Source organism: Acidovorax sp. 107 (genome assembly GCF_003058055.1).
Classification (GTDB): domain Bacteria; phylum Pseudomonadota; class Gammaproteobacteria; order Burkholderiales; family Burkholderiaceae_C; genus Acidovorax.
Map to the genome: position 1 here is coordinate 4364417 of NZ_QBTZ01000001.1, position 230686 is coordinate 4595102.

Sequence of the window (230686 nt, forward strand, 5' to 3'; positions counted from 1 at the left end):
GCGCGCTCGGCGATGGCCTTGGTGGATGCCCCCTTGAAGCCATGGCGGCTGAACTCGGCAATGGCCGCTTCGCGGATGGCGCTCAAGATGCGTTCGCGGCCCTGCTTGGCGCGGCTGAGCAGCGCGCCAGAGGCGGCTTCGGCTTCGGATTCGGTCATGGCGGTGGTGCGAGGCATGGGGAGTGCAGAGTGTGCGCTGCAGATTCTGCCCGCGCGGGAGTGGGTCAGACTTTCCAGAACCCGATGTGTGGCGCGCTGGCTTCTTCGACCATAGCGGGGCCGATGCATTCGATGGCATGGGGCGAGGCGGCAAACACGTCACGGCACGACAGCTCGGCGTCGCGCTGTTCGGCACGTTCGCCCCGGAACACGCGCAGGCGTTCGGCGTCAATGCCGAACACCACGCGCCCAATGCCCGACCAGAAGATGGCGCCCGCACACATCACGCAGGGCTCGGCCGATGAATACAGCGTGGCCTTGGCCAGGGCATCGCGCCCCACGCGCGGGCTGAGCTGGCGCACGGCATTGGTCTCGGCGTGGCCGGTGCAGTCGCCGGTCTCGGTGGTGTTGCAGTAGGCCTCGGCCAGCAGGCGCCCTTCGGCACTGATGACCACTGCACCAAACGGACGGTTGCCGCGCGCGCGGGCAGTGCACGACCACGCGATGGCCTGGCGCAGGTAGGTGCCGTCGGTGTCGTTGATGGGGGTGGGGTCGTCAAAGCTGGCTGGGGGCGTAGACATGAGCGCGTGCATGGTGTGGGTGTCTCCGTCGATGGTGGGTGGGTGGGTGGCTGTCGTTGTGCAACGCCGGACTGTCTGCACGCCCGCCGTTGTGGTGCAGGGCGCTTGCATTTGGCATGCCAATCACAATCAGTGACATGTATGCATGGCTTTTGATGCGCTGTGCCCAAGCGCTCTCACCCTGCTTGGACACACAAGCAAGGAGCCGTGGGCATTCTTCTTGCATCGCTATTGGCAAGAGTAGAAGCGTTCACTGTGTTGCCCCCTGTGCCATCCTGCACGGGGCGATGCCAGTCGGAAATTGCTCTTGAAGCCCGCTGTGCGCACAGCGGTGTGCGTTGGCACACCGTGGCTTCAAGGGTTAAAAGGACGGCTGCCGCAGGCGGTGCATCCACTCTTGAAGCACCCAGCGGGAGGGCCTTTCTTCCTTCCACTTGTCTTCAGGAGAACTGCATGACCACCACTGCCAACTACGACCTCGCCGAGCTGCAAAAAGAAACGCGCATGGGCGCGATGGGCTCGGAAACCGCGAGCCGCGAGATCCGCCGCATCGACCTCAGCGACTTTGCGCAGCGCAAGACCGAGATTGCCGACCAGCTATGGGACGCTGCCGTCGATGTCGGCTTTTTCCAGATCGTGAACCACGGTATTGACCTGGCCGAAGTGCACAACGCCTTTGCGATGACCGAGCGCTTCTTTGCGCTGCCGGATGCCGTGAAGGCGCAGTACCCGCTCAAGAAAGCGCTGAATGTGGGCTGGGAGAGTCGCGCGCAGGTGCGCCCCTCCACCGGCACGCCGGATCAGAAGGAGTCGTACCAGATCACCCGCCCGCACATGGCAGGCCTGTGGCCCACCGACGAGGAGCTGGCGGGCTTTCAGGCCACCATGCTCGCCTTCGAAGGCCAGTGCTGGCAGGTGGCCATGCAGGTGCTGTCGTGCTTTGCGTGGAAGCTGGGGTTTGACGAGGCCTTCTTTGCCCGCGCGCACGACCCTGCGCAGGCCAGTTACCAAAGCACCTTGCGCCTGCTGCACTACTTTGCGACCCCGCCCGAGCAGCAAGCCCGCCTGGGCCTGTGGCGCGCCGGGGCGCATACCGACTTTGATTGCCTGACCCTGCTCTTTCAGCGCCAGGGCCAGGGCGGCTTGCAGGTGTGCCCGGGCAAGGAGATGGACACCCAGGCCTGGACGTCCGTGGAGCCCGACGAGCAGGCCATCACCTGCAACATCGGCGACATGCTGATGCGCTGGAGCGACGACCAGTTGCCCAGCAACTTCCACCGCGTGAAGAACCCGCTGCCCGGCGAGTACATGGGGCCGCGCTACAGCATCGCTTTCTTTGCCCAGGCCAACCGCGATGCCATCATCGAAGGGCCGGGCAAGAAGTACCCGGCGATTGCTGCTGGCGACTACCTGAACCAGCGGGTGGCGGCCAACTTCAAGGCCTATTGAGGCGCGATGGATGGCACAGGGGTGGGCGTTGGTTCACCCCGCGGATGCTTTGGCGGTCACTGCCGCTGTTGGCCTGACCGGGCAGGGGCTGCTCAAGCAACGTTGCGCGGAACGCCCACAACGCTCACCCGGAACACGTTGTCCTCCGGGTCCGCCAGCACCGCCTGCCATTGGCCGTAGTAGGTGGCGTAGGGTGGCTTGATGATTTGCCCGCCCAGAGCTTTTGCCTTCTCGCTGGCCGCGTCCACGGCATCTGGCATGTCGAGCATGAAGGTGGCGTAGCCTGTCACGCTGCGCGGCGACTGCAAGGTGGCACCGGGCTGCCGGTCGGCCAGGCCCAGCAGGGCATAGGCCTCGGGGGCGTTGAAGCCGAGCTGGAAATGCTCGGTCTCCACCGCCCGGTAGATGGCCGAGCGCGTCCCCGGCGCCTCGGGCAACTGCAGCAGGGCTTGATAGAACTGCAGTTGTGCCTCGATGTCCTGGCACAGCAGGTTGAACCAGAGCCTCATGCCATCACCGCCGCGCTGGCCGGGGTGGTGGATGTAGCGGTGTGACCCAGGCCGTAGGTCTTGCGGTACATGGCCTGCAGGTGCTCGCCCACGGTGCAGGGTGCAAAGCGCGGCGATTCACCGGCAGGCACGCAGGTGGGGATGGGGACCACCTGGGCCTCGTAGTCGGGCGTGTAGAAAAACGGAATGGAGTGGCGCGGTGCGCCCCCGCTGTGCATGTTGCGCACGCGGTGCGGGTTGGACCGGTACAGCCCGTTGGTCCAGCGCGGAATCATGTCGCCCAGGTTCACTACCAGCGCGCCCTCGATGGGTGTAGCGGCCACCCATTCGCCGGTGGGCAGCTTCACCTCCAGCCCGCCATGGTGGTCCTGGGCCAGCAGGGTGATGGCACCCCAGTCCGTGTGCTCGCCCGCGCCAAAGGTGAGTGCATCGGCGCTTTCAGGATGGGGTGGGTAGCGCAGCAGCCGCAGCGTGAGCATGGGGCTCTGGTGCGTGTGGTCGAAGTAGTCCTCGGGCAGGTCGAGCGAGAGTGCCAGCAGCTGCATCAGCCGCAGGGCCAGTTGCCGCATGGCGGCGATGTAGGTGCGGCTCTGGGCGGCCAGCCCGGGCAACCTCTCCGGCCACTGGTTGCTGCCGTAGGAGTGGTAGCCGCGCTGCACGTACGGATGGTCTGCTGCGTAGTCCAGCCCGCAGTAGAAGCTTTCCTTCAGGTCCGGGCGCGCATTCGCGTCCAGGGTCTGCCCGCCCAGGCTTTCGTAGCCCCGCATGGCGGGTGAGTGGTGCAGCGAAATCGCATCTTTGGATGCGAGTGGCAGGTCGAAGAACTGCTGCGCCAAGGCAAACTGGCGCGCAATGACGTCCAGCGGCACGCCGTGGTGGCGCACGTAGAAGAACCCTGCGCCCATGCAGGCTTGGCGCAGTTGGGCGACCACGGCCATCACGGCAGGGCTGCGCGGCGCGCCCGGCTGCAGGGCGCCGCTGAGGTCGATGAGGGGGATGCCCATGGCTTTCCCCTGGTCAGGCCTTGAGCTTGCGGTCGGCGGCTGCGGGCAGGAAGCGGTCGGTCCAGATGTCGGCCACCGCCAGGCTGCTCTTGAGGCCGAAGGCCGCCACGGTCTCATCGATGGTGGCCTGCAGGCGCGCAGGTGTGGCAGCGCCCCAGCCGTTGGTGCGTGTCTCGGCGGTCTTCATGGTGCCGTCCACGATGAGCTGCAGGCGTTCGAACTCGATCTCTTCCTGGGCCAGGGGCTCGCGGGCCTTGATGGCAGCAGCGCCGGCGCGCGGGTCGGCAATCGCATCGACCCAGCCGCGTGTGGTGGCCTTGACGAAGGCCTTCATGGCGTCCGGGTTGTCCTGCATGCTCTTGGCGTTGGCGATGAGCCCGTTGCCGTAGGACTTGAGGCCATAGTCCGAGAAGCGAAACACCGTGATCTGATCCGGCGTCAGGCCCCGCGCCTTCAGGTTGAGCAGACCGGTGAAAAAGAAGTACGCCGCTGCGTCAAAGTCACCTTTCACGAAGCGCGTGTCGCCAATGTCGGGGGCCACGTTCTCCCATTTCACGCCGCTGCCATCAAAGCCCTGCGCCTTGGCAAAGGCAGGAAAGAGCTTGCGCGAGGCGTTGAAGGGCTGGCCCAGGATGGTCTTGCCCGCCAGGTCGGCGGGTTTCTTGATGGCGCCGTCCTTGCGCACCATGACCGAGTTGGGGTTCAGGTCGTACTGGATGGCGACCGCCGCCAGTTTGGACTGCGGGTTGGCGGTGTTGAACTCGATCATGGTCGAGAGGTCGGCCGACGCCACGTCATACGCACCGCCCGCCACCAGGCTGATGGCCGAGGCGGACCCGTTGCCCGTGTCGATGGTGACATCGAGGCCCGCATCCTTGTAGTAGCCCCGCTGCTGCGCCAGCAAAAAGCCCGCGCCCGAGGCCTCGACCTTCCAGCCCAGGTTGAACTTGAACTTTTGCAGATTGCCCTGGGCGCGCACAAACGGTGTGGCAGACAGCAGGGCGGCGGCGCCAGTGGCGCGGATGAGGGAACGGCGTTGCATGGTGGAGCACTCCTGGTCGTTGGCGGATAACCACGGGGGAGTGAAAAGCCAGGCTTCACACCCCTCCGAACGGGGTGCATGCAATCAACCGACAGGGCGCTGGGGCTGCGAGGTGGGGGCACCGGCCTCCTGAAGACGCACAGTCCTGCGCGCCCGTGGGTGGCGTCAGTCCATTGCATGCTTCAAGAGCAATTTCCGGGCGGTGGCCGCTGAACGCTTCTACTCTTGGCGCCAGCGTATTTGCAGGATCTGTGCCATGCGATCCCGTCGTGTGGGCTATACCCGAACACCCTTGCGCGCCACACCATGGTGCGCGCTGCACCAGCGTCTGGCGTGCCGCGGCAACTGTGGTGCGGGGTAGGTTTTTACAGCCAGGGCTTGAGCCAGCCCAGCCCGTCGCTGGTGGCGTGGGCGGCGGCGCCGCGCGCGGGGCGGTATTCGCAGCCAATCCAGCCGTCGTAGCCCAGACTGTCCAGCAGTTGGAACAGGTAGGTGTGGTTGATCTCGCCCACGTCGGGCTCGTGGCGCTCGGGCACACCGGCAATCTGGAAGTGGCCGACGTTGCCCGTCGGCAGGTATTGGCGCACCTTCATCGCCAGGTCACCTTCCACGATCTGGCAGTGGTACAGGTCCATCTGCACCTTCACGTTGGTGGCGCCGATCTCGGCGATCAGCGCATGGGCCTGGTCCTGGCGGCTCAGGAAGAAGCCGGGCATGTCGCGGCTGTTGATGGGCTCCAGCAGGATCTGGATGCCATGAGGCGCAGCCTGCTCGGCGGCGTAGCGCACGTTGGCGACGTAGGTGGCGCGCACGATGGCGGCGTCTGCCCCTTGGGGCACCAGCCCGGCCATCACGTGGATGCGGGGGCATTGCAGGGCCTTGGCGTATTCAACGGCCTTGGCAATGCCTTCTCGGAACTCGGCCTCACGTCCGGGAAGGCAGGCCAGCCCGCGCTCGCCTGCGTCCCAGTTGCCGGGTGGCGCGTTGAACAGCACCTGTTGCAGGCCGTTGGCTTGCAGCCGCGTGGCCAGCTCTTGCGCAGGGTAGGCGTAGGGAAAGAGGTACTCCACCGCCTTAAACCCATCGCGGGCGGCGGCAGCAAAGCGGTCGAGAAAGTCCACGTCGTTGTAGAGCATGGACAGGTTGGCGGCAAAGCGGGGCATGAAAACGGTTCCTGAAAAGAGAAGATCAGCGGCGCGGTGCGCTGGTGAGCACCTGGGCCAGCCGGTCTTGGTAAAAGCGCGCCAGGCCCACCGTGCTGTGGCCGAGGGTGTCGGCGCTGGCAGGGATCACGTAGGCCTGTGCGTGCGGGATGCGGGCGATGGCTTTGTCGAGCACGCCCAGCTCGGGCGGATTGCGCTCATCGTCTGCCGAGTTGATGGCCAGCACGCGCGCGGTGATGCGTTCCAGCCCGGGCTCGGGGTCGTAGTCGCGTGAGGCTTCCCACTGGTAGATGTGGTCGTTGGCATCGCCACGGAAAGGGGCTTTGAGCCGCTGCTCCACCAGCGCATCGGCCGCAGCGCGGTTGGGGGCCAGCTTTTGCAGCCCCTGGTTGCCGCCGTTGGTGCCCGTGCCAAAGAACACCGACGCAAACTGCAGGCTGCGGGGCTGGCGGGTGTAGTTGCCGCCCTGCCATTCGGGGTCGTTGCGGATGGCCTCGACCAGCAGGCGGCGCATCATCCAGTTGCGGCCCGACATGGCGGCGGGCAGAGAAGCCATGGGCACGGCAATGTCCATGAAATCCGGGTAGCGCTGGGCCCACACCCAGGTGTGCATGCCGCCCATGGAGTTGCCGATGATGGCGCGCACATGGCGCACGCCCAGGTGTTCGGTCAGCAGGCGGTACTGGGCCTGCACCATGTCGTCGTAGTTGTATGCCGGAAAGGCGGCGCGCAGGCCGTCAGACGGCTTGCTGGAGCGGCCGGTGCCGATAGCGTCCGGCAGGATGATGAAGTGCTTGCGCGCATCCAGCGGCTGGCCGGGGCCAAACAGCGTGCCTGCAAAGCCGGGCGTGAGCATGCTCTCTGCCGAGCCATTGGTGCCATGCAGCACCAGCACGGGCTCTCCGGTGGGCTCGCCCACCGTGGAGTAGGCCAGCTTGAGTTCGGGCAAGGTCTGGCCGGTGTGGAAGCGGAAGTCCTTGACGACCCATTCCCCATGCTTGGGGGCGGGGTAGTCCGCAGCCGATGCGCCGCCTGTGGCCAGCACGCCCAGCAGCATGGGGGCAAAGGCTTTGCGCCAGAAAGAAAGGGTCATGGTGTGTCTCCTTGTGTGTGTTCTTTCATCCCCGCGCCTTGTGCGCAGCCAACCCGTTACCCGTTACCAGTGGGCACCAAAGCTCTGGCGCAGCTCCTCGATCTGGGGCTCGGTCAGCGGTGTCGGGCGGGGCTGGCACAGCATCCACAGGCGGGCGGTTTCTTCCAGTTCCTCCAGCACGGCCATGGCGGCAGCGGGCGTGTCGTGCCACACGTTGGGCCCTAGGCGTGCCAGCATTACGGTGCGCACAGGGCTGCCCTGTGTGGCATAGCGGGTGATGGTTTGCGCCACCAGCGCGGCCGCTGCGGCGTCACCAGGGCGGTGGTACGGGATGTGCGGCACGCGGCCCACCTTCATGACGAAGTAGGGTGTGATGGGCGGCAGCAATTGCGCATCGGGTGCCAACTTGCCACCCGCAGCCGTGTCGGCTTGCAGCGAGCACGCCACCAGGTGTGTGCTGTGCGTGTGGATCACGCAGCGCGCAGGGGCTGCTGTCGATGCCGAGGCCTCGTAAATCTGCCGGTGCAGCGCAATGGTCTTGCTGGCCCGGTCGCCCGCCACCTGCTGGCCTTGGGCGTCCAGGCGCGCCAGCCGCTCGGGCTGCAGCGTGCCCAGGCAGGCGTCGGTGGGGGTGATGAGGTAGCCGTCTGCCAGGCGCACACTGATGTTGCCTGCGGTAGCGTGCACATAGCCCCGCTCAAACAGGCTGCAGCCTACGCGGCAGATCTCGTCGCGGGCTTGGCTCTCGTCCATGAAGGCGGGGGTAGAGGTCATGCCTGCAATTGTGCAAAAGCCTTGGTGAAAAAGTCGGTGCTACCAAAATTGCCCGACTTCAGCGTGATGTGCAGCCCGTCCTTGGCGTCGGGGGCCACGGCGTGGCACCACGGCACGCCGGGGTCAATCTGCGCGCCAATGCGCATTTGCGTGATGTCCAGGGCCTGCACGCAGGCACCAGATGTTTCACCGCCCGCCACGATGAGCTGGCGCACACCGCGCTGCACCAGGCCGCGTGCAATGGCGGCAATGGTGTCTTCCACCATGGCACCGGCTTTCTCGGAGCCCAGCTTGCCCTGAATGGCGCGCACGGCCGATGGCTCGGCGGTGGAATACACCAGCACCGGGCCTTGGCCGATGTGGCCTTCGGCCCAGGCCAGCGCTTCGGCGGCCACGTCCACCCCTGCGGCAATGCGCAGCGGGTCGATGGCCAAGGCGGGCTTGCCCGCCTTGATGAAATCCATGACCTGCTGGTTGGTGGCCACCGAGCAACTGCCCGACACGATGGCCTGCAGGCCCTGCGCAGCAGGCAGGCGGGCGGCCTCATTGCTGGGCGCCACGCCAAAGTTGCCCGGCAGGCCAATGGCCACGCCAGAGCCTGCGGTGACCAGCGGCATGCCCTTGAGCGCAGGGCCCAGGCGCAGCAGGTCGGCGTTGGACACCGCATCCACCACAGCCATGCGCACGCCCTCGGCCTTCAGTTGGTCGATGCGTGCGCGGATGGCGGCCTCGCCCTGTGCGACCACGCTGTGGTCGATGAGGCCCACGCGGCTGGGTGTTTGTGCCTGCAGCACGCGCACCAGATTGGGGTCGATCATGGGCGTGAGCGGGTGGTTTTGCATGCCGCTCTCGTTCAGCAGCACATCGCCCACAAACAGGTAGCCCTTGAACACGGTGCGCTTGTTGTCGGGGAACGCGGGCGTGGCGATGGTGAAGTCGGTGCCCAGGGCTTGCATCAGCGCATCGGTCACGGGGCCGATGTTGCCTTCGGCGGTGCTGTCAAAGGTGGAGCAGTATTTGAAGTAGATCTGCTCAGCGCCCTGCGCCTTGAGCCACTGCAGCGCAGCCAGCGACTGGGCAATCGCTTCGTCTTTTGGAATGGTGCGCGACTTGAGTGCGACCACGATGGCATCGGCCTCGGTATCCAACGGCGCCGTGGGCACGCCCATCGCCTGCACCACGCGCATGCCTGCGCGCACCAGGTTGTTGGCCAGATCGGTGGCGCCGGTGAAATCGTCGGCAATGCAGCCCAGCAGTGCACGTGCGCGTGTCATGCCTTGTCCTTCCCTTCGGGCAGAGTGATGCCGGGGAAAATCTTGATCACAGCGCTGTCATCTTCCTTGGCAAAGCCTGCAGTCGATGCCTGCATGAACATCTGGTGTGCCGTGGCGGCCAGCGGCAGAGGGAATTTGCTGGCGCGCGCGGTGTCCAGCACCAGGCCCAGGTCCTTCACGAAGATATCGACGGCCGACAGCGGTGTGTAGTCGCCCGCCAGCACATGGGCCATGCGGTTTTCAAACATCCAGCTGTTGCCTGCGCTGTTCGTGATCACTTCATACAAGGCGCTGGCTTCCACGCCTTCGCGCAGGCCCAGGGCCATGGCTTCGGCGGCCACGGCGATGTGCACACCGGCCAGCAGCTGGTTGATGATTTTGACCTTGCTGCCCGCGCCCGCCTTGTCACCCAGGCGGTACACCTTGCCGGCCATGCCGTCGAGTACGGCGCCCGCAGCGGCATAGGCCTCGGGCTTGGCCGAGGTCATCATGGTCATCTGGCCCGATGCAGCCTTGGCGGCGCCGCCGGAGATGGGCGCGTCCACATAGTGCAGGCCCAGGGCGTTCAGGCGCGCTTCCAGCGCCACCGACCAGTTCGGGTCCACGGTGGAGCACATCACAAAGGTGCTGCCGGGGCGCATGGTGCTGGCCGCGCCGCTTTGGCCATCGTCGCCAAACAGCACGCTCTCGGTCTGCGCGGCGTTGACCACCACCGACACCACCACATCACTTACCGCTGCCATAGCAGCCGTGGTGGCGTGGGCCGTGCCACCGTCTGCCACTAAGGCATCGGCTACGCCGGGGCGCACGTCGCACACGTGGATGGTGAAGCCGTTGTTGCGCAGGGTCTTGGCAATGCCAGCGCCCATGGCGCCCAGGCCGATGATGCCGACGGTGGGTTGGGTCATGTTGTCAGTCCTTCAAAGAAATTCAAAAAGTGGGCGCTCAGGCCACCAGCACCCAAAGCAAAGCCGTGAGTGCAAAGCCCGCCAGGCCCAGCACGGTGGTCAGCACCGTCCAAGTGCGCAGGCCATCGCCCACGCTCAGGCCCAGGTAGCGGGTCACGATCCAGAAGCCCGAATCGTTGACGTGGGACAGACCCAGGCTGCCAAAGCCAATGGCAACCGTGAGCAGCGCCACTTGCAAGGGGGAATACCCGCCACCCGCCATCGCATCGGCCAGCAGGCCGCAGGTGGTGATGATGGCCACGGTGGCCGAGCCTTGGGCAGCGCGCAGGGCCAGAGAGATGATGAACGCCAGCAGGATGAGCGGCAGATGGGTAGCGGTGAGGCTTTGCGACAGCGCAGCGCCAATGCCGCTGGCCGTGAGCACCTTGGCAAACACGCCGCCCGCGCCCGTCACCAGGATCACGGTGGCAGCAGGGGGCAGGGCGGATTCCATGATGGCGTTGGTGCGCTCGCGGTTCTAGCCCTGGTTACGGCCCAGCAGGAACATCGCCAGGCCCACGGCCACCATCAGTGCAAAGATGGGCGAGCCGATGAAGCCCAGCACGTTGCGCAGGTTGTCGCCCTTGGGCAGCAACGTGGCGCCGGTGGTGCCAGCCATGATGAGGGCCAGGGGAATGATGATCAGCGCCATGATGGTGCCGACGCTTGGAGCAGCGCTTGCTTTGCTGGTCTTGCTGTCTTCGCTGTTGCCAAAGGCCGCAAACTGCTCGGCCGTGGTGGGCAGCATGGGGTAGCCCTTGCGATTGAGCCAGCCCGCCACGACCTGCGACAACGCCGCCAGCGGGATGCAGATGGCCAGGCCAATGATGGTGATCCAGCCAATGTCGCCCTTGACGATGGCCGCCCCGCCCACTATGCCGGGGTGCGGTGGCACCACCACGTGCGCGGCCAGCATGATGCCTGCTACAGGCAGGCCGAACTTGATGGGGTTGACGCCCGCTGCTTTGCAAAAGCCGTAGACGATGGGCACCAGGATGATGAAGCCCACATCAAAAAACACCGGGATGGCCAGCACCAGCGCGGCGGCCGTGAGGGCCATGGGCACCCGTGTGGGGCCCAGCAGCTGAGTAAAGCGGTTGGCCAGGCTGGCCGCGCCACCCGAGACCTCGATCATCCGCCCCAGCATGGAGCCCAGCGCTACCAGGATGGCCACCGACCCCAGCGTGCCGCCCATGCCCGCAATCAGCGTGCTGATGATGTCGCCAATCGGCATGCCGGTGGCAAACGCCACGAGAAAGCTCACCAGCATCATCGCCACGAAAGCGTGGACCTGCCAGCGGATGATGAGCAACAGGAGCAGGCCAATGCTGCCGGCGCCGATGCCGAGAAATGCGAGGGTGGACATGAACGGGGTATCTCCGGGATGGAAGGGGGCAGGCCCAGATGGAGGCCGCTGAAAACGGCCTGGTGAGGGAGGCTGGGCACACCCGGTTTGGTGTGTTTATATGGTTATCATACAAATTATTGCGATCTGTACTCCTACGGGTTAACCCGCGTGTGCCAGTGCATCGAGAGGGTGGGTGACGCGCTTTTGAGGCGTTTTGGTGCTCAAGCGCTAGTGCAATATGCCTGAGTAGCTACCAAATAGGTAGCAAATCAACAATGTGGCCGGGCGCAAGCCCCGCCGCCGCCACGCCACAAGCCTCACACGGATGCGTGCTACGCCGCTACCGCAGACGCGTTCAAGCCCATCGCGCAGGCATCTCAGCGATGCAGCTCAGAACACCAGCGGCGTAGATGCCGCCACCAGCGGCTGGGCCAGCCGAGCGCCGTCCTGGGCCCAGAACGACAGGTCGGCCTGCTCGATGCGGGCCAGTGCGTTCTTCATGTGCTGCGCCGCAGCGGCCCGTGCGGCCACCGGGTCGCCCGCCTCGATGGCGCGCACGATGTGGGTGTGCTCGTGGGTCACCGCGTCGGCAAAATCGGTGCGCCGCGCTTCGTTGGCGCGCGTGACGCGGGTGGCGCCTTTGAGGAACTGCGCCAGGTAATTCAACGTGCTGATCATGAAAGGGTTGCCTGCAGCGTGGGCAATGGCGCGGTGGAACAGCACGTCTTCTTCCACCCCGTCGCGGCCTGCACGCACGGCGTCGGCAATGTGCTGCATGGCGGCGCGGATGGCGGCCATATCGTCATCGGTGCGGCGCAGGGCCGCCAGCTCGGCCACCTCGGCCTCCAGCGCGCGGCGCACTTCCACAATCTGCATCACCGCCTCGCGCGATGCGGCGAGGGGCACATCAAACTGCAAAGGCTCGATGCCGGGCGCAAGCACGTACACGCCGCTGCCCTGCCGCGAGTCCACCAGCCCCAACGATTTGAGCCGCGAGATGGCCTCACGCACCACCGTCCGGCTGACCTGGAACTGCTGCGCCAGCGCGGCCTCGGTGGGCAGTTTGTCGGCCGCCTGGATGCGGCCCGCGCGGATCTCGGCCTCCAGCGCGCTGGCGACCTGGTCCGATAGCTTGGCGCTGGGCTTGACGGCGGAAAACGGCGAAGACATGGAATGGGTGGGGCGGGCAGTGGGGGCGTGAAGTTGGTGCCGGGTTGTGCCGGCAGGCCGGAGCTCAGCTGACTTTACCCGAAGGGCACTACGCCGGAATCGTTGGTTTGCTGCGCTACTTGGGCACCGGGCAGGAGTCGTCCAGCTTGGCCAGGCCCGCCAGCTTTTGCAGCCGGCTGCGGTTGTCCAGGCAGGCCTGGTACTGCACCTCGGCCGCCTTCTGCTGGGCCTGCGCCGCCGCCTTGGAGCGTTCGGCCTGCAGCTGGGCCACGCGCTCGCGGATTTGTGGCATCACGGCCAGTGCGGCCTTTTCGCCTTCCACGATGGCATTGGCGCGCTGGCTGAAGTCGGCGGCACCAATGTCCAGCACCTGCGGGCGGACGATCACGTCGGCCCGCGCCAGTTCGGCCTGGCCCAGCTTCTGGCCCATGATGGCAATCGACTGGTTCAGCGCGCCCAGCATGTTGCCCGGCGTCTGGCCCCGGGCCTTGTTGGAGATATCCACGGCAATCACGATGTCCGCGCCCAGCTGGCGTGCGGCATCCACCGGCACGGGGCTCACGATGCCGCCATCCACAAAGTGGTATTTGCCGATGGTGACGGGCTGGAACACGCCCGGCACGCTGCTTGATGCGCGCACGGCCTGGCCGGTGTTGCCGCGTGCAAACACGGTGCGCTCGCCGTCTTCCAGCCGCGTGGCGACGACGACAAAGGGCTTGGCCATCTGCTCCAGCGGCTTGCGGCGCACCTGTTCGTTCACGTAGTCTTCCAGCTTCTGCCCCAGCACCAGGCCCCCGGACGAGAGCTGCAGGTCGCGGATCTTGGCTTCGTCCAGCGCCACGGCCTTTTCCTGCATCTCGAAGGCGTTCATGCCACTGGCATACAGCGCGCCCACCACGCTGCCTGCGCTGGTGCCCGAGACCACGGCAGGCGCCAGTCCATTGGCCTCCAGCATCTTGATCACGCCAATGTGCGCAAAGCCCTTGGCCGCCCCCCCGCCCAGGGCGATACCGATGCGGATGGGGGGTGTGGTGGATGGGGTCGCTGCGACCGGTGTGGCATCGCCCGCCGCTGGCTGTGTTGGTGCGGTGCCGCCGCATGCGGCCAGACCTGCTGCGGCCCCAAGGGCCAGAAGGCGCAAAAGATGGGTCAAGCGCATGCGGTGTGATCCTGCTGTCGTCCAAACGGGGCGGGCAGTATAGCGGCAGGGTGCCGGGGCACCCGTTGGTGGTGTCTTTTGCTACTGAAACAGGAGCTACTCGCGCTTTTCATACAAGCGCCGGAGCCCATTACTGCCAGAAATCGCGGTGCAGGGCCGTGATCTCGTCCTGCAGTGCGGGCACCGGGCCCAGTACCTCGGTGGGGCGCTGGCCGCTGGCAAACACCGTGCGGCAGGGCAGGGCCAGCGTGGGGTTCTCGGGGTGGTCGCCCGTCAGGGCGAGCAGGGCGGTTTCCTCAGCGCCATACAGCACGCGGCCGATGCCCGCCCAGTAGATGGTGCCCGCACACATGGCGCAGGGCTCGAAGGTGGTGACCAGCGTGCACTGGGCCAAGTAGGCGCCGGGGTAGTTGGCCGCCGCCGTGCGCGCTAGCGTGCTCTCGGCGTGGTTCACGGTGTCGATGTTGCCCTGCTCGGCCAGCACCGTCTCGCCACCGGGTGCAACCAGCAGGGCGCCAAACGGGTGGCGGCCCATGTCCTTGGCGCGCTGGGCCACGGCGTTGGCGCGGCGCAGCAGCGTGGCTGCCTGGGCTTCGTTCAACGCCGCCGGGTTATTCACCTTGAGAGCCTCGGTGCGCCCAGCCCGTGGTGCGTTTTTCGATCCAGCTGAACAGCTCGTACATCACCATGGCCATGGCGCCCACCACCATCAGGCCGGCAAAGGCCAGGCCCATCTGCATGGACGAGCCCGCGCTGATCAGCAGGTAGCCAATGCCTTCGTTTGCAGCGGTCATCTCCGACACGGTGGTGCCCACAAAGGCCAGCGTGATGGCCACCTTGAGCGAGCCGTAGAAGTACGGCATGGAGCGGGGCAGGCCCACCTTGGTCAGCACGTCCCAGCGCTTGGCGCCCAGCACGCGCAGCACGTCTTCCAGCTCGGGCTCCAGCGTGGCCAGGCCGGTGGCGATGTTGACCATGATGGGGAAGAAGCTGATGAGAAACGCCGTGAGGATGGCCGGGCCCACGCCGATGCCGAACCACACCACCAGGATGGGCACAAAGGCGGCCTTGGGCAGGGCGTTGAAGGCGGTCATCAGCGGGTACACGGCGGCATAGGCGATGCGCGAGCTGCCGATCACAAAGCCCAGCAGCACACCCACGACGATAGCGATGCCGAAGCCCGCCATGGTGACCCAGAAGGTGCGCCAGGCATGGCCTGCGATGACGCCGCTGAACTCCACCAGCTGCACGCCGATGGCCCAGGGGCTGGGGAACAGGTATTCAGGGATGCTGAAGGCCGAGCAGATGATTTGCCACAGCAGGATGGTGGCGACGAGCAGGATCCAGGGGGACCAGCGCTCCACGGTTTTCTTGTGCATGGGGATGAGGCGCTTTCTTTGTTCTTATTGCTGGATGGGCGCGCCTGCTTTTCGCAGGGCGCCGATGTGACCACGCAGCTCGTGCACGATGTCGGTGAACTCCTTGGTGTAGGTCACTTCCAGGTCGCGTGGGCGGGGGAGTTCGATCTCCTTCTTCACCACAAACCGGCCGGGGCTCTTGCTCATCACATACACCGTGTCGGCCAGGAAGACCGACTCGCGCAGGTCGTGCGTGACCAGGATCACGTTGAATTGCTGCTCGGTCCACAGGTCGCGCAGGATGCACCACAGCTCTTCGCGCGTGAAGGCGTCGAGCGCGCCAAACGGCTCGTCCAGCAGCAACATCTTGGGCTCGTGGATCAGCGCGCGGCAGATGCTGGCGCGCTGCTGCATGCCGCCCGAGAGCTGCCAGGGGAACTTGTCTTCATACCCCGCGAGGCCCACCTTCTGCAGCAGCTTGCGGGCGCGTTCTTCGTATTCCTTGCGCTTTTGCTTGAAGTGGCTGCGGTAGGGCTCGACGATTTCGAGCGGCAGCAGCACGTTGTCGACCGTGGTGCGCCAGGGCAGCAGCGAAGGCGCCTGGAAGGCCATGCCCGACACCTTCAGCGGCCCTGTTACCGACTGCCCGTCAATGAGGATCTTACCCATCGACGGCATCTTGAGGCCCGTGGCCAGCTTCATGAAGGTGGACTTGCCGCAGCCCGAGGGGCCGACGATGGCGATGAATTCGCCGCGCCGCACCTGCAGGTCGATGGCTTCGACCGCAAACTGGTTCTTGGCGCGCAGCTCGTCGTTGTAGGCGAGCCAGACGTCCCGGAAGTCCACAAAATAGTTGTCAGCAGCCTGCATGGAAGTTTTTGTGCTCAGAATGGTCGCAGGTGTTAGTGAATCATGCGCCTGCAGCTATCAAATTAATAGTGGTTACTTCTTGGGCAGGATGTTCAGCTCGGCAGCGCTGGGCAAAAAGCTGGCGTTCCACACATCCTCGGCGTTCACGCGGGTCTTGGTGTTGAACGCATCCGACACCTGCGACGCCATCAGCGAGAGGCGGCCGGGCTTGAGCTGGCCAAAGCCTTCGGCGCGGGCGTCGGGGCTGTTGATCACGGTGTCGATGGCCAGCTGCAGGCGGCGGGTTTCGAGCGGCACGTTCACGATGCCGTCGCGCGCCTTCACGTATTCGATGGAGGCTGCAGGGTTGGCAATGACTTCCTTGGCGCCCTTGGTGAAGGCCGACAGGAACGCCTTGATGGCGCCCGGGTTCTCCTTGATGAGCTTGGGGCTGGCAATGATCACGTTGCCGTACAGCTTCACGCCAAAGTCGGCATAGGGCAGCACCACCACGTCGGCTGCCTTGGCGCCACGGGCTTCCAGGTTGAGCAGCGAGGTGAAGGTGAAGCCGGTGATGGCGTCCACGTCACCGCGCACCAGCATGGTTTCGCGCAGTGGCGGGTCCATGGCGGTCCAGGTCACGGCGCCGATGCCGTTGGCTTTCTGGAAGATGGGGAACGCGCGGCGGCCTGCGTCAAACACAGGGGCGCCCAGCTTCTTGCCGGCCAGGTCGGCGGGCTTGGTGATGCCGCTCTTTTTCAGCGCCATGACCGAGGCGGGCGTGTTGTTGTAGACCACCATCACCGCCACGGGCTTGTTCTGCGCGTCGGGGTTGTTGGCGTGGAACTCCATCACCGCGGCCAGGTCGGCAAAACCCATGTCGTACGTGCCCGATGCCACGCGCTGCACCGCGCCGCCGGAGCCGTTGCCCGCATCCACCGTCACATCCAGGCCTGCGGCCTTGAAGTAGCCCTTGGCCACAGGCTTCAGGAACAGCGCGGCAGGGCCTTCAAAACGCCAGTCGAGCTGGAACTTGATGGGCGTAGAGGCCTGCGCCTGGGCCAGCGATGCGCTGCCGATCAGGGCCAGGGCGGCGGCGGTTTGCATGAACAGTCTTTTTTTCATTCGAGGCTCCTGTCGGGCAAGGGGAAATGCGGTGAGGGAAGGTGTTGGCCCCGTCCAGGGGCCATGCACCTGCAGTCAGCAAAAACGATGCCCGGTTTGCGGATGCGGGTGTTTTGCCGTGCCCCATTGTTCACCGAAGTGGTGCATGCCAGCATGCTGGGTTTCCCGAAATGGTGCAGACGTGATGCGGGGGGTGGTCGTGCCCATGAAAAACGGGGCCCTGGGGCCCCGTTGAATCGGTGGGTGAGCTGGCCGCTCAGGGCCAGCGAGGCATAGCGCGCTCAGCGTGGACGAGCGGCAGCGCTGGCCACCGCCAGGGCCGTCATGTTGAGCACGCGGCGCACGGTGGCAGCCGGGGTCAGGATGTAGGCCGTGGCAGCGGCGCCCATCAGGATGGGGCCCACCGTGACGCCACCGCTGGTGGTGGTCTTGAGCACGTTGTAGAGGATGTTGGCGGCATCCAGGTTGGGGCAGATCAGCAGGTTGGCCGAGTCCGTCAGGGTCGAGTCCGCCATGTAGGCGTTGCGGATGTTTGGCTCCAGCGCGGCATCGCCGTGCAGCTCGCCGTCGCACTCGATCTCGGGGTGGGCGGCCACGAACAGGTCGCGCGCCTCGCGCATCTTGCGGGCCGACGCGCGCTTGGACGAGCCATAGCTGGAGTGCGACAGGAAGGCGACCTTGGGCGGGATGCCAAAGCGCTGCACCTCCTGCACCGACATCCAGGCGATGTCCGCCAGCTGCTGGGCCGTGGGGTCTTCGTTCACGTAGGTGTCGGCAATGAACAGCGTGCCCCGGTTGGTCATCAGCGCGTTCAGCGCCGCGTAGTTGTTGGCGCCTTCCTGGCGGCCGATGATGCTGTGGATGCGCTCCAGGTGCGTCTCGTACGTGCCCACCAGGCCGCAGATCATGGCGTCCGCATCGCCCAGCGTGACCATCAGCGAGGCAATGATGGTGTTGGAGCGGCGCACGGCGGCCTTGGCCACTTCGGGCGAGGCACCGTTGCGCTTCATCAGCTGGTGGTAGTGCTCCCAGTACTGGCGGAAGCGCGGGTCGTCCTCGGGGTTGCACACCTCCACGTCCTTGCCCAGCTGCATGCGCAGGCCGGCCTTGGCAATGCGGGCGGCGATCACGGCGGGGCGGCCGATGAGGATGGGGTGGGCGATCTTGTCGTCAATGGCCATCTGCGCGGCGCGCAGGGCGCGCTCGTCTTCACCGTCGGCGTAGGCCACGCGCTTTTGCGCATCGGGCAGGGCCTTGGCCGCATTGATCACGGGGCGCATCAGCATGCCGGTCTGGTAGACAAAGCGCGACAGCGTTTCCTTGTAGGCCTCCATGTCTTCGATGGGACGCGTGGCCACGCCCGACTCGGCAGCGGCCTTGGCCACGGCGGGGGCGATCTTGAGGATCAGGCGCGAGTCGAACGGCGTGGGGATCAGGTAGTCGGGGCCGAAGGTCAGCTCTTTGCCCGCATAGGCGCTGGCCACTTCTTCGCTGATGTCGGCCTTGGCCAGGTCGGCGATCTGGCGCACGCAGGCCAGCTTCATGGCTTCGGTGATCTTGGTGGCGCCGCAGTCCAGCGCGCCACGGAAGATGTACGGGAAGCACAGGACGTTGTTGACCTGGTTCGGGTAGTCCGAGCGGCCCGTGGCGATGATGCAGTCAGGGCGGATGGCCTTGGCCAGTTCGGGGCGAATTTCAGGCTCGGGGTTGGCCAGCGCCAGGATGATGGGCTTGGGGCCCATGGTCTTGACCATCTCGGCCGTGAGCACGCCGGGGGCCGAGCAGCCCAGGAACACGTCGGCGCCGTTGACCGCATCGGCCAGCGTGCGGGCGTCGGTCTTTTGCGCGTAGGCCGCTTTCGATTCGTCGTAGCCGCCGGGGCGGCCTTCGTAGATCACGCCCTTGGAGTCGCACACAAAGATGTTCTCGACCTTCACTCCCAGGCCTACCATCACGTTCAGGCAGGCAATGGCGGCTGCGCCCGCGCCCGACACGGCAATCTTGACCTGGTCGATCTGCTTGCCCACCAGCTCCAGGCCGTTGAGCAGCGCTGCGCTGCTGATGATGGCCGTGCCGTGCTGGTCGTCATGGAACACCGGGATGTTCATGCGCTTGCTGAGTTCGCGCTCGATGTAGAAGCACTCGGGCGCCTTGATGTCTTCCAGGTTGATGCCGCCCAGCGTGGGCTCCAGCGCCGCGATGATCTCGATGAGCTTGTCGGGGTCGCGCTCGGCCAGTTCGATGTCGAACACATCGACGCCGGCAAACTTCTTGAACAGGCAGCCCTTGCCTTCCATCACCGGCTTGCTGGCCAGCGGGCCGATGTCGCCCAGGCCCAGCACCGCCGTGCCGTTGGTGATCACCGCGACCAGGTTGCCGCGCGAGGTGAAGTCAAACGCCTTGGAGGGGTCGGCGGCGATGTCGAGGCACGGATAGGCCACGCCCGGCGAGTAGGCCAGCGACAGGTCGCGCTGGTTGGACAAAGGCTTGGTGGGGGTGACCGAAATCTTGCCCCGGGTGGGGTTGCGGTGGTATTCGCGCGCAGCGTCGCGCAGGGCCTGTTCGGCGGCGGAAATGTTCTGTGTCATGCGGAAATCCTGGAAGTCCTGGGCGGAAAGCAAAAACAAGGGTACCCGATGGCGTGGGCGGCTAGCATGCAGGTTTATGCGGATGCAGCATAAGAGCCTGTTCAAAGTCTTTTTGGAGTCGCACAAGTCCCTTGCCGGGATGGGATGCAAGGCGCGGTGCGCAGCCAATAGCCCATGCTATTGGCAAGCGCCGCAACGCCGCAGGCCGCCCGGCAAGGCACTTGCCCGAAGGGTTGGAGTGAAATCGGTTGATTGAACGCCCCGGCTGCTTGCATGGGCATGAGCCCATGCGGCGCACCCGACGCATCCACTCCTCCCGATTGCACTCCAATGCGATCTCCAAAAAGACTTTGAACAGGCTCTAAAGCCAAAACCCCCTGGCAGCCGTGGCGGACAGGGGGCGGGGCCACGCGGGCGGTGGCGGGTTTTCGGCAACGGGCAGGCGGGATGCTAGTGGGCGTCGGCCTGGCGTGCGGCGTTGACAGCGGCGGAGGTGTCGCGGCTGGCGCCATTGAAGAAAACGTTCAGGGCCACAGCCGTGATCGAGGCCAGGAGGATACCGGATTCGATCAGAGGGTGGATGGCATGCGGCATCCACTGGCGGAAGTTGGGCGCGATCAGCGGCACCATGCCCACGCCGATGGAGACAGCCACGATCATGGCGTTGAAACGGTTGGTCTTGAAGTCCACCCCGCCCAGGATGCGGATGCCCGTGGCCGCCACCATGCCGAACATCACCAGCCCCGCGCCGCCCAGCACCATGGTGGGCAGCGACTCGACCAGGGCGGCCATCTTGGGCAGCACGCCCAGCACGATCAGGATCACGCCGCCGGCGACGCACACGAAGCGGCTCTTGACGCCGGTGACGGCCACCAGCCCAACGTTCTGCGAGAAGCTGGTGTACGGAAAGGTGTTGAAGATACCGCCCAGCAGCGTGCCCAGGCCGTCGGTGCGCAGGCCGCGCGTGAGGGCCGCCTGGTCCACCTTGCGGTCGGTCATCTCGCCCAGTGCCAGGAACATGCCGGTGGATTCGATCATGACCACGATCATCACCAGGGTCATGGTCAGGATCAGGATGGGATCGAACACGGGCCCGGCAATCTCGAACGGCAGCACCAGGTCAAACCACTGCGCCTTGGCCACCTTGTCGAAATTCATCATGCCCAGCGCCACGGCCACCACTGCGCCGATGACGATGCCCAGCAGCACCGAGATGTTGGCAATGAAGCCCTTGGCGAACTTGGCGATCAGCAGGATGGACAGCAGCACCAGGCCCGAGATGCCCACGCCGGTCAGGTCCGCGTACTTTGGGTTGGGCACCGTAGGCACCACGGCAAAGCCCTTGGGAATGGGGGGCAGTGATGAGCCCGGTGCGCCAGCGACGGACTGCATCTCGCTCAGCCACTTGATGTGTTCGGGGTTCACCACATTGGGCGCCGTGGGGCCCACGGGGTTGCCGAAGATCCAGTTGATGCCCACGCGCATCAGGCTGATGCCGATGACCGCAATGATGGTGCCAGTGACCACGGGCGGGAAGAAACGGAGCATGCGGCTCACCAGCGGAGCAATCAGGATGGAGATCACGCCCGCGCCGATCACCGAACCAAAGATCAGCCCGGCCCCGGCCGTGCCGCCCGTGCTCTGCGCCATCGAGATCATGGGCGCCACCGAGGCAAAGGTCACCCCCATCATCACCGGCAGCTGAATGCCAAACCAGCGCGAGGCGCCCAGTGCCTGGATCAGCGTGACCAGCCCGCACACAAACAGGTCGGCCGAGATCAGCTTGGCCACCTGGTCGGGCGTGAGGTTGAGCGCGCGGCCCACGATGAGCGGCACCGCCACGGCACCCGCATACATCACCAGCACATGCTGCAGGCCCAGCGCCGTCAGTCGCCCCAGGGGCAGGTGTTCGTCCACGGGGTGTACGGGCGGGTTCATGGGGGTCCTTCGGCGGGTTGGGAGTGTGAATACGAGAGGAACACTGGCCCCAGATGGTGCACAGATGTCCATACAAAAATCGTATACAAAATGACCGGGCGCGCTTATCCCGGTTAACCCTTAGACGGGCGCAGCAATTTCCCGCCTGCCGTGGTGGAGGCGGTTGGACTATGGGTGACCTGGGTGCCCTCCCTGTGGCTAGCCCGGGTCCGTGGCTGCCGCCTTGGTGCGTGGGCTGGTCAGCGGCGCCAGCGACTCGCGCAGGCGGTCGCGCACCAGCGGCTGGCCGGGGTTGAGGGCGCCTTCCACATGGCCAATGTGGGCAAGCATGCGTTCGCGGGCCAGGGTGGTGTTGCCGGCCTCCAGCGCCTCCACAATGGCGGCATGCTCCGCACAAGACTGGCTGGCCGCGTGCTGCGACTGGTACAGCGACGCGGCCAGGGTGGTGCGCGCCGTGAGGTCGCGCAGGATGTCGCTCAGGCTGCGGTGGCCCATCGCCTCGGCCAGGCAGACGTGGAAATCTGCGAGCAAAAAGGCGCGTGTGGCAGCGTCAGCTCCTTCGATGGCCTGCTGTTCGTCGGCGATGTGCGCACGCAGGCGGCGGGTCACGCTCTGCAGCGGGCGGCCCGCATCGGCCAGGATGCCGGATTCGATGATGCGCCGGGCGGAGAAGGCGTCGCGTGCATCCTCCACCGAGGGCTCCACCACGTACCAGCCCCGGCGCGAGCGCACTTCCACAAAGCCCCGTGCCTGCAGCTGCATCAGGGCCTCGCGCACCAGCGTACGGCTCACGCCGAACAGATCGGCCAGCTCCTGCTCGCCCAAGCGCTCGCCGGGCGAGAGTTTTTGCGCGAGGATGGATTCCACTACCTGCTGGGCGATCTGGGTCTGGTTGATGCTCATGGCCGGATTGTCGCGTGCTGTGCAGGAGCTGTGCCCGATCAGGCGCGTGGCAAGGGTGGCTCGCGGCCGTCGAGCACGGCATGGGCGCGTTCGCGGTCGATGTCGTCCTCCCACGCCGCCACGGCCACGGTGGCGACGCAGTTGCCAATGAGGTTGCCCAGCGCGCGGGCGATGCCCATGAACCAGTCCACCGACAGCACCAGCACAAGACCAATCGCCGGGATGGCAGGGATGGCCTGCAAGGTGGCGGCCAGCACGACGATGGCCGAGCCGGGCACGCCGTGTGCACCCTTGGAGGTGACCAGCGAGATCGCCAGGATGGTCAGCAGGTCGGCCATGGAAATCGGGGTGTTGGTGGCCTGGGCGATGAACACGGCCGCCAGCGTGATGTAGATCGAGAACGCGTCCAGGTTGAACGAGTAGCCCGTGGGAATTACCAGACCCACGGTCGAATCGCGGATGCCCATGTGCTTGAGCTTGGCCATGATCTGCGGCAGCACGCTGTCGGACGACGTGGTGGCAAACACCACGGCCAGTTCCTCGCGCAGATAGCGCAGCAGCTTGAACAGGCTGAAGCCCGACACCCGCATGATGAGGCCCAGCACCACCACCACAAAGATGGCCACAGCGGCGTAGAACAGCGCCACCAGCATGCCCAACTGCTTGAGGGAGCCCAGTCCGTACTTGCCCACGGTGAACGCAATGGCGCCCAGCACGCCCAGCGGCGCGAGCTTGATGATCAGGCCCATGGTCTTGAACAGCACATGCGACAGGTCGTCGATCAGGCTGGTGACCCGTGCGCCACGTTCACCGATCAATGCCAGGGCGCACCCAAAAACGATGGAGAAAAGCAGGACCTGCAGCACATCGCCGTTGGCAAACGCGCTCACGGCAGTGGTGGGGATCAGCTTGAGCAAGAAGTCGGTGAAGCCGCCCCCGGTGAGCTTGCTGGCGTTCTCGGCGTAGGCGCCCATGGCTTTGGGGTCGAGCGCCTTGGGGTCCACGTTCATGCCCACACCAGGCTCGAACCAGAACGCCAGCGCCAGGCCCAGCACCAGCGCGATGGAGGTGACCACCTCAAAGTAGATCAGCGATTTGACGCCCACCCGGCCCACCCGCTTCAGGTCGCCCGTGCCTGCGATGCCATGTACCACCACGCAGAAGACGATGAGCGGGATCAGCATCTTGATGAGCTTGATGAAGCCGTCGCCCAGGGGCTTGAGCGCGATGGCGGTGTCAGGCCACACCAGGCCCACCACCACACCGGCTATCAAGGCCAGCACCACCTGGCCAAAAAGGGATTTGAAAAACCGGGGCATGCCAACTCCTTCAGTAGCTTTTTGAACGCAAATCTTGCATACAAGAAATGTAGACAAGTCTGCAGAGCGGCGTATGAGGGTATGCCCGCATGGTGTCGCGAAGGCTGCAATAAAAAAGGCCACGCATTTGTGGTGCGTGGCCTGGCAAATGCTGACAAGCGCAGCTAGCCCGCACTTGGCGGGCACTGGCAATCAATAGCCGAGGGTCTTGCCGTCGGGGTTGCGCGGGTCCGAGTAGCCGTACAGCGCGCCACCGCGGATCTGGATGGTCTGCGTGCGGCCCATCGAGGGCTTGACCGCAATGTTGTGGCCGCGCTGCTTGAGCAGGGCGATGGTGTCGGGCGACAGGCCCTTTTCCACGCGCAGCTCGTCGGGCGTCCACTGGTGGTGCACGCGGGGTGCGGCAGCGGCCTCGGCGGGGTTCATGCCGAAGTCGATGGTGTTGACCACCGTCTGCAGCACCGTGGTGATGATGCGCGCGCCGCCGGGGCTGCCGGTGACCAGCGTGGGCTTGCCGTCCTTCAGCACCAGGGTGGGCGTCATGGACGACAAGGGGCGCTTCTTGGCGGCCACGGCGTTGGCGTCACCGCCGACCAGGCCGTAGGCATTGGCCACGCCGGGCTTGGCCGAGAAGTCGTCCATCTCGTTGTTGAGCAGGATGCCCGTGCCCTTGGCCACGATGCCGCTGCCGAAGTTGGTGTTGAGCGTATACGTCACGGCCACGGCGTTGCCGGCCTTGTCCACCACCGAGTAGTGGGTGGTCTGGTCGCTCTCATACGGCTGGGGCTGACCCGGCTTGATGCTCTTGCCGCTGCGCGCGGTGTTGGCGTCGATGCCCTTGGCCAGCGATGCTGCGTAGCGCTTGGAGGTCAGGCCCTTGAGCGGGATCTTCACGAAATCCGGGTCGCCCAGGTACTCAGCGCGGTCGGCGTAGGCGAGCTTCATGCTCTCGGCCATGTAGTGGATGGTCTGCGCACTGTTCGGGCCCCACTGGGCCAGGGGCAGGGGCTCCAGCATGTTCAAAATCTGCACCAGGTGCGGGCCGCCAGAGGAGGGGGGCGGCATGGTCACGATCTCATAGCCACGGTAGGTGCCGCGCGTGGGCACGCGCTCGGCCACCTTGTATTCGCGCAGGTCCTGCAGTGTGAGGGCTCCGGCGTGCGGCGCCATTTCTGCGGCGATCTTCTGGGCGATATCGCCTTCGTAGAAGGCCCTGGCGCCCTGCTGGCCGATCAGGCGCATGGACTGGGCCAGGTCTTTCTGCACCAGCGGGTCGCCCATCTTCAGGGGCTCGCCGTTCTTCCAGAAGATGGCCTGGGTGGCGGGCCAGTTGCCCATGTTCTTCTTCTCTTGCTGCAGGATCTTGGCGAGCGTCTCGCTGACCGGGAAGCCCTTGTCAGCCAACTCGATGGCGGGGGCGATCACGCGCGACAGGGGCAGGGTGCCCCAGGTCTTGAGCGCATGCTCCATGCCGGCCACGGTGCCGGGCACGCCCACGGCGTAGTGGGTGTACAGCGACTTGCCGTCCACCACATTGCCCTTGGCATCCAGGTACATGTCCCGCGTGGCCTTGATGGGCGCCACTTCGCGGAAGTCGAGCGCAACGCTCTTGCCGGTCTTGGCATCGTGCACCATCATGAAACCGCCGCCGCCCAGGTTGCCCGCGTTGGGCAGCGCCACGGCCAGCGCAAAGCCAATGCCCACGGCGGCATCCACGGCGTTGCCACCGGCCTTGAGGATGTCCAGGCCAATCTGCGAGGCCAGTTCCTGCTCGGTGGCGACCATGCCATTGCGTGCCACCACGGGGTGGAACACATCCATGTCGAAGTCGTAGGCTGCGCTGGCAGCCTGGGCTGAGGCGGTCTGCTGTACTGCGGCTACCGGCTGAGCCTTGGCCACCGGCGGCGTGCTGCCGCAGGCCGTGAGGCTGGCCAGGGCCAGCGCGACGCTGCCGGCCAGCAGCGTTTGGCGAATGTTCATCGGATATCTCCTGGGGTGTTGATTTTTCAAATGACAACGGGCGCACCCATCGGATGGGTGCGCCCGCGTCAGTGTAGGTCGGTCAATGGGTGGCTGGAGGCAACCCAGTCATGACATTGAAGCGCGGTAGCGATGCGCTTCTTGCATTAACGATTGTTATGCTGCAAATCAGGCGAGCAGGTCATTCAATGCACGCGCAATCACCTTGGTCGCGCGGCGCAGGTCTTCCAGCTGCAGGCGCTCGTCGGCGCGCTTGGCATGCGACTCCAGCACCGTGCGCGGGCCCGCGCCATAAATCACGCCGGGGATGCCGCGCTCCACATACAGGCGTACGTCGGTGTACAGCGGTGTGCCCACGGCAGGCACTGGTTCGCCGATCACTGCTTGTGCGTGCTTCTGGATGGCGTCCACCAGCGGTTGGTTGCCGGCCAGCGGCGTCATCGCGTTGGCCAGCAGCAGGCGCTTGATCTCCACGCTGACACCGGCGCGCTCACCTGCGGCCTGTTCAATCACGCGGCGGATGGTGGCTTCGACCTCTACCGGGTTTTCCTCGGGGATCATGCGGCGGTCGAGCTTGAACATCACCTTGCCGGGTACGACGTTGGTGTTGGTTCCCCCTTCGATGCGACCCACGTTCAGGTAGGGGTGCTTGATCCCCTCGACCTTGGACGTGACCTTCTTGTACTCGTCGTTCTGTGCGTACAGCGCGTTCAGGATGTGCACGGCGCCCTGCAGGGCGTCCACGCCGGTGTGGGGCACGGCGGCATGGGCCATCTTGCCGTGCACCGTCACTTCCATCTGCAGGCAGCCGTTGTGGGCGGTGACCACTTCATAGCTGAAGCCCGCGGCAATCATCAGGTCCGGCTTGGTCAGTCCCTTTTGCAGCAGCCAGCCGGGGCCGAGTTCGCCGCCAAACTCTTCGTCGTAGGTGAAGTGCAGCTCTACCGCGCCCTGGGCGGGCTTGGCCACGGCTTCGAGCGCGCGCACCGCGAACGTGAAGCTCGCAAAGTCGCTCTTGCTCACGGCGGTGGCGCGGCCATACATTGCGCCATCGACGATCTCGGCACCGTAGGGGTCGTGCATCCAGCCTTCTCCGGGCGGCACCACGTCGCCGTGGGCGTTCAGGGCGATGGTCTTACCGCCGCTACCGTACGGTCTGCGCACGATGAGATTGGTGATGGACTCCATGCCGTAGGCCTGCACATCGGCGGTGGGCACGGCGTGCTTTTCGGCCTCGTAGCCAAAGTCCTTCAGCAGCTCGGCGGTGCGCTCGGCATGGGGCGCGTTGTTGCCCGGGGGCGTGTCGGTGGGCACGCGCACCAGGGCCTGCAGAAAGCGCACTTCTTCGTCAAAGTGCTGGTCGATCCAGGCGTCCAGCGCGGCGTGGTGGTTCGGAGTGGTCATGGTTGTTGTTCCTCGGCAAGCTGGTGCAGCACCTGGGTGAAGGCGTCCACAGCCAGTTGCATGTCGTTGTTGGTGGTGGATTCGAGCGGGTTGTGGCTGATGCCGGAGTTTTCTCCGCGCACGAACAGCATGGCCTGGGGCATGATTTCGTGCAGCTTCATCGCATCGTGGCCTGCGCCACTGGGCATGCGGAACACGGGCACGCCCAGGTGGTCCACCGCGCGCTCCCAATGGTGCTGCAAGGCTGGGGCGCTGGGGGCTGCGGCGGCGCGCATGGATTCTTCCAGCGTGTAGCGCAGGCCGCGCCGTGCGGCGATCTGGCCCAGGTGGTCCAGCACATCGCGCACCAGTGCGTCGCGTTGCGGGTCGGTGGGCGCACGCAGGTCCATGCTGAACTGGCAGCGGCCCGGCACCACATTAATGGAGCCGCCGGGCACGTTGAGCAGGCCGATCGTGCCCACCGAGTCTCCGTCCTGGGCGGCGCGCTGCTCGATGTACAGTGCCAGTTCTGCCACGGCCACGGCCGCATCACGGCGGCGGTCCATGGGGGTGGTGCCTGCGTGGCTCGCGGTGCCGATCATTTCACCCACAAAGCGCACGCCACCGTTGATGGAGGTGACCACGCCCAACGGCAGGTCCAGCTCGTTGAGCACCGGGCCCTGTTCTATGTGGACTTCAATGAAGCCCAGGTACTGGGCCGGGTCGCGTTGCAGCTTGGCAATGTCGTCGATGCACAGCCCCGCGTGCTGCATGGCCGCGCGCATGGTCACGCCGTCCGCATCCTTCTGGTCCAGCCAGGCAGGGTTGAAGTGCCCAATGAGCGCGCCCGAACCCAGGAAGGTGGCCTTGTAGCGCTGGCCTTCCTCTTCGGCAAAGGCAATCACCTCGATGCCAAACGGCAGGCGCTTGCCCGCTTGGTGCAGTGCACGCACGCAAGCCATGGGCACAAAAATGCCCAGGCGCCCGTCGTACTTGCCGCCATTGCGCACGGTGTCGTAGTGCGAGCCGGTCATGAGGTACTTTGCACCGGGTGTGGCGGCGCGATACCGCCCTACCACGTTGCCCACGGCGTCCACCTCGACCTCGTCAAAGCCACAGTCGCGCATCCAGTGACTGATGCGCTGGGCGCAGGCGCGGTGGGCGTCGGTGAGGTAGGTGACGGTGAGGTAGGTGACGGTGAGCTGACCCTTTTCGGCAAAGCCGGGGTCGGAGTGTTCGGCCAGCTTTTCATGCCAGTCCCACACGTCATTGCCCAGCGCAGGTTCGGCGGCGAACTTGTCGTTCAGCCGGATCTCGGCGATGCGGTGGATGTTGCGCAAGGCCTCTGCCACCTCGAACTCGGGGTGGTTGTCGAGCCGCCGCGCAAAGGTATCGATGATCTGCTGCTTGTTCAGCCCCGCGCCGCGCGGCCCGCGCACGGCCAGAATGAAGGGGAAGCCAAAGCGTGCGTTGTAGTCCGCATTGAGCTGCTGGATGCGCGCAAATTCTTCGGGCGTGCACTGGGTCAGTCCCGCCTTGGACTGCTCATTGGTCGATTCAGTGGTGAGGCTTTTCGCCACCATGGCCTTGCCCGCCAGCTCGGGGTGGGCGCGGATCAGGCCCAGCTGCGCCTCGGTGCTGGCGGTGCGCACCGCGTGGGCCAGGGCATGTTTGAGGTGTGCCAGCGAGCGGAACGGCCGCTGCGTGAGTGCCTGTTCGGCAATCCAGGGGGAATGCTCGTACACGCCGTCCAGCGCCTCCAGGGCCTGCGCGGGCGTGACAGCGTTCAGTTGGTCAAGGGTCCATGCCATGGTCGTCAGGCCTTTGTGGTGGGGTAGGGGTGCACGGCCTTCCAGTGGCGCGCGATGTCGATGCGGCGGGCCACCCACACCTTGTCGTGCTGTGCGATGTGGTCCAGAAAACGCTGCAGCGCCGTGATGCGGCCAGGGCGGCCCAGCAGACGGCAGTGCATGCCAATGCTCATCATCTTGGGCGCGTTGTCGCCGGCGGGGTCACCCTCGGCATACAGCGCATCGAAAGTGTCCTTCAGGTACTGGAAGAACGGGTCGGCGTGCGAGTAGCCCTGGGGCAGCGCAAACCGCATGTCGTTGCAGTCCAGCGTGTAGGGCACGATGAGCTGGGGCACCACGCTGCCGTCGGTCTTGCGCACCTTCATCCAGAAGGGCAGGTCGTCGCCGTAGTAGTCGCTGTCGTATTCAAAGCCGCCGTAGTCAGCCACCAGGCGGTGGGTGTTGGGGCTGTCGCGGCCGGTGTACCAGCCCAGACCATGTACATGGTCTTGCGAACTTCCTCTTGCGCCCGTCATGCGTTGGATGATGTCCATCGCCTCTTGCATGTGGGCGCGCTCCACCTCTTCGGGGACGTGCTGGTAATGGATCCACTTGAGGCCATGGCAGGCTATCTCATGGCCCAGCTCCACAAAGGCCGCCGTGAGGTCGGGGTGGCGCTGCAGGGCCGTGGACACGCCAAACACCGTGAGGGGCAGCTGGCGCTTTTCAAACTCGCGCAGGATGCGCCACACACCGGCACGCGAGCCGTATTCATAAATGCCCTCCATGCTCATGTGCCGCTCGGGGTAGCTGGCCGGGTTGAACATTTCGGACAGGAACTGCTCGCTGCCCGCATCGCCATGCAGCACCGCGTTTTCGCCGCCTTCTTCGTAGTTCAAAACGAATTGCACGGCAATGCGGGCGCCACCGGGCCACTGGGCATGCGGCGGGGTCTTGCCGTAGCCGATGAGGTCGCGGGGGTAGGCCTGGGTGGTGTCGTAGATCATGGTGGGGTGGTTTTCAAGAGGCCAGGGCGGCGGCCAGGTCACTGGCCGGGCGCTTGCGGTCAAAGGTCAGGCTGGCTTCGACATGTTCGAGGTGACTTTGCATCAGGGCCACTGCGCGCTCCTCGTCGCGCGCGGCCAGGGCGGCCACGATGTCGGCATGCTCCTCGTGCGAGTGCTCGGCTGCGCTGGCGGACTGGTACATGAGCGTGATGAGGGCGCAGCGCGAAATCAGGTCACCCAGCATCTGCGCCAGCACCTCGTTGCCCATCAGCTCAGCCATGCGCACATGGAAGTCGCCCAGCAACTCCGTGCGGGTGCTGGCGTCGTGCGTGCCCATGGCGGCCTTCTCGCTGGCCACGTGGGCGCGCAGTGCCTTGAGCTTGGCGGGCGTCACGCTGCGCACAAATGCGCGGGTCATCTCCGTCTCCAGCATGCGGCGCACGGCAAACACCTGGCGCGCCTCCTCGACCGAGGGTGTCGCCACAAACGCGCCCCGTGCGGGCTCCAGCGTGACCAGCCGGTTTTGCGCCAGCTGAAACAGTGCCTGGCGCACCAGCGTGCGCGACACGCCAAAGTGGTCGGCCAGCTTTTGCTCGGCCAGCTTGGTGCCGGGTTGCAGGCGGTGTTCTACGATGGCGCGGGTCAGCGCTTCGACGATGGCGCTGGTGGAGGAAGATTCCATGGCTGCATGATACGGTGGATGGTGAAAAGTGTATACACTTTTGGTCTACACACTGCGATCTGGCAATCGTCGCCGATTGGACAGACTCTTACTTCAGGAGATTCCCCCATGGGATTGAGCACCCACGTTCTGGACACCATGAACGGCTGCCCTGCGGCCGGCATGGAAGTGGCCCTGTATTCCACCGACGGCGACAACGCCACCCTCATCAAGCGCCTGGTGCTGAACCACGACGGCCGCACCGATGCACCGCTGTTCGACAACGCCAGCCTGCGCACCGGCACGTACCGGTTGCGCTTTGATGTGGCGGGCTATTTCAAGGCCCGGGGCACGCAGCTGCCCGAGCCCAATTTTCTGAACCAGGTGAGTCTGGACTTTGGCATTGCGCATGCCGACCAGCACTACCACGTGCCGCTGCTGGTCAGCCCCTGGAGCTATTCGACCTACCGCGGCTCGTAGCAAGCGCTGCCAGAGGGCGGAAGCGGCGTAGCCGCTCAGGGGGATGTCGCTACAGCTGCCCTTCGGTCAGTGTATCGAGCTGAAAGTGCCCGCTCTTGTCCCACAGCCAGGTCTCGGTGTAGGTGACCTTGCCCATGCGGGCCGGGACTGGGAAGGGGGCCGCAGCGCGTACCGTGCGCTCGATTTCAGTGACCACCTCGGGGGCATGGCGCGGGGCGCGCATCCAGTGCAGGCGGGTGATCTTGCCTGCGCGGTCGATGTCGAGCTGCAGCACACCGATTGCATACAGCTGCGGCGGCAGCTTACCTTTGAAGATGCGTTCACGGTTCAGACCGTACAGATGGGTGGCAGCGTCCTGGCGGTAGGCCAGGGGTGTGGCGGCGGCCGAGGGGCGCGCAGAGCCAGCGGTCGCTGGCACCGGGCCTTTGACACCGCTGGCATCGGGGCCGGTGGAGGGGATGCTGTCAGGCGCCGGGGCCGGCGTGGGCTCTGGCGGGGACTTGCAGGCTGAGACCAGCGCCGCGCCCACGGCCATGATGCCTGCCAGGAGCCAGTGGCTGCGCTTTCCAGTGGAGCGGGGAGAGGGCGTGTCGGGCATGGTGTGAAAGGTTCCTGAGACTGCGGGCACGATAACCCAGCGGCGAAGGTGGTACGTTACAAAATGACGACGATCGCAACGGGGGCTACAACAGCTGCCTCACTGGAGGGTGAGCCGCTGGCAGTGCCTCGTTTTGCGTCCGTCACGATAAGGATCGCGGTGAAAAATTTGCAAATGCTGCTGGACGGCCTGGGGGCCGCGCCAGCCTGCCTCGTGACCGTGGAGTCTACCCAAGGGTCCGTGCCCCGGGAGCCCGGCGCCTGGATGGCCGTGTTCGCCGACCAGCTGGTGGGCACCATCGGCGGCGGGCATCTGGAGCTGCAGGCGATTGCCGAAGCACGCCGCCGCCTGGCGGGTGGGCTGGTCACGGCGCCGGGGCCGATGCGGTTTGCGCTGGGCCCGGCGCTGGGCCAGTGCTGTGGCGGGGTGGTGCACCTGGGGTTTGAGTTGCTCACGGCGCAAGACGCGCCAGGTCTGGCCCAGCGCCTCACGCCCCTCCTGCACCCGGTGGCGCTGTTTGGCGGCGGGCATGTGGGCCATGCGCTGGCTCGCGTGCTGGCGCCACTGCCCTTTGCGCTGACCTGGATTGACAGCCGGGACGGCATTTTCCCGCCCGATCCGCCCGAGGGTGTGGCCTGCGAACACTCCGAGCCGGTGCAACTCGCCGTGCCCCGCCTGGCGCCCGGTAGCCGCGTGCTGATCATGAGCTTCAGCCACGCCGAGGACCTGGACGTGGTGGCCGCCTGCCTGCGCCGCCAGCGCGAGCAGGGCGACCTGCCTTTCATCGGGCTGATTGGCAGCCAAACCAAGTGGGCCACCTTCAGCAACCGCCTGCATGGGCGCGGGTTCGCGCCCGAGGAGCTGGCGCAGGTGACCTGCCCCATCGGCATTCCCGGCATTGGCGGCAAGGAGCCTGAGGTGATTGCCGTGGCCGTGGCAGCGCAGTTGCTGCAGACGCTGCAGCCAACTCCAAAGGCTGGGGAATGAGGGTAATTCCGGCCCCGAATGCCCCAGGTTGGGGCTGGAATCGGGAACAATTCCTGCATACACTTTGACGTACCGGTCGCAGCGGTGCCCCGGCCAGCAACCCACTGGCCAAGGTGCGCGACCTCAATGTCTGCTCAGAGCGCCCGCAGTGGTGAGCAGGTTTGCTGTTTGGTGCTAACGCACCATCAAGGTTGAGATATGGAAAGCTACTTTCTCGACTGGGCCAACCTGCTTTTGCGCTGGGTCCATGTCATTACGGCCATCGCCTGGATCGGCTCGTCGTTCTATTTCGTTTTTCTGGACAGCAGCCTCACGCCGCCCGAGGACGAAGACCTCAAGAAACAAGGCGTGAGCGGCGAGCTCTGGGCCGTGCACGGCGGCGGGTTCTACCACCCGGTCAAGTTTGCGGTGTCGCCGCCGCAGTTGCCGAAACACCTGCACTGGTTCTTCTGGGAGAGCTACAGCACCTGGATCAGCGGGTTTGCGCTGTTCACCGTGTCCTACCTCTACAGCGCCAGCACCTACCTCATCGACAAGTCGCGCATGGACTGGGCACCCGCCACGGCCATCGTGGTGGCGCTGGGCTTCTTTGTGGTGTTCTGGCTGCTGTACGACGCCATCTGCCGCATCTTCGGCCAGCGCAAGAACGGCGACGCGATTGTCGGTGCGCTGGTCCTGGTGCTGGTGTGCGTGGCCTCGTGGCTGGCCTGCCACTGGTTTGCGGGCCGCGCAGCCTTCCTGCTGGTGGGGGCGATGATCGCCACATCCATGAGCGCCAACGTGTTCTTCTGGATCATCCCCGGCCAGCGCACTGTCATCAGCCAGATCAAGGCCGGCCAGCCGGTAGACCCGATCCACGGCAAACGCGGCAAGCAGCGCAGCGTGCACAACACCTATTTCACGCTGCCCGTGTTGTTTGCCATGCTGAGCAACCACTACAGCTTCACCTGGAGCCACCCGCAAAACTGGCTGGTGCTGATCCTGATGATGTTTGCGGGCGCGGCCATCCGCCAGTTCTTTGTGATGCGCCACGGCTACAAGCTGGGCCGCAATGGCAACCCGCTGCCCTATGCCCTGGTGGGCGTGGCCGTGATCGTGTGCGTCATCGCCTGGATGCGCCCTGCGCCGGTGGCCGCGCCCGTGGCGAATGCTCCTGTTTCAGGAGCTGCCAGCGCAGATAAAACGGGCGCTAGCGGCCAAAATGACTTCAAGGCCGTGCAAGCGGTGCTGGAGCAGCGCTGCTACATGTGCCACGGCGAGCAGATGCAAATGAAGAACCTGCGGCTTGATTCGCCCGACAGCGTGAAGCAACACGCCCAGGCCATCTACCAGCAGGCCGTGGTGCAAAAGCTCATGCCCATGAACAATGCGACGGGCATCACCGATGCGGAGCGTGCGCTGATTGGGAAGTGGTTTGAGGCGGGGGCGCCTACGGGGCCTTGAGAGAGTCGAGTGCGGCGGCAGCAATCGGCCAGAAGCTGCCGCTCAGAGTTTCGATTGAGTGGGTGGTGCTTCGTTTGGTACTGGCTACAGGTTTGAGAATTTTTGCATGACACACGACAAAAATCTTTCCCCAGTGGGCTGGTACGTGGTCTCGTATCTGCTGCGCTTCGTTGAGTTGGAAGACGACAGAAAGGACGACGATGAAGCTCGATTCCTGTCGTGGGAAAACACAATCCTTGTACGTGCACCGAACCTTGAAGAGGCCTATGAAAAGGGCATGACGGTAGCTCGCAAGAATGCGAAACCATACAAGGGCGGAACTCAAGGAGTACCTGTGCAATGGAAGTTGGTAGGTATCACCGATGTCCTTCCAATCTACGAAGAATTGGAAGATGGGGCAGAAATTTCATGGACTGAGCGCGCGCCTCGAAAGCTCAAGAATCTCAAACAGATGGTGAGACCGAAGGGCTCGTTTCGGCAGTAGCTGCCAACCCAGGAGCAGGGGCGACGAATGTGTAACAGAGGCCCGCTTTCCAGAAAGTTTTATGTCGCCTTAGGGCCCGAAGCGGACTTGTTTGCCACAAGCCATGCAGCGTCAATCGCCTACTGTCGCTGAGCCAAAACAGCGGTTTTGCATCGACGTCGCGTCCTTGGGACGCGGTCCAAACAGTCCCTACGCCGCCAACACATCCTGCAACGCCCGCGCGGCCGCCAGCGCCCCCAGGCTCGACTCGGTAAACCCGCCATGCAGCACCACTCCCGTGGATGCCTGCTTCGCCTCATGCTTGGCCACTGCGGCCAGGTTGGCCACTTCTTCGGCGTGCCGGAATCGACCGGGCTTGATGCGCACCGCACCAATGGCCAGCGTGGTGCAAGGAAAGAACCGCTGCACGCCATGTCGGTCCTCGGCCTGGATGCCGCCTGCCAGACGGGCGCTGTCGTCAAACAGCGTGACGGCCTCGCGCGCAAACTCGTCCACGATGTTCTTGCAGCGCTGCAGCCAGTTGCTGCTCTGGAAGATCAGCATGAAGTCGTCCCCGCCCACATGGCCCACAAAGTCGCTGCGTGCGTCGCAGTGCGCCGTGGCCAGGCGCGCCACCAGGCGGATCATCTGGTCGCCGCGCCAGTAGCCATAGTGGTCGTTGAAGGGCTTGAAGTTGTTCAGGTCTGCGTAGCAGGCCACGAACTCGGTGCCGCTTTCCAGCAAGCGCTGGATGTGCAGGCTGATCGGAATGTTGCCGGGCAGAAAAGTGAGCGGATTGGCGTGGCGCGCGGCCTCGATGCGGGTCTCGGTCACGGCGCGCACCAGCTGGTCGCCGGTGCCCAGGCCCAGGTAGCGGCCATTGTCGGTGACGATGTAGCCGTCGCTCAGGTAGCGCTGGTCCTGCGAGGTGAGGATGCCCACGAGTTGGTCCACATCGCAGTCCAGCTCCACCACGCGCGGCGACAGGTTGGCAAACGCCAGGCACGACTTGCGGCCGTGCACCTCGCGGAAGTACGGCGTGGCGTAGTGGTTCATGAACTGCTGGCGGTTGATAAGGGCCACGGGGCGTGATCCGTCCACCACCGCCAGGGCGTGCAGGTCCGTGTGCTGGCGGAACAGGGCGGCTACGGCGTCGTTGTTGGTGGCGGGCGCTGCGGTGGGCGCCTGCACCACCAGCAAGCTGCGCAGGATGCCCGGGCGCGCGGTCTGGCCCAGGTGCGGCAGCACGGCCACGCGGCGGTCGTGCATGACCTCCAGCGCTGCGTCGTCCACGGCCTCGCGCGGCGCCATGGCAGGGCGGCCCAGCAGCCAGCCCTGGCCCAGGGGGATGTCCAGGTCGCGCAGCGCGCGCAGGTCGTCGCGGGTTTCGATGCCCTCTGCGATGAGCTGGGTGCCAAACACGTCGGCGATGCCCTTGATGGCCTGCAGCATCTGCAGGTTCTCGGGGTGGTCGCTGATGTCTCGGATGAAGTATTTGTCGATCTTCACGAAGTCGGGCTTCACCTCGGACCACAGCCGCAGGCTGGAGCGGCCGTCGCCAAAGTCGTCCAGCGCCAGCCGCGCGCCGCAGGCGTGTACGGCCTTGATGGCCTGGCGCAGCTGGGGCATGTCGGTCACGCGCTCGTGCTCGGTGATCTCCAGCACCAGCATGCGGGCGCTCAGGCCCAGGCTGCGCACGGTGTCGCCCAGCGCTGTGGCGCCGATCAGCTGGACGCCATGCACCAGCGCGTCGGCGCTGATGTTCACAAACAGCCGGCCCGGGGCGTCGTGCCGCCCCCATTGCTCCATGGCGGTGTAGACGCACAGCAACTCAAAGTCCTGCAGGAGGCCCTCGCGCCGGGCCAGCTCCAGCAGTTTGTCGGGGGTGTGCAAGGGGGTGTTCTGCGGCCCCCGGATCAGCGCCTCGTGTGCGTACACCTGGCCCTCGCGCAGGTCGGCCAGGGGCTGGAACACGCAGTACAGCTCGCCTTCGCGCATCAGCCGCGCCAGGGGGCCGGTGCCCTGGCGGGCGGCGGGTGACAGCAGTGCCATCATCGCCTCCAGTCGGCTCCATGGGGTGTTGTGCATGGCTGTTGTGGGTCCCTGAGCAAGGGTGCCGACGATACCTGTGGCGTGTGACAAGTTGGTTACAGCCGGGTGACTGGCCCTGCCGCTGCACAATGCGCGGCATGCACCCAGAAACCCAGCCAGCCAGCCCCTCCCTGCCGGATTACCGCACCCACCCCCGCGCCTTTCTGAAGGCGCTGTTTGATGCCGCCGTGCACAGCGCACAACCCCTGCACGGCATGCGCCAGTGGCTGCCCCAGCCGCCCAACCGCGAGAGCGGGGGCCGCACGCTGGTGCTGGGCGCGGGCAAGGCAGGGGGCGCCATGGCGCAGGCGCTGGAGGCTCTGTGGCCGCAGGACGCGCCCCTCTCGGGCCTGGTGGTCACGCGCTACGGGCATGTGCCGCCCCGGCCTGTGGGCGTGCCCCAGCGCATCGAGGTGGTGGAGGCCGCGCACCCCGTGCCCGATGCGGCGGGGCTGGCGGCTGCGCAGCGCATTCTGGACATGACCCAGGGGCTGACGGAGCACGACCTGGTGCTGTGCCTGATCTCGGGCGGTGGCTCGTCCCTGCTGACCTTGCCCTGCGACGGGGTGACGCTGGAAGACAAGCAGCGCATCAACCGCGCCCTGCTCGACAGCGGCGCGCACATTGGCGAGATGAACTGCGTGCGTAAGCACCTCTCGCGCATCAAGGGTGGGCGCCTGGCGGCAGCCTGTGCGCCGGCGCGCGTGGTCACGCTCACCATCAGCGATGTGCCGGGCGACGACCCGTCGGTGATCGCCAGTGGCCCCACCGTGCCGGACGCGACCACCTGTGCTGATGCGCTGGCCATTCTGGCGCGCTACGGCATCGATGTGCCTCCGGCCATCCGCACTGCGCTGGAGGCGGGCAGCCTGGAAACCCCCAAACCCGGCGACGCGCGTTTTGCTGGCCATGCGGTGCACATGATTGCTACGCCCCAGCAGGCGCTAGAGGCCGCTGCCGCGCTGGCCCGTTCGGCGGGGCTGCCTGCGCATGTGCTGTCGGACGAGATGGAGGGCGAGTCGCGCGAAGTGGGCAAGGTGCATGCAGCACTGGCCCGTGCGGTGGCGCTGCGCGGCCAGCCGTTTGCGGCGCCGTGTGTAATTCTTTCGGGGGGCGAAACCACCGTCACCGTGCGTCCGCGTGCGCCCGGCGTGCCCCGGGGGCGGGGCGGGCGTGCGGGCGAGTTTTGCCTGGGCCTGGCGCAGGCGCTGCAGGGCGAGCCTGCGGTGTGGGCGCTGGCGGCCGATACCGACGGCATCGACGGCAGCGAAGACAACGCGGGGGCCTTTGTGTGCCCCGACACGCTGGCGCGTGCAGGCGCAGCGGGCCTGCGCATCGACGACCACCTGGCACGCAATGACGCCTGGGGATTTTTTGCGGGGCTGGACGACCTGCTGGTCACCGGCCCCACGCACACTAACGTGAACGATTTTCGGGTGCTACTGATTTTGTAGCTGCTCAGGCATATTGCACTAGCGCCTGGGGCTGCTGGGGCTTAAAAATGGCCCCAGGCGCTGTGCGCAGGCCTCAGAACCGGTGGCGGATGCCCACGCCGAAGCTGTTGCCCTTGGTCTGGTTGGTGATGCGGTCGTTCATGGCCATCACGTACACGTCGGTGCGCTTGGACAGGAAGTAGTCATACCCCACGGTGAAGGTCTTGCGCGAGATGTCGGTGGCCGTCATCTTGGTCTGCGCCCACGAGGCCAGCACCTTGCCGGTGGCGCCTGCGGGCACCGACACGCCCAGCTGCGTGGTCTTGGCCTTGTTGGTGGTGTTGTCGGCCTTGGCCTGGCCGTAGCTGGCAAAGGCCTTCACGACGGCAAAGTCATACGCGCCGCCCAGCATCCAGTCGGTCTTGGTGGTGCCCAGGTAGGTGCTGGGCACGGCGGGGTTGCTCATCTGGTCGCGCTCGTAAAAGCCAGTGAGGGTGATGGGGCCGTTGAAGTACAGCGCGTTGATGCCCACGTTCTTCTTGCTGCTGTCACCCGCGACCTCGCCAAACTGGTAGTGCAGGTTGGCGGTCAGACCGCCCAGGTTGGGCGTGCTGTAGATGATTTCGTTGGACCAGCCGGTGTCGGACGGCGTGGTGGAACCCCAGCCCGTGCCGTTGAACAGGGGCACGTTCATGTGCAGGATCAGCGGCGCAAAGGTGAACGAGTCGCCCAGCGGGTTCGACAGGATGGACGGCAGGAAGTTGGGGGCCAGGCCGCGCCCCACTGTGACGGTGCCCCAGCTGTCGCTCAGGCCGACGTTGGCATCGCGCGAGAAGAAGGTGTCGTTGGCAAAGCGACCCTGGATGCCGCTATCCACCTTGATGAACGAGGTGAGCGCAAAGTTGGCCTTGAGCCCGCCGCCCAGGTCTTCGGTGCCCTTGACGCCGAACCACGACGTGGTCATGCCGCCGCTGTTGACCACCTTGCTGCTGCCGGCGTCACCGGCGTTTTTCATGGAGCCCACAAACACATCGGTCAGGCCCATCAGCTGGACGGAGCTTTGGGCCTGGGCCCCGGTGGCACACAGCAGGGCGCCGCCGAGCGATAGAGACAGTGCAATCAGGTTTTTCTTCATGGAGTGATTCCTGGGGATGAAAGCGCCGGAGGTCCGGCGGGGCAAAGGAGACGCGGCCCCTGTTGCACCGTGGTGCAGGGCGGGGCCCGCCGGTAGGGCTTCGCAAGTTCCATGCCCTGGTGCAACACCTGTTTACATCCCTGTCGGGCCTCTCAGCGCGCATCCATGCACGTTGCTGGCGCAGTTTTCGTGTGTTTTGGCGCAAACCTGGGGCGCGCAGGGCGGGCGACATGGTGCGGCTTTGATGTGGCTCAATGCCGCAGGCGCGGTCGCACGGCACAGTGACCTCCATGCTGCCATCTACCCTTTTTTCTCTGCCCGCTGACACCGAGGTCATCGCTCCCGGCGAAGTGCTGCGCAGGCGCAATGAGGTGCTGACGACGGTGTTGCACCTCGAAAGCGGCCGCGTGCTGCGCGGTGTGCTGGACGACGGTTTTCTGCGCCACCAGCTGGGCGCGGTCGAGGGGCCGTTCTGGCTCGACGCCGCGTCGGCTCTGCTGGGCCTGCCGTTGCCGGTCGACATGGTGTCCGACACACGTGTGCATGTGCGGCGCGTGCCCATCGAAGACTTTCGTCGTGGCCTGGCTGCCATGCCTCCGGGCGCACGTGGCCTGCTGCTGGACATGGCCCAGGGCTACCGGCAACAGTCCGAGCTGGCCGTGAGCCGCCTGGCGCAGGACGCCGAATCGCGCTGCGCCCAGTGGCTGCTGAACCACGCCCAGCCCGACCACAGCGGCGCCATGCAGGTCACCCTGCACCAGCGCAAACGCCTGATCGCCGCCCAGCTGGGCATTGCGCCCGAAACCTTCTCGCGCGTGCTGCGCCACCTGCGCGAGCTGGGCCTGATCCATGGCACCGGCAACGTGCTGGCGCTGCCCCAGCCGCGGGCACTGCAGTCGATGGCGGGCTGCTGATACCGCACAGCTGATACCGGGGCAGCGCGCCTCGGCAACCTCGGGCTCTAGAGCACCGGCTGCGTTGCAATTGCTCACAAACCATCGCGTGCGTTGGTGAACCCTGCGGGGGTGGGCTGTGCCGCTTGGCCCTGGGCGCACGCGCTGCGGCGGGCAGCCCCGCCGCCTTCCCTGTGGTGCCCCTGCTGGCTCAGGGTTTTTCCTTGGCTTTTACCAAGGGTTCCACCCAAGCCCCGGGGCACAGGGCCTGCGTATATTTGTTGGGACATGTCTGCAATGACCCGTCCCCATGCCGAACTCTGAGCGTGCCCACCCCTCCCAGGTGCGGGAGCGTCCATGACGCCCCCTCCCGCACCCACGGCTGCACCGGACCCTGCGCCGGGCTGGCTGGTGCCTGGCGCGCTGGTGCTGCGGCTCATGCTGGTGGCGGCGCTGGCGGTGGCCCTGTCGGGAGCGGTGGCGGCCTGGCTAGTCACCCGTGCCTCGGGGCAAGAGGCGATGCGCCGGGTGGTGAGCCAGCAGACCGACGAGGTCGAGGTGGTGGCCCGGTTGCTGGCCAGCAAGATCGAGCAGAGCCAGAAGGTGCTGCGCACTGTGGCCGCCGGCATCACGCCGGGCATGCTGGAGTCGCCCTCGTCACTGGAATGGCTGCTGCAGCAAGGCCTGCCTGCGGTGCAGTTCTTTGACACCATGCAGGTCGCCCGCGACAACGGCGAGCTGCGCCTGAGCCTGCGCGCCGGCCAGCTCGAAAAAGCCGCCGACCTCGACCCCACCGAACGCGATGCGCTGCGCCGCACCCTAGTGGATGGCAAGCCGCTGGTGTCCGAGCTGATTGCGGGGCGCACGGGCGAGGCCCGGGTGATGTTCACCATGCCGCTGCACCGCGAAGACGGCACGGTGATGGGCGTGGTGGCAGGTGCGCTGCGCCTGCAGTCGCAAAGCCTTCTGCCGCCGTCGATGACGCTGCCCGCGCGCGATGATTCGCAGCTCATCGTCTTCACGCGCGACGGCACCATCCTGTCGCACTCCGACCCCACCCGCGTGCTGGGCCAGGTACGGGATGAGGCGGGCCTGGCCCCCGTGTACACGCGCTGGCAAAGCCAAGCCCAGCCCGTGGTGGGGCGGGGCATGACCCATGTGCAGTCTGGCCACATCGTGAGCATGGCGGGCATGCCGCTGCCGCAGTGGATTGTGGCGCGCGTGAGCCAGTCGCAGGCGCTGCTGGCGCCGCTGCATGGCGCCCAGCGTGAAGCGTGGTGGCTGGCGGTGGCTAGCATGGTGCTATGCATGCTGCTGGCCGTGGCCCTGATGGGCTGGATGGCGCAGCCGCTGGCGCGGCTCACCTTCAAGGCGCGCCAACTGCTCCAGACCAGCGCGCGCCAGCAGCCGGCGACAGACATGGACTGGCCCCGCGCGGGCGGTGAGGTGGGCGAGCTGGTGCGGGTGTTCCAGGGCCTGGTGCAGCAGGGCAGCCTGCAGCAGTCGCGCCAGGACACGGTGGTCGGCCAGTTCCAGGCCGTGCTGGACAGCGCCACGGTAGGTATCGTCATCACCCGCCACAGCATGCTGGAGGTGGTGAGCCACCAGGCCTGTGTGATGCTGGGCTATACCGCGCAAGAGCTGCAGGGACGCCCCGCGCGCACCCTGTATGCCAGCGATGCGGACTACGCCCAGGTAGGCGTTCGCGTGCGGGCCGAGGTGGCTGCGCATGGAGCGTTTGACGGCGACATCTGCTTTTTGCGCAAGGACGGCACCTCCGTGTGGGCCCGCGTGCAGGGCCGGGGCGTGCGCCCCGATGAGGTGCATGGTGGCACCGTGTGGATACTGGAGGACATCACCGCCGCGCGCGAGGCCCAGGTGCAGCAGTCCTGGGGCCGCACGCACGATGCGCTCACGCAGCTGTACAACCGCGCCGCGTTTGACGAGCGCCTGGGCCAGTTGATGGCCGAGCGGTCCGCCCGCCAGCGCCCAGTGGGTGCTGTTGTTGCTACTGCTGCTTCCGCTGCCGGTGCCGCCGACGAGGAAGGCAGCGATGCGCAGGGCGACGGCGTGGTGCTGTTCCTCGACTTGGACCATTTCACCGTGGTCAACGATATTGCGGGCCACGACGCGGGCGACGATGTACTGCGCCATGTGGCCCGGCTGCTGGCATCCCATGTGCGCCAGATTGGCTGGGCGGCGCGCCTGGGTGGGGACGAGTTTGCGGTGGTGTTGCCCGGCTGTGCACTGGCACGCGGCCAGGCCGTGGCCGAGCAGTTGCGTGCGGCGGTGCATGCGTGGGAGCCGTCGTACCAGGGACGCAGTTTTACGCTGGGGGTGAGTATTGGGCTGGTGGTGCTCGATGCCAGCTTGCAGGATGTGCCGTCGGTGCTGTATGCGGCGGACATGGCTTGTTATGACGCCAAGCGGGCGGGGCGCAACCGGGTGGAGACGCGGCATGCGAGGGATGCGTCGGTGACTTCGTCGGGGCGGATGGCTTTGGGGCCTGTTTGAGGGGTTTTGGGCTGGATGCGCTAGTGGGATATGTGGTGTTTGCTATTGATTTTGTAGTGTTGATTTTTGTGCGCTGATTGAACCGCATGCCTTTGTTGAGGGCGGAGGCCGGGAGTCGCCCCGGCGGGCGAGGTACTTTTCTTTGCTTCGCCAAAGAAAAGTACCCAAAAGAAAGGCGACCCCCAGTCTGCGACCCCTTCGCTGTGCGAAGGGGCAGACCTGCGTCGGGGCGGTTGCGGGGTGCGCCGTGGAACTCGCTTTGCGCTGCGCGCGCCGCTCGGACAGCCACGGCGAGTCAGTTCACGAGGCATGGGCGCTCCGACGCCCATGCTCACCCCGCAACCGCCCCGACGCAGGCGCAGCCAGCAGGGGTTGGGAGCCAAACAGCCAAACAGCCGGACATCCATTCAGGCCATCGCTTTGCTCGGCCGGGGCTGCGCAGCGCGCGGCGCGTGCGCCCGCGAGGTGGGGCCGAGCGCAGCGATGGCCCGAGTGGATGTTCTGCTCCCTTTGCCCCTCTGAATGCGCCGAGGAGCGCAGGGTTTGGCGGATCAGGGCTCGCGATTGTCTGAGCGAAGCGAGTTCGAGCGAGACCCCGCCAAACCCGAGTACCGCAGGTTGCCCCGTAGCGAAGCGCAGGGGACGCAGACAGTGGGGTCGCCCTTTCTTTGGTTCCTTTCTTTCGGCGACGCGAAAGAAAGGGACTCGCACGCCGGGCGACTCCCGGCCTCCGCCCTCAACTGAGGCATGCAGTCACACCGGCACATCAATCGACGAACAGGGAGGTTGATTCAAAATTGATAGCTACCAGCGCATATCCAAAAAGCGCCAGCGGCCAAAAACATCACTCTCCTAACCGCCCCAACGCCCTGAGCACATTCTCCGCAGTCGCCGGAGCCGTCAAAACCACTGGCGCCGCCGCATCCACCCCGCTACGCCCCGCCGCCACCGCATTGCGCAGCGCCTCATACACACTGATTGCCAGCATGAACGGCGGCTCCCCTACCGCCTTGCTGCCGCCCACGTTGTCCTCCCGATTCGCCTCGGGCCACAGGTGGACGTTGAAGTGCTCCGGAATATCGCCCGTGGCCGGGATCTTGTAGGTGCTCGGCGCGTGAGTGGCCAGATAACCCTTGTCGTTCCACACCAGCTGCTCGGTCGTCAGCCAGCCCATGCCCTGCACAAACCCGCCCTCGATCTGGCCGATGTCGATGGCCGGGTTGATGCTGTGGCCCACGTCGTGCAGGATGTCCACCTTCAGCACGCGGCTCTCGCCGGTGAGGGTGTCGATGGCCACCTCGGTGCAGGCGGCGCCGTAGGCAAAGTAATAGAACGGGCGCCCGGTGAGGGTCGTCTTGTCGTAGTGGATCTTGGGCGTGCGGTAAAAGCCGTCGCTCCACAGCTGGATGCGGTTGGCGTACGCGGCCTGCACCACCTCTTCAAAACTGCGCACCGTCTTGGGCGAGATCACCTGGCCGCCCGCAAACCGGATCGCGCCGGCGCCGCAGCCGTCCAGGCCGCACACAAACGAGGCCAGGTTGTCGCGCACGTTGCGCGCGGCGTACTGGGCGGCGCGGCCGTTCAGGTCGGTGCCGCTGCTGGCGGCAGTGGCGCTGGCGTTGGGCACCTTGCTGGTGTCGCTGGCCGTCACCAGCACGCGGTGCAGCGGCACGCCCAGCTCGTCGGCCACGATCTGCGCCACCTTGGTGTGCAGGCCCTGGCCCATTTCGGTGCCGCCGTGGTTCACCTGCACGCTGCCGTCGGTGTACACATGCACCAGCGCACCCGCCTGGTTGAACAGCGTGGCGGTGAAGCTGATGCCGAACTTGACGGGCGTGATGGCCATGCCACGCTTGATGACCGCATTGCGTGCGTTCCAGTCCGCAATTTCGGCCTGGCGCTGGCGGTAGTGCGAGGTCTGCTCCAGCGTGGGCAGCAGCTCGTGCAGGATATTGTCTTCCACCGCCATCTGGTAGTGGGTCACATGGCGGCCACTGCTCGCGTCCTTGCCATACAGGTTGGCTAGGCGCACGTCCTGCGCATCGCGGCCCAGCGCGCGGGCGATGTCGCCCAGGATGGCCTCGATCACGATCACGCCCTGCGGGCCGCCAAAGCCGCGGAAGGCGGTGTGGCTTTGTGTGTTGGTCTTGCAGCGGTACGACGCGATCTCGACGTCGCTCAGGTAATACGCGTTGTCGGCGTGGAACACCGCGCGGTCGGCCACGGGGCCCGACAGGTCGGCGCTGAAGCCGCAGTTGGCCGCCATCTGCAGCTTCAGGCCCGTGATGCGGCCGGTGTCGTCAAACCCTACGTCGTACTCGTACGCAAACGGATGGCGCTTGCCGGTGACCATGAAGTCCTCGTCACGGTCCAGCCGCAGCTTGATGGGGCGGCCCAGCTTGTTGGCGGCGACGGCGGCCCACACGGCCAGGTGCCCGGCCTGCGTCTCCTTGCCGCCAAAGCCGCCACCCATGCGGCGGCATTCCACCTTGACCGCGTGGTTGTCGATGCCCAGCGCGTGCGCCACCCAGTGCTGCACCTCACCGGGGTGCTGCGTGCTGGAGTAGATCCACCACTGCTTTTGCTCCAGCGGCATGGCGTAGGCGATCTGGCCTTCGAGATAGAAATGCTCCTGGCCGCCGACTTCAAACGCTCCCTGCATGCGGTGCGCCGATTGCGCGAGGCCCGTGGCCGCATCGCCCCGGCGGACAAACACCGGCGGCAGCACATAGCTTTGCGCCTTCAACGCGTCCTGCACCGTCAGCACGGCGGGCAGGGGGGTGATGTCGAGCTTCACGGCGCGCACCGCGCGGCGTGCCTGCATGACCGAGTCGGCCACCACCAGGCCGATCACCTGGCCGACAAACTGCACGCTGTCCAGTGCAAACACGGGCTCGTCGTGTCCGAACGCGGCGAGGATCTTGTCGCCGGGCACATCGCTGGCCAGCACCACGCCGCGCACGCCGGGCAGGGCCAGTGCGGCGGTGGCATCCACACTGTTCAGGGTGCCGTGGGCCACGGTCGAGAGGATGGGCGCGGCATACAGCGTGCCCTTCACCTCCGGCAGGTCGTCGATGTAGTGCGCGGCGCCCGCCACCTGGGCGCGGGCGCTTTCGTGGATGTGCGACTGGCCCATGGCGGCGCGGGCGGGCGCGGGCAGGGCGGTTTCGGCGATGGTGTGGGGGGCGTTCATACGGCAGCCTCCAGCGTCAAGGTGTCCAGACTGACCGAGGACTGGCCCTGGCTCTCCAGCCAGTAGCGCTGCAGCAGACTGCCCAGCACCTGGCGGCGGTAGGCGCCACTGGCGCGCATGTCGGAGATGGGGCTGAACTCGGCCTGCAGCACGGCAGCGGCACGCTGCGCGGTGGCCTCGGTCCAGGGCTGGCCGGTCAGGGCGGCCTCGGTTTGCTGCGCGCGGGCCGGGGTGGCGGCCACGCCGCCTGCACCAATGCTGGCGCGCTGCACGGTACCGCCCGCGATGTCGAGGTTGAGCACCAGGCAGACGGCAGAGATGTCGTCGTCAAAGCGTTTGGAAATTTTGTACGCCCGCAGTTGTTCTTGGACCGAGGGGCGCGGCACCACGATGCGCACCAGCAGCTCGTCGGCCGCCATCACGTTTTGCCGGTAGCCGGTGTACAGGTCTTCCAGCGGCAGCTGGCGCTCGCCCCGGGCCTGGCTGGCCAGCACCACCTGGGCGCGCAGCGCCATCAAGAGGGGCATGGAATCGCCAATGGGCGAGCCGTTGGCGACATTGCCGCCCAGCGTGCCCGAGTTGCGCACCGGCAGCCCCGCAAACCGCGTGGCAAATCGGTGCAGCTGCGGCCACTGCGCAGTGAGGGCGGCAAACGCGTCGGTCAGCGTGACGGCGGCGCCGATGTGGATGGCGTCGGTGCGCTGTGTGACTTCGCGCAGCTCGGCCGCACGGGTCACGTCCAGCACCTGGGTGTACTGCTTGTGCTGCTTGGTCACCCACAGCCCCACGTCGGTACAGCCCGCCACCACCTGGGCGCCTGGGTGGGCGGCGCGGGCTGCAAGCAGTTCAGGGAGGGTGAGGGGCGCGATATAGGCCGAATCGGCCGCATGTGCTAGTGCATCATGCCGCAGTAGCTTCAATTTTTGTAGCACTTCGGATTCATTGACCGCCATGCCGGGCAGCGACGCCATCTGCTGGGCGGCATCGAGGATGGGGCGGTAGCCGGTGCAGCGGCACAGGTTGCCCGAGAGTTCTTCCTGCGCCAGTTCGCGGGTGATGGGTTGGCCGTGGCAGACATGGTTCTGGTACATGCCGAAGAGGCTCATCACGAAGCCTGGGGTGCAGAAGCCGCACTGGGAGCCGTGGCACTGGACCATGGCTTCTTGTGCAGGGTGCAAGGTAATCGCTTGCCGCGCCGCAGCGGGGGAGTCGCCCACGGGCTGGATCAGTGGATCTTCCGCCAGGTCTTCCACCGTCCACAGCGCCATGCCGTCCACCGAATGGGCCAGGCGGATGCAGCTGTTCACGGCGCTGTAGTGCAGCTGGCCGTCGCGTTCTTCGCCCAGCACCACGGTGCAGGCGCCGCAGTCGCCTTCGCCGCAGCCCTCCTTGGTGCCGGTACAGCCCAGGTCTTCGCGCAGCACCTCCAGCAGGGTGCGGTCGGGTGGTACATTGCCCAGCGCCACGGGCTGGCCTCGGCGCAGGAATTGCAAGGGTCTTGTTGTCATGACAAACGCCACTTCGATCTTGGATGGAAAGGTTCAGCAGAGGGTAGAACGCAGTACCGTTACCGGCATATGCGCAAGCTTATGGCACCCATGCCCCCACCGCTATGAGAGACCACGCCCTTTTCGACAAGATAGACCTCCATCTCATAAGGGTCTTGCACACCGTGCTCACAGAACGCAGCGTATCGAGGGCCGCCGTCCGCCTTGGCATGCACCAGCCGGCGGTATCGGCTGCGTTGAAAAGGCTGCGCGACCTGTCGGGCGACCCGCTGCTGGTGCGCTCCGGCGCCAGCATGATGCCCACCGACGCCGCGCTGCGCATGGTGGAGCCCGCCGGGGCCATCCTGCGTGCGGCGGAGGCCCTGTTTTCGGATGCGCGTGGGTTTGACCCGCGCACCGCCACCCGCACCTTTCGCGTGGCGGCCAGCGACTACCTCGACCCACTGTTCCTGCCCCAGCTCGTGGCCCGCATCAAGGTCGAGGCGCCTCTGTGCCCCATCGAGATCCTGCCCCTGTCGGCCGACGCGCACTACCACGCGCACCTGGCCCAGGGCGACGTGGATGTGGTGATCGGCAACTGGCCCCAGCCCCCCGACGACCTGCACATGGGCCGCCTGTTTGGCGACGAGGTGGTGTGCTTGGTTGGCAAGGACCACCCCGCCGTGCGGCGCGGCTGGGATGTGGAGGGCTGGCTGGCGGCCGAGCACATCGCGCCCACGCCCACCCACCCCGGCGCGCGGGGTGTGATCGACGCCCACCTGGACAGCCTGGGCATGCAGCGCCACATCACGGCGCGCTGCGCGCATTTCAGCCTCATCCCCAGCATCGTGGCATCGAGCTTGCTTGTGCTGACCACGGGCCGCCAGTATTGCGAGCGGTATGTGGACCAGCTGCCCCTGGCCATCCTGCCGTGCCCGGTGCCGTTTCCCCGGCTCATGTATTACCAGCTGTGGCATGCCCGCACGCACCATTCTGCCGCTGCGGCGTGGCTGCGTGACTGCGTGAAAACCGTGGCTGCTTCGCTACGAAAAGAATAGCTGCTTGGGCATGCTGAACAAGCACCATGAGGTATTTTCATTCTTATAACAAGTTGTAAAACTGAGAGACAATCCCCGCATGAGTTCTCCCCCCAATCCTTCAGCGCCTGGTGCGGCGCCGCCACGGCTGCAGCTGGTGGGCATCACCAAGCGCTACCCGGCCGTGGTGGCCAACAGCGGCGTGTCGCTCACGGTGCTGCCGGGTGAAATCCACGCCGTGCTGGGCGAAAACGGCGCGGGTAAGTCCACGCTGATGAAAATCATCTACGGCTCGGTCAAGCCCGATGAAGGCAGCGTGTTCTTCAACGGCCAGGCCGTGCAGGTGCGCAACCCGCAAGAGGCGCGTGCCCTGGGCATTGCGATGGTGTTCCAGCATTTCAGCCTGTTCGACACCCTCACGGTGGCCGAAAACGTGTGGCTGGGCCTGGACAAAAGCCTCGCGCTGGCCGAGGTCACGCAGCGCATCACCGCCAAGGCCGCCGAATACGGCCTCGACATCGACCCCCTGCGCCCCGTGCACACGCTGAGTGTGGGCGAGATGCAGCGGGTGGAAATCATCCGCGCGCTGCTCACCAACCCCAAGGTGCTGATCCTGGACGAGCCCACGTCGGTGCTCACGCCCCAGGCGGTCGAGAAGCTCTTCGTGGTGCTGCGCAAGCTGGCCAGCGAGGGCTGCAGCATTCTCTACATCAGCCACAAGCTGCACGAAATTCGCGCGCTGTGCACCGCCTGCACCGTGCTGCGCGGCGGCAAGGTCACGGGCGTGTGCAACCCGGCCGAGGAATCCAATGCCTCCCTGTCGCGCCTGATGATCGGCGCAGAGCCGCCAGCGCTGGAGCACCGCGCGGTGCAGACCGGTGCCACGGTGCTGCGCGTGCAGGGCCTGTCGCTGCCACGCGCCGACCAGTTTGGCGTAGACCTGATCGACCTGCAGTTCGAGGTGAAGGCGGGTGAGGTGGTGGGCATTGCCGGGGTGTCGGGCAACGGGCAAAAAGAGCTGCTCTATGCGCTGTCGGGCGAAGACCAGCGCGCCGAGCCTGCGAGCATCCAGGTGACGGGCCAGAACGCGGGCCGCATGGGCCCCGGCCAGCGCCGGGCGCTGGGCCTGCACTTTGTGCCCGAAGAGCGCCTGGGCCGGGGCGCCGTGCCCACCATGGGCCTGGCGCACAACCTGCTGCTCACGCGCACCAATTCGGTTAGCGGCAGTGGCTGGATCAAGGTGGGTGCGCTGCAAAAGCATGCCGAGGACATCATCCGGCGCTTCAATGTGAAGGCGGGTGGCCCCAATGCGGCGGCCAAGTCGCTGTCAGGCGGCAACCTGCAGAAGTTCATCGTGGGACGCGAGATCGACGCTGCACCCAAGCTGCTCATCGTCTCGCAACCCACCTGGGGCGTGGACGTGGGCGCGGCGGCGCAGATCCGGGGCTCCATCCTGGCGCTGCGCGATGCGGGCTGTGCCGTGCTGGTGGTGAGTGAGGAGCTGGACGAATTGTTTGAGATCTGCGACCGGCTGCATGTGGTGGCCAAGGGGCATCTGTCGCCCTCGGTGCCGCGCGCCGAGGCCACGGTGGAGCGCATTGGCGAATGGATGAGCGGCCTGTGGCATGCCGATGTGCAGGCCCACCTGGCGCAGCAACAGCAGCAACAGCAGCAACAACAAGCCGGGGAGGTGCAGCATGCTTAAGCTGGAACCGCGCCCTCAGGCGTCCAAGCTCTGGACCTATGGCTCGCCCCTGCTGGCGCTGGCCTTCACGGTGCTGATCGGTGTGGCCCTGTTCATCGCGCTGGGCAAAGACCCGGTGCGTGGGCTGCAGGTGTTCTTCTGGGAGCCCATCAAGACCCAGTACGCCATTGGCGAACTCATGGTCAAGGCCACGCCGTTGCTGCTGATAGCGCTGGGGCTGGCCGTGTGCTTTCGCTCCAACGTATGGAATATCGGCGCCGAAGGCCAGTTTGTGATCGGCGCCGTGGTGGCGGGCGGTGTGGCGCTGCTGGCCGACAAAACCACGGGCCCCTGGATCGTGCCCGCCATCCTGCTCGCCGGGGTGCTGGGCGGCATGGCCTGGGCGGGGCTCACGGCGCTGCTGCGCGACAAGTTCAACGCCAACGAAATCCTGGTGAGTCTGATGCTCGTCTATGTGGCCACGCTGGTGCTGGGCTACCTGGTCTATGGCCCGTGGAAGGACCCCATGGGCTACAACTTTCCGCAGACCAAAAATTTTGAAAAGATCACCCAGATCCCGCGCCTGATGCAGGGCTCGCGCATGTCTATCGGGCTGTTGCTGGCGCTGGCCGGTGCGGGGGCCTTGTGGGTGTTTCTGTTCCGCACGCGGGCGGGCTTTGCCCAGCAGGTGGGCGGGCTGGCCCCGGCGGCGGCGCGGTATGCCGGCTTTTCGTCGCGCCGGGCGCTGTGGACGGCGCTCTTGATCTCGGGTGGCGCAGCCGGCCTGGCGGGTGCGCTGGAGGTGGCCGGGCCCATCGGCCAGCTCACGCCCTATGTGCCGGCCGGCTATGGCTTCGCGGCCATCATCGTGGCCTTTGTGGGACGGCTGCACCCGGTGGGCATGATCCTCTCGGCCATTCTCATGAGCATGTTCTACATCGGTGGCGAGCTGGCGCAGTCGCGCCTGGGCCTGCCCAAGTCGCTCACCGGCGTGTTCCAGGGCCTGCTGCTGTTCACGCTGCTGGCTTGCGACACATTGATCGCCTACCGCATCCGCTGGGTGGCCTCGAAGGGAGGCAAATGATGGAATCCTACGCACTGCTTATCGGCGCCACGCTGAGCGCTGGCACCGTGCTGGCCATCGCTGCCTTGGGCCTGCTCGTCAACGAAAAGGCGGGCATCGTCAACTTGGGCGCCGAGGGCATGATGCTCTGCGCTGCCATCGCGGGCTTTGCCACCGTGGTGCACACGGGCAACACCTGGCTGGGTTTTGCCGCAGGCATGGCCGCGGGCGCCGTGCTGGCCGCCATCTTTGGCGTGCTGGTGATCTGGCTCAACACCAACCAGTACGCCACCGGGCTCGCGCTCAGCCTCTTTGGTGTGGGCTTCTCGGCGTTTGCGGGCATCAGCTACGTGCAGGCCAAGCTGCCCGAGCTGCCCAAGTACGCCATTCCGGTGCTGGGCGATGTGCCGCTGCTCGGCCCTGCACTGTTTCAGCAGCACCCACTGGTGTACCTCACCATGCTGCTGGTGGTGGGGTTGATCTGGTTCCTGTACCGCTCGCGCGCCGGGCTGGTGCTGCGGTCGGTGGGCGAGTCGCCCGAGTCGGCGCACGCACTGGGCTACCCGGTGCGGCGCATCCGGCTGGCGGCCGTGGTGGTGGGCGGTGCCCTGTGCGGGCTGGCCGGGGCCTACATCTCCACCGTCTACACCCCCCTGTGGGTGGAGGGCATGGTGGCCGGGCGCGGCTGGATCGCGCTGGCACTCACCACCTTTGCCACCTGGCGCCCGGCACGGGTGTTGCTTGGTGCTTATCTGTTTGGTGGTGTGACCATGCTGCAGTTCCATTTGCAGGCCACGGGCTTGCAGGTGGCCAGCCAGTTGCTGAGCATGCTTCCGTATGTGGCCACCATCGTGGTGCTGGCGTTGATCTCGCGCAATCCAACCTGGATTCGCATCAACATGCCAGCATCGCTCGGCAAACCGTTTTATCCGGGCTCGTGATAAGGATTGCGCGCGCGAAAATCTGGTTACCCTGCGGTAGATCGCACCATAATTGATAGCTTCGTCCCCCAACCTTTGCAAGTCTTACTTCTTCGATAAGGAAACCGACATGACTGATCTGCAGAAACGCTCCCTGCTCAAGGTGGCAGCGCTCTCCGCTGTGGCCGCTGCCGCCCTCGTGGGTTGTGGCAAGAAGGAAGAACCGGCACCGGCCCCCGCGCCTGCTCCGGCCCCTGCCGCAGAAGCACCGGCCCCCAAGCCCGAGCCACTGAAGATCGCGTTTGCCTATGTCGGCCCTGTGGGTGACGGCGGCTGGTCGTTTGCCCACGACAACGGCCGCAAGGCCATCGAGAAGGAATTCGGCGACAAGGTTGTGACGAGCTTTGTGGAAAGCGTGCCCGAGTCCGCCGACGCCGAGCGCGTGCTGCGCGACCTGGCCGGCCAGGGCAGCAAGCTGATCTTCGGCACCACCTTCGGCTACATGGAATCCATGCTCAAGGTGGCGGAAGACAACAAGGGCGTGAAGTTTGAACACGCCACCGGCTACAAGACGGCCGAGAACCTGCGCACCTACGACAGCCGCACCTACGAAGGCGCTTACATGGCCGGCATCATCGCTGGCGCCATGACCAAGTCCAACACGCTGGGCGTGGTGGGCTCGGTGCCGATTCCTGAGGTGATCCGCAACATCAACAGCTTCACGCTGGGTGCGCAGTCGGTCAACCCCAAGATCAAGACCAAGGTGGTGTGGGTGAATGAATGGTTCAGCCCACCGAAGGAAACCGAAGCTGCCACCTCGCTGATCAACGGCGGCGCCGACATCCTGTTCCAGAACACCGACTCTCCCGCCGTGCTCAAGACTGCTCAAGAGAAGGGCAAGCGTGCCTTCGGCTGGGACAGCGACATGACCGCCTACGGCCCCAAGGCCCACCTGGCATCGGCCGTGATCAACTGGGGCCCGTACTACGTCAAGGCCACCAAGGACGTGCTGGACGGCACCTGGGCTTCGGGCCAGAGCTGGTGGGGCGTGAAGGAAGGCGCGATCGACATCGTCTCCATCGCTGAAGACGTGCCTGCCGACACCAAGGCCAAGGTCGAAGCCGTGAAGAAGGGCCTGGCCGACGGCAGCTTCAGCATCTGGAAGGGCCCCATCGTGGGTCAGGACGGCAAGCCCGTGCTCGAAAAGGACGCTGTGGCCGACGACAAGTTCCTGGGCGGCATCAACTTCTACGTCAAGGGCGTGGAAGGCAAGATCCCTGGCGGCGACAAGAAGTAATTTGCACCGCGTTCATCAGCAGTTCTTGCGGGCTGCTGTGACAAAGGGCCGCCCTGGGGTGGCCCTTTTGTTTTGCAGAGGCATTGCGCGGCCTGCAGCTTTAAGAACCTGTTCAAAGGAACAAGAACGATGGTGGAATCAACGTTATGGCACCCGGTGGCCCTGTCAGAGGCCGTGGCTGCGCAGGCACCGCTGGCCTTGCAATTGCTGGAACAACCCGTGGTGTTGTGGCGCGACCGTAAAGGCATCGTGCACGCACTGGCCGACCAGTGCCCGCACCGGGGCGCCCGCCTGTCGCTGGGCCGCGTAACGCCCCAGGGCCAGCTGGAGTGCCCCTACCATGGCTGGCAGTTTGCCGCCGGTGGACAATGCACGCACGTGCCAGCACTGCCCACCTTTGTGCCTCCGGCCACGCACTGCGCCCGCCATTTCGAGGTGCAGGAGGCCTATGGCCTGGTGTGGTTGCGCATCGCACCGGGCGAGCAGGGACTGCCTGTGTTTGCGGCGGAAGGGGACGCCCGCCTGCGCAAGCTCAACTGCGGCCCTTACGACGTAGCGGCCAGCGCGCCGCGCATCATCGAGAATTTTTTGGACATGTCGCATTTCGGCTTTGTGCACGAAGGCTGGCTGGGCAGCCGCGAAGCGACAGCCATCGACGACTACCGGGTGGAGCCCACGCCCACGGGCCTGCTGGCCACGGGCTGCAAGGCTTGGCAACCGCAATCCAACCTGCATTCCACGGCGGCCGCCCAGGTCGAATACACCTACGAAGTCACGGCGCCCTATGCGGCCATGCTGACCAAGGTGCCCGAGGCGGGCACCACGGCGGTGGAGGGCTGGCGCGAGTCCATAGCGCTGTTCATCTGCCCGGTGACGCCCGTGCGCAGCCGGGCGTGGTTCCGGCTGGCGGTGGCCGATTTCGATTCGCCAGACGAGAAACTGCAGGCCTTCCAGGACACCATCTTCACGCAGGACCAGCCCGTGCTGGAGTCGCAGGCGCCACAGTGTCTGCCGCTCGACCTGCGCGCGGAGTTGCATACCGCTGCCGACAAGGCATCATCTGCCTATCGCCGCTTTCTGCGCCAGAGTGGCATCACCTTTGGAGTCTGCTGATGTTCAAGATCCCCCCCATTTCCGCAGAGCGCCTTCCCGGTCTGCTGCGCGCCATGCCCAAGGCCGAGTTGCATATTCACATCGAGGGTTCGCTGGAACCCGAGCTGATCTTTGCGCTCGCGCAGCGCAACGGGTTGACGCTGCCCTACGCCACCGTGGACGCCTTGCGCAGCGCCTATGCGTTCACCAACTTGCAGAGTTTTCTGGACATCTACTACGCGGGCGCCAGCGTGTTGCTGCATGAGCAGGACTTTTATGACATGGCGCGCGCCTACCTGGGCCGCGCGGCGCGCGACAACGTGCTGCACGCCGAACTCTTCTTCGACCCGCAAACCCATACCGCACGCGGCGTGCCCATGGAGACCGTCATCAACGGCCTGCACCGTGCCTGCCAGGATGCGCGCGCCGAGCTGGGCATCAGCGCCACGCTGATTTTGTGTTTCCTGCGCCACCTGAGCGAAGAGTCGGCGTTTGAAACGCTGGAGCAGGCCATGCCGCTCCTCGACAAGATCGTGGGTGTGGGGCTGGACTCCAGCGAACTGGGTCACCCCCCCGAAAAGTTTGCCCGAGTATTTGCCCGCTGCCGCGAACTGGGCCTGCACTTGGTCGCCCATGCGGGGGAGGAGGGACCCCCCGCCTACATCTGGAGCGCGCTCGATGTGCTCAAGGTCGAGCGCATTGACCACGGCGTGCAGGCCGTGCACGACGCGGCACTGATGCAGCGCCTGGCGCAAGACCGCATAGCGCTCACGGTGTGCCCGCTGTCCAACCAGAAGCTGTGTGTGTTCCCCAATCTGGCAGACCACAACCTCGGCAAGCTGCTCGATGCCGGGCTGGCCGCCACGGTCAATTCAGACGACCCGGCCTACTTTGGTGGCTACATCAACGAGAACTTCACCCAGGTGTTTGCGGCCACGGGCCTCACGGCCAAGCATGCCTATCAGTTGGCGTTCAACAGTTTCGAAGCCAGCTTTGCGGGCAATGCCGACAAGCGGGTGTGGGAGCACAAGCTCAAGGAAACGTTTGAGCGGTGCGTGGAGCACGATTACTGAGCTTCGGGTAGCGCGCAGTGGGCTTGGGAAATGACGCCCGAGGGGCTGTCGCCCGTGCGGCAGGGGCGTGATCTGGGTAAACCCTTAAAATAGTAAGTATTCGTTTGAATTGTGTCCGGCCCAGGCCCACGGGGTGATCCACCGCCATGGCCCTTACCCTGCGCCCCTTTGCGGAGTGCACGGGTGCCGTGTCGTCCCCCTTTTTGGAGCCTTCCATGTTTCTCAGTCAAATCTCCATTGGCAAGCGCCTGACCTTGGTGCTCGGTCTGATCCTGGCATTGTTTTTTGCCAGCAGCGTGGTGGCCGTGGTCAAGCTCAGCCAGCTGGGCCGGGAGATCGATGCCATGGTCAACGACAACATCAAGACGGAGCGCGCTGGTTCGGACTGGCTGCGCCACACCACGTCCGGCGTGCAGCGCGCGGCGGCCATCGCCAAGAGCAGTGATGCCAGCCTGATTCCCTACTTTGCGCCTGCCACGGCGGCGTCGATCCGCGACACCAACGAGCTGCAGAAATTCATCGAGTCCAAAATGGACACGCCGGAAAAGAAGCAGCTCTTTGCCAAGGTGGGTGACCTGCGCAAGGACTACCTGGCGGCCCGCGAGGAAGTGAGCAAGTTCAAGCAGGCGGGCGATGCCGAGAATGCCAACAAGGTCTTCTCCGAGCGGTTCGAACCCACCTCCCGCAGCTACCTGGCGGGCGTGCAACAGATGGTGGACGGCCAGCGCGCCGAGCTGGATGCGGCCGGCAAGCGCAGCGAAGAGCTGCGCGCGCAGACCACGCTGCTGCTGCAGATCTGCACTGGCGTGTCGCTGCTGCTGGGTGCGTTGCTGGCCTGGCTGCTGACCACCAGCATCACGCGCCCCCTGCGCCAGGCTGAGGCCATTGCCGAGACCATCGCCAACATGGACCTGACGGGCGCCCCCCAAGCGAGCTATGCCAACGACGAAACCGGCCACCTGCTGCGCGCCCTGGATGCCATGCGCAGTGCGCTGCACCGTTCGCTGCAGCAAGTGCGTGGCGTGGTGGACAGTATCTCCACGGCCAGCACCCAGATTGCGATTGGCAACCAGGACCTGAGCGCACGCACCGAGCAGACGGCCAGCAGCCTGCAGGAGACCGCCAGCTCCATGGAAGAGCTGACCAGCACCGTGCGCCAGAGCGCGGATTCGGCCGTGCAGGCCAACCAGCTGGCCGTGTCGGCGGCGCAGGTGGCCCAGCGCGGGGGCGATGTGGTGGCCCAGGTGGTGACCACCATGGACGAGATCAACACCAGCAGCAAGAAGATCGCCGACATCATCGGCACCATCGACGGCATTGCCTTCCAGACCAACATCCTGGCGCTGAACGCGGCCGTGGAAGCCGCCCGTGCGGGCGAGCAGGGCCGGGGCTTTGCCGTGGTGGCCAGCGAAGTGCGCTCGCTGGCCCAGCGCTCGGCCCAGGCGGCCAAAGAAATCAAGACGCTGATCGGCGTGTCCGTGGAAAAGGTCGAGTCGGGTGCTGCGCTGGTGCAGAACGCCGGCACCACCATGGGCGAGATCGTGAGCTCGGTGCGCCGCGTGACCGACATCATTGGCGAGATCAGCGCAGCCGCCTCGGAGCAGAGCCAGGGCATTGGCCAGGTGAATGTGGCGGTGACCCAGCTGGACCAGATGACCCAACAAAACGCAGCCCTAGTGGAAGAGTCCACCGCCGCCGCTGAAAGCCTCAAAGACCAGGCGTCGCGCCTGGCTGAAGTCGTGGGGGCCTTCCGCCTGGGGGCGGGCCAGCAGGCGCTGCGGTTGAACTGAATGCCTTTCCGGGGCTTTGCACACGGCGGCAGGGCCCGCTCCAGGCTTCAATCCAGATCGTTTCAATCAGGACAATTTCAACGTAGTTTCAACACCGTTTGATTTCCCCTCGGAGGCACCGTCGTCCTGCGGTGCTTCCGTTCCATTCCATCAGGGCCATGTAGAGGAACACCATGTACAAAAACCTCGCAGCCACGCTCGTGGCCGCCTGTTTTTTCTCCCCCGTCTTTTCCCAGACTGCTCCTGCCAAGGGCGGTACAGCCGAGCCCGTCAAGGCCGGTTTTGTCTATGTCTCGCCCATCACCGAGGCAGGCTGGACGCGCCAGCACGATGAGGGTCGCAAGGCCGTCGAGGCCGCGCTGGGCAACCAGGTGAAGACCACCTTTGTCGAGAACGTGGCCGAAGGGGCCGACGCCGAGCGGGTGATCCGCGACCTGGCAGCTACCGGCCACCAGATCATCTTCACCCCCAGCTTTGGCTACATGGAGCCCACGCTCAAGGTGGCGCAGGACTACCCGCAGGTGAAGTTCGAGTCCATCACCGGCTACAAGACCACGCCTAACGTGGCGGCTGCCAATGCGCGCTATTACGAGGGGCGCTACCTCGCGGGCATCGCCGCGGGCCGCATGAGCAAGACCGGCGTGGCAGGGTTTGTGGCCGGGTTTCCCATTCCGGAAGTGCTGCAGGGCATCAACGCCTTCACGCTGGGCATGCGCTCGGTGAACCCCAAGGCCTCCGTGAAGGTGGTGTGGCTCAATGTGTGGTTTGACCCACCCAAGGAGCGGGATGCGGCCATGGCGCTGTTCAACCAGGACGTGGACGTGATCGCGTTCCATACGGGCTCCACCGCCGTGATGGCGGCGGCGCAAGAGCGCGGCAAGATGGCCGTCGCCTACCACTCCGACATGCGCAAGACCGGGCCTGACGCCCAGATCGTGGCTGTGACGCACCAGTGGGGCACGTACTACACGGAGCGCGTGCGGGCCGTGCAAAACGGCACCTGGAAAAGCGCCAACCTGTGGGGCGGCGTGCGCGAGGGCATGATCCGTGTGGGCGACTTTGGCCCCCGGGTGCCGGCTGCCGTGCAGCAGGAGGTGCTGAATGCCCAAAAGGCCGTGGGTGCGGGCAAGCTCCAGCCCTTCCGTGCGGGCAAGGTGCCGGTGCGCGACAACGAGGGGCAGGAGCGCATTGCTGCGGGCCAAGCACTGCCGGATGCCCAGATCCTGCAGATGAACTGGCTGGTGGAAGGCGTGGTGGGCAAGCTGTCCCGCTGATCCCGCAGGGCATATCGCCCGTCGTTATCACCTACCGGCGCTCCCCGAACCCCATAGCCACTATGGGGTGCCGCATATACAAACGGCGCCCCCTGCCGCTAAGCTTGCCGCCATGCCTGTTTACCGTTCCGCCCTTTTGCGTTTTGCCGACGATGGCCGCGCCCTCTATGACCAAGATGGCCTGCTGGCCGTTGGCCCCGACGCTCAGGGCTGCCAGCGTGTGCTGGCGGCAGGCGCCTGGCAGACCCTCGCGCCCCAGTTTGCCGGGGAGCCAATCGTGCATCTGCCGGGGCGCATCCTGGCCCCGGGGTTTGTGGACATGCACATCCACTTCCCGCAGACGGACGTGATCGGCTCACCCGCCGATGGCCTGCTGCCCTGGCTGGAGAACTACACCTTTCCCCACGAGTCGCGGTTTGTGGAGCAGGACTATGCGGGGCAGGTGGCGCAGTTCTTTGTGGCCGAGTTGCTGCGCAACGGCGTGACCACGGCCCTGGCGTTTTCCACCTCGCATCCTGCATCGGTGGAGGCTCTGTTCACCGAAGCCCAGCGTCAGCAGGTGCGCCTTATCACCGGCAAGGTGCTGCAGGACCGCCACTCGCCTGACGGCGTGCGCGACGACACCGAGCAGAGCCTTATCGATACCGAAACCCTGATCCAGCGCTGGCACGGCGTGGACCGGCTGGGCTATGCCATCACTCCCCGCTTTGCGCCCACCAGTACCCATGAGCAATTGCGCGGCGCGGGCGAGCTGGCCGCGCGTTACCCTGATGTGTGGATTCAATCCCACGTGGCCGAAAACCGCGACGAGATCTGCTGGGCGCGCGAGCTGTTCCCCGCCGCACGCAGCTATCTGGGCGTGTATGACGACTTCGGCCTGATGCGCGAACGCGCGGTGTACGCGCACTGCATCCACTTCGACGACGATGACCGCGCGCTGATGCGTGACACCGGTGCCGTGGCTGCGGTCAGCCCCACCAGCAACCTCTTTCTGGGTAGCGGGTTCTTCGACTACGCCGGTGCCGACCGGGTGGGCTTTGGCTACGGCCTGGCCAGCGATGTGGGCGGAGGCACCAGCTTCAGCCCGTTCCACACCATGCTGGCCGCGTACTACGTGGGACGGGAGGGGCAGACCAAGCAGGGCCTGAGCCTGTCGCCCCAGCAACTGTGGTGGCAACATACCGCCGGTGCTGCGAAGGCGCTGGGCCTTGCGGGCGTGGTGGGCAATCTGCAGCCGGGCTGTGAGGCCGATTTTGTGGTGCTGAACCCCGAGGCCACCCCCCTTTTGGCGCGCAAGACACGCCAGGCGCGCAACCTGGATGAGCTTTTGTTTGCGCTGATCGTGCTCGGTGACGACCGCGTGGTGCAGGAAACGGTGATTTCTCAAGCAAAATACGGCTCTAGCGCTTGATATTCATGCGCTACCAGCTACGTATTTAATAGCGCCCAGCAGTCCACCACTGCGCGGGCCACAGCGCAGGGAGTTCTGCTATGAGCATCAAGAGCGACAAATGGATCCGCCGCATGGCGGCCGAGCACGGCATGATCGAGCCCTTCGAGCCCGGCCAGGTCCGCGAAGTCGAAGGCCGCAAGATCATCAGCTACGGCACCAGCAGCTACGGCTACGACATCCGCTGTGCGCCCGAATTCAAGGTGTTCACCAACATCCACAGCACGGTGGTCGACCCCAAGAACTTCGACGAAAAGAGCTTTGTGGATTTCGAGGGTGACAGCTGCATCATCCCGCCCAACAGCTTTGCGCTGGCCCGCACGGTCGAATACTTCCGCATCCCGCGCAACGTGCTCACCATCTGCCTGGGCAAAAGTACCTACGCGCGCTGCGGCATCATCGTCAACGTGACCCCGTTCGAGCCCGAGTGGGAAGGCTATGTGACGCTGGAGTTCAGCAACACCACGCCATTGCCCGCACGCATTTATGCAGGTGAGGGCTGCGCCCAGGTGCTGTTCTTCGAGAGCGACAAAGACGACGTGTGCGAAGTCAGCTACCGCGACCGGGATGGCAAGTACCAAGGCCAGGTGGGCGTGACCTTGCCCAAAGCCTGACAACGCGCGCGGTGTGGGCGGCGGCAGGGCTGCTGTCCTACATGCGCCTTGCGTGTTGGCTGAAATGCAAGCATCGGTAAGTTTTTTAGCATGGGTGACACGCCTCCCGCGAGATGGGGGCTGATGGAGTTACACCATGCTGATGTCCGCCGCCGCCTCAACCTTCTTCCTCGCGCCCGTCCGTGCTCTGGTGCCAGCGCTGGCCGATACCGTTGCCGACGCTCGGGCCCCTGCTGCCGCCGCGTCCACTGACACCCCTTCGACCAGCCGTGCCAGCCCGGCGCAGCATTCCGCCGACGCAGACTGCCAGGCGCATCACACCTACTGGCCCTGTGACCTTCTCAACACCTTTGTGCTGCGCATGGCGGCACAAGGCCACTGCGTGAACCTGTCGATGATGCTGGGCCACCGGCCCTATGCGCTGGAGCGGCTTGCGCTCGCAGCAAGCGCTCCGGACACGGGCCTGCAGGAACTGGCGACCCATTTGCGGCCGTATTTCGAGGCTCCGGTGCTGCAGGCGGAAAGCCCGGCGCCGCTGCCTGCCGCACAGGGCGATGGTCTCGCTGCGCCGCCGGACAGCTCTCACGCTTCGACACAGACCCTGTTGCGCCCCTGGCCCTTCGCTTCGTAGAGCGCGGCATCACCCCGTCGCAGCATGGCTGCGCCGTTGTCGTCTGCGCCGCGCATTGTGGCCACTCCGGCGCTGATGGTGATCGCGCCCACCACCGGGTCCTGCTGCCCGGCCATGGCCGTGACCAGGGCCTGCGCAATGGACCGCGCGCCTTCGAGGTCGGTGTCGGGCAACAGGGCCACAAACTCCTCTCCGCCCACCCGGGCCACCACATCGGAGCCGCGCAGGCGCGACTCGAGCGTGCGCGCCAGTTGGCGCAGCACCTCGTCTCCCGCTTCGTGCCCGTAGGTGTCGTTCACCCGTTTGAAGTGGTCCACATCCACGGTGATCACGCTGAGTGAGCGGCTGCTGCGCCGCGCCAAGGCCACGGCAAACGCCATCTGCGTCTCGAAGCCGCGCCGGTTCAGCAGGCCGGTGAGGGCATCGGTGCGTGCCTGCAGATCCAGTGCGCGGTTGGCGGCTTCCAGCTCCAGCGTGCGCAGCCGCACCTTTTCTTCCATGGCCTCGCGGGCGGCCAGCAGGCGGTGCGTCATGCGGCCCAGTGACTGGGAGAGTTGCGCCACCTCGCGGTTGCTTTGCATGGCCGGGATGCTGCTGCCTGGACGGTCGGCTTCCACCGCGCTGGCGGCATCGGCCAATGCGTACAGGTCCACGCTCAGGCGCCGGGCGGCGAGCCAGGCCAGGGCGGAGGCGAGCAGCGCGGCGGCCAGTCCGATCACCAGTGTCAGCTGGACCGTTTTGTCTGCCTCGGCAAAAGCCAGCTCCACCGGCTGGCGTGCCACGATGCGCCAGCCCAGGTCGCTGGCTGCGTTGCGTGGCTGCAGCTGGGTGGCTGCGGTCAGGTAGCGCTTGCCATCCTGCCATCGGGTCACCGTGGTCTGCGTGCGGTCGCCATCGCGGTTGTTGTTGACATTGATGCCCTCGGGCAGGCGCTGCCCGGCGGCTCGCATCGCGTCGGTCTGCCCGCCGGGCGCATAAATCAACTCCCCTTTGCGGTCGAAAATGAACAGCCCGAGCGCGCTTTCATCGGAGGTTACGGGGGTGAGGCTTTCCAGCACCTCGCGGGTCCATTGCCAGTTGCCATGGATGCCGAGTACGCCCACCGTGGTGGGGCCGATGCGGATGGGGGCTGAAAAGTCCACGAACCGGTGTGGCTCGCCGGTGGCGTTGGGGGGCAGCAGAGAGCTCAGCAACTGGGCAGGGTGCACGTCGCCCACATGCACACCTTCCAGCCCGTGTTGAAACCACGGGCGCTGGGCCACGCTCTGGCCCACCAGCAGCCCCCCCGTGGCGTTGCGCACCACGCCCTGGGCATCTGCCACACCGATCCAGATGTTGTTGGGTTGCATGGCCTGGCTGCGTACGAGCATGTGCTGCGCTTCGGCAGAGTCGAGTCCCTTGGACCAGACCACTTCAGCGCTGGCCATCACCTCGGCTTCCAGGCTGCGCTGCATCAGACCCAGGGCCAGGAGCGTGCCGGCGTTTTCGGCCACCACCTGCAAGGAGTTGCCTGCATCGCGCTGGATGCGGTGCTTGAGAAGCTCGCCAAACCCCAGCGACAGCAACACCGACAGGCTCACCACCAGCGTGCCAAACACCAGCGCGATCTGCATGCGCAGGCTGTGGTCTGAAAAGCGGGCGATGAACATCATGCGGATGTGGCCGTCAAGGGCTTCATCGCAGCCGGCGCCTGGCTGGCGTGGCGCAGCGCTAGCCGGGCAGCTGCCAAGTCCCAGCCCGCCCAGCCGCAACTCTTGAACAGCACCGGCCCCGTGTGGCGCACGGTGGCTGCGGTGCCGTGGCTGCACACCACGTCACCCAGCGTGGGCAGAGCGGCCACGTCCAGTCCCGCCTGCAGCAGGTCGCCTGCCTCGTGGAGCGCATCGCTGGTGTCCACCACGATCCCTCCGTGCCGCGCCACATGCTGGCACAGGCCCGGCGCCAATTCGGCCATGGTCGGGGTGAAGGCACCCACGGCCGTCACAAAGGCGTCGGGACGGGGCAGGGCATGCAGTGCCACTGTGCTGGCGGTGGTGCAGGTGGCTATCAGCGGGCAGTGGGGCACCGCAGCGTCGGCATCGGCCACCACCCGTACCTGGGCGCCCAAGGCCCGCACCTGCGCCGCCAGCGCCTCGGCGCTGGCACTGCTGCGCGAGGCAATCCACACCTCGCGCACGCCCAGGCCGTGGATGAATGCCTCGGCATGGGCCAGGCCCTGCACCCCTGCGCCTACGATGAGCAACGGGCCGTGTGGCACCCGCGCCAGGTGCCGGGCCGCCAGCAAAGAGACGGCGGCGGTGCGCCGCGCGGTGACTGTGGGGCCGTCCAGCACCAGCCGGCGCTCGCCCGTGGCAATGTCGAACACCACCACATCGCCCTGGATGGACGGGCGGCCCGTGCCTGCGTTACCCGGCGTGAAGGTGATGAGCTTGGCCATGGCCACCGTGCGGTCCGTGGCCGGCATCACAAACAGGCTGCCGCCCTGTGCCAGCGGCAGCACGCCACGCTGGGGCACCACCACGGTGCTGTCTTGCAGCAAGGCAGCAATTTCATCCGCCAGAGCGGACCAGGGCAGCCGCGCGGCGGTGGCCGCTGCGTCCAGCACGCCCAGGGATTCAAGAGGGGAGGCTAAAGGCATGCCCGGACTGTACACAGCAGGCTGCTGAATGGGGAGCGGAGAACCCCTCAATGATCCCGAGCCTCATCCCCCCCCCCCCGGTCGGTGCAGGGTGCCGGTGCAGGTTTGTCTCAGGGCCGCGGCCCGCTAATGCGTTGCGCCCGCCTGCAGCGCAATGTCTTGCGGCGCCAGCACCGCTGCCCAGAGGGCCGCATGGATGCCGCGCACCATGTCGCGCAGCGGCAGGTGGGGCTCGCCCTGGCCGCTGAGCCAAGGCACATGCACAAAGCCGCCGCGCGCGCCCTTGGGGCCCCGGCCCTGGGCCAGCAGGTGCATCAGCCCGTACAGCACATGGTTGCAGACGAAAGTGCCCGCGGTCTGCGACACCTCGCAGGGCACACCCGCGCGCTGCACGGCGCGCAGCATCGCCTTGATGGGCAGGCTGGAAAAGTAGGCGGTGGGCCCGCCAGCGTGGACTGGGGTGTCGATGGGCTGGGCACCCATGTTGTCGGGGATGCGCGCGTCGTTGATGTTGATGCCTATGCGCTCGATGGAAAGTGCATCACGCCCGCCCGCCATCCCCAGGCACAGCGTGAGGGCCGGCTGGTGGGCCTGCACCAGCGACTGCAAACGCTGCAGCGACTGCCCGAACACCGTGGGCAATTGCGCGGCCACGACCGAGTGCCCTGCCATGCGCTGGCCGTGCAGGGCTTGCGCGATGAGCCAGCTGGGGTTGTGCGTGCCACCCCCAAACGGGTCAAAACCGGTGAGCAGGATGGTGGGCCTGGCCTGGGGCGCGCTGTGGAGGGTGTCAGGTGCCATGGGTGTGGTGAAGGGCGTGCAAGAGCAGGGTGGAACACATCGTAAATCGTCCGCGCCGGGGGCGGTCCCGCGCGTAACATGCAGGCTTGGTCGCCCCGCCTGGAGGGCGCTGGAGAGACACCATGAAATGGGAAGGCAATCGCGAGTCTGACAACGTGGAAGACCGCCGCGACGAGGGGGGCGGCGGCGGATCGCCGGTGTTTGGCGGGCGCAGCATTGGCATTGGCACCATCGTGATCGCGCTGCTGGGCGGCTGGGTGCTGGGTATCAACCCCTTGACCATCCTGGGCCTGCTCAGTGGCGGCGGCCCTGCGCCCCAGGTGCAGACGCAGCCCCAAGCGCCCGCGCACCGCCCGCCCGCCGACGACGCCATGGCCCGTTTTGTGTCCACGGTGCTTGCCGACACCGAGGATGTGTGGGGCGAAGTGTTCCGCCAGGGCGGCGGGCGCTACCAGGACCCGCGCCTGGTGTTGTTTCGGGGCGCCACGCCCACGGCCTGCGGCACGGGGCAGGCTGCCATGGGCCCGTTCTACTGCCCGGCCGATCAGAAGGTTTACATCGATCTGGGTTTTTACGAAACCCTCAAGAGCCGACTGGGGGCCCCGGGCGACTTCGCCCAGGCCTATGTGATTGCCCATGAGGTGGGGCACCATGTACAGAACCAGCTGGGCATCAGCGCCAAGGTAGACCAGATGCGGGGCCGCGTGAGCAAGCCCGAGTACAACGCACTGTCGGTGCGGCTGGAGCTGCAGGCCGACTGCTTTGCCGGGGTGTGGGCGCACCACGCCCAGAAGGCCCGCCAGATCCTGGAGCAGGGCGATGTGGAGGAGGCGATGAACGCCGCCGCCAAGATTGGTGACGACGCGCTGCAACGTGCCAACGGCGGGGCGGTGGTACCCGAGAGCTTTACCCACGGTACCAGCGCACAGCGGCAGCGCTGGTTCAACAACGGCTTGCAGACGGGCAGCGTCAAGGCCTGTGACACCTTTGCCGCGCGCAGTCTGTAGCGCGCTTACCAATGCCTTGGCAGTGCCTTGATACCGCCCTGACTTCGACGGTCGCATAAATTTCTCCATGCCTTCCACCGCACCTGTGGCTCCCCCAGCGCATCGCCATGCTGAGCGCCCGGCAGGTGCCGAGGCGGGGCCCTCAGCGCCACAGCCCTCGGGCGCTGCGGCGGCGTGGTCCGCGGCGGCCGTCACCGTGCCCCATGCGGTTGGCCTGGGGCTGCTGGCGTTTGCTCCGCTGGCGGGCGAGCATTCGTTGGCGGCGCTGGCTTTGTGGTCGGCGGCACTGCCCGGCCTGCTGTTGACCCTGGCGACGCCCCGCGCGGGGGTGGTGTACGCACCGACCACCGTGGTGGCGCTGCTGTTTGCAGCCGTGCTGGCCACCGCCCATGGCGCTGCGCCCGGCCTGGGTCTGAACGCCCGCCAGGTGCTGGCGGTCACCGGCGCCACGGTGGCCTTGGCCTTTGTGTTCCAGTGGCTGTTGGGGGTGCTCCGGCTGGCGTCGGTAGCGCGGTTTCTGCCCATCTCGGTCACCCACGGGTTTGCGGCAGGCGTGGGCTTGTCGATGGTGGTGGGGCAGGTGCGCAATGGCTTTGGCGCCGGGGCCGATGCGCTGTGGGACGCACGCACCGGCTGGCACCTGCTGGCCGCCCTGGCGGTGGTGGGGCTGGCCTGGGGGCTGCGCCAGCGCTGGCCCCGCATGCCGGGTCTGCTGTCGGCGGTGGCTTTGGTGGCCTTGGCCGTGGCGTTGTCAGGGCTGTGGGGGGGCGGGCGCAGCACTGTGCTGGTGCCCGCAGTGCTGCCCAGCCAATTTGCCTTGCCGTTGCTGCCCGACTGGACAGGGATTCCCTGGTGGGCCCTGGCCCGGCAGCAGGGCTCGGCCCTGGTGGTGCTGGCCGTGCTGATGGCGCTGGTCAACAGCCTGGAGATTCTGGTGTTCAACCAGGAGCTGGAGCTGGACCATGGGCTGCGCGGCAACGCTAACCTGGCGCTGCGCCGCGAGAGCCTTTTGGGTGCACTGTGCGGGCTGATGGGAATGATTCCCGCGTCGACCAGCGCGTCGCGTTCGCGCATCGTGCTGGCGCAGGCGGAGGCATCGCGCGATGCCCCGCGCTGGCACGCCGCCATCATGCTGGGGGTGGCGGTCACCGGGGCGTGGTGGCTGCACTGGGTGCCCATGGCCTGCCTTGCGGGCGGTCTGGTGTTGGCGGGACTGATGCAGGTGCCGGGCCTCATGTGGTCGCTGCGCTATGCGCGCCGGTCACGAGTGACCTGGGCGCAAAGCTGGCTGGTGGCGCTGGTGTTTGCCGTGATGGGTGGCGTGGTGGCGCTGGTGGCCGGTCTGGTGGTGGCCACGTTTGTGCTGCTGCACGACTCTGCCGCCACAGTGCTGCGACACGTGCGGCTGGATGGCGAGCTGCGCTCACGGCGCTTGCGCAGGGCGGGGTCGGACAGCTGGCTGTCGCCGCGCATGAACCAGGTAGCGGTGTTCGAGCTGCAGGGCGTGATGTCGTTTGGAGTGGCCGCTCACTTGGCGGAGCAGGTGCGCATGCTGCTGCAGCCGCGCCACCGCTGGGTCATTCTTGACGCGGGCCGTGTGCCGGCATGGGACAGCACCGCATTGGCCCAATTGCGGGCGCTGGTGCGCGACCTCGACCAGCAAGGCATTGCGGCCGCTGTGGCGGCACTGGACCCCATGGCCGCCGAACATGCAGGGGAGCAGGTGCGCGCCTTTGCCGATCTGGATCGTGCGCTGGAATGGGCCGAGGTAGGCATCCTGTCCCAGCGCCCCATCGAGCAACGCCCGGCCCGGCCCGAGCGTGATCTGCTGGGGGAAGTGGGTGAGGGCGTGCCCAAGGCCGCCGCAGAGGCCTTGCAGGCTTTGCTGCTGCAGCAGGCCGTCCCACCGCACGGTGTGGTGTTCCATGCCGGCGACACCGACCACGACCTGCTGGTGGTGAAGTCCGGCCACATCACGCTGGTCACCCAGTGGCCGCCCGACAAGGGCTTACGTCTTGCGACCGTCGGTCCGGGCATGGCGTTTGGCGAGATGGCGTTTCTCAATGGCGCAGCCCGCAGTGCCTGCGCCGGCTCCGAGCGGGGCCCCGCGCACCTGGTGCGTTTGTCGCGCGCTCATTTCGATGCCTGGGCTCGCCAGTACCCCGAGGCAGCGCTCACAGTGATGAACAACCTGGCCCAGATCGGCGCCCGCCGCCTGGCGGTGACCACGCGGCAGTTGCGGGCGGTGCTGGAGTAGCGAGGGCGGGCAATGGGCCTTCTTGCCTGGCGTGAAGCGTGACCCGGTCCTGGGGCCGACAGGCGTGCGAAAACCGTGGATTTCTATAATCAAGGGTTGGCAAATTCCACTTGGCAATCTCCCTTTACCGCTCCATGGAATCCACCACCTCGCCCCCCGCCGCCGAAACTCCCGTGGCCGTCACTCCCTTTGAATGGATCGGCGGCGAAGAGCGCGTGCGCACCCTGACCGATCGCTTCTACGACCTGATGGACCTGGAGCCTGGCTATGCCGAGTTGCGTGCCGCCCATGGCAGCGACCTGGGCCAGGCCCGGCAAAAGCTGTTCATGTTTCTGTGTGGCTGGCTGGGTGGGCCTTCGTACTACACCGACCAGTTTGGCCATCCGCGCCTGCGCGCGCGCCACATGCCGTTTGCCATCGGCATCAAGGAGCGCGACCAGTGGGTGGCTTGCATGGACCAGGCCATGGGCGAGACCGGCGTGCCCACAGACCTGCGCGTGCGGCTGAAGGAAAGCTTCATGGGCACGGCCGACTGGATGCGCAACAAAGGGGTCTAGCCAGCCCGCAAGGCGGCCCCCCGTTTGCGCCCTTGAAGGGCGTCCCTGTGTGTTTCCTGAGGCTTCGTCCACAGGCTCTAAGATGCTCCCTCCAACAAATACAGGAGGTAGGGTATGTCGGCAACTGCATGGGTCGTGGTCGTTGTGCTGGTTGCGGTGCTGGTGTGGGCCGTCACGGTCTACAACCGGCTGGTGCAGTTGCGCAACCGCATTGCCAACGCGTTTGGCCAGATCGACGTGCAGCTCAAGCGCCGTTATGACCTGATTCCCAATCTGGTGGAGGTGGCGCGTGGCTATCTGGCGCACGAGGCTGCCACGCTGGAGGCCGTCATCAAGGCCCGCAGCCAGGCGCAGGGTGCGGCCGCGGCAGTGCGTGCAGCCCCCCAAAGCGCCAGCGCCATGGGCGCGCTGGCGGCAGCAGAAGGCGTGCTTGGCGGCAGCCTGGGGCGCCTGATGGTGGTGGCCGAGAGCTACCCCGATCTCAAGGCCGATGCCACCATGCAGTCGCTGTCCGAAGAGATCACCAGCACCGAAAACCGCCTGGGGTTTGCACGCCAGGCCTACAACGACCAGGCGCTGGAGTTCAACGATGCGGCGGCTCAGTTCCCCGAGCTTGTCGTCGCGCGCCTGCTGGGTTTTGCGCCCGCGCCCATGCTGGCGTCCACGCAGTCCGACGAAGAGCGCGCTGCGCCCCGGGTGAAGTTCTGATCCTCCCCTCGCCACACCCATGAAGTTCTGGGACCACCAGCACAACGCACGCAGCGAGACGCGCCGCCTGCTGCTGGGCTTTGCCTTCGCCGTGGTCGTTCTGGTGGCGGCTGTGCATGCTGCCCTGGCGCTGGCCTGGTGGCTGATGGTGGCGGTGCTGCCAGTGCATCTGCCCTTTCCGCAGGGTTTCCTGGCGGCCAATGTGGGCGTCTCGCTGATGCTGGTGCTCGGCGGCTGGTGGGTGGAGACGTCCAATTTGCGCGCTGGCGGTGTCAAGCTGGCCCGGCGCGTGGGTGCACGCGAGTTGCGTCCTTCGCTGTCGCACGCCGAGCAGCGGCTGTCCAACATCGTGGACGAGCTGTGCATCGCTGCGCACATGGCTCGCCCGCAGATCATGGTCATGCCCCGCACCGATGCCATCAACGCTTTCGCTGCAGGATGGGACGAGAGCGACGCCGTCATTGCCGTGACGCAGGGCGCCCTGGACTACCTCACCCGCGAAGAGATGCAGGGCATGGTGGCCCACGAGTTGAGCCATCTGCACGAGGGCGACACGCGCCTGAAGATGCGGCTGGCGGGCATGGTGTTCGGGCTGGAGCTGGTCTACAACTTTGGCGACACGATGCGCGAACGCCGGGGCCTGGCCTGGTGGTTCGGGTCGGCCATCATGGTGGCGGGCTTTGCGGGCTGGCTCACCGGCCGCATGCTCAAGGCCGCCGTGTCCCGCCAGCGCGAATACCTGGCCGACGCACGCGCGGTGCAGTGGACACGCAGCCGTGACGGTCTGGGCGGTGTGCTGCGCAAGGTCATGGCCCAGCGCCGCGACACACCGGCCGGGTATGCCGAGAACCCCGCCCACACCGGCCTGGCCCACCCGGCCGTGCAGCACATGCTGCTGGTGGATGTGGACGGTGGTAGCCGCATGGAACGCTGGCTGGACACCCACCCCACGCTCGACGACCGCGTGCAGCGTGTGTATGGCCGCCGCATGCCGCCGTTGCCAGCCGTGCCGGTGACTGCGGGGCCCGAGTCTGCGCGGCGCAATGAAGGTGTGGTGCCCGGGGCGGTATCCATTGCGTCGCTGGTGGACCCGTTTGCGCGCTTCATGTAAACCGCTGCGAGGGCGGCAGATTCTTTGCAGGAGAACCATTTCAATGTCACGCGACGCACGATTCCAGGAACAGGCCCAGGCGCTGGGCTACAGCTTTGAGGGCGAGATCAAGATCGGCGGCAACTATGTGCCGCTGGTGCGGGACGGCCACCACATCTACCTGAGCGGGCAGATCCCGCGCGTGGGCGACACGGTGGTCGTCACCGGCGCGGCGGGTGCCGGCGCCTCGCTGGCCGATGCGCAAAAGGCCGCCAAGGTCTGCGCGATGCGGGCGCTGGCGCTGCTGCAGCGCGCCTTGGGTTCGCTGGATGCCGTGCAGTCCATCCTGCGCATTACCGTGTACGTGCAGTCGGCGCCCACCTTCACGCAGCAAAGCGAGGTGGCCGATGGCGCCTCGGAGGTGCTGTTTGCCGTGCTGGGGGAGGCGGGTGCCCACACCCGCACCTCGGTGGGGGTGCTGCAGCTGCCCAAGAGCGCCACTGTGGAGGTGGACCTGATTGCCTCGGTGGCGCCGCAGGCGTCCCCTCCGGTCCCGGGCTGATGGCTCATCGCGTCTGGAGAACATGCCATGACCGCCGCTGAGTCGGCTCCCGCACCAGGGCCGCGCCAAGACGCCAGCGTGCACCCGCGTTTCAACGTGTTCGGCCGCATCGTCGAAGTGCGGCGCGAGGGCCCGCTGTGGCAGGCCTACCGCGTGGGCGCTGACGGCAAGCGCACGCCGTCTGGCTTTGTGATCCCCGACTTTGTCGCAGAGCATGAGCTGGTGCAGTTTCTGGAAGATTTATTCCACGAGAGCGCCTCGCCCCACAACGGCGACGTGTACCGCATCGGCTGAATCGACACGCGGCGCCCTGACCGCGGGGCGCTGCGCGGGTGTTGCGGCGCCGCCGTCGCGTCACACCGCTGTCAAACCCGGCCCAGACACTCGGTCCCTTGTTTCAATGAGGGACTGTTCATGCCTGAGCGCACTCCGGGTTTTTTGATTTCTTCTTCGCGTGTTTCACGCCGCGTGGCCACGCTGGGGTTGGTGGCCCTGGCCGCGTCGCTGGCCGCTTGCGGTGGCAGCGACAGCGCTAGCAGCAACGCAGGCGCCACAGCCACGCTGGCCGTGCTCGAGACGACCGACCTGCACTTCAACGTGCGCAGCTACGACTATTTCAAGCTCGCCGATGACAAGTCCTACGGCTTCGAGCGCACCGCCACGCTGGTGCGCGCCGCGCGCAAGGAGTTTGCCAACACGCTGCTGGTGGACAACGGCGACACCATCCAGGGCACCGCGCTGGCCGACTACGAGGCCACCATCAGCCCCATCCCCTGCACGCAGCAGCTGTCCATGTACAAGGCCATGGGCGCGCTGGGATTTGATGCGGGCACGCTGGGCAATCACGAGTTCAACTACGGCCTGCCTTTCCTGAACCAGGTGCTGGGTGGCGGGCTGGACGTGGATGGCGTCGATGCCACCAAGAAGTGCGCAGGCGCAGGCTACCCCGCCGTGCTGGCCAACGTGTACAGCAGCAAGACCAAGAAGCCGCTGGTGCAGCCCTATGCGCTGCTGGAGCGCACGCTGGTGGCCAAGGGTACCGATGGCAAGGAAGTGAAGCTGCCCATCAAGATCGGTGTGATCGGTTTCACGACGCCCGGCATCATGAACTGGGACAAGCGCTACCTGGAAGGCAAGGTCTATACCGAAGGCGCAGTCGAATCCGCCAACAAGTACGTGCCTGAACTGCGCGCCAAGGGTGCCGACATCGTGGTGGCGCTGTTGCACGGCGGGCTCGACAATGCTGCCTACTCGGCCACCATGGAGAACCCGGGCCTGTACCTGTCGAAGGTGGCCGGTATCGACGCGATGGTGATGGGCCACCAGCACGGCGTGTTCCCCGACACGGCGGCCACCCCCAGCTTCAACTTGGCCGGCGTGGACCACAAGGCAGGCACTGTGAACGGCGTGCCGGCGGTGATGGCCAGCTCGTGGGGCAAGGCGCTGGGCGTGGTGCAGCTGGCGCTGCAGTGGGATGGCGCCAAGTGGGTGGTCAACAAGTCCGCCAGCAAGAGCGAGCTGCGCAACATCCAGAGCAAGAATGCCGCAGGTGCCACGGTGACTGTGGATGCAGACCCTGCCATCGCCCCGTTGATCGAGACGCAGCACCAGGCCGCGATCAAGTATGTGAAGACACCGATCGGCCAGACCGATTTCCGCATGAGCACGCTGTTTGCCGATGTGGGTGACCCCGGCGCGATCCAGATCGTGAACCAGGCCCAGCAGGCCTACGTGGCGGCCTACCTCAAGGCCAGCCTGCCGCAGTACGCTGCGTTGCCCGTGCTGTCGGTGAGCGCACCGTTCAAGAGCGGCTTCCAGGGCGGGGCCGACTACACCGACGTGGCGGTGGGCCCGCTGGCCATCAACAACGCGGCCGACCTGTACCTGTATCCCAACACGGTGTACGCGGTGAAGGTGAACGGTGCTGACATTAAGAACTGGTTAGAGGCCGCTGCCAAGCGCTTCAACCAGATCGACCCGGCCAAGACGGGCGAGCAGCAGCTCATCAGCACCTTCCCTGGCTACAACTTCGACATGTTCACGACGGCCGACGTGCAGTACGAGATCGACGTGACGCAGGCCGTGGGCAGCCGCATCAAGAACCTCACCTACCTGGGCAAGCCCATCGACGCGGCGCAGGAGTTCGTGATTGCCACCAACAACTACCGCGCCACCAGCGGCAAGAGCTTCATCGACAAGCTCGACGGCTCAGGCACCATCTGGGCCTCGCCCGATGCCAACCGCGACGTGGTGATCGACTACATCCGCAAGAACCCCGCCGTGACCCGCGCTGCCAACGGCGCTGCCAAGAGCTGGCGCTTTGCCAAGGCCACGGTGGCGGGGCCGGTGGTGTTCAGCTCGGGTGCCAATGCCCTCAGCGTGGCGCAAGCGGCCGGGCTGGGCAATGTGTCGCTGCTAGCGGCCGATGATGGCTCGGGCAAGGGCACTTCGAAGTACGGCGTGGACCTGTCCAAGTAAGCATCAGCCCACCGCCGCAGGGAATGTGGCGGTGCGCGCCTTCACCGCGCCACCGCTGCATGTCCCGGTTGTCTCTGATTTGCTCTGTTTTTGATAGCTGCAAGCGCAAATAAATCATGCGCTTGCGGCTTTTTTTATGAGTTTTTTCGCAGAACGGGCTGCAGCAGCACCACCAGCGCCCCCGCGCCCCCGTCCATGGGCCGTGCCTGCACAAAGGCCAGCACCTCGTTCTTTTGCACCAGCCAGCGCTGCACACGGCCCTTGAGCACGGGGCTCTTGCCGGGCGAGCCCAAGCCCTTGCCATGCACCACGCGCACGCAGCGCAGGCCGATCTTGTGGGCGTGGCGGATGAAGTCGCCCAGCGCCTCGCGCGCCTCGTCCACGCGCAGGCCGTGCAGGTCCAGCTGGCGCTGAATGCTCCAATGGCCCGCGCGCAGCCGGCGTGTCACCTCCACGCCAATGCCGGGGCGGCGAAAGCTGAGCTGGTCGTCGGTGTCCAGCAGGGTGCTCACGTCGAAGTCATCGCTGATCGATTCCATCAGCACCCGCTCCTCGTCCAGCCAGTGCTGCACCGGCAGCGGTGGAGGCAGATGCTTGCGCAGCCGCGCCACGTTGGGATTGCGCAGCGGCGTGACGGGGCCCACGCTGCGGCTGAAGAGGTGGCGCTCGGCCTCGGCCCGGGCAGCCGCTTCGCGGCGGGCTTTTTCTTCAGCCTCGCGGCGCTCCTGCTCCTCGCGCAGGCGGCGGGCCACGGTGGCCAGGTCCTGCAGCTGGGTGATGCGTTCGCCCGCGCGCCGTGGGGCCGGCGGGGCGCGGCGGCGGGGTGGTGCGGTGCTGTCTGCGGCTGCGGGCGCGGCAGGGGCATGGCGCAGCGGGCGCATGGCCGCCTTGGCCGCTGCTTTTTTGTCGGCCAGGCCTGCGCGCCGGATGGACCGGGGCGCGGTAGGCGCAGGGGCGGGGGCGCTGGCTTCCTCGGGTGCCCCGTTGCCACGTGCAGCCCGTGCCAGCGCGGTGTGTAGTGCCGTCGGTGGGCGGGCCGGTGCGGGTGCAGGTCCTGTCACACCTGGCCCTTCTCAGCCATCGACAGGGCCTGCCCCGGCGCGACGATCACATGGTCGAGCACGCGCACATCCACCAGGGCCAGCGTGGTCTTCAGGGTCTGGGTCAGCGCTTCGTCGGCGCGGCTGGGTTGTACGCTGCCGCTGGGGTGGTTGTGGGCCAGCACCACGGCTGCGGCCTGGTGGTGCAGGGCGCGCAGCACCACCTCGCGCGGGTACACGCTGGTCTGCGTGAGCGTGCCGCGAAACAGCTCCTCCAGCGCCAGCAGGCGATTCTGCGCATCCAGAAACAGCACGGCAAACACCTCGTGCCCTTTGGCGGCCAGGTGCAGCTGCAAGTAGTGCTTGACGGTGTCGGGCGAGTCGAACACCTCGCGCTCGCGCAGCTGCTGGGCCAGGGCGCGGCGGGCCAGCTCCAGCACCGCCACCAGCTCGGCGCGTTTGGCGGGGCCCAGGCCCTTGATGCGTTCCAGGTCGGCCGCGCTGGTGTGCAGCAGCCCGGCAATGCCGCCGAAGCCACCGGTGATGGCGCCCGTGTTGGGGTCGATGCCGGGCGGGTCCAGCAGCTCCTGCGCCATCTGCAGCACACCCTTGCCCACGATGCCGGTGCGCAGCAGGATGGCCAGCAGCTCGGCATCGGCCAGCGCAGCGGGGCCGCGCGCCAGCAGTTTTTCGCGGGGCTGGGCGTCGGCGGGCAGGTCTTTGAGGGGCATGGCGCGAGAGGAGGGCGGAGGGAGCGGAGACACGGGGCGGGAGCCGCGGGTAGGGGTTTCCCCGGTTTTCTACAATCGTGGCAGTTTATCGGGACTCTCATGACCTCTATTTCCACCCCCCTTCCCACCGTTCAGCCGGGCTCCTTCCTCACGCTGCACTACCGCCTGGCTGGCCCGGCGGGGGATGTGATCAACACTTTTACTGACAAACCCGCCACCCTGTCGCTGGGCACGGGCGAGTTGTCGCCCGCCATGGAGCAGCGCCTGTTGGGCCTGGCCGAAGGCACGCGCACCACGTTCGAGCTGCCTGCGGGCGAGGCTTTTGGCGAGCGCAATGCCGACATGCAGCAGTGGGTGGCGCGCAAGTTGATGAACGAGCTGGGCGACCCCGACGAAAAGTACAACGTGGGCGATGTGGTGCAGTTCCCCACGCCCGACGGCCAGGGCAGCTACGCCGGGGCCGTGATGCAGGTGCGTGAAGATGGCGCGGTGCTGTTCGACTTCAACCACCCGCTGGCGGGCCAGCCCGTGACCTTTGAAGTGCAGCTGATCGGGATCCTGTGATGCAGGCGCCGCAAGAAATCCTGCTGGCCGAGCCGCGCGGCTTTTGCGCCGGTGTGGACCGCGCCATCGAGATCGTGGAGCGCGCTATCCAGAAATTTGGCGCCCCCATCTATGTGCGCCACGAGATCGTGCACAACACCTATGTGGTGAACGACCTCAAGGCCAAGGGCGCGATCTTCATCGAAGAGCTGTCGGACGTGCCACCCGGCGCCACGCTGGTCTTCAGTGCCCACGGCGTGAGCAAGGCGGTGCAGCAAGAGGCCGTGGCGCGTGGCTTCAGCATTTTTGACGCTACCTGCCCGCTGGTGACCAAGGTGCACGTCGAAGTGGCCAAGCTCGCCAAAGAAGGCTACGAATTCATCATGATCGGCCACAAGGGTCATCCCGAGGTCGAGGGCACCATGGGCCAGCTCGACCACGGCATCCACCTGGTGGAAGACGTGGAAGATGTGGCCCGCGTGCAGCCTGCGCAGACCGAGAAACTGGCCGTGGTCACGCAGACCACGCTGAGCGTGGACGACGCCGCCGAAATCTCGGCCGCCGTGCGCGCGCGCTTTCCCAGCGTGCGCGAGCCCAAGCAGCAGGACATCTGCTACGCCACGCAGAACCGGCAGGACGCCGTCAAGGTGCTGAGCCCGCAGGTGGACGTGGTGATCGTGGTGGGCAGCCCCACCAGCTCCAACAGCAATCGCCTGCGCGAGCTGGCCGCCAAGCTGGGCACTACGGCCTACATGGTGGACAGCGCCGACGAACTGCAGGGCGAGTGGTTCAAAGGCCGCGCGCGCGTGGGGCTCACAGCCGGTGCTTCGGCACCTGAAATCCTGGTGCAGCAGGTCATCGATCGCATCAAGGCGCTGGGCGCGGTGTCGGTGCGCACCATGGCGGGCATCGAAGAAACCGTGAAATTCCCGCTGCCCAAGGGGCTCAAGATCGACGCGGCCACAGGCCTGGAAATCTCGCAGCGAAGGCCGGAGACAGGGCCTGTCGGAGGTTGACCCGCACGGCATCTGGATTGCTCCTGAATTGATAGCTGAAAGCGCATAAAAAGATTGCACTAGCGGCACATTTGGCTTCTTTTTAAGAGCCAGACGGCATGGGCAGGCCACTACAGCGACACCGCAGGCCCGCTCCACAGATCCAGTGGCGGGTCGGCCGCCACCGCCCGCAGGATGTCGGTGCGCGAGATAAAGCCCGACAGCACCCCGGCCTCATCGGTCACCGGCAGGCCGGGCAGACCGGTGTCCAGCAGCACGGCGGCCACGCGGCGCAGTTCGGTGTCGGCCGCCACGGTGGGCACGGGGCTCACCATCACCTCGGACACCGGGCGGCGCGCCAGGGCGATGGCCTCCTTGACTGCGCCGGGCTCGGGCAGCAAGTCCAGCGGCGCCATGTCGGCCCGGAGCAGCAACCCGATCACGCGTCCCAGGGCATCCACCACAGGGGCCTGGGCCACCTTGTGCTCGGCCAGGGTCTGCCAGGCATCGTTCACGCGCGCGTCTGGCGCCACGCCCAGGCCGCCGGTGGTCATCACGTCGCTCACCTTCGTCAGCGGCTGGCGGGTGGTAGCCTGGGGGCCTTGTTCGGTTTGCGCGTAGGCGGTCACGGCGTCTTGCAGGCGCAGGTTGACGACGGAGGGCGATGCGGCAGCGTTGGTGTGGGCCACCGTGGGGCGGGGCGGGGCCGTGAAGACGGGCACCGTCTGGCCGTCTTGCACGTCCATGGGCCGCGTGCGCAGGGCCTGCGGGCGCTGCACACTGCGCACTGCAGAAATGCGCGCCAGGTTTTCAGGGCCGCCACGGTACATCTGGCCCGACGGGCCGAATACAAAGAACATGCTTTTTCTCCTGCGCGCAGGCCCGCCAGCGCATGTGCGCGGGGTGCTGCCCTGCCCATGTTATCGGCAGGAGGGCGGCGCACATGCAGTCCGCGTTGTGTCTGCATGTTGCGAGCAGCCCCTACACTGCCCCTTCTTTTGACATCACCTGCCCCACGGAGCCCCGCATGATCGACCGCGCCGCCATCGTCGCCGCCCGCCGCCAACTGGCCACCCAGCCCGACTTTCTGCGCACCACGCCACTGATGCGCCTGTCTGGCAAGTCCCTGGGCGTGGACTGCGCCGAGGTCTGGCTCAAGCTGGAGCATTTGCAGGTAGGCGGCAGCTTCAAGGCACGCGGCATGCTCTACCGGCTGCTGGCCAACCCCGTGCCCGGCAGCGGCGTGATCATCGCTTCAGGCGGCAACGCCGGCATTGCCGTGGCGGCGGCTGCCCAGGCGCTGGGCGTGCGCTGCGAGGTGTTTGTGCCCGAAGTCTCGCCCGAGGCCAAGCGCGCCCGCTTGCGGGCGCTGGGCGCTGAAGTGGTCGTCACCGGCGCCGCATATGCCGAAGCCTTTGAAGCGTGTGTGGCCCGCCAGAAGGCCACGGGTGCGCTGCAGGCCCATGCCTATGACCAACCCCAAGTGGTGGCCGGTGCAGGCACGCTGGCGCTGGAGATGGAAGAGCAGGGCGGTCGCTTGCCCGACACGGTACTGGTCAGCGTGGGCGGTGGCGGCCTCATCGGCGGTGTGGCTGCGTGGGTGGAGAGCCGGGCCCATGTGGTCGCGCTGGAGCCCGAACGCGCGCCCACCCTGCATGCGGCGCGCGCTGCAGGCCAGCCCGTGGATGTGGAAGTGGGTGGCGTGGCCGCCGACTCCCTGGGCGCCAAGCGCATCGGTGCCATTGGCTGGGAAGTCAGCCAGCGCCATGTGCACGATGCCCTGCTGTTGCCCGACGACGCAATCCGCGCCGCCCAGCTGTGGCTGTGGAAGGAGCTGAAGCTGGCCGTAGAGCCCGCCGCCGCGCTGGGCCTGGCCGCGCTGCAGACCGGCGCCTACAAACCCCAGCCGCAGGAAACGGTGGCCCTGATTCTCTGCGGCGCCAACTTTGACCCGGCAAGCCTGGCCTGAGCCGACACCGACCACCCCTTTAAAATCCACGCCATGCTAGACATTCTTCTCCTCCGCAAAGACCTCGACACCGCCATCGCGCGGCTGGAAACCCGCAAAAAGCCACAGGCCTTCCTGGATGTCTCCGCTTTCCAGTCCCTGGAGTCCGAGCGCAAGACGCTGCAGACCCGCACCGAAGAGCTGCAGGCCCAGCGCAACCAGCTGTCCAAGCAGGTCGGCATGCTGATGAGCCGGGGCGACAAGGACGGCGCCGAAGCCGTCAAGGCCCAGGTGGCCGCAGGCAAGGTGGAGCTGGAACAATCCGCCGCGCGCCTGGAACAGATCCAGTCCGAGCTGCTGGCCATGCTGGTGGCCGTACCCAACCTGCCGCACGAATCCGTGCCCGTGGGCAGCGATGAAACCGGCAATGTGGAAGTGCGCCGCTGGGGCGCCCCTCCCAGTTTCGCCTTCGAGGTGAAAGACCATGTGGACCTGGGCACCCCGCTGGGCCTTGACTTCGACATGGGCGCCAAGCTCTCGGGCTCGCGCTTCACGGTGATGAAGGGCCCGATCGCCCGCCTGCACCGTGCACTCGCCCAGTTCATGCTGGACGTGCAGACGCAAGAGCATGGCTACACCGAGTGCTACGTGCCCTACGCTGTGAACGCCGACTCCCTCAAGGGCACGGGCCAGCTGCCCAAGTTCGAGGGCGACCTCTTCGCTGCCAAGAAAGGCGGCCAGGACGGCGAGCCCGTGCCCGACAACACCGCGCTGTACCTCATTCCCACCAGCGAAGTGCCCTTGACCAACTTTGTGCGCGACGTGGTCACGCCAGAGGCCGACCTGCCCATCAAGCTCACGGCCCACACACCATGCTTCCGCTCAGAAGCTGGGAGCGGCGGGCGCGACATTCGCGGCTTGATCCGCCAGCACCAGTTCGACAAGGTCGAGATGGTGCAGATCGTGCACCCCGACAAGAGCTACGACGCGCTGGAAGAAATGACCCGCCACGCCGAGGCCGTGCTGCAGAAGCTGGGCCTGCCTTACCGCGTGATGAGCCTGTGCACTGGCGATATGGGCTTCGGCGCTGCCAAGACCTACGACCTGGAAGTGTGGCTGCCCGCGCAGAACACCTACCGCGAGATCAGCTCGGTGAGCAACTGCGAGGCCTTCCAGGCCCGTCGCCTGCAAGCCCGCTTCAAGAACGCGCAGGGCAAGAACGAGTTGCTGCACACCCTGAACGGCTCGGGCTTGGCCGTGGGCCGCACGCTGGTGGCAGTGCTGGAAAACTATCAGCAGGCCGACGGCAGCGTGACGGTGCCCGAGGTGCTGCGGCCTTACCTGGGCGGCACCGCCGTTCTGAAGCCCTGAAAATCTGGCTATAATCGCAGGCTTCGACACACAGGAGAGGTGGCAGAGTGGTCGAATGTACCTGACTCGAAATCAGGCGTAGTGGCAACACTACCGTGGGTTCGAATCCCACCCTCTCCGCCAGTATCAAGGCCCTGTAGCTATTTAATCAATAGCACAGGGCCTTTTTCTTTGGGGCCGCTGGGACACTTCAGGCGGCTGGGTGGCCCGCATTCGGATGCAGTGGGTGCAGAGGCTCGCAGATTCGCCGCTGTGTGGGTATCACCGTGCAGATGCGGGAGTGACAGGGTATTGATTGCGATGCATGGCCGCGTTTTCCTGCGGCGCCAGAATACGGGTTGCGCGACCCGCGCCTGATGTTACGAAAGAACCTCGCATGCTCCCAGAGACCTTGACAACCCCCCCCATCCGCCTGACCCAGTACAGCCACGGCGCGGGCTGCGGCTGCAAGATCAGCCCCAAGGTGCTGGACGTGATCCTGGCGGGCAGTGGGGCGCAGCACCTGGACCCTCGGCTCTGGGTGGGCAACACCTCGCGGGACGATGCGGCGGTGTATGCCCTGGATGCCGAGCGCGGCGTGGTGTCCACCACCGATTTCTTCATGCCGATCGTGGATGACCCGTACGACTTCGGGCGCATTGCCGCCACCAATGCGATCAGCGACATCTATGCCATGGGTGCCGATCCGCTGATGGCCATTGCCATTCTGGGGTGGCCGGTGAATGTGCTGCCGCCCGAGGTGGCGCGTGAGGTGGTGCGCGGTGGGCGTGCGGTGTGCGATGCGGCGGGCATTCCGCTGGCGGGCGGGCACTCCATCGACGCGCCCGAACCGATCTTCGGTCTGGCGGTGACGGGCATCGTCGAAAAGCGCCACCTCAAGCGCAACGACACGGCCACGGCGGGTTGCCGCCTGTATCTGACCAAGCCCCTTGGGATCGGCATCCTGACCACGGCCGAAAAAAAAGCCAAGCTGCGTCCCGAGGATGTGGGGGTGGCGCGCGACCTGATGTGCACGCTCAACCGGCCAGGGAGCCGGTTCGGCCGGCTGGCAGGCGTGAAAGCGATGACGGATGTGACCGGCTTCGGCCTGTTGGGGCACTTGGTGGAAATGGCCGAGGGCAGTGGCTTGAGCGCCGTGATTGACTACGCGGCAGTGCCGCGTCTGGAGGGGGTGGACTACTACATGGACCAGGGCTGTGTGCCCGGCGGCACGCTGCGCAACTTTGACAGCTACGGCGCGAAGATTGCGCCCCTGACGGACGTGCAAAAGCACCTGCTGTGCGACCCCCAGACCAGCGGGGGGCTGCTGGTGGCCGTGAGCCCGGAGGGCGAGGCCGAGTTTCTGCAGGTGGCCGCAGAACTGGGCCTGGCGCTGCAGCCTATTGGTGAGCTCACCCCGCGACAGGCCTTTGCCGTCGAGTTGCGCTGATGCCCACCAACCTGACGGACTACCGGCACATCTTTCTGAACGATGTGCCCATGATGGACGTGCGCGCGCCGGTGGAGTTTGGGCAGGGCGCGTTTCCGGGCGTGGCCAACCTCCCCCTGATGGACGATGGCGAGCGCCAGCAAGTGGGCACCTGCTACAAGCACAAGGGCCAGGAGGCCGCGATTGCGCTGGGGCACCAGCTGGTGTCGGGCACCATCAAGCTCCAGCGCATCGAGGCATGGGCGCAGTTTGCGCGGGCGCATCCGCAGGGCGTGCTGTACTGCTTTCGTGGCGGGTTGCGCTCGCAGATCGTGCAGCAATGGCTGCTGAACGAAGCGGGCATCGACTACCCCCGGGTGGTCGGGGGCTACAAGGCCATGCGCGGGTTCCTCATCGGCACCACGCAGGCTGCAGCGGCGCAGTGCGGGTTTGTGGTGCTCAGTGGCCTGACCGGCACCGGCAAGACCGAAGTGATTGCGCAACTGGCCAACGGCTTAGACCTGGAAGGCCATGCCAACCACCGTGGGTCCAGTTTTGGCCAGCGCGTCAGTGGCCAGCCCACGCAGATCGACTTTGAGAACCGGCTGGCCATCGACGTGCTCAAGAAGCGCGCAGGAGGCCACGAGACCTTCGTGCTGGAAGATGAAGGGCGCCACGTGGGCAGTTGCTCGGTGCCGCTGGAACTGCGCCAGCGGCTGGAGCAGGTGCCTATCGTCTGCCTCGAAGATCCTTTCGATGCTCGACTGGAGCGCATTTTGCGGGACTACGTGCGGCAGCAATGTGCGGATTTTGTGGCCGTCCACGGCGAGGCGACGGGAGCTGACCTGTTTGCCGCCCGGCTGCTCGACAGCCTGGGCAAGCTCGCCAAGCGCCTGGGGGGTGACCGCTACCAGGCGTTGCGCGCGTCGATGCAGGAAGCGCTGGCGCGGCAACGCAGTCATGGAGACCTGTCGCTGCACCGGGACTGGATCGCGGCACTGATGCGCGACTACTACGACCCGATGTATGCCTACCAGCGGCAAAGCCGGGCGGACCGCATAGTGTTCCAGGGCGATCGGCGCGCGGTGCTCGAATTTCTGCGTGTGCCATTCGCCTCGCCCTGTTAGCAGTTGGGGGCGGTCATCCGAGGGGCGAGCTCCGGCGCATCGTCGTTCAGGGCGCTGGTGCGCACGGTTCTCCCTGTCCAAACGACAACCTGCCGCCCCGAATCCATGGTGACAACCGTCAGGGTGCGGCGTCGATCTCGCGCACCAGCCGCATGCCGACCAGTGTGTAGCGGGTCTCCGGGCTGTTCCAGTTGCGGTAACCGCAGCGAGCGTACAGCGCCCAGGTGTGCCACGAGCCGCCCCGGCGCACGCGCACGCTGCCCTCTGCAGGACCGGTGGGGTCATTGCGTGGGGACTCGGCGTAGTAGGTGTCGCCATGCCAGTCGCCCGTCCACTCCCAGGCGTTGCCCAGCATGTCGTACAGCCCGAACGCATTGGGTGCAAAGCGGCCTATCGGCGCTGTGAAGGCGTATCCGTCGTTGCCTGCCAGCGCTTGCTGGTGCCAGCGTGGCCACTGCGGGGCCGCAGCCTGATCGAAGGTGTTGCCGGCAGACACCAGCTCTTGCGGGTTGTCGCCATGGGGGTACAGGCTGCGGCTGCCCGCACGGCAGGCGTATTCCCACTCCGCCTCGGTGGGTAGGCGGTAGCGGTGGCCCTCGGTGCGGCTGAGCCACTGGGCCATGGCCTGCGCGTCGTTCCAGGTCACGTTCACCACGGGGTGGTCCGGGCCCTGCGCAAAGCCGGGGTTGCGCCACGAGTAGCGCGGATCGCGCCCCTCAAACGCATCGCCGCGCCGTGTGGTGGCCGGGTCGTAGGCGGGGTTGTAGCCATAACCTCCAGTGCCGTCGGCCTCGGACTCTGGCCGGTAGCCGGACGCCTCCAGAAAGCGCTGGAACTGCCCCACGGTGACCTCATGCTGGCCGAGGTAAAAGTCGCGGGTGATGTGCACCTCATGCGCTGGCGATTCGTCCGCCAGATCGGTCAGGCGCTTGCGCTCCAACTGCGGGAAGGTCTTTTCCAGCGCCTCGACGGGCGGCACGCCCCCCATCCAGAAAGTGCCCGCAGGCACACGGACAAAGGCCATACCCAGGCTGTTGACCCAGGGCGACGTGGCCGTGCCTGCAGGGGTAGACGGCGTGTGCTGGCAGCCTACGATCAGCGCAGAAAGCGCCAGCAAGACCGCAGCGCTCGCCCAGCGGCGGCATGCTGGTGGGGCGGCTGGCCTCAAGGCTTGTCCTGCAACTCGCTCACGCATTCAAACACCAGGCGCGAGCCGTCGTTGCGCAGCAGTTTGGCGTGCAGGGCCATGCGCTGGCATTCGCGGCTGGCCGCCGCATACGCTTGAGAGGTGTCGGGCCCATAGACTGGCACGCTGAAGGTGCGGTCGCGACCCGAGGCCATGGGGCCCGAGGGGCCGTAGGGGTTGGTGGCATTGCAACCGGCCAGCAAGGCCAGCACTGACATCGAGGCACACAGCAGTCTCATGGGAGTCTCCCGAGCAGATCAGGGAACCCAGTTTACGCACATGTGCGCCCTGCTGGGCGGCCGGTGCCCCTCAGGAGGGGGCGTGGGTGGGTGCACGGGCGGCTGTATCGCACTCGATTTGTAGTCATTCAGGCCAGAGGCGCAATCTGTATATGCCTTGATTGCTATTGAAAAATGAGCGACCTCTTGTCCGGTGCCGCGACGGACCGGTCGCGCAGCTTATGCAGCTGCGGCGGCTTCGGCCAGCGCCTGCAGGGCGGCCGTCACTTCGGCGGCGTCCACGCCGTCCACCGGTGCCAGGCGCGGGGCCAGTGTCTGCAGCGCTGCGCTGTCCTTTTGCAACTGGGCAATGGCCTGGCCGGCCTCCTTGGGTGCGTCGAAGCCCGTGCTCTGCAGCAGCAGGCGGCCGTCGGCGGCCACGAGCTTGAAGTAGAACTTACCGTCGGCCTCGCGGTACTGCTTGAAAGCGGGCAGGGCGGTCTTGGCAGCCTTGGCCGGTTTGGCGGCCGTGCTGGCCTGCACCAAGCTGCGCAGGCCCACGGCGCTGCGCAGTTCGCGGATGAAGGGCGTGGCCAGCGCGCGGGCGCGCTCGGCCCCGGCCAGCAGGGTTTGCTCGATGCGGGCGGGGTTGTGGATGAGCTCCTCGTACTGTGCGCGCATGGGGGCGATCACTTGGTCCACGCGCTCCAGCAGCAGGTGCTTGGCGTCGCCCCAGGCGATGCCATCGGCATAGGCCTTGCGCAGGGCCTCGGTCTCTTCGGGCGTGGCGAAGGCCTGGTAGATCTGGAACAGGGCCGAGCCTTCAACCTCTTTGGCCTCGCCGGGCGCACGCGAGTCGGTCAGGATGCCGCCGATGAGCTTTTGCAGCTGGGCGCGCGAGCTGAACAACGGGATGGTGTTGTCGTAGCTCTTGCTCATCTTGCGGCCGTCCAGCCCTGGCAGTGTGGCCACATGGTCGTCGATGGCCGCTTCGGGCAGCACGAAGTGCTCGCCGTACAGGTGGTTGAAGCTGGCTGCCATGTCGCGGGCCATCTCGATGTGCTGGATCTGGTCGCGGCCCACCGGCACCTTGTGGGCCTTGAACATCAAAATGTCCGCGCCCATCAGCACCGGGTACATGAACAGGCCTGCGGTCACGCCGTCGTCCTGCTCGCGCCCGGCGGCGGTGTTCTTGTCCACGCTGGCCTTGTAGGCGTGCGCGCGGTTCAGCAAACCTTTGCCGGTCACGCAGGTCAGCAGCCAGGTCAGTTCGGGAATCTCGGGGATGTCGGACTGGCGGTAGAAGGTGACCTTTTCGGGGTTGAGCCCTGCGGCCAGCCAGCTGGCCGCGATCTCCAGCGTGGAGCGCTGGATGCGCACCGGGTCTTCGCACTTGATGAGTGCGTGGTAGTCGGCCAGAAAGTAAAAGCTCTGCACGCCGGGCGTGAGGCTGGCCGCCACCGAGGGGCGGATGGAGCCGACGAAGTTGCCCAGGTGGGGGGTGCCAGTGGTGGTGATGCCGGTGAGAAAACGGGTGGTGCTCATGGGAAACAAGAACTCAGCAAATCAAATGAACAGGAAGTGGCAGGTTTCTGCTGCGCTCAGCGCAGCAAGGCCGTCAGCGGGGTGAGCAACAGGTTGATGGCGGTGTAGCCCACGGCCATCAGGGGGCGCAGCCACAGCGTGCCCACTACCCCGGCAATCACCAGGCCCATCACGATGAAAAAGCCCCAGGGCTCGATGCGCGACACCATGTGCGCCTGCCGCCAGGGCAATAGGCCTACCAGGATGCGCCCGCCATCGAGCGGCGGCAGCGGAAACAGGTTGAACGCCCACATCACCAGGTTGACCATGACCCCGGCGCGCGCCATTTCCAGAAAGAAGCGTTCCTCGATCCCCGTGCCCACCAGCACCACCAGTAGTACGGCCCAGGCGATGGCCTGGATGAAGTTGGACGCGGGCCCGGCCAGGGCCACCCACACCATGTGCTTCTTGGGATTGCGCAGATTGCTGAAGTTGACCGGCACCGGCTTGGCATAGCCGAACAAAAAGGCGCCCGAGGTCGCAAAGTACAGCAGCAGCGGCATCAGGATGGTGCCGACCGGGTCGATGTGCTTGAAGGGGTTGAGCGTGATGCGCCCCATCATGTACGCGGTGTTGTCGCCAAAGTGGCGTGCCGCGTAGCCATGGGCCGCCTCGTGCACGGTGATGGCAAACAGCACCGGCAGGGCGTAGATCAGAACGGTTTGGATGAGATTGGAGGTGTCCACGCCGGGATTGTCTCAGACGCTCCGCTGTCCCCGGCGTTGCAAGGGTGACGCTGCGCGTGTGCGCATGCGATGGTGCCGGGCGCTGTTGTGGGTTGTACGTATGCCGATAGGGCTTTCTCAGGGGGTGTTCGTTGCTAGCATCTGCCTCTTGCCCGCGGACCGCGACACACGGCGCGTGGTCCTGTGCGGCGGCCCCTCCCACAACGACGTACAACAGGCCTGGAGACACTGAAGCCATGTGGAACAACTTGAAGATCGGAACGCGCCTGTTGCTGGCGTTTGGCGGCCTCGCACTGGTCGTGCTGCTGTTGATGGTGATGGCGCTGTCTGGCATCGGTGGTGCCGAGCAGGCGCTGCAGGGCGCCACGCCACCGGCCCAGGCGGCCCTGGCGCAGCTGCAAAGTGCGCGCACCTGGGTCATTGGTTGCAGTGTGGTGGTGTTTGCGCTGGCCCTGGTGGCCATGCTCAGCCTGCGCGCCAGCATCGTGGCGCCGCTCAACCAGGCCATCCTGATTGCCGAAACCGTGGCCTCGGGCGACCTGAGCCAGGAGTTCAACTCCGACCTGGAAGGGGACTTTGGCCGCCTGCTGGGCGCGCTGGGCACCATGGAGGACACGCTGACCGACCTGGTGTCCCGCATCAAGCAAAGCACCGATTCGATCACCGCCTCGGCGGCGGACATAGGCCACGGCAATACCGACCTGTCGCGCCGCGCGGAAGACCAGGTGTCATCCCTGACCGAGACGGCGGCCAGCATGGAGCAGCTCACGGCCACCGTGCGCCAGAACGCCGAGCGTGCCCATTCGGCCAGCGGCCTGGCCGTGCAGGCGTCGGCGATTGCCGAGCAGGGCGGCTCGGTGGTGGGCGAAGTGGTGCAGACCATGCAGGCCATCAGCGGCAGCTCGCGCAAGATCGTGGACATCATCCAGGTCATCGAGGGCATCGCCTTCCAGACCAACATCCTGGCACTCAACGCCGCCGTGGAGGCCGCGCGTGCCGGCGAACAAGGCCGTGGCTTTGCGGTGGTGGCCAGCGAGGTGCGCAATCTGGCCCAGCGCAGCGCAGTGGCGGCCCGCGAGATCAAGGCGCTGATCAGCGCGTCGGTCGAACAGGTCGAAAGCGGCGCCGGTCAGGTGGGCAAGGCAGGCAAGACCATGGAAGAGATCGTCGGCGCCGTGGGCCAAGTCAGCGCGCTGCTGGGTGAAATCTCCACCGCCCTGCGCGAGCAGAGCGAGGCCATCAGCCATGTCAACGTGGCGGTGTCACACATGGATGGCGGCACGCAGGAGACGGCCTCGCTGGTGCAACATGCGGTAACCACGGCGTCAGCGCTGTCGGCGCAGGCACGCGATCTGGAGCAGGCGGTCGGAGCGTTCAAGCTGTAGCTCCCTGGGCCGCTGCGCGGCTTCGCTTTCAGGGGGCACCACGGACGGTCTGGCAGAGCCAGCTCCATGGTGGCGCGGGCCCTTGGCAGCGACTGCGTTGAGCGCTGCGCCGCTTTTCAGCGGGCTTTTACAACCCCAATGCTTGCACGCTGCCCCGGCCTTCGCGCACCACCACCGGGTCGCCGCCAGTGCCCATGGGGGTGAGGTCCACCACCGTGGTGGGCTCCAGCGGACAGGCCCCGGCATCCACGATGGCGTCCACCAGCTTTTCATAGCGCTCGCGGATTTCCTGCGGGTCGTTCAGGGGCTCGGTCTCGCCCGCAGGGATCAGCGTGGTGGCCAGCAGCGGGGCGCCGTGCAGCTCCAGCAGTAGCTGCAGGCCCTTGCGGTCGGGCACCCGCAGGCCAATGGTCTTGCGCGAAGGGTGGCTCACGCGGCGGGGCACTTCCTTGGTGGCTTCGAGGATGAAGGTGTACGGCCCCGGGGTGCCCAGCTTGAGCAGGCGGTACTGGCGGTTGTCCACCCGCGCATAGTTGGCCAGCTCCGACAGGTCGCGGCACAGCAGCGTGAGGTGATGCTTTTCGTCCACCTGGCGGATGCGGCGCAGGCGGTCCACCGCGTCCTTGTCGTCCAGGTGGCAGACCAGCGCGTAGCTGGAGTCCGTAGGGACGGCCACGATGCCGCCCTTTTGTAGCAACAGCGCGGCCTGCTTGAGCAGCCGGGGTTGCGGGTTGTCTGGATGGGCTTCGAAATACTGGGCCATAGGGGCTGGTTCTCAATGATGCAGGGAGCAGCGCACCTGGGCACCACCCTTCACGGGGCGGTTGCTGGACGCCGGTGCGCCCGATGCGGCGCGTGCCGTCATCGCAAAATCCGGTCGGACAGCAGCTCCCACACGGGGGTCAATGCGCCGGGCAGCAACGGCAGCGTACCCAGGTCGGTGTGCGATTCGTCGGGGCTGTGGAAGTCGCTGCCACGCGATGCGGCCAGGCCAAACTCCTGCGCCATGTCTGCATAGGTCACGTATTCGGCCGCACTGTGGCTGCCCGTGACGACCTCGACCGCGCGCCCGCCATGCTGCTTGAATTCGGAGAACAGCGCGAATTCTTCATTGGCGCTGAACTTGTAGCGGGCCGGGTGGGCGATCACCGCCATGCCCCCGGCCTGCGTGATCCAGCGCACGGCGTCGCCCAGGCTGGCCCAGCGGTGGGGCACATAGCCGGGTTTGCCTTCGGTCAGGAACTTGCGAAACACCTCGGAAGTGTCTTTGCATACGCCGGTTTCGACCAGAAAACGCGCGAAATGTGTGCGCGAGATGAGTGCCGGGTTGCCCACAAACTGCAGCGCCCCTTCGTAGGCGCCCTTGATGCCCACCTGGGCCAGCTGGGCTGCCATCTCTTGCGCCCGTTCGCCGCGCCCGCCGCGTGTGGCGGCCAGGCCTTGGGCCAGCTGGGTGTCGTCAGGGTCAAAGCCCAGGCCCACGATGTGGACGGTGGTGTCGGCAAAGGTGACCGAAATCTCCGTGCCCGTCAGATAGGCCATGCCTTGGGCGCGGGCGGCAGCTGCCGCACGGTGCTGGCCACCGATCTCGTCATGGTCCGTCAGCGCCCACAGCTCGACCCCGTTGGCTTTGGCCCGCGCGGCCAGGTTTTCGGGCGTGAGGGTTCCGTCGGAAACGACGGAATGGCAGTGCAGGTCGGCGTTGAGGATGGAGGTCACCGATTCATTTTAGGGCTTGTACTGATAACGCGCCCCACGGAATCCATTAACACTTGTTACATCTACACTGTGCGTTGTCGGTGGGTGTTCAGCCGGGGCTAACATCAACGATGAGGTTGTGGTTTCCCTCGGGCAAGAAACAATAACAACGCGGAACCTTGCGGTTCTCGCAGAGCATCAGGAGCAACCATGAAATTCAATGACCTGCGCGTCGCCCACAAGATGTGGAGCGTGATTCTTGGTTTGCTGGCGCTGATGCTGGTGGCCGCCGTCTGGACACAGTGGTATGGACGGCAGGTAACTGCTGCGACCGAAGAGTCCGTCAACAAGTACGAGTCGGCCATCACCACGGCAGTCAGCTGGCGTGGCTTGGCGGAAGTGGCCGTTACCATGTCGATGGCCGGGTTTGTGACCACCGACCAGGCCCTCAAGGCAGATTTTGATACCCGGGTGGCGGCGCTCACCGCACGCATCACCCCGGTGCAGGAAAAGATCAACAAGGCGGCGGTGTCCCCTGAGGACAAGGCGGCACTCGCTGCAGTGGCCGCCGCACGTGCCGATGTCCGTGGCCAGACCGACAAGCTCAAGGAGCTAACCGACGCCGGCGACGCAGCCGCCAAGCAAGCCTATGTAGAGAAGGTTTACCGCCCCAAGGTGGTGGCCTACCTGGAGTCGATCGACAAATTCGTGGCGGTGCAAGAGCGGCAGCGCGATGCTGCGGTGCAGGCTGCCCGCGACACACGCGGCAACCTCGTTCTCATCGGGGCTGCAGCGGCCATCGCTGTAGTGGCCCTGGGCATGCTGTTGGCGGCCCTGCTGGTGCGCTCCATCACCCGCCCGCTCGATAGGGCAGTGGTGCTGGCCGAAGCCATCTCGGCAGGGGACCTCACGCTGGATCTTCAAGATGACCGCAAGGACGAGTTGGGTGTGCTCACGCGGGCCTTGTCGACGATGTCGGCGCAGCTGCGAGGTGTGGTGAGCGAGGTGCGCCAGGGGGTGGATTCGGTGTCGTCCGCATCCATCGAGATTGCCAACGGCAACCACGACCTGTCGGCGCGTACCGAACAGACCGCCTCGAACCTGGAAGAAACCGCAGCCAGCATGGAGCAGCTCACAGCCACGGTGAGCCAGTCGGCCGACACGGCCCGCCAGGCCAACCAGCTCGCTGGCACGGCGGCCCAGGCGGCAGCGCGGGGTGGTGAAGTGGTGGGTCAGGTGGTCACCAGCATGCAGCAGATCACCGACAGCAGCCGCAAGATCAGCGACATCATCGGCACCATCGACGGCATCGCCTTCCAGACCAACATCCTGGCGCTGAACGCTGCGGTGGAAGCGGCCCGTGCGGGCGAACAGGGTCGGGGCTTTGCCGTGGTGGCCAGCGAAGTGCGCAGCCTGGCCCAGCGCAGCGCCGAGGCAGCCAAGGAGATCAAAACCCTGATCAGTGCCAGCGTAGAGAACGTGGAATCGGGTTCGGCCCAGGTGGCGCAGGCCGGACAGAGCATGGAAGAGATCGTTGCCAGCGTGCAGCGCGTGAGCGACCTGATTGGCGAGATCACGGCATCCTCGACAGAACAGCGCGACGGCATCGCGCAGGTCAACCAGGCGGTCACGCACCTCGATCAGATGACACAGCAGAACGCGGCACTGGTGGAAGAGTCCACGGCCGCAGCCGCCTCGATGCGCGACCAGGCACAGCACCTGGCGCAAGCGGTGTCGGTGTTTAACGTGGGGGCCGTGGCCACCCGGGCTCCTGCAGCAGCGCCCCGGGCTGCAGCACCGGCGCCTGCACCTCGGCCCGCCGTGGCCAAGGCAACGGTCAGCGCGCCTCGCGTGGCGTCGGCCACCGCCCCGAAGGCCCCTGCGCCCGCCCCGGCGCGCCTGTCCGCGGCCAAGGCACCGGCTCCAACAGCCGCGCAGTCGGCAGCCCCTGCACCGAAGGCAGCAGCCAAGGGCGGGGACGACGATTGGGAAAGTTTCTGATCCCTGGCGGTCATGTGTCCCGAAGGCCGCTGGATTTAGCCCTGCCACGGCACTGATCGTGCGAAATAAGGGGTGATCCGGGTCAGGGCGTGCGCACACGCCAGCGCCGCCAGGCTGTGCGCTCCGGCCCTCGTTCATGTATTTTCATGCGCGAATTTTTGGCGTGTTTGCGATGCGGGTTTTCCCCGGTGGGGCGCAAATCCGCCAGTGCCTCTGGCTGGCGTAGGCTATGACCTGTCATTGATGTAATCGAATGTTTCTTGCGCGCTATGCGCAGAACATGGAAGCATCACCGGTCCACGAGGAAAAACAAACCATGCAATTTGACAATATCCGCGTCTCCCGCAAGCTGTGGAGCGCTTTTCTGGGGCTCATGATCGCCATGTTGCTTCTGTCTGCGTTTGCGCAGAACCGGGGCAACTCTTCAATGACGGCGGCCATGGACGCCGTGGTCGAGATCGAGGCCCGCATCTCGGCCGCCGTGCGCTGGCGGGGCGCCACCGAGACCGCCGTCACCATGGTGATCGGCGGAGCGGTCACTACCGATTCGGTGCTGGCCGAGCAGTACGGCGCCAAGGTCAAGGAGATCATTGGCAACATCAACAAGGTGCAGGAAGGCATCGTGGCAGGAGCCACCGCGCCCGAGGAAAAAGCCTCGCTCGACAAGGTGCTGGAGGCCCGCAAGGCCGTGCTGGCAGCCACTGCCAAGACCTGGGAGCTTAAGGGCGCGGGCGATGCCGTAGCCACCCAGCGTTATGCGGACAACGAATTTGCCCCCTTGGTCGCGAAATACCTCAAGGCGCAGGACGACTTTGTCGGCACGCTCGAAAAGCGCCGCGACGCGATCCGCGCCGACGCCACCCAGCGCCGCATCGACTACGCCATCACCGGCATCATCAGCTCCATGGTGTTGATGGCGGCCGGCCTGTTCCTGGCCTGGAAGCTGGTGCGCTCCATCACGCTGCCGCTGAACGAAGCGGTGGAAACCATCGATGCCATTGCGGCAGGTGATCTCACGCGCGAACTGCAATCCACCCGCAAGGACGAGTTTGGTCACATGCTGCGGTCGCTGTCGACGATGTCGGCGCAGCTGCGAGGTGTGGTGAGCGAGGTGCGCCAGGGGGTGGATTCGGTGTCGTCCGCATCCATCGAGATTGCCAACGGCAACCACGACCTGTCGGCGCGTACCGAACAGACCGCCTCGAACCTGGAAGAAACCGCAGCCAGCATGGAGCAGCTCACAGCCACGGTGAGCCAGTCGGCCGACACGGCCCGCCAGGCCAACCAGCTCGCTGGCACGGCGGCCCAGGCGGCAGCGCGGGGTGGTGAAGTGGTGGGTCAGGTGGTCACCAGCATGCAGCAGATCACCGACAGCAGCCGCAAGATCAGCGACATCATCGGCACCATCGACGGCATCGCCTTCCAGACCAACATCCTGGCGCTGAACGCTGCGGTGGAAGCGGCCCGTGCGGGCGAACAGGGTCGGGGCTTTGCCGTGGTGGCCAGCGAAGTGCGCAGCCTGGCCCAGCGCAGCGCCGAGGCAGCCAAGGAGATCAAAACCCTGATCAGTGCCAGCGTAGAGAACGTGGAATCGGGTTCGGCCCAGGTGGCGCAGGCCGGACAGAGCATGGAAGAGATCGTTGCCAGCGTGCAGCGCGTGAGCGACCTGATTGGCGAGATCACGGCATCCTCGACAGAACAGCGCGACGGCATCGCGCAGGTCAACCAGGCGGTCACGCACCTCGATCAGATGACACAGCAGAACGCGGCACTGGTGGAAGAGTCCACGGCCGCAGCCGCCTCGATGCGCGACCAGGCACAGCACCTGGCGCAAGCGGTGTCGGTGTTTAACGTGGGGGCCGTGGCCACCCGGGCTCCTGCAGCAGCGCCCCGGGCTGCAGCACCGGCGCCCGCGCCTCGGCCCGCTGCCACCGCCTCGGCTGCGTTGGGCAACCGGCCCGCTGCGGTCAAGGCACCCAAAGCCCCAGCGGCAGCCCGGCTGTCATCGCCGGCCTCCGCTGCAGCCGCCCCAGCGCCCAAGGCGGCGCATCAGCCATCAGCCGCACCCCGCGCGACAGCCGGGGGTAGCGATGATGATTGGGAGAGCTTCTGAGCAGGCACGGGCCTACAGTTGCGCCCCTTCGACGAGAAACTGCACCTTCCGCTCGCCCTTCCACTCGTTCACATCCAAGCGAAAGGCCAGCAAAACGCGGGCAGGCAGCTGCTCGGTGTGACCGAACCAGATCGCATCGACGGGGCTGCCCTGGTGGATCAGTTTGAGGGACAGGTGGTTCTTGGCCTCGCCCACTAGGCGCTGACTCACGATCTGCACCTCTTCACTGAACGTGGGGGGCGCGAAGCCCTGGCCCCAGACCTCGCGGTGCAGGGTGTCCACGATGTCGGCGCGGCAGTATTCAGGGGCCAGCGGGCCGTCGGTCTCGATGCGGCGGGTGAGGGTGGCGGCGTCCAGCCATTCCTGCGCGACCTGGGCAAAGGCCTGCTCGAACACATCGAATGATTCCTCGGCCACGGTGCAGCCCGCGGCCATGGCATGGCCGCCGAACTTCAGGATCACGCCCGGGTGGCGCTTGGCCACCAGGTCCAGCGCGTCGCGGAGGTGAAATCCGGGGATGGAGCGGCCTGAGCCTTTGAGCTCATGCTCCTTGCCCGGCGCGCTGCTGGCCGCAAACACGAAGGTGGGGCGGTGCAGCTTGTCCTTGATGCGGCTGGCCACGATGCCGACCACGCCTTCGTGAAAGTCGGGGTCGAACACGCTGATGGCGGGCGGGGGCTCCTCGCTCTCGTCAAACAGGCTCTCGGCCATCAGCATGGCCTGTTCGCGCATGCCGCTTTCGATGTCGCGGCGCTCGCGGTTGATGCCGTCCAGTGTGGCGGCCAGCTCGGCAGCGCGGCCTGCATCGTCGGTCAGCAGGCATTCGATGCCCAGCGTCATGTCGGCCAGGCGGCCTGCGGCGTTGATGCGTGGGCCCAGGGCAAAGCCAAAGTCGAAGGTGGTGGCCACGGGCGCCTTGCGGCCGGCGGCATGGAACAGTGCGGCGATGCCTGCGGGCATCTGCCCCGCGCGGATGCGCTTCAAGCCCTGGGCGACCAGGCGTCGGTTGTTGGCGTCGAGCTTGACCACGTCGGCCACGGTGCCCAGCGCCACCAGCGTGAGCAGCGGGTCGAGCTTGGGCTGGCTGGCGGCGTCAAAGACTCCGCGTGCCCGCAGTTCAGCGCGCAGCGCCAGCAGCACATAAAACATCACGCCCACACCGGCCATGGACTTGCTCTCGAACGGGCAGCCGGGCTGGTTGGGGTTGACGATGGCGTCGGCCGCCGGCAGTTCGGGGCCGGGCAGGTGGTGGTCGGTCACCAGCACCTGCAGGCCCAGCGCCTTGGCTTCGGCCACGCCGTCCACGCTGGCGATGCCGTTGTCCACGGTGATGAGCATGTCGGCACCCCGCTCGGCCACGCGGCGGGCGATCGAGGCGGTGAGGCCGTAGCCGTCGGTCACGCGGTCGGGCACCAGGTAGTCCACGTTCTGGGCGCCCAGCAGCCGCAGGCCGCGCACGCCCACGGCACAGGCGGTGGCGCCGTCGCAGTCGTAGTCGGCCACGATGATGAGCCGTTTGTTCTGCGCCATGGCATCGGCCAGCAGGCGGGCGGCCGCGTCAATGCCCTTCAAGCCCTGGTTGCCACTGGGCGGCAGCAGGCGGCCCAGGCCGTCGTCCAGTTCGTCCTTGGCTCGCACGCCGCGCGCGGCATAAAGGCGCGCCAGCAGCGGGTGCACACCGGCCTGCTCCAGCGCCCAGGCGGCGCGGGGCGGAATGTCTCTTGCTATTATTTTCATAGCTGCACCAGCATATTCGACAAGCGCATGGGGCGAAAAAGGCCTTGAAACCGCTGCACGAGGCTGCGTGGAGCGGTGTGGAAGCCCAGCGCATTGCGTTCGCCGCACAGGGTCAGCTGCACGGTGTTGCCGCTTTCGGCACGGCGCAGCAGGTCGGCCACGGGGCCAGCGTCCAGCGCTGCCCAGGCACTGGCCCAGGCGCGCCAGTCGTCGCGCAAGGCGGCGTCCCGCAAAGTGGTAGGAATGTGGGGCAGTGGGGGGGATGGGGTGGCGGGCGGTGGGCCAGCCAGTGCGCCCGTGCCGTGTACCCAGAACGAGTTGACGACCGGCAGCCCCTGCGCAGAGCGCTCCTCGTTGAAGGCGTGGGTGTACAGCAGCATCTGCATCTCGCTGTGCAGGCGGTGCAGGGTGCGGGCCTGTTTGGCATCGGGCATCCAGGCGCGCACGTCGCGCAGCAGCACGCGCTCCAGCGACGCGGTGGCCAGGTCGGCAAACAGCGGTCCGCTGGCCAGCCAGCGCGTGGGCTGGTCGTAGTGCAGGGTGATGCCGTCCTCGGCAAACCAGGGCGCCACGATGGCCAGCAGCGCGCGCGATGCGGCTTCGTCCAAGCCCAGTTGCGCCGGGTCGCGCAGGGTGACGTGGTCGGTGCTGACCTGCCACTGGCAGGGGGTGACGAAGGCCCATGCCTCGCCGTGGGTGGCCAGACCTTGCTGGTGGCGGTGCCAGGCCGCCCAGGGGATGCGGCCGTCCTGCGCGGGCAGGCCCAGGGCGCGGGCCACGGCACGTTCGTGGGGGGCGGAGAAGCTGGTTTCTTCGCCGGTGTCGTTGTATTCGGGGTGGGGGCTGAGCCGGGCCAGCAGCCGGTCCAGGTGGGGCAGGGCCAGGCCCTGTTGGGCTTGCTGGCATCCCGGCGAGGCGCTGGCGGCGTAGGGAATGAGCAAATGGGTGGTGTCCGACATCCCTCTATTGTCCGGGATGCCACAATCTGCCCCGCCTGTGGCGCGCATTCCGCACCGCGCAGGCCCTTCTTCCCATATCCATGCAAATTCCCTACGAACTGGCCCTGGGCTGGCGCTACACCCGCGCGGGCCGCGCCACGCGGCGCAACGGCTTCATCTCGTTCATCTCGGGCGTGTCCATGCTGGGCATCGCGCTGGGGGTGGCGGCGCTGATCATCGTGCTGTCGGTGATGAACGGCTTTCAGAAAGACGTGCGCGATCGCATGCTGAGCGTGGTCTCGCACATCGAGATCTTTGCGCCCCTGGGGGCCGCACTGCCCGACCCGGCGCTGACCCTGGCCGAGGCCAAGAAGAACCCGAACGTGATCGGGGCCGCGCCGTTTGTGGCGGCCCAAGCCCTGCTGGCGCGCGGCGAAGACATGAAGGGCGCACTGGTGCGCGGCATTGACCCGGCGCTGGAGGGCGCGGTGACCGACCTGGCCGCCACCAACGAGAAAACGCTGAACCTGCTGGTGCCCGGCGAGTTCCGCGTGGTGCTGGGGGGCGAGCTGGCGCGTGCCCTGGGCGTGCGGGTGGGCGACCCGGTGACGCTGATTGCGCCCGCCGGCCAGGTGACGCCCGCAGGCGTGGTGCCGCGCCTCAAGCAAATGACGGTGGCGGGCACGTTTGACTCGGGCCATTACGAATACGACTCGGCCCTGGTGCTGCTGCACCACGAGGACGCGCAGCGCATCTTCCGCCTGGAAGGCCCCACGGGCGTGCGCCTCAAGCTCAAGGACCTGCACCAGGCCCGCGAGGTGGCGCAGCAGCTGGCGCAGACCCTGAGCGGCCAGCTGCTGATCCGCGACTGGACGCAGCAAAACCGCACCTGGTTCGCCGCCGTGCAGCTCGAAAAACGCATGATGTTCATCATCCTCACGCTCATCGTGGCCGTGGCAGCGTTCAATCTGGTCTCCACCCTGGTGATGACGGTGACCGACAAGCGCGCCGACATCGCCATCCTGCGCACGCTGGGCGCCAGTCCCAAGAGCATCATGGGCATCTTTGTGGTGCAGGGCGCGATGGTGGGCGTGATCGGCACGCTGGTCGGCCTGCTGCTGGGCCTGGGCATCGCCTTCAACATCGACGTCATCGTGCCGGCCATCGAGCGTGCACTGAACGCGAGCTTTTTGCCCAAGGACATCTACCTCATCAGCAAGATGCCCAGCGAGCCGCAGAGCAGCGACATCGTGCCCATTGCGGTCATCTCGCTGGTGCTGGCCTTTGTGGCCACCCTGTACCCCAGCTGGCGCGCCAGCCGTGTGAACCCTGCCGAGGCGCTGCGTTATGAATGATGAGAAACACCCCCCTGAGACGCTCCGCGTCTTCCCCCCGCTCTCGCATTGCTGCGCAATGCGGGCAGAGGGACGCAGCCAGCGCGGCGGGGCGGCCCTTGCGCGGCCGCCCCGACCTGGCGAGCGCCAGTTTCATGCCATGGATCACTGAGATGAATGCTGTAAACAACACCGTGGTGCTGGAAGCCAAGGGCCTGACCAAACGCTTTACCGAAGGCCGCTTGGATGTGACCGTGCTCAAGGGCGTGGACCTGCAGATCCATGCGGGCGAAACGCTGGCGATTGTGGGTGCCTCGGGCTCGGGCAAGAGTACCTTGCTGCACCTGCTGGGCGGGCTGGATGCACCCACGGCGGGCACCGTGCGCCTGAAGGGCGAGGAGATGTCGTCGCTGTCAGCGGAGCGCCAGGGGCAGTTGCGCAACCAGCATCTGGGCTTTATCTACCAGTTCCACCACCTGCTGCCGGAGTTCAGCGCGCTAGACAATGTGGCCATGCCGCTGCGCATTCGCCGCCTGCCACTAGCCCAGTGCCATGCCGAGGCGGAGCGGGTGCTGGCGTCGGTCGGTTTGAAGGAACGGCTGATGCACCGGCCGGCCGAGCTGTCGGGCGGTGAGCGCCAGCGGGTGGCGATTGCGCGGGCGTTGGTGACGCGGCCGGCTTGTGTGCTGGCGGATGAGCCTACGGGCAATCTGGACCGGAGTACTGCGGATGGGGTGTTCGACCTGATGCTGCAGTTGGCGCGGGATCAGGGTACGGCGTTTGTGATGGTGACGCACGATGAGTCGCTGGCGGCGCGGTGTGACCGGGTGATGAGGTTGGTGTCTGGGGTTTTGGGGTGATTTTGGGCTCTGGCGCTTATTCATAAAGCGCTGAAAGCTATTGTTTTTATAGCTCGTTCTTGCCCTGTCCGTTCGGGTTGAGCTGGTCGAAGCACGGGCGTGCTGGTTTGGAAGGTATGCCTGTTTTCAGGGCGGAGGCCGGGAGTCGCCCGGCATGCGAGTAACTTTCTTTTGCTTCGCCAAAAGAAAGTCACCAAAGAAAAGGCGACCCCCAGTCTGCGACCCCTTCGCGGAGCGAAGGGGCAAACCTGCGGAGTGTCGGTTGCGGGGTGCGCCGCAGAACTCACTTCGCGCTGGCGCGCTTCGTTCAAACAACTGCGGCGAGTCAGTTCACGAAGCACGGGCGCTTCGACGCCCATGCCACCCCGCAACCGCCCCGCCGCAGGCGCAGCCAGCAGGGGTGGGACAGCCGAACATCCAACAGCCGGACATCCATTCGGGCCATTGCTTCGCTCGGCCCAGGCTGCGCAGTGCGTGGCGCTTGCGCCCGCGAGAATGGGCCGAGCGCAGCAAAGGCCCGTGTGGATGTTCTGTTCCCTTTGCCCCTCTGGATGCGCCGAGGAGCGCAGGGTTTGGCGGATCAGGGCTCGCGATTGTCTGAGCGCAGCGAGTTCGAGCGAGACCCCGCCAAACCCGAGCACCGCAGGTTGCCCCGAAGCGAAGCGCAGGGGACGCAGACAGTGGGGTCGCCCTTTCTTTGGTTCCTTTCTTTCGGCGACGCGAAAGAAAGGGACTCGCCTGCCGGGCGACTCCCGGCCTCCGCCCTCAACAAAGGCATGCGGCCATATCAGCCCACGCAGCCAAACACTACAAAATCAATAGCTACCAGCGCATATCCCACTAGCGCATCCGGCCAAAATCACCAAAAAATCACATCACCCGCCCATACCACCACACCGACAGCCCCGCCGCCGCCAACGCCAGCACCGCCCCCAATAACGCCAGCAAAGACGAAATCTCCGTCTCTTTCTTCTCCACCGTCAGTCGCGAACTCAACGTTTCATACACCTTCTTCAGGTCTGCTGCCGTCGCCGCATGAAAGTACTCGGCATTGGTCCGCGCAGCCACCGCCTTCAGCGTTTCCTCATCCAGCCGCACCCGCATCGACCAGCCCTCAAAGCCAATGGTCTCCCCCTGCACCGTGCCCACCCCCACCGTGTACACACGCACCCCTCGGTCGGCTGCCCACTTGGCGGCTTCCAGCGGGTCCACGCCTGTGGTGCGCTGGCCGTCGGTCAGCATGATGATGGCGGCCGAGTTGTAGGAGCCCGGGGCCACAGGCGTGAAGGTCTTGGCGGGGTCCTGTTGCTTGCCCAGCTCTTCGATGGGCCTGGGGCGCATGGCCTGGCGGCCGCCCAGCGCGGCGATGTCGATGCCCGCGTCGGGGAAGATCGTGGCCAGCGACAGCATGATGCCGTTGCCCGTGGCCGTGCCGCGCTGCAGCTGGAAGCTGTCGATGGCCTTGACCAGGTCTTCACGGCTCTGGGTGGGCAGCTGGGCCAGCTGGGCGCTGCCCGCAAAGGCCACGATGCCCACGCGCACATGGCGCGGCAGGTCGGCGATGAAGGCCTTAGCGGCGTTCTGGGCGGCGGTGATGCGGTCGGGCTCCACGTCAGCGGCGCGCATGCTGCCCGACACGTCCATGGCCAGCATGATGGTCTGGTCCTGTGAGGGCAGGGTGATGACGGCCAGGGGACGTGCGGCGGCCAGTAGCAGGGCCACCAGGGCCAGCAGGAACAGCGCGGGCGGGATGTGGCGGCGCAGGTGCTGGCCGGGGCCCATGGCCTCGCGCACCAGGGACAGGCTGGAGTAGGTCAGCGCTGTTTTCTTGCGCCGGTGCAGCAGCCACCAGTACAGCAGTACCAAGAGGGGCACCGCCAGCAGCAGCCAGAGCAGGGTGGGCCAGAGAAAAACCATGGTGTGTGTCCTTGGTGGCGAGTACAGCGTGCGCGGCGGGTGATTAACTAATTAATCAATCCATCGATCGGTCAGGCAGCGGCAGCCTGTGCGGCAGGGCCTGCGGATGCCGATACGGGGACGAGAGCGGTGCTGTGCGCCCGCACCCGGCGCTGGCGCAGGTCCATGAAGCGCAGCAGGGCATCGACCAGGTCGTCGTCGGTGCACAGCTCCAGCGTGTCGGCACCTGCGCGGGTCAGGCCCTCGCGCAGCGCGGCCTCGCGGTCGGCGGCCAGCTGGGCAAAGCGGCGGCGAAAGCCCGCGTCGTGTGTGTCCACCTGCAGTTGTTCGCCGCTTTCGGCATCGCGCAGCGTCACCAGGCCCACATCGGGCAGCTCCAGCTCCAGCGGGTCGAGCAGGCGCACGGCCACCACGTCATGCCGCTGGGCCAGTTGGGCCAGGGGCTTTTCCCAGCCAGGCGCGCTGATGAAGTCGGACACCACAAACACCGTGGACCGGCGCTTGAGCGTGGCCAGACCGGTTTGCAGCAGCCGGTGCAGCTCCGTGGCGCCGCCACCCGTCTTGTGCGGCGGCAGAGGGGTTTTGGAGGGCAGCAGTTTGTGCACCAAGTGCAGCACATGGGCGCGGCTGCTGCGCGGGGGCAGCACGACGTCCACCGCGCGCGCAGCCTGCGGGCTGGCGCCGCCATAGAGCACGGCGCCCACACGGTTGCCGTGGCGGGTGAGCAGGCGCGAAAGCACAGCCACAAAGCCGGTCAGGATGTCGCGCTTGGCATGGCCGGTGGGGCCGAAGCTGATGGACGGGCTCAGGTCCAGCAGAAACCAGGCCGACATTTCGCGGTCTTCGGTGAACACGCGCACATGGGGCGTGTTCAGCCGCGCGGTCACGTTCCAGTCGATGTGGCGCACGTCATCGTGCGGCTGGTATTCGCGCAGGTCGGTCAGGTCCAGGCCGCTGCCGCGCATCAGCGTACGGTAGTCGCCCTGCAGCAGGCCGTCCAGGCGGCGGATCACCTTCCACTCCAGCTCGCGCAGCAGCCGGTCGGCCTGCCCGGGCAGCGTGGGCAGGGTGTGCACCGTGGCGGATGTGGCGGGCGGCTTGCGGGTCATGGCGAGGGACTCAAGCGACTTTTTGTTCGTGGTGCAAGGGGCGCGCCGGTGCCGGGATCTTGGCCATGATGCGCTGGATGAGCGCGTCGGCATCCAGCCCCTCGGACAGTGCCTCGTACGACAACGCCACACGGTGACGCAGCACATCGGCGGCCAGGTCCACCATGTCTTCGGGCAGCACATAGTTGCGCCCGCGCAGCATGGCCAGGGCCTGCGCGCCCTCGGCCAGGGCGATGGTGGCACGCGGGCTGGCGCCGCAGCTGATGTAGCCGGCCAGGTCCTTCAGGCCATGCCGTGCGGGCTCGCGCGTGGCAGCCACCAGCTTCACGGCGTACTGCAGCATCGACGGGTCCACATACACGGTGCGGCATTCGGCCTGCAGCGCCGCCAGCTGCGCCGTGGTGGCCACGGGCAGTACCTGCACGGGCACATCGAGTGCACGCTGGGCGATCACGAACTCTTCCTCCTCGGTCGGGTAGCCCAGCAGCACCTTCATCATGAAGCGGTCCACCTGCGCCTCGGGCAGCGCGTAGGTGCCTTCGGTCTCGATAGGGTTCTGCGTGGCCATCACCAGGAAGGGCTCGGGCACCTTGTGGGTTTCGCCCGCAATGGTCACCTGGCGCTCCTGCATCACCTCCAGCAGCGCGCTCTGCACCTTGGCCGGGGCGCGGTTGATTTCGTCGGCCAGCAGCAGGTGAGTAAAGACGGGGCCCAGCGTGGTGCTGAACTCGCCGGTCTTCTGGTTGTACATGCGCGTGCCCACCAAGTCAGCGGGCACCAGGTCGGGTGTGAACTGGATGCGCTTGAAGCTGCCCTGGATGGTGCTGGCCAGCGTCTTCACGGTGAGCGTCTTGGCCAGGCCCGGCACGCCTTCGACCAGCAGGTGGCCCTGGGCCAGCATGGCGACCATGACGCGCTCCAGAAAACGGTCTTGCCCGACCACCACGCGTTTGACCTCGTAAAGCACCTGTTCCATCAGCGTGGCGGTGGCAGCGTTCGATGCATTGGGCGATGTGCTGGACGACATGGGGCTCCTTGCGATGATGGGTGGGAAGATGGTGATAGTGGTGTGTTGTACGTTCAGAACGGGGGCATGCCGACGGCGGACGCCGCGTTTTCAATGGGCACCGCAAAGCCGATGCCGATGAAGGTGCGCGCCTGGGTGGGGTTGAGGATGGCGGTGACGATGCCCACCACCTCGCCGTCCAGCGTCACCAGCGGGCCGCCGGAGTTGCCCGGGTTGGCTGCCGCGTCGAACTGGATCAGGTTGCTGAGCTGGCGCTTGCCCTCCGGCGATGTGAATTCGCGCTGCAGGCCCGACACCACGCCCGCCGAGGCCGAGGGGCCGATGCCAAAGGGAAAACCCACGGCCACCACATGGTCGCCCGGGCGCAGGTTCTGTGTGGACCGCAGGGTGGCGGCTTCCAGGTCGTCAGGTACCTTGTGGGCCTGCAGCACGGCCAGGTCATTTTCGGGTTGCACGCCGGTGATGCTGGCCGTGGTCTCCAGCCCGTCGTAGAAGGTGATGCCGATGCGGTCTGAGCCCGCCACCACATGCAGATTGGTCAGGATGACGCCTTTGTCCACGATGACCACGCCCGTGCCAATGCCGCGCTCGACCTCTTCCTTGCCGTTCTTGCTGCGCCCGTAGCCCACCACGCGCACCACCGAGGGGCCGATGCTCTCCACAGCCCGCGCGGCGGCAGAGGGCGGGGTGGTGGTCTCCAGCGTGCGCAGCACTGCGGCGTCGATGTCGTCCTGGGTGATCTTGCGGGCGGGGCTGCGGGTGTTGTGCCAGGCGCTGGCTACCAGCAAGGCCACCAACAGCACCACGATGGTCCACAGGGCGACCAGCTGGCGTTTGAATGCCCGGGGTGGCTGGGGCGTAGCGGCTGCGGTGGCGGCGCTTGTCGCCGCAGAATCATCTGCAGGCAGCGCTGCGTGGGCCGCGGCTTCGGTGGCATCCACCGCCGCAGGCGTGCGATTGCGGGCGGGTCGGGAGCTGCTGTAGAGGGCGGGCCGGGGCATCCTGTCACCTTTGCTCGTACACGCCAGGGCCTGGCGCACGCAAATGACAGTAGCACGGTTTGCCGGCAAATGCACATGCAGGGCTACACAGACCCACCACCCCCTGCGACAGCGGCCGCTGCAGCTTGCATCGGGCATCATCGGTGCATGACCGCCTGGATCGATACCCACTGCCACCTCGACGCCCCCGAGTTCGATGCCGACCGCGGCGCCGTCCGCACCCGGGCGGCGGCGCAAGGCGTTTGCCATTGCGTGATCCCGGCGGTGGAGCGCAGCAACTGGGACACCGTGCGGGCGCTGGCGCACCAGCATGGGGACAGCTATGCGCTGGGCATTCATCCCCTCTACACAGGGCGCGCCGAGGAGGAGGACCTGCAGCATCTGGCCCGGTACCTGGAGCAGCACCATGCTGACCCGCGCCTGGTGGCGATTGGCGAGATTGGTCTCGATTATTTTGTGCCGGGCCTCGACCCGGTGCGCCAGGAGCGGTTTTACCGCGCGCAGCTGCAGCTGGCCCGGCGGTTTGACCTGCCGGTGATCCTGCATGTGCGACGCTCTGCCGACAAGCTGCTCAAAGGCCTGCGGGATGTGCCGGTGCGCGGTGGCATCGCCCATGCTTTCAATGGCAGCCTGCAGCAGGCGCAGGCGTTCATTGGCCTGGGCTTCAAGCTGGGATTTGGCGGTGCGGTGACCTATGACCGCGCCCTGCAGCTGCGCCGCCTGGCCACCGAACTTCCCGGCGACGCCCTGGTGCTGGAGACCGACGCACCCGACATTCCACCCCACTGGCTTTACACCACCGCCGCAGAGCGCGCTGCCGGGCAGCCCCAGGGCCGCAACAGCCCGGGGGAGCTACCCGGCATTGCGGCCGTGGTGGCCCAGTTGCGCGGCGAGTCTGTGCCGGCGCTGGCTGGCAGCACCAGGGCCAATGCCTTGGCCGCGTTGCCCCGGCTGGAGAGTCTGCTGGCAGACGCGCGGCCATCGCAGGGCGGATGAGAGACCGACAAGAAAGATGAATGGGGAGAAATTTGAGAGCTTGATGCCCTGTGGCAAAGGGCCGACAGCTATCTTTTTTGGTCCGCCAGACGGGGCTGACGGTCCTTTGGGGCCAAAATTGCCCCATGTCCCCAGCCCCTGTTGCAGCCGGCCCCTCTTTGGCCTCCACCCCTGACGCCTCCGGTCCGTCCGCGCGCTGGCTGGGCCTGCCGCCGGTAGCAGGTGCGCGCACCGTGGTGCTGGTGCTGGGCAGTTTTCCGGGGGCTGCGTCATTGCAAGCCCGCCAGTACTACGCGCACCCCCAGAACCACTTCTGGAAGATCCTGCAGGCCTTGTGGCCCCAGCATCCCTTGCCCCCAGCGGGGCAGGATGGCTATGCGGACCGCTGCGCCTGGCTGCTGGATCGCGGCCTGGGGCTGTGGGACGTGTACCAGAGCTGCGAGCGCGAGGGCAGCCTGGACACCAGCATCCGCAATGCCCGGCTCAACGACTTTGCCGCGCTGCGCAGCGTGTGCCCCCAGCTGGCTGCGCTGGCGCACAACGGTGCGGAGAGTTTCCGGCACGCGCCGGCGGCGCTTGCCGCGCTGGGTGCCGCCGGGCAGCCGACGCTCTTGCCGCATGATGTGGGGAAGTCAGGCGCACGGCCCATTGAGGCCGTGCGCCTGCCATCGACCAGCCCGGCCAACGCCTCCTGGAGTTTTGAACGTAAATTGACCGCCTGGGCCGATGTGATGGCCCGGCACGGATTGCTGTGAATGGCCCGTAAAAAAGAAACCTTGCAAGAACTGCCCGAAGTCAGCGTGTCTGACGACGGCGAAGTGCGCCACCTGCACCTGGGTACACCCTGGATACAGGGCTCCATGCGCATCGACGAGCCCTTTGCCCTGGAGCTGGAATACGTGCAGCGCATGATGGCCTGGCTGCTGTTCGCTGACCTGGCGCAGGTGTCCAAGGGCCATGCCATGCAGCTGGGCCTGGGGGCTGGTGCCATCACCAAGTTCTGCCACAAAAAGCTGCGCATCTGCGCCACCGCCATTGAGTTGAACCCGCAGGTGCTCGCTGTGTGCCGCCAGTGGTTCAAGCTGCCGCCCGACGGCCCCAAACTGCGCGTGGTGCTGGCCGATGCGGCCAAGGAGATCCAGAACCCCATGTGGCTGGGCACGGTGGATGCGCTGGCCGTAGACCTGTACGACCACGAGGCTGCGGCCCCCGTGCTCGACAGCCCCGACTTTTATGCCGACTGCCGCGCGCTGCTCACGGAGACGGGCTGCATGACCGTGAACCTGTTTGGCCGCGCGTCGAGCTTTGACCGCAGCCTGCAGAGCATGGCGCAGGCGTTTGGCGACGATGCGCTGTGGGCGTTCAAGCCCACACGCGAAGGCAACACGGTGGTGCTGGCGCAGCGCACACCCACGCGGCCCAAGCGCGCGGAGCTGGCCGAAAAGGCCGAGGCAATCCAGGCGCGCTGGGACCTGCCCACTTCCAAATGGCTGCGGGTGTTCAAGCCCGTGAAGCCCTGAAAGGAATCTTGCAATGAATGCTTCTGCCCTGACGCCTGACCGGTTGAAATCGGCTTCGCACGTCGGCCCGGTGGACTGGCGCCGCATGGTCCAGTGGCTCAGCGATGACAAGGTGATCTCGCGCGAGGAAGCGCAGCGCACCGTGGCCCGTTGTTCGCAGGCCGAGAGCTCCCAGCACGCCCTGGTGCGCCTGGCCAGTGTGGCCATGGAGCGTGCCAGCGACGGCAAGCCGCTCGACATCGAGGCGCTGTCCGAGTATCTGGCGCAGCGCGCGGGCCTGGCCTACATGCGCATCGACCCGCTCAAGGTCGATGTGGGCCGCGTGGCCGACTCCATGAGTGCCACCTACGCGGAGCGCCACAAGGTGCTGCCTGTGCAGGTGACCAGCAAGGAGGTGGTGGTGGCCACGGCCGAGCCTTTCATCGACGACTGGGTGGCCGAGGTGGAGCGGCAGTCCCGCCGCTCGGTGCGCAGGGTGGTGGCGAACCCGCAGGACATCCACCGCTTCACGGCCGAATTTTTTGCGCTCGCCAAGTCGGTGCGTGCGGCGCAGAAGGCCGGAGGAAGTTCGGGTGGCAACAGCTTTGAACAGCTGGTGGAGTTGGGCAAGAGCAACAAGCAGCTTGACGCCAACGACCAAGGCGTGGTCAAGGTGGTGGACTGGCTCTGGCAGTACGCGTTTGACCAGCGTGCCAGCGACATCCACCTGGAGCCGCGCCGCGACCAGGGTGTGATCCGTTTTCGCATCGATGGTGTGCTGCACCCGGTGTACCAGATGCCCATGGGCGTGCACAACGCGATGGTGGCGCGCATCAAACTGCTGGGCCGCATCGACGTGGTCGAGAAGCGCCGCCCGCAGGACGGTCGCATCAAGACCCGCAACCAGCGGGGCGAAGAGGTGGAAATGCGCCTGTCCACCTTGCCCACTGCGTTTGGCGAAAAGATGGTCATGCGCATCTTTGACCCCGACAACGCGGTCAAGGACCTGGACGCCCTGGGCTTTGCGCAGCACGATGCACAGCGCTGGGAGGCGCTGGTGCAGCGCCCGCACGGCATCATCCTGGTGACCGGGCCCACGGGCTCGGGCAAGACGACCACGCTGTATTCCACCCTCAAGCGCGTGGCGACCGAAGAGGTCAACGTGAGCACGGTGGAGGACCCGATCGAAATGATCGAGCCCAGCTTCAACCAGACCCAGGTACAGCCGCAGCTCGACTTCAACTTTGCCGAAGGCCTGCGCGCCCTGATGCGGCAGGACCCCGACATCATCATGGTGGGCGAAATCCGCGACCTGGAGACCGCCGAGATGGCCATCCAAGCCGCGCTGACGGGCCACCTGGTGTTCTCGACCCTGCACACAAACGATGCACCCAGCGCCATCACCCGCATGATGGAGCTGGGCGTGCCCTCGTACCTCCTCAACGCGACCTTGCTGGGCGTGCTCGCACAGCGGCTGGTGCGTACGCTGTGCAAGCAGTGCAAGCAGAAGGACGAGACTGCGAGCCGCGATGCCCTGGCCGAGGTGGTCAAGCCCTGGAAGATCAATGGCAGTTATCACCCCTACAAGCCGGTCGGTTGCGTGGATTGCCGGATGGGAGGCTTTCGAGGCCGCATGGGGCTGTATGAACTGCTCACCGTCAGCGAGGCGCTGAAGGACAAGATCACACAGGCGCCTTCCATTGATGTGCTGCGCCGCCAGGCCGTGCAAGATGGCATGCGCCCCCTGCGCCTCGCAGGCGCGCTGCGAGTGGCCGAAGGCCTGACGACGATGGACGAGGTGATAGCGGCGACACCGCCGCTGGAGTGAGCGCAGCAGCGGGCGGGGTTGCGATGGTTGCAACCTGCTTTTTTCGTCCCTTTTTTGTTTCTGAGACGGTCTTCTGGGTGGCGTGCACCGCAGCCAGGCGGGGCAGGGCGTTACCGGATGTAGGTGGAATCCACATCGCGCTGCCCCCGCCTAGCCAGCACAATCGCGCAGTCGAGAATTCCGTCAAGGAGACAATTCGTGAAAATCAAGAGTAACAAAGACTTTGCGTCCGGGCTCATGTTCATGGGCGTCGGTATCGCATTTGCGTGGGGTGCCACCACCTACAACGTGGGGTCGGGTGCGCGCATGGGGCCCGGCTACTTCCCGCTGTTGCTGGGGATCTTGCTCGCCGTCATCGGCAGTGTGATCACCTTCAAGGCAATGACCGTGGAAACGGCCGATGGCGACAAGATCGGCAAATGGGCCTGGAAGCCCCTGTTCTTCATCCTCGCCGCCAACTTCGCCTTCGGCATTCTGCTGGGCGGCCTGCCAAGCCTGGGTATCCCGGCGATGGGGCTCATCGTGGGCATCTACGCGCTGACCTTCATCTCCAGCTTGGCTGGCAATGAGTTCAATGCCAAGGCTGTATTCGTACTGGCCACCGTACTTGCCGCCGGCAGCTACGTGGCCTTCGTGTGGGCGCTCAAGCTGCAGTTCCCTGTGTGGCCGAGTTTCATCGCAGGTTAAGCAGGAGCACCAACCATGGATCTTATTAACAACTTGTCGTTGGGTTTTGGTGTTGCTTTCACCTTCCAGAACCTGATTTACTGCTTTGTGGGCTGCTTGCTCGGCACGCTGATTGGCGTGCTGCCCGGCATCGGCCCGGTGGCGACCATCGCCATGCTGCTGCCCGCCACGTACGCGCTGCCCCCTGTGGCTGCGCTGATCATGCTGGCCGGTATCTATTACGGCGCCCAGTACGGTGGCTCGACCACCGCCATTCTGGTGAACCTGCCGGGCGAGTCCTCGTCGGTGGTGACCGTGATTGACGGCTACCAGATGGCGCGCAAGGGGCGAGCGGGGCCTGCGCTGGCGGCTGCCGGCCTGGGGTCGTTCTTCGCCGGTTGCGTGGGTACGCTGATCCTGGCGGCCTTTGCACCTCCCTTGACCGAAGTGGCCTTCAAGTTCGGCCCCGCTGAATACTTCTCGCTGATGGTGCTGGGCCTGATCGGTGCCGTGGTGCTGGCCTCGGGTTCGCTGCTCAAGGCGGTGGCCATGATCGTGCTGGGCCTGCTGATGGGCTTGGTGGGTACGGACGTGAACTCGGGTGTGGCCCGCTTCAGCTTCGACATCCCCGAACTGACCGACGGCATTGGCTTCGTGACCATCGCCATGGGTGTGTTCGGCTACGGTGAAATCATTGCCAACCTGTCGCGCCCTGACGAAGACCGCGAGGTGTTCACTGCCAAGGTGCAGGGGCTGTTCCCCACCAAGGAAGACTTCAAGCGCATGATCCCTGCGGTGCTGCGCGGCACGGCCCTGGGTTCTGCCCTCGGCATCCTGCCCGGTGGCGGCGCACTGCTGGCAGCGTTCGCGGCCTACACGGTCGAGAAGAAGACCAAGCTGCAGCCTGGCGAAGTGCCTTTCGGCCAGGGCAACATCCGTGGCGTGGCGTCGCCTGAGTCGGCCAACAATGCCGGTTCGCAGACTTCGTTCATCCCGCTGCTGACTCTGGGCATTCCCCCCAACGCCGTGATGGCGCTGATGGTGGGTGCCATGACCATCCACAACATCCAGCCTGGTCCCCAGGTGATGACCAGCAACCCCGAACTGTTCTGGGGCCTGATCGCCTCGATGTGGATCGGCAATGCGATGCTGGTGATCCTGAACCTGCCGCTGATTGGCATCTGGATCAAGCTGCTCACGGTGCCTTACCGCTGGCTGTATCCGTCCATCGTGCTGTTCTGCGCGGTGGGTGTGTATTCCACCAACAACAACACCTTCGACATCTGGATGGTGGGTGCGTTCGGCCTGATTGGCTACATCTTCCACAAGCTGGGTACCGAACCTGCGCCTCTGCTGCTGGGCTTCATCCTGGGGCCGATGATGGAAGAAAACCTGCGCCGTGCGCTGCTGCTGTCGCGTGGCGACTGGAGTGTGTTCGTCACGCGTCCGCTGTCGGCAGGCCTGCTGGCGGCAGCGGCCCTGCTGCTCGTCATCGTGCTGCTGCCAGCCGTGAAGAGCAAGCGCGAAGAGGCGTTCGTGGAAGACTGATCGGCTCCGGCTGTTTTTCCACCCTGACCAACGGCACCTTCGGGTGCCGTTGTTTTTTGGGCAGTGGCGTCCACATGGCACTGCCGTCGCCAGTACACAATCGCGGGCAGAGGTCCGCATGTCCACACCCTTTCTCCCCACGCAGCACCCCCACCGGGTGATGCTGCACAACGAAATCCACGCCCGCCCTCCGGAGGCGATGAACGCCCCGCTGGCCATCGCCCACATCGTGATGTTGGCCGATGCCGCCGGACGCGAGGCCAGCCGGGCCCATGTGACCGCACTGCTGCGTGATCACCACATGGCGCTGCCCGATGCACAGACCACCCACTTGCGGATGGATTTGGGCGCTTTTCGCCTGCGCTGGGAGCTACACACCGAGTTCGTCACCTGGACCTTCATGGTCCCGACGCCCGTGGAGGCGTTTGGCGAGCGCGAACCCGCGAGCGCCGTGGATTCTGTGCCCCACGACTGGCTGGCGACCTTGCCCGGCCAGTGCCTTTGCAGCCTGAACCTGTGGGTGTTGCCCACGCACACCTTCGGCTCGGGCTCTCTGGTCAAGCATGTGCTGCACGAAGACACGCTGGTGGCGTCCACCGTGGCGGATGGGCATGGCGAGGTGTACACCGACTTTGCGATCCATGCGGACGGTTTCTCGCGCATGGTGTTGCTGGCGGGGGGCATGACGCCGAGGCGCCTGGGGCGCTTGGTACAGCGGCTGCTGGAGATCGAGACCTACCGCATGGCGGCTTTGCTGGGACTGCCCGCCGCCCGCGAGGCCGCCAGCGTACTGGCCTTTGCCGAGCGAGAACTGGCCGCCCTGGCCGAGGCCATCCGCACGGCCAACCGCGATGACGAGCCTGCCTTGCTCGACCGGCTGACGCGCCTGGCGGGGCAGGTGGAAAGCCAATATGCAGCCACGCATTCGCGCTTTTCGGCCAGCAGCGCCTACTTTGAATTGCTGGATCGGCGCATCCAGGACGTTGCCGAATCGCGCCTGGCGGGCATGCAGACCATCCGGGAGTTCATGGACCGGCGCCTGACCCCCGCGCGCAGCACCTGCGAATGGGCCACCCGGCGGCAGGATGCGCTGTCGCAACGCGTGTCGCGCATGAGCAACCTGTTGCGCACCCGGGTGGAGATCGAGCAGCAGCAAAGCAGCCAGGCGTTGCTGACGACCATGAACCACCGGCAGGACCTGCAGCTGCAAATGCAGTCCACGGTGGAAGGGCTGTCCGTGGCGGCCATCACCTATTACATCGTCGGGCTCGTCAGCTACCTGGCCAAGGGCGCGCAAAAGCTGGGGTGGCCGTTGTCCGCAGAGACCACGGCAGCCCTGGCGATTCCGGTGGTTGCGGCCGGGGTCTGGTGGTCATTGCGGCGTCTGCATCAGCGGGTGTTTCACAAACACCGCTGAGACTGTGCGTCCGGTGATTCGGCAGGCAGGACAGGAGCGGCTTCAGCCCGGCTGCCATCGCTGATGAAGGGGGCGCCCGCGCAGAGGTTCGATGGCCTCGACGGCCCTGTCGTGCCACACTTGGTTCGAGCCTTCCGGCGGTACCGGGTGGGCAGACACTACCGCGGGCGCCTCGCGCCCCTCTCTAGCGTGACCACTGAAAAAAAGAGCATTGCCTCCGGCCTTGTGCTGGCATTCCTGGGCTCCATCGCATTCAGCGGCAAGGCCATCATCGTCAAGCTCGCCTACCGCCATGGGGTGGACGCGGTCACGCTCATCATGTACCGCATGCTGTTTGCGCTGCCCATCTTTGCCGTGATGGCATGGTGGGCCAGCCGGGGCAAGCCACCGCTCACACGCAAGGACTGGCTGGGCGTGCTGGGCCTGGGCGTCACCGGGTACTACCTGGCGAGTTTTCTGGACTTTGCCGGGCTGGCCTACATCAGCGCCAGCCTGGAGCGCCTCATCCTGTACCTCAACCCCACGCTCGTCGTGCTGCTGGGCTGGCTGCTGTATGGGCGGGGCATCCGCTGGGCACAGGCCGCAGGCATGCTGGTGAGCTACAGCGGGGTGGTGCTGGTGTTCGGGCACGAGGCCAACCTGCAGGGCGCCAACGCCGCCTGGGGTACGTTGCTGGTGTTTCTGAGCGCAGTCAGCTATGCCATTTACCTGGTCTACAGCGGCGAGATGGTGCAGCGCCTCGGTTCGCTGCGGTTGGTGGGGCTGGCCACCACGGTGGCGTGCCTGTGCTGCCTGCTGCAGTTTGTGGTGCTGCGCCCGTTGAGTGCTGCGGTGGTGGCCCCGGAGGTGATCTGGTTGTCGGTGCTCAATGCGACCCTTTGCACGGCGGCGCCCGTGCTGATGGTGATGATGGCCATTGAGCGCATTGGCGCGGGCATGGCCGCACAGACGGGCATGGTGGGCCCGTTGTCCACCATCCTCATGGGTGTGTGGATTTTGGGCGAACCGTTCACGGTATGGGTGGCAGCGGGTACGGTGCTGGTGATGGCAGGCATTTTCATCTTCACCCGCATGGCGCGCAGGGCCTGAGCGTCGTCGCCCTCACCCGATAGCGGCACATGCCAAGCCGCGAGCCTCCATGCACCCAGGGGCCGTGTGCGTCAGCAGACGGGGGCAGACGCCTGGCGTGTTCTACGAGGTCTTTTTCCGGGGTGCTGCCTTGCGGGCTGGTGCCTCTGGCGGTGCTGCGGGAGACGGAGCCGCCGCCGCTGCGGGGGCAGCCTTGGGGCTCATGCGCTGGGCGACTGTCACGGGAGCCGTCCCGGTGAAGCCATCGAGGTTTTTGCCCATGGCCAGTTCCAACTGCTCCAGGCGTGCCTGTGCAGGGGGGTGCGTGGCCAGTGCCAACGTGAAGGCAGGGTTGTCCGGCGTGGCGGTGCGCAGGTGCTGCAGCACCGACACCAGTCCGTAGGGGTCAAACCCCGCGCGGGTGGCCAGGGCCACGCCCGTGCGGTCGGCATCGTACTCATCGGTCTGGTCCAGGCCACGCGCATACAGGTTGCGCCCCAGTGCCAAGAACTGCGAGGCCACCACGTTGCCCACGGCGCTGGTCTTGATCTGCGAGGCCACCAACTGCGTGAGCATGCCCGACTGCGCCGTCTTGCGAATGGCCAGCAGGTGGTGCTTGGCGGTGACATGGGTGATTTCGTGGGCCAGGATGCCCGCCAACTCGGCCTCGTCGGCGCAGCGGTCGATCAGACCCTTGGTCACGAACACATAACCACCTGGCGCCGCAAAGGCGTTGTAGCCCGGGTCGTCCAGCACCACAAAAGTCCATGGCAGGTTGGGGCGTGGTGACTGCAGGCTGATCCAGCGCCCAAGCTGGTTCACATACCGCTGCAGCGCCATGTCCGGGTGCAGCGGCTTGCTGCCCAGCAGCACGGCCGAGAGTTGGCGGCCTATCTCGATCTCGCGGGGCTCGTCAATGCTCTCGACCGAGCGGGTGAGCATGCTGATGAGGTCATCCCCCTGGCCTGCGGGAGCGCCCCCTCCGGTGATGGCGCCCAGCAGGCCGCCGCCCGTGTTGCTGGTGGTGCTGCCACCGCCTAGGGCGTTGAGCAGGTTCATGACCCCCTGGCTCTGCCCCTGGCTGGGCAGCAGGGTCAGGGCCAGAGCGGTGCAGGCCGTTGCAAACAGCCGGATGCGGGGGGGGGAATGGGGCAGGCGCATGGCAGCTCTCGCTCAGTTGGGGCTGAAATTGGGATCAGAGGGGTTGTTGGACGAGCCTGTTGCCCCCGATCCGCCACTGGAGGAGGGGCGGGGCGGCTCGGCCAGCGGGGCCACGTTGCGTGGCTGCAGCGCTGCATTGCTGGCGAACTGGCGGGCCTGGTCGGCATTGACGCGCAGGCCCTCAGCCTGGCTCACGGCTGCGGGGTTGGGTTGGGCCTTGGCGATGTCTTCGGCGCCCAGACCCCGGATACCCACGGTAGAGGTGGCCGTGGTGGTGGTGCCGCTGTTGCCGCCAAACAGGCTGCCCAGGCCGCGCATGCCGCTGGTGGCCGCATTGCCCGTGGCGGGCGCGGAGCCCGACTGGGGCCCGAGGTCGAACATGTGAACCCAGCCAGTGGCGCCTTGCGCAGTGCTGACCTTGGTCCAGGGGCCCTTGCGCTCGCTTGTGCGCGTGACCACGGCATTGGCCTCCAAGGGCGCCACGCTGGCGCCGCTTTCTGCGGGGGTGTCGCGCAGCTGGGTGGCGCGTTTGATCACGGCCGCTTCCTGCGCCTGTGCGGTGGTGGCAAACAGTGGCAGTAGGGCCATCGCGGCCGATGCCAGCCAAGGGGCCAGGGCTTTGCAGTGCAGCCGGTTCATGATGAAGCTCTCCCACTATGATTTGATGACGCGCACTTGTATCAGTGTGCAACCAGGAGATTGTTATGGATTTGGGTATTGCAGGCAAATGGGCGCTGGTGTGCGGCGCGAGCAAGGGGCTGGGTTATGGCTGCGCGCAGGCGCTCGTGCGAGAGGGTGTCAATGTGGTCATCAACGCCCGCAACGCAGAGGCGCTGCATCAGGCTGCTACTCGTTTGATAGCTGACGGTGCAAGCAACACCGGCACTAGGGGCCAAAATGGCGTCCAGCCGCAGGTGCTGGCAGTGGCGGCCGACATCACCACCCCAGAGGGACGCGCAGCGGTGTTCTCGGTGGCGGGCGGCCCGGGGCGGGACTTTGACATCGTGGTCACCAACGCAGGCGGCCCTCCCACCGGCGACTTCCGCGACTGGAACCGCGATGCCTGGATCAAGGCCGTGGACGCCAACATGCTGACTCCCATCGAGTTGATCCAGGCCACTGTGGATGGCATGGCTGCCCGTGGGTTTGGCCGCATCGTCAACATCACGTCGAGCGCCGTGAAGGCACCCATCGACATCCTGGGCCTGTCCAACGGCGCGCGCAGCGGTCTCACGGGGTTTGTGGCGGGCGTATCGCGCAGCAAGATTGCGGCGCGCGGGGTGACCATCAATAACCTGCTGCCCGGCAAGTTTGACACCGACCGCCTGGCCGCCACCGTGACGGCGGCGGCCAGCAAGGCGGGCAAGAGTGTTGAGGACTTGCGTGCTGCCCAGCAGGCGCAGATTCCGGCGGGACGCTATGGCACGGCCGAAGAATTTGGCGCCATCTGCGCCTTCCTGTGCAGCATGCAGGCAGGCTACATGACCGGCCAGAACGTGCTGGCCGACGGTGGTGCCTACCCTGGCACGTTCTGACGCCGGCCGGGCTGTGCGCTGCGCTGGCGCAGAGCCCCCGCAGGCCAGGGATGCACCCGTGGTGTTTTGCCGACAGCTTTACCGGCGCGCTGAATAATTGGTGGAATACTGCGGGCCAGCGCCCGCTACTGTCCGCCGCCATGTACCCTGCCCACACCCCCTTTCTGCTGCGCCTGAAACGCCACGCTGCACTGTTGTGCATGGCGCTGGGGGCATGGGGTGCCGCGCAGGCTGCCGATCCGGTCAACACGCCCGGCGCGGGTGCCACTGCGGCGGTTCCTTACCGCTTGCGCATCGTGGGGGGGCTGGCGGGCATCAGCCAGTACAACCGGCAGGAAGAGCCCTTCTGGACCAAAGAGCTGGCGCGCCTGAGCGCCGGGCGCTTCCAGGCCGAGATCGTGCCCTTTGACCGGGCGGGCGTGCCCGGCGCCGAAATGCTGCGGCTGTTGCAACTGGGCGTGGTGCCTTTTGGCACGACCCTCATGAGTTCGTTCACCGCGCAATACCCCGAATACACCGCGCCCGACCTGGCCGGGCTGAACCCCGACATCGCCACCCTCAAGACCACGCTGGCTGCGTTTCGTCCCTATCTCGAAAAAGCGCTGCGTGAACAACACGGCGTCGAGGCGCTGGCCATCTACGTGTACCCCGCGCAAGTAGTTTTCTGCAAGAAGCCGCTGCGTGCATTGGCCGAACTGACCGGCCGGCGCGTGCGTGTGTCGTCGGCCACCCAGGCCGATTTTGTGGGAGCCCTGGGCGGGGTGCCCGTGCTGACCAGCTTTGCGCAGATCGTGCCGAGCTTGACGGCGGGCAATACCGAATGTGCGATCACCGGCACCATGTCGGGCAACATGCTTGGCCTGCCCGCGCTCACCACCCACGTGCACACCCTGCCGGTCACCTGGGGGCTCGCTGTGTTCGGTGCCAACCAGGCCGCCTGGGCTGCGCTGCCGGCCGATCTGCGCACGCTGCTCAAGCGCGAGCTGCCCCGCCTGGAGGCCGCCATCTGGGCCGAATCCGAACGCGAAACCGCGGACGGCCTGGCTTGCAACCGGGGCGCGCCCACCTGCAGCGCCGGCACCAAGGGCAGCATGGTCGTGGTGTCCGCATCCTCCCAGGATGAGCGCAGCCGCCAGGAGATCCTTCAATCCACCGTGTTGCCGCGCTGGGTGCAGCGCTGCGGCGCCCGGTGCGCACAGGTCTGGAACCAGACCATCGGGCCGGCGCGTGGTCTGCAGGCAGCGCCTGCGAAATGACCGAGTCCGCTGCACCCTCGCGCATCAAGGCCTATGTCTGGGCGGGCGCCGCAGTGTTTGTGGCGGCTGTGGTGGTGGTGGCTGCCACCCTGGCATGGAACGCCCGCCAGGCCGCGCTGGCCGACAGCGAGGCGCAGGCCACGCGCTTCGTTGCAGGAGCAGAAGCCGCCCTCAACCGGTCGCTGCTGGCGGTGGATGTGCTGCTGGCCAGCATGGACGAGCTGCTCGGCCTGTCCCATGCCATGACCGCTTGGGTGGACCCCGAAACGGCCAGCCAGCGGCTGCGTGGGTCGGCCCGGCAGAACCTCATGGTGCGCTACGTGGCGGTGCTCGACGGCACAGGCAAGACCCTGGCATCGTCCGACCCGGCCGGCGGGGGCCTGCTGGTGCAGTTGCCCGCGGGTTTTCTGGAGGCCGTGCTCGAGCAACCGGTGTCCACCCTGATGGTCAGCGCGCCGGTGGTGAGCTTTGCCAGCTCCGAGCGGGTGCTGTACTTTGCGCGCCACCTGCGCATGGCCGACAGCTCGCGCGTGGTGGTGGTGGCCGAGCTGCCGGTGTCCGTGCTCAGCTCGGTGCTGGTGCAGGGCGTGGACATCAATGGCCTGCAGGTGACGCTGGAGCGAGCCAACGGGCTGCTGCTGCTCAGCGTGCCCAACCGCGAAGACGTGACCGCGCCCCTCCTCGCGCCGCCCATTGGTGACCTGGCGAACCAGGGCATGGCCTGGGAGGCCCCCGCACGCCTGACGGGCGAACCTTCGCTCGTGGTGTTCCGGCCCATCCTGTACCAAGACCTGCGCATCGCGGCCAGCATTCCGCTGAGCGCGGCGTTGGCCAACTGGCGCGACCAGCGCGACGCCATTGCGCTGACCACCTTGCTGTTCATTGCCATGATCTTGGCCGCAGGGGTGCTGGCACTGCGGTATGTGGACCGGATGTCGCAGGCCCGCCTGGCCATCGCGCAGTCCAAGGCCACGCTGGACCAGGCGCTGGAGTCCATGGTCAGCGGCTTCTTGCTGCTCGACAACCAGCAGCGCGTGGTGCAGTGGAACCTCCAGCTGGAGACCATTCTCCCGTGGCTGCGGGGCGTGATGAAGCCGCTGGTGCCGTTCAGGACGGTGCTGGAGGCCACGGTGGAGCACCATGTGCCCAGCCTGCAGGGCGACGAGCGCAAACGCTGGGTAAACCAGCGCCTGCAGCGGCAAAAGCACCAGTCCGAGCCACGCGAGCAGTCCTACGCCAACGGCAGCACCATCCAGATCACCGAACGCGCCACGCCCGATGGAGGGCTGGTTATCAGCTACCACGACGTGACCGCGTTGCGCAAGGCCAGCACCGAGATCGAGAGCCTGGCCTTCTACGACCCGTTGACCAACCTGCCCAACCGCCGCCTGCTGATGGACCGCATGCAGCAGGCCATCGCTGCCAGCGTGCGCAGCGGGCAGTACGGAGCCCTGCTGTTCCTGGACCTGGACCACTTCAAGACCCTGAACGACACGCGCGGCCACGAAGTGGGCGACATGCTGCTGCGCCAGGTGGCCCAACGCCTGAAGACCTGCGTGCGGCGCGAGGACACGGTGGCGCGGCTGGGGGGCGACGAATTCGTGGTCATGCTCAGCGACCTGTCGGTCCATCGCGACGAGGCTGCGGCCCAAGCGCGGCGGGTGGGCGAGAAGATCCTGCGCAAGCTCAACGTGCCCTACACCCTGGGCGGCAACGCACACCACAGCACGCCCAGCATCGGCGCCACGCTGATGGGCGGCTCCCTGCAATCGTCGGTGGACCTGCTCAAGGAGGCCGACATTGCGATGTACCAGGTCAAGTCGCAGGGGCGCAACGCGCTGTGCTTTTTTGACCCGCAGATGCAGATCGTCATCAGCATGCGGGCGCAGCTGGAGAGCGACCTGCAGATGGCGCTCACGGCGCGGCAGTTCGTGCTGCACTACCAGCCCCAGTTCCACCTGGACGGCCGTGTGGTGGGCGCTGAGGCCCTGATCCGCTGGCAGCACCCCGAGCGCGGGCTGGTCGCGCCCGGCGAATTCATTGGCGTGGCCGAAGAGAGCGAACTCATCGTGCCCATGGGGCACTGGGTGCTGCGCACGGCCTGCGAGCAGCTGGCTGCCTGGCAGGGGGACGAGCGCTACCGGCACCTGCAGGTGTCCGTCAACGTGAGTGCGCGGCAGTTTCGCCAGCGCGACTTCGTGGCCCGCGTGGTGGAGGTGCTGCGCGAGACCGGGGCGCGGCCCCATTTGCTCAAGCTCGAACTGACCGAGTCGCTGGTGCTGGACAATGTGGACGACACCATCGCCAAGATCGGCCTGCTCAAGACCAAGGGGGTGCGCTTCTCGGTAGACGACTTCGGCACCGGCTATTCATCGCTGGCCTACCTCACACGGCTGCCGCTGGACCAGCTCAAGATCGACCAGTCCTTTGTGCACAACCTGGGCGTGCGGCACACGGACGATGTGATCGTGCAGACCATCCTGGGCATGGCGCGCAACCTGGAGCTGGATGTGATTGCCGAAGGGGTGGAAACCGAGGCGCAGAAGGACTTCCTGGCCCGGCACGGCTGCGTGTACTTCCAGGGCTATCTGCTGGGGCGGCCCACCCCCGTGGCTGCGCTGGAGGCGCTGATGGAGTCCGCCGCCGCTGCACCCGTGCAGGGGTGAGCCAAGCACCCAGTTTGCTATATTTTGTATAGCAATAAAGACTCAGAATACCGGCACTACCGCCGGTTTTTTCGGAAATTGGCGCCGTCAGCGCCGCGATGACACCACGATGCCGCCCACGATCAATGCAAACGCGACACCGTGGAACGCCTGGGGTGTTTCACCCAGAAAAGCCGCCGACAGCAGCCCCGCGAACAGCGGCGTGAGGTTCACGAAAAAGCTGGCCAAGGCCGGCCCCGCGCGTTGCACCCCCACGCCCCAGAACCGGTAGGCCAGCACTGCCGGCCCCACGGCGATGAACGCCAGCGCGGCGACCAGCGGCCAGCCCCATGCGATGTGCGTGCGCCCGCTGGCCCATTCGGCCCCAGCAAAGCTGCCCGACCAAGCCAGCCCAAACACCATCTGCGCCATCAAGAACGCAGCCCAGTCGCCCCGGATGCTGGTGGGCTCGGTGGTGCGCGACAGCAGCCAGCTGTAGAACGCCCACGAGATGGTGGCCAGCAGCATGAACAGGTCGCCCGGCACCAGGCGGAACGCCAGCAGCTGCGACCACTCGCCCCGGCTGAGCACCAGCAGCACTCCGCACATCGACAGCAGTGCGCCCAGCACCTGGCGGCGGGTCACGGCGGCCCCGAAAAACAGCGCCCCCACGGCCAGCATCCAGACCGGCATGCTCGACCCCACCAGCGTCACGTTGATGGGTGTGGAGGTCTGCAGCGCCATGTACTGCAGCGCGTTGTAGGCCCCGATGCCCAGCAGCCCCAGGAGCGCATAGCGGCGCCAGTGGGGCCACAGGGGGCTGTCGGCGCGCAGCACGCCATGGGCCAGGGGCAGCAGGATGGCAAAGGCCAGGACCCAGCGGATGAAGTTCAGGGTGATGGGAGGAATCAGGTCATGGACCAGCCGCCCCACCACGGCGTTGCCAGCCCACAGCAAGGGCGGAATCACCAGCAGCACGGCCGTGCCGGGTGTGATTTTTTGAGTCATGGGGCTGCACTGTAACGGTGCGGGCGGGGCCCTGCTGCGCCCGGGGCAGAAGGCCCCTGCACGCACCGGTGCTGCATGGGCCGTCGGCAACCGCGCGCAATTCGTGGCAGGATGGCCGCCGTTGTGATTTCCCCCACCCCTTTTTTTGGAGACTGTCAGTCATGAGCCTTGCCGTCCAGATCCGCCAGCACGGTGGTCCCGAAGAACTCCACATCGTTGACGTCACCGTGGGCGAGCCCGGCCCCGGCGAGGTCCGCATTCGCCACCACGCCATCGGCCTGAACTTCATCGACGTGTACCACCGCACGGGCCTGTACCCGCTGAACATGCCCGCCACCATCGGCATGGAAGGTGCCGGCGTGATCGAGGCCGTGGGCGAAGGCGTCACGCACCTGAAGGTGGGCGACCGCGCCGCTTACGCCAGCAACCCGCCCGGCGCCTACTGCGAAGTGCGCGTGATGCCCGCCAAATGCGTATGCAAACTGCCCGATGCCATCAGCTTCGAGACCGGGGCCGCCATGATGCTCAAGGGCCTCACGGCGCAATACCTGCTCAAGAAAACCCGGCCCGTGGAAGGCCTGCAGCCCGGTGATCATGTGCTGTTCCATGCCGCCGCGGGCGGTGTGGGCCTCATCGCCAGCCAATGGGCCAAGGCGCTGGGCCTGCAGCTCATCGGCACGGCGGGGTCTGATGCCAAGTGCCAGCTGGCCCTGGCCAACGGTGCGGCGCACTCGATCAACTACAGCACCGAGGACTTCGCCGCGCGTGTGAAGGAGATCACCGGTGGCAAGGGTGTGAAGGTGGTGTACGACTCGGTGGGCAAGGACACCTGGGACAAGTCGCTCGAATGCCTGCGCCCCTTCGGTCTCATGGCCAGCTTTGGCAACGCCTCGGGCCCGGTGGCGCCGTTTGCGCCGGGCAGCCTGGGTGCCAAGGGGTCGCTCTACGTTACGCGCCAGACCCTGTTCACCCACATCGCCACGCGCGAGGCTACGCAGGCCATGGCCGACGACCTGTTTGCAGTGGTCGCCAGCGGGCAGGTCAAGATCCACATCGACCAGCGTTATCCGCTGGCCGACGTGCAGCAGGCGCACCGCGACCTGGAAGCACGCAAGACCACCGGCTGCACCATCCTCACGCTGTGAGCGCGGTCGTCCAGACACCCACCTTCGACCAGTGGCTGGCGGGAGCGCGCCGGGCGGCGCAGCAGCCCCCGGCCCAGCCCCGCCAGCCGCTGGTGGTGGCAGGGCAGGTGGTGGGGTCGGTGGCACCAGGGTTTTTGAGTCAGATCAGCCTGAAGCGCTTGTTTGATAAGCGCTATCAGCTATCAGAAACAGAGCAATCTGAGGGCTCTGCGTGGCATTTGCAGGCACCGCCCGCCGACGCCACGGATGCCCTCAACACCCTGGCCGCCGCGCTGCGCGATGTGGGCCTGTGTGGCCCCTGGCGCGACGAGCAGCTGGCGGTGACCAACCCAGCGGGCGAGGTCATCGGCACGGTGGAGCGCGGTGCCGTGCGCGTGCTGGGCGTGGCCACCCGGGCCGTGCACCTGGTGGGCGTGGCGCCTGACGGGCGCATGTGGGTGCAAAAGCGCTCCATGACCAAACCCAACAACCCCGGGCTGTGGGACACGCTGATGGGCGGCATGGTGTCGGCCGCCGACTCGCTGCCGCAGGCCCTGGCCCGCGAAACCTGGGAAGAGGCCGGTTTGCGGGTCGATGCATTGGCCGACGTGGCGCACGGTGGGCGGGTGCTGTTCAGCCGCCCCAGCCGTGAGGGCGGTGGCGCAGGCTTCATGGTCGAACGCATCGACTGGTTCCGTGCCCAGGTGCCCCAGGGCACGGAGCCCGACAACCAGGATGGCGAGGTCGAGCACTTTGCATTGCTGCCCCTGGACGTGGTGCGCGAGCGCGTGGCGCAGGGGCTGTTCACGCTGGAGGCCGGGCTGGTGATCGCAGGGTTCCTGGGGGCTTAGAGTCTGGGCAGCGCGGGCAGCGCGGGCAGTGTGGATGGCGTGGTGCGCGGCAGCCTCGCATCGCAGTAAGCAGTGATTTGCTATCTGTTCGATAGCTGCATGCGCTTTATCAATCGGCACTGGCAGCCGGTTTGGTTCCATTTTTGTGTCCAGCGCCCGTGCGCCCCCGCTGCACCGCCACTGCCTTCACCAGGTCCCAGGCCGCGTGCGCCACGGGCGAGAGCGCACGGTGTCGACGGTGCACCAGCATGATCTCGCGGTCCACGCGCGGCACCAGGGGGCGCACCGCCAGCCGTGCCAGGCCTTCGGGCGGTAGTGCCAGGGTGGGGATGACCGAGATACCCAGGCCCGCGTCCAGCATGCGGAATATCGTGGTGGGGTGGCCCACCTCCTGGGCCACCGTGCAGGCCACCCCGTGCTCGGCCAGGGCGCGGTCGATCAGGCGGCGGCTGCCGGAGTCGTGGTCCAGCAGCACCAGCGCTTCGCCCTGCAGGTCGGTCCAGCGCACCTGGCGTTTGCCTGCCAGCCGGTGGCCGGGTGGGCAGGCCAGGCAGAAGGGTTCGGTCAGGATGGTCTCGCAATGCAGCGCCTCGCGCTCGCTGGGGTCGATGACCACGCCGAAATCCACTTCGCCCGACAGCACGCTGGCCAGCACCGCGCTCTGGATGCGGTCCAGCAGCACCAGCTCCAGCCCGGGCAGGGTGCGCTGGCATTCGGCGATGCAGTCGGGCATGAGGTTGGCCGACAGCGTGGGGCTGCTGGCCACGCGCACGCGTCCGCGCCGCTGGGTGGCCAGCTCCCGCACGTCCAGCAGTGTGTTCTCCAGCTCCTCCAGCACGCGTGGCAGGCGGGCCGACAGGCGCTGGCCGGCATCGGTCAGCGTCACCTCGCGCGTGGTGCGGTTGAGCAACTTCAGGCCCAGCTGGGCTTCCAGCTCGGTGATGCAGCGGCTCACGGCCGGTTGGGTCAAGCCCACCGCATCGCCAGTGCGGCTGAAGTTGCGGGTGGCGGCCACCGACTGAAACACATGCAGCTGGCGCAGGGTGATATTCATGAGCTTGAATCATAAATCCATCAGAGAAATCCATTTCTCTTTGGAATCCGGCTGCGGTCCAATGCATGTCTTCGGGGTTTGTGTGCCCCATGTCCTTTTGCATTTTTTGCGCTGCCGCTGCGCTGTCACCCATGGCCCGTTCCCGCTTCCTTCCTGACAACTTCACCCTGGCCTTGCTGGGCACCGTCACCCTTGCCAGCGTGTTGCCCGCATCGGGCGTGGCGGCCCAGGCGTTGGAGGGCATCACCGTGGCGGCCGTGGCGCTGCTGTTCTTCTTGCACGGTGCCAAGCTCTCGCGGGATGCCATCGTGGCGGGGCTCTCGCACTGGCGGCTGCACCTGGTGGTGGTGGGCACCACGTTTGTGCTGTTCCCCTTGCTGGGCTGGGCGCTGCGGCCGGTGCTGCTGCCGCTGGTCACGCCGGGGCTTTACACCGGCATCCTGTACCTGTGCGTGCTGCCCGCCACAGTGCAGTCGGCCATTGCGTTCACGGCCATGGCGCGTGGCAACATGCCGGCGGCGATCTGCAGCGCGTCGGCATCGACCCTGCTGGGCATTGTGATCACGCCGTTGCTGGTGGGGCTGCTGCTGCCCGAGGCGCAGCAGCAGGCGGGCGCCGCCCAGCACGACACGCTGGCCAACATCGGCCGCATCACCTTGCAGTTGCTGGTGCCCTTTGTGGCAGGCCACCTGCTACGCCCGTGGATTGGCGGCTTTGTGCAGCGCCGGGCGGCAGCGCTCAAGCTGGTGGACCAGGGCTCCATCCTGCTGGTGGTGTTCACCGCCTTCAGCGCTGCGGTGGTCGAAGGGCTGTGGCGGCAGTTGCCAGCGTCTGCGCTGCTGGGCCTGGTGGTCGTGTGTGCCGTGCTGCTGACCTTGGCGCTGGTGACCACCACCTGGGTGGCGCGGCGCATGGGATTCTCCAAGGAGGACGAAATCACCCTGGTGTTCTGCGGCTCCAAGAAGAGCCTGGCCAGCGGCGTGCCCATGGCCAAGGTGCTGTTTGCATCGCATGCAGTGGGCGCCATCGTGCTGCCCATCATGGTGTTCCACCAAATGCAGCTGATGGTGTGCGCGGTGCTGGCGCAGCGCTATGCGCGGCGCAGCGTGTAGGTAACGAGGCCGCTATATTTTGTATAGCTGCAAACGCATGAAGAGCATGCGCCTGCGGCCCAAAAGGCTTCAACTCTGCTCGTTGAGCGTGCGCAGGCGGCTGGGCGCCAGGGCACCGGCCGATTCCAGAATGGGATAGGCCACCGAGCACAGCAGCGAGTTGATGCGCTTGAGTTCACTGATCAGGTCGATGTGCAGCGAGCTGGTCTCGATGCTCTGCACCGTGTTGTCTGACAGGCGTGCCAGATGGGTGGCCGAGTAGGCGTGTTCCAGGTCGCGGAAGCGTGCTTTTTCTTCGAGCAACTTTTGCGCGTCGCGCACGCTGCCGTTCAAGAACACGCTCATCGCCAGCCGCAGGTTGTCGATCAGGCGGGCGTGCAGCTCGTTGATCTCTTCCATGCCCGCCTCAGAGAACTGGCGGCCCTTCTTGATCTTCTTGTCCTCGATGTCGATCAGCACGCGCTCGATGATGTCGCCGATCTGCTCCATGTTGATGGTGAAGCTGATGATGTCGGCCCAGCGGCGGCCTTCGCGTTCGTCCAGCGCCTCGCGCGAGATCTTGGTCATGTAGTACTTGATGGCCGAGTACAGGCCGTCCACCTCGTCGTCGAGTTTGCGCAGGTCTTCGGCGAGCTTGAGGTCATCGGTCCGGATCACCTTGTGCAGGCCCAGCAGCATCGATTCGACCACGTCGGCCTGGTGCAGGGCTTCGCGTGCGGCGCACGAGATGGCGAGGGACGGCGTGGCCAGGGCGGAGGGGTCCAGATGCTGGGGCCGGGTGCCGGCAGCCGCCTGCGACTTTTCGGCGGGCAGCAGCCGCTGCACCGTACGCGCCACCGTGCCTGTCAGGCCAATGCAGACGATGCCCACCACCACGTTGAAGGCCAGGTGGAACAGCACCACCAGGGCGGCAGTCTCGGGCACGTAGGGCCGCACATGCTGCAGCCACAGGCCGGTGAGGGGCGTCATGATGAGCACGCCAATGATCTTGAAGAACAGGTTGCCCAGGGGCACCTGGCGCGTCTGCACGTTGGACTTCATGGTGGTCAGCACGGCGAGCACGCCGCTGCCCAGGTTGGCGCCCAGCACCAGCCCCAGCGCCACGTCGGCCGGAATACCTCCCGAGCCCGCCAGCGCGGCCGTGAGCAGCACGGTGGCAAGGCTCGAATACGCCACGATGGCCAGAATGGCGCCGGTGAAAATCTCCAGCAGTAAATCGCTGGTGAGCGCGCCCAGCAGCGTGCGCACGGTGGGCGACTGGGTGAGCACCGTGGTCGATTCGGTGATGAGGCGCAGCGCCAGCAGCATCAGCCCCAGGCCGATCAGCACGCGGCCTACCCGGCCCACGGCGGTGTCCTTGCGCGAGATGAACAGCACCACGCCCACAAAGATGAACAGCGGCGACAGCCACGACAGGTCCATGGAGAACACCACGGCCATCACGCTGGTGCCCACGTCGGCGCCCAGCATCACGGCCAGCGCCGCAGGCAGGCCCACCAGGCCCTGTCCCACAAAGGACGACACGATGAGCGCGGTGGCCGTGCTGGACTGCACCACGGCCGTCACGCCAATACCGGAGAGCACAGCGGTGAAGCGGCTGCTGACGCTGTGTGCAATCAGCTGGCGCAGGTTGGCGCCGAACACGCGCAGGATGCCGGTGCGCACCAAGTGGGTGCCCCAGATCAGCAGCGCCACGGCTGCCAGGAGGTTGAGGAGATGCTTCATGAAAACCGTTGTTTCTTCTTCTTGTGATGGGCGCAAACCCTGCGATGACCAGACCCAGGGGCCAATGCAAGAACCGCGCGCACCGGGCTGTCATAAAACTGACACATAAGCATACTCCTGATTCCATAGCGCCGGAGCAGATGCCCATGTCGGCGCTGGGTGCGTTGCTGCGCCCCAAACGGCACGGCCCGCGTGTAGCGGGCCGTTGGGATAGGAGGGGGGCTGGGCAGCCTCAGCGCTCGCGCCGCACCCTCAGCAGCTCATCCAGGATCAGGCAGGCAGCGCCGACGGTAATGGCTGAGTCCGCCAGGTTGAACGACGGGAAGTACCAGCCCGCGTAGTGGAACTGCAAGAAGTCCACCACGTAGCCATGCATGAGCCGGTCCACCACGTTGCCCACGGCACCGCCCAGGATGCTGGACAGCGCAAAGCTGAACAGCTTCTGGCCCGGGTGCGCACGCAGCTGCCACACGATGAAGACCGTGGCCGCCACACCAACCCCTGTGAACAGCCAGCGCTGCCAGCCGCCCGCGTCCGACAGGAACGAGAACGCTGCGCCGGTGTTGTGGGCGCGCACGATGTTGAAGAAGCTGGTGATGAGCGTGGAGTCGCCCAGCTGGTAGTGGTTGAGGATCAGCGTCTTGGTGATCTGGTCGGCCACCAGCAGAAACACTGCCCACGCCAGCCAGGGCCACATGCCCGCACCGGTGCGCCCGGCCTGCCCGGTTTGCGTAGAGCGCGCCATCACGCGTGCGCCCGGCTTTCGCCGTCACCATAAAGGTTGCTGGTACAACGACCGCAGATGGTGGGGTGCGCGGCATCGCTGCCCACGTCGCTCCGGTAGTGCCAGCAGCGCTCGCATTTGGCGTCCGAGCTGGGTTGGACGCTGATCTGGAGGGTGCTTCCAGCGACCAGTTCGATGGCGGAGAGGATGAAGACGAACTTCAGGTCCTCACCCAGACTGGCCAGCAGCGCATGGTCCTCGGGCGCAGCGGTGAGGGTCACGGTGGCCTGCAGCGACGAGCCCACCTGGCCGGCGGCACGCAGGGCCTCGATCTCCTTGTTCACTGCATCGCGGATCTCGCGGATACGCGACCACTTGGCCAGCAGGCCTTCGTCGGCACCGGCACCCACGCCCGCGACGTTGCCGTAGGTCTCCAGGAAGATCGAGTCGGAGCTGCCGAACACCTTCCACGCCTCTTCCGCCGTGAACGACAGAAACGGCGCCATCCAGCGCAGCATGGCGTGCGTGATGTTGTAGAGCGCCGTCTGCGCGCTACGGCGGGCCAGGCTCATGGGCGCCGTGGTGTACAGGCGGTCCTTGAGCACGTCCAGGTAGAAGCCGCCCAGGTCTTCCGAGCAGTACAGCTGCAGTTTGGCGACCACGGGGTGGAACTCGTACACCTTGTAGTGCGCGAGCACCTCGGCCTGGAACTCGGACGCGCGCGTGAGCGCGTAGCGGTCGATCTCCAGCATCTGGTCAAACGGCACCGCGTCCTTGGCCGGGTCAAAGTCACTCACGTTGGCCAGCAGGAACCGCAGCGTGTTGCGAATGCGGCGGTAGGCGTCCACCACGCGGGCCAGGATCTTCTCGTCGCCCGCGATGTCGCCCGAGTAGTCGCTCGCGGCCACCCACAGGCGGATGATCTCGGCGCCCAGCTTCTTGTTGATCTCTTGTGGGTCTATGCCGTTGCCCAGCGACTTGCTCATCTTGCGGCCCTGGCTGTCCACGGTGAAGCCGTGGGTCAGCAGGCCGCGATAGGGCGCACGGCCTTCCAGGGCCGATGCCAGCAGCAGCGAGCTGTGGAACCACCCGCGGTGCTGGTCATGGCCTTCCAGGTACAGATCGGCCTCGGGGCCGGTGTCGTGGTGCACGCTGGAGTGCGTGCCGCGCAGCACGTGGCTGAAGGTCGAGCCGGAGTCGAACCATACTTCCAGGATGTCAGTGCTCTTGGTGTAGTGCGGTGCGTCGGCAGCACCCAGGATTTCTTCGGTGGTCACGCGGCTCCAAGCCTCGATGCCGCCCTTTTCCACGATGTCTGCGGCCTGGTCCATGATCTCCATGGTGCGCGGGTGCAGCTCGCCCGAATCCTTGTGCAGGAAGAATGGGATGGGCACGCCCCAGCTGCGCTGGCGCGAGATGCACCAGTCGGGCCGCCCGGCGATCATGTCGTGCAGGCGGGCCTTGCCGTTCTCGGGGTAGAAGCTGGTGTGCTCGATGGCGTCCAGCGCGATCTGGCGCAGCGTCTTGGCAGGCTTCATGCCGGGCAGGGTGAACACGCCTTCGCCTTCGTCCATGCGCACAAACCATTGCGCTGCCGCGCGGTAGATCACCGGCGTCTTGTGGCGCCAGCAGTGGGGGTAGCTGTGGGTGATGTCCTTGGTGGTCATCAGGCGGCCCGCGTTGCGCAGGGCTTCGATGATCACGGGAACAGCCTTCCAGATGTGCTGGCCGCCAAATAGCGGGAAGTCGGCTGCATAGGTGCCGTTGCCCTGCACGGGGTTCAGGATGTCATCCAGCGCCATGCCATGCGCGCGGCAGGAGTTGAAGTCTTCCAGGCCGTAGGCGGGCGACGAGTGCACGATACCCGTGCCATCGTCGGCCGTGGCGTAGTCGGCCAGGTACACGGGCGACAGGCGGCGGTAGCCAAAGCTGCCGTCTTCGCTGGCCACGTCGTACAGCGGGTGCTCAAATTCCAGTCCGCCCAGGTTCTTGCCCAGGGTGGTGGCCAGCACGCTGCCGGTGAGGCCGTAGCGCTCCAGGCACGAGGCCACCAGCGGCTCGGCGACGAGCAGGATGCGTTCGCCCGCGTCCACCAGCGCGTAGGTGATCTCGGGATTCAGGTTCAGCGCCTGGTTGGCGGGGATGGTCCAGGCGGTGGTGGTCCAGATGACGACGAAGGCGTCCTTGGTCAATGCGGGCAGACCAAACGCGGCGGCCAGCTGGGCCGGGTCGTGCGACTTGAAGGCCACGTCCAGTGTGGTGCTCTTCTTGTCCTGGTATTCGATCTCGAACTCGGCGAGCGAACTGCCGCAGTCAAAGCACCAGTACACGGGCTTGAGGCCCCGGTACACAAAGCCGCGTTCCATCACGCGCTTGAAGGCGCGGATTTCTCCCGCCTCGTTGGCGGGGTTCATGGTCTTGTAGGGGTTGTCCCATTCGCCCAGCACGCCCAGGCGCTTGAAGTCCACCATCTGCTGCGCGATCTGCTCGGTGGCAAACGCGCGGCTTTTGGCCTGCATGTCGTCACGGCTCAGATTGCGGCCGTGTTTCTTTTCGATGGCGTTCTCGATCGGCAAGCCATGGCAGTCCCAGCCCGGCACGTACAGCGCGTCGAAGCCTTCGAGCTGGCGCGCCTTGGTGATCATGTCCTTGAGGATCTTGTTGACCGCGTGGCCCATGTGGATCTGGCCGTTGGCATAGGGCGGGCCGTCGTGCAGGATGAACTTGGGCGCGCCCCGGCGTGCATCGCGCAGGCGCTTGTAGATCCCTTGGTCTTCCCATTCCTTGACCCAGCCGGGTTCGCGCTTGGGCAGGTCGCCGCGCATCGGAAAGGGGGTGTCGGGCAGGTTCAGCGTGCTGCGGTAGTCCGGAGCGGAGGGAGCGGTGGTACTGGCGTTGTCGGACATGAGGGAGCCTTAAAACGGGGCATTCCGGGGCAGGCCCGGAGCAAAACGGGAAAGAGCGTGGCGTGGAGAGATGTCGTGCCTGCCGGGCAGGCGCTGCGCAGGCAGCTCCCTCAAATTCGGTCGCGAGTGGTCTGGCGCCGGGTCTCGGTATGGTTGGGTGCCGTCGCAAAGTAGGCGCGGGCATCCGCACAGTCCTTGGCAATGCCCGCCGTCAGGGCATCCAGACCGTCGTACTTCAGCTCGTCGTGCAGTTTGTGCAGCAGTTCCACCCGCACGATTTTACCGTACGCTTCTTCGGCGCCCAGTCCGGCCGGCCACTGCAGGCAATGGGTTTCCAGCAGCACGCGGCCACCGTTGACGTCCTGGGGGTCCAGCGAGGGGCGCACGCCCAGGTTGGCCACGCCTGGCAGGGGCTCGGCCGCAAGGCCATGCACCAGCACGGCGAAGATGCCGCTGGCGGCGGGCTTCCAGTGGGCAAATCGCAGGTTCAGCGTGCGAAAGCCGTCCCCGGCTCCCTCGGCGGTGGCGCCCAGCTCGCGTCCCAGCTTTCGGCCGTGTACCACATGGCCGCTGATGGTGTAGGGCCGTCCCAGCAGCCGCGCGGCAGATTCCATGTCGCCAGCGCTCAGGGCCTGGCGCACGGCGGAGCTGGAGACACGCAGGCCATGCACCTCGTAGCTGTTCATGCGCGCCACGTCAAAGCCTTGGGCTTGCCCCGACGCATCGAGCATGGCGTAGTCGCCTGCGCGCTGGCGCCCGAAGCGGAAATCATCGCCCACCAGCACGTAGCGCGCGCCCAGGCCGCGTACCAGCACCTCGTCGATGAATGCCTCGGGTGACTGGGCCGCCAGTCGCGCATCGAACGGCAGCACCACGGTCTGCTGCACCCCGCAGCGCTCCAGCTCGGTGAGCTTGTCCCGCAGGGTGCCGATACGGGCCGGGGCCAGTTCGGGCTTGTGGTGAGCGCCAGCAAAGTAGTCGCGCGGGTGGGGCTCGAAAGTGAGCACACAACTGTCCACCCTCCGGTGTGCTGCCTCGCTGTTCAAAAGGGCCAGCATCGCCTGGTGGCCACGGTGCACGCCGTCGAAGTTACCGATGGTCAGCGCACAGGCATCGGCGATGCCAGGGTGGTGGAATCCGCGAAAGATCTTCATCGGTTTGTTATCTTTTTGATAGCAGCATGCGCATGTCCATCAAGCGCAGGACGCCAATTTGTCATGAAAACGGAGTATATTGTGACCCACGGCTGGCCCCGCGCAGGGCTGCCCGCGAGACATCTGCGTTCCGAATCCTTGTGTACTTTGTGTTCCAGGAGGCGTGTTTTGAAGGTCTTGAAGCTGTCAGCCCAGGGGCTGCCCCAATCGTGGATTTCACTCGAACAGGCGGTGATTCACTATGCCGCTGGTGAGGTGCGCTGGGAGTCCGGCGCCCAGATCGCCCGGTTCCGGGGCGGGCACAACGCCATCACGGGTGAGCAATCGGTGATCGCCATCAACAGCATCATTGGCACCAAGGGCGTGCCCAGCATCAACCCGTTCGACCTCAAGCCCAGCCTGACCAACGGCAAGCTTTTTGCGCGCGACCGCAATGTGTGCGCTTATTGCGGTGGGCATTTTCACGAAGAGGACCTGACACGCGAGCACATCGTGCCTTTTGCCCGCAACGGCCAGGACCACTGGATGAACGTGGTCACCGCCTGCCGCCCCTGCAACCACCGCAAAGGGCCCCGCACGCCCGAGCAGGCGCACATGCCGCTGCTCTACACGCCCTACGTGCCCAGCCTGTGGGAAGACTTCATTTTGCGCAACCGGCGCATCCTGGCGGATCAAATGGACTTCTTGATGGCCCATGTGCCGAAGTCGTCACGCTTGTTGGCGTAACGCTTGGGTCCACACCGCCCGCGTGCACAGTGCGGCGGGACCTTGCCAAGCGGTCAAGCTGCCTTGTAGGCAGTCACCACGAACCCGGGGACGGGGGTGTGGTTTTCTTCGCGCAGCACGGTTTCCTCGATCTCGACGGTGGCAAACCCAGCAGATTCGCACACCGCTTCCACGTGGCTGCGCTTGTGCGCATAACGGCCGGCAGGTTGCAAAACCATGTCGGGGCCTTGTTCGGGGGCCGCCTCGAACGAGAAGACCATCATGCCGCCCGGTGCTAGCACGCGGTGCGCGTTAGGGATGGCTTGCGTCACTTCGCCAGCGTAGATGAACACGTCCAGCGCAGCAATCACCTGATAGAGCGCGGCGGGCGTCTCGCGCAGTGCGTCATGCAGGTTGACGGTATGGAAACGGTCGTAAACGTTGTGCCGTGCAGCCTGCTCGATCATCTTCATCGCGGGGTCAACCCCCACCAGCGCCCCATCCAGCCGGCCGAGGCAAACCCCGAGCAGGCCCGTGCCGCATCCCAGGTCGAGCACGTTGATTTTCTTGTCGGGGTGGCGCGCCAAGATCTTGTCGCCCACCTGCTTGGGCAACTGGTATTTGAGACCGCGCACCATGTGCAGGTCGTAGAACTCTGCCATGTTGTCGAAAATCGCGCGCGTCAGCTCGGCCGGTTGCTGGCCGGGCGTCTCACCATGGGCCAACCGGGCGTAATACTGGTACACGGCGTCGTCTGGCGCCAAACCCAGCAAAGCCGCGGCGCTGTCGCGTGCTCCAGTGGGGTTGCCTGCGGCAATGCAGGCCTGCACATGGCCCACCAATGACTGCGGATCTGCAGGATGCTCCTGCACCAGGGCATTCCACATCGAGATGGACGCTTCGTGCTGGCCCTGGTCGCTCAGATCACGTGCCAACAGGCGCCGCAGCGCCACATCACCAGGGACCAGGTCGAGTCCACGGCGCAGGTGGCGGATTGCCATGTCGAGATGCCCGGCGCGGTGCGCGATGTCGATGACGCCCGCGAGCACCTGCAGGTTCTGGGGTTCAAGCGTAGCGACTTTCTCCGCGGTTTCAATCGCCTCCTGGAACTGGTTTTGGCGCGCCAGCAGCAAGGCCAATTCCAGCAGTCCAGGGCCCCAGTCCGGCGCCAGAGACACCGACTTGCGAAGCGCTTCAAAAGCACCTTTGACATTGCCCGACTTTTCCGCCAGCAGTCCGCCAAGCATGAAAACGCGGGGGTCTTGTGGCCATTGGGCGTTGGCCTTATTGAGCGTCAGTGCGGCATTCTTGAGATCGCCTTGTGCAATCTGCTCGCGGGCCTGGGTCAGGTGCTGAAGGTTGGGATCGGTCGCTGTGGCGCTCATGGATACTGAAACTTTGAAAAGGGACCGCCGGGCGGTCTGCCGGACACAAGAGGGCCGACGTCAACAGAAATTGCGGAGCACAATTATCCAGGATTCCGCTGGCGCAGCTTTCTGGCGACGTAGCGCTGGTGGCGCCTCATCTCCCGCTCGGGCTGATGCGCTGCGAGGCCAGCGTCAATGTGAAGCAGGCGCCTAAGCCCTCGCTGGACTGGACGGTGATGTCGCCCCCGTGCAAGCGTGCAATGCGGCGCGCAACCCATAGTCCAAGGCCAAATCCCTTACTTTGGTCTGTGCGGTCGCCTCGCTCAAACTGTTCAAAAATACGGTTCATCACGTCCAGCGACATTCCAGAGCCTTCGTCCGCCACAGAGATTTCAAGCAGCCCCGTCACCCCCTTTTGTGCCGCAATGAAGATTTCCCCGGCGGTTGCATATTTCACGGCGTTATCCACCAGGTTGGACAGGGCAATGTGCACCAGGGTGGCGTCGCAGACCCATTCCGTTGGCGCAGAGTCGGTAAAAAGCTGCAAGCGGTGGCGGGGCGACCAGTGCACCAATTGAGCGGCGTGGTGGAGAAAGTCGCTGACCTTGACCGGTGATGCCTGCAGCGCGAGGCCGCTGTGGTCGAGTCGCTCATTGATCAGACAGCTGTCGACCAATGCGGTCAGGCGCCTGCTGGCCCTTCGTATTTGCACGGCCCGATCCACCTGAGGCTGCAGCTCGGCGGAGGGAAAGCTCTGCTGCTCTGCCGCAGCGCTATCGATCACGGTCAGTGGGGTTCGGAACTCGTGGCTGATCATGTGGAAGAACTGCCGTTGTTCATCTCGCAAGGCGCGCTCGCTTTCAAGCGATGTTGCAAGCGCGACTTGGGCCGCCGATAGCTCCGTAGTCCGCTGCAGGATGCGTTCCTCCAGCGATTGCTCGGACAGCGCCAGCCGCTCTATGGCCTGGTCCTTCGCGCGCTGGGCTCTGCGATAACGGGTCACCATCCCGACGAACACCGCGCTGGCCAGCAGAGCGGTGAATGCGATGGCCTCAAGTTGCCAGATCCATGTCGCATCGATATTCCATTGAATCTGACCCGTCATGAGAATGGCGATGGGCACGCCGCACAGGCAATGCAGGCCGTATGCCAGGAGTAAAAGCACATGCGGACCGATGCGGTCTCGGCGCCGCAATGTCAGACAGCAAAGTGATATTCCTACGATGTCGCTGGCAAGTAGAGAAATCAGATTGACCCACGCCACGTCGGGGTAAAAGCCCAGAGGTCCGCTGAAAGCGCCCAGCACATTCACTCCGATGAGGAGGGTCAGGAATCTGCCGGTCCACTGGTAGGGCGTATGGCGTGTCAGCTGCTCTTTGATTTGCCATGCCAGCGCCGCGGGTAGCAAAAAAGCCCCCATGCTGACAGCGTTGCTGTCCCAGAAGCTAAAGTCCGGTGGGGTCCAGAGACTTGAGTAGCCCCGCACGTTGAACACGTGAATGGCGCTGGCAGTCACCAGGACCGCGAGCGAGAAGAGCGCACGCGTCCGGAAAATGATGGTGGCAGCCCAGATGCCCACTAAAAGAGCGGACATGGCGCCGAAATAAAGCCCCATGAGCAGTTCCGCGGATGCTAGGGTGGTTGCAAGAGTGTGGGTATCGAGAATGTCCGCTTGGAACTGCGTCGCGCTGGTTGTATGAATCCGGATGAGAGCTTCCCGGCCGGGTGTCAAACGAAACAGATGTTGCCTAACGCCCGGTTTGCGATCCGTGGGCACCAGATCCCCGCTCTCCTGCAGATGCCACGCACCATCGCTGCCCTTCTGGTACAGGGTCACAAAGTCAAGATAGGTCGGCTGTGCCAGCAGCCAGAGATCTCCAGGTTCATGTTCAGGGGGGAGCGCTGGCACCTTGAAGCGCAGCCATACGGTGTGACGCAGATACCCAGCGCTCAAAGGCGCTTGGAGGTTGGCTTTCGCTTCTTCTGCTGGAGTGGTGCTGATCGCCTCAGGTCCCAGATTGCCGCTGGGATCATCCAGTCTGTCCATGGGGACATCCCAACCCAGCTGCCAACTGGTTGGCGTTTGTAGCGCTTGTGCTGGTGTGCATGCCAAACCCCATAGCAGAACGCAGAGCCAAAGTGCGGTCAAGGGGATGTGAGTTGTCCTGGACGGCTTTCGGCGCATCTTTTCTGTGAGTGCTTGAGAGTTCTTGTGCATGGCTGGCGGCGTGATGCGCTGACACAATGTTACGCAACCCACTTCCTGATCTGCTCTCATTTTTCTCATGTCTGCCGAACCGATCATTGCTGTTGTCGAAGACGACGAGGACATTCGCAGCAATGTGTGCCGATTCCTCGCGCGCTCTGGCTTTCAGTCTTGGGGCGCCGAATCCGCAGAGGACTTCTACGTTCGTCTGCTGCAGTCGCGTGTGGATCTGGTTGTGATCGACATTGGGCTGCCAGGTGAAGATGGCCTGAGCTTGCTCACCCGTTTGGCATCTCAGGGCGTCCCCACGGTACTCATGACGGCCCGTGCTGATCTCGATAGTCGGATCAGAGGTCTCGATGCCGGTGCATTGCAGTATTTCGTGAAGCCTGTGGATATGCAGGAACTCGTGGCTGGCATCCGTTCCCAGTTGCGCAGCAAGCGCTTGCAAGGGGGGATCGACGTGTCGGTTGCTGCGCCCTGGCAACTGGATGCAGCGAACGCTGCCTTGCGCGCGCCCAATCAATTGCTGGTACCTCTTACGACCCGTGAGCTTGAACTTCTGTCTTGCCTTTTCAAGACAAAGGGCGTGGTTGTCAGCAAGCAGGTTTTGATGCAGGCCGTGGGTGGAAGAGGGTTGGAGGACGACTTCCACCGCATCGAGTCGGCGCTCAACCGGTTGCGCCGCAAGACTCTGGAAATCACCAGCATGCCCTTGCCGGTGCGTGCAGTGTTCGGCAAGGGGCTCGTCTTCGTGACATAGCCCTGCGCAGGGGCTCCTACGGCTGCACTGGCGCAGCATCGCCCACCCATTCAACCAGTTACCCATTTTCTTTCGATGGCTTGAAGGCCAACGAGGGGAGAGGCTTGCCTGTGCGCCAGCCGTTCGAAGTCAGTTTGGCTTTTTTTGTGTGAGTCAACCCGCGGCCGTCCGCGGGAATTTGCGGTTTACCAAGAGGGGGAAGTGTTGAAAATGATCGATAACTGGATGGCATTGCGGACCATGGGTTGCCGCTGCTTGAGTGGAGTCTTCGCGCTCTTTGTTGCTGCGCTGTGTTTGGCATCCACCGCTCGGGCGGGGGTGGTGAACGGTGATTTCGAAAGTGGAGATTTCACGGGCTGGACGGTGACCAACTACCGCAACAACGGTATTGCCACATTCCCGCCCACCCAGAAAAGCCATCTGAATTTGCAGCCTCCCATCACGGCTCCAGTGACGCAGGTGGTGAGCACGGCATCCGGCACGCCCGCGAGTGCGCCGGACGCACCAGGACAAGCCATCACCATCCCTTTCCAAGGCTCGTACAGCGCACGGATCAACGCGCGTGGCAACAACAACCGTGCGAGCGGCATCCAGCAGTCCGCCCAGATGGTGCTAGCCGATGTGGACCCCGTGGATGGCAAAGTGCACTTGCGCATGGCTGTCGCTCCGGTGATCCAGGACGGCGGCCACAGCCCTGAGCAGCAAGCCTATTTCTACGTCGAAGTGCGTAATGCCACCAAGGGCACGCGCCTGTTTTACACATTCAACTTTGCGGCGCAGCCAGGCGTGCCATGGCAGACCCTGGGGGGCTACCAGTACACCGGCTGGCAGGCGATTGACGTGGCCCCAGGGAACGGACTTTTGGATGTGGGTGATACCGTCGAAGTCGAGGTCATTGCTGCAGGCTGCAGCCAAGGCGGTCACTCGGGGGAGGTCTACGTAGATTCGATCGGCCCCTTCTTTGCCGGCCTGCTCGTCTCGGCCACTGGGCCCACTACCGTCCAGCCAAGTGACAACGTGGCCTACACCTACACCTACAGCAACAACAGCGGGGTGATGGTTTTCAACAGCAAAGTCAGTGCGCAAAGCCCGCAAGTGCGAAACGCTGCCAACACTGCCACCATCGATGCGGTGTTTCAGTCGGTGACAGCGCCTGCTGGCGCGACTTGTACGACACCGGCGGTGGGGTCTGCGGGCACAGTGACCTGCGACTTTGGCTCATTGGTCGATCACCAGAGCGGAACTTTTGAGATCGTATGGGGTGTGCCAGCCGGTGCGAGCACCAGCAGTCCGACCAACTCGCTCAACCATGGCACTTACTCCATGTCAGCCACGGGGGCCAGTACGGTGCTGGGCCCGTTGGTGCAGACCCGAGTTGTCAGTGGCGCAACGTTGACAGACTTGACGGTCAGTGTGAGCGATGGTGTATCGGCCACCGCTGCGGGCAGCGCCTCCACTTACACCGTCGTGGTGAGCAACAACGGTCCGGCTCCTGTGATTGGAGCGGCATTGACGCAGCCGACTGTGTCGGGCCTCACAGTGGGCAACTGGACTTGCAGCGGCACGGCGGGCGGATCGTGTCAGGGTGGAGCGCCCTCGGCGGGTACTCTGCCTGGTGGGGGTGTACTTCTGGACATTCCGGTAGGCGGAAGTGTCACGCTCACGTTCGGTGCGACCGTGACTGGCCCGACTTCGGCATCCTCGGTCTTCAACATTGCGACCCCTGCGGGCGTCACCGATAACAACACTGCCAACAACACTGCTGGCGACACCAACTCGGTAGCCGCCACGCTGCACAACCTGAGCCTGACCAAGTCGGGTGTGGGAAGTGGCACGGTGGTCAGTGTGCCTGCTGGCATGAACTGCGGTGCCACCTGCACGCTGCCAGTGGCAGACGGCGGCCAGGCCATACTCACGGCCACGGCGGCATCGGGAAGCATTTTCACCGGCTGGTCGGGCGCATGTACGGGCACCACCAACCCATGTAGCGTGCCCGCCATGACTGCGGACGCCGCAGTAGTCGCCAGTTTTGCTCTGTCCGCTACCGTCACCATGACGTCTGGAACCGGAGGAACTGTGGCTCCCGCCAGCTCGCGCACGGTGCCAGTAGGCGGAACTGTGACCTACACGCTCACCCCCAATGCAGGCAATATCCCCAGCGCCAGTGGCTCCTGCAACGGCGTGCTGGCCGGCAACACCTACACCGTCAACCCGGTGACCGCCGATTGCAATGTGGCTTTCAGCTTTGCACCGCTGACCGTGACGGCAACTACGGGAACGAATGGCGCTGTCACGCCCTTGGGAGTGACCAATGTCGCAGCCCCCGGTAACACCGTGGTCTACACAGTGACGCCCGACCCTGGTTTTGTGGCGCGTATCGCAACCGGTGGCGGAGCGTGCGGGGGCACCCTGGTTGGCAATACCTATACGACGAACCCGGTTAACGCGTCTTGTACGGTGGGTGTGACTTTTGTGGCGATAGCCGTTCCTGCATCCATTCCAACTCTGTCCGAATGGGGACTATTGATACTGTCAGCATTGATGGCTGCGTTCTTCATCTACTTCCATCGCCGACAGGCGCGCTGAGCCTGTCAGGAGGCGTGAAGTTTGGGGCGAGAGTGTTCCGTCGGGCGCAGTCAGCCCCCTTTTTTACTGGAGATGTTCGATGAGACAGATTGCGCATGTCGCACGCTGGTCCTGCCTTGCTGGCCTGGGCGTTTGGATGGGGGTTGCCGCTAACCAATCTGCAAATGCGCAGCAGATGCCAGCGCGAAAGCCGGGGCTCTGGGAGGTCACGGTTCGTAGTACCGGCAACTCGGTAGCGAATGAGCAGAAGGTCTTGCAATGCACTGACCGCCCAGCGGAGCCGATCATGTTGCTTGCGATCGTGCCCGGTCAGGAGCATTGTCACAGCGTGAGGGTGAAGAAAAATGCACTTGGCAGTGAGGTGCGCACCGTTTGCTATGTGCACGACAACCGCGTGGACGCTACGGTACAACTGTCAGGCGACCTTCAAACCGCCTACGGTGGCGTGTTTGAGGTCACTTATTCCAAACCTGTGCGTTTCGTTCCAGGGCGCACCGAGTTCGAGGGCCGGTGGTTGGGCGAATGTGGCGCTGCGCAGCGGCCAGGAGACATGGTGCTACCCAATGGCGCGACGGTGAACGTTGTGGAAGACCGCAAGCGTGCGGAAAGCCACGATCACGCAGGGCACTCGCACAGATGAGCTTGCGTCCGCGACGCATCGCAGTGCCCTGACGCAGGCGCAGGGATATCGGCCAACTACTGGCTGATTTCCAGCATCACCACGTGGCCTTGCGCAGCAGGCCAGGTCTGCCCCACCACCCGTTCGCCATCGAATTCGGCGACGATGCTGCGCACGCCACCGGCAGGCTTGACCTTGGCCGATGCCACACCTGCACCGAGGGGTACGCCCGCAGGGGCTGCCCCATCCAGCAGCATCTTGTCGCGCGCCGGGTCCAGGTAGCCGCGGGGGCGGGTCAGGGTGACGATGGAGTCGGCCGCCTTGTCGGCGTCGGCGATGCGCTCGGGGCGCAGGTGGATGAGGTCGCTGCTGCGCGGGAAGCCACTGCGGTAGATGTGGGTGGTGGCGTAGCCCGGGGCGGCGATCACGAACTCGATGGGTGAGCCGGTGGGGACGGCCAGTGGCCCCCATTGGTCATCTGCGCCCACCGTTTTGCGCATCAGGGCGTTGCCCGTGCGGGCGCCGGTCGCTGGGTCGGTGGCGTACACCTCGAGCTGTGCGCCAGCCAGCGGCAGGTTGTTGCTGAAGTTGCCGGTCTTGGGGTCGGCAGAGTCCACGCCCAGGCCCGTGACCTTGCCGTTCAGCACCACAGATTTTTCCGCAGCGATCTCGGTGCGTGCTGGCGCCTTACCGGTGATGAAGCGGTAGGTGGCTTCAAACGCTGCGGGTGAGTACGACGTCTCGCGGTGGTCGATGCGCGGGATCACCACGTTGGTGGCACCCTTGAGTTCGGGGCCTGCAGCGGTCACGTTGGTGGCCGTGCCTTTCTGGCCGATCCACAGTCCGTCGGGTTGGGCGAACTTGTCGTTGTTGTCCGAGCGGATGGTCATCCATTTGACCGGGCCGCTGACCTCGTCGCCCGCTGCGTTCTTGGGGGCGTTCAGTGCTTTGAGGAAGGGGCCGGTGCCCGAGAACTCATTGCCCTCACGGAACCCCGGAATCGCCCACACGCCGTGATTGGGTGTGCCGCCCAGGATGGCGTGGCTCACCGTCTTATCGCCGCCGCCGTTGTAGATGTAGTTGCGGATGGCGTTGCCGCCGCGCGAGTTGCCCACCAATACGACTTGGCTTGCGCCCGTGGCCTTGAGCACCTTGTCCACTTCGGCCTTCAGGTAGGCCATGTGCTCTGCGGCCGATGTGCGGCCTGCCTGGGGCTTGGCGTCCTCGTCGCGCGACAGCGGGTAGGGCACGTCGATGGCGTGCAGGCGCTCGCGGGGCCAGCCGTTCGATTCGAACCGCCACACGGTGGTTTGCCACAGCGCAGCGGTGTCACCGTTGCCATGCACAAAGACGATGGGTGGTGCCTCGGCCAGGCTGGGGCTCCGGGTGGCGCAGCCAGCCAGGGCCAGGGTGGCTGCCGCAGCGGTGGCCAGCAGGAGAGATCGGCGTTGCAGCCAGAGTGTGTTGTTCATAGAGTTGTCTCCAGAAAGAAAAAATGCCCGTGGACCGGTGAATCCACGAGCATCGTTGACGGCTGTGACGCGTCTGCGTCAGCGACCGTTAGGCAAACACGCCTGCGGTGTCTTGCATGCGGGCAGACACTTCACCCAGGTGGTGCAGCGTGTCGCCAAAGGTCACTTCCAGCTGGGTGAGCTTCTTGAAGTAGTGGCTCACGATGTATTCGTCCGTCACGCCGATGCCACCATGCAGTTGCACGGCCTGCTGGCCCACAAAGCGCATCGACTGGCCCAGCTGCACCTTCGCGCGGGCCATGGCAGCGCGGCGTTCTTCCGCGGGGGCGCCAAGCTTGAGGCTAGCGTAGTAGCTCATCGAGCGGGCTAGCTCCAGCTGCATCTTCATGTCGGCCACGCGGTGGCGCAGTGCCTGGAAGCTGGCGATGAACACGCCGAACTGCTTGCGCTGGTTCATGTATTCGACCGTGATGGCCACAGTCTTGTCCATCACGCCCACGGCTTCGGCGCAGGCGGCGGCAATGCCGGTGTCCACGGCCAGTTCCAGCGCGGCCAAGCCGTCGGTGGTGATGAGCGTGGCGGGGGCGTTGGCCAGTTGCACCTCGGCGGCGCGGCTGCCGTCTTGCGTGACATAACCCTGCGTGGTCACGCCGCTGGCGGTGCGCTCGACCAGGAAGAGGGCGATCTTTCCATCCAGTTGTGCGGGCACGATGAAGGCGTCCGCCTTGTCACCAGCAGCCACTACGCTTTTGATAGCCGTTACCGTAAATCCTGATTGCGCTTTGGCCGCTTTGGCATCGCAAACATCGAGGCGGTAGCGTGCCTTGCGCTCCTGCTGGGCCAGCACTACCAGGGCTTCACCGCTGGCCACGCGGGGCAGCCATGCCGATTGCACGTCAGCCGGGGCGTAGTGCGACAGCACGCTGCTGGCGATGAAGGCCTGGGCGATGGGCTCCAGCACGATGCCGCGGCCCAGTTCCTCGGCCACCACCATGGCATCGATGGCGCTCTGGCCCATGCCGTCGTTCGCTTCGGGCACAGTCAGGGCGGTCAGGCCCAGCTCGGCCAATTCGCCCCAGGCGGCGCGGTCAAAACCGCCTGCGGCCACGGCGGCGCGGCGGCGCTCAAAGGTGTAGCCCTTGTCCACCCACTTGCGAACGGCGTCGCGCAGTTGTTCCTGGTCGTCAGAAAAATCGAAATCCATGTATCTCTCCTTGTGCCGGTTGTGGCGCCGTGACGCCCTCAACAACCAGCGAAGCTCTATCGGGAACCCCCTCCCGGAGGGGGCACGGGGGAGCAGTCCTGTCGCGCAAGGCGCGGACCGTGCTGGGCGTCAGCCCAGAACGGTCTGCGCCACGATGTTGCGCTGCACTTCGTTGGAGCCACCATAGATGGTGGTCTTGCGCAGGTTGAAGTAGGTGGATGCCAGCGGTGCGTTGGCGGTGACGCCGCCGGGGAAATTGCCCTGCCAGCCGGCTTCCATGGCCTCTTCGATGAAGGGCATGGCGAAGGGGCCGGCGGCCAGCATCATCAGCTCGGCATAACGTTGCTGGATCTCGCTGCCCTTGATCTTGAGCAGGCCCGCGATGTCGAGCGAGTTCTTGCCGGACTTCTCGGCCGACAGCACGCGCAGCACCAGCATTTCCAGGGCGACGATGTCCACTTCGAGCAGTGCAATCTGGTCGCGGAAGCGCAGGTCGTCCCACACGCCTTCGGTCTTGGCGATGCGCTTGAGGCGCTCCAGTTCGCGCTTGCTGCGGTTCACGTCGGCGATGTTGGTGCGCTCGTGGCTCAGCAGGTGCTTGGCGTAGGTCCAGCCCTTGTTCTCTTCGCCAATCAAGTTCTCGGCGGGTACTTCGACGTTGTCGAAGAACACTTCGTTCACTTCGCACTCGCCGTCCAGCAGTTTGATGGGGCGCACGGTGACGCCCTTGGACTTCATGTCCAGCAGCAAGAAGGAGATGCCGGTCTGCGGCTTGCCCTCGGTGCTGGTGCGCACCAGGTTGAACATCCAGTCGCCGTGCTGGCCGAGGGTCGTCCAGGTCTTTTGGCCATTGACGATGTACTTGTCGCCCACGCGCTCGGCGCGGGTCTTGACGCTGGCCAGGTCCGAGCCCGAGCCTGGCTCGCTGTAGCCTTGGCTCCACCACACTTCGCCGCTGGCGATGCCGGGCAAAAAGCGCTTTTGCTGCTCGGCGTTGCCAAACGCCATGATCACAGGGGCCACCATCACGGGGCCGAAGGGGATGATGCGGGGCGCACCGGCGAGGGCGCACTCTTCTTCAAACAAGTGCTTTTGCACGGCCGTCCAGCCGGGGCCGCCAAACTCTTTGGGCCAGCCAAAGCCGAGCCAGCCTTTTTTGCCCAGAATCTTGGCCCAGCCCTGCATGTCTGCGCGGGTCAGGCGCAGGGCGTTGTGGACCTTGTGAGAGATTTCTTGCGGCAGATTGGCGTGAACCCATGCGCGAACTTCTTCGCGGAAGGCCTGCTCTTCGGGGGTGAATGCGAGATCCATGCGGTGCGTCTCCTAGTGATAGTGCATTTGTAGCACGGTCGTTCGTTTTATTCCTGTCCGGGTGGCGACATTGGACTGAAGTCGGGGGAAATGCCCAGCTCGGCGCACAGCCGCTGCACGGTGTTGCGCAAGCTCGCCACTTCAGCCTCCAGGGCGTCCACGCGGGCCTGCAGTGCGGGTGAGGGGCTGGAGCCCGCACTGCCCGCGGGCGCGTGGCTGGCGGTGGTGTCCACCGGTCCGCACATCAGGTGGGCCCAGCGCTGCTCGCGGGCGCCGGGTGCGCGGGGCAGCTGCAGGACCAGCGGGCCTCCCTTCTCGGCGCTGCGCTCCTGCAGCTCGTCCAGAAAGGCTTCCACCGACGAGATATCGGCAAACCGGTACCAGCGCTCGGCGTTGATGCGCAGCTCGCCCGCCGTCTGCGGCCCGCGCAGCATCAAGAGGCCCAGCAGCACGGCCGATTGCTCGGGCACGCCCACCCCGCGCTGAAAGTTGTGCTCCCAGCGCGTGGTGCGGTTGCCGCTGCTCTCAAACGCCAGCGTCAGCAGCTTGAGCGAATCCAGCGCCTCCTGCGCCTCGGCGTCGCTGAGGTTCATCACCGGGTCGCGGCTGGTTTTCTGGTTGCAGCCGGTGACCAGGCCGTTGAGCGACATGGGGTAGCTGTCGGGCACCGTGCGCGCCTTTTCCATCAGGGTGGCAAGCACGCGGGCTTCGTTGGGGGTGAGGGGGCGTGTGGTGGGGTCGAAGGGCACTGGGATAATCCGTGGCAATTTATGAAGAACATCGTCATTCTGATCTCTGGCGGCGGCTCGAACATGGCCACCATCGTCCGCACGGCGCAGCAGGAGCACTGGGAGCAGCGCTACGGCGCCCGTGTGGCGGCCGTCATCAGCAACAAGCCGGATGCCGCCGGGCTGGTGTTTGCACGGGAGCACGGTATAGCCGCCGAGGCGCTGGACCACAAGGCTTTTGCCAGCCGCGAGGCGTTTGACGCCGAACTGGCCGCCACCATCGACCGCCACCAGCCCGCGTTGGTGGTGCTGGCCGGGTTCATGCGCATCCTGACGCCGGGGTTTGTGGCGCATTACGCCGGGCGACTGATCAATATCCACCCCTCGCTGCTGCCCGCGTTCACCGGGCTGCACACGCACCAGCGCGCCATCGATGCAGGCTGCAAGTTTGCGGGCGTGACAGTGCACCAGGTGACGGCCGAGCTGGACGTGGGGCCCATCCTGGACCAGGCCGTGGTGCCAGTGCTGCCGGGTGACACGGCCGAGACGCTGGCGGCCCGGGTGCTGACGCAGGAGCATGTGATCTACCCCCGCGCTGTGCGGGCGCTGGTGCAGGCGCTGTAGCGGGTGAGGGCGGGGCGAGGGCGGGGCAAGGGGCCAGATCGCCACAAGCTCTGCGCGCCATCAGCAGGATAATTTGCTATTGAATGTATAGCTATTCAGGCATATTGCACTAGCACAATCGGCCGATTGAACTCATATTCTGGCCCAGAGCATCACCCGCAGGCTCGCGGAGGCAGTTTCTGGCACGCGCAGCTCGTCAATTGACGGGCGAATCGCACTGCTCGGCCAGAAACCTGGCACTGACTACGGGGATAGCTGGGTCAGGCCACAGCGCTGAGGCTGCTGGTGTTCGACGCCGTGCGCCAGTCGCTGGCGGCGCGCTCGTACTGCTGCCGTGCAAAGTCAGCCAGCCGGGCCAGGTCGTTGCGACCGGCGGATTCGGTGCTGTTGCTGATGGTGGTGGGCTCGACCTGGCTGGTCAACTGGTCGATGAATGCCTTGGACTCGCTGGCACTGATGCTGGCATCGCCGTCGGTGTCGATGGCGTTGAACAGCGCGGTGATTGCGTCCTGCTCCTCCGTGCTGGTTCCGCCTGCCAGGCGCTCCGCGGCGGAGACCACGCCATCCTCGTTGGTGTCCAGCGGGTCGTAGCTGGTCGCCGAGCTGCTGCCGGTCGCCGCACCCGCCCCGCCAGGGCCGCCCGGCCCACCCGAAGGTGGTGGCATGCCCCCCATGGCCTGCATGCCGCCCGCGTCGCCGCCCGTACCCGAAGGTCGGCCCGCATCGAACTCGGCCTGCGTCAGGCTGCCGTCTCCGTTGGTATCCAGCTGGCTGAACACGTCATCGCTGCTCACGCCGGTCTGGCTGGCGGTGCCGCCGGACATGGCCTCCAGCAAAGCCTGCAGCTCGGTCTTGCTCACGGCGCTGTCGCCATCGCTGTCCACCTTGCCAAACAGGTCGTCGCCCGCCTTGCCAGTGGCGCTGGTGGCAGCGCTGGCGCCTTCGCCACTGCGCGACTGGGCGAACGCCATGGTCGAGGGGGGCGGCGGCAGCACGCTTTGCAGGGTCTTGCCCAGCTCGTCGGCATTGAGGCTGCCGTCGCCGTTGGCGTCGTATTGCTTCACCAGGTCGGCTGCGCTGGTCTGGCTGCTGACGCCGGTCTTCTTCGCCACGTCGTCCAGCAGGCCCTGCAATTCGGTGTCGCTCACGCCGCCGCTGCCGTCGGCATCGATCTTGGACAGCAGCCGCTCCGGCGAAGGCCCCGGGCGCGATGCCCGCTGCACACTCGCACTGGACCAGGCACTGCTGACGCTACTGATGGTCGTCATCGTCGTTCCTTTCGTTCCAAGGGTGGGCCGGTGCCGGGCCCTCCACTGCGGAAGCCCTCAGCCATGGCCCGATCCCATTCTTGGGTGCGCGTGTCTCCCGGGTTTGTCTGCTTTGTACCAAGGTCGATACAAAGGGTGGATACAAGGCCTGAACAGGGGGGCAAACGCCTGCCAGATTGCACTGAGGTGGGGGCGCAGGCTCCCTAAACTTGGTGCGTTCCTTTGCGCCTGTGCCCGCCCATGCAACACATCCTGGTGGTGGACGACGATGTCGAAATCACCACACTGCTCACCGACTATCTGACCCGCTTTGGCTATGCCGCCCACGCGGCCTGTGACGCCCAGACGATGCGCGCCCAGATGGCCGCACAGCCCATCGGCCTGGTAGTGCTGGATGTGATGCTGCCCGGCACCGATGGCATCACGCTGGCGCGTGAGCTGCGCGAACGCTCGCGGGTGCCCATCATCATGCTCACCGCGCGCGCCAACCCCTACGACTGCGTGCTGGGGCTGGAGATGGGCGCGGACGATTACATGGGCAAACCCTTCGAGCCGCGTGAGCTGGTGGCCCGCATCCAGACAGTGCTGCGCCGCACGCGCGGTGCCGAGGCGCCTGTGCGCCCGGGGCCTGATGAAGTGGTGCGGTTTGATGGCTGGACGCTGCACAGCCTGGAGCGGCACCTGGTGTCGCCCGGTGGCATGGTGGTGCCCCTGTCGAACGCCGAGTTCCGTCTGTTGTGCACCTTCTTGCGGATGCCGCGCCGCGTTTTCAGCCGCGACCAGCTCATGGAGCAGGCCCGGGGCCGGGCCATGGATGCGTTTGAACGCAGCATCGACCTGCTGGTGTCGCGCCTGCGCAGCAAGCTCGCGGACGACCCACGGTCACCCTCCATGATCCGCACCGTGCGCGGTGCCGGATATCTGTTCAACGTGCAGTCGCTGCAAGGGCAGGTCGGGCAGCCCCACTGATGCCCTCGCTATCACCCCTGCGCGCTGCAGTTCAGCGCTGCGTTCCCGACACCCTGTTTGGCCGGCTGGCGCTGCTGCTCATCGCAGCCGTCATCGTGAGCCATGTGCTGGCGTTGACGTTGATGTTCGAGCTGCGCCCCGCTCATCCTGGGCACCCGCCCGGCCCGCCCCCGCATGCCGTGGCTGCCGATGGGCGCCCGCTGCCGCCGCCTGGGGCCGCGCCGGGATTGTGGAACGCGCCACCCTCGCTGCAACTGGGCCTGCTGCTGGACATCAGCGTGCGCCTGGCCGCGCTGGTGGCGGCGGCGTGGTGGGCTGCGCGCTGGCTGTCGCGCCCCATGCGCCGGCTGGCCACGGCCGCGCAAGAGCTGGGGCGCGACATCCACCGCACCCCTTTGCCAGAGGACGGCACACTGGAGTGCCGCGACGCCAGCCGTGTGTTCAACCAGATGCAGGCGCGCATTCGCCAGCAGCTGGCCGAGCGCGACCGGTTTGTGGCAGCCGTGTCGCACGATCTGCGCACGCCCCTGACCCGGCTGCGCTTGCGCACCGAAAGCCTGGGCGATGCCCATGCGCAGCAGCTGTTTCGGCGTGACATTGCCGAAATGGACGCCATGATTGCCTCCACGCTGGACTACTTGAGCGGCGTGGCGGGTGCCGAGGCCTGGGTGCATCTGGATGTGCAGGCCCTGGTGGACAGCATGGCGGACGACCAGGTGGCCATGGGCCACGCGGTCACCGTGGCTGGGCACGCCGCTCCCTTGCGCGTGCAGGCCGTGGCGCTGCGGCGTTGCCTGGACAACCTGGTGGGCAACGCGGTGCGCTATGGCGGCGGCGCCGAGGTCACGCTGAGCGATGCGCAGGACGCCCTCACCATCGAGGTGCGCGACCACGGCCCCGGCCTGCCGCACGAGGAGCTGGACCGGGTCATGGAGCCGTTCTACCGGGTCGAGGCCTCGCGCAACCGCCAGAGCGGCGGTGTGGGGCTGGGGCTCACCATCGCCAGCGACATCGTGCGGCGCCACGGCGGGCAACTGGCACTGCGCAATGCAGAGGGCGGCGGGCTGGTGGTGGCTGCGGTGTTCCCCCGCTCGGCCCTTTGACCTTTGATGCCAGCGGGGTTCACTCGCCGGGAGCTTGGCCTTCCCATTTCTCAAACCGGGGGCGCATCACGCCGTCGATGAGCAACTGCTCCTCGAACATGGCGGCCGGCCGCACCCACAGGCCGCGCTGGCCGTACAGCGCGCGGTACAGCGTCATGGGCTCCAGCGTCTCGCTGTGGCGCACGGTGTCGATCACTTCATAGAGCATGCCCTTGTAGTGGCGGTACAGGCCCGGTGGCGTGCGGATGAGCGCGGGCAGATCGTCGTCGGTCATGGTGCTACGGTGGTGTGAGTGGTTAGGATGGCGGCTGAAAAAAAACCAACCAGAGTGAGGGACGCCCGTGGACCAGGCAGATTTTGTGCACATGGTGCGCATGAGCGAGCATGCCAGCGCCGACAACAGCCGCGCCTACCGCCGCAGTGTGGCTGCATTTGCAGCGCTGGGTTATGCGTGGGTGCTGGGGTGTCTGGCACTGGCCGTGGGTATTTTGCTGTGGGTGGTGCCTCAGTTGCTGCAGGGGCGCTTTCGGTTTGCGATGCTCTGGGCCCTGCTGGGTGCCGGAGGTCTGCTGTGGGTGAGCCTGCGTGCGCTGTGGGTGCGGTTTGATGCGCCGGAGGGCGTTGAAATTACCGCGCTGGACGCGCCTGACCTGTTTGAAGCCCTGGCGCGCATCCGCCGCAAGATCAAGGGCCCGCCCATCCACAAGGTCACATTGACCGACGAGTTCAATGCCAGCATCCAGCAGTTGCCGCGTTACGGCCTGTTGGGCGGCGCGGTCAATCACCTGAGCATTGGCCTGCCTCTGCTGATGGCGCTGGACCGGCCGCGGTTCCTGGCGGTGCTGGCACACGAGTACGGCCACCTGCGGGGCGATCATGGCCGCTTTGCGGCCTGGATCTACCGCACGCGCCTGTCATGGATGCGCCTGAACCACAGCCTGGCGGATGACGAGGGCCCGGTGGCTGCCGCCACGCAGTTGTTCATGCGCTGGTACTTCCCGCGGTTTTCGGCCAAGACCTTCGCACTTGCCCGACAGGATGAGTACGAGGCCGACCGCATTGCCGGCAAGCTGCTGGGCCGGGATGTGACGGCCGCGGCCCTGGCCGAGATCGAGATCCGTGGCGCGTGGCTGCAGGCGGAGTTCTGGGGCAACCACTGGTGTGCTGCCGCGGGCAATCCGTTGCCAGTGGGCCCCTACCGCGGCATGCGCCGCGCCCTGGCCAAGGCGCCCGATGCGGCCTTTGCCAACGATGCCCTGCGCCAGGCGCTCAAGCGCCTGAGCAATCTGGACGATACCCACCCCGGCCTGCGTGACCGCATCGAAGCGTTGGACGCCACGCCCACGCTGCCGGACTGGTCGCGCGGCAACGCGCTGGCCCTGTTGGGGCCGGATGCCAAGCGCTGGGTGGCTCATTTCGACAAGCAATGGTGCCGCGATAACGCCAGCGAATGGAAGCAGCACCACGCCTGGCTGGGGCGTGTGCGCGCGCGCGCCGAGGCATTGGGCGCATCGACGGCCCAGAGCAGTGCGGCCGACCTGGTGGAGCTGGCCCGCCTGAAGCGCCATCTGGACCCGCATGCGGATGTCCGCGCCCTGTACGAGCTGGCACTGCAACGCAGCCCCGAATACCCTGCCGCGCTGCGCGGGCTGGTGCCCTGTCTGGCGGAGGAGGATAGGGAGGGCAAGCTGCAGCTGCTGCACCGGTTGTGGGAAACAGGCAGCAGCGACCGCTACTGGGCCGCGCGCACGGCATTGGCCGAGCTGGAGACCCCACGCCTGGGGCTGGACCACGATGCGGCCGCCTTCAAGCAGTGGCGCAAGCGGCTGGAGCGCGCGCAGGAGTCTGAGGAACGTGCCTGGGAAGAGCTGTCGGGCACCTCGTTCTTCAGCCAGATCGTGCGACATGACCTCAGCTCGTTCGAGCTGGCCGAGCTGCAGTCCGAACTGGCACGTTGTGCACCGCTGGCCCGCTGTTGGCTGGTACGCAAGAACCTGCGCGAATACCCCCAGCGCAGGGCCTACCTGGTGTTTGTCGAGCTGCCGGGCATGGACGATGAAAGCCGCTACCACCTGTGCCGCGCCCTGGAGCGCAACCTGAGCCTGCCGGGCCCCGCGCTGGTGCTGTGGGCGGGTGAGTCGCCGACCCTGCAGCAGATCGAGCGCTCGGCGTTCGAGCCGATCTACTCACGCTGACGCAGAGCGGCAGGTCCTCTGAGCGACTTCGTCGCATCCCCGTGCTGGCGTGCCTGGGGGTGGCTGCGCTTCCGGTGCAATGGACCGCCGCCGAAATGGCGCGGAGCTGGCCGCGCGACGGGGAATGGGACAATCGGGGGATGCATCCCAAAGTTCTTCTCGATGCCTGTGCCGAACTGGTCAGGCTCACCCTCACGTTTGAACACCCTGCCGACGCGGTGGTGTCACGTTTCTTCCGCGACAACCGGGGCCTGGGGCCGCGCGAGCGCGCCACGCTGGCGGAAACGGTCTATACCGTGTTGCGCAAAAAGCTGCTGTTTGACCACATGGCCCCCTCGGGCTCAGGGCCCAAGGAGCGCCGCCTGGCGATCCTGGGTTTCTACGGCCCGCGCGATTTCCTCAAGAGTGCGTTGACCGACCAGGAAAAGAACTGGCTGGACCAGTGCGATGCCGTCACGGTCGATGACCTCATGGAGCGTCACCGTCACAACCTGCCTGAGTGGATGGTCAAGCCTCTGAAGGACCAGCTGGGCGATGGTTTCTGGCCGCTGGTGGAAAGCCTGGCGCAAAGCGCACCCCTGGATTTGCGGGTCAACGCGCTCAAGGACAAGCGTGCCGATGTGCAAAAAGAACTGGCCAAGGCCGGCATCAAGGCCCATCCCACACCATATTCGCCCTGGGGCCTGCGCATTGACGACAAGCCCGCGCTGACCAAGCTCGACGCCTTCACGCGTGGCGCCATCGAGGTGCAGGACGAGGGCTCGCAACTGCTGGCCCTCCTGCTGGATGCCAAGCGCGGCGAGATGGTGGTGGACTTCTGCGCCGGCGCAGGGGGCAAGACGCTGGCCATTGGCGCGAGCATGCGCAGCACAGGGCGTCTGTATGCGTTCGATGTGTCAGCACACCGCCTGGACGCGCTGAAACCCCGCCTGGCCCGCAGCGGCCTGTCGAACGTGCACCCCGCCGCCATCGCCCACGAACGCGACGACCGCGTCAAGCGCCTCGCGGGCAAGATCGACCGCGTGCTGGTCGATGCGCCTTGCTCGGGCCTGGGCACCTTGCGGCGCAACCCGGACCTCAAATGGCGCCAGTCGCCCAAGGCCATCGAAGAGCTGGTGGCCAAGCAGACGGCCATCCTGGACAGCGCAGCGCGCCTGCTCAAGCCGGGCGGTCGTCTGGTGTATGCCACCTGCAGCATCCTGCCGCAGGAAAACGAGGCCATTGCGGAAGCCTTCAGCGCATCGCACCCCGACTTTGAACTCCTGGATGCCGGTGAACTGCTGGAGCAGCTCAAGGTCGAAGGCGCCAAGGGCTTGTGCAGCGGTGGCGCATCGGGCAGTGGTTATTTGCGCCTATGGCCCCATCTGCATCAGACCGATGGGTTCTTTGCCGCCATCTGGGTCAAGAAGGACTGAAATGCTGGGGGTAAGGCTCTAAAGCCTTCAAACCAGCGCCAATACGGTGGATTTCCCTGATCCATTCCGAGGCAGGCCCTCTAAAATTGGTGACCTGTTTCATTGGTGAGCGGGTTCTCTGTAGTAAGGTTTTTGTGAATATGCTGTTACCCGACTGGGCTGTACTGAACGCCGCCATCGACTGGCTGGGATATGGGTTGTGGAACCTGGCCTGGTGGCAGATCGTGCTGTATACCCTTGCCACGACCCACATCACCATTGCGGCGGTCACGATCTTCCTGCACCGCGCGCAAGCGCACCGCGCACTGGATCTGCACGCCATCCCCTCGCATTTCTTCCGCTTCTGGCTGTGGATTGGTACCGGCATGGTCACCAAGGAGTGGGTGGCCATTCACCGCAAGCACCACGCCAAGTGCGAAACCGTGGACGACCCCCACAGCCCCCAGACCCGTGGGCTGGACACCGTGATGTGGCGCGGCGCCGAGCTGTACCGCGCCGAGTCCAGGAACATGGAGACGATCAAGAAGTTCGGCCACGGCACGCCCGATGACTGGATGGAGCGCAACGTGTACACCCGCTACGGCTGGCAGGGCGTGGGCCTCATGCTCATCCTGGACCTGGCTCTGTTCGGCGCCCTGGGCGCTGCGGTGTGGGCGGTGCAGATGCTCTGGATCCCGTTCTGGGCAGCGGGCGTGGTCAATGGCGTGGGTCACTACTGGGGCTATCGCAACTTCGAGGCGCAGGACGCCAGCACCAATTTGTCGCCCTGGGGCATCATCATCGGCGGCGAAGAGTTGCACAACAACCACCACACGTACCCCACGTCCGCCAAGTTCTCGGTCAAGCCGTATGAGTTCGATATTGGCTGGGTGTACATCAGCCTCATGAAGAAAATCGGTTGGGCCACAGTGAAGAAGGTGCCGCCCAAGCTGCAACTGGGCGATGTGAAGCCCGTGGCCGATGAAAAGACGCTGGAGGCCCTGATTGCCAACCGCTATGAAGTGATGGCGGGCTACGCACGCGGCGTGCGCAAGGCTTGCAAGGACGAGATTGCTGCGCTGCAGGCCCGCCAGGCTGATGTGTCGGTGCTCAAGGCCGCCAAGCGCTGGCTGCACCGCGATGCCGAGAAAGTGCCTGCAGGGGCCTTGCCCCAGTTGGCGCAGGCCCGCGCCGCGCATCCGACGCTCGACAAGATGGTGACCATGCGCGAAGAGCTGCGTCAGCTGTGGTTGAACACATCCCAGTCCCGCGAACAACTCACGGCCGACTTGCAAGCTTGGTGCCGCCGCGCTGAAGAGAGTGGTGTGGCAGCCCTTCGGGAGTTCTCCATCCGCCTGCGTGCTGCACGGGCTTGAGGTGACATCCTGATTGCACTTTCGGTCGGGCCGCTGGCTTGGCGCACTTAGGGCGCATCTACCAAAAAACCGCTGTAGGGCCTTGGGCCTGCAGCGGTTTTTTTGTTGGCTGTCAGGGGTGAGCGGGGAGTAGGTGGTTGCGGTGCGGGTGGGGCTGTTGCGGCGGAGCTGTGCGCCAGGCAGTCCGCAATGGTCCACCCATGAAAAAAGCCGCCGGGCTGGACGCCGGGCGGCTTTTTGGAAGACCAGAAAGAGGCTGAATTACTTCAGCTTCATTTCCTTGTATTCCACATGCTTGCGAGCCTTGGGATCAAATTTCATGATCAGCATCTTCTCGGGCATGGTCTTCTTGTTCTTGGTCGTGGTGTAGAAGTGGCCGGTACCCGCAGTGGATTCCAGCTTGATCTTGTCGCGTCCGCCTTTGCTTGCCATGGTGCTACTCCTTAAGCCTGGCCACGGGCACGCAGGTCTGCGAGCACCGAGTCGATACCGTTCTTGTCGATCAAACGCAGGGCAGCGCTCGAAACACGCAGGCGAACCCAACGGTTTTCGGTCTCGACCCAGAAACGGCGGTATTGCAGGTTCGGCAGGAACCGGCGCTTGGTTTTGTTGTTGGCGTGGGAAACATTGTTCCCAGTCATGGGCTTCTTGCCCGTTACGTCGCAGACGCGTGCCATGAGGACACTCCGATACTGTATTAACGGCCGTTCGCTGGGCCCTAGGCTGTTGATTTGCCCAGGTTGGCTTGCGGCCTCACCTCGCCAGAAAGGGTGGCGGTAACCCGATTTGCCTGTTTCGGAGGTCCGCAAAAACGGGCCGAATTCAGCAAAGCCGCAGATTATAACCTGCAGCTTATTTTTTCATCAAGCTTCCTGTTCGAGGAAGCGCTGCGCATCCAGCGCGGCCATGCAGCCGGTGCCTGCACTGGTGATGGCTTGGCGGTACACGTGGTCCTGCACGTCGCCGGCGGCAAACACGCCGGGCACGCTGGTCTGGGTGGCAAAACCCTTGAGCCCGCCCTGGGTGATGATGTAGCCGTTTTCCATCTCCAGTTGGCCTTGGAAGATCTCGGTGTTGGGCGCATGGCCGATGGCGATGAAGCAGCCCTGCAGCTTGATGTCGGACGTAGAGCCGTCTTGGGTGCTCTTGACGCGGATGCCCGTCACGCCGGTGTTGTCGCCCAGCACCTCATCCAGGGTGTGGAACAGCTTGAGTTCGATCTTGCCGGCGGCCACCTTCTCGTGGAGCTTGTCCACCAAGATAGGCTCGGCCTTGAACTTGTCGCGGCGGTGCACCAGCGTGACCTTGCGGGCGATGTTCGACAGGTACAGCGCTTCCTCCACCGCCGTATTGCCGCCACCGACCACGCAGACATCCTGCTCGCGGTAGAAGAAACCGTCGCAGGTGGCGCAGCCAGACACGCCCTTGCCCATAAAGGCCTCTTCCGAAGGCAGGCCCAGGTATTTGGCCGATGCGCCCGTGGCCAGGATCAGCGCGTCACAGGTGTAGGTGCCGCTGTCGCCGGTGAGCGTGAAGGGGCGTTTGCTGAAATCGACCTTGTTGATGTGGTCGAAGATGATCTGGGTCTTGAAGCGCTCGGCGTGCTCCAGAAAGCGCTGCATCAACTCCGGCCCCTGTACGCCGTGCACGTCGGCGGGCCAGTTGTCCACCTCGGTCGTGGTCATCAGCTGGCCGCCCTGGGCCATGCCGGTGATGAGCACCGGGTTCAGGTTGGCGCGGGCGGCATACACCGCTGCGGTGTAGCCAGCGGGGCCGGAGCCCAGGATCAGAACTTTCGCGTGTTGGGTGGTGGACATGGTAAAAGCCTGTGTTTTGCGCCCGCTACATGGGGCGCTGTTGGGAAAGCTGGGGGTTGAGCCGCCGAGTATCAACTGGCATCCGCTCGCACGAGTGGCCCCGTTTTCAATCACCGCGATTGTAAGAACCCATTGATAACCCGTTGCGATGCCGGTTGGGTCGCACCCCTGAAAGGAGATGTTTGCATGTCCACGATGTTGTCCAATCTTGACCTGCTGCGCCGGGTGCCCTTGTTCTCGCTGCTGACCGTGGCACAGGCCGAGGTGATCAGCGGCGCGGTGATCAAGCGCCGCTTCAAGCGGGGCGAAGCGCTGGTGGAGCAGGGGCAGAAATCGAACGCCTTGTTCATTCTGCTCACCGGTCGCGCCCGTGTCATGACCGCAGACAGCCGGGGGCGCGAGGTGATTCTGGCCACCCTGGCCCAGGGTGACTACCTGGGCGAGATGAGCATCATCGACAACGAACCCCACTCTGCCACGGTGCGTGCCGAGGTGCAGACCGACGTGCTGATGCTGGGCCGCGCCGAGTTTGCGCGCTGCCTGACCGAGAACGCCTCCATGTCGCTGGTGGTGATGCGCGGGCTGGTCAAGCGCCTGCGCCATGCTGATCGCAAGATTGAGTCACTGGCGTTACTGGATGTGTACGGCCGTGTAGCCCATGCGCTGCTGGATTTTGCGGTGGCCGATGCGCAAGGGCAGCTGCTCATCAAGGACAAAATCTCCCGCCAGGATCTGGCCAAGATGGTCGGAGCGTCCCGCGAGATGGTCAGCCGGGTGATGAAAGACCTGGAGGAGCGCGGCTTCATCGAGGCGCTGCCCAGTGGCGCTACCTTGCTCAAGGACCGCCTGAACGCGCTGGGCTGAAAGCGGGGTGGTGGACCCTGCGCTGGGCGCCCTGCCCAGTGCAATGCATGCGGTAAGCTCACCCCGCACGTTTATGACCTATTCCCTCAATACCCTGAATGCATCGGCTGCGGCCAAGTCGCCGCCGCGCACGGGCGCTGCCCGTTTTGGCCACGAAATCGCCCTGGTGGTGGGCTTGCTGGCCCTGGTTTTCTGGCTGCTGGCGCTGGTCAGCTATTCGGCCCAGGATGCGGCCTGGTCTACCTCCGGCGCCCGCGATGCGCGCTCTGTGGCCAACTGGGCGGGGCGCTTTGGCGCCTGGCTCGCTGATGGCAGCTACTTTGCGCTGGGTTTTTCGGTGTGGTGGTGCGTGGCGGCCGGTGTGCGCGCCTGGCTGTCGTCGCTGGCGCGCTGGATGCGCGGGGGCGAAGGGGTAGCCGGTGCCGCCAGCCCCTTGGTGCGCCGCGCCACGTTCTGGGGCGGGCTGGTGGTGCTGATGTGTTCCAGCGCGGCGCTCGAATGGTCGCGTTTGTACCGGTTTGAGTCGTTCCTGCCCGGGCATGCCGGTGGCGTGCTGGGACACCTGATGGGACCTGCCAGTGTGAAGTGGCTGGGGTTCACGGGCTCGGGCTTGCTGACGATCGTGCTGGCGGTGGCCGGGGCGGCGCTGGTGTTCCGCTTCTCATGGGGCCATGTGGCCGAGGTTCTCGGAGGGCGCATTGATGCGCTGGTGCAAGCCCGCCTGGCAAAACGCGAGGTGGCCAAGGACGTCGCCGTGGGCCGCAAGGCCGCACGCGAGCGCGAGGTGGTGGTGCTCGAGGAGCGCACCGAAAGCGAAGTGCACCACCCAGAGCCCGTGCAGATCATCGAACCGATCCTGGTGGACGTGCCGCAAAGCGCCCGTGTGGTGAAGGAGCGCCAGAAGCCATTGTTCACCGAGATGCCCGACAGCAAGCTGCCGCTGGTGGACCTGCTCGACGGCCCGCTGCAGCGCCAGGAAACCGTGGCGCCCGAGACGCTGGAGATGACCAGCCGCCTCATCGAGAAAAAGCTCAAGGACTTTGGCGTGGAAGTGCGCGTGGTTGCGGCCATGCCCGGCCCGGTGATCACGCGCTACGAGATCGAGCCCGCCACAGGCGTGAAGGGCTCGCAGATCGTGGGCCTGGCCAAGGATTTGGCGCGCTCGCTCAGCCTGGTGTCGATCCGTGTGGTGGAAACCATTCCGGGCAAGAACTACATGGCGCTGGAGCTGCCCAATGCCAAGCGCCAGTCCATCCGACTGTCCGAAATTTTGGGCTCGCAGGTGTACCACGAGGCCAAGAGCATGCTCACCATGGGATTGGGTAAGGACATCGTGGGCAACCCGGTGGTGGCCGACCTGGCCAAGATGCCGCACGTGCTGGTGGCCGGTACCACAGGCTCGGGCAAGTCGGTGGGGATCAACGCGATGATCCTCTCGCTCTTGTACAAGGCCGAGGCGCGCGACGTGCGCCTCTTGATGATCGACCCCAAGATGCTGGAAATGTCGGTCTACGAAGGCATTCCGCACCTGCTGGCGCCCGTGGTGACCGACATGAAGCAGGCCGCGCATGGCCTGAACTGGTGCGTGGCCGAGATGGAGCGCCGCTACAAGCTCATGTCCAAGCTGGGGGTGCGCAACCTGGCGGGTTACAACACCAAGATCGACGAGGCCAAGGCCAAGGAAGAGTTCATCTACAACCCCTTCAGCCTGACGCCCGAGGAGCCCGAGCCGCTGCAGCGCCTGCCCCACATCGTGGTCATCATCGACGAGCTGGCCGACCTGATGATGGTGGTGGGCAAGAAAATCGAAGAGCTGATTGCCCGCCTGGCGCAAAAGGCGCGCGCGGCTGGCATCCACCTGATTTTGGCCACCCAGCGTCCCAGCGTGGACGTGATCACCGGCCTGATCAAGGCCAACATCCCCACCCGCATTGCGTTCTCGGTGGGCTCCAAGATCGACAGCCGCACCATCCTTGACCAGATGGGCGCTGAAGCGCTGCTGGGCATGGGCGACATGCTCTATATGGCCAGCGGCACGGGCCTGCCGATTCGCGTGCACGGTGCTTTTGTGTCGGACGAGGAAGTACACCGTGTCGTCAGTTACCTCAAGGAACAAGGGGAGCCGGACTACATAGAGGGCGTGCTCGAAGGCGGAACTGTGGACGGTGACGGCGATCTGTCAGGGGAGGGCGGTGGTGGCGAAGGGGGCGAGAAAGACCCGATGTACGACCAGGCCGTCGAAGTGGTGCTCAAGGACCGCAAGGCGAGCATCTCGTACGTGCAGCGAAAGCTGCGCATTGGCTACAACCGCTCGGCGCGGCTGCTGGAAGACATGGAAAAAGCCGGACTCGTCAGTGGCTTGACCACCAGCGGCCAGCGCGAGGTGCTGGTACCGAACCGCAGCGAATGACCGGCCGGATCGCAAGGCCGGTCCTACCCCACAGGAGTTTCTGTTGAAAAAGATCGCTACTGCAATTTTGATAGCTGCTGCGGCAAGCGTGGCTAGCGCTGACGGGCTGAAAAGCCTGGAATCCTTCATGAAAGGCACGCAGACGGGCAAGGCTGACTTCACGCAGACCGTGACCTCGCCGCCCAAGGACGGCCAAACTGCGCGCACCAAGACATCGACGGGCAGTTTTGAGTTCCAGCGCCCCGGGCGCTTCAAGTTCGCCTACAAAAAACCGTTTGAGCAGACCATCGTGGCCGACGGCCAGACCCTGTGGCTCTACGACGTGGACCTGAACCAGGTCACGCAGCGCTCGCAGTCGCAGGCTCTGGGCAGCACGCCTGCTGCACTGCTGGCTTCCGCCCCTGACCTGTCTGCGCTGAAGGCCGATTTCACGCTGGAGTCCGCGCCCGATGCGGACGGCCTGCAGTGGGTGCTGGCCAGTCCCAAGACCAAGGACGGTCAGCTCAAGAGCGTGCGCGTGGGCTTTGCAGGCGAGCAGCTGGCGGCCCTGGACATCCTGGACAGCTTTGGCCAGCGCTCGCTGATCCGCTTCAACGGCATGCAGGCCAATGCGGCGCTGCCCGCCAGTACCTTCCAGTTCAAGCCTCCGGCAGGGGCTGATGTGGTGAAGCAGTAATTTTGCTCCCAAAAGAATAGCTGCCAGCGCATGATTTTTATGCGCTAGAGGCCAATTTGGCTTGAAAACCAGCGTGATGTAGACAGGACACGACCATGGCAGCACGCAGTGCCTCCGCCCCTTCCCAGGCTCACCCGGCGCACCCATCCAGCCACCAGCCCTTGGCAGAGCGACTGCGGCCCCGCACGCTGGGTGAGGTGATCGGCCAGCAGCATGTGCTGGGCCCGGGCATGCCGCTGCGGCTGGCGTTTGAATCGGGCCGGCCGCACAGCTGCATCCTGTGGGGCCCGCCGGGCGTGGGCAAGACCACCATTGCGCGCCTGATGGCCGACGCATTCGATGCCCAGTTCATCAGCATCAGTGCCGTGCTGGGCGGGGTCAAGGACATCCGCGAGGCGGTGGAGCAGGCCCAGGCCGCGCGCGACGGCCTCATGCAGCAGCGCACCATCGTGTTTGTCGATGAAGTGCACCGCTTCAACAAGAGCCAGCAGGACGCCTTCTTGCCGCATGTCGAATCGGGCCTGTTCACCTTCATCGGCGCCACCACCGAGAACCCGTCCTTCGAGGTGAACTCCGCGCTGCTCTCGCGTGCTGCGGTGTATGTGCTGCAACCGCTGTCCGAGCAGGACTTGAAGCAAATAGTGGCGCTAGCGCAGAAGGAACATGCGCTTCCAGCTATCGAAGAGGTAGCAATTGATCGCCTGGTGGCCTACGCCGATGGCGACGCGCGCCGCCTGCTCAACACGCTCGAAACCCTGGCCATGGCGGCCGCGCAGGAAAAGCTCACCGAGATCACCGATGCCTGGCTGCTCAAGGTGCTGGGCGAGCGCATGCGCCGCTACGACAAAGGCGGTGAGCAGTTCTACGACACCATCAGCGCGCTGCACAAGTCGGTGCGGGGCTCCGACCCCGATGCGGCGCTGTACTGGCTGGTGCGCATGCTGGACGGCGGCGCTGACCCGCGCTACATGGCGCGCCGCCTGGTGCGCATGGCGGCCGAGGACATCGGCCTGGCCGACCCGCGCGCGCTGCGCCTGGCGCTGGATGCGAGCGAGGTGTACGAGCGGCTGGGCAGCCCCGAAGGCGAGCTGGCACTGGCCGAATGTGTGGTCTACCTGGCCGTCGCGCCCAAGTCCAACGCGGTTTACAAGGCCTACAACGCGGCCCGCGCCTGGGTCAAACAGGATGGCACGCGCCCGGTGCCCATGCACCTGCGCAATGCGCCCACCAAGTTGATGAAGGAGCTCGACTACGGCAAGGGCTACCGCTACGCCCATGACGAGGAGGGCGGCTTTGCGGCGGGCGAGAACTACCTGCCCGAAGGCATGCCTGAGCCCGGCTTCTACCAGCCCGTGGAGCGCGGCCTGGAGATTAAGATCGCTCTGAAGCTGCGTGAACTGCGCGACCGCAATGCCGCAGTTGCCGCGTCCAGCCCCCAGGGTTCGGATACGCCTTCCTGATCGGCGGAGGGGGCGGAGGGCCATGAGGCCGCACATGGCCTGCGGCGTCCCCAGCGCGTCGCACAACCCGCTTTATGCCAATTGCGCATGATCAAGGTAATAAGTTTGCACATCAATTATCCTGCGTGCATCAAAATTCCTTATGCAGTGCGTGGCGCGCTGATGCGGCTAAAACCCGAGGGAAAACCCCGCCCGGCTTGGATTGGGGCAGTTGTGACTACTCGCTACAATCCCGTCCACAAACCCGCACAGCTGCATTCCTGGCGGGTTTTTTGCTACATGGCAGTCGGGCCCACAAGGCTGTACCGATTTCGGTGCCAAAGCGGTGGGTACGTCACAAACGAAGGACTTCTCTTATGGACATTTTGCTGCAACAGATCATCAACGGTCTGGTACTCGGCAGCATGTACGCCTTGATAGCCTTGGGCTACACGATGGTGTACGGCATTATTCAGCTGATCAATTTCGCCCACGGCGAGGTGCTCATGATCGGCGCTCTCACCAGCTGGAGCTGTATTGGAATCATGCAGGCCGCCATGCCCGGCGCGCCGGGCTGGGTCATCTTGCTGCTGGCCACGCTCATAGCGTGCGTGGTGGCCGCCACGCTCAATTTCGTGATCGAAAAGGTGGCTTACAAGCCGCTGCGCACCAGCCCCCGCCTGGCGCCCCTGATCACCGCCATCGGCATGTCGATCCTGCTGCAGACGCTGGCGATGATCATCTGGAAGCCCAACTACAAACCGTATCCCACGCTGCTGCCCAGCACACCGTTCCAGGTGGGCGGCGCGTACATCACCCCCACACAGATCCTGATCCTGGGCGTGACGGCCGTGGCCCTGGCTTCGCTGGTCTATCTGGTCAACCACACCAACCTCGGCCGCGCCATGCGCGCCACGGCTGAGAACCCCCGCGTGGCGTCCCTGATGGGCGTGAAGCCCGACATGGTGATCTCGGCTACCTTCATCATCGGTGCCATCCTGGCGGCCATCGCCGGCATCATGTATGCCTCCAACTACGGCACGGCACAGCACACCATGGGCTTCCTGCCCGGTCTCAAGGCCTTCACGGCGGCGGTGTTTGGCGGTATCGGCAATCTGGCCGGCGCGGTGGTGGGCGGCATCCTGCTGGGCCTCATCGAAGCCATCGGCTCGGGCTACATCGGCACGCTCACGGGCGGTTTGCTGGGCAGCCACTACACCGACATCTTTGCGTTCATCGTGCTCATCATCATCCTGACGCTGCGCCCCTCGGGCCTGCTGGGTGAGCGTGTGGCCGATCGCGCCTGAGGAGCCTCACACCATGAAGAACACCAAAACCAACTGGATCATCGGCGCCGTGGCGCTGCTGGTGCTGCCGCTGATCCTGCAATCCTTCGGCAACGCCTGGGTGCGCATTGCCGACCTGGCCCTGCTGTATGTGCTGCTGGCCCTGGGCCTGAACATCGTGGTCGGCTACGCTGGCCTGCTGGACCTGGGCTACGTGGCGTTCTACGCCGTGGGTGCCTACCTGTTTGCCTTGATGGCCTCGCCGCACCTTGCGGACAACTTTGCGGCGTTTGCCGCCATGTTCCCCAACGGGTTGCACACCTCGCTGTGGATCGTGATACCGGTGGCGGCGTTGCTCGCGGCGTTCTTTGGCGCCATGCTGGGGGCGCCCACGCTCAAGCTGCGGGGTGACTACCTGGCCATCGTGACGCTGGGCTTTGGCGAAATCATCCGCATCTTCCTGAACAACCTGGACCACCCCGTCAACCTGACCAACGGCCCCAAGGGCTTGGGCCAGATCGACTCGGTCAAGATCTTTGGCCTGGACCTGGGCAAGCGGCTGGAGGTGTTCGGTTTCGACATCAACTCCGTCACGCTGTATTACTACCTGTTCATGGTTCTGGTGGTGATCTCCATCGTCATCTGCTACCGCCTGCAGGACTCGCGCATCGGCCGCGCCTGGATGGCCATCCGTGAAGACGAAATCGCTGCCAAGGCGATGGGCATCAACACCCGCAACATGAAGCTGCTCGCCTTCGGCATGGGCGCTTCGTTCGGTGGTGTGTCGGGTGCGATGTTCGGTGCGTTCCAGGGCTTTGTGTCGCCCGAGTCGTTCAGCCTGATGGAGTCGGTCATGATCGTCGCCATGGTGGTGCTGGGCGGCATCGGCCACATTCCTGGCGTGATCCTGGGTGCCGTGCTGCTGTCGGCCCTGCCCGAAGTGCTGCGCTATGTGGCAGGCCCGTTGCAGGCCATGACGGACGGCCGCCTGGACTCCGCCATCCTGCGCCAGCTGCTGATCGCGCTGGCCATGATCATCATCATGCTGATGCGTCCCCGTGGTCTGTGGCCAGCGCCCGACCATGGCAAGAGCCTCACGCAGAAGACCTGAACACCGCAGAAAGTTAGAACATGGCAGAGAACATTCAGAAATCGGCCAGCGACGTGGTGCTGCGGGTTGCCGGCATTTCCAAGCGCTTTGGCGGCCTGCAAGCCCTCTCCGACGTGGGCATCACCATTGAGCGGGGCCAGGTGTATGGCCTGATCGGCCCCAACGGCGCGGGCAAGACCACGTTCTTCAACGTGATCACCGGCCTGTACACCCCCGATGCCGGCACTTTCGAGCTGGCCGGCAAGCCCTACGAGCCCACGGCCGTGCACGAAGTGGCCAAGGCCGGCATCGCCCGCACCTTCCAGAACATTCGCCTGTTTGCCGAAATGACGGCGCTCGAGAACGTGATGGTGGGCCGCCACATCCGCACCAAGTCCGGCCTGCTGGGCGCGGTGCTGCGCACCAAGGGCTTCAAGGAAGAAGAAGCCGCGATTGCCAAGCGTGCCCAGGAACTGCTGGACTACGTGGGCATTGGCAAGTTTGCCGACTACAAGGCGCGCACCCTGTCGTACGGCGACCAGCGCCGCCTCGAAATCGCCCGTGCGCTGGCCACCGACCCGCAGCTCATCGCGCTGGACGAGCCCGCCGCCGGCATGAACGCCACCGAGAAGGTGCAGCTGCGCGAGCTGATCGACCGCATCCGCAACGACAACCGCACCATCCTGCTCATCGAGCACGACGTGAAGCTGGTGATGGGCCTGTGCGACCGTGTGACGGTGCTCGACTACGGCAAGCAGATTGCCGAGGGCAACCCTGCCGAAGTGCAGAAGAACGAAAAAGTGATTGAGGCCTATCTGGGCACCGGAGGACATTGAGAATGGCCGAAAAATCCAACAAGGTACTGCTGCAGGTCAAGGGCCTGAAGGTGGCCTACGGCGGTATCCAGGCCGTGAAGGGCGTGGACTTTGAAGTGCGCGAAGGCGAGCTGGTCTCGCTGATCGGCTCCAACGGTGCTGGCAAGACCACCACCATGAAGGCCATCACCGGCACGCTGCCCATGAACGATGGCGACATCGAATACCTGGGCAAGAGCATCAAGGGCAAGGGCGCCTGGGACCTGGTCAAGGACGGCCTGGTGATGGTGCCGGAAGGCCGTGGCGTGTTCGCCCGCATGACCATCACCGAGAACCTGCAGATGGGCGCCTACATCCGCAAGGACAAGGCGGGCATCCTGGCCGACATCGAGAAGATGTTCACCATCTTCCCGCGCCTGCGCGAGCGCAAGGACCAACTGGCCGGCACCATGTCCGGCGGTGAGCAGCAGATGCTGGCCATGGGCCGGGCGCTGATGAGCCAGCCCAAGGTGCTGCTGCTGGACGAGCCGTCCATGGGCCTGTCGCCCATCATGGTGGACAAGATCTTCGAGGTGGTGCGCGACGTGTACGCCCTGGGCGTGACCATCGTGCTGGTCGAGCAGAACGCCAGCCGCGCGCTGGCGATTGCCGACCGCGGCTATGTGATGGAGTCGGGCCTGATCACCATGACAGGCCCCGGCCAGCAACTGCTCAACGACCCCAAGGTGCGCGCCGCCTACCTGGGCGAATAAGCGACTGCAGCCTGCGCGCCGCTTGCGTGGCGCGGTGCTTTCCAGCAAGGCACTCCCTCGGGAGTGCCTTTTTTTGTGCCCGCTGGTACGGATGGTGGTGAGGGTTTTGCTATTGAAAATATAGCTATCAAAGCATGTAACACCGGCGCTATCAGGCGATTTTGTTCATAATCGGCCGCTTCGTTCACCCACCTGACTTCACAGCACGACCATGAACGCGCTCCAATCCCTGCCCATCTCGCTGCAAACGGTGTTGCTGCTCACGGCCAGCAACATCTTCATGACCTTTGCCTGGTACGGCCACTTGAAGAACCTGGCGTCCTCGCCGTGGTACGTCGCCGCCCTCGTCAGCTGGGGCATTGCCCTGTTTGAATACCTGTTGCAGGTGCCAGCCAACCGCATCGGCTTTACCCAGTTCAACGTGGGGCAGCTCAAGATCATGCAGGAGGTCATCACGCTGGGTGTGTTCGTGCCCTTTGCTGTGTTCTACATGGGCCAGCCCCTGAAATGGGACTACCTCTGGGCCGGACTGTGCCTAGTGGGGGCGGTGTATTTCATCTTCCGCGGCGCCTGAAGCCTGAACCGATCCCCCAGCCGCGTATTTATGGCCCCGCGCATGACTGCATGACGCGGTGGCATCGGCCCCCGCAAGGCGGACGGTTAAACTCGCCGGGTCACGAAAGCGTCATGGTTCTGTCATGGCGCGGCCTTTTCTCACCATTCGTTCCCGATCCAGGAGTCCCCATGCTGTTTGCCAAGCTGTTGCCACGCGAAGGCAATTTTTTCGAAATGTTCAACCAGCATGCGGACCGCATCGTTGAGGCGGCCCGGGCCTTCTCGCAACTGGTGGCCAACTACAGTGATCCGCACCTGCGCGACAAATACAACCAGGACGTGGACAACGCCGAGCGTGCTGCCGACCGCGTGACGCACGAGGTCAACAAGGCCATTCACAAGACCTTCATCACCCCCATCGACCGTGAGCAGATCCACACCCTGATCAACACCATGGACGATGTGGCAGACCTGATCCAGGACTCGGCCGAGACCATGGCGCTGTACGACGTGCGCCACATGACGGAAGAGATCACCCGCCTCACGGACCTGAGCCTCAAGTGCTGTGAGCGCCTGCGTGATGCCGTCAAGCTTCTGGAGAAGATCGCCGATCCGGCTGTGGCCGAGGCCGCGCTCAAGACCTGCGAGGAGATCGACAAGCTCGAATCCGACGCCGACCGCGTGATGCGCAGCGCCATGAGCAAGCTGTTCCGAGAGGAGCCCGATGTGCGCGAGGTGATCAAGCTCAAGGCCATCTACGAGCTGCTGGAGACCATCACTGACAAGTGCGAGGACGTGGCCAACTGCATCGAGGGCATCGTCCTCGAAAACTCCTGAACCCCGCAGGCTGACCAGTATGGAAACCGTACAGACGGCCCTCTGGGTTGTGGTTCTGCTTGTGGCCTTGGCGATCCTGTTCGACTTCATGAACGGGTTCCACGACGCGGCCAATTCGATTGCCACGGTGGTCTCCACCGGCGTGCTCAAGCCCGCGCAGGCGGTGCTGTTTGCCGCCTTCTTCAATTTTGTGGCGATCTTCATCTTCCACCTGAGCGTGGCGGCGACGGTGGGCAAGGGCATCGTGCAGCCCGGCATTGTGGACACGCACGTGGTGTTTGGCGCCCTGGTGGGTGCGATCACCTGGAACGTGATCACCTGGTACTACGGCATCCCCAGCAGTTCCTCGCATGCGCTCATCGGCGGCATCGTGGGCGCGGTGATTGCGAAGGCGGGGGCAGGTGCACTGATCTCTGCGGGCATCCTCAAGACGGTGGCGTTCATCTTTGTGTCTCCGCTGCTGGGTTTTGCGCTGGGTTCGCTCATGATGGTGGCAGTGGCCTGGATCTTCCGGCGCACGCGTCCGAGCAAGGTGGACAAGTGGTTCCGCCGGTTGCAGCTGTTGTCTGCGGGCGCCTACAGCCTGGGTCACGGTGGCAACGATGCGCAAAAGACCATCGGCATCATCTGGCTGCTGCTGATCGCCACGGGGTACTCGTCGGCGTCCGATGCGTCGCCACCCACATGGGCCATCATCAGCTGTTACGTGGCCATTGGCCTCGGGACCATGTTTGGCGGCTGGCGCATCGTGAAGACCATGGGCCAGAAGATCACCAAGCTCAAGCCCGTGGGCGGCTTCTGTGCCGAAACGGGGGGCGCCATGACGCTGTTCCTGGCCACCATGCTGGGCATCCCGGTGTCCACCACGCACACCATCACGGGCGCCATCGTCGGTGTGGGCTCCACCCAGCGTGCCAGCGCCGTGCGCTGGGGCGTGGCGGGCAACATCATCTGGGCGTGGATTCTGACCATCCCGGCCAGTGCGTTTGTGGCCGCCGTCGCCTACTGGATCAGCCTGCAGCTGTTCTGATGGCGAAGATGTCCTGAATGCTATTGAAAATATAGCGTCTGAGGTAATTAAAACGGGCGCATACGGCCTGTTGAAGCTCTTTCGAGTCCCTTTTGACGCCCCATCGAGTGCAAACTCGCTGGGGCGTCTGCTTTTGCGGCTGTCTCGAGGTTACTGCGAGATCTTGCGCGCTTCCTCGATCTGGTACTCAAAGTACCGCTGGAAGCTGAACGCCAAGCTGGCCATCAGTACCGTGGTGCCGATCAGCAGGGACACCACGATGGCGCCCACGGTGATCCACTGCGTCCTGCCGGGGGGGGCGTCGGGCGCGGCTGTGGGGTTGTAGCGGGCATTCCACACCTCCGGCGTCATCAACGCGTACAAGATGGCGCGCAGCGCGCACGCCGCAATGGTGAAGCCCAGCAGCGGGATCAGCACCCAGCTGTAGTGGTCGTCCTGGCCGAGTTGCTGCACCCGCTGGATGCCGTAAATGCCCAGGGCCGTGGGAATGGGCAGCAACCAGCCCAACATGTCGGACAGGCCATGCAGATAGAAGCGGTGCAGGCCCAGAGGCCCGCCCACGAAGGCGAGCCAGGCCGCCACGGTTTTGTTTTTCATGCGGGGCATTGTGTTACTCGGGAGAGGTGGTGTCGCCCGCACCCAGGGTTTTTTCCATGAGCACGATGTCGCGCCAGGCACCGAACTTCCAGCCCACCGAGCGCATGACGCCCACATCCGTAAAACCCAGCGCCCGGTGCACCCCGATGGAGCCGGCGTTGGCGGAGTCACCAATCACCGCCAGCAGTTTGCGTACGCCGACGGCCTCGGCCTGCACGGCCAGCTCGGCCAGCAGCTTGCGACCCAGACCCATGCCACGGGCGCTGTCGGCCACGTAGATCGAATCCTCGGCCGAGAAACGGTAGGCCGGGCGGGGCTTGAACCAGTTGGCGTAGGCGAAACCCAGCACCTGCCCGTCCTGCTCGGCCACCAGCCAGGGCAGGCCACGTGCCAGCACGTCAGCGCGGCGGCCCGCCATGTCGGCTTCGGTGGGTGGATCAATCTCGAACGTGCCCGTGCCGTGGAGCACATGGTGTTGGTAAATGGCGGTAATTGCGGAGATATCGCTGTCGGTGCTGGGGCGGATGGTGGACATTGGAACAAATAGATATAATCGCGGGCTTTGCAGCGTGTCGCTGGCCGGGTGGCCATGTCGCGTGTCTCAAGCGTTGCGAATATGGTTGCGAACACTGTGGCTTACGGCAAATGTTGCCGGAGTTCACCACCCGAAGGATAAATCATGGTCGTCATTCGACTCTCCCGCGGCGGCTCCAAGGGCCGTCCTTTCTTCAACATCGTCGTTGCTGACAAGCGCGTGCGCCGTGATGGCCGCTTCATCGAGCGCATCGGTTTTTACAACCCCACCGCCAAGGAATCCGAAGAAGGCCTGCGCATCGTGCAAGACCGTCTGGCTTACTGGGTGGGCGTCGGCGCTCAGTCCTCCCCCACGGTGGACCGCCTGATCAAGCAAGCCGCCAAGAAGGCTGCTTAAAGCTCCCTGAAAAGGGCGGGTTCCGTCGGCTAGCCTGGCGGAACCCGCCCTTTTCTCATTCTGGATTCACTGCCATGGCCACCACACCATTGACCCTCGAACCCGCAGAACTACCTGCCGACGCCATTGAAGTGGGGCGTATCGCAGATGCCTGGGGCGTCAAGGGCTGGTTCAAGGTGCTGCCGCACAGCAGCAATCCCGAGGCACTTTTTTCTTCCAAGCAATGGTATCTGCAGCCGTCCGAGCGGGGAGCCAAGACCTTCAGCGGCACGGTACAGCTGCCCATCCGCCAGGCCAAGGCCCATTCGGATTCCGTGGTGGCGTGGGCGCAGGGCATCGACGACCGCAATGGTGCAGAGGCGTTGCGGGGCGCGCGGATCTTTGTGCCCCGGTCCACTTTCCCGTCCACTTCGGATGACGAGTACTACTGGGTCGATCTGATTGGCCTGTCGGTCCTCAACCGCGAAGGTGTGGCGCTGGGCCAAGTGCGCGAGCTGATGTCCACCGGTCCCCAGACTGTGCTCGTGCTGGCCTATGAGCAGGATGGCAAGCCGCAGGAGCGCATGATCCCGTTTGTTTCGGCGTTCGTGGACAAGGTGGACTTGGCCGAAAAGCGCATCACCGTGGACTGGCAGCCCGACTACTGACAGGCGCTCCCCGAACCGCGCCGCGCACCATGCGCTTTGACATCATCACCCTTTTTCCTGAGCTGTTTGCCCCTTTCCTGGCGAGCGGCGTGACCCGGCGCGCCTACGCCAGCGGCCAGGTCGATGTGCGTCTGTGGAATCCGCGCGACTACGCAGATGGCAACTACCGCCGGGTGGATGACCGTCCGTTTGGCGGCGGCCCGGGCATGGTGATGATGGCCGAACCGTTGGCGCGCTGCCTGGTGGCTATCCGGGCGGAGCGGGGTGAACCCGAGGAGGCTCAGGCGCCTCTGGTGCTTTTTTCTCCCATTGGTGAGTCGCTGAACCACGCCGCTGTGGAACGCTGGTCTGGCAGCGAGGGGGCGGTGTTGCTGTGCGGTCGCTACGAAGGCATCGACCAGCGGTTCATCGATGCGCACGTGAATGTGCAGATGAGCTTGGGCGACTTCGTGCTCTCGGGCGGTGAGATTGCCGCCATGGCGCTGTTGGACGCCGTGGCGCGCCTGCAGCCCGGCGTGCTCAATGACGAGGGCAGCCACCAGCTCGACAGCTTCAATCCGGCGCTCGATGGCTTGCTGGACTGTCCGCACTACACGCGGCCCGAGGAGTGGGCGGGGCTGCCAGTGCCCGCTGCGCTCATGTCGGGCCACCATGCGCAGATCGAGCGCTGGCGGCGCGACCAGCGCCTGGCCACCACGGCCCGCCACCGGCCTGATCTCATCGATGCCGCGCGCAAAGCGGGGCGTCTGGCGCCTGCCGACGAAGCAGTATTGGCCAAGCTCGTCTGAATTGCTATAATCAAAGGCTTTTCGATCCTCTGGCCGGCCGTTTTGACTGGGAGTTCTCCCGCAAAACACTGAGGCGTCAATCCCGACGCAGCCATTTTTGGCGCGGACAAGATCACTAGGAAACTCACATGAACCTGATCCAGACCCTGGAAGCGGAAGAAATTGCCCGCTTGAACAAGACCATCCCCGAATTCGCCCCTGGTGACACCGTCATCGTGAGCGTGAACGTGGTGGAAGGTACCCGCAAGCGCGTGCAGGCTTACGAAGGCGTGGTGATTGCCAAGCGCAATCGCGGCCTGAACAGCGGCTTCACCGTGCGCAAGATCTCCAGCGGCGAAGGCGTGGAACGTACGTTCCAGACCTACAGCCCGCTGATCGCCAGCATCGAAGTCAAGCGCCGTGGTGACGTGCGCCGTGCCAAGCTGTACTACCTGCGCGAGCGCAGCGGCAAGTCGGCACGTATCAAGGAAAAGCTGCCTTCGCGCGTCAAGGCTGCTGCCACCGCCGCATAAGGCGCGGGCTCGTCCTGACAAGCCGCTACAGCATCTGCCTGTAGCGGCTTTTTGTTTTTTGGCCCGTTGAATCAGCATCCGTGAACCCTCCTTCCCCTCCCGCCGTCTCATCGGTCATTGCGCCTCTGTCGAGTCTGCCCGACTTTGACCCCCGCCTGGTGCCAGTCGTGGGTGTGGACGCGCACCTGCCCGCCGTGCCCCTGACGGTACAGACGCCCGATGCGCTGCGTGCGCGTTTTGCGCAGCCGCCGCAATGGGAGCCGGAGGTGGTGCTGGAAAAGAAGTTCATGAACCGCGAGCCAGCCCACGCGTCCGTGTTGCTGGCGATTGTGCTGCGCGAGCAGCCCATGGTGCTGCTGACGGAGCGCACCGCGCATCTGTCCACCCATTCCGGGCAGGTCGCCTTCCCCGGTGGGCGGGCGGACCCTGAAGATGCCAGTCCGGCCGAAACTGCCTTGCGTGAAGCGCAGGAAGAAGTGGGCCTGGGCCGTGAGTTTGTCGAGGTGCTGGGAGCGCTGCCAACTTATGTGACCGGCTCTTCGTTCATCATCACCCCGGTAGTTGCGCTGGTGCAGCCGGACTGCGTGCTGCGGCCCAACCCTTATGAGGTGGCCGATTTGTTCGAGGTGCCACTGGCCTTCCTGCTCGACCCCTCCCACCACCGCCGCCATGTGTTCGATCGCGATGGCGTGCACCGCGAGTGGTTCTCCATGCCGTACCAGCAGGGGGACAAAACCCATTTCATCTGGGGTGCTACGGCGGGCATGCTGCGCAATTTCTACCGGTTCATGCAAGCCTGAGCCTGCTGCGCACGCCGTGGGGTGCACCAGCGCGAAGCGCCAGTATCATTGCTCCCCATGAGTTTCTTCGCCATCCTGTTCGCTCTGCTGATCGAGCAGGCACGCCCCCTGGCCCGCAGCAATCCCATACACGCAGGGCTGCGCGCATGGGCGCTGTCCGTGAGCCGTAATTTCGATGCGGGCAAGTCGCACCACGGCTGGGTAGCGTGGAGCCTCGCAGTCCTCGTTCCCGCCTTGGTCACATTGGCCATCCACTGGCTGTTGTTGTGGGGCCTTGGTTGGCCGTTTGCAGTGCTGTGGAGTGTCGCGGTGCTGTACGTCACGCTCGGGTTTAGGCAGTTCAGCCACCACTTCACTGGCATTCGCGATGCATTGGAGGAGGGCAATGAAGATGCGGCGCGCGAGCGCCTGGCGCACTGGCAGCAGGTGGATGTGGGCGTGCTGCCGCGCAGCGAGATCGTGCGCCACGTGATCGAGTATTCGGTGCTGGCGGCCCACCGGCATGTGTTTGGCGTGCTGGCTTGGTTCTCGGTGCTGGCTGCGCTCGGCCTGGGCCCCACGGGGGCCGTGCTGTACCGTCTGGCTGAGTTTGTGTCGCGCTACTGGCATTACAAGCAACGCGCGGGGGCGCTACCCGCCAGCGAATCCCTGCAGCAGGCCTCTGCGCAGGCCTGGACCGCCATTGACTGGCTGCCGGCGCGGCTCACTGCGCTGAGCTTTGCGGTGGTCGGCAGTTTCGAAGAGGCCATTGAAGGCTGGCGCTTTCATGCGCAGCGGTTTCCCAACGACAACGATGGCGTGGTGCTTGCTGCGACGGCGGGCGCCATCAATGTGCGCCTCGGTGGCGAGGCTTTGAAGGCGCGTTCTGAACTGCATGCGCCACAAGGTCTGGAGATCGACGCCGACATGGGCGACAGCGACTCCACCCCCGGCCGCGAGCCCGAGGTAGGCCACCTGCGCAGCGTGGTCGGACTGGTGTGGCGTTCGGTGGTGGTCTGGATGCTGCTGCTGGCGTTGCTCACCCTGGCGCGCTTGCTGGGTTAGCCGGGACGGGGCCTGGTAAGCCGCCTTGCGCAGCGCTGCGCAAGGCGTGAATCAATACCGGGTGTGGCTCAGTTCTTCAAACAGGTCACTATATATTTTGTAGCGTGAGGGGCTTATCCCTCCAGCACTTGGGCCATTTTTAACGGCATCCAATACGCCACAGCCCGGTTCATGCAGGTGGGTGCAGTTGTAGAACTTGCAGTCGGTGGCATGCTCGGCGATGTCGGGCATGCAGGCGGCCAGTTGCATGGGGGCGATGTGGTGCAGCCCGAATTCCTGGAACCCTGGCGAGTCGATCAGCGCCGTGGTGCGCGCTGCATCCATCCAGTACCAGTGGGTGCTGGTGGTGGTGTGCTTGCCAGAGTTCAGCGCCTGCGAGATCTCGCCCGTCAGCACAGAAGCACCGGGCACCAGCAGGTTGATCAGCGTGCTTTTGCCCGACCCCGAGGGGCCGAGCACCAGCGTGGTCTTGCCTTGTAGGTGTTCCATCAGCAGGGCACGGTCCACATCGCTGGACAGTGCCAGCGATAGCGGTAGCACGCCGTAGTGTTTGCCTGCGCCCATGTGCCGGTAGGGCAGCAGGCGCTCCCAGGCGCGGGCGAAGGGCTCGACCAGATCACTCTTGTTGAGAGCAATGATGGGCTTGATGCCTTCGGCTTCCGCCGCAATCAGTGCGCGGGACAGCTGGCTTTCGGAAAACACGGGCTCCGCAGCGATGAGGATGAGTACCTGGTCCAGGTTGGCGGCGAAGGATTTGGTGCGGATTTCGTCCTGGCGGTAGAAAAGGTTGCGTCGTTCCTTGACCTTTTCGATCGTACCTTCTTCACCTTGGCCGGGCGGCGGTGCCTGCCACAGCACATGGTCGCCCACCACGGCCTGGTTTTTTTTGCCGCGGGGGTGGCAGATGCGGCGTGCGCCATCCGGGGTTTCGACCATGCAGTGGCGCCCATGGCTGGCCACCACGGTACCTTCCATGAGGGCGCTGCGTTCAGCCATGGTGGGCCTGCGTCACAGTGCGACCAGTGCGTCGAACTGGGTGGCGCACTCGAAGTCGGTGCTGGAGATGCCGTGCACGTCGTGAGTGTTCAGTCGCACCACGCAGCGGTTGTAGTGCACCGACAGATCGGGGTGGTGGTCTTGCGCGTTGGCGATGAACGCCAGTGCGTTCACGAACGAGATCGTCTCGTAGTAGTTGGCAAAGTGGTAGGTCTTCTCGATGGCGACGTTGGCGCCGTCGCCGCTGAGGCTCCAGCCTTCCAGCTTGGCGAGGTTCGCTACTACTTCTGTCGCTGTCAGGGCGCGACGGGTCAACTTGGACCAGTCTTTTTTCTTCAACATGGTGGTCATGGGTGGGCAGGGGTTTGCATGCGCGCCAGACGTTCTGTGGCGGGTGGATGCGAGTAGTAAAACTTCACGTACACCGGATCGGGTGTGAGCGTGGAGGCATTGTCTTCATACAGCTTGAGCAGGGCCGACGACAGATCGGCGCCGCTGGCCTGGGCCACGGCATATGCATCTGCCTGGAACTCATGGCGGCGCGACTGCTGCGAGAACAGCGGCGAGATGAAGAAGGTGAATACCGGGACGACCAGCATGAACAGCAGCAGCGCCAGCGCATCATTGGGGGCAGCTGCCATGGCTGGGTCCAACGAAATATTGGGCCGTACGCCCAGCCCGGTGTAGAACCACACTTGGGTGGAGAGCCAGCCCAGCATCGCGAAGCCTGCCAGGCTCAGCGCAAACATCATCACGACGCGCTGGACGATGTGGCGGTGCCTGAAGTGGCCCAGCTCATGGGCCAGCACGGCTTCGACCTCGCCGGGGGCCAGCTGGCGCAGCAGGGTGTCGTAGAACACCACGCGCTTGGCGGCACCAAAGCCCGTGAAGTAGGCGTTGGCGTGGGCGCTGCGACGGCTGCCGTCCATGACGAACAGGCCCTTGGCCGAGAAGCCGCAACGTTGCATGAGCGCCGTCACCCGGGCTTTGAGCGATTCGTCTTCGAGCGGCTGGAACTTGTTGAACAGCGGTGCGATGAAGGTGGGGTAGATCACCATCAGCAGCAGGTTGAAACCCATCCAGAAACACCAGGCCCACAGCCACCACAGTGGGCCTGCAGCGCCCATCAACCAGAGTATCAGCGCGGCGATGGGCAATCCAATGATTGCGCCTACCAGCAGGCCCTTGAGCGCATCCGCCACCCACAGGCGCCAGGTCATCTTGTTGAAGCCAAACCGTTCTTCCACCACAAAGGTCTGGTACAGCGACAGGGGCAGGTCGATCAGGCCGCTGATGGCGGCAAAGGCCACCAGCAATGCCATCTGTTGCCACATGCCGCCGCCCAGCACGGCAAGCAGCGCCTGGTTCAATGTGTCGAGGCCGCCCAGCAAAGTCCAGCCCATCAGCACTGCAGCGCCCAGCGTCAGCTCCAGCATGCCCAGGCGCGCCTTGGTCACGGTGTAGTCGGCAGCCTTCTGGTGAGCAGCGAGGGAGATGCGTTCGGCAAACGGCGCAGGGACCGCCGCGCGGTGACGTGCCACATGCCGGATCTGGCGCGTGGCCAGCCAGAACTTGAGTGCCAGGCCCAGCAACAGCGCGGCAGCAAAGGCCATAGTGAGCAGCAAAGAGGGGGAAAGGTCGTCGGATGTGGGCATGTGCGGCGAGTTTAGGTCATCGGCGACAATGCGCGCCATGTCAGAAGCCAACAACCCCACCCCGCCCGCGCTTGCCAAATCCGACCAGAACCTCGTCTGGCTGGACTGTGAAATGACCGGCCTTGAGCCCGATACCGACCGCTTGCTGGAGATCGCCGTGGTCGTGACTGGCCCGAGCCTGGAACCGCGTGTCGAAGGCCCCGTATTTGCCATTCATCAGTCGGATGAATTGCTGAACAAGATGGATGCCTGGAACAAGGGCACGCACGGCCGCAGTGGCCTGATCGACAAAGTGAAGGCCTCTACGGTGACCGAAGAGGAGGCCGAGCAGAAGATTCTTGCTTTCCTGGCCCAGTACGTGCCCAAGGGCACCGCGCCCATGTGTGGTAACAGCATCGGCCAGGACCGGCGTTTCCTGGTGCGCTACATGCCCAAGCTTGAACGTTTCTTTCACTACCGCAACGTGGATGTGAGCACGCTCAAGGAGCTGGCCAAGCGCTGGAAGCCTGAGGCCTACACCAGCTTCAAGAAGGCGCAGAAGCACACGGCGCTGGCCGACGTGCACGAGTCCATTGAAGAGCTGGCCCATTACCGCACTCATTTGCTGTCGGTGGACGTGAAGGCTGACTGAGTTGGTGGGCGCGGGGGCTGCGTGATTGACGCTGCTGCCGCGCGGCTCATTCGAGGGGTATTGCGGGCAAACCCTTAATCGTGCGATAATCGTTGGCTGCGCAGGAATCCCTCGCAGATTGTGCATCTCCCCTCACACACCGGGCTTGTCAGCCGACTGTCTATCGACAGTGCAGGACTGGCGAAAAACGCCCACCCGCTCCGGCCTTTTCTGAGCCAGCGCAGGTTTCGTTTGATGGTTGATGTTTTTTAACCATTTGACGAAGCCAATCGTGGGCTGCGCCCGCGACCGTCTTCGTGAGAGAAAAATCATGACCGACACCTCTTTGGTGCAGGGCGAATTCGCGCCTGCAGAGACTTCTTTTGCTGCCGACATTTCCGTGCAGTCTTCCCCTCTCGATGCTGCAGTGGCCGTGGCCGCTGAAGCGGACGCCGCTGTGACCGCAGAGCCCAATGGCTTTGTCGAGCTCGGCCTGGCTCCTCAGCTTGTGCAGGCCGTGGCTGATCTGGGCTACACCCAGCCCACGGGTGTGCAGCTCAAAGCCATTCCATTGGCCATGGGCGGTGGCAACGATGCCACCAAGTTCATCGACCTGATGGTCTCCAGCCAGACCGGCTCCGGCAAGACGGCTGCTTTTCTGCTGCCCGTACTGCACACGCTGATCAACCAGCAAGCGGCAGCCGAAGCCGAGGAGCGTGCTGCGTTTGAGCGTGCCACGGCCGAAGCCGCTGCTCGCGGCGAACCCGCTCCCAAGCGCCCCAAGCGCAAGGACCCCACCAGCTCGCGCAATTTCAAGGCGGCCACCCCCGGCGCCTTGATCCTGTGCCCCACTCGGGAACTGGCGCAGCAAGTTGCGCACGATGCCATCGACCTGGTCAAGCATTGCCGCGGCCTGCGCGTGGCCAACGTGGTGGGTGGCATGCCTTACCAACTGCAAATCGCCAAGCTGCAGAACGCCGACCTCGTGGTGGCGACTCCTGGCCGCCTGCTGGACCTGCAGCGCTCGATGCAGATCAAGCTCGACAAGGTGCAGTTCCTGGTCGTTGACGAAGCCGACCGCATGCTTGACCTGGGCTTCTCGGATGACCTGGCCGAGCTGAACCAGCTGACCAGCCAGCGCAAGCAGACCATGATGTTCAGCGCCACGTTCGCGCCGCGCATCCAGCAACTGGCCATGCGTGTGATGCACGACGGTGGTTCGTCGGTGCAAAAGGTGACCATCGATTCTCCGCAAGAGAAGCACGCCAACATCAAGCAGGTGCTGTACTGGGCCGACAATGCTCAGCACAAGCGCAAGATGCTGGACCACTGGCTGCGTGACACCACGATCAACCAAGCCATCGTCTTTGCCAGCACCCAGGTGGAGTGCGATGGCCTGGCCAACGACCTGCAGCAAGACGGTTTCTCCGCCGTGGCACTGCATGGCGCCCTGAGCCAGGGTCTGCGCAACCGCCGTTTGATGGCCCTGCGCGCCGGCCAGGTGCAGATCCTGGTGGCCACCGATGTGGCGGCACGCGGCATTGATGTGCCTACCATCACCCACGTGTTCAACTTTGGCCTGCCCATGAAGGCCGAGGACTACACCCACCGCATCGGTCGTACCGGCCGTGCGGGCCGCGATGGCCTGGCCATCACATTTGCCGAGTTTCGCGATCGCCGCAAGATCTACGACATTGAGTCGTACAGCCGCCAGCAGTTCAAGGCCGAAGTGATTCCGGGCATGGAGCCCTCGCAGCGCGCGCCGCAGGCACCCCGTGGTGGTGACTTCGGTGGTGGCCGTGGTGCACCGGGCCGCTCGTACGACAACCGTGACAACCAGTCGCGTGGCCGTTTCGGTGGTCCCGCACGCGGTGGCAATGACCGTGGTGGTTTCGGTGGCGGTTTTGGCGGCGGCTTTGCAGGTCGTGACAACCGTGGCGCTCCGGCCCGGGGTGAAGGCGGTGGTTTTGCTGGCCGCGATGACCGTGGTGGCGATCGTGGTTTTGCACAGCGCCGCGATGGCGAAGGCTACGGTCGCAAGCCCGGCTTTGGTGACGCAGGCCGTGGCGGTTTTGCTCCCCGTGGCGATGCGGGTGCACCGCGCGGTGATTTCGCTCCCCGCAAGCCTGCTTTTGCCAAGCCTGCAGGTGGCGGTAGCAAGCCGTTTGTGGCCCACGACGCTCGCAAGCGTCCTGCTCGCCCGGCTCGCTGATCGTTGATAGGTTGGTGGCGCTAGCGCCGCCCCTGTTGTCAAGGCTGGTACTGCAAGGTGCCAGCCTTTTTTCATGGCCGATACCTTGACAGTCCCAGATTGTGAGCGGTGGCTCGTCAATAATGGCCGCCGGAGGAATCTGCTGTGTCGTCTTCTTTATCTTCGGGTGCGGACTTTGAGCACATGTTCGGGCTGGCACCAGTGTCACTCTGGCTGGAGGACTACAGCGCACTCAAACAGCTTTTTGAGCAGTGGCGCGCTGAGGGTGTGACGGATATTCGCGCGCACCTGTCCCAGGACCCGGCCCGCCTGCGGGCCTGCAGTGCCGCACTCAAGGTGCTCAAGGTCAATCAGCGCACGCTGGACCTGTTTGCTGCCGAGAACCAGCAGGTTCTGGAGGCCAATCTGGACAAGGTGTTCCGTGACGACATGCACGACGCGGTGGCGCACGAGCTATCGCAGCTTTGGGACGGGCAGCTGGAGTTTTCAAACCAGACGGTGAATTACGCGCTCGACGGGCGGCGGCTCGATGTGCAGATCCGCGCGCGCATCTTGCCGGGCTATGAGGACAACTGGAGCAGGGTGCTGGTGTCACTGGAGGACGTGACCGCCACCGTGCGCGCAGGTGCCGAGCTGCGCCGCAGCGAGCAGTATGCGCGTGACCTGTTCGAACATTCGCCTGTGTCGTTGTGGGTGGAGGATTTCAGCGCGGTCAAAAGCCTGCTCGACGGCGTGCGCGCACAGGGCATCGACGACTTCAAGACTTTCATCCGGGTGCACCCCGAGTTTGTGACGCGCTGCATGCACGAAATCCGGGTCATCGACGTGAACCAGCAGACCTTGCGCATGTTCGGTGCGGCGAGCAAGGAGATGCTGCTGAACAACATTGGCCGGGTGTTCCGCGGGGAGATGCACGAGTCCTTTGCAGAGCAGTTGCTGGACCTGTGGGAGGGCAAGACCTTCCAGCAACGCGAAGTGGTCAATTACGCCTTGTCTGGCGATGCGGTGCATATCCACATGCAGTTCTCGGTGCTGGCTGACCACATGAGGGACTGGGGCCTGGTACTCCTGTCCCTGGTGGACATCACGGCGCGCAAAAAGGCTGAGGCTTATCTGGAGTACCTTGGCAAGCATGATGTGCTCACGCAATTGCGCAATCGCGCCTTTTACGCAGAAGAGCTCAATCGCCTGACCCGCAAGGGCCCTTGGCCGCTGTCCATCATCGCCATCGACCTCAATGGTCTCAAGGGGGTGAACGATGAGCAGGGGCATGCGGCGGGGGACTCCATGCTGCGCCGTGTGGGCGAGGTGCTGGCCAAGGCTGTGGACGCCCCAGCGTGCGCCGCTCGCATAGGGGGGGACGAATTCACGGTGTTGTTGCCTGGCACGGATGAACGCGGGGCTATGGCTCTGCAGGAGCGCATTTTGTCGATGCTCGAACTCAACAACCAGTTCTACCCTGGCCAGCATTTGAGCCTGGCCATGGGGATTGCCTGTTGCCCGTCTGGCGACGCGGTGGAGGCTGCGATCCACCGCGCAGACCAGGCGATGTATGCGGAAAAGAATCGCTATTACCAGCAAAAGAACGTGGACCGGCGGCAGCCAAGTCCCTGATCCGCGCCTTGATTAGAGGTTGACCGGCGTGCGGCCGATCTCGGGCCAGCGATGGTGCAGAAAGATCCAGGACAGCATGCCAATGCACAACATCAGAAATGATGACAGCGCCAGCAAAACGGTGGAGTGCATCACCAGCGGTGCAATGAGGCCCGCCACCAGCCCGTTGGCCGAAGAGCCGACAAACGCCTGCATGGACGAGGCCATGCCCCGTCGCTCCGGGTAGAGGTCCAGCACCAGAAGCGTCACCACGGGCACCATCAGCGCCCAGCCAAAAGAAAAGACCGCAATGGGCGCAAGGGCCCACCAGGCATGGGCGGTGAACAGGAGATTGGCGACCAAATTCAACACGGCCACCGAAAACATGATGACGAACCCGTGGCGGATCTGGCGCTTGGGTGGAATCCGTCCGGCCAGCCGTCCACTGAGCCACGCACCGCCCATGATGCCCGAGATGGTGAGCGCAAAAAACCAGAAAAACTGCGTGGGTGCCAGCGACAGGTGCTCCCCCAGAAAGGCGGGGGCCGACAGCACGTACAGGAACATGCCATTGAAGGGCACACCGCTGGCCAGCGCCAGCAGCACAAAGCGTGCGCTGGTGCCCAGCTGCATGTACCCGCGCATGAGGTGGCGCACATGGAAGGGCTGGCGCTGCTCCACATGCAGGGTCTCGGGCAGCAGCCGAAAGTTGGCGGTCCACAGGGCGACCCCTACCAGGGTCAGAAACCAGAAGATGCTGTGCCACCCGGTGTGGACGAACAGCCAGCCCCCGATGATGGGTGCAATCGCCGGGGCCACTCCGAAGTAGATAGTGACCTGGCTCATGACCTTCTGCGCTTGTGCCGGGGGGAACATGTCGCGGATCACCGCGCGGGAGACCACGATGCCCGCTCCCGTGGACAAACCTTGCAGCGCGCGGAAAAAGACCAGTTGTCCGATCGTCTGCGACAGTGCGCACCCGGCGGAGGCGATCGTGAACACCGCGATGCCCCACAAGATCACGGGCCTGCGCCCGAAGCTGTCCGCCAGCGCTCCATGGAACAGGCTCATGAACGCAAAGCCAAACAGGTAGGCCGACAGCGTCTGCTGCATTTCTACCGGCGTGGCTCCCAGCGCCGCGGCGATGCCCGAGAACGCAGGAATATAGGTGTCTATGGAAAAGGGCCCCAGCATGCCCAGCACTGCCAGCAGAATCGCCAGCGCCCAGCGGGGCGCTTTCCAGAGCAAATGGGCTTGTGGGTTCATGGGTGACGATGGGATGGGGTGAGAGTCGGGCACCCTCGGGGCATCGGCCTCTGACGCTGTGCAGGCCGGTGCCGGTTGCATGGGGATTATGCGGGACATACACGGCCCATGGCGGGTGAGCGCTGCGGAGCATCAAGCCTTGCACTCTTCGTAAAGAGTTCTGGGCGAGGGGGCGTTGCAAAGATAAGCCTGAGGAGGGCGGGTAGCGCCGGCGGCGATAGGCCAGGGTCCTCGGGCTGTCGCAAGCGAGCTAGAAACAAAAAAACCTGCTATTTGTGAATAGCAGGTTTTTTGTGCCTTGCGGCTTTGATTTGGTGGGTCCTGAGTGACTCGAACACTCGACCTACGGATTAAGAGTCCGCTGCTCTACCAACTGAGCTAAGAACCCAAATCTTTGAATTCGTCTGCATTGCTGCAGAGCCTCGAATTATGCACTAGTTTTTGCGACCTTTGCAACTAGCGCCCAAAAATTATTGCATCGCGCTCCGGCTGGCCAGCTCGACAAAGAGGCCGCTGTGGTCCAGTTCGCCCAGGCCGTGGTCCACGCCCTCGGCATACAGCGCTTCGAACAGGGCCGTGATGGGGGCGTCGAAACCTGTTTCGCGCGCGGTAGCCAGCGCGTTGCGCATATCCTTCAACTGGACGGCCATGCGACCCCGGGGCGCAAAGTCGCGGTCCACCATGCGTTGGCCATGTAGCTGCAGGATGCGGCTGTCGGCGAAGCCACCGCTGATCGCCTCACGGACCTTGGCCATGTCAGCACCGCCTTTGGCGGCAAACAGCAGGGCCTCGGCCACAGCGCCGATCGTGATGCCCACAATCATCTGGTTGGCCAGCTTGGCCAATTGCCCGGCTCCGTGAGGGCCCACATGCGTGGCGCGGCCCAGGCAAGCAAACACGGGTTGTGCGCGGGCGAAATCCTCGGGCCGTCCACCGGCCATGATGGCCAGGGTGCCCGCTTCGGCGCCGACAGTGCCGCCCGACACCGGTGCGTCCAGGTGGGCCAGGCCCAGCTCGTCCAAGCGGGCCGCATGGTCGCGGGCCTCGCTGGGCTGGATGGAGGCCATGTCGATGAAAAGAGCGCCTGGGCGCATCGCCTGGGCGGTGCCCAGTTCAAACAGGACCTGGCCCACGACCGGGCCGTTTTCGAGCAGGCTGATGACAAGGTCCACGTCCTTGACGGCATCGGCTGGGATGCTGTGCACAGTGACACCCCATTGCGCCAGCGGCTCTGCCTTGGCCCGGGTGCGGTTCCATGCGTGCACTTGGTGGCCTGCTTCGCTGAGGCGCCTAGCCATGGGCAACCCCATCATGCCAATGCCAAGAACAGCGATACGAAGCGGAGTGGTAGTCATGGCGTTGTTCTTCTTGGGAAAGGAGTTCAAGAGCGTCTCTGTTGCCATCATGTGCCTTTTTGGCGCTGCAGTCTGTCACGGAGCTTGCAGCGCACAGCGATTGGCCAGATGATTCTGCAGCGCCAGCGCCGTTACTGCGTCTGCCGAGCCTGTTGGCCGGGCCGCGGTATGGCACCGAAGGCCGCCCACACAACTCGGAGACCCTTGCCCATGACCTTGCCCCTGTACGACCCTGCCTGGCTGGAGCGCATGTACAACAACCGTGCCCTGGTCCCAGACCACATGGACTACTTTGAGCGCTGGGCACGAGACTCCGCCCAGGTACGTGCCAACATTCCCTGCGCGTTGGATGTCGCGTATGGAACAGGTTTGGGTGAAACCCTGGACGTGTTTCCCTCGGCCCGCGCCACCGGTGGGCCGGTGCCGGTCCTGGTGTTCATCCACGGCGGCTACTGGCGGTCCCTCGACAAATCCGATCATTCGTTCATTGCTCCGCCCTTTACCCAGGCGGGGTTTTGTGTGGTGGTGGTGAACTACGCGCTGTGCCCGGGCACCCCAGAGGCGCCGGTGACCATCCCTCATATCGCACGGCAGATGGAGAAAGCGCTGGGCTGGGTGTGGCACCAAATTGCCGCCCATGGTGGCGACCCCAAGCGGATCACGGTAGCGGGGCATTCTGCCGGCGGGCAGCTGGCGGCCTTGTTGCTCACCAGCGTATGGCCTCTCATTGGCAAGGGACTGCCCAATGGGCTGGTGCGTAACGCACTGTCGATTTCAGGTGTGCATGACCTGGAGCCCATCATGCACACGCCCATGTACCAGTCTGTGCTGAAGCTCACCGAGCAGCAGGTGCTGCAATGCAGTCCCGCGCGTTTGCTGGAGCCACCCACCGGCACGCTGTATTGCGCTGTCGGAGCCGATGAAAGCCCCGAATTTTTGCGGCAGAACCAGCTCATGCAGGACGCGTGGGGGAGCCATTTTGTGCCCCGCAGCGTGGCGTTGCCAGGGTTGAACCATTTCAGCGTCGTGGATGCCCTGGCCAAGCCAGGCCACGACCTGCACCACATGGCGCAGAACCTGCTGCGGGCCTGACCGCGCGTTGATCTGGGCTCGGGTGTGGGGTTACATCAGCAGGTGCTCGCCTGCGTTGTCGCCGCCCAGGATCACGTAGTTGACCTTGCGCACATCCATCAGCTTGGTGCCACCCGCATAGCTGATGGAGCTTTGCACGTCCTGCTCCATCTCGATGAGTGTTTCGGCCAGTTTGCCCTTGATGGGCTCCAGGATGCGCTTGCCTTCGACGTGCTTGTATTCGCCCTTGTTGAAGTCGCTGGCCGAGCCGTAATACTCCTTGAACAGCGCGCCGTCCACTTCCACCGTCTTGCCCGGCGATTCCTCGTGGCCGGCAAACAGCGAGCCAATCATCACCATGCTGGCGCCAAAGCGGATGCTCTTGGCAATGTCGCCATGGCTGCGGATGCCGCCGTCGGCAATGATGGGCTTGGTGGCCACGCGGGCACACCACTTGAGCGCGCTCAGCTGCCAACCACCCGTGCCAAAACCTGTCTTGAGCTTGGTGATGCACACCTTGCCCGGGCCCACGCCCACCTTGGTCGCGTCGGCGCCCCAGTTTTCAAGGTCGATGATGGCTTCGGGCGTGGCCACGTTGCCTGCAATCACGAACGACTGGGGCAGATGCTTTTTCAGGTAGCCGATCATGTTCTTCACGCTGTCGGCATGGCCGTGGGCAATGTCGATGGTGATGTATTCGGGCGTGATGCCCAGTGCCACCAACTGGTCCACGGTGGCGTAGTCGGGTTGCTTCACACCCAGAGAGATCGACGCGTAGCAGCCCTTGGCATGCATATCCTTGACGAACTGGATGTTGTCCAGGTCAAAGCGGTGCATGACGTAGAAATAGCCGTTCTGAGCCATCCAGGTGCAGATGGTTTCGTCCACCACGGTCTTCATGTTGGCCGGTACCACTGGCAGGCGGAAGCGGCGGCCGCCCAGCTCCACGCTGGCGTCGCATTCCGAGCGGCTTTCCACGCGGCACTTGCGGGGCAGCAGCAGGATGTTGTCGTAGTCGAAGATTTCCATGAGATTCCAAGCTCCATAAAGGGACGCCGCCAAACTATTTCGACGGCGGTGGGCGCTTGGCTGTCGGACCGGCTTTGCGGGAGTGAACGTGACAGTTACTCCGAACCCTGCTGAGCGCAGGCACAAAAAACCGGGCGTCAAGAAACTTGGGCCCGGTGATTGATTCTACCCGCCTGACCAATGGCCGTCATAACGGGCCCGGTATTACCTGCATATGGATTGGGCGGCCGCCACGATGCGGCCCGAGGCGTCCTGTACCCAGCCAACCAAGTGCAGCCGCTCGGCCTGCGCGCCATCAGGGATGCGCATGGGACGGGTCTCCATCCACACCCGCGGCCGGTCTTTGTTGCGTTCAGACCGTTGGGCCTGGGGCCAGGAGCCCTCGAACTGACTGCGCACGATGTGGCGGGGCACGACCGTGTCGTCGGTGCCTGCGGGGATGGTTTCCACCAGCAGCAGGTGAAACGCAAGGGGCGCTGCTGCCGCCTGGCGCTGCATTGGCGCGGGAGAGGGCGTGAAGCTGATGCCTGTGCCCACATAGTCATTGAACGCAACCCCGTGGGCCACACGCAATCGCCCACTCGCCGCCCCATCGACCGAGGTGATGTGCACATCGGTGGAGGTGGGGGGCTTGCGCCCCAGGGCCTGGAGGCGGGGCAGGGCGTCGGTGGAGGCCGCCGCCGACAAAGGGGCGTCATCACCCGCCGTGCCGGGCACGATCCAGTCCAGCACCACGGCGCTCGAATTGGTCGACGGTGCCGGGGTGGCCGCATCGCCCCAGCAGGCTGCGCAGTCCGCGCTGATGAAGCGCTCGAACAGCGCGACGGGCTTTGGTGTGCCGTCGCTGCTGCAACTGGCCTGGGCCAGCGCCTGCGGGGCATGCACCAGTGTCAGTAGCAGGCTGGCCAGGGTGGGGGCAATGTTTTTCATGGTGCGTGGCGGCATGGGACAGGGCGCTTTCTACAATGGCTGCATGTTCCCACAAGACCCGTTTTCGGGTGTGCCAGATGCCCTGGTGCCCCCACACTCCGGTGCGCCCTCGGCCGCATCCCCCCTTCTGGCCAATCTGAACGACGAGCAGCTGGCTGCGGTGACGCTGCCCGCAGGCCATGCGCTCATCCTGGCGGGGGCCGGCTCGGGCAAGACCCGGGTGCTCACCACCCGCATTGCCTGGCTGCTGCAAAACGGCTATGCCACGCCCGGCGGTATTCTGGCTGTCACCTTTACCAACAAGGCCGCCAAGGAGATGGTGGCCCGCCTGTCGGCCATGCTGCCGGTCAACGTGCGCGGCATGTGGATTGGCACCTTCCACGGCCTGTGCAACCGGCTGCTGCGGGCCCACCACAAGGCTGCGGGGTTGGCCCAGTCGTTCCAGATTCTCGACACGCAAGACCAGCTCTCGGCCATCAAGCGTCTGTGCAAGCAGCACAACGTGGACGATGAGCGCTTTCCGCCGAAGCAGCTCGCGTACTTCATCGCCAACTGCAAAGAAGAAGGCCTGCGCCCCGCCAACGTGGAAGCCCACGACAGCGATGCGCGCAAGAAGGTCGAGATTTACCAACTGTACGAAGAGCAATGCCAGCGCGAAGGCGTGGTGGACTTTGGCGAGCTGATGCTGCGGTCTTACGAGCTGCTGCGCGACAACGACCCGATCCGCGAGCACTACCAGCGCCGGTTCCAGCACATCCTGGTCGATGAGTTCCAGGACACCAACAAGCTGCAGTACGCCTGGCTCAAGCAACTGGCGGGCAACGACGTGGGTGGGCGTTTTGAAGCGCGCGGCAGCGTGATCGCCGTGGGCGACGACGACCAGAGCATCTACGCCTTCCGTGGCGCGCGCGTGGGCAACATGACCGACTTTGTGCGCGAGTTTGATGTGCAGCGCCAGATCAAGCTGGAGCAGAACTACCGCAGCTACAGCAACATCCTCGACTCGGCCAACCACCTCATCAGCCATAACAGCCGCCGCCTGGGCAAGAACCTGCGCACCACCCAAGGTGCGGGCGAGCCGGTGCGTGTGTATGAGGCCAGCTCCGACCTGGCCGAGGCGCAGTGGATGGTGGACGAGATCAAGCAGCTGGTGCGCAACGACGGCTTTGAGCGCAAAGAGATTGCCGTGCTCTACCGCAGCAATGCACAAAGCCGGGTGATCGAATCGGCGCTGTTCAATGCCAGCGTGCCCTACCGCGTGTACGGCGGCCTGCGGTTTTTTGAGCGTGCCGAAATCAAGCACGCGCTGGCGTATTTACGCCTCTTGGAGAACCCACATGACGACACCAGCTTCACGCGCGTCGTCAACTTCCCGCCGCGTGGCATTGGCGCGCGCAGCATCGAGGTGCTGCAGGACGCTGCCCGCGCCGCCGGCTGCTCGCTGCACGACGCGGTGAGCGCCGTGCCCGGCAAGGCGGGTGCCAACCTGGGCGCGTTTGTGGCCATGGTGGATGTGCTGCGCGAGCAGACCCAGGGCCTGAACCTGCGCGGCATCATCGAGCAGATGCTCGAATCCACGGGGCTGGTGGAGCACTTCCGCACCGAGAAGGAAGGCGCCGATCGCATCGAGAACCTGGAAGAACTGGTCAACGCTGCCGAGAGCTTCGTCACGCAAGAGGGCTTTGGCCGTGATGCGGTGGCGCTGCCGCTGGACGAGCACGGCACGCCGCTGACCCAAAGCACGGTCAGCCAAGGGCTGGACCCCAACGCGCCGGTGCTCGACGAGCCTCTCAAACCCGCTTTGCCCGGCATCGTGGACGCCGACACTGGCGAAACCCTCTCGCCCCTGGCGGCCTTCCTGACCCACGCCGCGCTGGAGGCGGGCGACAACCAGGCCCAGGCTGGGCAGGACGCAGTGCAGCTCATGACCGTGCACGCCAGCAAGGGGCTGGAGTTTGACTGCGTGTTCATCGGCGGCATGGAAGAGGGCCTGTTCCCCCACGAGAACTCCGCCAGCGACCGCGACGGCCTGGAGGAGGAGCGCCGCCTGATGTACGTGGCCATCACCCGCGCGCGCAAGCGCCTGTATTTGAGCCATTCGCAGACGCGCATGCTGCACGGCCAGACGCGCTACAACATCAAGAGCCGGTTCTTCGACGAGCTGCCCGAAGCGGCCCTCAAGTGGATCACGCCCAAGCAGCAGGGCTTTGGCTCGTATGCGCCCAGTTTTGCTACTAATACAGGAGCTGGTGGCGCATATGGATCTAGCGCTAGGGGCCAATTTGGCTTCAAATCTGAGACATTTGCCAGCCCCCCTGTGCCTGTGCAGAAGGCCGCGCCATCGCACGGCCTGCGCGCGGGGATTGCCGTGTTTCACACCAAGTTTGGCGAGGGCAAGGTGCTGGCCATTGAAGGCACCGGCGACGACGCGCGTGCGCAGGTCAACTTTCCGCGCCACGGCACCAAGTGGCTGGCGCTGTCGGTGGCCAAGCTGACGGTGGTCGAGTAGCAGGTTTTGAGCAAAATCGCCTGGTAGCGCTAGTACTTTATGCCTGGATAGCTATCGTATATATAGCAATCCAGAGCCGCCAATGACAACGGGGCCCTCGGGCCCCGTTGGTTTTGGAAGCGGGCCGCACCGGGTGCAGCCCTGTTGGCCTCTAGCTCAGGCGGGTTTCAGGCTGAGTTCAGGCCTGGTTCAGGCTGGGCTGCTTGGCAGCAGCCGTCAGGTAGCCCACGGCCGCGCCGTTCTTGTTTTTGTAGTTGGCCTTGATCATCGGGTCCAGCGTTTCCTTGACCACGCTGTGGATGCTGCCCCAGTCACCGGGGTGCTGGAAGTTGCTCATGATGTATGTCCAGCCGTTGATCTCGTCCACGGCGTGCAGGCCGGTGGACTCGCCGCCCGCGGGGATCGACATCACGCGCGACAGCTGCTTGGTGTCCACGTTGTAGGCCCACAGGAAGTTGTTGACGTGCTGGCTGCTGTCCTCGCCGATGAACAGCGTGCGCATCTTTTCGGAGAACTTGAGGTTGTCCGGGTTGGCGATGTTGTTGGGGTTGGCCGTGTTGCCCAGGGCGTCGGCGGTGATGTCTTCACCGGCCAGCAGCACCTTGGTGTCCACGGGCATCCATTCGCTGTTGATGGAGCCGCCGGCGGTGTCCTTCTGGCCACCCTTGAGGTTCAGCGCCATCACGGCGCCGGCCACCAGTTGCTTGGGCACCGAGATGCCGTTGCCCGGCACGTTGGCTGCGTTGCCTGCCACCATGGACGACTGGATGTTCTGCAGCGCAGAGTAGGCAATCTTGTCCCTGGCGTTGACGGTGGTGCCTTCCATCTTGGTGAAGCCCAGGCTGGCGCCCAGGTAGGCGGCGTAGCGGTGGGTTTCCAGGAAGGCGGCGGCCTTTTCCATGCCGGCGTTCAGCTTGATCCACTCGGTCTTGCCGTTGGCCACGATCTTGGTGTAGCTGGCGTCGGCTGGGTCGGTGGTCTTCACGGTCATGATGTCCGTGGGCTTGAGCGTGTTGGCCAGGTTCTCGATCTCGGCGCTGGTGGCCGAGCCCATCTTGATCCAGGTGAGGGGCGCCGCCGTGCCGACCTTGGGGTCGATAGAGAAGCCGCTGCCCACCTTGGCGACGTACAGCGTGCCGGACGACAGGTCCTTTTCCTTGTCGGCCACGAACACGAAGTAGCCGCTGTTGGTGGCGTCATCGCCCATCAGCGTCGTGCGGTTGTCAGGCATCACTTGCACCAGCTCGTGCGAGATGCGGCCCATGCAGAAGTGCTTCTTGATGCTGGCGGTGCCGTCAGGGTTCACCGTCACCTCGGGCATGTGGCCGTAGTGGTAAGGGTTGGCCTTGGTTTCGTCGCCAAGCAGGTTCTTGCTGTAGGCCTTGAACATGGCGTTGCTGGCGATGCTGAACGCATCGGGCTCGTACTCTTCGCTCGACAGGTGGGTGCCCCAGGGCGACAGGCTGGCGCCGCAGGTGATCCACAGGCCGTGCACCTTGGAGGTGTCCACGTTGTGGTACTTCACCAGGCTCAACTTGCCGGTGGTCTGGTCCTGGTCCAGCGTCAGCACGGCGATGGGCGAGGGCAGCTTGCCGTACATGTCGGTCTTGCCGTCTTGCGCCCAGGTGGTGTATTCAAACTGCACCACGGCAAACACGGCCTTGCCCTTGAGGCCGGTCACGGTGGGGTTGGCCACGGTCAGCAGCGAGGTGCCGTCGGGCGAGTCCGAGAAATACTGGCGCTCCTTGCCAGCCACCGTGGCGTCGATGATGGGCTTGTTGTTGATGTCGTAGTAGCCGCCCGACAGGATGGTGCCGCCCTTGCCGTCGGACACCATGTCGCCCGTCACGAAGAACGGCTGGTAAGCCAGCTGGTACGAACGCACCGAGTCGTCGCTGAGCTTGAGGTTGAGCGTGGAGCCCACGGTGGTGGTGGCCATGGCAGCGGCGTTGGCCAGGGTGGGGGCTGCCATCGACGTGAAGCTGGCCGACACAAAGCTGGGCGCGGCGGAGTCGCTGCCACCGCAGGCGGTCAGCAGGGCGGCTGAGGCGCTGGCGCTGAGCGGCAGCATGGGAACGCCGGCCAGCAGTTGCAGGGCCTTGCGGCGGGTGGGCATCGTCGGTTGGGTCATTTTCGGGGTGTTTCCAAGTGGGTATGCGAACGGGCATGCCACGCCCTGATCCGACCGGGAGCCTTCTTGGAAAGGCGTGTGGGGCGGGTGGCATGGAGTCCAGCCCGCGATCCTAGGAACGCCCCGTGACAGTGGTTTGACGTTTGTGTGACGGTTTGACGCAGTGCCTGGCGCACTGCGTAAAGGCACCTCAAGGAGCGCCGCGCGGCCATTGCTGCGCGTGCGCTGCGGGGCAGTGCGGCTGAGTACTGCTGAGAGCCGCTCAGTCCCGGGAGCCGGGCGGGCCGTAGGAGTTGCCGGTTCCGTAACTGTTGGCCGGTGCGGCCGCGCCGCCGCTGCCGTCCTTGATGCCCTTGCGGCCCGACACCTGCCACGCGGTGCGCTGGTTGACCAGCCCCGCCAAAAACTCCATCTCTTCGTCCGTGTGGTTGATCGCCCCTGCCGGTGTCAGCAGCCTGCCATTGCGGGGTGCGGGCTCAGCCCAAAACGACTGGTGGTAGCTGGACTGGCTCACCAGACGCTCGCCCCCTGCCGTCAGCTCCACCGTGCCATAACAGTTGCAGAGGTAGCCGCGCTGGTCCTGGTCGGCAAACACCTCGGCGTACACGCCGGTGCCGCGGATGCCTGCGGTGGCCGTGGGCAGCGCAATCTGCCGGTCAGGGCCACGCCCCCACACTGTGGCCACCGCGCCGCTGAGCAGGCGCAACAGCTTGACGGCCGTGGGGGTGTCGCTCTCCATCGCCATGCGCGAGTTCTGCCGCACCATGAAGGCGCTGTCTCCCACCGAGAACACCAGGCTGGCGCCCGGCCCGGTCTCGATGCGGTCGTTGGCGGTGACGGTGTGCTGCGCCGTCAGGGGCTCGCCATTGCGCAGCACGTCGCCGCGCACCTCCACGATGTTGCTGCGCGCCTGCGCATGGGCGGCAGCCCAGCCACCGCTTGCCACCCACAGCGCGGCGGTTTGCACCACGCTGCGGCGCTGGAACCAGACCAGCTCGTCGTCAGAGCGGCCCTGCAGGTGGTGCGTCGGGGGGGCTGGGGGGCGGGGTGTCATGGGGCGCCTCTTCTTGCTGGGGGGTGTAGGGGGGCTCGAAGCAGTCGCGGAAGGTGAAGACCACCGAGGTGAAGAACATGGCCGCCATCATCATGGCAGTGCCCACCATGATGCCACCGGCCATCGAGCCCGCAAGCCCCGCCACAGCCAGCAGGGCCGACACGATGCTGACCACCAGCCCGCCCAGCAAAAACACCCCCAGCCAGCCCAGCCCATAGACGAGGAACGCTCCAAAGTTGCGCACGCAGGCCACGATACTGAAGAACAACGCCTTGACCGGTGGCACGCCATGCCAGTGCACGAGGCCCGGTGCATGCCAGAACAGCAGCGACAGCGGCAGGTACAGCAGCATCGACAGCCACATGGCACGCTGGAAGTCTGGGTTCTCGGCAATCTCCCGGGTCATCGGCGCGCCACCCAAGTACACCTGCGCAAACTGACCGCCGTCCAGCAGGGCCGACAGCCCCATGATGCCGAGGAAAGCCACCGCATACAGCACACCCAGCGTGAGCATGTCGCGCAGCCGCTCGCGCCCGGTGCGAAACGCCACCAACAGCACCGTGGGCATCGGAAACCGCCCTTGCGATGCCTGCGCCGCCGCCACCATCATGGCCAGCGTGGCCGAGGGCAGCAGTGCGAGGGCAATGGCCGGGCCCACCAGTGGAATCATGGTGGCCAGCGACATCGCCGCCATGGTCATGAAGAACAGCGCAGCCAGCGCCATGGGCTGCCGCCAGAACGCCCGAACGCCGAGCTTGACCCAGGCCATGCCGGTGCGTGCGGGAACGATGTGGAGTTTCATGAATACGTTGGAAAGGAGGAGAGGCCCGCACCGCCAGCTGTGCCCTGGCGCCCACAGGGGGCGCCGAGCGGCATCGGATGTCGGGTGGGCGAATAAGATCGAATTTACCCCACCGCCCCAAACCGGTGGTTGGGCCAGGGGTTAGAGGCTGCTCGCCTGTGGTGGGCTCAGCCCGCGTGTACGGGCAGAGCCAGGCGCCCGCGCAGCACGCGCTCGAAGTGCGTGGGGTCGTGGGGCTTGAGCATGGAGGCCTCGCGCGGCAGGTAGAAGTCCCACAGGCGCGAGATCCAGAACCGCAACGCCCCGGCGCGCAGCATGGCGGGCAGCAGCTCGCGTTCGGCGGCCGTCAGCGGGCGCACGGCCTGGTACGCGTCGAGCATGCGCGTGGCGCGCTCGGCGTCGTGGGTGCCGGTGGGCAGGTCGATGCACCAGTCATTCAGGCACACGGCCAGGTCAAACAGCCAGGTGTCCACCCCTGCAAAGTAGAAGTCGAAGAAGCCCGTCAGCTCTTCGCCCTCAAACATCGCGTTGTCGCGGAACAGGTCGGCATGCACGGGCCCGCGTGGCAGGGCGGCATAGGCAGAACTGGCGGCCACATGGTTCTGATAGGCCAGCTCTGACCGCAGCAGTGCGGCCTGTGCATCGTCAATGTGGGGCAGTACCACCGGTACCGTCTCATTCCACCAGGGCAGCCCGCGCAGGTTGGGCTGGTGGCGGTCAAAGTCGCGGCCCGCCAGGTGCATGCGGGCCAGCATGGTGCCCACGGCCGCGCAGTGCACGCCTTGCGGGGCCAGCTGGCTCTTGCCGCGCAGCTTGTTGACCACGGCGGCGGGCTTGCCGCACACGGTGTGCAGGATGTCGCCGTTCTTGTCGGCACGCGGGTCGGGTACAGGCACGCCGCCGTGCGCCAGGTGCTTCATCAGGTACAGGTAGAACGGCAACTGCTCGGCCGTGAGGCGCTCGAACAGCGTCAGCACGAACTCGCCTTGGTCGCTGGTCAGAAAGTAGTTGGTGTTCTCGATGCCGCCCTCAATGCCGCGCAGCTCCACCAGCTCGCCCAGTTGCAAACGGCGCAGCAATTCGCGCGCCTCGGGATTGGAGACTTCGGTAAAAACGGCCATCACTCAGGGGGTCGAAGAAATGAGAAAGGGAAGGGGCGGGACAACGAGTGGCAAGCGGAACTCAACCGGTGGCAGCGCAGTGTTTGCGCGCCACCCTGCAGTCCATCAGAACTTGAACACGTTCCAGACGCGGGGCGCTGTGGTGGTCTCGGCGCCATTGTTGCCGCCAGAGCGGCTGCGCGCGCCGTCAGGCGACTGCACTTCGTAGGCGGGTAGGTTGCCGGTTTTGGGCTGCACCGAGATGTTCTGGGTTTGCCCGCCCACCCGCAGCTCATCCACACGGCTGCCAGCGTCTTCGATCTGGATGCGCTCCGTGCGCTGGTTGCTGCGGCCGGACAGGGGCTCTGGATCGGGCAGAGCCTCGCGCTGGGCGCCCGCAGCGGTGGGTGCAGGGGATGAGGGCGAGGTTTGGGCCAGGGCATTGCCGCAGGCCATGCCCAGCAGCAGGAGAAGGTGAACAGCGCGCATCGGGCGATTGTAGAGCGCCGCCCGGCAGGCGCTGCGATAGGCCCTGCCCGTGCACAATTGCCGGATGAGCAACAAAAAGACCCTGGTGCTGGTGGACGGCTCCAGCTACCTCTACCGCGCCTTCCACGCCATGCCCGACCTGCGGGCCGTGCCGGGCGACATGAGCAGTGCCGCCACGGGCGCTATCCGCGGCATGATCAACATGATGCAGGCCCTGCGCAAAGAGGTGGCGGCCGACTACGCCGTGTGCGTGTTCGACGCCAGCGGCCCCACCTTCCGCGACGCCCTGTACACCGAATACAAGGCCACGCGCTCGCCCATGCCCGACGACCTGCGCAGCCAGATCGAGCCCATCCACCAGGTGGTGGACCTGCTGGGCTGGAAGGTGGTGGCCGTGCCCGGCGTAGAGGCCGACGACGTGATCGCCACCCTGGCCCACACGGCCGCCGCGCAGGGCATTGAAGTCATTGTGTCCAGCGGCGACAAAGACTTGAGCCAGCTGGTCAACGAGCACATCACCATCATCGACACCATGAGCGGCAAGCGCCGCGATGTGGCAGGCGTGACAGCAGAGTTTGGCGTGCCGCCTGCGCTGATGGTGGACTACCAGGCCCTGGTGGGCGACACCGTGGACAACGTGCCCGGCGTGACCAAGGTGGGCCCCAAGACCGCCGCCAAGTGGCTGGAAGAATATGGCTCGCTCGACAACCTGATTGCCAACGCCGACGCCATCAAGGGCGTGGCGGGCAACAACCTGCGCGAAGCCATTGCCAGCGGTCAGCTGGCCTTGAGCCGCCAGCTCGTCACCATGAAGACCGACTGCGCGCTGGCCGACTACATCCCCGGCCTGCCCGCGTTTGACGACATCACGCTGGACGCGCCCGACAACACGGGCCTGCTGCCGTTTTACGAAAAATACGGCTTCAAGGGCCTGGCCAGCGCCATCAAGGGCGCAGCGGCCCCCGCCGCCACAGCCCCCACCGTCGCCATGCCCGGCCAAAGTGGCGACCTGTTTGCCGACCATTCCGCCAGCACCGTGGCCGAAGAAGCCCAGCACCGCACGGTGGTGTACGACACCATCCTCAACTGGGCTGACTTTGACCAGTGGCTGGAGCGCCTGCACAAAGCCCCGCTCACGGCCATTGACACCGAAACCGATTCCCTCGATGAAATGCGCGCGCAAATCGTCGGCATCAGCTTCAGCGTGCAGCCCGGCGAAGCCGCCTACATCCCTCTGCGGCATGAAGGCCCCGATGCGCCCGCGCAGTTGCCGCTGGATGAAGTGCTCGCCCGCCTCAAGCCTTGGCTGGAAGATCCCAAGCACCCCAAGCTGGGCCAGCACATCAAATACGACCGCCATGTGTTCGCCAACCATGGCATCGAAGTGCAGGGCTACGCGCACGACACCATGCTGCAAAGCTACGTGCTTGAAGTGCACAAGCCCCACAACCTGACCAGCCTGGCCGAGCGCCACACCGGCCGCAAAGGCATTACCTACGAAGACCTGTGCGGCAAGGGCGCGCACCAGATCCCGTTTGCGCAAGTGCCGGTGGACAAAGCCGCCGCTTACTCGTGTGAAGACTCTGACCAGACCCTGGACGTGCACAACGCCCTGTGGCCCCTGCTGCAGGCCGACGACAAGCTGCGCTTCATCTACGAACTGGAGATGCAGAGCAGCGAAGCCCTGTACCGCATCGAACGCAACGGCGTGCTGATCGACGCGCCCACGCTGGCCGCGCAAAGCCACGAGCTGGGCCAGCGCATTCTGCAGCTCGAAACCGAGGCGTACGAGATTGCAGGCCAGCCCTTCAACCTGAGCAGCCCCAAGCAACTGGGTGAAATCTTCTTCGACAAGCTGGGCATGCCCGTGGTGAAGAAGACCGCTACCGGCGCCCGCAGCACCGACGAAGAAGTGCTCGAAAAACTGGCCGAGGACTACCCCCTGCCCGCCAAGCTGCTGGAGCACCGCAGCCTCGTCAAGCTCAAAGGCACCTACACCGACAAGCTCGCGCAATTGGCCCTGCCACGCACCGGCCGCGTGCACACGCACTACGCGCAGGCCGTGGCCGTCACCGGGCGCTTGTCCAGCAACGACCCCAACCTGCAGAACATCCCCATCCGCACCCCCGAAGGCCGCCGCGTGCGCGAAGCCTTTGTGGCCCCCGCAGGCCGCGTGATTGCGAGCGCCGACTACTCCCAAATCGAGCTGCGCATCATGGCCCACCTGAGCGGCGACCACTCGCTGCTGCACGCCTTCCACGCCGGCCTGGACGTGCACCGCGCCACCGCTGCCGAAGTGTTTGGGGTGGAGGTGGACCAGGTCACCAGCGAGCAACGCCGCTACGCCAAGGTCATCAACTTCGGCCTCATCTACGGCATGAGCAGCTTTGGCCTGGCCAAGAATCTGGGCATCGAAACCAAGGCCGCAGCCGCTTACATTGACAAATACTTCCAGCGCTACCCCGGCGTGAAGCAGTACATGGACGACACCAAGGCCGCCGCCAAGTCCATGGGCTACGTCGAAACCGTGTTTGGCCGCCGCCTGTATCTGCCCGAGATCAACTCCCCCAACGGCCCCCGCCGCGCCGGGGCCGAGCGTGCCGCCATCAACGCGCCCATGCAGGGCACAGCGGCAGACCTCATCAAGCTGGCCATGGTGGCGGTGCAGAAAGAGTTGGATGCCCACAAGCCGGACATCCAAATGATCATGCAGGTGCACGACGAACTGGTGTTCGAACTGCCCGAGAGCGAGATGGACTGGCTCAAGACTCACGTCCCGCGCCTGATGGCGGAGGTGGCGGCGCTGAAGGTGCCGTTGCTGGCAGAGGTGGGGGTGGGGGCGAACTGGGACAAGGCGCATTGAGGGGCGGAAAGCCTTCCTGAAGCTGCTTTCCAGCTTTCCCTGTCTGGTGCGGCCCCGTGCTTCGGGGCTGTCTTTGCACCGGGGGCGCTGGCATAGGCACGGCGTCACCCACCCGCCAGACGCCCCAGCCGTTCAAGCGCCATTCGGCTCGATATTGAAGCGTTATTGGCTTCTAGTGCCCATGATAAAAGCGCTAGCAGCTATCAAATTTGAAGCAAATGATCTCTCCCCCGCCCACTCTGCGACCGTCCACCTGGACGCCCGCCATCCGCATGGGTTTATCGATTGCCGCCGCCACCGGCCTCTACGGCATCTCCTTTGGCGCCCTGGCCGTGGCGGCTGGCCTCACGGTGGGGCAGGCCATGGCACTGAGCCTGCTCATGTTCACGGGCGGTTCTCAGTTCGCCTTCATCGGCGTCATTGCCGGTGGCGGTGCCGGTTCTGCGGCCCTGGGGGCTGCTGCGCTGCTGGGTGTGCGCAACGCGGTTTACGGCATGCAGATGAACGCCATGGTCGCTCCCACCGGCTGGCGCAAGGCCGTGGCCGCGCAGCTCACCATTGACGAATCCGCGGCCACCGCTGCAGGGCAGATGGCGTCGGATGAGCAACGGCGCGGCTTCTGGACGGCGGGCGTCGGTGTGTTTGTGCTCTGGAACCTGTTTACCCTGCTCGGCGCCGTGCTGGGCGACGCGCTGGGCGACCCGCGCCGCTGGGGCTTGGACGGCGCCGCCGTGGCCGCCTTTCTGGCCCTGTTGTGGCCGCGCCTGAATCAGCGCGAACCCGTGGCACTGGCTGTGCTGTGCGGCGTGGCTACTGCACTGGCGGTGCCGTTGCTTCCACCGGGCCTGCCCATCCTGCTGGCCGCCGTGGCGGGTGCCGCCTGGGGCTGGTGGGTGCGCAGCCCGGACGCGCCGTCCGCGCGCGGGGAGGGCGCGCCTTGACGCTTTGGACCGCCATCGTGCTGGCTTGCGCCGCCACGTACCTCACCAAACTCGCGGGCTATGCCGTGCCCGCACGCTGGTTGCAAAACCCCCGCATGGCCCGCGTGGCGGGGGCCATCACCGTGGCCTTGCTGTCGGCGCTGACCGTGATGAACACGTTTGCCGCAGGCACCGCCTTGGTGATCGATGCCCGGCTGGCGGCGTTCGGGGTGGCAGCGCTGGCCCTGTGGTTGCGGCTGCCGTTTTTGCTGGTGGTGGTGCTCGGGGCGGTAGCCGCCGGGGCTGTGCGGTGGTGGGGGTGAGTGCCACGGGCCAGGAGTTGCTGCTGGCCCGGGGCGAAGCCAAAAGTCTCGCACTGCCTCTCACGGGACGGTCTCGCCAACGCGTTGAGCTTGGCCGGTGAATCGTCCAAGAGATCGATACCCTTTGGCAGATACGGTCTGATACGACTTTGCCTTCAATCGCATGACGTCGTTAGTTCGCCTTGCGGCGCTACAGCACTGTCTGCGGCTTTCCGCCTGGTTATCCGATGGAAAGCAAAACCGTATGAGCAGGCCGTTCGTGTGCTCGTTGCAGCCTGACCCCCCGTGGGTTCTGTGGGTCACCTCTGCCAGTTTGGCACGCAGATCTACGGGTTGAGGTTTTGGGTGTCAGCTGGCCGCGGTGACGCAGATCTCAATCAACTTCTCCGGGCTTGCCAACCTGGCCTCGACGGTCGCGCGCGCCGGCGCATGGCCCTTGGCCACCCAGTTGTCCCAAACCTCGTTCATCTTGCTGAAGAGGCGCATGTCGGACAGGAAGATCTGGCACGAAAGAATGCGCTCCTTGGAACTGCCGTGTTCCTTGAGGATGCTGTCAATCGTACTGAGGACTTCCTGGGTCTGCTCGGTGATACCCACATCCACCTTGGTGGGGACCTGGCCCGCCAGATACAGCACCCCGTTGTAAGAGACCACGTTGGACATTCGGTGATTGCCACCGGTACGGACGATGTCTTCTGTCATTGCTTTTTCCTGTTGAAGTGATGAAAAGGATGCCGCTCAGCGTTCGAGGCCAGCCTTGTGCTTTTGGTACTGGATGGCGCTCAGCACTGCGACACGGCGAATGGGGTCTGGAGGCAGCCACGTTGGTCGCTGGAAACCGAGTGCATCGGCCAGCTCTGTGGATTGATGGCCGCACGCCATTTCGCCCGTGAGCTTCCCAAACATGCTGCCCTTCAACATGCCTGCGCCGTTGCAGCCAATGGAGATGTAGATGCCCTCATCCAGTCGGCCAAAGTAGAGGGCGCCATTGCGCGTCAATGCCGTGACTCCGCCCCAGACATGCTCCAAATCGTGGGACGCCATGTGAGGATAGCGATTGCGGTAGCACTCCTGGAGCATGGCGTGCACGGTCGTGAGCGACTGCTCCTTCTCATACGAGTAGGCGCTGCGCACCATGAAGCGGCCGCCAGCGGCCTTGCGCAGCGTGGTGCCCAGGCGGTTCGCCGGAATCACGCCCCACTCCTGGGTGTCACCCAGCTTGGCAAGCTCCCCCTCGTCCAGTTGAGGCGTAAAGGCTGCATATGTGTAGATGGTGAAGACGCGGTCCTTGGCGAACCCTAGCTTGCGCGCAAAGCCATTATTCGCCACGACGATCCGCGGCGTGGCGATGTCCTTGCTGCGTGTTCTGATGCGATGAGGCTTGCCTTTTTCGATCGAGAGGACTGGCTCGTTCTCCCAAACGAAGACGTTCTCTGGCAGGTGGTCTATCAAGCCGCGAATCAACGCGGCAGGCTGCACGAAGATGTTGTTGTGTGAGTGGTACCCGTAGCGGTAGTACGAAGTACCCAACCGCTGCTCGAGCTCTGGTTGGCCCAGTTCTGTGTACTCGACTCCCCAGTCCTGGTACTGGTTCAGCGTGCTGCGCAAATTCTGCTCACCATCGGCTGTCGCGGCCGCGTGGTATTTGCCTACAGGGTTCCATCCACAGTCGATGTGGTATTGGTCAATCAGCGATTTCAGCCACTTCAAGCCAGTGTCGTAGAGCGCAATCTGCTTGCGGGCAATCTGCGCAGGGCTTCCGTGCCCGGACATGCCCGTGTTGTGCGGCAGATTGATCAGGAAACCCGAGTTCCGGCCCGCAGAGCCCTCACCGGCCGCTGTTGCATCAACCAGCAGAATGCGGGAGCCCGGCTCCAGCTCGGCAATTCGCCGAGCGGCTGCCGCCCCGGTGACGCCGGCGCCGATGACCACGGTATCGAAGTGCGTTTCCTTGGGTGCTGAGTCCCTTGGAGCCCTGTTTGGAAGCAAAGCATTCCACCCCGAGCCAGCTTGGTAGCTCGGAAAAGTCTGTGAACGGGTCATGGACTGTTCTTTCTTTATGGCCTTCAGTGGCTGGTCGCTTTGAGGCTGCGCATCACCTCGGACTGCACCGTGTCCCAGATCTGGGACTTGAGTTCGTTGTAGCGCGGCGAGAGCTGAACCTCCGCGTTTCTCGGCATCGGCAGGTCGTTCACCATGTCGGTCACCACCCGGCCAGGCCGTGCGCTCATGATGAGCATGCGCGTCGAGAGGAGCAGCGCCTCGTCGATGGAGTGCGTGATGAAGATGATGGTCTTCTTGCTCTTCTCGTAGATTTGGAGCAGCTCGTCCTGGAGTACCTGGCGTGTCATGGCGTCCAGCGCGGCAAACGGCTCGTCCAGAAGAATGACGTCTGGGTCGTTGGCCAGCACCCGAGCGATGGATACGCGTTGCCGCATGCCGCCGGACAGGGCGTTCGGGTACTTGTGCTCAAAGCCCTTGAGGCCGACCATCTCGATGAAGTGCGTGGCGGTCTTGTGCCGCTCGGCCTTGGAGATGCCCTTCATCTTGAGACCGAACGCGACGTTGTCGATCACCGTCAACCAAGGGAACAGCGCGTACTGCTGGAAGACCATGCCGCAGTGCGGGTCCACCTTGTTGACCTGGCGGCCATTGACAAAGATGCGTCCACCGGTGGGGCGATCAAACCCCGTCACGAGGTTCAGCAGGGTGGATTTGCCACAGCCTGATGCGCCGAGCAGCACTACGAATTCACCCTTGGCGATTTCCAGATCAACATGCTGAAGTGCTTGGAAGTCCCCGTAGTGCTTGGAAATTCCCTGAACGGAAATCATGGAGGAAGTGTCTGCTTGGCTCATCGTTGCCACCTCAATACCCGGTTTTCAAGGACGCGAAATACAAAGTCGGTGACCAGAACAGTGATGCTGATGAGCAGCATGCCGAGCACCACAACTTCGGTCTGGAAGAACTCTTTGCCGTTCATGATGAGGAAGCCAAGGCCCTCGCGCGCTGCAACCAGTTCAGCGGAAATCACGCAGGTCCAGGCCAAGCCAAGGATGACCTTCATGCCGCTCAGGATCTGCGGGAGACTCCCTGGAAGAATCACTTCTTTCATCACCTGCCAGCGGTTGGCCCCCAGGTTTTGGGCTGCGCGAATCAACAATGGGTCGACGTTGCGGGTCGCCTCGATCACATAGACGAGCGCGGGGGCGAATGTGCCCATGAACACGATGCTGTACTTCTGCGTCTCGGTGATGCCAAACCAGAGCAACGAGAGGGGGATCCAGCTCATGGATGGCAGCGGCCGCAGGAAGGACAGGATGGGGTCGAAGGCTGCCCTGGCATAGGTTGAAGTGCCCAGGATGATGCCCAACGGTATGGCCACGGCGGTCGCCGCCAGGAAGCCAATCATGACGCGACGGCCGGAAGCGAGCACGTTGCCAATCAGTGTGCCTTCGCCAACCATCCCCATGGCTTTGGCGAAGACGGCACTGGGAGGAGGCAGGAAGATGGGGTCGATCCATCCAGCCCTGCAAATCAGCTCCCATACCGCGAGGAACACGATGATGGAGGCAGCGCTTGTGCTGAGCAATGCGCTGCGCGAAGGTTGTTTAGAAATCACGCGGATGCTCCTGCTCAGACAAAAGACGTGTCAATCCACTCTTTGACGGTGGGCGCCTTGTCAATCTGCTTGTGCGAGACCAGCAGCTCGGCGAGCTTTTGCAGGCCTTCGATGTAAGGCCCCTTGAGCAGTTCGGCCTGCTGGGCTTGGCTATACCAGTCGGCGCCCTTCACGGCGGCGAGCTGGTCTTCGGTGGACAGGTTGGTGAGCTTGGACAGCGGGCCCGCCGCCTGCTCTGGCTTGTCACGCAGAAGGGCGGTTGCCTTGAAATAGGCCGAAAGGTAGGCCTTCACGGCTTCTGGGTTCTTCTCCGCAAAGGCACGGCGCACCACCAGAACATCGGGGCCAGGCGTGACCTTGTTGCTTTGGTACAGGCTGAATTGGGTGTCGTCAGCCAGCACCGTCACACCAGGTTGCTTGCGGATAGCGTCGAACTGGGGCGTCCACGCGCCTGCCGCATCGATTTGCCCAGCTTGCATGGCGGCAGGCAGTTCTGGGGCTGGGACGTTCAGGACCGTGACTTCATCTGGCTTCAGTCCAGCCTTGGCGATGAGATCCAACACCAGCAGGTGGGCGCTCGACGCGAAGGTCACGCCGACCTTCTTGCCCTTCAGTTCCTGGATGCTTTTGACACCGCCCCGGACCATCAGGCCTTCGACCCGTCCGAAGTTCTCGGGAATGGCAATCACGGAGAACTGCTTGGCTCCCCGCGCCATCAATGCCAGCGCCGAGACGATGCCCGTGCAGGCGATGTCCACGCCGCCGGACATCACCGCGCTCATGCGGGACGAGGATGTGCCGAAGGATTGCCAGTCTTGCTCAATGCCTGCTTCCTTGAGGAAACCCTCCGTCATCGCCAGGTAGGCGGGGTAGTGCCCAAGCCAGGCGGAGCCGCCGTACTTGACCTGCGTAGCCGCAAGCGCGGTCAGCGGCATGCCCGCGACAGCAACGGCCGAACCGGCGGCCACGGTGTGCAAAAAAACTCGACGGCTGAAAGCCATAGTCATCTCCTTTTGTTGAAATAAATGGGGCGCAAAAACAGGGTGGGTGACCGTCAGCACAGCGCTATGCCGCTGCGCAGCCAAGGAATAGACGCCCTGACTTCGGGGAATATTTCCGATTCGAGGATGCTGCGGCTGACTTGAAAGCAGTTCTCCGCCATGTCCTCGTACTCACCTTCTCTGGACAGCTGGTAGATCGTTCGACTGAGCTGGGGGCCCGGCAGGGGCAGCGTGGCGATTTGCGATTCGTACATCCGGCCTTGCAGCAGGCAGAGCGGTGTCGTGATGGTCCAGCCGAGGTCTGCGGCCACCATCGACATCACGACGTCGGAGGTGTCTATCTCCAGGAAGGGGTGTGCCGTGTGCCCACTGCGGCGCAGGTGACGCTCGATGACCGCTCCGAAGTGCGAACGTGCGCTGAACCGGATGAGCGGTGCACGTTGAATCAGCTTGGTGAGGTCCGCGTCCTGAAATTCCTTCAGGCGAGCCCGGGGCAGCGCAATGACGAAAGGCTCCGTGAAGACCGCCCTGCGGACGATGTTGTCGACGTCTTCCAGCGAGTCAGAGGTGACGATGAGGTCCAACTGCCGGTTCAAGAGTGCCTGGGCGTGGCTGTTGGCCAACCCCGACCAGAGCAGCAGTTGGCTTGCCGACGCCGTGATCCGCTTCACGATGGCGGGGCCCGCCGTTGCTGCGAACGAATCAATCATGCCGACCCGAATGGCGGGTCGGCTGGCCAAGTCTGCGTCTCGCACGTGAACCACGAGCCGGTCCATCTCGTCCACGATGGAGCGCGCCCGGCGGCTCAACGCGATGCCCGCAGGCGTGAGTTTGAACGGCCGGCGGGTCCGGTCAAACACCTGCGTGTCCAGAATCTCCTCGATTTGGCTGAGGGATTGAGACACTGCCGACTGCGTGATGCCGAGCAGTTTCGCGGCGGATGAAAGGCTTCCGGACGAGGCAACGGCCTCGAAAACTCTCAAGGCTCGGACGTCCAAGCTAGCGGCTCGATTCATCTTGTCTCCGATTGATTATTAGAAGCTGTTTAAATACTATTTGATCGATACGCATAAACAATTCACATTAAGTAAATCTAATAGTGATGTTCAGGCGATCTTCTGTTTGACGCCTTTAGAGTCATCCGGTGTTCGGGTAATCCCTCGGTTTGGCAGGCGGCAACGTCTGTCGTGCGCTCGGTGTGTTGCTGGCAGCTTGGATGAGCGGCAGCGTGCGTCGTTTGCTGGATGGCGTGCCAGACATTGAGTCCCAGGCGCGTCTACCTCGGAGACCGCGTTGGTTTGGGGCCAGTGCGTTTGTGTCTCCAGATTCAAAGGCCGCAAAGCCTCCCCCTGCGAGGTCTGGTTCAGTGGGTTGCCGTATCCCTGCAGACCCGAAGCCGCATCGGTAAACTCATCCAGCAATTGGCTGTTCAGCCACCTTCCCTAACCGCTTTCCCCCGGGAGTCCCTGCATGTCTGACCCTACCCCCTACACCCCCCCCGCCATCTGGCACTGGAACAAGGAAAACGGCGGCCAGTTCGCCAGCATCAACCGGCCGATTGCCGGTGCCACGCATGACAAGGAACTGCCGGTGGGTCGCCATCCCCTGCAGCTGTATTCGCTGGGCACGCCCAATGGCGTGAAGGTGACGGTGATGCTGGAAGAGCTGCTGGCGCTGGGCCACAGCGGGGCGGAGTACGACGCGTGGCTGATTCGCATCAACGAGGGGGCGCAGTTTGGCAGCGGGTTCGTGTCTGTGAACCCCAATTCCAAAATCCCCGCGCTGCTGGACCGCACTGACCCCGCCAACCCGGTGCGCGTGTTCGAGTCCGGCGCCATCCTGATGTATCTGGCCGAGAAGTTCGGCAGCGCGTTCTTGCCCAAGGACGGCGCGGCGCGGGCGGAGTGCCTGTCGTGGCTGTTCTGGCAGATGGGCAGTGCGCCGTTTGTGGGCGGCGGGTTTGGGCATTTTTATGCCTATGCGCCGGTCAAGATCGAGTACGCGATTGATCGCTATGCCATGGAGGCCAAGCGCCAGCTGGATGTGCTGAACCAGCGCCTGGCCGTAACCGAGTACGTGGCGGGCGATAAATACACGGTGGCCGACATCGCGATCTGGCCCTGGTATGGCCTGCTGGTGAAAGGGCAGGCCTACAACGCGGGCGAGTTTTTGCAGGTGCACGAATACACGCATGTGGTGCGTTGGGCCGAGCAGATTGCCAAGCGCCCGGCCGTGCAGCGGGGGCGCAAGGTGAACCGTGTGCAGGGCGACCTGGCCAGCCAACTGCGCGAGCGGCACGACGCCAGCGACTTTGACACCAAGACGCAGGACAAGATCGAGGCGGCAGCAGCAGCTTCTTCACCTGCACGCTGAGTGTTTTTGCAAGGCGTCACCATGATCACTTTGTACGACTGCGCCACGGCGCCCAGCCCGCGCCGTGCGCGCATCCTGCTGGCAGAAAAGGGCGTGGCCCACGATACCGTGCAGGTGGACCTGCGCAATGGCGAGCAACTGGGCGAGGCGTATCGCCAGATCAACCCGCAGTGCACGGTGCCTGCGCTGCGCGCGGAAGACGGTTTGCTGTTGACCGACAACGCGGCGATCACGGCGTATGTGGAGGCGCGCTACCCGCAGCCTGCACTGCTGGGCGAGACGCCCGCAGAAAAGGCCGAGATTGCAAGCTGGAACTGGCGCATGGAGTTCGAGGGCCTGCAGGCCATTGCCGAGGCACTGCGCAACAGCGCGCCCGCCATGGCCAACCGGGCCTTGCCCGGAGCGGTGGACTACCCGCAAATCCCGGCCCTGGCCGAGCGTGGGTTGGTGCGTGTGGGGCAGTTCTTTCAGCTGCTCAACGAACGCCTGGCGGACCGCGACTTCATTGCCGCCGAGCGCTTCAGCGTGGCCGACATCACGGCGGTAGTGGCGGTGGACTTCGCGCGGGTGGTCAAGCACAAGCCGGGCGAGCAGCACCCAAACCTGTTGCGCTGGCGTGCGGCCATGGCGCAGCGGCCGTCGATATCGCTCTAACCATCGCGCTGCTCTAGTGTGCTGTCCCGCAAATAACTGCACATGAAATCGTGTCCTCACTCCCAGGGCTGCGTTGCAAATCCTCGCGATAGCTACGGCTATCACTGCGGTTTGCGCCTTGCCCTGGGCGCGATGCCATCGATTTCATTTCGTGCAGCTATTTACGGGACAGCACACTAGTCCCCGTTGGAGTCGCAATGGGTGGATGCAAGGATTGCGCATCGGGCCTGTTCCTTGCATTGTTCGTTGATGCGCCTTCGCCACATAGAAGTCTTCAACGCCGTCATGCTCACCGGCAGCGTGAGCGCGGCGGCTCGCCTCATCAACGTCACGCAGCCTGCGGTCAGCCGCATCCTGGCACATGCTGAACTGCAGCTGGGCTTTCCGCTGTTTCACCGGCTCAAGGGCAAGTTGGTGCCCACCACCGAGGCGCAGACGTTGTACCCGCACATCGAGCGCCTGTTCACCCAGCTGGATGATGTGCAGCGCTTGGCCAACAGCCTCAAGAGCGACCGGCGCGAAGGGGAGTTGCACATCCTGAGCGTGCTGGCGCTGAGCTACGAGGTGCTTCCGCGCGCATTGCGGTTCTTCAGGCAAAAGCACCCGGATGTGCAGGTCACCATCGACGCGCTGCACTCGCCCCAGATCGTCTCGGCCCTGGTGCTGCAGGAGGCGGATGTGGGTTTTGTGTTCAGCGCCATCGCCCACCCCGCGTTGACGCAAGAGCATCTGGCCGATGGGCGCATGGTGTGTGTGGCGCCCAAGGGCATGCTGGGTGCTGAGCTGGTGATGGCCGGGGTGGTGCATCTGGCCGACCTGGCAGACACGCCCGTAGTGCGGCTTGATGTGCGCGACCCCATCGGCACGGTGGTCAACCACGCGTGCCGCGAGGCGGGTGTGGGCCTGCAGACGGCGTTTACGGTGCAGACCTACCATGCGGCGCTGGCACTGGCACACCATGGTCACGCGGTGGCGCTGGTGGATGCCTGCACGGCGGCATCGGCCGACCGCAGCAAGGTGGATGTGCTGGCGCTCGCGCCGCACATTGCGGTACCCATCAAGTCGCTGCGCACCGTGAACCGGCCCAGCTCACTGCTGGCCAGTGCCATGACGCAATGCATGCGCCAGGCGGTGGCTGAGACGCTGAAAGCGGTGGGCCTGCAGCCCGAGGCGGAGTAAACGGGCGACCTGCCGAGGCAGGTGGTAGTGCCTGTGTGGCTGCAGAGCGGAGGAGTATGGGTGTGCGTGCGGGTGGGTCAGGCGGGTGCCAGCAGCTCGGCCAACTGCGCCGCCGTGCCAAACGCCAGCGTGAACCCCAAAGAACCGTGGCCTGTGTTGAGCAGCAGGTTGTCGGGCGCGCCCGCCCACCGGCCCACCACTGGCAGCCCGGTGGGTGTGGCGGGGCGCATGCCGGTCCAGGCATGCGGGTCCCCGCCTTGATGGCAGTTGGGGAAAACGGCGCGGGTGGCGTCGTGCAGGCGCTGGATGCGCTCGGCAGGTATGCGGGCATCGTGCCCCACCAGTTCGGCCATGCCCGCCACCCGCAGGCGCTGGCCGATGCGCGCAAACACCACCTTGCGTGCAGCGTCGGTCACATTGACCCGCGGCGCTGCCGATGGTGCGGGGCTGGTGTCGAGTGTGATGCTATAGCCCTTGAGGGGGTACACCGGCAGGCGAAACCCCAGCGTCTGCGCCGCCTGGTGGCTGCGGCTGCCCAGGGCCAGCACAAACTGCTGCGCCTCGATGGCGCCTGCACGGGTCTGCACCGCAGCGATGCGGGAGGCTTGGCGCACAAAGCCCTGGACCGTGGCACCCAGTACAAAGCGCACGCCCCGTGCGGCCAGCACGGCCTGCAAGCCTTGGCAGACCTGGAGGCAATCGGCCGCGCATTCACTGGGGGTGTAGATGGCCCCGGCAATGCGCGGCTGGTAGTGCTGCAGCGCGGGCTCGATCTCCACGCAGCGCTGGGCCGACACCGCCTGTTGTTCGCAGCCCCACTGGCGCTGCAGGTCCATCTGGCGTTGTGCTGCGGCCAGGCCGGTGGTGGTGTCGTACAGCACCAGCTTGCCGGTGCTGGAGAAGTCGGAATTCAAGGCTTCTGCCCGCATCATGGCCTCGAAGTGGTGGCGGCTCAGGGCGGCCAGGGCCAGCAGCTGCGCAGTGCTGCGTTCAGAGGTTGGCTGGTTGCAGGCGCGCAGAAACTCCAGCCCCCAGCGCCACTGATGGGGGTCCCACTGCAGGCGCAGCTTGAGCGGTGAGCTGGGCGAGAGCAGCAGCCGGGGCAGCTGCCGCCAGATGCTGGCGTCTGCCAGGGGCTGCACATAGCTGTAGCTCAGCTGCGCGCCATTGCCACCGCTGGCGCCCGTGCCGGGCTGCGCCTGGTCGATGACGGTGACCTGCAGGCCGCGCTGTTGAAGTTCATACGCCGTGGCCAGGCCGACGATGCCTGCGCCCAATACACATACCTGCATCGGAGAGAGTGAAACGGTTGGAGGAGATGCCAACGAATGTAGGGGGCGATGCACCTGCTGAACAATGCCAAAGCAGTGCCTTGCCATGCCGGGAAGTTATGCGCATGTCGGCGTCTGATGCATTCAGCCAGGCATGTGGAGGGGGAGCTGACGCAGCCGACACCAGGGGTCAAAAAGAGGGCGAGGCGGTCCACGATGGTGCATGGGTATGCACCGAAACAGAGCCATAACTTTTCATCATGGTGGACCTGTGCAAATGAATTGTTCAAGACGGCCGCAAATTTTTACAGTGCCCCTGCGTCTTGCTTTCTCATCTGTCCGACTGTCTGTTCACCTGATTTTTTGCAAAGGGATTCCCATGAAGCTCTCCGCTGTCACCGCTGCTGTCCTCGTGGTCGCCGGTGTGCTGGCCAGTACCGTGGCCAGTGCCGACACCCTCAAGAAGATTGCCGACACCGGCAAGATCACGCTGGCCTACCGCGAGTCGTCCGTGCCCTTCAGCTATCTGGCGGGCCCGGGCAACCCGGTGGGCATGTCGGTGGACATCTCGAACGCCGTGGTCGATGCGGTGAAGAAGCGGTTGAACAACCCCGCCATCAAGGTGGAGCTGCAGGCCGTGACTTCGCAAAACCGCATTCCGTTGCTGACCAACGGCACCGTGGACCTGGAGTGCGGATCGACCACCAACAACACGGCCCGTGGCAAGGACGTGCAATTTGCCATCAACTATTTCTACACCGGCACCCGGCTGCTGACCAAGAAGGCCTCGGGCGTCAAGAACTACGCCGACCTTGCAAAGAAAAAGGTGGCCAGCACCTCGGGCACCACCAACGCGCAGGTGATCCGCAAGTACAACCGCGACAACAATCTGGACATGGACATCGTGCTGGGCAAGGACCACGAGGACTCCCTGCTGCTGGTGGACACCGGCCGTGCAGAGGCCTTCGCGATGGACGACATCCTGCTGTTTGGATTGATGGGCAACACGCGCAACCCGGCCGACTGGGTGGTGGTGGGCGATTCGCTGCAGGTGGAGCCCTATGCCTGCATGCTGCGCAAGGACGACCCGCAGTTCCAAGTGCTGGTCAACGGCGTGATCGGTGGGATGATGAAGTCGGGCGAGTTCGATAAGCTCTACACCAAGTGGTTCATGTCGCCGGTGCCCCCGCGCGGCCAGAGCCTCAACCTGCCCATGAGCAAGGAGCTGCGCGACAACCTGGTGGCCCAGAGCGACAAGCCTGCGCTGTGATGAGCGTGAGCATGTTGCCGCCCACCCCGCACTCCCAAGTCCCGCAGGTAGTGGGCATTCTGGGCGGCATGGGACCTGCTGCGGGCGCCGACTTTGTGCGCCTGTTTGTGCAGGCCTGCACCGACCGCATGGCGGCCCTGGGCATCCCCGTGCACGACCAGGCCTACCCCGAGCACTGGCTGGCGCAGGTGCCCATTCCTGACCGCACGGCGGCCTTGCACGACACCCGCCCGGGTGCACACCAGCCCGCAGACCCCATGCTGCAGGCCACGGGCCGACTGGCGGCGCTGGGCGCGCGCGTGGTGGCCATCGCCTGCAACACGGCCCACGCCTGGCATGGCTTGCTGCAGCAGCGCTTTCCGCAGCTGACGGTGCTGCACGGGGTGCAAGAGGTGGTGGCCGACCTGGCGCTGCGCGAGGTGCACGGCGTGGGCCTGCTGGCCACGCAGGGCGCCTACGAGGCAGGCCTGTACCAGCGCGAGCTGGAGCACCGCGACATCGACTGCTTTGTACCCGAACCCCGCGAGCGCGACCAGCTGATGCAGGGCATCTACGACGGCGTGAAGGCCGGCAACTACGCACTGGCCCGCCAGCGGTTTGAAGCGGTGTCGCTGGTGCTGCATCAGCGCTATGGGGTCTCCACCCTCATCATGGGCTGCACCGAGATTCCGCTGGCACTGTCGGAGCATTCCCGGCTGGAGGGGCTGACGCTGGTCAACCCGTCTCTGGTGCTGGCGGCCGCCTTGGCGCGGCATGCGTACGGAAATAGGGACACGGGTGTACCACCCGCCGTTGGGTCATCCGCCTCACGGGTTGTGGTGTAGTGCGCGAGCACGGCTGCTCCCGCGCGCCACGGCGTGAAGGCCGCTGCTCAGGAGGTCGGACGATGTGCCTGCGTGATTGAAGCCCAGGCTAAGCGAATCACCGCCAGGCGGTCGCCACCAGCTGGCTGTAGTGCACCCCCTTGCGACCCAGCAGTTGCTCGAATACTGCGGGGTTGCCCACGTTGTCGCTGCCCAGCATGCTCAGGGTCTCGGTGCACCAGGGAACGCTGGGCACCGCGTCGCCCAGGCGGGCGCTCAGCTGGGTCAACGGGTCGGGCAGGCGCAGCACATGCGCCTTGCCATAGCCCAGTTGCTGGCGCAGGCTGGCAATGAAATCGCCCATGGTCAGCGCCTCGGGCCCGGCGCATTCGATGATGCCCTGGGTGGCAACGGCGGGCCCCAGCAGCGCAACGATGGCCGCGGCCAGGTCGTGAACCGACACCGGCTGCACCCGCGCCGTGAGCATGGGGCCGGGGAACAGCGCGACCGGCAGGCGCGCCAGGTTCATGAACAGCGCACTACTGTCCCCGCCTTTGCCAAACACCACGCTGGGGCGCAGGACGGCGGGGTGCAATGCCCCTTGCCTGGCCAGCGCCAGCAGGTGGGCGTCGGCGGCGCGTTTGGTAGTGGCATAGCGGGTGGCGCTGCCCTCAATGCCCAAGGCCGAGATGTGTACCACGCGCCGCACGCCCGCCTGGGCGCATGCGTCAAACAGCGCGACCGGCGTGTGTTGGTGCACGGCGTCTATGGGGCGCGCGCGGCTGTCGCGCAGCACCCCTACGGCGTTCACAACGGCATCGATACCCGCGAGGCGCGGCAGCCAGGCCTGGGCAGAGGTGTCCCGCGCAAAGTCCATGGGTACTTGCAAGGCGCCGGGTGACTGGTGGCGGGGCGATACGCCGCCGTGCACCTGGTGTCCTGCCTGGGTGAGTGCGGCAGCCACGGTGCGGCCCACAAAACCCGTGGAGCCGGTGAGCAAAATGTTCATCAGCGTTGTCCTGCGAAGAGTGTGACGTGCGCAAAAAAAGGGAGGCCCTGCACGGACCCGCTCAGGCCTTCGGCACACCCGCAAGCAACACGGTCACTGCGGGGGCGTGAAAACCTCGAAGCGGTTGCGGCCCCCGTACTTGGCGCGGTACAGGGCCGCATCGGCCGCCTGCACCAGTGTGTCAGAACTGGTGCCGGGGCGTGGGACCAGGCTGGCAATGCCCGCACTGAGTGTGACGTAGGGGGCGGTGGGGGATCGGGGGTGGGCCAGTGCGGCCTCGCGCAGGCTGGCCATGCAGCGCTCTGCCACCGTGACGGCCTCGGGCAGCGGCACATCGGGCAGCAACAGCACAAACTCTTCGCCGCCGTAGCGTGCGGCCACCTCGTCGGCACGGCGAATGGTGCCCTGCAGCAGCTGGGCCACGCGGCGCAGGCATTCGTCGCCAGCCAGGTGGCCATAGTGGTCGTTGTAGAGCTTGAAGTGGTCGATGTCGATCAGGATGACGGCCAACGGCAGCTGGTGCCGCGCGCAGCGCATCCATTCGGTGGCCAGCCGTTCGTCAAAGCGCCGGCGGTTGCCGATGCCGGTCACTCCGTCGGTGGTGGACAGCAGGGCCAGCTTGGCATTGGCGGCGGCCAGCTCCTGCTCCTTGCGTACCAGCTGGGTCACGTCGGTGCGTACCCCCGCAATGCCGCCCTGGGGGGTGCGCCGTTCATCGGCCTGCAGCCAGCGGCCTTCGGGCAGGCGCTGCAGCACGGCGTGGTTGGCGGCGCGGTGGTCGGCCATGCGCTGCGCCAGCCAGGCTTCTTCGTTGCCCATGGCATCGAGGTACTGGCCGCGCTCGGCGCCATAGCGGGCGATTTGTTCAAACGTGCTGCCGGGCACGATCAAGGGGGCCGAGATGGGGTACAGGCGCCGGTACTGCGCGTTGCACACCACCAGCCGATCATCGGCGTCAAACAGGGCAAAGCCTTCGGGCAGTGACTCCACAGCGTCCTGCAGCAACTGGCGCGCCTGCTGCGCGGCCTGCTGGGCAGCCTCCAGGGCCTGGCGCTGCTCGATGAGGTTGGTGATGTCCAGGCGCACGGCCACCACGTAGTTTTCGGGGGTGCGGGTTTCGTAGATGTTGATCCAGCGCCCATCGCTCAACCGTTGCACCAGCGTCGAGGTGCTGCTGCCATGCTCCGACAGGCGCTCGGCAATCCAGGCCTCTTCGCGTCCTTTGGCCGAAGGGATCAGGCCGCGCGAGACCGAGTAGCGCAGGATGTCCACAAAGCCCTTGCCCAGGTGCTCCGCATAGTCGATGTACGGGTACATGCGCGACAGCTGCTGGTTGTACAGCACCAGCCGGTCCTGCTCGTCGAAGATCTCGATACCCACGGGCAGGGCCTCCACCGCGCGCTCCAGCAGCTGGCGCATGCGCTGGCTCTCGTGGCGGGCAGCCTCGACTTTCTGGCGCTGTTCGATCAGGTCGCTGATGTCCAGGCGCACACACACCGTCATGCCGGATGGGGTGCGGCATTCGTGCATGTGCATCCACGTGCCATTGGGGTAGTGGCGCACCTCGGGGCCGGGCCGGTGACCCCGGATGGCCAGCTCGTGGGCCAGCCACAGCTCTTCCTGACCCTTGGCCTCCTCGGGGATGCCATAGCGCAGGCCTTCACGCAGCAGCTCTTCGTAGGTCTTGCCCAGGGATTCCGCCACGGGCAGGTGCGGGCGCAGGCGGGCCATCTGGTCATTGCACAGCACCAGCCGGTCTTGCTCGTCATAGATGTCCAGCCCGGCGGGCATCGCATTGACGGCTTCGCGCAGGCTGCGCTCGGCGCGCTCGGCGTCGTGCAGGGCCTGCTTGAGTGCGCGCTCCTTGTGCACGGCGTCCGTGATGTCGGCGCGCAGGACCACCATGCCGCCCCCGTCCTGCAGGCGCTCGGTGATGAGCATCCAGCGGTCGCCCTCGACCTCCTGTACCTCGGGGTCGCCGGGGGAGCGGTGGCGGGCCATGCGGTCGGCCAGCCAGGCGCGGGTGTCCTGCCGCGCCGCCACGATGTGGCCCGATTCGGCTGCGCGGCGCAGCACGTCTTCAAAACGGGTGCCGTACTCCACGGCCATGGTGGTGCCGGGGCTGACTTCCCGGTACCTGGCGTTGCATAGCACCAGGCGGTCGTCAGCGTCATAGATGGCCAGGCCGTCGGGCAGGATGTCGAGTGTGGCGCAGAGCTGGTTGGTGGCCCGCTGCGCGGCCTCCTGGGCGGCACTGGCCGTTGCATGTATCGCCACCAGCCGCAGGCTGAGCCACCAGCACAGCACGGCGCTGGCCACCAGCCCCAGCCCGGCCCCCACGCTGGCCAGGCGCATGGCGGGGTCCATGTTCTGGCGGGCCAGTGCCCAGGTCAGCAGCCCTAGGCCCCCCGCGCCGCAAATTCCGGCCACCAGCCGGACCAGCAGCTGTCCGTGCAGAGGAAAGGGTGTGGGAGTAGGGGGCATGCGCTCGGGCCGGTGCGGGTGGTCTGCAGGAAGTGGTCGGGCTGTGGAGTCCAAGAAGAAAGGTGGAAAAGGGGCGTGTGGGCAAGCGTCTGCGCGGTGATGTGCCAGTGGGGCACTCCCTGGGAGACGGTGCTCGCAGAAAGTCTAGCAGTGCTCCCCGTTTTTCGGTACCCGAAAATGCGGCGCCTCCGCAAACCCCATAGACTCCGGGGCTGGCACTTTCCGGCCCGTGGCCCATCCCCCCCTTTTTTGGAGAAACCGATGTTCAATGACGACCTCCATGCTGACGCCCAGGCGCTGTTGCCGGGCCGCACCACCGAAGCGGGCGCCACGCGTCGCACTGCACTGCAGGCGGCGCTGGGCCTGGGGTATGCGGCGGCGGCCGCGCCCATCATGGCGCAGACGGCCATTGCCACGCCGGCAGATGGCCTGACGGTGGGGGAGGTGAGCTTCACGGTCAACGGCTTCAAGGTGCCGGCCTACCGCGCGGCGCCCGCAGGCAAGACCGGCCTGCCTGTGGTGCTGGTGATTCAGGAGATCTTTGGTGTGCACGAGTACATCGCCGACACCTGCCGCCGTTTTGCCAAGGCGGGCTACCTGGCCATTGCCCCGCAGCTGTATGCGCGCCAGGGCGATGCCACCACCTACACCGACATTGCCAAGCTGATGGCCGACGTGGTGTCCAAGGTGCCCGACGCCCAGGTGATGGCCGACCTGGACGGCGCCGTGGCCTGGGCCACCGCCAACGGGGGCGATGCTGCCCGGGTGGGCGTCACAGGCTTTTGCTGGGGGGGGCGCATCACCTGGCTGTATGCCGCACATGGCCCCGTGAAGGCGGGCGTCGCCTGGTATGGGCGGCTGGTGGGGCAGGCGAGCGAACTCACCCCCAAGCACCCCGTGGACCTGGCGCCCATCCTCAAGGCGCCGGTGCTGGGCCTGTATGGCGAAAAAGACACCGGCATCCCCCTTGACACGGTTGATAAGATGAAAGCTGCCTTGTCCGGTGGCTCGCCACAGGCCAAGGCGTCGGAATTTGTGGTGTACCCCGATGCACCGCATGCCTTCCATGCCGACTACCGTGCCAGCTACCGCAAGGAAGCGGCCGAAGACGGCTGGAAGCGTGCGCTGGCCTGGTTCAAGACGCACGGCGTGGTCTGATGTCCAGACCCCTGGCCCGCCAGGCCACCCGCAGCCGCCCCAGACCCGGGGCGGCTTTTTTCATCTTGCATCGGGCGTGCAGATTTTGAATAAAAAATGAGCGCAAGAACCTGTTCAAGCTCTTTTCAGGGATCGCATTGGAGTGCAATCGGGATGAGTGGATGCTTCGGATGCGCCGCATGGGCTCGTGCCCATGCAAGCAGCCGGGGCGTTCAATCACCCGATTTCACTCCAACCCTTCGGGCAAGTGCCTTGCCGGGCGGTCTGCGGCGTTGCGGCACTTGTGGATAGCCGGGCTATCCACTGCGCCCCGTGCCTTGCATCCCATCCCGGCAAGGTACTTGTGCGGCCCTGAAAAGAGCTTGAACAGGTTCTTAGGCTTACAGATAAAGCGCAACAAGCTATGACTTTGGTAGCAATCATTTTGGCCACCCTGGCCGCTGGTATTGGCAGTGTGTGGCTGGCCGCCTTGCTCATGCGGCTGGGCCTGGGCGGGCGAGCCGATAGCGTAGGCCCGCAGCACCTGCTCAGCCTGGCGGCGGGCGCTTTGCTGGCCACGGCCTTCATGCACCTGCTGCCCGAGGCGTTCGAGAGCCAGGCGGGTGCGCACGACCTGTTTGCCACCTTGCTGGTGGGTGTGGTGTTTTTCTTTTTGCTGGACAAGGCCGAGCTGTGGCATCACGGGCACGAGCACAGCCACGCGGGGCCTGCCCCGCACAGCCACGCCCATCACGATCACGGCCATGACCACGGCCATGCGCACCACCACCACGGCACCCGCTCGGGCGGCTGGGCGGTGCTCACGGGCGACAGCGTGCATTGTTTTGGCGACGGCATCCTGATCGCCTCGGCCTTCATGGCCGACATCCGCCTGGGCGTGATCGCTGCCGTGTCGGTGCTGGCGCATGAGGTGCCGCACCACATGGGCGACCTGGTGGTGCTGCGTCAAACCAGCCCCAACCGCCGCATGGCGCTGGTGAAGGTGTCGCTGGCGGGTGCGGTGACGGCGCTGGGCGGCGTGGTGGGCTATTTTCTGGTGGGGCAGTTGCAGGACTTCTTGCCCTACTTTCTGGCCGTGGCGTCGAGCAGCTTTGTGTACGTGGCGCTGGCCGATTTGATTCCCCAACTGCAAAAACGCCTGACAGCGCGCGAAACCGTGCTCCAGATTGCCTGGCTGATTGCGGGCATGGCGGTGGTCACGCTGGTGAGCGGGGCGGCGCACGCGCACTGATGCACTTGACCTGACTCAAGGCTGTGCCAGACGGCTATGCCATGCTGGGGGCATGACCGCACTGCACGCCACCACCGTTTCCCTGGGCCTGCTCGCTCAGCCCACGCGCTTCCTGTTCTTTACCGGCAAGGGCGGGGTGGGCAAGACCTCGCTGTCCACCGCCGCGGCCATCGCCCTGGCGGATGCTGGCCGGCAGGTGCTGCTGGTCAGCACCGATGCGGCCTCCAATCTGGATGAAATGCTGGGCGTGCCGCTGTCCAACCAGCCAGTAGCTGTGCCGGGGGCGCCGGGGCTGTACATGCTCAACATCGACCCCGACACGGCCGCTGAGGCCTACCGACAGCGCGTGCTGGCACAGCTGGAGGCCACGGCCACCAGCGACGAGCGTGCCACCGTGCGCGAGCAGCTCTCGGGTGCCTGCACCACCGAGATTGCGGCGTTCGACGAATTTGCGGCATTGCTGGCCAGCGAGGGCGATGCGGCGGGCCACCGTTTCGACCATGTGGTGTTCGACACCGCGCCCACCGGCCACACGCTGCGCCTGCTGAGCCTACCCAAGGCCTGGACCGGGTTTCTGGCGGGCAACGACCGGGGGGCGTCGTGCCTGGGCCCGCACTCGGGGCTCAAGATGCAGGAGGCACGCTTCAACGCCGCTCTGACCGCGCTGAGCGACCCGGCCCTGACCACCGTGGTGCTGGTCACCCGCCCCGACCCCCGTCCGATGCAGGAGGCAGCCCGCACTGCGCGCGAGCTGCGCTCCCTGGGTCTGGCCAACCAACGCCTAGCCATCAACGGCGTGTTCCATGCCAACCAGCCGGGACAGGACGCGATTGCCGACGCCATTGAGGCGCTCGGCCGTGAGGCTGTGGACCAGATGCCGGATGCGCTTGCGCAGCTGCCGCGCGACGAGGTACCGCTGCGTCCCTTCGACACGGTGGGTTTGCCTGCGTTGCGGGCCTTGTTGGGTGGCGGCGACGTACCGAGGACCTTGCCCCCTGCGGCCGCTGGTGTCTCGCTAGAGGCCGAACCCCTGTCGTCCCTGGCCGACGCACTGGCCGCCAAGGGCCATGGCCTGATCATGGTGATGGGCAAGGGTGGGGTGGGCAAGACCACCATTGCCGCCGCGCTGGCCGTGGGCCTGGTACGCCGGGGGCACAGCGTGCACCTCACCACCACCGACCCGGCGGCCCATGTGCAAAGCCAGCTGGACGGCACCCTGCCAGGGCTGAAGGTGGGGCGCATCGACCCGCAGACTGAAACCCAGGCCTACATCGACAAGATCATGGCCACGCGGGGTAAGGTGCTGGACGACGCGGGCCGCGCCCTGCTGCTGGAAGACCTGCAGTCGCCCTGCACCGAAGAGGTGGCCGTGTTCCACGCCTTCAGCCGCGTGGTGAACGAGGCCCGTAGCGCCTTTGTGGTGCTGGATACGGCGCCCACCGGCCACAGCCTGCTGCTGATGGATGCCACCGGCGCCTACCACCGGCAGATGACGCAGCAGTACGAAGGCAGCGCGAACTCCAAACACATCATCACGCCGCTGATGCGCCTGCAGGACGCCGACATGACCCATGTGGTCATCGTCACGCTGCCTGAAGTCACGCCCGTGAGCCAGGCCGCCGCGCTGCAGGACGACCTGCGCCGCGCCCGCATCGAACCCTGGGCATGGGTCATCAACAAAAGCGTGGCGGCCACCGGCACCAGCGACCCGCTGCTGCAGGCCCGGCTGGCGGGCGAGCAACAGCAGGCCGCACGCATTGCCAACGGCCTGGCGCAGCGCACCTACGTGCTGCCCTGGCTGGCGACACCGCCCGTCGGGGTGGAGGCGTTGGGGCGGCTGGTGGCCCCGCAACTCCCGTAGTGACAGGGAATCCGCTATCTTATTGATAGCTTCGCAGGTATATGGAATTGGCGCTAGCGGCCCAAATGACCAAAAAAATCCCCTAGAGACCTTCAAGGGCCTGTGAGAGCCTGCGGGGACCTGTTATTAACGCGCCAGTTCCTCGCGCACGGCCGCCACCTGCCGCCGCGACACCGCCAGCAGTTCGGTCGATCCTTGCAGCCGCACGGCCCAGCCTTCGCCCTCCTCGGGGTCGTAGTGCTTTTCCAGCGCGCGCACGGCGCGGCGTGCGACGAGTGCATTGCGGTGGATGCGCAGAAAACGCGGCGCAAACTTGGTTTCCAGCTCGCTGAGCGAGCCGTCCATGATGTAGCTGCGCGTGGTGGTGCGCACGGTCACGTACTTCTGCTCGGCCTTGAAGTACAGCACCTCGGTCAGGGGCAGGCGTTCGGTGCGGCCCCGGTCCTGGATCAGCAGGGTCTCGCCCTCGGGCAGTCCGGGCGCGACGCTGAGCGCGGCGGGGCGGCTGGTGCGCTGCACCTTGGCCAGGGCCTGTTGCAGGCGCTCGCGGCGCACGGGCTTTGTGAGGTAGTCCACGGCGTCCAGCTCGAACGCGCTCACGGCGTGGTCCGCATGGGCCGTCACAAACACCACGGCCGGGGGCTGGGGCAGGGCCTGCAGTGCGTGGGCCAGCGCCAGACCATCCTGCCCCGGCATGTGGATATCCAGCAGCACCAGGTCAAACGCGCGGCCGCCCGTGGGGCTCAGCAGTGCCATGGTCTCGGCGGCGTTGGAGGCCTCGGCCACGGTGCAGCGCTGGATGTCCGAGCAGTCGGACAGCAGGGTGCGCAAGCGGCTGCGCGCCAGGGCTTCGTCGTCAACGATCAGGATGTTCATGGGGTTTGGAGGGGGTAGGTGCGGTGGGCGCGACCACGCCACGGCGGGAGTTGCCCCGCAGGTCGCCACGTCCGCGTGGGGCGGTGCGCTGGCGGGACGCAGGGGTAGGGTCGGCAGCGGGCAGGGTGATGCGCACCTGATACAGCCCGTCCTGCACGCCGGCGGTGAATTCGCCCTGCACGTCGTGCAGCAAGGCCAGCCGCGCACGCACGTTGGCCAGTGCGATGCCATGGCCCCGGGTGCTGGGCTCGTCGTGCTTGCCCGCTCGGCTCTCTTTGGGGGGCAGGGTATTGGTGATGCGCACGACCACGCGGTTGCCGCGCAGCTCGGTCAGCACGCGCAGCTTGCCGCCCCGGGCGCTGGGCTCGACGCCATGTTTGACAGCGTTTTCCACCAGCGGCTGCAGCAGCAACGGGGGCAGGCGCGCGCTGTCGGTGCGCGGGTCCAGGTTCCATTGCACTTGCAGGCGCGTTCCAAAGCGCACCTGCTCGATGCCCAGGTAGCGCCGCGCCAGCGTGATCTCCTCGGCCAGCGTGGTGGATTCGCCCTGCTCGACGAGGGCCACGCGGAACAGGTCCGACAAGTCTTCGAGCAGCGACTCGGCCTTGGCGGGCTCCTCACGCACCAGCGCAATGGCGCTGTTGAGCGTGTTGAACAAGAAATGCGGGCGGATGCGCGACTGCAGCTCTGACAGGCGCGCTGTGGTGGCGGCCGGGGTGCGCCCCCGGGCACGCAGCACCAGCGCGGCCACCAGCATGGCCGCCAGCAACGCGCCCGTGGCGGCGCTGGCCAGCCAAGGGGGCGATGCCGACAAGCCCACCAGCGCCAGCATGGCGCAGGCATAGACCCCGGCCACGGCGCCCAGCAGCACCCCGGCGGCATATTGCTGAGCGGTGGACAGGCGCTGCAGCAGCGTCTTGAGGCTGCACGCCGTGATCAGCCACACCAGCGTGGCCGGTAGCGCACCGCCCGTCAGCAGCGCCAGGCTACTCAGCCATTCGACGGGGGTGCTGACGCCATACATGGCGCCCACGCCGACCACCACCTCCACAAACAGCACGGCCCGCAGCACCACACCCACCTGGCAGGCATCGAACACCAGGGCCCGCCCACGTGGCGGCTGCCCGCCCGGCCCGGCTCCAGCGGCTGCCCGCACGCTGCGCGCCGGCCTGTCTGGCAGGGCGGAATCCGGTGGCGGGGGCGGGGTCGATAAAATTTGCGTATCTTGCATTGCGGCATCCGGACAATCCGGGTGTCTGAACCACCGGATTATTGCCCTCCTTATGTCCAATTCCCAAGCCATTGGCTCGGCCGCTGCGCCATCCCACAACCAGCTCGACACCAAGGCCCAGGCCTGGTCAGCCCTGTTCTCCGAGCCTATGAGCGATCTGGTCAAGCGCTACACCTCCAGCGTGTTCTTCGACAAGCGCCTGTGGCAGGCCGACATTGCAGGCAGCCTGGCGCACGCCGAGATGCTGGCCGCGCAGGGCATCATCTCTGCCTCCGACCACGCCTCCATCCAGCGCGGCATGGCGCAGATCAGCTCCGAGATCGAGTCCGGCGCCTTCGAATGGAAGCTGGACCTGGAAGACGTGCACCTCAACATCGAAGCCCGCCTGACCCAGCTGGTGGGCGATGCCGGCAAGCGCCTGCACACTGGCCGCAGCCGCAACGACCAGGTGGCCACCGACGTGCGCCTGTGGCTGCGCGGTGAGATCGACCTGATTGGCGACCTGCTGAAGGAACTGCAGGTGTCGCTGGTGGACGTGGCTGAGCAGAACGTCGAAGTGATCCTGCCCGGCTTCACCCACCTGCAGGTAGCGCAGCCTGTGAGCTTTGGCCACCACATGCTGGCCTACGTGGAAATGTTCAAGCGCGACGCCGAGCGCATGGCCGACGTGCGCCGCCGCACCAATGTGCTGCCGCTGGGCAGCGCAGCCCTGGCCGGCACCACCTACCCGCTGGACCGCGAACGCGTCGCAAAGACGCTGGGCATGGTGGATGCGAACGGGGCCCCCGTGGTCTGCCAGAACAGCCTCGACGCCGTGAGCGACCGTGACTTCGCCATCGAATTCACCGCCGCCGCCAGCCTGTGCATGGTGCATGTGAGCCGCCTGTCCGAAGAACTCATCATCTGGATGAGCCAGAACTTCGGCTTCATCAAGATCGCCGACCGCTTCACCACGGGCTCGTCGATCATGCCGCAGAAGAAGAACCCCGATGTGCCCGAACTCGCCCGTGGCAAGACCGGCCGCGTGGTCGGCCACCTGATGGGCCTGATCACCCTGATGAAGGGCCAGCCCCTGGCCTACAACAAGGACAACCAGGAAGACAAAGAGCCGCTGTTTGACACGGTGGACACGCTCAAAGACACGCTGCGCATCTTTGCCGAAATGGTCGGTGGCCAGCTGAACCCTGCCACGGGCAAGAAAGAGGGCGGCATCACCGTCAACGCCCAGGCCATGGAGCAGGCCGCGCTCAAGGGCTACGCCACAGCCACTGACCTGGCCGACTACCTGGTCAAAAAGGGCCTGCCCTTCCGCGACGCGCACGAAACCGTGGCCCACGCCGTCAAGGCGGCCACCACCCATGCGTGTGACCTGTCAGAGCTGCCCCTGACCGTGTTGCAGGGCTTTCACCCGCAGATCGAGAAGGACGTGTACGAATGCCTGAGCCTGCGCGGCTCGCTCAATGCCCGCAACACGCTGGGTGGTACGGCCCCGGCCCAGGTGCGCGCCCAGCTGGCCCGCCACCGCGCCCGCCTGGCCTGATCCTTGCACCGCCGCTTGACCTTCTACCCTGGAGCTTTTTCATGACAACTTCTCGCCGCAGCCTGCTGTCCCGCCTTGTGCGCACCAGTGCTTTTGTGGGGGCCGCACTGGCCGTGGGCCTGGCGTCTGCCCAGCAGGCCAAGCCCATCCGCCTGCTTGTGGGTTTTCCGCCCGGCGGTGGCACGGACGCCATTGCGCGCACCTTGTCCGAGAAGCTCAAGGACGAGCTGGGTCAGCCCGTGGTGGTCGAAAACCGCCCGGGCGCGGGCGGCCAGATTGCCGCGCAGGCCCTCAAGGCCTCGGCGCCCGACGGCACCACGCTGTTCCTCACGCATGACCACACCATCTCCATCCTGCCCCAGGTGGTGAAGAACCCGGGCTACGAACCTGCGCGCGACTTTGTGGCGGTGGGCGGTTTTGCTACCTTCGTGAACGCGTTTGCGGTGTCGGGCGGCACGCCGGCCAAGTCGTTCACCGAGTACGTGGGTTGGGTCAAGGCCTCGGGCGGCGGCAAGGGGGCCGTGGGCATTCCCGCCCCGGCGTCCACGCCGGAGTTCCTGGTCAAGCTGATCGGGCAGAAGTACCAGCTGGACCTGGTGTCTGCACCCTACCGGGGCAGCGCCCCCATGATGGCCGACATGCTGGGCAACCAGATCAGCGCGGGCGTGGCCTCGGTGCAAGACTTCATGGAGAACCACAAGGCCGGCAAGGTGCGCGTGGTGGGCGTGCTGGGCACCAAGCGCCAGGCCTCCATGCCCGACGTGCCCACGTTCGACGAGATGGGCCTCAAGGGCTTTGAAGACCTGCCGTACTACGGCATCTACGCCCCCACCGGCACGCCGCAAAAGTTCATCACCGACTTCTCGAATGCGCTGGCCAAGGTCGTGGCCCAGCCCGATGTGCGCGAACACCTCACCGCCATGGGCCTGACGGTGGGCTACATGTCGCCCCAGCAGCTGGCTGCGCGCGAGAAGGCCTACACCGAAGCCTGGACGCGCATCATCAAGACCAGCGGGTTTGTGGCGCAATAAGGGCCGTCAAACGGGCGGCTGGTCATACACCTGACCCCGCCCGGATTTGCAGCGCCGGGGGCGGCAGGAAGCCATCTCACCGACCGGCCTGGATGCCATCCAAGCGGCCAGCGACTGCGCATTCTTCACTGGCTGGGCTGCACAGGCCGTGGCACCATCCGGCACCTTCCCCGGACCTCATTCATGCCCACCAGCCGCCTTCCTTCGAACTGGATCCATCACCGGTACCTGCCCCTCGCGGTGGGTGTGTGCAGCAGCACACTGGCCGCCTTGCTGGCCTGGGTGGTCATCGACATCTCTCACACCAAGGCGCGCACCGAGATTGCTGCGCAGGCGCAAAGCCATCTGCTGCAGATTCGTGATCGCCTGGACCGGCAATTGCAGAGCACGCTGTCGGTGCCCGAAACGGTGTCGGCCTTCATCGCCGCACAAGGCAGCATGTCGCCCGACATCTTTGCCACCGTGGTGGGCCGCCTGCTGGAGCACCAGCGCAACATCCGCAACCTGGCCCTGGCGCCCGACAACGTCATCAGCGACGTGTACCCGCGCGTGGGCAATGAGCGGGCGATTGGCCTGCGGTACCTGGACAACCCGCAGCAGCGTGGCGCGGTGGAGCGCGCCATCCAGACCCGCCGCACGGTCGTTGCGGGCCCCATTCCGCTGGTGCAAGGGGGGCTCGGCATCATCAGCCGCACGCCGGTGTTTCTGGCGCATCCGCCGGGGCGTGCACCGGTGGGCGGGCCCCGTTACTGGGGCATCGTGTCGCTCACCGTCAATGCCGACACCCTGTTCGCCGATGTGGGCCTGAACTCTGACCAGATGGGCTTTCAGGTGGCGGCACGCGGCCTGGACGCGATGGGCGCGCAGGGCGCTGTGTTCATCGGTCGATCCCAGTTGTTCGACGAGGAGCCCGCCACGCTCGATGTGCCTTTGCCGGGGGGCGGCAGCTGGATTCTGGGCGCGGTCCCTACCGGTGGCTGGGGGGCGGCAGGCCGCGCACCCGTGCTGGTGGTGATGCTGGCCTATGCGTTTGCGCTGGTGCTGGGTCTGTTGAGCGCGCGGCTGGTGCGCGCCCACCAGCAGGTGCTGGCCCTGGCCAGCCATGACCGCCTGACAGGCTTGCCCAACCGGCGCCTGTTTGAAGACCGCTTGTCGCAGGCGGTGCTGACGGCCTACCGCGACCACCGTGCTGGCGCATTGCTGCTGGTGGATCTGGATGGCTTCAAGGCCGTGAACGACAGCCTGGGGCACGGCAGTGGGGACCAGGTGCTGGTGCGTGTGGCGCAGCGTCTGGCCGGACTGGCGCGCGCCAATGACACTGCCGCCCGCCTGGGCGGCGACGAATTTGCCCTGGTGCTGAACGCCGTGGCGTCCCCCGAGGCTGCCATGGAAATGGCCCAGAAGGTATTGGCAGCGCTGGTGGCACCCATCGGACTGGACAGTGGCCAACACGTGCTGACCGGCGCGAGCGTCGGGGTGGCTTTGTTCCAGGGCCCTGCGGTGGAGTCCATGCCGGCGCTCATGGACCGGGCGGACCGGGCGCTGTACACCAGCAAGCGCAGCGGCAAAGGGCTGGCGATACTGGCCGAAGCCCCCGGAGCTGCAGAGCCGCCGCAGGAGACCTCAGCGCCATCGGCGTGAGAGGCGGTTTTCGCAAGTATCAAATAAAAATAGCTGCAAGCGCTAGTCCATCAAGCGTTTGCAGCTATATTTTTAGGAGCGTAGGCTGTCGTGGGGCTGCCGTTCAGCCCGCAGCCCGGTCACAGCATGGCCGTGCGCTGCTGCTCCGCGCGCGATGCGCCAATGGCGGTCTCCACCTTTTTGACCTCTTCGGGCGGCGGCAGCACGGCAGGCATGCCCAGGGCCTGAATGGCCAGCTCGCGGCACCAGCCCTTGGTGTGGTACAGGTGGTGGTCCTCGTCTTTTTCCACGGCCTTGTGCGCCACTTTGAGGGTGTGGCCCACATCGCCCGTGGCCACCTTGGCCACCTGGCCCAGCAGCTCCCAGTTGGCATGGTCCTTGGTTTCGGCATGCACCACACATTCGCAGGCCACCAGCTGTGCGGCGTCTGGCGTGCCCGACTTTTTGGCCAGCTGCATCGCCTGGACCAGGGACGTGCCAATGTGCTTGACCACGGCCCGTGTGGGCGACTGCGCATCGGGGTCCAGGCCCAGGGCATCGCAGAAGCCGCGCACCACGTTCTGGTGCGCCAGCGTTTCTTCCAGATAGCCTTCCCATTCCTTCTTCAGGTCGGGGTTGATGACGCAGGTGAGGGCGGTGCGGTACACCTGTTCGCCGCCGAGTTCGGTCTCCATCATCTGCAGGACGAGGTCGTCGAGTTGATGGCTGTCGTAGTGGCTTTTGGGCATGGTGACTCCTTGGGGGTGGGTGAACAAAAGGGGGCGATGCGGTCAGGCCAGGGTGCGCACCTGGGGCTCGCGGTCCCACTGGCGTGTCTGGGCGGCGGCGACGAAGCCCTGCGCATCGGCCGGGTCCACCACGCCTGCATCAGGTTCGATGCCACCGGCCTGCAGGATGGCCCGCGTGCCCTTGCAGGCGGCAATGGCCTTGAGGTGGCCAAACGCGTCGCGGAACCAGTCCACGGCCGCCGCCTCCTTGGCCAGCTGTGCGCCCATGTCGGGCGACAGGATGGAGGCCACGGCGTCAAACACCGCCGATGGGGTGCCGGCCAGTTGGCCGTCTGCGGGCAGCAACGTGCCGTCTTTCAGGATGGCGCCGCCCACCTTGGGTGCGACGATCTTCACGGTGGCGCCGACTTTCTCCAGCGCCTTGCGCAGGTTGGCCACCGAGGTGCCGTTGGAGCCGTCGGCCACCAGGATGCCGATGCACCGGCCCTGCAGCGTGGGCTTCATGCGGTCGATGATGCGCAGCGCGGGCGACAGGGGCAGGTCCTGCACCGGCTCGGTGGTGGTAGGGGCCGGCGGCAGGGTTTGCAGACCCAGGCCGTCGGCCACGCGCTGGGCCAGGTCGGCGTCCACATGCAGCAGATGGCCCACCACGGCTTCGCGCACATGGGGTGTGCCCACCTTGGACAGCTCGAACACCAGCGCCGACGCCATGTGCGCCTGCTCCAGCGGGCTCTGGCTGCGGTAGAACATGCGCGCCTGGCTGTAGTGGTCGGCAAAGCTCTCGGGGCGCACGCGGCCCTTCACGCCATCGTCGGCCTGGGCCACATGGCGAAAGCCTTGCGCCAGCGAGGCGCGGGGCGTGTCGCCTTGCAGGCTGCTGGGTTCGTAGTTGACGCGGCCTTTTAGCGCCTGCACTTGCATCTGCATGTGACCGTCGCGCTGCATGTTGTGGAACGGGCACTTGGGCGCGTTGATGGGGATCTGCGCAAAGTTGGGTCCGCCCAGGCGCGACAGCTGCGTGTCCAGGTACGAGAACAGGCGGCCCTGCAGCAGCGGGTCGTTGCTGAAGTCGATGCCGGGCGGCACGTTGGCGGGGCAGAACGCCACCTGCTCGGTCTCTGCAAAAAAGTTGTCGGGCCAGCGGTTGAGCACCATGCGGCCAATCGGCTGCAGGGGCACCAGTTCTTCGGGGATGAGCTTGGTGGGGTCGAGGTGATCGAACGGAAAGCGCTCGGCATCCTGCTCGGTGAACAACTGCACCGACAGCTCCCACTCGGGGAAGTCGCCCGCCTCGATGGCTTCAAACAGGTCGCGCCGGTGGTAGTCGTTGTCGGCCGACTGCAGCTTGACGGCCTCATCCCACACGGTGGACTGAATGCCCAGCTTGGGCCGCCAGTGGAACTTCACGAACGTGCTCTCGCCCGCCGCGTTCAGCAGGCGAAAGCTGTGCACGCCAAAACCTTCCATCATGCGCAGGCTGCGGGGGATGGTGCGGTCGCTCATGGCCCACATCACCATGTGCATGGTTTCGGGCATCAGCGAGACAAAGTCCCAAAAGGTGTCGTGCGCGCTGGCCGCCTGCGGAAAGCCCCGGTCGGGCTCCATCTTCACCGCGTGCACCAGGTCCGGGAACTTCATCGCGTCCTGGATGAAGAACACGGGGATGTTGTTGCCCACCAGGTCCCAGTTGCCTTCGGGCGTGTAGAACTTGACGGCAAAGCCGCGCACATCGCGCGGTGTGTCCACCGAGCCTGCGCCACCGGCCACGGTGGAAAACCGGGTGAACACAGGGGTCTGCACCCCGATCTCGGTCAGCACCTTGGCGGTGGTGTACTTTTTGAGCGAGTGCGTGAGTTCAAAGAAGCCGTGGGCCGCCGTGCCGCGGGCGTGCACGATGCGCTCGGGAATGCGTTCATGGTCAAAGTGGGTGATCTTCTCGCGCAGGATGAAGTCTTCCAGCAGCGCAGGGCCGCGAGGCCCCGCACGCAGCGAGTTCTGGTTGTCGGCGACCGGAATGCCCTGCTGTGTGGTCAGTACCGGGTGTTTGCCGCCAGCCTGCTGCTGCAGTTCGCCCGCATTGCCGCGAAAGTTGTCGGACTGGGTGGATGAGGGCAGGGCAGACGGCGATTTGTGGGCCACGCTGCGCGAGGTAGGGGGTCGTGCCATGGGCGCTCCTGGGGGTGCATGGGGTCAAACGAAGCCACCATCTTTGGACGCCGGGCGTTCGCGGCGGGTAGGACATGGCCCCATCGGCGCGTCGTCGCGCTGCAGGTGATAGCCCCTTGTCGGGCCGATACGTAAGGGCTTGCAACACGCACCCGGGCGACATGGCACTTTGTTACGCTTGTCGGTTCCTTCGGAGGGGATCGCGTGAACGCAAAAAAATGGATGTTGGCCGCCAGCCTGTGTCTGGTGGCCTGGGGGGCTCAGGCCCTGCAGATCACCAGCTTCTCGCCCCAGGGCGAGGTGGCGCGCGTGCGCCAGGTGGTGGCCAAGTTCGACGCCGCTGCGGTCAATTTTGGTGACCCCAAGGCGCCCGCACCCCTGAGCCTGAGCTGCAGCGATGCCAGCGTCACCAAGGGCACGGGCCGATGGACCGGCGAGCGCGAGTGGGTGTTTGACTTCGAGCGCGACCTGCCGCCGGGCGTGCGTTGCACAGCCAGCGTCAGACCAGGCTTCAAATCGGCCGCTGGCGCAGAACTGACGGGCGCTAAAAGCTATCAGTTCAATAGCGGTGGGCCGTTTGTGCAGAACCTGCGCCCCAGCACCTACGAGCAGATCGACGAGGAGCAGTTCTTTGTGCTGTTCCTCAATGGTGCTGCCACCACGGCCAGCGTGCAGGCCAATGTGTGGTGCACGGCCGAAGGCGTGGGCGAGCGCATCCCCGTGCGCCTGATCGAAGGGGCCCAGCGCGCCGAGATCCTCAAGGGCCTGGGCCTGGAGAAAGACGCTGCACGCGATCCCTTGTCGTTTGCCACGCTGGCCTGCAACCGCCGGTTCACCTCGGGCGCGCGCATGCAGCTGGTGTTTGGCAAGGGTGTGGCAACCCCCAGCGGGGTGGCCAACACGGTGGAACGGCGGTTCGATTTCAAGGTGCGCGAGCCGTTCTCGGCCGAGTTCAACTGCGAGCGTGAAAACGCCCAGGCGGCCTGCCTGCCGATCCGCCCCATGATGCTGTCGTTCAATGCGCCCGTGCCGCGCAAGCTGGCGGCGGCCATTCGCCTGAAGTCCGCCAAGGAAACCCTCAAGCCCCAGATCGATGGCGGCGCAGAAGGCGCGCAGGCCGATGCGCTGGTCAACAGCCTGCAGTTCAGCGCCCCGCTGCCCGAGAACACGGCCTTCACCATCGAGCTGCCCAAGGACTTCAAGGACGCCTCGGGCCGTCCGCTGCGTAATGCGGACAACTTCCCGCTCAAGGTGTCCACCGGCGGCATGCCGCCGCTGGCCAAGTTTGCGGCCGCGCCGTTTGGCATCGTGGAGCGTTTTGCCGAAGGCCCTGCGTCTGACAACCCGCCTGCGCTGCTGCCCGTGACGCTGCGCAACGTGGAGGCTGCGCTGCGTGTGCAGGGATTGCAGGCGGGCGCTGCCACAGCCAGCGCGCCAGCGGGCAAGGTGAGCACGCTCAAGCCCCGCACCGATGCGGACATCATTGCCTGGTTCCGCAAGGTGCAGCGCTACGACAGCTATGTGGTGAACCGCAAGCAGGCGCGCCAGGACGTGACCGGCCCGCTGCCCAAGGTGCTGGATGACGACAAGGAATACGTGCAGTCGCGCATGCTGTCGCTGCTGGCGGGCAAGGGTGGCGTCAAGACGCTGGACCTGCCCAAGCCCGCGAGCAACGACCCTCGCCCGTTCGAGGTGGTGGGCATTCCGCTCACGCCCGGCTTCCATGTGGTGGAGATCGCGTCGCAAAAGCTCGGCGCCTCGCTGTTGGACGACCGCCATGGCGAAGGCCGCACGATGTATGTGCGCACCTCGGCGCTGGTGACCAACCTGGGAGTGCATTTCAAGCTCGGCCGCGAAAACGCCATGGCCTGGGTCACTACGCTGGACAAGGGCCAGCCCGTGCAGGGCGCCACGGTGCGCGTGTCGGACTGCCGGGGCAACGAACTGGCTAACGCCACCACCGATGCCCAGGGCATAGCCCGCATCGAAGGGCTCTCGCCCGAGCCACCGGGCTGCAATTCCGATTCTGAGGAGGAGGCCGGTCAGTCGTACTTTGTGAGCGCACGCCACAAGAGCGTGGATGGCGTGGAAGACATGGCCTTCACCTGGAGTGACTGGCAGCGCGGCATCGAGCCCTGGCGCTTCAATGTGCCCACCAGCCGGTCCCCTTCGCCGGACGAGCGTGCCCACACGATCTTTGACCGCACGCTGTTCCGCGCGGGTGAAACGGTGTCGATGAAGCACCTGCTGCGTGCCGAAACACGCCAGGGCTTTGCCCTGCCGGGGTCGCGTCCCGACACCCTGGTCGTCACCCACCTGGGCAGCGGCCAGCAGTTCACCCAGCCCCTGGTGTGGCGCGGCACGGCCACAGGCGGGCTCAGCGCGCAAAGCACCTTTGCCATTCCGCCCGCGGCCAAGCTGGGCGTGTACCAGGTCGAGTTTGCGGGCAATGGCACGATGAACGGCAACATCGCGTCCGGCTCGTTCCGTGTGGAGGAGTTCCGCCTGCCGGTGCTGGAAGGGCGCATTGCCCCGGTCGATAAAAAGGCACTGGTGCGCGTGCGCTCGGTGCCCACCGATGTGCAGATCAACTATGTGGCCGGTGGCGGCGCGGCCAACCTGCCGGTGCGCGTGTCGGCCCTGGTGCGCGGCAAGTCCCTGGAGTTCAGCGACTACGACACCTTCCGCTTCAGCCCGCCGCGCAAGCGCGAGCAGAGCAATGCCAACAGCGACGACGAAGAAGCCTCCGCCAGCCAGGACGCGCGCGTGATTGCCGACAAGCTGCCGCTCACGCTGGACAAGAACGGTGCGGGCAAGGTCACCATCGACAACGTGCCCCAGGCGCGCCAGCCGCAAGAGTTGCTGCTGGAGGCCACCTATGCCGACCCCAATGGCGAGGTGCAGACCCTGCGCAGCACCCAAACCCTGTGGCCTGCCGGTGTGGTGGCGGGCATCAAGACCGAGGGTTGGGTGTCTGCGCGCCAGAAGATCCGCTTCCAGGCGCTGGCATTGCAACACAACGGCAAGCCGGCGGCCGACACCTCGCTGCAGGTGCAGGCCGTGGCACGCATCACCACCACCACGCGCAAGCGCATGGTGGGTGGCTTCTATAGCTACGACAACCAGACCGAAACCAAAGACCTGGGCACGCTGTGCACCGGCAAGAGCGACGCGCGCGGCCTGCTGCTGTGTGAGGCCAAGCTCGACGAAGCGGGCGAGGTGGAGCTGGTGGCCACGGCCACCGATAAAGACGGCAACACCAGCGTGGCCGCGTCGTCGGTATGGGTGACGCGCCAGGGCGAGTTGTGGTTCGGTGGCGAAGACCACGACCGCATCGACCTGCTGGCCGAGAAAAAGAGCTACCAGCCCGGCGAGACCGCCAAGTTCCAGGTCCGCATGCCGTTCCGCTTTGCCACGGCCCTGGTGGCGGTGGAGCGCGAGGGCATCATCGACACGCAGGTGGTGCAGCTCAACGGCCAGGACCCCACGGTGAGCCTGAAGGTGCAGCCCGACTGGGGCCCCAACGTGTACGTGAGCGTGCTGGCCCTGCGCGGCCGCCTGCGCGAGGTGCCGTGGTACAGCTTCTTCACCTGGGGCTTCAAGGCGCCGCGCGAGTGGTGGACCTCGTTCTGGTACGAAGGCAAGGAATACCAGGCGCCCACGGCGCTGGTGGACTTGTCCAAGCCCGCCTACCGCCTGGGTGTGGCCGAAATCCGTGTGGGCACGCAGGCCCACCAGATCGATGTGAAGGTGCAGGCCGACAAGGAGAGCTACGCCGTGCGCGGCAAGGCCCAGGTCACCATCACCGCCACGCTGCCGGGCGGCAAGCCCGCCGCCAATGCCGAAGTGGCGCTGGCCGCTGTGGACCAGGCGCTGCTGGAGCTGATGCCCAACAACAGCTGGAACCTGCTCGAAGCCATGCTGCAGCGCCGCAGCTGGGGCGTGGAGACCTCGACCGCGCAGATGGAAATCATCGGCCGGCGCCACTACGGCAAAAAGGCCGTGCCCGCTGGCGGCGGCGGGGGTAAGTCGCCCACGCGCGAGCTCCTGGACACGCTGCTGCTGTGGGAGCCCGCACTCAAGCTCGACGCCAACGGCCAGGCCAAGGTGACGGTGCCGCTCAACGATGCACTGACCACCTTCAAGATCGTGGCCGTGGCCGATGCGTCCACCGGCCTGTTCGGCACGGGCAGCACCAGCATTCGCGCCACGCAGGACCTGCAGATCATCAGCGGACTGCCGCCCCTGGTGCGCGAGGACGACCAGTTCCGTGCCCAGCTCACGCTGCGCAACACCACCAAGGCCGCGATGAAGGTGGAGGTGGCACCGCGCGCCACGCTGCTGGAGCTGAAGCCGCAGACCATCGACATCCCGGCCGGAGAGGCGCGCGAGGTGGCCTGGGACGTGACCGCTCCCGCGCAGCTGGCGCAAACGCGCGCCGAGGCCATCCTGTGGGAGATCGAAGCCAAGGACCAGATCAGCGGCGCCCGCGACGCCCTGAAGGCCCGCCAGCGCATCGTGCAGGCGGTGCCGCTCACGGTGCAACAGGCCACACTGGTGCAGGTGGACGGTAGCTACAACCTCGATGTGAACCCACCCGCCGACGCATTGCCCGGCCGGGGCGGCCTCAAGATGTCGCTGCAACCCAAGCTGGCCGAAGGCCTGCCCGGCGTGCGCGACTGGTGGGCCCGCTACCCGTTTGCCTGCCTGGAGCAAAAGACCAGCAAGGCCGTGGGCCTGCGCGACGGCACGCTGTGGCAGACCGTGGTGGCGCAGTTGCCCACCTACCTCGACAGCGATGGCCTGGCCAATTACTTCCCGCCGCGCGACGGCGATGCCAACCGGGGCAGCGACACCCTCACGGCCTATGTACTGGCCGCCACGCACGAGGCCGCCAGCATCAACCCCGCATTTGCCCTGCCCGATGAAGCCCGCGCGCCCATGGAGCGTGGCCTGATCGCGTTTGTGGAAGGCCGCATCCAGCGCAACTTCTGGAGCCCGCGCAAGGACCTGGACATGCGCAAGGTGGCCGCACTCGAAGCGCTGTCGCGCTACGGCAAGGCCCAGGGTCGCATGGTGAGCAGCATCACCATCGCGCCCAACCAGTGGCCCACCCACACGGTGATCGATTGGGTGAATGTGCTCAAGCGTGTGGCCGATGTGCCCGAGCGCGACAAGCGCCTGGCCGAGGCGATGCAGATCCTGCGCGGCCGCCTGTCGTTCCAGGGCACCAAGCTCATCTTCAGCAACGAGCAGGACGACTACTGGTGGTGGCTGATGCAGAACGGCGACGTGAACACCGCCCGCCTGATGCTGGCCGTGA

194 protein-coding genes, 2 tRNA genes and 1 pseudogene (2 of these 197 cut by a window edge) are annotated in these 230686 nt (G+C 65.5%); 101 read left to right on the forward strand and 96 right to left on the reverse strand.

Going from position 1 to position 230686, the window contains the following annotated elements; all coding sequences use genetic code 11:
• Positions 1-158, reverse strand: the start of a protein-coding gene (locus tag C8C99_RS20390; protein WP_108627252.1) for a TetR/AcrR family transcriptional regulator. The gene continues 499 nt to the left of window position 1, outside the view; 158 of the gene's 657 nt are visible here — the first part of the coding sequence; the start codon lies at positions 156-158; its stop codon lies off the left edge, out of view.
• Between the two features lie 65 nt (positions 159-223).
• Positions 224-739: a nucleoside deaminase gene (locus C8C99_RS20395; RefSeq protein WP_369867768.1), complete on the reverse strand. Its 516-nt coding sequence runs from the start codon at positions 737-739 to the stop codon at positions 224-226.
• 453 nt (positions 740-1192) lie between these two features.
• Between C8C99_RS20395 and C8C99_RS20400 the strand changes: the two genes are divergently transcribed.
• Entirely contained in the window at positions 1193-2188 is a 996-nt protein-coding gene (locus tag C8C99_RS20400) for an isopenicillin N synthase family oxygenase (protein WP_108626720.1), read from the forward strand.
• A 92-nt stretch (positions 2189-2280) separates the two neighbouring features.
• Here C8C99_RS20400 and C8C99_RS20405 read toward each other — a convergent pair whose 3' ends face one another.
• From C8C99_RS20405 to C8C99_RS20525, 24 genes and pseudogenes are all read right to left on the reverse strand, one after another.
• Positions 2281-2697: a VOC family protein gene (locus C8C99_RS20405; RefSeq protein ID WP_108626721.1), complete on the reverse strand. Its 417-nt coding sequence runs from the start codon at positions 2695-2697 to the stop codon at positions 2281-2283.
• Entirely contained in the window at positions 2694-3701 is a 1008-nt protein-coding gene (locus C8C99_RS20410) for an isopenicillin N synthase family oxygenase (protein ID WP_108626722.1), read from the reverse strand. Before C8C99_RS20410 ends, C8C99_RS20405 begins: the two co-directional genes overlap by 4 nt.
• Before the next feature lie 13 nt (positions 3702-3714).
• Positions 3715-4743, reverse strand: a complete 1029-nt coding sequence (locus tag C8C99_RS20415; protein WP_108626723.1) for an ABC transporter substrate-binding protein — start codon at positions 4741-4743, stop codon at positions 3715-3717.
• 365 nt (positions 4744-5108) lie between these two features.
• The gene (gene otnI / locus C8C99_RS20420) at positions 5109-5906 is read right to left on the reverse strand and encodes a 2-oxo-tetronate isomerase (protein WP_108626724.1); all 798 of its coding nucleotides are present in this window, start codon (positions 5904-5906) and stop codon (positions 5109-5111) included.
• A gap of 25 nt (positions 5907-5931) precedes the next feature.
• Positions 5932-6999, reverse strand: coding sequence for an alpha/beta fold hydrolase (locus C8C99_RS20425; protein ID WP_108626725.1), 1068 nt, complete (start codon positions 6997-6999; stop codon positions 5932-5934).
• A gap of 63 nt (positions 7000-7062) precedes the next feature.
• Complete coding sequence (locus C8C99_RS20430; RefSeq protein WP_108627253.1) at positions 7063-7752, reverse strand: aldolase; 690 nt, start codon at positions 7750-7752, stop codon at positions 7063-7065.
• Between the two features lie 17 nt (positions 7753-7769).
• Positions 7770-9047, reverse strand: coding sequence for a 3-oxo-tetronate kinase (gene otnK / locus C8C99_RS20435; protein ID WP_108626726.1), 1278 nt, complete (start codon positions 9045-9047; stop codon positions 7770-7772).
• Positions 9044-9955, reverse strand: a complete 912-nt coding sequence (gene ltnD, locus C8C99_RS20440; protein ID WP_108626727.1) for an L-threonate dehydrogenase — start codon at positions 9953-9955, stop codon at positions 9044-9046. The genes otnK and ltnD overlap by 4 nt, the downstream gene beginning before the upstream one ends.
• Before the next feature lie 37 nt (positions 9956-9992).
• Positions 9993-11360: pseudogene (locus tag C8C99_RS20445) on the reverse strand (GntP family transporter).
• A gap of 372 nt (positions 11361-11732) precedes the next feature.
• Positions 11733-12512, reverse strand: a complete 780-nt coding sequence (locus C8C99_RS20450) for a FadR/GntR family transcriptional regulator (RefSeq protein WP_108626728.1) — start codon at positions 12510-12512, stop codon at positions 11733-11735.
• Positions 12513-12627: 115 nt separating this feature from the next.
• Positions 12628-13671, reverse strand: a complete 1044-nt coding sequence (locus tag C8C99_RS20455) for a patatin-like phospholipase family protein (RefSeq protein ID WP_108626729.1) — start codon at positions 13669-13671, stop codon at positions 12628-12630.
• A gap of 130 nt (positions 13672-13801) precedes the next feature.
• Positions 13802-14290: a nucleoside deaminase gene (locus tag C8C99_RS20460; RefSeq protein WP_108626730.1), complete on the reverse strand. Its 489-nt coding sequence runs from the start codon at positions 14288-14290 to the stop codon at positions 13802-13804.
• Positions 14283-15050, reverse strand: coding sequence for an ABC transporter permease (locus tag C8C99_RS20465; protein ID WP_060986854.1), 768 nt, complete (start codon positions 15048-15050; stop codon positions 14283-14285). Before C8C99_RS20465 ends, C8C99_RS20460 begins: the two co-directional genes overlap by 8 nt.
• Positions 15051-15074: 24 nt before the next feature.
• Positions 15075-15899: an ABC transporter ATP-binding protein gene (locus C8C99_RS20470; protein ID WP_108626731.1), complete on the reverse strand. Its 825-nt coding sequence runs from the start codon at positions 15897-15899 to the stop codon at positions 15075-15077.
• A gap of 72 nt (positions 15900-15971) precedes the next feature.
• Positions 15972-17003, reverse strand: a complete 1032-nt coding sequence (locus C8C99_RS20475; protein WP_108626732.1) for an ABC transporter substrate-binding protein — start codon at positions 17001-17003, stop codon at positions 15972-15974.
• A gap of 281 nt (positions 17004-17284) precedes the next feature.
• Entirely contained in the window at positions 17285-19591 is a 2307-nt protein-coding gene (locus C8C99_RS20480; RefSeq protein ID WP_108626733.1) for an NADP-dependent malic enzyme, read from the reverse strand.
• Positions 19592-20041: 450 nt separating this feature from the next.
• Positions 20042-21529, reverse strand: a complete 1488-nt coding sequence (locus C8C99_RS20490) for a nucleobase:cation symporter-2 family protein (RefSeq protein ID WP_108626734.1) — start codon at positions 21527-21529, stop codon at positions 20042-20044.
• A 198-nt stretch (positions 21530-21727) separates the two neighbouring features.
• Positions 21728-22432 carry a GntR family transcriptional regulator gene (locus C8C99_RS20495; protein ID WP_108626735.1) on the reverse strand — a complete coding sequence of 235 codons (705 nt, stop codon included), beginning with the start codon at positions 22430-22432 and terminating at the stop codon, positions 21728-21730.
• A gap of 38 nt (positions 22433-22470) precedes the next feature.
• Entirely contained in the window at positions 22471-23751 is a 1281-nt protein-coding gene (locus tag C8C99_RS20500) for a C4-dicarboxylate transporter DctA (protein WP_108626736.1), read from the reverse strand.
• A 192-nt stretch (positions 23752-23943) separates the two neighbouring features.
• Complete coding sequence (gene ggt, locus C8C99_RS20505) at positions 23944-25731, reverse strand: gamma-glutamyltransferase (RefSeq protein WP_056641557.1); 1788 nt, start codon at positions 25729-25731, stop codon at positions 23944-23946.
• Positions 25732-25899: 168 nt separating this feature from the next.
• A complete protein-coding gene (locus C8C99_RS20510) occupies positions 25900-27135 on the reverse strand; it encodes an ArgE/DapE family deacylase (RefSeq protein ID WP_108626737.1) in 1236 nt (411 codons plus the stop codon).
• Positions 27132-28925 (reverse strand): 2-oxo-4-hydroxy-4-carboxy-5-ureidoimidazoline decarboxylase, encoded by a 1794-nt coding sequence (uraD, locus tag C8C99_RS20515; protein ID WP_108626738.1) that lies wholly within the window; start codon positions 28923-28925, stop codon positions 27132-27134. Before uraD ends, C8C99_RS20510 begins: the two co-directional genes overlap by 4 nt.
• Before the next feature lie 5 nt (positions 28926-28930).
• Entirely contained in the window at positions 28931-29911 is a 981-nt protein-coding gene (gene puuE, locus C8C99_RS20520) for an allantoinase PuuE (RefSeq protein WP_108626739.1), read from the reverse strand.
• Between the two features lie 13 nt (positions 29912-29924).
• Positions 29925-30593 (reverse strand): GntR family transcriptional regulator, encoded by a 669-nt coding sequence (locus tag C8C99_RS20525; protein ID WP_015012869.1) that lies wholly within the window; start codon positions 30591-30593, stop codon positions 29925-29927.
• Positions 30594-30701: 108 nt separating this feature from the next.
• Here C8C99_RS20525 and uraH point away from each other — a divergent pair, with 108 nt between their 5' ends.
• Positions 30702-31052: a hydroxyisourate hydrolase gene (gene uraH / locus C8C99_RS20530; protein ID WP_056641567.1), complete on the forward strand. Its 351-nt coding sequence runs from the start codon at positions 30702-30704 to the stop codon at positions 31050-31052.
• 49 nt (positions 31053-31101) lie between these two features.
• Here the strand turns inward: uraH and C8C99_RS20535 are convergent, their stop codons facing one another.
• Positions 31102-31650 (reverse strand): hypothetical protein, encoded by a 549-nt coding sequence (locus C8C99_RS20535; protein WP_082576810.1) that lies wholly within the window; start codon positions 31648-31650, stop codon positions 31102-31104.
• 174 nt (positions 31651-31824) lie between these two features.
• Here C8C99_RS20535 and xdhC point away from each other — a divergent pair, with 174 nt between their 5' ends.
• The 3 genes from xdhC (at position 31825) to C8C99_RS20550 (ending at position 34564) form a co-directional block, all read left to right on the forward strand.
• Positions 31825-32637 (forward strand): xanthine dehydrogenase accessory protein XdhC, encoded by an 813-nt coding sequence (gene xdhC / locus C8C99_RS20540; protein WP_108626740.1) that lies wholly within the window; start codon positions 31825-31827, stop codon positions 32635-32637.
• A gap of 198 nt (positions 32638-32835) precedes the next feature.
• Positions 32836-34080, forward strand: coding sequence for a urate hydroxylase PuuD (locus C8C99_RS20545; protein ID WP_056641573.1), 1245 nt, complete (start codon positions 32836-32838; stop codon positions 34078-34080).
• 106 nt (positions 34081-34186) lie between these two features.
• The gene (locus C8C99_RS20550) at positions 34187-34564 is read left to right on the forward strand and encodes a DUF4288 domain-containing protein (RefSeq protein ID WP_056641576.1); all 378 of its coding nucleotides are present in this window, start codon (positions 34187-34189) and stop codon (positions 34562-34564) included.
• Positions 34565-34753: 189 nt separating this feature from the next.
• Here C8C99_RS20550 and C8C99_RS20555 read toward each other — a convergent pair whose 3' ends face one another.
• Positions 34754-36631: a phosphodiesterase gene (locus C8C99_RS20555; protein WP_056641578.1), complete on the reverse strand. Its 1878-nt coding sequence runs from the start codon at positions 36629-36631 to the stop codon at positions 34754-34756.
• A gap of 101 nt (positions 36632-36732) precedes the next feature.
• Between C8C99_RS20555 and C8C99_RS20560 the strand changes: the two genes are divergently transcribed.
• Positions 36733-38088: a glycerate kinase gene (locus C8C99_RS20560; protein ID WP_108627254.1), complete on the forward strand. Its 1356-nt coding sequence runs from the start codon at positions 36733-36735 to the stop codon at positions 38086-38088.
• 73 nt (positions 38089-38161) lie between these two features.
• Here C8C99_RS20560 and C8C99_RS20565 read toward each other — a convergent pair whose 3' ends face one another.
• Positions 38162-39202, reverse strand: a complete 1041-nt coding sequence (locus C8C99_RS20565; protein WP_056641580.1) for a porin — start codon at positions 39200-39202, stop codon at positions 38162-38164.
• A 290-nt stretch (positions 39203-39492) separates the two neighbouring features.
• Here C8C99_RS20565 and C8C99_RS20570 point away from each other — a divergent pair, with 290 nt between their 5' ends.
• Together C8C99_RS20570 and C8C99_RS20575 are read left to right on the forward strand one after the other, a co-directional pair.
• A complete protein-coding gene (locus C8C99_RS20570; protein ID WP_056641584.1) occupies positions 39493-40116 on the forward strand; it encodes a Crp/Fnr family transcriptional regulator in 624 nt (207 codons plus the stop codon).
• A gap of 336 nt (positions 40117-40452) precedes the next feature.
• Positions 40453-42609, forward strand: a complete 2157-nt coding sequence (locus C8C99_RS20575) for a diguanylate cyclase domain-containing protein (RefSeq protein WP_056641586.1) — start codon at positions 40453-40455, stop codon at positions 42607-42609.
• A gap of 844 nt (positions 42610-43453) precedes the next feature.
• Here C8C99_RS20575 and xdhB read toward each other — a convergent pair.
• Both xdhB and xdhA read right to left on the reverse strand, forming a co-directional pair.
• Positions 43454-45802: a xanthine dehydrogenase molybdopterin binding subunit gene (gene xdhB / locus C8C99_RS20585; RefSeq protein ID WP_108626743.1), complete on the reverse strand. Its 2349-nt coding sequence runs from the start codon at positions 45800-45802 to the stop codon at positions 43454-43456.
• On the reverse strand, positions 45799-47310 hold the full coding sequence (xdhA, locus tag C8C99_RS20590) for a xanthine dehydrogenase small subunit (RefSeq protein WP_056641592.1): 1512 nt from the start codon (positions 47308-47310) through the stop codon (positions 45799-45801). Before xdhA ends, xdhB begins: the two co-directional genes overlap by 4 nt.
• A 104-nt stretch (positions 47311-47414) precedes the next feature.
• On the opposite strand from xdhA, the gene C8C99_RS20595 reads away from it, so the two are divergent.
• The 12 genes from C8C99_RS20595 (at position 47415) to C8C99_RS20650 (ending at position 61214) form a co-directional block, all read left to right on the forward strand.
• Positions 47415-48347 carry a LysR family transcriptional regulator gene (locus C8C99_RS20595; protein WP_082576811.1) on the forward strand — a complete coding sequence of 311 codons (933 nt, stop codon included), beginning with the start codon at positions 47415-47417 and terminating at the stop codon, positions 48345-48347.
• A 79-nt stretch (positions 48348-48426) separates the two neighbouring features.
• Entirely contained in the window at positions 48427-50031 is a 1605-nt protein-coding gene (locus tag C8C99_RS20600) for an ABC transporter ATP-binding protein (RefSeq protein ID WP_056641600.1), read from the forward strand.
• Positions 50024-51094, forward strand: coding sequence for an ABC transporter permease (locus tag C8C99_RS20605; RefSeq protein WP_056641603.1), 1071 nt, complete (start codon positions 50024-50026; stop codon positions 51092-51094). The genes C8C99_RS20600 and C8C99_RS20605 overlap by 8 nt, the downstream gene beginning before the upstream one ends.
• A complete protein-coding gene (locus C8C99_RS20610; RefSeq protein WP_108626744.1) occupies positions 51094-52014 on the forward strand; it encodes an ABC transporter permease in 921 nt (306 codons plus the stop codon). The genes C8C99_RS20605 and C8C99_RS20610 overlap by 1 nt, the downstream gene beginning before the upstream one ends.
• A gap of 109 nt (positions 52015-52123) precedes the next feature.
• Positions 52124-53290, forward strand: a complete 1167-nt coding sequence (locus C8C99_RS20615) for a BMP family ABC transporter substrate-binding protein (RefSeq protein WP_056641608.1) — start codon at positions 52124-52126, stop codon at positions 53288-53290.
• 129 nt (positions 53291-53419) lie between these two features.
• Entirely contained in the window at positions 53420-54403 is a 984-nt protein-coding gene (locus tag C8C99_RS20620; RefSeq protein WP_056641611.1) for an aromatic ring-hydroxylating dioxygenase subunit alpha, read from the forward strand.
• On the forward strand, positions 54403-55455 hold the full coding sequence (locus C8C99_RS20625) for an adenosine deaminase (protein ID WP_056641615.1): 1053 nt from the start codon (positions 54403-54405) through the stop codon (positions 55453-55455). Before C8C99_RS20620 ends, C8C99_RS20625 begins: the two co-directional genes overlap by 1 nt.
• A gap of 215 nt (positions 55456-55670) precedes the next feature.
• The gene (locus tag C8C99_RS20630; protein ID WP_056641808.1) at positions 55671-57245 is read left to right on the forward strand and encodes a methyl-accepting chemotaxis protein; all 1575 of its coding nucleotides are present in this window, start codon (positions 55671-55673) and stop codon (positions 57243-57245) included.
• 173 nt (positions 57246-57418) lie between these two features.
• A complete protein-coding gene (locus C8C99_RS20635) occupies positions 57419-58519 on the forward strand; it encodes a BMP family ABC transporter substrate-binding protein (RefSeq protein ID WP_056641617.1) in 1101 nt (366 codons plus the stop codon).
• A 112-nt stretch (positions 58520-58631) separates the two neighbouring features.
• A complete protein-coding gene (gene guaD / locus C8C99_RS20640) occupies positions 58632-59930 on the forward strand; it encodes a guanine deaminase (RefSeq protein WP_056641620.1) in 1299 nt (432 codons plus the stop codon).
• 80 nt (positions 59931-60010) lie between these two features.
• A complete protein-coding gene (gene dcd, locus C8C99_RS20645; RefSeq protein ID WP_056641623.1) occupies positions 60011-60583 on the forward strand; it encodes a dCTP deaminase in 573 nt (190 codons plus the stop codon).
• A gap of 136 nt (positions 60584-60719) precedes the next feature.
• Positions 60720-61214 (forward strand): hypothetical protein, encoded by a 495-nt coding sequence (locus tag C8C99_RS20650; RefSeq protein WP_056641626.1) that lies wholly within the window; start codon positions 60720-60722, stop codon positions 61212-61214.
• Here C8C99_RS20650 and C8C99_RS20655 read toward each other — a convergent pair.
• The 3 genes from C8C99_RS20655 to pcp all read right to left on the reverse strand — a co-directional run bounded on the left by C8C99_RS20655 (position 61166) and on the right by pcp (position 64653).
• Positions 61166-62866, reverse strand: coding sequence for a diguanylate cyclase (locus tag C8C99_RS20655; RefSeq protein WP_108626745.1), 1701 nt, complete (start codon positions 62864-62866; stop codon positions 61166-61168). The two genes, C8C99_RS20650 and C8C99_RS20655, sit on opposite strands and share 49 nt — an antisense overlap.
• A complete protein-coding gene (locus C8C99_RS20660; protein ID WP_108626746.1) occupies positions 62863-63852 on the reverse strand; it encodes a delta(1)-pyrroline-2-carboxylate reductase family protein in 990 nt (329 codons plus the stop codon). The genes C8C99_RS20655 and C8C99_RS20660 overlap by 4 nt, the downstream gene beginning before the upstream one ends.
• A gap of 126 nt (positions 63853-63978) precedes the next feature.
• Positions 63979-64653: a pyroglutamyl-peptidase I gene (gene pcp, locus C8C99_RS20665; protein WP_108626747.1), complete on the reverse strand. Its 675-nt coding sequence runs from the start codon at positions 64651-64653 to the stop codon at positions 63979-63981.
• A gap of 122 nt (positions 64654-64775) precedes the next feature.
• Between pcp and C8C99_RS20670 the strand changes: the two genes are divergently transcribed.
• The 8 genes from C8C99_RS20670 to C8C99_RS20705 all read left to right on the forward strand — a co-directional run bounded on the left by C8C99_RS20670 (position 64776) and on the right by C8C99_RS20705 (position 73312).
• Positions 64776-65660, forward strand: a complete 885-nt coding sequence (locus C8C99_RS20670; protein WP_108626748.1) for a neutral zinc metallopeptidase — start codon at positions 64776-64778, stop codon at positions 65658-65660.
• A 67-nt stretch (positions 65661-65727) separates the two neighbouring features.
• On the forward strand, positions 65728-67917 hold the full coding sequence (locus C8C99_RS20675; RefSeq protein WP_108626749.1) for a SulP family inorganic anion transporter: 2190 nt from the start codon (positions 65728-65730) through the stop codon (positions 67915-67917).
• Between the two features lie 134 nt (positions 67918-68051).
• Entirely contained in the window at positions 68052-68474 is a 423-nt protein-coding gene (locus C8C99_RS20680) for a group II truncated hemoglobin (RefSeq protein ID WP_108626750.1), read from the forward strand.
• 114 nt (positions 68475-68588) lie between these two features.
• Positions 68589-69182 carry a LemA family protein gene (locus C8C99_RS20685; protein ID WP_108626751.1) on the forward strand — a complete coding sequence of 198 codons (594 nt, stop codon included), beginning with the start codon at positions 68589-68591 and terminating at the stop codon, positions 69180-69182.
• Between the two features lie 19 nt (positions 69183-69201).
• On the forward strand, positions 69202-70293 hold the full coding sequence (locus C8C99_RS20690) for a M48 family metalloprotease (RefSeq protein ID WP_108626752.1): 1092 nt from the start codon (positions 69202-69204) through the stop codon (positions 70291-70293).
• 43 nt (positions 70294-70336) lie between these two features.
• The gene (locus C8C99_RS20695; protein ID WP_108626753.1) at positions 70337-70834 is read left to right on the forward strand and encodes a RidA family protein; all 498 of its coding nucleotides are present in this window, start codon (positions 70337-70339) and stop codon (positions 70832-70834) included.
• 27 nt (positions 70835-70861) lie between these two features.
• Complete coding sequence (locus tag C8C99_RS20700; RefSeq protein WP_056641653.1) at positions 70862-71128, forward strand: hypothetical protein; 267 nt, start codon at positions 70862-70864, stop codon at positions 71126-71128.
• Positions 71129-71248: 120 nt separating this feature from the next.
• Positions 71249-73312: a bifunctional 2',3'-cyclic-nucleotide 2'-phosphodiesterase/3'-nucleotidase gene (locus tag C8C99_RS20705; protein ID WP_108626754.1), complete on the forward strand. Its 2064-nt coding sequence runs from the start codon at positions 71249-71251 to the stop codon at positions 73310-73312.
• Positions 73313-73446: 134 nt separating this feature from the next.
• Here C8C99_RS20705 and C8C99_RS20710 read toward each other — a convergent pair whose 3' ends face one another.
• Both C8C99_RS20710 and radC read right to left on the reverse strand, forming a co-directional pair.
• Positions 73447-74193 (reverse strand): Smr/MutS family protein, encoded by a 747-nt coding sequence (locus C8C99_RS20710; protein WP_369818052.1) that lies wholly within the window; start codon positions 74191-74193, stop codon positions 73447-73449.
• A 176-nt stretch (positions 74194-74369) separates the two neighbouring features.
• The gene (gene radC / locus C8C99_RS20715; RefSeq protein WP_108626755.1) at positions 74370-75083 is read right to left on the reverse strand and encodes a DNA repair protein RadC; all 714 of its coding nucleotides are present in this window, start codon (positions 75081-75083) and stop codon (positions 74370-74372) included.
• Between the two features lie 99 nt (positions 75084-75182).
• Here radC and C8C99_RS20720 point away from each other — a divergent pair, with 99 nt between their 5' ends.
• Positions 75183-75647 carry a peptidylprolyl isomerase gene (locus C8C99_RS20720; RefSeq protein WP_108626756.1) on the forward strand — a complete coding sequence of 155 codons (465 nt, stop codon included), beginning with the start codon at positions 75183-75185 and terminating at the stop codon, positions 75645-75647.
• Positions 75647-76642, forward strand: coding sequence for a 4-hydroxy-3-methylbut-2-enyl diphosphate reductase (gene ispH, locus C8C99_RS20725; RefSeq protein WP_108626757.1), 996 nt, complete (start codon positions 75647-75649; stop codon positions 76640-76642). The genes C8C99_RS20720 and ispH overlap by 1 nt, the downstream gene beginning before the upstream one ends.
• A gap of 110 nt (positions 76643-76752) precedes the next feature.
• Here the strand turns inward: ispH and C8C99_RS20730 are convergent, their stop codons facing one another.
• Positions 76753-77481: an HPP family protein gene (locus tag C8C99_RS20730; RefSeq protein WP_108626758.1), complete on the reverse strand. Its 729-nt coding sequence runs from the start codon at positions 77479-77481 to the stop codon at positions 76753-76755.
• A 167-nt stretch (positions 77482-77648) separates the two neighbouring features.
• Between C8C99_RS20730 and C8C99_RS20735 the strand changes: the two genes are divergently transcribed.
• The 5 genes from C8C99_RS20735 (at position 77649) to mnmH (ending at position 82475) form a co-directional block, all read left to right on the forward strand.
• Positions 77649-78590: a threonine/serine dehydratase gene (locus tag C8C99_RS20735; protein ID WP_108626759.1), complete on the forward strand. Its 942-nt coding sequence runs from the start codon at positions 77649-77651 to the stop codon at positions 78588-78590.
• A gap of 33 nt (positions 78591-78623) precedes the next feature.
• Entirely contained in the window at positions 78624-79940 is a 1317-nt protein-coding gene (serS, locus tag C8C99_RS20740) for a serine--tRNA ligase (RefSeq protein ID WP_108626760.1), read from the forward strand.
• A 33-nt stretch (positions 79941-79973) separates the two neighbouring features.
• Positions 79974-80063 (forward strand) — tRNA-Ser (locus C8C99_RS20745).
• Between the two features lie 253 nt (positions 80064-80316).
• Positions 80317-81369 carry a selenide, water dikinase SelD gene (selD, locus tag C8C99_RS20750; protein ID WP_108626761.1) on the forward strand — a complete coding sequence of 351 codons (1053 nt, stop codon included), beginning with the start codon at positions 80317-80319 and terminating at the stop codon, positions 81367-81369.
• On the forward strand, positions 81369-82475 hold the full coding sequence (gene mnmH, locus C8C99_RS20755) for a tRNA 2-selenouridine(34) synthase MnmH (protein WP_108626762.1): 1107 nt from the start codon (positions 81369-81371) through the stop codon (positions 82473-82475). Before selD ends, mnmH begins: the two co-directional genes overlap by 1 nt.
• 118 nt (positions 82476-82593) lie before the next feature.
• Here the strand turns inward: mnmH and C8C99_RS20760 are convergent, their stop codons facing one another.
• From C8C99_RS20760 to C8C99_RS20775, 4 genes are all read right to left on the reverse strand, one after another.
• Positions 82594-83592 (reverse strand): formylglycine-generating enzyme family protein, encoded by a 999-nt coding sequence (locus C8C99_RS20760; RefSeq protein ID WP_108626763.1) that lies wholly within the window; start codon positions 83590-83592, stop codon positions 82594-82596.
• Between the two features lie 47 nt (positions 83593-83639).
• Entirely contained in the window at positions 83640-83900 is a 261-nt protein-coding gene (locus tag C8C99_RS20765; protein ID WP_056641706.1) for a hypothetical protein, read from the reverse strand.
• A gap of 219 nt (positions 83901-84119) precedes the next feature.
• Positions 84120-85424: a tryptophan--tRNA ligase gene (locus C8C99_RS20770; RefSeq protein ID WP_108626764.1), complete on the reverse strand. Its 1305-nt coding sequence runs from the start codon at positions 85422-85424 to the stop codon at positions 84120-84122.
• 56 nt (positions 85425-85480) lie between these two features.
• The gene (locus C8C99_RS20775; RefSeq protein WP_108626765.1) at positions 85481-86149 is read right to left on the reverse strand and encodes a site-2 protease family protein; all 669 of its coding nucleotides are present in this window, start codon (positions 86147-86149) and stop codon (positions 85481-85483) included.
• 236 nt (positions 86150-86385) lie between these two features.
• Between C8C99_RS20775 and C8C99_RS20780 the strand changes: the two genes are divergently transcribed.
• Positions 86386-87534, forward strand: coding sequence for a methyl-accepting chemotaxis protein (locus tag C8C99_RS20780; RefSeq protein WP_108626766.1), 1149 nt, complete (start codon positions 86386-86388; stop codon positions 87532-87534).
• A gap of 127 nt (positions 87535-87661) precedes the next feature.
• Here C8C99_RS20780 and C8C99_RS20785 read toward each other — a convergent pair whose 3' ends face one another.
• Both C8C99_RS20785 and C8C99_RS20790 read right to left on the reverse strand, forming a co-directional pair.
• Entirely contained in the window at positions 87662-88297 is a 636-nt protein-coding gene (locus tag C8C99_RS20785; RefSeq protein WP_056641719.1) for an L-threonylcarbamoyladenylate synthase, read from the reverse strand.
• Between the two features lie 98 nt (positions 88298-88395).
• Positions 88396-89253: a 3',5'-nucleoside bisphosphate phosphatase gene (locus C8C99_RS20790; RefSeq protein WP_056641722.1), complete on the reverse strand. Its 858-nt coding sequence runs from the start codon at positions 89251-89253 to the stop codon at positions 88396-88398.
• A gap of 189 nt (positions 89254-89442) precedes the next feature.
• Between C8C99_RS20790 and C8C99_RS20795 the strand changes: the two genes are divergently transcribed.
• Positions 89443-91233, forward strand: coding sequence for a methyl-accepting chemotaxis protein (locus C8C99_RS20795; protein WP_108626767.1), 1791 nt, complete (start codon positions 89443-89445; stop codon positions 91231-91233).
• Between the two features lie 316 nt (positions 91234-91549).
• Positions 91550-93346 carry a methyl-accepting chemotaxis protein gene (locus tag C8C99_RS20800; RefSeq protein ID WP_108627255.1) on the forward strand — a complete coding sequence of 599 codons (1797 nt, stop codon included), beginning with the start codon at positions 91550-91552 and terminating at the stop codon, positions 93344-93346.
• Between the two features lie 12 nt (positions 93347-93358).
• Here the strand turns inward: C8C99_RS20800 and recJ are convergent, their stop codons facing one another.
• Positions 93359-95083, reverse strand: coding sequence for a single-stranded-DNA-specific exonuclease RecJ (gene recJ / locus C8C99_RS20805; RefSeq protein ID WP_108626768.1), 1725 nt, complete (start codon positions 95081-95083; stop codon positions 93359-93361).
• Positions 95080-96042 carry a phosphoglycerate mutase gene (locus tag C8C99_RS20810; RefSeq protein ID WP_108626769.1) on the reverse strand — a complete coding sequence of 321 codons (963 nt, stop codon included), beginning with the start codon at positions 96040-96042 and terminating at the stop codon, positions 95080-95082. The genes recJ and C8C99_RS20810 overlap by 4 nt, the downstream gene beginning before the upstream one ends.
• Positions 96043-96122: 80 nt before the next feature.
• Between C8C99_RS20810 and C8C99_RS20815 the strand changes: the two genes are divergently transcribed.
• Both C8C99_RS20815 and lolD read left to right on the forward strand, forming a co-directional pair.
• Complete coding sequence (locus C8C99_RS20815) at positions 96123-97376, forward strand: lipoprotein-releasing ABC transporter permease subunit (RefSeq protein ID WP_108626770.1); 1254 nt, start codon at positions 96123-96125, stop codon at positions 97374-97376.
• A 152-nt stretch (positions 97377-97528) separates the two neighbouring features.
• On the forward strand, positions 97529-98215 hold the full coding sequence (gene lolD, locus C8C99_RS20825; protein ID WP_056646649.1) for a lipoprotein-releasing ABC transporter ATP-binding protein LolD: 687 nt from the start codon (positions 97529-97531) through the stop codon (positions 98213-98215).
• 870 nt (positions 98216-99085) lie between these two features.
• On the opposite strand, the gene C8C99_RS20835 is transcribed toward lolD, so the two are convergent.
• The 4 genes from C8C99_RS20835 to C8C99_RS20850 all read right to left on the reverse strand — a co-directional run bounded on the left by C8C99_RS20835 (position 99086) and on the right by C8C99_RS20850 (position 103269).
• On the reverse strand, positions 99086-100132 hold the full coding sequence (locus tag C8C99_RS20835; RefSeq protein WP_056646584.1) for a VWA domain-containing protein: 1047 nt from the start codon (positions 100130-100132) through the stop codon (positions 99086-99088).
• Positions 100133-100203: 71 nt separating this feature from the next.
• A complete protein-coding gene (locus C8C99_RS20840; RefSeq protein WP_108626772.1) occupies positions 100204-101241 on the reverse strand; it encodes a DUF58 domain-containing protein in 1038 nt (345 codons plus the stop codon).
• Positions 101242-101251: 10 nt separating this feature from the next.
• Positions 101252-102268: a MoxR family ATPase gene (locus C8C99_RS20845; RefSeq protein WP_108626773.1), complete on the reverse strand. Its 1017-nt coding sequence runs from the start codon at positions 102266-102268 to the stop codon at positions 101252-101254.
• A gap of 53 nt (positions 102269-102321) precedes the next feature.
• On the reverse strand, positions 102322-103269 hold the full coding sequence (locus C8C99_RS20850; protein ID WP_108626774.1) for a S1C family serine protease: 948 nt from the start codon (positions 103267-103269) through the stop codon (positions 102322-102324).
• 147 nt (positions 103270-103416) lie between these two features.
• Here C8C99_RS20850 and C8C99_RS20855 point away from each other — a divergent pair, with 147 nt between their 5' ends.
• From C8C99_RS20855 to C8C99_RS20890, 8 genes are all read left to right on the forward strand, one after another.
• Positions 103417-104265, forward strand: coding sequence for a TatD family hydrolase (locus tag C8C99_RS20855; protein ID WP_108626775.1), 849 nt, complete (start codon positions 103417-103419; stop codon positions 104263-104265).
• Between the two features lie 125 nt (positions 104266-104390).
• Positions 104391-105020: a DNA-deoxyinosine glycosylase gene (locus tag C8C99_RS20860; protein ID WP_233247274.1), complete on the forward strand. Its 630-nt coding sequence runs from the start codon at positions 104391-104393 to the stop codon at positions 105018-105020.
• On the forward strand, positions 105021-105785 hold the full coding sequence (locus tag C8C99_RS20865; RefSeq protein WP_108626777.1) for a spermidine synthase: 765 nt from the start codon (positions 105021-105023) through the stop codon (positions 105783-105785). It abuts the gene before it with no gap.
• A gap of 13 nt (positions 105786-105798) precedes the next feature.
• Positions 105799-107592 (forward strand): GspE/PulE family protein, encoded by a 1794-nt coding sequence (locus C8C99_RS20870; RefSeq protein ID WP_056646569.1) that lies wholly within the window; start codon positions 105799-105801, stop codon positions 107590-107592.
• Positions 107593-107790: 198 nt separating this feature from the next.
• The gene (locus C8C99_RS20875) at positions 107791-108279 is read left to right on the forward strand and encodes a tripartite tricarboxylate transporter TctB family protein (protein WP_056646567.1); all 489 of its coding nucleotides are present in this window, start codon (positions 107791-107793) and stop codon (positions 108277-108279) included.
• A gap of 15 nt (positions 108280-108294) precedes the next feature.
• Positions 108295-109806, forward strand: coding sequence for a tripartite tricarboxylate transporter permease (locus C8C99_RS20880; protein ID WP_056646566.1), 1512 nt, complete (start codon positions 108295-108297; stop codon positions 109804-109806).
• Between the two features lie 118 nt (positions 109807-109924).
• Entirely contained in the window at positions 109925-111223 is a 1299-nt protein-coding gene (locus tag C8C99_RS20885) for a DUF3422 family protein (RefSeq protein ID WP_108626778.1), read from the forward strand.
• A 189-nt stretch (positions 111224-111412) separates the two neighbouring features.
• On the forward strand, positions 111413-112312 hold the full coding sequence (locus C8C99_RS20890) for a DMT family transporter (protein ID WP_108626779.1): 900 nt from the start codon (positions 111413-111415) through the stop codon (positions 112310-112312).
• 102 nt (positions 112313-112414) lie between these two features.
• Here C8C99_RS20890 and C8C99_RS20895 read toward each other — a convergent pair whose 3' ends face one another.
• Positions 112415-113452, reverse strand: a complete 1038-nt coding sequence (locus C8C99_RS20895) for a M48 family metalloprotease (RefSeq protein WP_108626780.1) — start codon at positions 113450-113452, stop codon at positions 112415-112417.
• Positions 113453-113464: 12 nt separating this feature from the next.
• Entirely contained in the window at positions 113465-114091 is a 627-nt protein-coding gene (locus C8C99_RS20900) for an SH3 domain-containing protein (protein WP_108626781.1), read from the reverse strand.
• Between the two features lie 65 nt (positions 114092-114156).
• On the opposite strand from C8C99_RS20900, the gene C8C99_RS20905 reads away from it, so the two are divergent.
• The 3 genes from C8C99_RS20905 to C8C99_RS20915 all read left to right on the forward strand — a co-directional run bounded on the left by C8C99_RS20905 (position 114157) and on the right by C8C99_RS20915 (position 118909).
• Positions 114157-114987 carry an SDR family oxidoreductase gene (locus C8C99_RS20905; RefSeq protein WP_108626782.1) on the forward strand — a complete coding sequence of 277 codons (831 nt, stop codon included), beginning with the start codon at positions 114157-114159 and terminating at the stop codon, positions 114985-114987.
• Between the two features lie 200 nt (positions 114988-115187).
• Positions 115188-116243, forward strand: coding sequence for a TRAP transporter substrate-binding protein (locus C8C99_RS20910; RefSeq protein ID WP_108627256.1), 1056 nt, complete (start codon positions 115188-115190; stop codon positions 116241-116243).
• Entirely contained in the window at positions 116240-118909 is a 2670-nt protein-coding gene (locus C8C99_RS20915) for an EAL domain-containing protein (protein ID WP_108626783.1), read from the forward strand. The genes C8C99_RS20910 and C8C99_RS20915 overlap by 4 nt, the downstream gene beginning before the upstream one ends.
• A gap of 87 nt (positions 118910-118996) precedes the next feature.
• Here C8C99_RS20915 and C8C99_RS20920 read toward each other — a convergent pair whose 3' ends face one another.
• A complete protein-coding gene (locus C8C99_RS20920) occupies positions 118997-119896 on the reverse strand; it encodes a DMT family transporter (RefSeq protein ID WP_108626784.1) in 900 nt (299 codons plus the stop codon).
• A 161-nt stretch (positions 119897-120057) separates the two neighbouring features.
• On the opposite strand from C8C99_RS20920, the gene C8C99_RS20925 reads away from it, so the two are divergent.
• Positions 120058-121041 (forward strand): quinone oxidoreductase, encoded by a 984-nt coding sequence (locus tag C8C99_RS20925; protein ID WP_108626785.1) that lies wholly within the window; start codon positions 120058-120060, stop codon positions 121039-121041.
• Positions 121038-121871, forward strand: a complete 834-nt coding sequence (locus C8C99_RS20930; protein ID WP_108626786.1) for a DUF4743 domain-containing protein — start codon at positions 121038-121040, stop codon at positions 121869-121871. Before C8C99_RS20925 ends, C8C99_RS20930 begins: the two co-directional genes overlap by 4 nt.
• Positions 121872-121980: 109 nt before the next feature.
• Here the strand turns inward: C8C99_RS20930 and C8C99_RS20935 are convergent, their stop codons facing one another.
• A complete protein-coding gene (locus tag C8C99_RS20935) occupies positions 121981-122925 on the reverse strand; it encodes a LysR family transcriptional regulator (protein ID WP_108626787.1) in 945 nt (314 codons plus the stop codon).
• Between the two features lie 131 nt (positions 122926-123056).
• Here C8C99_RS20935 and C8C99_RS20940 point away from each other — a divergent pair, with 131 nt between their 5' ends.
• A complete protein-coding gene (locus C8C99_RS20940; protein WP_056747466.1) occupies positions 123057-124037 on the forward strand; it encodes a bile acid:sodium symporter family protein in 981 nt (326 codons plus the stop codon).
• A 69-nt stretch (positions 124038-124106) separates the two neighbouring features.
• Here the strand turns inward: C8C99_RS20940 and C8C99_RS20945 are convergent, their stop codons facing one another.
• From C8C99_RS20945 to C8C99_RS20960, 4 genes are all read right to left on the reverse strand, one after another.
• Entirely contained in the window at positions 124107-125762 is a 1656-nt protein-coding gene (locus tag C8C99_RS20945) for a Na/Pi cotransporter family protein (RefSeq protein ID WP_108626788.1), read from the reverse strand.
• 232 nt (positions 125763-125994) lie between these two features.
• On the reverse strand, positions 125995-126507 hold the full coding sequence (gene lspA / locus C8C99_RS20950; protein WP_108626789.1) for a signal peptidase II: 513 nt from the start codon (positions 126505-126507) through the stop codon (positions 125995-125997).
• Positions 126507-129392 (reverse strand): isoleucine--tRNA ligase, encoded by a 2886-nt coding sequence (gene ileS, locus C8C99_RS20955; protein WP_108626790.1) that lies wholly within the window; start codon positions 129390-129392, stop codon positions 126507-126509. Before ileS ends, lspA begins: the two co-directional genes overlap by 1 nt.
• Positions 129393-129502: 110 nt before the next feature.
• The gene (locus C8C99_RS20960; protein WP_108626791.1) at positions 129503-130546 is read right to left on the reverse strand and encodes a bifunctional riboflavin kinase/FAD synthetase; all 1044 of its coding nucleotides are present in this window, start codon (positions 130544-130546) and stop codon (positions 129503-129505) included.
• A gap of 168 nt (positions 130547-130714) precedes the next feature.
• On the opposite strand from C8C99_RS20960, the gene C8C99_RS20965 reads away from it, so the two are divergent.
• A complete protein-coding gene (locus C8C99_RS20965; protein WP_056646532.1) occupies positions 130715-131272 on the forward strand; it encodes an HNH endonuclease in 558 nt (185 codons plus the stop codon).
• 53 nt (positions 131273-131325) lie between these two features.
• On the opposite strand, the gene C8C99_RS20970 is transcribed toward C8C99_RS20965, so the two are convergent.
• Entirely contained in the window at positions 131326-132636 is a 1311-nt protein-coding gene (locus C8C99_RS20970) for a tetratricopeptide repeat protein (protein ID WP_108626792.1), read from the reverse strand.
• Between the two features lie 136 nt (positions 132637-132772).
• Positions 132773-134665 carry an ATP-binding protein gene (locus tag C8C99_RS20975; protein WP_158274182.1) on the reverse strand — a complete coding sequence of 631 codons (1893 nt, stop codon included), beginning with the start codon at positions 134663-134665 and terminating at the stop codon, positions 132773-132775.
• Between the two features lie 238 nt (positions 134666-134903).
• On the opposite strand from C8C99_RS20975, the gene C8C99_RS20980 reads away from it, so the two are divergent.
• From C8C99_RS20980 to C8C99_RS23965, 3 genes are all read left to right on the forward strand, one after another.
• Positions 134904-135587, forward strand: a complete 684-nt coding sequence (locus C8C99_RS20980) for a response regulator transcription factor (RefSeq protein WP_056646526.1) — start codon at positions 134904-134906, stop codon at positions 135585-135587.
• Positions 135588-135881: 294 nt separating this feature from the next.
• The gene (locus C8C99_RS23870) at positions 135882-138173 is read left to right on the forward strand and encodes an IPTL-CTERM sorting domain-containing protein (protein WP_146186038.1); all 2292 of its coding nucleotides are present in this window, start codon (positions 135882-135884) and stop codon (positions 138171-138173) included.
• A gap of 175 nt (positions 138174-138348) precedes the next feature.
• On the forward strand, positions 138349-138813 hold the full coding sequence (locus C8C99_RS23965) for a DUF3617 domain-containing protein (RefSeq protein WP_369867772.1): 465 nt from the start codon (positions 138349-138351) through the stop codon (positions 138811-138813).
• 56 nt (positions 138814-138869) lie between these two features.
• Here C8C99_RS23965 and C8C99_RS21005 read toward each other — a convergent pair whose 3' ends face one another.
• The 4 genes from C8C99_RS21005 to C8C99_RS21020 all read right to left on the reverse strand — a co-directional run bounded on the left by C8C99_RS21005 (position 138870) and on the right by C8C99_RS21020 (position 143528).
• Entirely contained in the window at positions 138870-140264 is a 1395-nt protein-coding gene (locus tag C8C99_RS21005) for an alpha/beta fold hydrolase (RefSeq protein WP_108626796.1), read from the reverse strand.
• Between the two features lie 88 nt (positions 140265-140352).
• Positions 140353-141468 (reverse strand): acyl-CoA dehydrogenase family protein, encoded by a 1116-nt coding sequence (locus C8C99_RS21010; protein ID WP_108626797.1) that lies wholly within the window; start codon positions 141466-141468, stop codon positions 140353-140355.
• Between the two features lie 129 nt (positions 141469-141597).
• The gene (locus tag C8C99_RS21015) at positions 141598-142779 is read right to left on the reverse strand and encodes an acyl-CoA dehydrogenase family protein (protein ID WP_108626798.1); all 1182 of its coding nucleotides are present in this window, start codon (positions 142777-142779) and stop codon (positions 141598-141600) included.
• A gap of 47 nt (positions 142780-142826) precedes the next feature.
• Positions 142827-143528 carry a YceH family protein gene (locus tag C8C99_RS21020; RefSeq protein ID WP_108626799.1) on the reverse strand — a complete coding sequence of 234 codons (702 nt, stop codon included), beginning with the start codon at positions 143526-143528 and terminating at the stop codon, positions 142827-142829.
• 21 nt (positions 143529-143549) lie between these two features.
• Between C8C99_RS21020 and purN the strand changes: the two genes are divergently transcribed.
• On the forward strand, positions 143550-144131 hold the full coding sequence (purN, locus tag C8C99_RS21025) for a phosphoribosylglycinamide formyltransferase (protein ID WP_108626800.1): 582 nt from the start codon (positions 143550-143552) through the stop codon (positions 144129-144131).
• A 260-nt stretch (positions 144132-144391) separates the two neighbouring features.
• Here purN and xopAW read toward each other — a convergent pair whose 3' ends face one another.
• Positions 144392-145399, reverse strand: coding sequence for a XopAW family type III secretion system calcium-binding effector (gene xopAW / locus C8C99_RS21030; RefSeq protein WP_108626801.1), 1008 nt, complete (start codon positions 145397-145399; stop codon positions 144392-144394).
• 240 nt (positions 145400-145639) lie between these two features.
• Here xopAW and C8C99_RS21035 point away from each other — a divergent pair, with 240 nt between their 5' ends.
• Both C8C99_RS21035 and C8C99_RS21040 read left to right on the forward strand, forming a co-directional pair.
• On the forward strand, positions 145640-146368 hold the full coding sequence (locus tag C8C99_RS21035) for a response regulator (RefSeq protein ID WP_056646507.1): 729 nt from the start codon (positions 145640-145642) through the stop codon (positions 146366-146368).
• On the forward strand, positions 146368-147471 hold the full coding sequence (locus C8C99_RS21040) for an ATP-binding protein (RefSeq protein WP_108626802.1): 1104 nt from the start codon (positions 146368-146370) through the stop codon (positions 147469-147471). Before C8C99_RS21035 ends, C8C99_RS21040 begins: the two co-directional genes overlap by 1 nt.
• A 19-nt stretch (positions 147472-147490) precedes the next feature.
• Here the strand turns inward: C8C99_RS21040 and C8C99_RS21045 are convergent, their stop codons facing one another.
• A complete protein-coding gene (locus tag C8C99_RS21045) occupies positions 147491-147745 on the reverse strand; it encodes a DUF1653 domain-containing protein (RefSeq protein WP_108626803.1) in 255 nt (84 codons plus the stop codon).
• Between the two features lie 67 nt (positions 147746-147812).
• Between C8C99_RS21045 and C8C99_RS21050 the strand changes: the two genes are divergently transcribed.
• The 3 genes from C8C99_RS21050 to C8C99_RS21060 all read left to right on the forward strand — a co-directional run bounded on the left by C8C99_RS21050 (position 147813) and on the right by C8C99_RS21060 (position 152436).
• Positions 147813-149666 (forward strand): M48 family metalloprotease, encoded by a 1854-nt coding sequence (locus tag C8C99_RS21050; RefSeq protein WP_108626804.1) that lies wholly within the window; start codon positions 147813-147815, stop codon positions 149664-149666.
• A gap of 140 nt (positions 149667-149806) precedes the next feature.
• Positions 149807-151081: an RsmB/NOP family class I SAM-dependent RNA methyltransferase gene (locus C8C99_RS21055; protein ID WP_108626805.1), complete on the forward strand. Its 1275-nt coding sequence runs from the start codon at positions 149807-149809 to the stop codon at positions 151079-151081.
• Between the two features lie 140 nt (positions 151082-151221).
• Positions 151222-152436 carry a fatty acid desaturase gene (locus tag C8C99_RS21060; RefSeq protein WP_108626806.1) on the forward strand — a complete coding sequence of 405 codons (1215 nt, stop codon included), beginning with the start codon at positions 151222-151224 and terminating at the stop codon, positions 152434-152436.
• A gap of 261 nt (positions 152437-152697) precedes the next feature.
• Here the strand turns inward: C8C99_RS21060 and rpmG are convergent, their stop codons facing one another.
• From rpmG to trxB, 3 genes are all read right to left on the reverse strand, one after another.
• Positions 152698-152868, reverse strand: a complete 171-nt coding sequence (gene rpmG, locus C8C99_RS21065; RefSeq protein ID WP_008904999.1) for a 50S ribosomal protein L33 — start codon at positions 152866-152868, stop codon at positions 152698-152700.
• A gap of 11 nt (positions 152869-152879) precedes the next feature.
• Positions 152880-153113, reverse strand: a complete 234-nt coding sequence (gene rpmB / locus C8C99_RS21070; RefSeq protein ID WP_010463481.1) for a 50S ribosomal protein L28 — start codon at positions 153111-153113, stop codon at positions 152880-152882.
• Between the two features lie 186 nt (positions 153114-153299).
• A complete protein-coding gene (gene trxB / locus C8C99_RS21075; protein ID WP_108626807.1) occupies positions 153300-154253 on the reverse strand; it encodes a thioredoxin-disulfide reductase in 954 nt (317 codons plus the stop codon).
• A 186-nt stretch (positions 154254-154439) separates the two neighbouring features.
• On the opposite strand from trxB, the gene C8C99_RS21080 reads away from it, so the two are divergent.
• The 11 genes from C8C99_RS21080 (at position 154440) to C8C99_RS21130 (ending at position 166007) form a co-directional block, all read left to right on the forward strand.
• Positions 154440-155117, forward strand: coding sequence for a Crp/Fnr family transcriptional regulator (locus C8C99_RS21080; protein WP_056646494.1), 678 nt, complete (start codon positions 154440-154442; stop codon positions 155115-155117).
• 73 nt (positions 155118-155190) lie between these two features.
• Entirely contained in the window at positions 155191-157527 is a 2337-nt protein-coding gene (locus C8C99_RS21085) for a DNA translocase FtsK (protein WP_108627257.1), read from the forward strand.
• A gap of 43 nt (positions 157528-157570) precedes the next feature.
• On the forward strand, positions 157571-158203 hold the full coding sequence (gene lolA, locus C8C99_RS21090) for an outer membrane lipoprotein chaperone LolA (protein WP_056646490.1): 633 nt from the start codon (positions 157571-157573) through the stop codon (positions 158201-158203).
• Positions 158204-158298: 95 nt separating this feature from the next.
• Positions 158299-159663, forward strand: a complete 1365-nt coding sequence (locus C8C99_RS21095) for a replication-associated recombination protein A (protein WP_056646488.1) — start codon at positions 158299-158301, stop codon at positions 159661-159663.
• 356 nt (positions 159664-160019) lie between these two features.
• Positions 160020-160949 (forward strand): branched-chain amino acid ABC transporter permease, encoded by a 930-nt coding sequence (locus tag C8C99_RS21100; RefSeq protein ID WP_056646486.1) that lies wholly within the window; start codon positions 160020-160022, stop codon positions 160947-160949.
• Positions 160950-160962: 13 nt separating this feature from the next.
• On the forward strand, positions 160963-162039 hold the full coding sequence (locus C8C99_RS21105) for an ABC transporter ATP-binding protein (protein ID WP_056646484.1): 1077 nt from the start codon (positions 160963-160965) through the stop codon (positions 162037-162039).
• Between the two features lie 20 nt (positions 162040-162059).
• The gene (locus C8C99_RS21110) at positions 162060-162854 is read left to right on the forward strand and encodes an ABC transporter ATP-binding protein (RefSeq protein WP_056646482.1); all 795 of its coding nucleotides are present in this window, start codon (positions 162060-162062) and stop codon (positions 162852-162854) included.
• Positions 162855-162856: 2 nt separating this feature from the next.
• Complete coding sequence (locus C8C99_RS21115; protein ID WP_056646480.1) at positions 162857-163585, forward strand: ABC transporter ATP-binding protein; 729 nt, start codon at positions 162857-162859, stop codon at positions 163583-163585.
• Positions 163586-163796: 211 nt separating this feature from the next.
• The gene (locus C8C99_RS21120) at positions 163797-164159 is read left to right on the forward strand and encodes a DMT family protein (protein WP_015013099.1); all 363 of its coding nucleotides are present in this window, start codon (positions 163797-163799) and stop codon (positions 164157-164159) included.
• Between the two features lie 170 nt (positions 164160-164329).
• Positions 164330-164977 carry a DUF47 domain-containing protein gene (locus C8C99_RS21125; RefSeq protein ID WP_015013100.1) on the forward strand — a complete coding sequence of 216 codons (648 nt, stop codon included), beginning with the start codon at positions 164330-164332 and terminating at the stop codon, positions 164975-164977.
• Positions 164978-164996: 19 nt separating this feature from the next.
• Positions 164997-166007, forward strand: a complete 1011-nt coding sequence (locus C8C99_RS21130; RefSeq protein WP_056646479.1) for an inorganic phosphate transporter — start codon at positions 164997-164999, stop codon at positions 166005-166007.
• 150 nt (positions 166008-166157) lie between these two features.
• Here C8C99_RS21130 and C8C99_RS21135 read toward each other — a convergent pair whose 3' ends face one another.
• Entirely contained in the window at positions 166158-166604 is a 447-nt protein-coding gene (locus tag C8C99_RS21135) for a TM2 domain-containing protein (protein WP_056646477.1), read from the reverse strand.
• Positions 166605-166617: 13 nt separating this feature from the next.
• Positions 166618-167139: a GNAT family N-acetyltransferase gene (locus tag C8C99_RS21140; RefSeq protein WP_056646475.1), complete on the reverse strand. Its 522-nt coding sequence runs from the start codon at positions 167137-167139 to the stop codon at positions 166618-166620.
• 144 nt (positions 167140-167283) lie between these two features.
• On the opposite strand from C8C99_RS21140, the gene rpsP reads away from it, so the two are divergent.
• The 6 genes from rpsP (at position 167284) to C8C99_RS21170 (ending at position 171326) form a co-directional block, all read left to right on the forward strand.
• Entirely contained in the window at positions 167284-167535 is a 252-nt protein-coding gene (gene rpsP, locus C8C99_RS21145) for a 30S ribosomal protein S16 (protein WP_015013104.1), read from the forward strand.
• Between the two features lie 74 nt (positions 167536-167609).
• Positions 167610-168182 (forward strand): ribosome maturation factor RimM, encoded by a 573-nt coding sequence (gene rimM / locus C8C99_RS21150; protein WP_056646474.1) that lies wholly within the window; start codon positions 167610-167612, stop codon positions 168180-168182.
• 29 nt (positions 168183-168211) lie between these two features.
• On the forward strand, positions 168212-168970 hold the full coding sequence (trmD, locus tag C8C99_RS21155) for a tRNA (guanosine(37)-N1)-methyltransferase TrmD (protein WP_108626808.1): 759 nt from the start codon (positions 168212-168214) through the stop codon (positions 168968-168970).
• A gap of 128 nt (positions 168971-169098) precedes the next feature.
• Positions 169099-169482, forward strand: a complete 384-nt coding sequence (gene rplS / locus C8C99_RS21160; protein ID WP_056646470.1) for a 50S ribosomal protein L19 — start codon at positions 169099-169101, stop codon at positions 169480-169482.
• A gap of 80 nt (positions 169483-169562) precedes the next feature.
• Positions 169563-170282 (forward strand): CoA pyrophosphatase, encoded by a 720-nt coding sequence (locus C8C99_RS21165; protein WP_199226469.1) that lies wholly within the window; start codon positions 169563-169565, stop codon positions 170280-170282.
• Positions 170283-170339: 57 nt separating this feature from the next.
• Entirely contained in the window at positions 170340-171326 is a 987-nt protein-coding gene (locus C8C99_RS21170; RefSeq protein ID WP_056646468.1) for a CobD/CbiB family protein, read from the forward strand.
• A gap of 51 nt (positions 171327-171377) precedes the next feature.
• On the opposite strand, the gene rsgA is transcribed toward C8C99_RS21170, so the two are convergent.
• Genes rsgA through C8C99_RS21185 form a run of 3 tightly spaced genes read right to left on the reverse strand, consistent with a single transcriptional unit; the run spans position 171378 to position 173977 of the window.
• Complete coding sequence (rsgA, locus tag C8C99_RS21175) at positions 171378-172322, reverse strand: ribosome small subunit-dependent GTPase A (RefSeq protein ID WP_056646466.1); 945 nt, start codon at positions 172320-172322, stop codon at positions 171378-171380.
• 12 nt (positions 172323-172334) lie between these two features.
• Positions 172335-172673: a 4a-hydroxytetrahydrobiopterin dehydratase gene (locus tag C8C99_RS21180; RefSeq protein ID WP_056646464.1), complete on the reverse strand. Its 339-nt coding sequence runs from the start codon at positions 172671-172673 to the stop codon at positions 172335-172337.
• A complete protein-coding gene (locus C8C99_RS21185) occupies positions 172670-173977 on the reverse strand; it encodes a M48 family metallopeptidase (protein ID WP_056646646.1) in 1308 nt (435 codons plus the stop codon). Before C8C99_RS21185 ends, C8C99_RS21180 begins: the two co-directional genes overlap by 4 nt.
• Before the next feature lie 37 nt (positions 173978-174014).
• Between C8C99_RS21185 and orn the strand changes: the two genes are divergently transcribed.
• The 3 genes from orn (at position 174015) to C8C99_RS21200 (ending at position 178413) form a co-directional block, all read left to right on the forward strand.
• On the forward strand, positions 174015-174608 hold the full coding sequence (gene orn / locus C8C99_RS21190; RefSeq protein WP_056646642.1) for an oligoribonuclease: 594 nt from the start codon (positions 174015-174017) through the stop codon (positions 174606-174608).
• 310 nt (positions 174609-174918) lie between these two features.
• Positions 174919-176799 (forward strand): DEAD/DEAH box helicase, encoded by a 1881-nt coding sequence (locus C8C99_RS21195; protein ID WP_056646462.1) that lies wholly within the window; start codon positions 174919-174921, stop codon positions 176797-176799.
• A 144-nt stretch (positions 176800-176943) separates the two neighbouring features.
• Complete coding sequence (locus C8C99_RS21200; RefSeq protein ID WP_082576947.1) at positions 176944-178413, forward strand: diguanylate cyclase domain-containing protein; 1470 nt, start codon at positions 176944-176946, stop codon at positions 178411-178413.
• 12 nt (positions 178414-178425) lie between these two features.
• On the opposite strand, the gene C8C99_RS21205 is transcribed toward C8C99_RS21200, so the two are convergent.
• From C8C99_RS21205 to C8C99_RS21215, 3 genes are all read right to left on the reverse strand, one after another.
• Positions 178426-179658 carry a multidrug effflux MFS transporter gene (locus C8C99_RS21205; RefSeq protein WP_056646458.1) on the reverse strand — a complete coding sequence of 411 codons (1233 nt, stop codon included), beginning with the start codon at positions 179656-179658 and terminating at the stop codon, positions 178426-178428.
• A 312-nt stretch (positions 179659-179970) separates the two neighbouring features.
• Positions 179971-180046, reverse strand: a tRNA-Lys gene (locus C8C99_RS21210).
• A gap of 82 nt (positions 180047-180128) precedes the next feature.
• Positions 180129-181013, reverse strand: a complete 885-nt coding sequence (locus C8C99_RS21215; RefSeq protein ID WP_108627258.1) for an NAD(P)-dependent oxidoreductase — start codon at positions 181011-181013, stop codon at positions 180129-180131.
• Between the two features lie 210 nt (positions 181014-181223).
• Here C8C99_RS21215 and C8C99_RS21220 point away from each other — a divergent pair, with 210 nt between their 5' ends.
• Positions 181224-182105, forward strand: a complete 882-nt coding sequence (locus C8C99_RS21220; RefSeq protein ID WP_056646457.1) for an alpha/beta hydrolase — start codon at positions 181224-181226, stop codon at positions 182103-182105.
• A 30-nt stretch (positions 182106-182135) separates the two neighbouring features.
• Here C8C99_RS21220 and C8C99_RS21225 read toward each other — a convergent pair whose 3' ends face one another.
• Entirely contained in the window at positions 182136-183113 is a 978-nt protein-coding gene (locus C8C99_RS21225) for a GMP reductase (RefSeq protein ID WP_108626809.1), read from the reverse strand.
• A gap of 204 nt (positions 183114-183317) precedes the next feature.
• Positions 183318-184043 carry a hypothetical protein gene (locus C8C99_RS21230; RefSeq protein WP_108626810.1) on the reverse strand — a complete coding sequence of 242 codons (726 nt, stop codon included), beginning with the start codon at positions 184041-184043 and terminating at the stop codon, positions 183318-183320.
• Between the two features lie 43 nt (positions 184044-184086).
• Between C8C99_RS21230 and C8C99_RS21235 the strand changes: the two genes are divergently transcribed.
• Positions 184087-186552, forward strand: a complete 2466-nt coding sequence (locus C8C99_RS21235) for a UvrD-helicase domain-containing protein (RefSeq protein WP_108627259.1) — start codon at positions 184087-184089, stop codon at positions 186550-186552.
• Positions 186553-186730: 178 nt separating this feature from the next.
• On the opposite strand, the gene C8C99_RS21240 is transcribed toward C8C99_RS21235, so the two are convergent.
• The 5 genes from C8C99_RS21240 to C8C99_RS21260 form a co-directional block, all read right to left on the reverse strand.
• Complete coding sequence (locus tag C8C99_RS21240) at positions 186731-188683, reverse strand: PhoX family phosphatase (protein ID WP_108626811.1); 1953 nt, start codon at positions 188681-188683, stop codon at positions 186731-186733.
• A gap of 262 nt (positions 188684-188945) precedes the next feature.
• Complete coding sequence (locus tag C8C99_RS21245; RefSeq protein WP_108626812.1) at positions 188946-189737, reverse strand: FecR domain-containing protein; 792 nt, start codon at positions 189735-189737, stop codon at positions 188946-188948.
• The gene (locus C8C99_RS21250; protein WP_108626813.1) at positions 189685-190539 is read right to left on the reverse strand and encodes a BPSS1780 family membrane protein; all 855 of its coding nucleotides are present in this window, start codon (positions 190537-190539) and stop codon (positions 189685-189687) included. The genes C8C99_RS21245 and C8C99_RS21250 overlap by 53 nt, the downstream gene beginning before the upstream one ends.
• A gap of 167 nt (positions 190540-190706) precedes the next feature.
• On the reverse strand, positions 190707-191660 hold the full coding sequence (locus C8C99_RS21255) for a homoserine kinase (RefSeq protein ID WP_056646448.1): 954 nt from the start codon (positions 191658-191660) through the stop codon (positions 190707-190709).
• A 105-nt stretch (positions 191661-191765) separates the two neighbouring features.
• Positions 191766-192128, reverse strand: a complete 363-nt coding sequence (locus tag C8C99_RS21260; RefSeq protein ID WP_108626814.1) for a hypothetical protein — start codon at positions 192126-192128, stop codon at positions 191766-191768.
• 64 nt (positions 192129-192192) lie between these two features.
• Between C8C99_RS21260 and polA the strand changes: the two genes are divergently transcribed.
• The 3 genes from polA to C8C99_RS21275 all read left to right on the forward strand — a co-directional run bounded on the left by polA (position 192193) and on the right by C8C99_RS21275 (position 196234).
• Complete coding sequence (gene polA, locus C8C99_RS21265) at positions 192193-194991, forward strand: DNA polymerase I (RefSeq protein ID WP_056646444.1); 2799 nt, start codon at positions 192193-192195, stop codon at positions 194989-194991.
• A 218-nt stretch (positions 194992-195209) separates the two neighbouring features.
• Positions 195210-195932 (forward strand): AzlC family ABC transporter permease, encoded by a 723-nt coding sequence (locus C8C99_RS21270; RefSeq protein WP_108626815.1) that lies wholly within the window; start codon positions 195210-195212, stop codon positions 195930-195932.
• Positions 195929-196234, forward strand: coding sequence for an AzlD domain-containing protein (locus tag C8C99_RS21275; RefSeq protein WP_108626816.1), 306 nt, complete (start codon positions 195929-195931; stop codon positions 196232-196234). The genes C8C99_RS21270 and C8C99_RS21275 overlap by 4 nt, the downstream gene beginning before the upstream one ends.
• A gap of 348 nt (positions 196235-196582) precedes the next feature.
• Here C8C99_RS21275 and C8C99_RS21280 read toward each other — a convergent pair whose 3' ends face one another.
• The 6 genes from C8C99_RS21280 to C8C99_RS21305 are packed head-to-tail and all read right to left on the reverse strand — an operon-like array spanning position 196583 to position 201855.
• Complete coding sequence (locus C8C99_RS21280) at positions 196583-196936, reverse strand: RidA family protein (RefSeq protein WP_108626817.1); 354 nt, start codon at positions 196934-196936, stop codon at positions 196583-196585.
• Positions 196937-196972: 36 nt separating this feature from the next.
• Positions 196973-198277: an FAD-binding oxidoreductase gene (locus C8C99_RS21285; protein ID WP_108626818.1), complete on the reverse strand. Its 1305-nt coding sequence runs from the start codon at positions 198275-198277 to the stop codon at positions 196973-196975.
• 23 nt (positions 198278-198300) lie between these two features.
• Complete coding sequence (locus tag C8C99_RS21290; RefSeq protein WP_108627260.1) at positions 198301-199068, reverse strand: ABC transporter ATP-binding protein; 768 nt, start codon at positions 199066-199068, stop codon at positions 198301-198303.
• 20 nt (positions 199069-199088) lie between these two features.
• A complete protein-coding gene (locus tag C8C99_RS21295) occupies positions 199089-199853 on the reverse strand; it encodes an ABC transporter permease (protein WP_199226539.1) in 765 nt (254 codons plus the stop codon).
• 17 nt (positions 199854-199870) lie between these two features.
• Positions 199871-200857, reverse strand: coding sequence for an ABC transporter substrate-binding protein (locus C8C99_RS21300; protein ID WP_108626820.1), 987 nt, complete (start codon positions 200855-200857; stop codon positions 199871-199873).
• A 53-nt stretch (positions 200858-200910) separates the two neighbouring features.
• Positions 200911-201855 (reverse strand): LysR family transcriptional regulator, encoded by a 945-nt coding sequence (locus C8C99_RS21305; RefSeq protein ID WP_233247276.1) that lies wholly within the window; start codon positions 201853-201855, stop codon positions 200911-200913.
• Positions 201856-202327: 472 nt separating this feature from the next.
• Here C8C99_RS21305 and yghU point away from each other — a divergent pair, with 472 nt between their 5' ends.
• From yghU to C8C99_RS21320, 3 genes are all read left to right on the forward strand, one after another.
• Positions 202328-203230: a glutathione-dependent disulfide-bond oxidoreductase gene (gene yghU / locus C8C99_RS21310; RefSeq protein WP_108626822.1), complete on the forward strand. Its 903-nt coding sequence runs from the start codon at positions 202328-202330 to the stop codon at positions 203228-203230.
• A 21-nt stretch (positions 203231-203251) separates the two neighbouring features.
• On the forward strand, positions 203252-203884 hold the full coding sequence (locus tag C8C99_RS21315; protein ID WP_108627261.1) for a glutathione S-transferase family protein: 633 nt from the start codon (positions 203252-203254) through the stop codon (positions 203882-203884).
• Between the two features lie 249 nt (positions 203885-204133).
• Positions 204134-205063 (forward strand): LysR family transcriptional regulator, encoded by a 930-nt coding sequence (locus C8C99_RS21320; RefSeq protein WP_108626823.1) that lies wholly within the window; start codon positions 204134-204136, stop codon positions 205061-205063.
• 77 nt (positions 205064-205140) lie between these two features.
• Here C8C99_RS21320 and C8C99_RS21325 read toward each other — a convergent pair whose 3' ends face one another.
• On the reverse strand, positions 205141-206355 hold the full coding sequence (locus C8C99_RS21325; RefSeq protein ID WP_199226471.1) for a D-amino acid dehydrogenase: 1215 nt from the start codon (positions 206353-206355) through the stop codon (positions 205141-205143).
• Between the two features lie 358 nt (positions 206356-206713).
• Here C8C99_RS21325 and C8C99_RS21330 point away from each other — a divergent pair, with 358 nt between their 5' ends.
• A complete protein-coding gene (locus C8C99_RS21330; protein WP_108626825.1) occupies positions 206714-207604 on the forward strand; it encodes an amino acid ABC transporter substrate-binding protein in 891 nt (296 codons plus the stop codon).
• Positions 207605-207615: 11 nt separating this feature from the next.
• Positions 207616-208428 (forward strand): aspartate/glutamate racemase family protein, encoded by an 813-nt coding sequence (locus C8C99_RS21335; protein WP_108627262.1) that lies wholly within the window; start codon positions 207616-207618, stop codon positions 208426-208428.
• 97 nt (positions 208429-208525) lie between these two features.
• On the opposite strand, the gene C8C99_RS21340 is transcribed toward C8C99_RS21335, so the two are convergent.
• Positions 208526-209416, reverse strand: coding sequence for an NAD-dependent epimerase/dehydratase family protein (locus C8C99_RS21340; protein WP_056646408.1), 891 nt, complete (start codon positions 209414-209416; stop codon positions 208526-208528).
• Between the two features lie 93 nt (positions 209417-209509).
• Positions 209510-211900 carry a GGDEF domain-containing protein gene (locus tag C8C99_RS21345; RefSeq protein ID WP_108626826.1) on the reverse strand — a complete coding sequence of 797 codons (2391 nt, stop codon included), beginning with the start codon at positions 211898-211900 and terminating at the stop codon, positions 209510-209512.
• A gap of 261 nt (positions 211901-212161) precedes the next feature.
• Here C8C99_RS21345 and C8C99_RS21350 point away from each other — a divergent pair, with 261 nt between their 5' ends.
• From C8C99_RS21350 to arsA, 3 genes are all read left to right on the forward strand, one after another.
• Positions 212162-213058 carry a dienelactone hydrolase family protein gene (locus tag C8C99_RS21350; protein WP_056646402.1) on the forward strand — a complete coding sequence of 299 codons (897 nt, stop codon included), beginning with the start codon at positions 212162-212164 and terminating at the stop codon, positions 213056-213058.
• A gap of 403 nt (positions 213059-213461) precedes the next feature.
• Positions 213462-214289: a ZIP family metal transporter gene (locus C8C99_RS21360; RefSeq protein ID WP_056646400.1), complete on the forward strand. Its 828-nt coding sequence runs from the start codon at positions 213462-213464 to the stop codon at positions 214287-214289.
• A 52-nt stretch (positions 214290-214341) separates the two neighbouring features.
• Entirely contained in the window at positions 214342-216150 is a 1809-nt protein-coding gene (gene arsA / locus C8C99_RS21365; RefSeq protein ID WP_108626827.1) for an arsenical pump-driving ATPase, read from the forward strand.
• Between the two features lie 126 nt (positions 216151-216276).
• Here the strand turns inward: arsA and C8C99_RS21370 are convergent, their stop codons facing one another.
• Positions 216277-217026 (reverse strand): LytTR family DNA-binding domain-containing protein, encoded by a 750-nt coding sequence (locus C8C99_RS21370; RefSeq protein WP_108626828.1) that lies wholly within the window; start codon positions 217024-217026, stop codon positions 216277-216279.
• Entirely contained in the window at positions 217007-218257 is a 1251-nt protein-coding gene (locus C8C99_RS21375; RefSeq protein WP_108626829.1) for a sensor histidine kinase, read from the reverse strand. Before C8C99_RS21375 ends, C8C99_RS21370 begins: the two co-directional genes overlap by 20 nt.
• A gap of 52 nt (positions 218258-218309) precedes the next feature.
• Between C8C99_RS21375 and argH the strand changes: the two genes are divergently transcribed.
• The 3 genes from argH to C8C99_RS21390 all read left to right on the forward strand — a co-directional run bounded on the left by argH (position 218310) and on the right by C8C99_RS21390 (position 222469).
• Positions 218310-219797, forward strand: coding sequence for an argininosuccinate lyase (argH, locus tag C8C99_RS21380; RefSeq protein ID WP_056646388.1), 1488 nt, complete (start codon positions 218310-218312; stop codon positions 219795-219797).
• A 41-nt stretch (positions 219798-219838) separates the two neighbouring features.
• A complete protein-coding gene (locus C8C99_RS21385) occupies positions 219839-220828 on the forward strand; it encodes a Bug family tripartite tricarboxylate transporter substrate binding protein (RefSeq protein WP_108626830.1) in 990 nt (329 codons plus the stop codon).
• Between the two features lie 183 nt (positions 220829-221011).
• On the forward strand, positions 221012-222469 hold the full coding sequence (locus C8C99_RS21390; protein ID WP_108626831.1) for a diguanylate cyclase domain-containing protein: 1458 nt from the start codon (positions 221012-221014) through the stop codon (positions 222467-222469).
• 119 nt (positions 222470-222588) lie between these two features.
• Here C8C99_RS21390 and C8C99_RS21395 read toward each other — a convergent pair whose 3' ends face one another.
• Positions 222589-223197, reverse strand: a complete 609-nt coding sequence (locus C8C99_RS21395) for a hypothetical protein (protein WP_108626832.1) — start codon at positions 223195-223197, stop codon at positions 222589-222591.
• Between the two features lie 42 nt (positions 223198-223239).
• The gene (locus tag C8C99_RS21400) at positions 223240-225363 is read right to left on the reverse strand and encodes a catalase (RefSeq protein WP_108626833.1); all 2124 of its coding nucleotides are present in this window, start codon (positions 225361-225363) and stop codon (positions 223240-223242) included.
• A 222-nt stretch (positions 225364-225585) separates the two neighbouring features.
• Between C8C99_RS21400 and C8C99_RS21405 the strand changes: the two genes are divergently transcribed.
• On the forward strand, positions 225586-230686 hold the 5' portion of the coding sequence (locus tag C8C99_RS21405; protein ID WP_108626834.1) for an alpha-2-macroglobulin. 872 nt of this gene lie beyond the right edge of the window; only the first 5101 of its 5973 coding nucleotides appear in the window; it begins with the start codon at positions 225586-225588; the stop codon falls past the right edge of the window.

Bases quoted from the DNA above. Each gene is read 5' to 3' on its own strand.
- C8C99_RS20395 (WP_369867768.1), bottom strand. From the start codon at position 739: ATGTCTACGCCCCCAGCCAGCTTTGACGACCCCACCCCCATCAACGAC.
- C8C99_RS20400 (WP_108626720.1), top strand. From the start codon at position 1,193: ATGACCACCACTGCCAACTACGACCTCGCCGAGCTGCAAAAAGAAACG.
- C8C99_RS20405 (WP_108626721.1), bottom strand. From the start codon at position 2,697: ATGAGGCTCTGGTTCAACCTGCTGTGCCAGGACATCGAGGCACAACTG.
- C8C99_RS20410 (WP_108626722.1), bottom strand. From the start codon at position 3,701: ATGGGCATCCCCCTCATCGACCTCAGCGGCGCCCTGCAGCCGGGCGCG.
- C8C99_RS20415 (WP_108626723.1), bottom strand. From the start codon at position 4,743: ATGCAACGCCGTTCCCTCATCCGCGCCACTGGCGCCGCCGCCCTGCTG.
- otnI (WP_108626724.1), bottom strand. From the start codon at position 5,906: ATGCCCCGCTTTGCCGCCAACCTGTCCATGCTCTACAACGACGTGGAC.
- C8C99_RS20425 (WP_108626725.1), bottom strand. From the start codon at position 6,999: ATGACCCTTTCTTTCTGGCGCAAAGCCTTTGCCCCCATGCTGCTGGGC.
- C8C99_RS20430 (WP_108627253.1), bottom strand. From the start codon at position 7,752: ATGGACGAGAGCCAAGCCCGCGACGAGATCTGCCGCGTAGGCTGCAGC.
- otnK (WP_108626726.1), bottom strand. From the start codon at position 9,047: ATGACACGCGCACGTGCACTGCTGGGCTGCATTGCCGACGATTTCACC.
- ltnD (WP_108626727.1), bottom strand. From the start codon at position 9,955: ATGACCCAACCCACCGTCGGCATCATCGGCCTGGGCGCCATGGGCGCT.
- C8C99_RS20450 (WP_108626728.1), bottom strand. From the start codon at position 12,512: ATGTCTTCGCCGTTTTCCGCCGTCAAGCCCAGCGCCAAGCTATCGGAC.
- C8C99_RS20455 (WP_108626729.1), bottom strand. From the start codon at position 13,671: ATGCGCTTGACCCATCTTTTGCGCCTTCTGGCCCTTGGGGCCGCAGCA.
- C8C99_RS20465 (WP_060986854.1), bottom strand. From the start codon at position 15,050: ATGCACAAGAAAACCGTGGAGCGCTGGTCCCCCTGGATCCTGCTCGTC.
- C8C99_RS20470 (WP_108626731.1), bottom strand. From the start codon at position 15,899: ATGCAGGCTGCTGACAACTATTTTGTGGACTTCCGGGACGTCTGGCTC.
- C8C99_RS20475 (WP_108626732.1), bottom strand. From the start codon at position 17,003: ATGAAAAAAAGACTGTTCATGCAAACCGCCGCCGCCCTGGCCCTGATC.
- C8C99_RS20480 (WP_108626733.1), bottom strand. From the start codon at position 19,591: ATGACACAGAACATTTCCGCCGCCGAACAGGCCCTGCGCGACGCTGCG.
- C8C99_RS20490 (WP_108626734.1), bottom strand. From the start codon at position 21,529: ATGAACCCGCCCGTACACCCCGTGGACGAACACCTGCCCCTGGGGCGA.
- C8C99_RS20495 (WP_108626735.1), bottom strand. From the start codon at position 22,432: ATGAGCATCAACCAGACCCAGATCGCCCAGCAGGTAGTGGAATCCATC.
- C8C99_RS20500 (WP_108626736.1), bottom strand. From the start codon at position 23,751: ATGCCCCGGTTTTTCAAATCCCTTTTTGGCCAGGTGGTGCTGGCCTTG.
- ggt (WP_056641557.1), bottom strand. From the start codon at position 25,731: ATGAACATTCGCCAAACGCTGCTGGCCGGCAGCGTCGCGCTGGCCCTG.
- C8C99_RS20510 (WP_108626737.1), bottom strand. From the start codon at position 27,135: ATGACCACTCCGAACCACCACGCCGCGCTGGACGCCTGGATCGACCAG.
- uraD (WP_108626738.1), bottom strand. From the start codon at position 28,925: ATGGCATGGACCCTTGACCAACTGAACGCTGTCACGCCCGCGCAGGCC.
- puuE (WP_108626739.1), bottom strand. From the start codon at position 29,911: ATGATCTACGACACCACCCAGGCCTACCCCCGCGACCTCATCGGCTAC.
- C8C99_RS20525 (WP_015012869.1), bottom strand. From the start codon at position 30,593: ATGGAATCTTCCTCCACCAGCGCCATCGTCGAAGCGCTGACCCGCGCC.
- uraH (WP_056641567.1), top strand. From the start codon at position 30,702: ATGGGATTGAGCACCCACGTTCTGGACACCATGAACGGCTGCCCTGCG.
- C8C99_RS20535 (WP_082576810.1), bottom strand. From the start codon at position 31,650: ATGCCCGACACGCCCTCTCCCCGCTCCACTGGAAAGCGCAGCCACTGG.
- xdhC (WP_108626740.1), top strand. From the start codon at position 31,825: ATGCTGCTGGACGGCCTGGGGGCCGCGCCAGCCTGCCTCGTGACCGTG.
- C8C99_RS20545 (WP_056641573.1), top strand. From the start codon at position 32,836: ATGGAAAGCTACTTTCTCGACTGGGCCAACCTGCTTTTGCGCTGGGTC.
- C8C99_RS20550 (WP_056641576.1), top strand. From the start codon at position 34,187: ATGACACACGACAAAAATCTTTCCCCAGTGGGCTGGTACGTGGTCTCG.
- C8C99_RS20555 (WP_056641578.1), bottom strand. From the start codon at position 36,631: ATGCACAACACCCCATGGAGCCGACTGGAGGCGATGATGGCACTGCTG.
- C8C99_RS20560 (WP_108627254.1), top strand. From the start codon at position 36,733: ATGCACCCAGAAACCCAGCCAGCCAGCCCCTCCCTGCCGGATTACCGC.
- C8C99_RS20565 (WP_056641580.1), bottom strand. From the start codon at position 39,202: ATGAAGAAAAACCTGATTGCACTGTCTCTATCGCTCGGCGGCGCCCTG.
- C8C99_RS20570 (WP_056641584.1), top strand. From the start codon at position 39,493: ATGCTGCCATCTACCCTTTTTTCTCTGCCCGCTGACACCGAGGTCATC.
- C8C99_RS20575 (WP_056641586.1), top strand. From the start codon at position 40,453: ATGACGCCCCCTCCCGCACCCACGGCTGCACCGGACCCTGCGCCGGGC.
- xdhB (WP_108626743.1), bottom strand. From the start codon at position 45,802: ATGAACGCCCCCCACACCATCGCCGAAACCGCCCTGCCCGCGCCCGCC.
- xdhA (WP_056641592.1), bottom strand. From the start codon at position 47,310: ATGACAACAAGACCCTTGCAATTCCTGCGCCGAGGCCAGCCCGTGGCG.
- C8C99_RS20595 (WP_082576811.1), top strand. From the start codon at position 47,415: ATGAGAGACCACGCCCTTTTCGACAAGATAGACCTCCATCTCATAAGG.
- C8C99_RS20600 (WP_056641600.1), top strand. From the start codon at position 48,427: ATGAGTTCTCCCCCCAATCCTTCAGCGCCTGGTGCGGCGCCGCCACGG.
- C8C99_RS20605 (WP_056641603.1), top strand. From the start codon at position 50,024: ATGCTTAAGCTGGAACCGCGCCCTCAGGCGTCCAAGCTCTGGACCTAT.
- C8C99_RS20610 (WP_108626744.1), top strand. From the start codon at position 51,094: ATGGAATCCTACGCACTGCTTATCGGCGCCACGCTGAGCGCTGGCACC.
- C8C99_RS20615 (WP_056641608.1), top strand. From the start codon at position 52,124: ATGACTGATCTGCAGAAACGCTCCCTGCTCAAGGTGGCAGCGCTCTCC.
- C8C99_RS20620 (WP_056641611.1), top strand. From the start codon at position 53,420: ATGGTGGAATCAACGTTATGGCACCCGGTGGCCCTGTCAGAGGCCGTG.
- C8C99_RS20625 (WP_056641615.1), top strand. From the start codon at position 54,403: ATGTTCAAGATCCCCCCCATTTCCGCAGAGCGCCTTCCCGGTCTGCTG.
- C8C99_RS20630 (WP_056641808.1), top strand. From the start codon at position 55,671: ATGTTTCTCAGTCAAATCTCCATTGGCAAGCGCCTGACCTTGGTGCTC.
- C8C99_RS20635 (WP_056641617.1), top strand. From the start codon at position 57,419: ATGTACAAAAACCTCGCAGCCACGCTCGTGGCCGCCTGTTTTTTCTCC.
- guaD (WP_056641620.1), top strand. From the start codon at position 58,632: ATGCCTGTTTACCGTTCCGCCCTTTTGCGTTTTGCCGACGATGGCCGC.
- dcd (WP_056641623.1), top strand. From the start codon at position 60,011: ATGAGCATCAAGAGCGACAAATGGATCCGCCGCATGGCGGCCGAGCAC.
- C8C99_RS20650 (WP_056641626.1), top strand. From the start codon at position 60,720: ATGCTGATGTCCGCCGCCGCCTCAACCTTCTTCCTCGCGCCCGTCCGT.
- C8C99_RS20655 (WP_108626745.1), bottom strand. From the start codon at position 62,866: ATGATGTTCATCGCCCGCTTTTCAGACCACAGCCTGCGCATGCAGATC.
- C8C99_RS20660 (WP_108626746.1), bottom strand. From the start codon at position 63,852: ATGCCTTTAGCCTCCCCTCTTGAATCCCTGGGCGTGCTGGACGCAGCG.
- pcp (WP_108626747.1), bottom strand. From the start codon at position 64,653: ATGGCACCTGACACCCTCCACAGCGCGCCCCAGGCCAGGCCCACCATC.
- C8C99_RS20670 (WP_108626748.1), top strand. From the start codon at position 64,776: ATGAAATGGGAAGGCAATCGCGAGTCTGACAACGTGGAAGACCGCCGC.
- C8C99_RS20675 (WP_108626749.1), top strand. From the start codon at position 65,728: ATGCCTTCCACCGCACCTGTGGCTCCCCCAGCGCATCGCCATGCTGAG.
- C8C99_RS20680 (WP_108626750.1), top strand. From the start codon at position 68,052: ATGGAATCCACCACCTCGCCCCCCGCCGCCGAAACTCCCGTGGCCGTC.
- C8C99_RS20685 (WP_108626751.1), top strand. From the start codon at position 68,589: ATGTCGGCAACTGCATGGGTCGTGGTCGTTGTGCTGGTTGCGGTGCTG.
- C8C99_RS20690 (WP_108626752.1), top strand. From the start codon at position 69,202: ATGAAGTTCTGGGACCACCAGCACAACGCACGCAGCGAGACGCGCCGC.
- C8C99_RS20695 (WP_108626753.1), top strand. From the start codon at position 70,337: ATGTCACGCGACGCACGATTCCAGGAACAGGCCCAGGCGCTGGGCTAC.
- C8C99_RS20700 (WP_056641653.1), top strand. From the start codon at position 70,862: ATGACCGCCGCTGAGTCGGCTCCCGCACCAGGGCCGCGCCAAGACGCC.
- C8C99_RS20705 (WP_108626754.1), top strand. From the start codon at position 71,249: ATGCCTGAGCGCACTCCGGGTTTTTTGATTTCTTCTTCGCGTGTTTCA.
- C8C99_RS20710 (WP_369818052.1), bottom strand. From the start codon at position 74,193: ATGCGCCCGCTGCGCCATGCCCCTGCCGCGCCCGCAGCCGCAGACAGC.
- radC (WP_108626755.1), bottom strand. From the start codon at position 75,083: ATGCCCCTCAAAGACCTGCCCGCCGACGCCCAGCCCCGCGAAAAACTG.
- C8C99_RS20720 (WP_108626756.1), top strand. From the start codon at position 75,183: ATGACCTCTATTTCCACCCCCCTTCCCACCGTTCAGCCGGGCTCCTTC.
- ispH (WP_108626757.1), top strand. From the start codon at position 75,647: ATGCAGGCGCCGCAAGAAATCCTGCTGGCCGAGCCGCGCGGCTTTTGC.
- C8C99_RS20730 (WP_108626758.1), bottom strand. From the start codon at position 77,481: ATGTTCTTTGTATTCGGCCCGTCGGGCCAGATGTACCGTGGCGGCCCT.
- C8C99_RS20735 (WP_108626759.1), top strand. From the start codon at position 77,649: ATGATCGACCGCGCCGCCATCGTCGCCGCCCGCCGCCAACTGGCCACC.
- serS (WP_108626760.1), top strand. From the start codon at position 78,624: ATGCTAGACATTCTTCTCCTCCGCAAAGACCTCGACACCGCCATCGCG.
- selD (WP_108626761.1), top strand. From the start codon at position 80,317: ATGCTCCCAGAGACCTTGACAACCCCCCCCATCCGCCTGACCCAGTAC.
- mnmH (WP_108626762.1), top strand. From the start codon at position 81,369: ATGCCCACCAACCTGACGGACTACCGGCACATCTTTCTGAACGATGTG.
- C8C99_RS20765 (WP_056641706.1), bottom strand. From the start codon at position 83,900: ATGAGACTGCTGTGTGCCTCGATGTCAGTGCTGGCCTTGCTGGCCGGT.
- C8C99_RS20770 (WP_108626764.1), bottom strand. From the start codon at position 85,424: ATGAGCACCACCCGTTTTCTCACCGGCATCACCACCACTGGCACCCCC.
- C8C99_RS20780 (WP_108626766.1), top strand. From the start codon at position 86,386: ATGTGGAACAACTTGAAGATCGGAACGCGCCTGTTGCTGGCGTTTGGC.
- C8C99_RS20785 (WP_056641719.1), bottom strand. From the start codon at position 88,297: ATGGCCCAGTATTTCGAAGCCCATCCAGACAACCCGCAACCCCGGCTG.
- C8C99_RS20795 (WP_108626767.1), top strand. From the start codon at position 89,443: ATGAAATTCAATGACCTGCGCGTCGCCCACAAGATGTGGAGCGTGATT.
- C8C99_RS20800 (WP_108627255.1), top strand. From the start codon at position 91,550: ATGCAATTTGACAATATCCGCGTCTCCCGCAAGCTGTGGAGCGCTTTT.
- recJ (WP_108626768.1), bottom strand. From the start codon at position 95,083: ATGAAAATAATAGCAAGAGACATTCCGCCCCGCGCCGCCTGGGCGCTG.
- C8C99_RS20810 (WP_108626769.1), bottom strand. From the start codon at position 96,042: ATGTCGGACACCACCCATTTGCTCATTCCCTACGCCGCCAGCGCCTCG.
- C8C99_RS20815 (WP_108626770.1), top strand. From the start codon at position 96,123: ATGCAAATTCCCTACGAACTGGCCCTGGGCTGGCGCTACACCCGCGCG.
- lolD (WP_056646649.1), top strand. From the start codon at position 97,529: ATGAATGCTGTAAACAACACCGTGGTGCTGGAAGCCAAGGGCCTGACC.
- C8C99_RS20835 (WP_056646584.1), bottom strand. From the start codon at position 100,132: ATGGTTTTTCTCTGGCCCACCCTGCTCTGGCTGCTGCTGGCGGTGCCC.
- C8C99_RS20840 (WP_108626772.1), bottom strand. From the start codon at position 101,241: ATGACCCGCAAGCCGCCCGCCACATCCGCCACGGTGCACACCCTGCCC.
- C8C99_RS20845 (WP_108626773.1), bottom strand. From the start codon at position 102,268: ATGTCGTCCAGCACATCGCCCAATGCATCGAACGCTGCCACCGCCACG.
- C8C99_RS20850 (WP_108626774.1), bottom strand. From the start codon at position 103,269: ATGCCCCGGCCCGCCCTCTACAGCAGCTCCCGACCCGCCCGCAATCGC.
- C8C99_RS20855 (WP_108626775.1), top strand. From the start codon at position 103,417: ATGACCGCCTGGATCGATACCCACTGCCACCTCGACGCCCCCGAGTTC.
- C8C99_RS20860 (WP_233247274.1), top strand. From the start codon at position 104,391: ATGTCCCCAGCCCCTGTTGCAGCCGGCCCCTCTTTGGCCTCCACCCCT.
- C8C99_RS20865 (WP_108626777.1), top strand. From the start codon at position 105,021: ATGGCCCGTAAAAAAGAAACCTTGCAAGAACTGCCCGAAGTCAGCGTG.
- C8C99_RS20870 (WP_056646569.1), top strand. From the start codon at position 105,799: ATGAATGCTTCTGCCCTGACGCCTGACCGGTTGAAATCGGCTTCGCAC.
- C8C99_RS20880 (WP_056646566.1), top strand. From the start codon at position 108,295: ATGGATCTTATTAACAACTTGTCGTTGGGTTTTGGTGTTGCTTTCACC.
- C8C99_RS20885 (WP_108626778.1), top strand. From the start codon at position 109,925: ATGTCCACACCCTTTCTCCCCACGCAGCACCCCCACCGGGTGATGCTG.
- C8C99_RS20895 (WP_108626780.1), bottom strand. From the start codon at position 113,452: ATGCGCCTGCCCCATTCCCCCCCCCGCATCCGGCTGTTTGCAACGGCC.
- C8C99_RS20900 (WP_108626781.1), bottom strand. From the start codon at position 114,091: ATGAACCGGCTGCACTGCAAAGCCCTGGCCCCTTGGCTGGCATCGGCC.
- C8C99_RS20905 (WP_108626782.1), top strand. From the start codon at position 114,157: ATGGATTTGGGTATTGCAGGCAAATGGGCGCTGGTGTGCGGCGCGAGC.
- C8C99_RS20910 (WP_108627256.1), top strand. From the start codon at position 115,188: ATGGCGCTGGGGGCATGGGGTGCCGCGCAGGCTGCCGATCCGGTCAAC.
- C8C99_RS20915 (WP_108626783.1), top strand. From the start codon at position 116,240: ATGACCGAGTCCGCTGCACCCTCGCGCATCAAGGCCTATGTCTGGGCG.
- C8C99_RS20920 (WP_108626784.1), bottom strand. From the start codon at position 119,896: ATGACTCAAAAAATCACACCCGGCACGGCCGTGCTGCTGGTGATTCCG.
- C8C99_RS20925 (WP_108626785.1), top strand. From the start codon at position 120,058: ATGAGCCTTGCCGTCCAGATCCGCCAGCACGGTGGTCCCGAAGAACTC.
- C8C99_RS20935 (WP_108626787.1), bottom strand. From the start codon at position 122,925: ATGAATATCACCCTGCGCCAGCTGCATGTGTTTCAGTCGGTGGCCGCC.
- C8C99_RS20940 (WP_056747466.1), top strand. From the start codon at position 123,057: ATGGCCCGTTCCCGCTTCCTTCCTGACAACTTCACCCTGGCCTTGCTG.
- C8C99_RS20945 (WP_108626788.1), bottom strand. From the start codon at position 125,762: ATGAAGCATCTCCTCAACCTCCTGGCAGCCGTGGCGCTGCTGATCTGG.
- lspA (WP_108626789.1), bottom strand. From the start codon at position 126,507: ATGGCGCGCTCTACGCAAACCGGGCAGGCCGGGCGCACCGGTGCGGGC.
- ileS (WP_108626790.1), bottom strand. From the start codon at position 129,392: ATGTCCGACAACGCCAGTACCACCGCTCCCTCCGCTCCGGACTACCGC.
- C8C99_RS20960 (WP_108626791.1), bottom strand. From the start codon at position 130,546: ATGAAGATCTTTCGCGGATTCCACCACCCTGGCATCGCCGATGCCTGT.
- C8C99_RS20970 (WP_108626792.1), bottom strand. From the start codon at position 132,636: ATGAGCGCCACAGCGACCGATCCCAACCTTCAGCACCTGACCCAGGCC.
- C8C99_RS20975 (WP_158274182.1), bottom strand. From the start codon at position 134,665: ATGGACAGACTGGATGATCCCAGCGGCAATCTGGGACCTGAGGCGATC.
- C8C99_RS20980 (WP_056646526.1), top strand. From the start codon at position 134,904: ATGTCTGCCGAACCGATCATTGCTGTTGTCGAAGACGACGAGGACATT.
- C8C99_RS23965 (WP_369867772.1), top strand. From the start codon at position 138,349: ATGCCAGCGCGAAAGCCGGGGCTCTGGGAGGTCACGGTTCGTAGTACC.
- C8C99_RS21005 (WP_108626796.1), bottom strand. From the start codon at position 140,264: ATGAACAACACACTCTGGCTGCAACGCCGATCTCTCCTGCTGGCCACC.
- C8C99_RS21010 (WP_108626797.1), bottom strand. From the start codon at position 141,468: ATGGATTTCGATTTTTCTGACGACCAGGAACAACTGCGCGACGCCGTT.
- C8C99_RS21015 (WP_108626798.1), bottom strand. From the start codon at position 142,779: ATGGATCTCGCATTCACCCCCGAAGAGCAGGCCTTCCGCGAAGAAGTT.
- purN (WP_108626800.1), top strand. From the start codon at position 143,550: ATGAAGAACATCGTCATTCTGATCTCTGGCGGCGGCTCGAACATGGCC.
- xopAW (WP_108626801.1), bottom strand. From the start codon at position 145,399: ATGACGACCATCAGTAGCGTCAGCAGTGCCTGGTCCAGTGCGAGTGTG.
- C8C99_RS21035 (WP_056646507.1), top strand. From the start codon at position 145,640: ATGCAACACATCCTGGTGGTGGACGACGATGTCGAAATCACCACACTG.
- C8C99_RS21040 (WP_108626802.1), top strand. From the start codon at position 146,368: ATGCCCTCGCTATCACCCCTGCGCGCTGCAGTTCAGCGCTGCGTTCCC.
- C8C99_RS21045 (WP_108626803.1), bottom strand. From the start codon at position 147,745: ATGACCGACGACGATCTGCCCGCGCTCATCCGCACGCCACCGGGCCTG.
- C8C99_RS21055 (WP_108626805.1), top strand. From the start codon at position 149,807: ATGCATCCCAAAGTTCTTCTCGATGCCTGTGCCGAACTGGTCAGGCTC.
- C8C99_RS21060 (WP_108626806.1), top strand. From the start codon at position 151,222: ATGCTGTTACCCGACTGGGCTGTACTGAACGCCGCCATCGACTGGCTG.
- rpmG (WP_008904999.1), bottom strand. From the start codon at position 152,868: ATGGCAAGCAAAGGCGGACGCGACAAGATCAAGCTGGAATCCACTGCG.
- rpmB (WP_010463481.1), bottom strand. From the start codon at position 153,113: ATGGCACGCGTCTGCGACGTAACGGGCAAGAAGCCCATGACTGGGAAC.
- trxB (WP_108626807.1), bottom strand. From the start codon at position 154,253: ATGTCCACCACCCAACACGCGAAAGTTCTGATCCTGGGCTCCGGCCCC.
- C8C99_RS21080 (WP_056646494.1), top strand. From the start codon at position 154,440: ATGTCCACGATGTTGTCCAATCTTGACCTGCTGCGCCGGGTGCCCTTG.
- C8C99_RS21085 (WP_108627257.1), top strand. From the start codon at position 155,191: ATGACCTATTCCCTCAATACCCTGAATGCATCGGCTGCGGCCAAGTCG.
- C8C99_RS21095 (WP_056646488.1), top strand. From the start codon at position 158,299: ATGGCAGCACGCAGTGCCTCCGCCCCTTCCCAGGCTCACCCGGCGCAC.
- C8C99_RS21100 (WP_056646486.1), top strand. From the start codon at position 160,020: ATGGACATTTTGCTGCAACAGATCATCAACGGTCTGGTACTCGGCAGC.
- C8C99_RS21105 (WP_056646484.1), top strand. From the start codon at position 160,963: ATGAAGAACACCAAAACCAACTGGATCATCGGCGCCGTGGCGCTGCTG.
- C8C99_RS21110 (WP_056646482.1), top strand. From the start codon at position 162,060: ATGGCAGAGAACATTCAGAAATCGGCCAGCGACGTGGTGCTGCGGGTT.
- C8C99_RS21115 (WP_056646480.1), top strand. From the start codon at position 162,857: ATGGCCGAAAAATCCAACAAGGTACTGCTGCAGGTCAAGGGCCTGAAG.
- C8C99_RS21120 (WP_015013099.1), top strand. From the start codon at position 163,797: ATGAACGCGCTCCAATCCCTGCCCATCTCGCTGCAAACGGTGTTGCTG.
- C8C99_RS21125 (WP_015013100.1), top strand. From the start codon at position 164,330: ATGCTGTTTGCCAAGCTGTTGCCACGCGAAGGCAATTTTTTCGAAATG.
- C8C99_RS21130 (WP_056646479.1), top strand. From the start codon at position 164,997: ATGGAAACCGTACAGACGGCCCTCTGGGTTGTGGTTCTGCTTGTGGCC.
- C8C99_RS21135 (WP_056646477.1), bottom strand. From the start codon at position 166,604: ATGAAAAACAAAACCGTGGCGGCCTGGCTCGCCTTCGTGGGCGGGCCT.
- C8C99_RS21140 (WP_056646475.1), bottom strand. From the start codon at position 167,139: ATGTCCACCATCCGCCCCAGCACCGACAGCGATATCTCCGCAATTACC.
- rpsP (WP_015013104.1), top strand. From the start codon at position 167,284: ATGGTCGTCATTCGACTCTCCCGCGGCGGCTCCAAGGGCCGTCCTTTC.
- rimM (WP_056646474.1), top strand. From the start codon at position 167,610: ATGGCCACCACACCATTGACCCTCGAACCCGCAGAACTACCTGCCGAC.
- trmD (WP_108626808.1), top strand. From the start codon at position 168,212: ATGCGCTTTGACATCATCACCCTTTTTCCTGAGCTGTTTGCCCCTTTC.
- rplS (WP_056646470.1), top strand. From the start codon at position 169,099: ATGAACCTGATCCAGACCCTGGAAGCGGAAGAAATTGCCCGCTTGAAC.
- C8C99_RS21170 (WP_056646468.1), top strand. From the start codon at position 170,340: ATGAGTTTCTTCGCCATCCTGTTCGCTCTGCTGATCGAGCAGGCACGC.
- rsgA (WP_056646466.1), bottom strand. From the start codon at position 172,322: ATGGCTGAACGCAGCGCCCTCATGGAAGGTACCGTGGTGGCCAGCCAT.
- C8C99_RS21180 (WP_056646464.1), bottom strand. From the start codon at position 172,673: ATGACCACCATGTTGAAGAAAAAAGACTGGTCCAAGTTGACCCGTCGC.
- C8C99_RS21185 (WP_056646646.1), bottom strand. From the start codon at position 173,977: ATGCCCACATCCGACGACCTTTCCCCCTCTTTGCTGCTCACTATGGCC.
- orn (WP_056646642.1), top strand. From the start codon at position 174,015: ATGTCAGAAGCCAACAACCCCACCCCGCCCGCGCTTGCCAAATCCGAC.
- C8C99_RS21195 (WP_056646462.1), top strand. From the start codon at position 174,919: ATGACCGACACCTCTTTGGTGCAGGGCGAATTCGCGCCTGCAGAGACT.
- C8C99_RS21205 (WP_056646458.1), bottom strand. From the start codon at position 179,658: ATGAACCCACAAGCCCATTTGCTCTGGAAAGCGCCCCGCTGGGCGCTG.
- C8C99_RS21215 (WP_108627258.1), bottom strand. From the start codon at position 181,013: ATGACTACCACTCCGCTTCGTATCGCTGTTCTTGGCATTGGCATGATG.
- C8C99_RS21220 (WP_056646457.1), top strand. From the start codon at position 181,224: ATGACCTTGCCCCTGTACGACCCTGCCTGGCTGGAGCGCATGTACAAC.
- C8C99_RS21225 (WP_108626809.1), bottom strand. From the start codon at position 183,113: ATGGAAATCTTCGACTACGACAACATCCTGCTGCTGCCCCGCAAGTGC.
- C8C99_RS21230 (WP_108626810.1), bottom strand. From the start codon at position 184,043: ATGAAAAACATTGCCCCCACCCTGGCCAGCCTGCTACTGACACTGGTG.
- C8C99_RS21235 (WP_108627259.1), top strand. From the start codon at position 184,087: ATGTTCCCACAAGACCCGTTTTCGGGTGTGCCAGATGCCCTGGTGCCC.
- C8C99_RS21240 (WP_108626811.1), bottom strand. From the start codon at position 188,683: ATGACCCAACCGACGATGCCCACCCGCCGCAAGGCCCTGCAACTGCTG.
- C8C99_RS21245 (WP_108626812.1), bottom strand. From the start codon at position 189,737: ATGACACCCCGCCCCCCAGCCCCCCCGACGCACCACCTGCAGGGCCGC.
- C8C99_RS21250 (WP_108626813.1), bottom strand. From the start codon at position 190,539: ATGAAACTCCACATCGTTCCCGCACGCACCGGCATGGCCTGGGTCAAG.
- C8C99_RS21255 (WP_056646448.1), bottom strand. From the start codon at position 191,660: ATGGCCGTTTTTACCGAAGTCTCCAATCCCGAGGCGCGCGAATTGCTG.
- C8C99_RS21260 (WP_108626814.1), bottom strand. From the start codon at position 192,128: ATGCGCGCTGTTCACCTTCTCCTGCTGCTGGGCATGGCCTGCGGCAAT.
- polA (WP_056646444.1), top strand. From the start codon at position 192,193: ATGAGCAACAAAAAGACCCTGGTGCTGGTGGACGGCTCCAGCTACCTC.
- C8C99_RS21270 (WP_108626815.1), top strand. From the start codon at position 195,210: ATGATCTCTCCCCCGCCCACTCTGCGACCGTCCACCTGGACGCCCGCC.
- C8C99_RS21280 (WP_108626817.1), bottom strand. From the start codon at position 196,936: ATGACAGAAGACATCGTCCGTACCGGTGGCAATCACCGAATGTCCAAC.
- C8C99_RS21285 (WP_108626818.1), bottom strand. From the start codon at position 198,277: ATGACCCGTTCACAGACTTTTCCGAGCTACCAAGCTGGCTCGGGGTGG.
- C8C99_RS21290 (WP_108627260.1), bottom strand. From the start codon at position 199,068: ATGATTTCCGTTCAGGGAATTTCCAAGCACTACGGGGACTTCCAAGCA.
- C8C99_RS21300 (WP_108626820.1), bottom strand. From the start codon at position 200,857: ATGGCTTTCAGCCGTCGAGTTTTTTTGCACACCGTGGCCGCCGGTTCG.
- yghU (WP_108626822.1), top strand. From the start codon at position 202,328: ATGTCTGACCCTACCCCCTACACCCCCCCCGCCATCTGGCACTGGAAC.
- C8C99_RS21315 (WP_108627261.1), top strand. From the start codon at position 203,252: ATGATCACTTTGTACGACTGCGCCACGGCGCCCAGCCCGCGCCGTGCG.
- C8C99_RS21320 (WP_108626823.1), top strand. From the start codon at position 204,134: ATGCGCCTTCGCCACATAGAAGTCTTCAACGCCGTCATGCTCACCGGC.
- C8C99_RS21325 (WP_199226471.1), bottom strand. From the start codon at position 206,355: ATGCAGGTATGTGTATTGGGCGCAGGCATCGTCGGCCTGGCCACGGCG.
- C8C99_RS21330 (WP_108626825.1), top strand. From the start codon at position 206,714: ATGAAGCTCTCCGCTGTCACCGCTGCTGTCCTCGTGGTCGCCGGTGTG.
- C8C99_RS21335 (WP_108627262.1), top strand. From the start codon at position 207,616: ATGTTGCCGCCCACCCCGCACTCCCAAGTCCCGCAGGTAGTGGGCATT.
- C8C99_RS21340 (WP_056646408.1), bottom strand. From the start codon at position 209,416: ATGAACATTTTGCTCACCGGCTCCACGGGTTTTGTGGGCCGCACCGTG.
- C8C99_RS21345 (WP_108626826.1), bottom strand. From the start codon at position 211,900: ATGCCCCCTACTCCCACACCCTTTCCTCTGCACGGACAGCTGCTGGTC.
- C8C99_RS21350 (WP_056646402.1), top strand. From the start codon at position 212,162: ATGTTCAATGACGACCTCCATGCTGACGCCCAGGCGCTGTTGCCGGGC.
- C8C99_RS21360 (WP_056646400.1), top strand. From the start codon at position 213,462: ATGACTTTGGTAGCAATCATTTTGGCCACCCTGGCCGCTGGTATTGGC.
- arsA (WP_108626827.1), top strand. From the start codon at position 214,342: ATGACCGCACTGCACGCCACCACCGTTTCCCTGGGCCTGCTCGCTCAG.
- C8C99_RS21370 (WP_108626828.1), bottom strand. From the start codon at position 217,026: ATGAACATCCTGATCGTTGACGACGAAGCCCTGGCGCGCAGCCGCTTG.
- C8C99_RS21375 (WP_108626829.1), bottom strand. From the start codon at position 218,257: ATGCAAGATACGCAAATTTTATCGACCCCGCCCCCGCCACCGGATTCC.
- argH (WP_056646388.1), top strand. From the start codon at position 218,310: ATGTCCAATTCCCAAGCCATTGGCTCGGCCGCTGCGCCATCCCACAAC.
- C8C99_RS21385 (WP_108626830.1), top strand. From the start codon at position 219,839: ATGACAACTTCTCGCCGCAGCCTGCTGTCCCGCCTTGTGCGCACCAGT.
- C8C99_RS21390 (WP_108626831.1), top strand. From the start codon at position 221,012: ATGCCCACCAGCCGCCTTCCTTCGAACTGGATCCATCACCGGTACCTG.
- C8C99_RS21395 (WP_108626832.1), bottom strand. From the start codon at position 223,197: ATGCCCAAAAGCCACTACGACAGCCATCAACTCGACGACCTCGTCCTG.
- C8C99_RS21400 (WP_108626833.1), bottom strand. From the start codon at position 225,363: ATGGCACGACCCCCTACCTCGCGCAGCGTGGCCCACAAATCGCCGTCT.